207 protein-coding genes, 1 tRNA gene and 4 pseudogenes (2 of these 212 cut by a window edge) are annotated in these 230,686 nt (G+C 62.9%); 126 read left to right on the top strand and 86 right to left on the bottom strand.

Annotated features, from left to right (window positions below; all coding sequences use genetic code 11):
• Together NKH19_RS01935 and NKH19_RS01930 are read right to left on the bottom strand one after the other, a co-directional pair.
• Positions 1-1,576, bottom strand: the 5' portion of a protein-coding gene (locus NKH19_RS01935) for a type I secretion system permease/ATPase (RefSeq protein ID WP_352863467.1). The gene continues 557 nt to the left of window position 1, outside the view; 1,576 of the gene's 2,133 nt are visible here — the first part of the coding sequence; the start codon lies at positions 1,574-1,576; the stop codon falls past the left edge of the window.
• A gap of 39 nt (positions 1,577-1,615) precedes the next feature.
• Positions 1,616-3,064 (bottom strand): TolC family protein, encoded by a 1,449-nt coding sequence (locus tag NKH19_RS01930; protein ID WP_352863465.1) that lies wholly within the window; start codon positions 3,062-3,064, stop codon positions 1,616-1,618.
• 508 nt (positions 3,065-3,572) lie between these two features.
• On the opposite strand from NKH19_RS01930, the gene NKH19_RS01925 reads away from it, so the two are divergent.
• The 4 genes from NKH19_RS01925 to NKH19_RS01910 all read left to right on the top strand — a co-directional run bounded on the left by NKH19_RS01925 (position 3,573) and on the right by NKH19_RS01910 (position 7,669).
• The gene (locus NKH19_RS01925) at positions 3,573-5,036 is read left to right on the top strand and encodes a phospholipase D-like domain-containing protein (protein ID WP_352863463.1); all 1,464 of its coding nucleotides are present in this window, start codon (positions 3,573-3,575) and stop codon (positions 5,034-5,036) included.
• Positions 5,037-5,183: 147 nt separating this feature from the next.
• Positions 5,184-6,038: an endonuclease/exonuclease/phosphatase family protein gene (locus NKH19_RS01920; RefSeq protein ID WP_352863461.1), complete on the top strand. Its 855-nt coding sequence runs from the start codon at positions 5,184-5,186 to the stop codon at positions 6,036-6,038.
• 63 nt (positions 6,039-6,101) lie between these two features.
• Positions 6,102-6,434 carry a hypothetical protein gene (locus NKH19_RS01915; RefSeq protein ID WP_352863459.1) on the top strand — a complete coding sequence of 111 codons (333 nt, stop codon included), beginning with the start codon at positions 6,102-6,104 and terminating at the stop codon, positions 6,432-6,434.
• 371 nt (positions 6,435-6,805) lie between these two features.
• The gene (locus NKH19_RS01910) at positions 6,806-7,669 is read left to right on the top strand and encodes a hypothetical protein (protein ID WP_352863458.1); all 864 of its coding nucleotides are present in this window, start codon (positions 6,806-6,808) and stop codon (positions 7,667-7,669) included.
• Between the two features lie 249 nt (positions 7,670-7,918).
• Here NKH19_RS01910 and amaB read toward each other — a convergent pair whose 3' ends face one another.
• The 9 genes from amaB to NKH19_RS01865 all read right to left on the bottom strand — a co-directional run bounded on the left by amaB (position 7,919) and on the right by NKH19_RS01865 (position 21,662).
• Complete coding sequence (gene amaB / locus NKH19_RS01905) at positions 7,919-9,433, bottom strand: L-piperidine-6-carboxylate dehydrogenase (protein ID WP_352863456.1); 1,515 nt, start codon at positions 9,431-9,433, stop codon at positions 7,919-7,921.
• Between the two features lie 184 nt (positions 9,434-9,617).
• Positions 9,618-10,892, bottom strand: coding sequence for an RNA polymerase sigma factor (locus NKH19_RS01900; RefSeq protein ID WP_352863454.1), 1,275 nt, complete (start codon positions 10,890-10,892; stop codon positions 9,618-9,620).
• Positions 10,889-11,263: a YciI family protein gene (locus NKH19_RS01895; protein ID WP_352863452.1), complete on the bottom strand. Its 375-nt coding sequence runs from the start codon at positions 11,261-11,263 to the stop codon at positions 10,889-10,891. The genes NKH19_RS01900 and NKH19_RS01895 overlap by 4 nt, the downstream gene beginning before the upstream one ends.
• Before the next feature lie 108 nt (positions 11,264-11,371).
• On the bottom strand, positions 11,372-12,478 hold the full coding sequence (locus NKH19_RS01890; RefSeq protein WP_352863450.1) for a DNA topoisomerase IB: 1,107 nt from the start codon (positions 12,476-12,478) through the stop codon (positions 11,372-11,374).
• 110 nt (positions 12,479-12,588) lie between these two features.
• A complete protein-coding gene (locus NKH19_RS01885; RefSeq protein WP_352863448.1) occupies positions 12,589-13,521 on the bottom strand; it encodes a glycosyltransferase family 2 protein in 933 nt (310 codons plus the stop codon).
• A gap of 141 nt (positions 13,522-13,662) precedes the next feature.
• A complete protein-coding gene (locus NKH19_RS01880; protein WP_352863446.1) occupies positions 13,663-14,547 on the bottom strand; it encodes a transglutaminase family protein in 885 nt (294 codons plus the stop codon).
• Between the two features lie 28 nt (positions 14,548-14,575).
• Positions 14,576-16,987: a circularly permuted type 2 ATP-grasp protein gene (locus NKH19_RS01875; protein ID WP_352863445.1), complete on the bottom strand. Its 2,412-nt coding sequence runs from the start codon at positions 16,985-16,987 to the stop codon at positions 14,576-14,578.
• 6 nt (positions 16,988-16,993) lie between these two features.
• Positions 16,994-20,353: a transglutaminase family protein gene (locus NKH19_RS01870; protein ID WP_352981587.1), complete on the bottom strand. Its 3,360-nt coding sequence runs from the start codon at positions 20,351-20,353 to the stop codon at positions 16,994-16,996.
• Positions 20,354-20,465: 112 nt separating this feature from the next.
• The gene (locus NKH19_RS01865; RefSeq protein WP_352863441.1) at positions 20,466-21,662 is read right to left on the bottom strand and encodes an acyl-CoA dehydrogenase; all 1,197 of its coding nucleotides are present in this window, start codon (positions 21,660-21,662) and stop codon (positions 20,466-20,468) included.
• Between the two features lie 155 nt (positions 21,663-21,817).
• Between NKH19_RS01865 and NKH19_RS01860 the strand changes: the two genes are divergently transcribed.
• From NKH19_RS01860 to NKH19_RS01850, 3 genes are read left to right on the top strand one after another with little or no spacing between them, the layout of a single operon-like run.
• On the top strand, positions 21,818-22,714 hold the full coding sequence (locus NKH19_RS01860; RefSeq protein ID WP_352863439.1) for a LysR family transcriptional regulator: 897 nt from the start codon (positions 21,818-21,820) through the stop codon (positions 22,712-22,714).
• Between the two features lie 52 nt (positions 22,715-22,766).
• A complete protein-coding gene (locus NKH19_RS01855; protein WP_352863438.1) occupies positions 22,767-23,021 on the top strand; it encodes a type II toxin-antitoxin system ParD family antitoxin in 255 nt (84 codons plus the stop codon).
• 3 nt (positions 23,022-23,024) lie between these two features.
• On the top strand, positions 23,025-23,327 hold the full coding sequence (locus NKH19_RS01850) for a type II toxin-antitoxin system RelE/ParE family toxin (RefSeq protein WP_352863436.1): 303 nt from the start codon (positions 23,025-23,027) through the stop codon (positions 23,325-23,327).
• A gap of 66 nt (positions 23,328-23,393) precedes the next feature.
• Here the strand turns inward: NKH19_RS01850 and NKH19_RS01845 are convergent, their stop codons facing one another.
• The 8 genes and pseudogenes from NKH19_RS01845 to NKH19_RS01810 form a co-directional block, all read right to left on the bottom strand.
• On the bottom strand, positions 23,394-25,718 hold the full coding sequence (locus NKH19_RS01845) for a Tex family protein (RefSeq protein WP_352863434.1): 2,325 nt from the start codon (positions 25,716-25,718) through the stop codon (positions 23,394-23,396).
• Between the two features lie 127 nt (positions 25,719-25,845).
• Positions 25,846-27,027 carry a serine hydrolase domain-containing protein gene (locus tag NKH19_RS01840; RefSeq protein WP_352863432.1) on the bottom strand — a complete coding sequence of 394 codons (1,182 nt, stop codon included), beginning with the start codon at positions 27,025-27,027 and terminating at the stop codon, positions 25,846-25,848.
• A 167-nt stretch (positions 27,028-27,194) separates the two neighbouring features.
• Positions 27,195-28,392 (bottom strand): annotated as a pseudogene (locus tag NKH19_RS01835) (serine hydrolase domain-containing protein).
• A gap of 68 nt (positions 28,393-28,460) precedes the next feature.
• On the bottom strand, positions 28,461-29,495 hold the full coding sequence (locus NKH19_RS01830) for an extracellular solute-binding protein (RefSeq protein WP_352863430.1): 1,035 nt from the start codon (positions 29,493-29,495) through the stop codon (positions 28,461-28,463).
• Positions 29,496-29,517: 22 nt separating this feature from the next.
• Positions 29,518-30,318: an ABC transporter permease gene (locus NKH19_RS01825; protein ID WP_352863428.1), complete on the bottom strand. Its 801-nt coding sequence runs from the start codon at positions 30,316-30,318 to the stop codon at positions 29,518-29,520.
• Positions 30,311-31,231 carry an ABC transporter permease gene (locus NKH19_RS01820; RefSeq protein WP_352863426.1) on the bottom strand — a complete coding sequence of 307 codons (921 nt, stop codon included), beginning with the start codon at positions 31,229-31,231 and terminating at the stop codon, positions 30,311-30,313. The genes NKH19_RS01825 and NKH19_RS01820 overlap by 8 nt, the downstream gene beginning before the upstream one ends.
• A gap of 2 nt (positions 31,232-31,233) precedes the next feature.
• Positions 31,234-32,328 carry an ABC transporter ATP-binding protein gene (locus NKH19_RS01815; protein WP_352863424.1) on the bottom strand — a complete coding sequence of 365 codons (1,095 nt, stop codon included), beginning with the start codon at positions 32,326-32,328 and terminating at the stop codon, positions 31,234-31,236.
• 157 nt (positions 32,329-32,485) lie between these two features.
• The gene (locus NKH19_RS01810; RefSeq protein WP_352863422.1) at positions 32,486-34,165 is read right to left on the bottom strand and encodes an amidohydrolase; all 1,680 of its coding nucleotides are present in this window, start codon (positions 34,163-34,165) and stop codon (positions 32,486-32,488) included.
• Positions 34,166-34,319: 154 nt separating this feature from the next.
• Between NKH19_RS01810 and NKH19_RS01805 the strand changes: the two genes are divergently transcribed.
• The gene (locus tag NKH19_RS01805) at positions 34,320-35,078 is read left to right on the top strand and encodes a TetR/AcrR family transcriptional regulator (protein ID WP_352863420.1); all 759 of its coding nucleotides are present in this window, start codon (positions 34,320-34,322) and stop codon (positions 35,076-35,078) included.
• 22 nt (positions 35,079-35,100) lie between these two features.
• The gene (locus NKH19_RS01800; RefSeq protein WP_352863418.1) at positions 35,101-36,132 is read left to right on the top strand and encodes a histone deacetylase family protein; all 1,032 of its coding nucleotides are present in this window, start codon (positions 35,101-35,103) and stop codon (positions 36,130-36,132) included.
• A 38-nt stretch (positions 36,133-36,170) separates the two neighbouring features.
• Here NKH19_RS01800 and NKH19_RS01795 read toward each other — a convergent pair whose 3' ends face one another.
• Entirely contained in the window at positions 36,171-37,364 is a 1,194-nt protein-coding gene (locus NKH19_RS01795; RefSeq protein WP_352863416.1) for a TMEM43 family protein, read from the bottom strand.
• Positions 37,365-37,946: 582 nt separating this feature from the next.
• On the opposite strand from NKH19_RS01795, the gene NKH19_RS01790 reads away from it, so the two are divergent.
• Both NKH19_RS01790 and NKH19_RS01785 read left to right on the top strand, forming a co-directional pair.
• Positions 37,947-38,657 carry a helix-turn-helix transcriptional regulator gene (locus NKH19_RS01790; protein ID WP_352654619.1) on the top strand — a complete coding sequence of 237 codons (711 nt, stop codon included), beginning with the start codon at positions 37,947-37,949 and terminating at the stop codon, positions 38,655-38,657.
• On the top strand, positions 38,654-39,424 hold the full coding sequence (locus tag NKH19_RS01785) for a helix-turn-helix transcriptional regulator (RefSeq protein WP_352863414.1): 771 nt from the start codon (positions 38,654-38,656) through the stop codon (positions 39,422-39,424). The genes NKH19_RS01790 and NKH19_RS01785 overlap by 4 nt, the downstream gene beginning before the upstream one ends.
• Before the next feature lie 5 nt (positions 39,425-39,429).
• Here NKH19_RS01785 and NKH19_RS01780 read toward each other — a convergent pair whose 3' ends face one another.
• From NKH19_RS01780 to motA, 6 genes are read right to left on the bottom strand one after another with little or no spacing between them, the layout of a single operon-like run.
• The gene (locus tag NKH19_RS01780) at positions 39,430-39,906 is read right to left on the bottom strand and encodes a BspJ family T4SS effector nucleomodulin (RefSeq protein WP_352863412.1); all 477 of its coding nucleotides are present in this window, start codon (positions 39,904-39,906) and stop codon (positions 39,430-39,432) included.
• Complete coding sequence (gene flhB, locus NKH19_RS01775) at positions 39,903-40,985, bottom strand: flagellar biosynthesis protein FlhB (protein ID WP_352863410.1); 1,083 nt, start codon at positions 40,983-40,985, stop codon at positions 39,903-39,905. Before flhB ends, NKH19_RS01780 begins: the two co-directional genes overlap by 4 nt.
• A 9-nt stretch (positions 40,986-40,994) precedes the next feature.
• Entirely contained in the window at positions 40,995-42,005 is a 1,011-nt protein-coding gene (locus tag NKH19_RS01770) for a flagellar motor switch protein FliG (protein ID WP_352863408.1), read from the bottom strand.
• Positions 42,006-42,048: 43 nt separating this feature from the next.
• Positions 42,049-42,435 carry a flagellar motor switch protein FliN gene (fliN, locus tag NKH19_RS01765; RefSeq protein WP_352863406.1) on the bottom strand — a complete coding sequence of 129 codons (387 nt, stop codon included), beginning with the start codon at positions 42,433-42,435 and terminating at the stop codon, positions 42,049-42,051.
• Between the two features lie 16 nt (positions 42,436-42,451).
• On the bottom strand, positions 42,452-43,399 hold the full coding sequence (locus NKH19_RS01760; protein WP_352863404.1) for a FliM/FliN family flagellar motor switch protein: 948 nt from the start codon (positions 43,397-43,399) through the stop codon (positions 42,452-42,454).
• Between the two features lie 32 nt (positions 43,400-43,431).
• Positions 43,432-44,307 carry a flagellar motor stator protein MotA gene (gene motA, locus NKH19_RS01755; RefSeq protein WP_352981584.1) on the bottom strand — a complete coding sequence of 292 codons (876 nt, stop codon included), beginning with the start codon at positions 44,305-44,307 and terminating at the stop codon, positions 43,432-43,434.
• Positions 44,308-44,454: 147 nt separating this feature from the next.
• Between motA and NKH19_RS01750 the strand changes: the two genes are divergently transcribed.
• The 31 genes from NKH19_RS01750 to NKH19_RS01600 all read left to right on the top strand — a co-directional run bounded on the left by NKH19_RS01750 (position 44,455) and on the right by NKH19_RS01600 (position 72,547).
• A complete protein-coding gene (locus tag NKH19_RS01750) occupies positions 44,455-45,576 on the top strand; it encodes a DUF1217 domain-containing protein (protein ID WP_352863400.1) in 1,122 nt (373 codons plus the stop codon).
• Positions 45,577-45,583: 7 nt separating this feature from the next.
• The gene (gene flgF, locus NKH19_RS01745; protein ID WP_352863398.1) at positions 45,584-46,306 is read left to right on the top strand and encodes a flagellar basal-body rod protein FlgF; all 723 of its coding nucleotides are present in this window, start codon (positions 45,584-45,586) and stop codon (positions 46,304-46,306) included.
• Positions 46,307-46,309: 3 nt separating this feature from the next.
• On the top strand, positions 46,310-47,713 hold the full coding sequence (gene fliI / locus NKH19_RS01740; protein ID WP_352981582.1) for a flagellar protein export ATPase FliI: 1,404 nt from the start codon (positions 46,310-46,312) through the stop codon (positions 47,711-47,713).
• Positions 47,700-48,485 (top strand): hypothetical protein, encoded by a 786-nt coding sequence (locus NKH19_RS01735; protein WP_352863394.1) that lies wholly within the window; start codon positions 47,700-47,702, stop codon positions 48,483-48,485. Before fliI ends, NKH19_RS01735 begins: the two co-directional genes overlap by 14 nt.
• A 79-nt stretch (positions 48,486-48,564) precedes the next feature.
• Entirely contained in the window at positions 48,565-48,945 is a 381-nt protein-coding gene (gene flgB, locus NKH19_RS01730) for a flagellar basal body rod protein FlgB (RefSeq protein WP_023761682.1), read from the top strand.
• A gap of 2 nt (positions 48,946-48,947) precedes the next feature.
• Positions 48,948-49,364 carry a flagellar basal body rod protein FlgC gene (flgC, locus tag NKH19_RS01725; protein WP_352863392.1) on the top strand — a complete coding sequence of 139 codons (417 nt, stop codon included), beginning with the start codon at positions 48,948-48,950 and terminating at the stop codon, positions 49,362-49,364.
• On the top strand, positions 49,364-49,690 hold the full coding sequence (gene fliE / locus NKH19_RS01720) for a flagellar hook-basal body complex protein FliE (RefSeq protein ID WP_352863390.1): 327 nt from the start codon (positions 49,364-49,366) through the stop codon (positions 49,688-49,690). The genes flgC and fliE overlap by 1 nt, the downstream gene beginning before the upstream one ends.
• A gap of 11 nt (positions 49,691-49,701) precedes the next feature.
• Entirely contained in the window at positions 49,702-50,490 is a 789-nt protein-coding gene (gene flgG / locus NKH19_RS01715) for a flagellar basal-body rod protein FlgG (RefSeq protein ID WP_352863388.1), read from the top strand.
• A 6-nt stretch (positions 50,491-50,496) separates the two neighbouring features.
• Entirely contained in the window at positions 50,497-51,021 is a 525-nt protein-coding gene (gene flgA, locus NKH19_RS01710; RefSeq protein ID WP_352863386.1) for a flagellar basal body P-ring formation chaperone FlgA, read from the top strand.
• Positions 51,018-52,259 (top strand): flagellar basal body P-ring protein FlgI, encoded by a 1,242-nt coding sequence (locus NKH19_RS01705; RefSeq protein WP_352863384.1) that lies wholly within the window; start codon positions 51,018-51,020, stop codon positions 52,257-52,259. The genes flgA and NKH19_RS01705 overlap by 4 nt, the downstream gene beginning before the upstream one ends.
• A 3-nt stretch (positions 52,260-52,262) precedes the next feature.
• The gene (locus NKH19_RS01700) at positions 52,263-52,850 is read left to right on the top strand and encodes a MotE family protein (RefSeq protein WP_502910870.1); all 588 of its coding nucleotides are present in this window, start codon (positions 52,263-52,265) and stop codon (positions 52,848-52,850) included.
• Positions 52,847-53,557 (top strand): flagellar basal body L-ring protein FlgH, encoded by a 711-nt coding sequence (gene flgH / locus NKH19_RS01695; RefSeq protein ID WP_352863380.1) that lies wholly within the window; start codon positions 52,847-52,849, stop codon positions 53,555-53,557. Before NKH19_RS01700 ends, flgH begins: the two co-directional genes overlap by 4 nt.
• Before the next feature lie 19 nt (positions 53,558-53,576).
• On the top strand, positions 53,577-54,071 hold the full coding sequence (locus NKH19_RS01690) for a flagellar basal body-associated FliL family protein (protein ID WP_352863378.1): 495 nt from the start codon (positions 53,577-53,579) through the stop codon (positions 54,069-54,071).
• Positions 54,068-54,799, top strand: coding sequence for a flagellar type III secretion system pore protein FliP (gene fliP / locus NKH19_RS01685; RefSeq protein ID WP_352863376.1), 732 nt, complete (start codon positions 54,068-54,070; stop codon positions 54,797-54,799). Before NKH19_RS01690 ends, fliP begins: the two co-directional genes overlap by 4 nt.
• 233 nt (positions 54,800-55,032) lie before the next feature.
• Complete coding sequence (locus NKH19_RS01680) at positions 55,033-56,028, top strand: flagellin N-terminal helical domain-containing protein (protein ID WP_352863374.1); 996 nt, start codon at positions 55,033-55,035, stop codon at positions 56,026-56,028.
• A gap of 262 nt (positions 56,029-56,290) precedes the next feature.
• Positions 56,291-57,358, top strand: coding sequence for a flagellin N-terminal helical domain-containing protein (locus NKH19_RS01675; RefSeq protein ID WP_352863372.1), 1,068 nt, complete (start codon positions 56,291-56,293; stop codon positions 57,356-57,358).
• Between the two features lie 134 nt (positions 57,359-57,492).
• Complete coding sequence (gene fliF / locus NKH19_RS01670) at positions 57,493-59,139, top strand: flagellar basal-body MS-ring/collar protein FliF (RefSeq protein WP_352863371.1); 1,647 nt, start codon at positions 57,493-57,495, stop codon at positions 59,137-59,139.
• A gap of 2 nt (positions 59,140-59,141) precedes the next feature.
• Positions 59,142-59,768 (top strand): hypothetical protein, encoded by a 627-nt coding sequence (locus tag NKH19_RS01665; protein WP_352863369.1) that lies wholly within the window; start codon positions 59,142-59,144, stop codon positions 59,766-59,768.
• On the top strand, positions 59,765-61,105 hold the full coding sequence (locus tag NKH19_RS01660; protein WP_352863367.1) for a MotB family protein: 1,341 nt from the start codon (positions 59,765-59,767) through the stop codon (positions 61,103-61,105). Before NKH19_RS01665 ends, NKH19_RS01660 begins: the two co-directional genes overlap by 4 nt.
• A complete protein-coding gene (locus NKH19_RS01655) occupies positions 61,102-62,466 on the top strand; it encodes a MotC family chemotaxis protein (RefSeq protein WP_352863365.1) in 1,365 nt (454 codons plus the stop codon). The genes NKH19_RS01660 and NKH19_RS01655 overlap by 4 nt, the downstream gene beginning before the upstream one ends.
• Complete coding sequence (gene fliK / locus NKH19_RS01650; RefSeq protein ID WP_352863363.1) at positions 62,463-63,866, top strand: flagellar hook-length control protein FliK; 1,404 nt, start codon at positions 62,463-62,465, stop codon at positions 63,864-63,866. The genes NKH19_RS01655 and fliK overlap by 4 nt, the downstream gene beginning before the upstream one ends.
• On the top strand, positions 63,796-64,383 hold the full coding sequence (locus tag NKH19_RS01645) for a transglycosylase SLT domain-containing protein (RefSeq protein WP_352863361.1): 588 nt from the start codon (positions 63,796-63,798) through the stop codon (positions 64,381-64,383). Before fliK ends, NKH19_RS01645 begins: the two co-directional genes overlap by 71 nt.
• 189 nt (positions 64,384-64,572) lie before the next feature.
• Positions 64,573-65,241 carry a response regulator transcription factor gene (locus tag NKH19_RS01640; protein ID WP_352632692.1) on the top strand — a complete coding sequence of 223 codons (669 nt, stop codon included), beginning with the start codon at positions 64,573-64,575 and terminating at the stop codon, positions 65,239-65,241.
• Between the two features lie 79 nt (positions 65,242-65,320).
• Positions 65,321-66,580 (top strand): flagellar hook protein FlgE, encoded by a 1,260-nt coding sequence (locus NKH19_RS01635; RefSeq protein WP_352863359.1) that lies wholly within the window; start codon positions 65,321-65,323, stop codon positions 66,578-66,580.
• A 27-nt stretch (positions 66,581-66,607) separates the two neighbouring features.
• The gene (gene flgK, locus NKH19_RS01630) at positions 66,608-68,059 is read left to right on the top strand and encodes a flagellar hook-associated protein FlgK (RefSeq protein ID WP_352863357.1); all 1,452 of its coding nucleotides are present in this window, start codon (positions 66,608-66,610) and stop codon (positions 68,057-68,059) included.
• Between the two features lie 3 nt (positions 68,060-68,062).
• Entirely contained in the window at positions 68,063-69,106 is a 1,044-nt protein-coding gene (locus NKH19_RS01625; RefSeq protein WP_031260869.1) for a flagellar hook-associated family protein, read from the top strand.
• Between the two features lie 31 nt (positions 69,107-69,137).
• Positions 69,138-69,485: a flagellar biosynthesis regulator FlaF gene (gene flaF, locus NKH19_RS01620; protein WP_352829119.1), complete on the top strand. Its 348-nt coding sequence runs from the start codon at positions 69,138-69,140 to the stop codon at positions 69,483-69,485.
• Positions 69,482-69,925 carry a flagellar biosynthesis repressor FlbT gene (gene flbT, locus NKH19_RS01615; protein WP_352863355.1) on the top strand — a complete coding sequence of 148 codons (444 nt, stop codon included), beginning with the start codon at positions 69,482-69,484 and terminating at the stop codon, positions 69,923-69,925. Before flaF ends, flbT begins: the two co-directional genes overlap by 4 nt.
• Positions 69,925-70,332 (top strand): flagellar hook assembly protein FlgD, encoded by a 408-nt coding sequence (gene flgD / locus NKH19_RS01610; RefSeq protein WP_352863353.1) that lies wholly within the window; start codon positions 69,925-69,927, stop codon positions 70,330-70,332. Before flbT ends, flgD begins: the two co-directional genes overlap by 1 nt.
• A 24-nt stretch (positions 70,333-70,356) precedes the next feature.
• Positions 70,357-70,623 (top strand): flagellar biosynthesis protein FliQ, encoded by a 267-nt coding sequence (gene fliQ / locus NKH19_RS01605; protein ID WP_023761707.1) that lies wholly within the window; start codon positions 70,357-70,359, stop codon positions 70,621-70,623.
• A 280-nt stretch (positions 70,624-70,903) separates the two neighbouring features.
• Positions 70,904-72,547, top strand: a complete 1,644-nt coding sequence (locus tag NKH19_RS01600) for an MFS transporter (RefSeq protein WP_352863351.1) — start codon at positions 70,904-70,906, stop codon at positions 72,545-72,547.
• 46 nt (positions 72,548-72,593) lie between these two features.
• On the opposite strand, the gene NKH19_RS01595 is transcribed toward NKH19_RS01600, so the two are convergent.
• Both NKH19_RS01595 and NKH19_RS01590 read right to left on the bottom strand, forming a co-directional pair.
• Complete coding sequence (locus tag NKH19_RS01595; RefSeq protein ID WP_352863349.1) at positions 72,594-74,375, bottom strand: chloride channel protein; 1,782 nt, start codon at positions 74,373-74,375, stop codon at positions 72,594-72,596.
• Between the two features lie 112 nt (positions 74,376-74,487).
• Complete coding sequence (locus NKH19_RS01590) at positions 74,488-74,787, bottom strand: putative quinol monooxygenase (RefSeq protein WP_352863480.1); 300 nt, start codon at positions 74,785-74,787, stop codon at positions 74,488-74,490.
• A 148-nt stretch (positions 74,788-74,935) separates the two neighbouring features.
• On the opposite strand from NKH19_RS01590, the gene flhA reads away from it, so the two are divergent.
• Genes flhA through NKH19_RS01575 form a run of 3 tightly spaced genes read left to right on the top strand, consistent with a single transcriptional unit; the run spans position 74,936 to position 78,152 of the window.
• Entirely contained in the window at positions 74,936-77,023 is a 2,088-nt protein-coding gene (gene flhA, locus NKH19_RS01585) for a flagellar biosynthesis protein FlhA (RefSeq protein WP_352863347.1), read from the top strand.
• Positions 77,020-77,772 carry a flagellar biosynthetic protein FliR gene (fliR, locus tag NKH19_RS01580; RefSeq protein WP_352863345.1) on the top strand — a complete coding sequence of 251 codons (753 nt, stop codon included), beginning with the start codon at positions 77,020-77,022 and terminating at the stop codon, positions 77,770-77,772. Before flhA ends, fliR begins: the two co-directional genes overlap by 4 nt.
• 2 nt (positions 77,773-77,774) lie before the next feature.
• Positions 77,775-78,152, top strand: a complete 378-nt coding sequence (locus tag NKH19_RS01575) for a hypothetical protein (protein ID WP_352863343.1) — start codon at positions 77,775-77,777, stop codon at positions 78,150-78,152.
• A gap of 61 nt (positions 78,153-78,213) precedes the next feature.
• On the opposite strand, the gene NKH19_RS01570 is transcribed toward NKH19_RS01575, so the two are convergent.
• Both NKH19_RS01570 and NKH19_RS01565 read right to left on the bottom strand, forming a co-directional pair.
• Positions 78,214-79,077 carry a DUF1194 domain-containing protein gene (locus NKH19_RS01570; protein WP_352863341.1) on the bottom strand — a complete coding sequence of 288 codons (864 nt, stop codon included), beginning with the start codon at positions 79,075-79,077 and terminating at the stop codon, positions 78,214-78,216.
• Positions 79,061-80,059, bottom strand: coding sequence for a DMT family transporter (locus tag NKH19_RS01565; protein WP_352863339.1), 999 nt, complete (start codon positions 80,057-80,059; stop codon positions 79,061-79,063). Before NKH19_RS01565 ends, NKH19_RS01570 begins: the two co-directional genes overlap by 17 nt.
• A 153-nt stretch (positions 80,060-80,212) precedes the next feature.
• Between NKH19_RS01565 and NKH19_RS01560 the strand changes: the two genes are divergently transcribed.
• The 5 genes from NKH19_RS01560 to NKH19_RS01540 all read left to right on the top strand — a co-directional run bounded on the left by NKH19_RS01560 (position 80,213) and on the right by NKH19_RS01540 (position 84,502).
• Positions 80,213-82,198 (top strand): BTAD domain-containing putative transcriptional regulator, encoded by a 1,986-nt coding sequence (locus NKH19_RS01560; RefSeq protein WP_352863337.1) that lies wholly within the window; start codon positions 80,213-80,215, stop codon positions 82,196-82,198.
• Positions 82,199-82,320: 122 nt separating this feature from the next.
• On the top strand, positions 82,321-82,893 hold the full coding sequence (locus NKH19_RS01555; RefSeq protein ID WP_352863335.1) for a rod-binding protein: 573 nt from the start codon (positions 82,321-82,323) through the stop codon (positions 82,891-82,893).
• Between the two features lie 98 nt (positions 82,894-82,991).
• Positions 82,992-83,417 (top strand): hypothetical protein, encoded by a 426-nt coding sequence (locus tag NKH19_RS01550; RefSeq protein WP_352863333.1) that lies wholly within the window; start codon positions 82,992-82,994, stop codon positions 83,415-83,417.
• A gap of 85 nt (positions 83,418-83,502) precedes the next feature.
• Positions 83,503-84,018 (top strand): hypothetical protein, encoded by a 516-nt coding sequence (locus NKH19_RS01545; RefSeq protein WP_352863331.1) that lies wholly within the window; start codon positions 83,503-83,505, stop codon positions 84,016-84,018.
• Between the two features lie 199 nt (positions 84,019-84,217).
• A complete protein-coding gene (locus NKH19_RS01540; RefSeq protein WP_056582750.1) occupies positions 84,218-84,502 on the top strand; it encodes an SCP2 sterol-binding domain-containing protein in 285 nt (94 codons plus the stop codon).
• Positions 84,503-84,584: 82 nt separating this feature from the next.
• Here the strand turns inward: NKH19_RS01540 and NKH19_RS01535 are convergent, their stop codons facing one another.
• Both NKH19_RS01535 and odc2 read right to left on the bottom strand, forming a co-directional pair.
• Positions 84,585-85,184: a GNAT family N-acetyltransferase gene (locus NKH19_RS01535; RefSeq protein WP_352863330.1), complete on the bottom strand. Its 600-nt coding sequence runs from the start codon at positions 85,182-85,184 to the stop codon at positions 84,585-84,587.
• Positions 85,185-85,280: 96 nt separating this feature from the next.
• Positions 85,281-86,414 carry an ornithine/lysine decarboxylase gene (gene odc2 / locus NKH19_RS01530; RefSeq protein WP_352863328.1) on the bottom strand — a complete coding sequence of 378 codons (1,134 nt, stop codon included), beginning with the start codon at positions 86,412-86,414 and terminating at the stop codon, positions 85,281-85,283.
• Between the two features lie 539 nt (positions 86,415-86,953).
• Here odc2 and NKH19_RS01525 point away from each other — a divergent pair.
• The 4 genes from NKH19_RS01525 to NKH19_RS01510 all read left to right on the top strand — a co-directional run bounded on the left by NKH19_RS01525 (position 86,954) and on the right by NKH19_RS01510 (position 90,967).
• Positions 86,954-88,150 (top strand): amidase, encoded by a 1,197-nt coding sequence (locus tag NKH19_RS01525; RefSeq protein WP_352863326.1) that lies wholly within the window; start codon positions 86,954-86,956, stop codon positions 88,148-88,150.
• Positions 88,151-88,152: 2 nt separating this feature from the next.
• Positions 88,153-89,049, top strand: coding sequence for a LysR family transcriptional regulator (locus NKH19_RS01520; RefSeq protein WP_352863324.1), 897 nt, complete (start codon positions 88,153-88,155; stop codon positions 89,047-89,049).
• An 89-nt stretch (positions 89,050-89,138) separates the two neighbouring features.
• The gene (locus NKH19_RS01515; RefSeq protein ID WP_352863322.1) at positions 89,139-89,807 is read left to right on the top strand and encodes a DUF1007 family protein; all 669 of its coding nucleotides are present in this window, start codon (positions 89,139-89,141) and stop codon (positions 89,805-89,807) included.
• The gene (locus NKH19_RS01510) at positions 89,804-90,967 is read left to right on the top strand and encodes a nickel/cobalt transporter (protein WP_352863320.1); all 1,164 of its coding nucleotides are present in this window, start codon (positions 89,804-89,806) and stop codon (positions 90,965-90,967) included. The genes NKH19_RS01515 and NKH19_RS01510 overlap by 4 nt, the downstream gene beginning before the upstream one ends.
• A gap of 25 nt (positions 90,968-90,992) precedes the next feature.
• Here the strand turns inward: NKH19_RS01510 and denD are convergent, their stop codons facing one another.
• The 4 genes from denD to NKH19_RS01490 form a co-directional block, all read right to left on the bottom strand.
• Complete coding sequence (gene denD, locus NKH19_RS01505; RefSeq protein ID WP_352863318.1) at positions 90,993-91,970, bottom strand: D-erythronate dehydrogenase; 978 nt, start codon at positions 91,968-91,970, stop codon at positions 90,993-90,995.
• A 16-nt stretch (positions 91,971-91,986) separates the two neighbouring features.
• Positions 91,987-92,199, bottom strand: a complete 213-nt coding sequence (locus NKH19_RS01500) for a hypothetical protein (RefSeq protein WP_352632630.1) — start codon at positions 92,197-92,199, stop codon at positions 91,987-91,989.
• A 78-nt stretch (positions 92,200-92,277) separates the two neighbouring features.
• Positions 92,278-93,261, bottom strand: coding sequence for a cation diffusion facilitator family transporter (locus NKH19_RS01495; protein WP_352863316.1), 984 nt, complete (start codon positions 93,259-93,261; stop codon positions 92,278-92,280).
• Between the two features lie 26 nt (positions 93,262-93,287).
• Positions 93,288-93,974, bottom strand: coding sequence for a GNAT family N-acetyltransferase (locus NKH19_RS01490; protein WP_352863314.1), 687 nt, complete (start codon positions 93,972-93,974; stop codon positions 93,288-93,290).
• Between the two features lie 83 nt (positions 93,975-94,057).
• Between NKH19_RS01490 and NKH19_RS01485 the strand changes: the two genes are divergently transcribed.
• Both NKH19_RS01485 and NKH19_RS01480 read left to right on the top strand, forming a co-directional pair.
• Positions 94,058-95,242, top strand: a complete 1,185-nt coding sequence (locus NKH19_RS01485) for a pyridoxal phosphate-dependent aminotransferase (RefSeq protein WP_352863312.1) — start codon at positions 94,058-94,060, stop codon at positions 95,240-95,242.
• Positions 95,243-95,300: 58 nt separating this feature from the next.
• On the top strand, positions 95,301-95,675 hold the full coding sequence (locus NKH19_RS01480) for a YciI family protein (RefSeq protein WP_352863310.1): 375 nt from the start codon (positions 95,301-95,303) through the stop codon (positions 95,673-95,675).
• On the opposite strand, the gene NKH19_RS01475 is transcribed toward NKH19_RS01480, so the two are convergent.
• From NKH19_RS01475 to trhO, 3 genes are all read right to left on the bottom strand, one after another.
• A complete protein-coding gene (locus tag NKH19_RS01475) occupies positions 95,676-96,431 on the bottom strand; it encodes an SDR family oxidoreductase (protein ID WP_352863308.1) in 756 nt (251 codons plus the stop codon). It lies immediately after the preceding gene.
• Between the two features lie 310 nt (positions 96,432-96,741).
• On the bottom strand, positions 96,742-97,479 hold the full coding sequence (locus tag NKH19_RS01470; protein WP_352863306.1) for a tellurite resistance TerB family protein: 738 nt from the start codon (positions 97,477-97,479) through the stop codon (positions 96,742-96,744).
• Between the two features lie 124 nt (positions 97,480-97,603).
• Entirely contained in the window at positions 97,604-98,524 is a 921-nt protein-coding gene (gene trhO / locus NKH19_RS01465) for an oxygen-dependent tRNA uridine(34) hydroxylase TrhO (protein ID WP_352863304.1), read from the bottom strand.
• 200 nt (positions 98,525-98,724) lie between these two features.
• Between trhO and NKH19_RS01460 the strand changes: the two genes are divergently transcribed.
• Positions 98,725-99,363 carry a 2-dehydro-3-deoxy-phosphogluconate aldolase gene (locus tag NKH19_RS01460; RefSeq protein ID WP_352863303.1) on the top strand — a complete coding sequence of 213 codons (639 nt, stop codon included), beginning with the start codon at positions 98,725-98,727 and terminating at the stop codon, positions 99,361-99,363.
• Between the two features lie 181 nt (positions 99,364-99,544).
• Here NKH19_RS01460 and NKH19_RS01455 read toward each other — a convergent pair whose 3' ends face one another.
• Both NKH19_RS01455 and NKH19_RS01450 read right to left on the bottom strand, forming a co-directional pair.
• On the bottom strand, positions 99,545-101,374 hold the full coding sequence (locus tag NKH19_RS01455; protein ID WP_352863301.1) for a peptidoglycan L,D-endopeptidase MepK: 1,830 nt from the start codon (positions 101,372-101,374) through the stop codon (positions 99,545-99,547).
• Between the two features lie 360 nt (positions 101,375-101,734).
• Positions 101,735-103,270, bottom strand: a complete 1,536-nt coding sequence (locus tag NKH19_RS01450; RefSeq protein WP_352863299.1) for a sigma-54-dependent transcriptional regulator — start codon at positions 103,268-103,270, stop codon at positions 101,735-101,737.
• A 160-nt stretch (positions 103,271-103,430) separates the two neighbouring features.
• On the opposite strand from NKH19_RS01450, the gene NKH19_RS01445 reads away from it, so the two are divergent.
• From NKH19_RS01445 to NKH19_RS01385, 13 genes and pseudogenes are all read left to right on the top strand, one after another.
• Complete coding sequence (locus NKH19_RS01445; RefSeq protein ID WP_352863298.1) at positions 103,431-105,278, top strand: M3 family oligoendopeptidase; 1,848 nt, start codon at positions 103,431-103,433, stop codon at positions 105,276-105,278.
• Positions 105,279-105,641: 363 nt separating this feature from the next.
• Complete coding sequence (locus tag NKH19_RS01440; protein ID WP_352863297.1) at positions 105,642-106,421, top strand: helix-hairpin-helix domain-containing protein; 780 nt, start codon at positions 105,642-105,644, stop codon at positions 106,419-106,421.
• Positions 106,422-106,623: 202 nt separating this feature from the next.
• Positions 106,624-107,769: an aminodeoxychorismate synthase component I gene (locus NKH19_RS01435; protein ID WP_352863295.1), complete on the top strand. Its 1,146-nt coding sequence runs from the start codon at positions 106,624-106,626 to the stop codon at positions 107,767-107,769.
• A pseudogene (locus NKH19_RS01430) lies at positions 107,718-108,381 on the top strand (aminotransferase class IV family protein). Before NKH19_RS01435 ends, NKH19_RS01430 begins: the two are co-directional and overlap by 52 nt.
• A 14-nt stretch (positions 108,382-108,395) precedes the next feature.
• Positions 108,396-108,683 (top strand): YciI family protein, encoded by a 288-nt coding sequence (locus NKH19_RS01425; RefSeq protein WP_352863293.1) that lies wholly within the window; start codon positions 108,396-108,398, stop codon positions 108,681-108,683.
• On the top strand, positions 108,680-109,612 hold the full coding sequence (locus tag NKH19_RS01420) for a heme-dependent oxidative N-demethylase family protein (RefSeq protein ID WP_352863291.1): 933 nt from the start codon (positions 108,680-108,682) through the stop codon (positions 109,610-109,612). The genes NKH19_RS01425 and NKH19_RS01420 overlap by 4 nt, the downstream gene beginning before the upstream one ends.
• A 129-nt stretch (positions 109,613-109,741) precedes the next feature.
• On the top strand, positions 109,742-111,187 hold the full coding sequence (locus tag NKH19_RS01415; protein ID WP_352863289.1) for a homospermidine synthase: 1,446 nt from the start codon (positions 109,742-109,744) through the stop codon (positions 111,185-111,187).
• 187 nt (positions 111,188-111,374) lie between these two features.
• The gene (gene omp10 / locus NKH19_RS01410; RefSeq protein WP_352863287.1) at positions 111,375-111,752 is read left to right on the top strand and encodes an outer membrane lipoprotein Omp10; all 378 of its coding nucleotides are present in this window, start codon (positions 111,375-111,377) and stop codon (positions 111,750-111,752) included.
• Between the two features lie 188 nt (positions 111,753-111,940).
• Positions 111,941-113,980 (top strand): 5'-nucleotidase C-terminal domain-containing protein, encoded by a 2,040-nt coding sequence (locus tag NKH19_RS01405; protein ID WP_352863285.1) that lies wholly within the window; start codon positions 111,941-111,943, stop codon positions 113,978-113,980.
• Between the two features lie 136 nt (positions 113,981-114,116).
• Positions 114,117-115,181, top strand: coding sequence for a ferrochelatase (gene hemH / locus NKH19_RS01400; protein WP_352863283.1), 1,065 nt, complete (start codon positions 114,117-114,119; stop codon positions 115,179-115,181).
• A gap of 152 nt (positions 115,182-115,333) precedes the next feature.
• Entirely contained in the window at positions 115,334-116,578 is a 1,245-nt protein-coding gene (locus tag NKH19_RS01395) for an NAD(P)/FAD-dependent oxidoreductase (RefSeq protein ID WP_352863282.1), read from the top strand.
• A gap of 88 nt (positions 116,579-116,666) precedes the next feature.
• A complete protein-coding gene (locus NKH19_RS01390) occupies positions 116,667-117,617 on the top strand; it encodes an SPFH domain-containing protein (RefSeq protein WP_352863281.1) in 951 nt (316 codons plus the stop codon).
• Between the two features lie 11 nt (positions 117,618-117,628).
• Entirely contained in the window at positions 117,629-118,093 is a 465-nt protein-coding gene (locus tag NKH19_RS01385) for an NfeD family protein (protein WP_352863280.1), read from the top strand.
• 4 nt (positions 118,094-118,097) lie between these two features.
• On the opposite strand, the gene NKH19_RS01380 is transcribed toward NKH19_RS01385, so the two are convergent.
• A complete protein-coding gene (locus tag NKH19_RS01380) occupies positions 118,098-119,099 on the bottom strand; it encodes a KpsF/GutQ family sugar-phosphate isomerase (RefSeq protein ID WP_352863279.1) in 1,002 nt (333 codons plus the stop codon).
• Positions 119,100-119,350: 251 nt separating this feature from the next.
• Here NKH19_RS01380 and NKH19_RS01375 point away from each other — a divergent pair, with 251 nt between their 5' ends.
• Positions 119,351-121,141 (top strand): outer membrane beta-barrel protein, encoded by a 1,791-nt coding sequence (locus NKH19_RS01375; RefSeq protein WP_352863278.1) that lies wholly within the window; start codon positions 119,351-119,353, stop codon positions 121,139-121,141.
• A gap of 53 nt (positions 121,142-121,194) precedes the next feature.
• Here the strand turns inward: NKH19_RS01375 and galU are convergent, their stop codons facing one another.
• Positions 121,195-122,097, bottom strand: a complete 903-nt coding sequence (gene galU, locus NKH19_RS01370; protein WP_352863277.1) for a UTP--glucose-1-phosphate uridylyltransferase GalU — start codon at positions 122,095-122,097, stop codon at positions 121,195-121,197.
• A gap of 209 nt (positions 122,098-122,306) precedes the next feature.
• Between galU and NKH19_RS01365 the strand changes: the two genes are divergently transcribed.
• Both NKH19_RS01365 and NKH19_RS01360 read left to right on the top strand, forming a co-directional pair.
• Positions 122,307-123,527: a lytic murein transglycosylase gene (locus NKH19_RS01365; protein WP_352863276.1), complete on the top strand. Its 1,221-nt coding sequence runs from the start codon at positions 122,307-122,309 to the stop codon at positions 123,525-123,527.
• 76 nt (positions 123,528-123,603) lie between these two features.
• Positions 123,604-124,818: an SGNH/GDSL hydrolase family protein gene (locus NKH19_RS01360; protein WP_352863275.1), complete on the top strand. Its 1,215-nt coding sequence runs from the start codon at positions 123,604-123,606 to the stop codon at positions 124,816-124,818.
• 56 nt (positions 124,819-124,874) lie between these two features.
• Here NKH19_RS01360 and NKH19_RS01355 read toward each other — a convergent pair whose 3' ends face one another.
• The gene (locus tag NKH19_RS01355) at positions 124,875-126,329 is read right to left on the bottom strand and encodes a glutamate synthase subunit beta (RefSeq protein WP_352863273.1); all 1,455 of its coding nucleotides are present in this window, start codon (positions 126,327-126,329) and stop codon (positions 124,875-124,877) included.
• Between the two features lie 139 nt (positions 126,330-126,468).
• Positions 126,469-131,220 (bottom strand): glutamate synthase large subunit, encoded by a 4,752-nt coding sequence (gene gltB / locus NKH19_RS01350; protein ID WP_352863272.1) that lies wholly within the window; start codon positions 131,218-131,220, stop codon positions 126,469-126,471.
• 502 nt (positions 131,221-131,722) lie between these two features.
• Between gltB and NKH19_RS01345 the strand changes: the two genes are divergently transcribed.
• A complete protein-coding gene (locus NKH19_RS01345) occupies positions 131,723-132,772 on the top strand; it encodes a threonine aldolase family protein (RefSeq protein ID WP_352863271.1) in 1,050 nt (349 codons plus the stop codon).
• Positions 132,773-132,842: 70 nt separating this feature from the next.
• On the opposite strand, the gene NKH19_RS01340 is transcribed toward NKH19_RS01345, so the two are convergent.
• Positions 132,843-133,310 carry an Hsp20 family protein gene (locus tag NKH19_RS01340; RefSeq protein ID WP_352863269.1) on the bottom strand — a complete coding sequence of 156 codons (468 nt, stop codon included), beginning with the start codon at positions 133,308-133,310 and terminating at the stop codon, positions 132,843-132,845.
• Positions 133,311-133,788: 478 nt separating this feature from the next.
• Here NKH19_RS01340 and NKH19_RS01335 point away from each other — a divergent pair, with 478 nt between their 5' ends.
• Positions 133,789-134,766, top strand: a complete 978-nt coding sequence (locus NKH19_RS01335; protein ID WP_352863267.1) for an alpha/beta fold hydrolase — start codon at positions 133,789-133,791, stop codon at positions 134,764-134,766.
• A pseudogene (locus tag NKH19_RS01330) lies at positions 134,751-135,008 on the top strand (AraC family transcriptional regulator); the annotation flags it as partial. The gene NKH19_RS01335 and the pseudogene NKH19_RS01330, both read left to right, overlap by 16 nt.
• A gap of 9 nt (positions 135,009-135,017) precedes the next feature.
• Here the strand turns inward: NKH19_RS01330 and hisN are convergent.
• A complete protein-coding gene (gene hisN, locus NKH19_RS01325) occupies positions 135,018-135,791 on the bottom strand; it encodes a histidinol-phosphatase (RefSeq protein WP_352863266.1) in 774 nt (257 codons plus the stop codon).
• A gap of 355 nt (positions 135,792-136,146) precedes the next feature.
• On the bottom strand, positions 136,147-137,094 hold the full coding sequence (locus NKH19_RS01320; RefSeq protein ID WP_352863264.1) for an N-formylglutamate amidohydrolase: 948 nt from the start codon (positions 137,092-137,094) through the stop codon (positions 136,147-136,149).
• 163 nt (positions 137,095-137,257) lie between these two features.
• On the opposite strand from NKH19_RS01320, the gene cpdR reads away from it, so the two are divergent.
• Together cpdR and NKH19_RS01310 are read left to right on the top strand one after the other, a co-directional pair.
• Entirely contained in the window at positions 137,258-137,620 is a 363-nt protein-coding gene (gene cpdR, locus NKH19_RS01315) for a cell cycle two-component system response regulator CpdR (RefSeq protein WP_010911372.1), read from the top strand.
• 116 nt (positions 137,621-137,736) lie between these two features.
• Positions 137,737-137,811, top strand: a tRNA-Val gene (locus NKH19_RS01310).
• A gap of 155 nt (positions 137,812-137,966) precedes the next feature.
• On the opposite strand, the gene NKH19_RS01305 is transcribed toward NKH19_RS01310, so the two are convergent.
• Both NKH19_RS01305 and NKH19_RS01300 read right to left on the bottom strand, forming a co-directional pair.
• Complete coding sequence (locus tag NKH19_RS01305) at positions 137,967-138,176, bottom strand: hypothetical protein (protein ID WP_352863263.1); 210 nt, start codon at positions 138,174-138,176, stop codon at positions 137,967-137,969.
• 227 nt (positions 138,177-138,403) lie between these two features.
• Positions 138,404-139,558 carry a dihydrodipicolinate synthase family protein gene (locus NKH19_RS01300; RefSeq protein ID WP_352863262.1) on the bottom strand — a complete coding sequence of 385 codons (1,155 nt, stop codon included), beginning with the start codon at positions 139,556-139,558 and terminating at the stop codon, positions 138,404-138,406.
• 241 nt (positions 139,559-139,799) lie between these two features.
• Between NKH19_RS01300 and NKH19_RS01295 the strand changes: the two genes are divergently transcribed.
• The 13 genes from NKH19_RS01295 to NKH19_RS01235 all read left to right on the top strand — a co-directional run bounded on the left by NKH19_RS01295 (position 139,800) and on the right by NKH19_RS01235 (position 154,627).
• A complete protein-coding gene (locus NKH19_RS01295) occupies positions 139,800-140,858 on the top strand; it encodes a LacI family DNA-binding transcriptional regulator (RefSeq protein WP_352863261.1) in 1,059 nt (352 codons plus the stop codon).
• Complete coding sequence (locus tag NKH19_RS01290; RefSeq protein WP_352863260.1) at positions 140,855-141,871, top strand: Gfo/Idh/MocA family protein; 1,017 nt, start codon at positions 140,855-140,857, stop codon at positions 141,869-141,871. Before NKH19_RS01295 ends, NKH19_RS01290 begins: the two co-directional genes overlap by 4 nt.
• On the top strand, positions 141,868-143,469 hold the full coding sequence (locus NKH19_RS01285; RefSeq protein ID WP_352863259.1) for an acyl CoA:acetate/3-ketoacid CoA transferase: 1,602 nt from the start codon (positions 141,868-141,870) through the stop codon (positions 143,467-143,469). Before NKH19_RS01290 ends, NKH19_RS01285 begins: the two co-directional genes overlap by 4 nt.
• Positions 143,462-144,238, top strand: a complete 777-nt coding sequence (locus NKH19_RS01280; RefSeq protein WP_352863257.1) for an enoyl-CoA hydratase/isomerase family protein — start codon at positions 143,462-143,464, stop codon at positions 144,236-144,238. The genes NKH19_RS01285 and NKH19_RS01280 overlap by 8 nt, the downstream gene beginning before the upstream one ends.
• 9 nt (positions 144,239-144,247) lie before the next feature.
• Positions 144,248-145,759 (top strand): aldehyde dehydrogenase family protein, encoded by a 1,512-nt coding sequence (locus tag NKH19_RS01275; RefSeq protein ID WP_352863255.1) that lies wholly within the window; start codon positions 144,248-144,250, stop codon positions 145,757-145,759.
• A gap of 58 nt (positions 145,760-145,817) precedes the next feature.
• Entirely contained in the window at positions 145,818-147,071 is a 1,254-nt protein-coding gene (locus NKH19_RS01270; protein WP_352863254.1) for an ABC transporter substrate-binding protein, read from the top strand.
• 89 nt (positions 147,072-147,160) lie between these two features.
• Positions 147,161-148,117 (top strand): carbohydrate ABC transporter permease, encoded by a 957-nt coding sequence (locus NKH19_RS01265; RefSeq protein WP_352863252.1) that lies wholly within the window; start codon positions 147,161-147,163, stop codon positions 148,115-148,117.
• A complete protein-coding gene (locus tag NKH19_RS01260; RefSeq protein WP_352863250.1) occupies positions 148,114-149,058 on the top strand; it encodes a carbohydrate ABC transporter permease in 945 nt (314 codons plus the stop codon). The genes NKH19_RS01265 and NKH19_RS01260 overlap by 4 nt, the downstream gene beginning before the upstream one ends.
• Positions 149,059-149,062: 4 nt before the next feature.
• A complete protein-coding gene (locus NKH19_RS01255) occupies positions 149,063-150,178 on the top strand; it encodes an ABC transporter ATP-binding protein (protein WP_352863249.1) in 1,116 nt (371 codons plus the stop codon).
• A gap of 5 nt (positions 150,179-150,183) precedes the next feature.
• Positions 150,184-151,698 (top strand): GMC oxidoreductase, encoded by a 1,515-nt coding sequence (locus tag NKH19_RS01250; RefSeq protein ID WP_352863247.1) that lies wholly within the window; start codon positions 150,184-150,186, stop codon positions 151,696-151,698.
• Positions 151,699-151,906: 208 nt separating this feature from the next.
• Positions 151,907-152,668 (top strand): 3-ketoacyl-ACP reductase, encoded by a 762-nt coding sequence (locus NKH19_RS01245; protein WP_352863246.1) that lies wholly within the window; start codon positions 151,907-151,909, stop codon positions 152,666-152,668.
• A gap of 12 nt (positions 152,669-152,680) precedes the next feature.
• Positions 152,681-154,309, top strand: a complete 1,629-nt coding sequence (locus NKH19_RS01240; protein WP_352863245.1) for a GMC family oxidoreductase — start codon at positions 152,681-152,683, stop codon at positions 154,307-154,309.
• A 9-nt stretch (positions 154,310-154,318) separates the two neighbouring features.
• The gene (locus tag NKH19_RS01235) at positions 154,319-154,627 is read left to right on the top strand and encodes a Dabb family protein (protein ID WP_352863244.1); all 309 of its coding nucleotides are present in this window, start codon (positions 154,319-154,321) and stop codon (positions 154,625-154,627) included.
• Between the two features lie 99 nt (positions 154,628-154,726).
• On the opposite strand, the gene NKH19_RS01230 is transcribed toward NKH19_RS01235, so the two are convergent.
• The 3 genes from NKH19_RS01230 to NKH19_RS01220 form a co-directional block, all read right to left on the bottom strand.
• Complete coding sequence (locus NKH19_RS01230) at positions 154,727-155,572, bottom strand: EamA family transporter (protein ID WP_352863243.1); 846 nt, start codon at positions 155,570-155,572, stop codon at positions 154,727-154,729.
• On the bottom strand, positions 155,569-156,483 hold the full coding sequence (locus tag NKH19_RS01225; RefSeq protein ID WP_352863242.1) for an endonuclease/exonuclease/phosphatase family protein: 915 nt from the start codon (positions 156,481-156,483) through the stop codon (positions 155,569-155,571). The genes NKH19_RS01230 and NKH19_RS01225 overlap by 4 nt, the downstream gene beginning before the upstream one ends.
• Positions 156,484-156,675: 192 nt before the next feature.
• A complete protein-coding gene (locus NKH19_RS01220) occupies positions 156,676-158,226 on the bottom strand; it encodes a cation:proton antiporter (protein WP_352863241.1) in 1,551 nt (516 codons plus the stop codon).
• 87 nt (positions 158,227-158,313) lie between these two features.
• Between NKH19_RS01220 and NKH19_RS01215 the strand changes: the two genes are divergently transcribed.
• A complete protein-coding gene (locus NKH19_RS01215; protein WP_352863240.1) occupies positions 158,314-158,475 on the top strand; it encodes a hypothetical protein in 162 nt (53 codons plus the stop codon).
• Between the two features lie 16 nt (positions 158,476-158,491).
• On the opposite strand, the gene NKH19_RS01210 is transcribed toward NKH19_RS01215, so the two are convergent.
• The 12 genes from NKH19_RS01210 to NKH19_RS01155 form a co-directional block, all read right to left on the bottom strand.
• Entirely contained in the window at positions 158,492-159,556 is a 1,065-nt protein-coding gene (locus NKH19_RS01210; protein WP_352863239.1) for an ABC transporter ATP-binding protein, read from the bottom strand.
• Between the two features lie 11 nt (positions 159,557-159,567).
• Positions 159,568-160,359, bottom strand: coding sequence for an ABC transporter permease (locus NKH19_RS01205; RefSeq protein ID WP_352863238.1), 792 nt, complete (start codon positions 160,357-160,359; stop codon positions 159,568-159,570).
• Positions 160,356-161,270 (bottom strand): ABC transporter permease, encoded by a 915-nt coding sequence (locus NKH19_RS01200; RefSeq protein ID WP_352863237.1) that lies wholly within the window; start codon positions 161,268-161,270, stop codon positions 160,356-160,358. Before NKH19_RS01200 ends, NKH19_RS01205 begins: the two co-directional genes overlap by 4 nt.
• Positions 161,271-161,336: 66 nt before the next feature.
• On the bottom strand, positions 161,337-162,443 hold the full coding sequence (locus NKH19_RS01195; protein WP_352863236.1) for an ABC transporter substrate-binding protein: 1,107 nt from the start codon (positions 162,441-162,443) through the stop codon (positions 161,337-161,339).
• A 242-nt stretch (positions 162,444-162,685) separates the two neighbouring features.
• On the bottom strand, positions 162,686-163,858 hold the full coding sequence (locus NKH19_RS01190; protein ID WP_352863235.1) for an iron-containing alcohol dehydrogenase: 1,173 nt from the start codon (positions 163,856-163,858) through the stop codon (positions 162,686-162,688).
• A 33-nt stretch (positions 163,859-163,891) separates the two neighbouring features.
• Positions 163,892-164,380, bottom strand: a complete 489-nt coding sequence (locus NKH19_RS01185) for a DUF2569 domain-containing protein (protein WP_352863233.1) — start codon at positions 164,378-164,380, stop codon at positions 163,892-163,894.
• Between the two features lie 41 nt (positions 164,381-164,421).
• Positions 164,422-165,807 carry an aldehyde dehydrogenase family protein gene (locus tag NKH19_RS01180; protein ID WP_352981570.1) on the bottom strand — a complete coding sequence of 462 codons (1,386 nt, stop codon included), beginning with the start codon at positions 165,805-165,807 and terminating at the stop codon, positions 164,422-164,424.
• Positions 165,808-165,822: 15 nt separating this feature from the next.
• Positions 165,823-166,242, bottom strand: a complete 420-nt coding sequence (locus NKH19_RS01175; protein ID WP_352863230.1) for a type II toxin-antitoxin system VapC family toxin — start codon at positions 166,240-166,242, stop codon at positions 165,823-165,825.
• A complete protein-coding gene (locus NKH19_RS01170) occupies positions 166,232-166,669 on the bottom strand; it encodes a helix-turn-helix domain-containing protein (protein WP_352863229.1) in 438 nt (145 codons plus the stop codon). Before NKH19_RS01170 ends, NKH19_RS01175 begins: the two co-directional genes overlap by 11 nt.
• A 60-nt stretch (positions 166,670-166,729) precedes the next feature.
• Positions 166,730-168,100, bottom strand: coding sequence for a glutamine synthetase family protein (locus NKH19_RS01165; protein ID WP_352863228.1), 1,371 nt, complete (start codon positions 168,098-168,100; stop codon positions 166,730-166,732).
• A gap of 86 nt (positions 168,101-168,186) precedes the next feature.
• Positions 168,187-169,749, bottom strand: a complete 1,563-nt coding sequence (locus NKH19_RS01160) for an amino acid permease (protein ID WP_352863227.1) — start codon at positions 169,747-169,749, stop codon at positions 168,187-168,189.
• 21 nt (positions 169,750-169,770) lie between these two features.
• Positions 169,771-170,589, bottom strand: coding sequence for an N-formylglutamate amidohydrolase (locus tag NKH19_RS01155; RefSeq protein ID WP_352863226.1), 819 nt, complete (start codon positions 170,587-170,589; stop codon positions 169,771-169,773).
• A gap of 235 nt (positions 170,590-170,824) precedes the next feature.
• Between NKH19_RS01155 and NKH19_RS01150 the strand changes: the two genes are divergently transcribed.
• From NKH19_RS01150 to NKH19_RS01140, 3 genes are all read left to right on the top strand, one after another.
• Positions 170,825-171,652: a MurR/RpiR family transcriptional regulator gene (locus NKH19_RS01150; RefSeq protein WP_352863225.1), complete on the top strand. Its 828-nt coding sequence runs from the start codon at positions 170,825-170,827 to the stop codon at positions 171,650-171,652.
• A 156-nt stretch (positions 171,653-171,808) separates the two neighbouring features.
• Entirely contained in the window at positions 171,809-172,972 is a 1,164-nt protein-coding gene (locus tag NKH19_RS01145; RefSeq protein ID WP_352863223.1) for an efflux RND transporter periplasmic adaptor subunit, read from the top strand.
• Positions 172,969-176,100: an efflux RND transporter permease subunit gene (locus NKH19_RS01140; protein WP_352878872.1), complete on the top strand. Its 3,132-nt coding sequence runs from the start codon at positions 172,969-172,971 to the stop codon at positions 176,098-176,100. The genes NKH19_RS01145 and NKH19_RS01140 overlap by 4 nt, the downstream gene beginning before the upstream one ends.
• A 35-nt stretch (positions 176,101-176,135) precedes the next feature.
• Here the strand turns inward: NKH19_RS01140 and NKH19_RS01135 are convergent, their stop codons facing one another.
• From NKH19_RS01135 to NKH19_RS01110, 6 genes are all read right to left on the bottom strand, one after another.
• Entirely contained in the window at positions 176,136-176,546 is a 411-nt protein-coding gene (locus NKH19_RS01135) for a GtrA family protein (RefSeq protein ID WP_352863220.1), read from the bottom strand.
• Complete coding sequence (locus NKH19_RS01130; RefSeq protein WP_352863219.1) at positions 176,543-177,364, bottom strand: ChbG/HpnK family deacetylase; 822 nt, start codon at positions 177,362-177,364, stop codon at positions 176,543-176,545. The genes NKH19_RS01135 and NKH19_RS01130 overlap by 4 nt, the downstream gene beginning before the upstream one ends.
• Positions 177,361-178,350, bottom strand: coding sequence for a glycosyltransferase family 2 protein (locus tag NKH19_RS01125; protein WP_352863217.1), 990 nt, complete (start codon positions 178,348-178,350; stop codon positions 177,361-177,363). The genes NKH19_RS01130 and NKH19_RS01125 overlap by 4 nt, the downstream gene beginning before the upstream one ends.
• The gene (locus NKH19_RS01120; RefSeq protein WP_352863216.1) at positions 178,343-179,506 is read right to left on the bottom strand and encodes a glycosyltransferase family 87 protein; all 1,164 of its coding nucleotides are present in this window, start codon (positions 179,504-179,506) and stop codon (positions 178,343-178,345) included. The genes NKH19_RS01125 and NKH19_RS01120 overlap by 8 nt, the downstream gene beginning before the upstream one ends.
• 218 nt (positions 179,507-179,724) lie before the next feature.
• Entirely contained in the window at positions 179,725-180,762 is a 1,038-nt protein-coding gene (locus NKH19_RS01115) for a zinc-binding dehydrogenase (protein ID WP_352863214.1), read from the bottom strand.
• A 52-nt stretch (positions 180,763-180,814) separates the two neighbouring features.
• Positions 180,815-182,056: an acyl-CoA dehydrogenase family protein gene (locus tag NKH19_RS01110; protein ID WP_352981568.1), complete on the bottom strand. Its 1,242-nt coding sequence runs from the start codon at positions 182,054-182,056 to the stop codon at positions 180,815-180,817.
• A gap of 114 nt (positions 182,057-182,170) precedes the next feature.
• On the opposite strand from NKH19_RS01110, the gene NKH19_RS01105 reads away from it, so the two are divergent.
• From NKH19_RS01105 to NKH19_RS01085, 5 genes are all read left to right on the top strand, one after another.
• On the top strand, positions 182,171-182,986 hold the full coding sequence (locus NKH19_RS01105; RefSeq protein WP_352863211.1) for an SDR family oxidoreductase: 816 nt from the start codon (positions 182,171-182,173) through the stop codon (positions 182,984-182,986).
• A gap of 39 nt (positions 182,987-183,025) precedes the next feature.
• On the top strand, positions 183,026-183,511 hold the full coding sequence (locus NKH19_RS01100; protein WP_352863209.1) for a MaoC family dehydratase: 486 nt from the start codon (positions 183,026-183,028) through the stop codon (positions 183,509-183,511).
• Complete coding sequence (locus NKH19_RS01095; RefSeq protein ID WP_352981566.1) at positions 183,508-184,542, top strand: phosphotransferase family protein; 1,035 nt, start codon at positions 183,508-183,510, stop codon at positions 184,540-184,542. Before NKH19_RS01100 ends, NKH19_RS01095 begins: the two co-directional genes overlap by 4 nt.
• A gap of 232 nt (positions 184,543-184,774) precedes the next feature.
• The gene (locus NKH19_RS01090) at positions 184,775-185,419 is read left to right on the top strand and encodes a TetR/AcrR family transcriptional regulator (protein ID WP_352863207.1); all 645 of its coding nucleotides are present in this window, start codon (positions 184,775-184,777) and stop codon (positions 185,417-185,419) included.
• Between the two features lie 205 nt (positions 185,420-185,624).
• Positions 185,625-185,867, top strand: coding sequence for a DUF680 domain-containing protein (locus NKH19_RS01085; protein WP_352863206.1), 243 nt, complete (start codon positions 185,625-185,627; stop codon positions 185,865-185,867).
• 43 nt (positions 185,868-185,910) lie between these two features.
• Here NKH19_RS01085 and NKH19_RS01080 read toward each other — a convergent pair whose 3' ends face one another.
• From NKH19_RS01080 to NKH19_RS01045, 8 genes are all read right to left on the bottom strand, one after another.
• Positions 185,911-186,960: a Gfo/Idh/MocA family protein gene (locus NKH19_RS01080; protein ID WP_352863204.1), complete on the bottom strand. Its 1,050-nt coding sequence runs from the start codon at positions 186,958-186,960 to the stop codon at positions 185,911-185,913.
• 43 nt (positions 186,961-187,003) lie between these two features.
• Positions 187,004-187,789, bottom strand: coding sequence for a ThuA domain-containing protein (locus tag NKH19_RS01075; protein WP_352981565.1), 786 nt, complete (start codon positions 187,787-187,789; stop codon positions 187,004-187,006).
• A gap of 76 nt (positions 187,790-187,865) precedes the next feature.
• On the bottom strand, positions 187,866-188,093 hold the full coding sequence (locus NKH19_RS01070; protein ID WP_352863202.1) for a hypothetical protein: 228 nt from the start codon (positions 188,091-188,093) through the stop codon (positions 187,866-187,868).
• A 59-nt stretch (positions 188,094-188,152) separates the two neighbouring features.
• Positions 188,153-188,737, bottom strand: coding sequence for a sarcosine oxidase subunit gamma (locus tag NKH19_RS01065; protein WP_352863200.1), 585 nt, complete (start codon positions 188,735-188,737; stop codon positions 188,153-188,155).
• Positions 188,730-191,723 (bottom strand): sarcosine oxidase subunit alpha, encoded by a 2,994-nt coding sequence (locus NKH19_RS01060; protein WP_352863198.1) that lies wholly within the window; start codon positions 191,721-191,723, stop codon positions 188,730-188,732. The genes NKH19_RS01065 and NKH19_RS01060 overlap by 8 nt, the downstream gene beginning before the upstream one ends.
• Positions 191,720-192,031: a sarcosine oxidase subunit delta gene (locus NKH19_RS01055; protein ID WP_352863197.1), complete on the bottom strand. Its 312-nt coding sequence runs from the start codon at positions 192,029-192,031 to the stop codon at positions 191,720-191,722. The genes NKH19_RS01060 and NKH19_RS01055 overlap by 4 nt, the downstream gene beginning before the upstream one ends.
• Positions 192,032-192,042: 11 nt before the next feature.
• On the bottom strand, positions 192,043-192,465 hold the full coding sequence (locus NKH19_RS01050) for a hypothetical protein (protein WP_352863195.1): 423 nt from the start codon (positions 192,463-192,465) through the stop codon (positions 192,043-192,045).
• Positions 192,465-193,718 (bottom strand): sarcosine oxidase subunit beta, encoded by a 1,254-nt coding sequence (locus tag NKH19_RS01045; protein ID WP_352863194.1) that lies wholly within the window; start codon positions 193,716-193,718, stop codon positions 192,465-192,467. The genes NKH19_RS01050 and NKH19_RS01045 overlap by 1 nt, the downstream gene beginning before the upstream one ends.
• 218 nt (positions 193,719-193,936) lie before the next feature.
• Here NKH19_RS01045 and NKH19_RS01040 point away from each other — a divergent pair, with 218 nt between their 5' ends.
• The 5 genes from NKH19_RS01040 (at position 193,937) to NKH19_RS01020 (ending at position 196,567) form a co-directional block, all read left to right on the top strand.
• Positions 193,937-194,305, top strand: coding sequence for a YrdB family protein (locus tag NKH19_RS01040; RefSeq protein WP_352863192.1), 369 nt, complete (start codon positions 193,937-193,939; stop codon positions 194,303-194,305).
• A gap of 196 nt (positions 194,306-194,501) precedes the next feature.
• Positions 194,502-194,888 (top strand): SET domain-containing protein, encoded by a 387-nt coding sequence (locus NKH19_RS01035; protein ID WP_352863191.1) that lies wholly within the window; start codon positions 194,502-194,504, stop codon positions 194,886-194,888.
• 152 nt (positions 194,889-195,040) lie between these two features.
• On the top strand, positions 195,041-195,313 hold the full coding sequence (locus NKH19_RS01030; protein WP_352863190.1) for a hypothetical protein: 273 nt from the start codon (positions 195,041-195,043) through the stop codon (positions 195,311-195,313).
• 4 nt (positions 195,314-195,317) lie between these two features.
• Positions 195,318-196,175, top strand: a complete 858-nt coding sequence (locus NKH19_RS01025; RefSeq protein ID WP_352863189.1) for a DUF4118 domain-containing protein — start codon at positions 195,318-195,320, stop codon at positions 196,173-196,175.
• Positions 196,172-196,567, top strand: coding sequence for an MAPEG family protein (locus tag NKH19_RS01020; protein WP_352863187.1), 396 nt, complete (start codon positions 196,172-196,174; stop codon positions 196,565-196,567). Before NKH19_RS01025 ends, NKH19_RS01020 begins: the two co-directional genes overlap by 4 nt.
• A 170-nt stretch (positions 196,568-196,737) precedes the next feature.
• Here NKH19_RS01020 and NKH19_RS01015 read toward each other — a convergent pair whose 3' ends face one another.
• Entirely contained in the window at positions 196,738-197,907 is a 1,170-nt protein-coding gene (locus NKH19_RS01015) for a RelA/SpoT-related domain-containing protein (RefSeq protein ID WP_352863186.1), read from the bottom strand.
• Between the two features lie 59 nt (positions 197,908-197,966).
• Positions 197,967-198,140 (bottom strand): annotated as a pseudogene (locus NKH19_RS01010) (helix-turn-helix domain-containing protein); the annotation flags it as partial.
• Positions 198,141-198,323: 183 nt separating this feature from the next.
• Here NKH19_RS01010 and NKH19_RS01005 point away from each other — a divergent pair.
• From NKH19_RS01005 to NKH19_RS00990, 4 genes are read left to right on the top strand one after another with little or no spacing between them, the layout of a single operon-like run.
• Positions 198,324-198,863: a hypothetical protein gene (locus tag NKH19_RS01005; protein WP_352863185.1), complete on the top strand. Its 540-nt coding sequence runs from the start codon at positions 198,324-198,326 to the stop codon at positions 198,861-198,863.
• The gene (locus NKH19_RS01000; RefSeq protein WP_352863183.1) at positions 198,860-200,074 is read left to right on the top strand and encodes a glycosyltransferase family protein; all 1,215 of its coding nucleotides are present in this window, start codon (positions 198,860-198,862) and stop codon (positions 200,072-200,074) included. The genes NKH19_RS01005 and NKH19_RS01000 overlap by 4 nt, the downstream gene beginning before the upstream one ends.
• A 1-nt stretch (position 200,075) precedes the next feature.
• The gene (locus NKH19_RS00995; protein WP_352863182.1) at positions 200,076-201,320 is read left to right on the top strand and encodes a glycosyltransferase; all 1,245 of its coding nucleotides are present in this window, start codon (positions 200,076-200,078) and stop codon (positions 201,318-201,320) included.
• A complete protein-coding gene (locus NKH19_RS00990) occupies positions 201,317-202,513 on the top strand; it encodes a glycosyltransferase family protein (protein WP_352863180.1) in 1,197 nt (398 codons plus the stop codon). Before NKH19_RS00995 ends, NKH19_RS00990 begins: the two co-directional genes overlap by 4 nt.
• A gap of 1 nt (position 202,514) precedes the next feature.
• On the opposite strand, the gene NKH19_RS00985 is transcribed toward NKH19_RS00990, so the two are convergent.
• Complete coding sequence (locus tag NKH19_RS00985; protein WP_352863479.1) at positions 202,515-203,186, bottom strand: class I SAM-dependent methyltransferase; 672 nt, start codon at positions 203,184-203,186, stop codon at positions 202,515-202,517.
• An 83-nt stretch (positions 203,187-203,269) separates the two neighbouring features.
• Here NKH19_RS00985 and NKH19_RS00980 point away from each other — a divergent pair, with 83 nt between their 5' ends.
• The 4 genes from NKH19_RS00980 to NKH19_RS00965 all read left to right on the top strand — a co-directional run bounded on the left by NKH19_RS00980 (position 203,270) and on the right by NKH19_RS00965 (position 207,750).
• Positions 203,270-203,440 carry a hypothetical protein gene (locus NKH19_RS00980; RefSeq protein ID WP_352863179.1) on the top strand — a complete coding sequence of 57 codons (171 nt, stop codon included), beginning with the start codon at positions 203,270-203,272 and terminating at the stop codon, positions 203,438-203,440.
• 17 nt (positions 203,441-203,457) lie between these two features.
• Positions 203,458-206,172, top strand: coding sequence for an ABC transporter transmembrane domain-containing protein (locus NKH19_RS00975; RefSeq protein WP_352863178.1), 2,715 nt, complete (start codon positions 203,458-203,460; stop codon positions 206,170-206,172).
• Positions 206,173-206,255: 83 nt separating this feature from the next.
• Positions 206,256-206,705 (top strand): cyclic nucleotide-binding domain-containing protein, encoded by a 450-nt coding sequence (locus NKH19_RS00970; RefSeq protein ID WP_352863176.1) that lies wholly within the window; start codon positions 206,256-206,258, stop codon positions 206,703-206,705.
• A gap of 193 nt (positions 206,706-206,898) precedes the next feature.
• A complete protein-coding gene (locus NKH19_RS00965; protein ID WP_352863478.1) occupies positions 206,899-207,750 on the top strand; it encodes an MBL fold metallo-hydrolase in 852 nt (283 codons plus the stop codon).
• 1 nt (position 207,751) lies between these two features.
• Here the strand turns inward: NKH19_RS00965 and NKH19_RS00960 are convergent, their stop codons facing one another.
• Together NKH19_RS00960 and NKH19_RS00955 are read right to left on the bottom strand one after the other, a co-directional pair.
• The gene (locus NKH19_RS00960; protein WP_352863175.1) at positions 207,752-208,513 is read right to left on the bottom strand and encodes a polysaccharide deacetylase family protein; all 762 of its coding nucleotides are present in this window, start codon (positions 208,511-208,513) and stop codon (positions 207,752-207,754) included.
• Positions 208,510-209,598 carry a glycosyltransferase family 4 protein gene (locus tag NKH19_RS00955; RefSeq protein ID WP_352863174.1) on the bottom strand — a complete coding sequence of 363 codons (1,089 nt, stop codon included), beginning with the start codon at positions 209,596-209,598 and terminating at the stop codon, positions 208,510-208,512. Before NKH19_RS00955 ends, NKH19_RS00960 begins: the two co-directional genes overlap by 4 nt.
• A 74-nt stretch (positions 209,599-209,672) precedes the next feature.
• Here NKH19_RS00955 and NKH19_RS00950 point away from each other — a divergent pair, with 74 nt between their 5' ends.
• From NKH19_RS00950 to NKH19_RS00915, 8 genes are all read left to right on the top strand, one after another.
• Positions 209,673-210,851 carry a DUF3095 domain-containing protein gene (locus tag NKH19_RS00950; protein WP_352863172.1) on the top strand — a complete coding sequence of 393 codons (1,179 nt, stop codon included), beginning with the start codon at positions 209,673-209,675 and terminating at the stop codon, positions 210,849-210,851.
• Between the two features lie 114 nt (positions 210,852-210,965).
• Complete coding sequence (locus tag NKH19_RS00945; protein WP_502910869.1) at positions 210,966-212,309, top strand: nucleotide sugar dehydrogenase; 1,344 nt, start codon at positions 210,966-210,968, stop codon at positions 212,307-212,309.
• A gap of 258 nt (positions 212,310-212,567) precedes the next feature.
• Positions 212,568-213,908, top strand: coding sequence for an adenylate/guanylate cyclase domain-containing protein (locus NKH19_RS00940; RefSeq protein WP_352863477.1), 1,341 nt, complete (start codon positions 212,568-212,570; stop codon positions 213,906-213,908).
• Between the two features lie 160 nt (positions 213,909-214,068).
• Positions 214,069-215,964: an ABC transporter ATP-binding protein gene (locus tag NKH19_RS00935; protein WP_352863475.1), complete on the top strand. Its 1,896-nt coding sequence runs from the start codon at positions 214,069-214,071 to the stop codon at positions 215,962-215,964.
• Complete coding sequence (locus tag NKH19_RS00930; RefSeq protein ID WP_352863170.1) at positions 215,961-217,859, top strand: ABC transporter substrate-binding protein; 1,899 nt, start codon at positions 215,961-215,963, stop codon at positions 217,857-217,859. Before NKH19_RS00935 ends, NKH19_RS00930 begins: the two co-directional genes overlap by 4 nt.
• A gap of 2 nt (positions 217,860-217,861) precedes the next feature.
• Entirely contained in the window at positions 217,862-218,860 is a 999-nt protein-coding gene (locus NKH19_RS00925) for an ABC transporter permease (protein WP_352863168.1), read from the top strand.
• Complete coding sequence (locus NKH19_RS00920) at positions 218,857-220,038, top strand: ABC transporter permease (RefSeq protein ID WP_352863166.1); 1,182 nt, start codon at positions 218,857-218,859, stop codon at positions 220,036-220,038. Before NKH19_RS00925 ends, NKH19_RS00920 begins: the two co-directional genes overlap by 4 nt.
• Before the next feature lie 174 nt (positions 220,039-220,212).
• Complete coding sequence (locus NKH19_RS00915; RefSeq protein ID WP_352863164.1) at positions 220,213-220,692, top strand: class I SAM-dependent methyltransferase; 480 nt, start codon at positions 220,213-220,215, stop codon at positions 220,690-220,692.
• A 51-nt stretch (positions 220,693-220,743) separates the two neighbouring features.
• Here NKH19_RS00915 and NKH19_RS00910 read toward each other — a convergent pair whose 3' ends face one another.
• On the bottom strand, positions 220,744-222,159 hold the full coding sequence (locus NKH19_RS00910; RefSeq protein ID WP_352863162.1) for an adenylate/guanylate cyclase domain-containing protein: 1,416 nt from the start codon (positions 222,157-222,159) through the stop codon (positions 220,744-220,746).
• A 195-nt stretch (positions 222,160-222,354) separates the two neighbouring features.
• Between NKH19_RS00910 and NKH19_RS00905 the strand changes: the two genes are divergently transcribed.
• From NKH19_RS00905 to NKH19_RS00895, 3 genes are all read left to right on the top strand, one after another.
• Positions 222,355-223,179 carry a hypothetical protein gene (locus NKH19_RS00905; protein WP_352863161.1) on the top strand — a complete coding sequence of 275 codons (825 nt, stop codon included), beginning with the start codon at positions 222,355-222,357 and terminating at the stop codon, positions 223,177-223,179.
• Positions 223,180-223,253: 74 nt separating this feature from the next.
• Complete coding sequence (locus NKH19_RS00900; protein ID WP_352863160.1) at positions 223,254-223,778, top strand: GNAT family N-acetyltransferase; 525 nt, start codon at positions 223,254-223,256, stop codon at positions 223,776-223,778.
• Between the two features lie 97 nt (positions 223,779-223,875).
• Positions 223,876-225,255 (top strand): hypothetical protein, encoded by a 1,380-nt coding sequence (locus NKH19_RS00895; RefSeq protein WP_352863159.1) that lies wholly within the window; start codon positions 223,876-223,878, stop codon positions 225,253-225,255.
• 22 nt (positions 225,256-225,277) lie between these two features.
• Here the strand turns inward: NKH19_RS00895 and NKH19_RS00890 are convergent, their stop codons facing one another.
• Positions 225,278-227,050, bottom strand: coding sequence for an adenylate/guanylate cyclase domain-containing protein (locus NKH19_RS00890; protein ID WP_352863157.1), 1,773 nt, complete (start codon positions 227,048-227,050; stop codon positions 225,278-225,280).
• Positions 227,051-227,290: 240 nt separating this feature from the next.
• On the opposite strand from NKH19_RS00890, the gene NKH19_RS00885 reads away from it, so the two are divergent.
• On the top strand, positions 227,291-230,590 hold the full coding sequence (locus NKH19_RS00885) for an ATP-binding protein (protein WP_352863156.1): 3,300 nt from the start codon (positions 227,291-227,293) through the stop codon (positions 230,588-230,590).
• Positions 230,591-230,609: 19 nt separating this feature from the next.
• On the top strand, positions 230,610-230,686 hold the 5' portion of the coding sequence (locus NKH19_RS00880; protein WP_352863154.1) for a redoxin domain-containing protein. The gene runs 604 nt beyond the window's last position; only the first 77 of its 681 coding nucleotides appear in the window; its start codon is at positions 230,610-230,612; the stop codon falls past the right edge of the window.

The following is a 230,686-nucleotide window of genomic DNA, read 5'->3' as shown; positions in this document are numbered from 1 at the left end:
CGATCAGCCGACCCATCGTCGTCTTTCCCGATCCTATGCGGCCGATGATGCCGATCCGTTCACCCGGCTTCACCGAGAAATTCAGGCCGGTCAAAACCTCGTTTTCCGTGCCGGGATAGACGAACCCTACGTTTCTGAACACCATCGCCCCGTTGCGAATGGGGCGGTTGACGAACCCCACCGTGTCCGGTCTGTCTTCCGGCTGAGCCATGATCGAGTTCACCATTCTCAACGAGAGCATGGCCTGGCGGAACCTGGACAGCGTGATGGCGATCTGGCCGAGCGGAGCCACGGCCCTGCTCGCCAGCATCACCGTTCCAATGATTGCTCCTGTCGAAACATGCCCTTCCGAGAAGGCATAAGCGCCGGCCACGACCAGGGCGACGGTCACCAGCTGTTGTATGGACTGGGTTATGTTGCCCGCGGCCGCCGAAAGTTGCTTGATCTTCTCGGATGTGTTGGCGGCGTTCTTGGAGTGCTCTCCCCATTTTCGCAGCAGATACGCCTCGGCGCGCAACGACTTGATGGTCTCCAGCGTGGAGATGGATTCGACCAGCAGGGCCTGGCGTTGCGAAGCTTCGTTCATCGAGGCGGCGACGCGCTTGCCGATGCGGCGCTGGGTGATCAAGCCGACGATGACCGACAGCACGAAGGCCAGGGCCGGTATGATCACCAGCCAGCCGCCTATCGCATAGATGACAAGGAGAAAGACGAAGACGAATGCCGTGTCGATGAACACGCTGATGGTATTCGAGGTGAAGAACTCCCTGACGAACTCATATTGCGTGACCCTGTTTGCGTATTCGCCGGTCGAACCGGGACGCGCCGACAGCGACGAGTTCAGCACTTTCTCGAACAGAAGATACGATATCCGAATATCCGCCTTGCGCCCGGCATAATCGATGAGGGAAGCCCTGGCCGTCTTCAAAAGCAGATCGAACAGGATGACGGCGCCAATGCCGATCGCCAGAACCCACAGTGTCGATACTGCCTTGTTCGGCAGGATCCTGTCGTAGACGTTCATCGTGAAGATGGGCGAGGCTATGGCCAGGACGTTGATGAACACCGCCGCGAGAACGACCTTCGAATAGGTGCGCCAGAAAGCGCCCATCGTTCCGGTAAGCCAGTGTCTTCGCTCGATCTTGGCTGCCGAGCCGACCGACATGCCCTCGGCGGCATTGGCATAGGTGATCGAGAAGGACGCTCCGCCGGTGATATAGCTGGCGGCGAGTTCCGATCTGCCGATCGCGGTGCGGCCGTCTTCCTGGGGCGCGGTGATATACCCACCGTCTTCGGTTTGAGCGAGCAGGGCAACGGGCAACTGGCTGACGCGAAAGACGATGGCGGGCAGGTCGATGCGGCCCCTGAGAAAGTCGCGGTGGCTGAACTCGGTGACTTCCATGCCGATACGCTCGGCAAGGTGCCGGATGTCGTCGACTTCAATTCGCGTGTCCGAGAGCGGCACGCCGGCAAACAGCACCGTCTCCGCGCTCGGCCTGCCGAGATATCCGGCAACGGCTGAGAAGCAGGCCTTGAACGCCTCCTTGGGGGAGAGAATGTTTGGTTGCTGGTTCACGATCTGCCCGTCGGGACTCTCGCTGGACCTTGCGTCGTCTTATTTCTTCCTCACCGGGGCGAGGATGTCGAAAGGCAGGTCGTTCTTCTGCTCCGACGGCGTCCGCGCATAGGTTTCAGTGTCCGCGGTTTCCGGTGCCGCAAACTCCGTTCGCGCATAGGCCGTCGCTTGTTTCGCCGGCTGAAGGTTCATCGTTTTCAGCAACTGTCCGGTCGCGGCAAGAAGCCGGTACTGGGCAAACAGCGATGCATAGGACGAGGTATCAGCCAGCGTTGCGGTGTTGAACCGCGTATTCTGCGCATCCAGCACGTCGAGCAGCGAACGCTGTCCGACTTTGAACTGCTCGCGATAGGAAGCGACCAGCTTCTCACTGGCGGCGGCTTGCTGCCTCAGGGTCTTTGCCAGATCGGCTTGCCGGAAACGGCGATCCCATGACGTGCGAACGGCCTCCTCGATTTCGCGCTGGACCTGATGCAAGGCCAGACGCTGTTCGCTTGTGCGGCGGATCTGCTCCTGCTCGTTGGCCTTGTCGATACCACCGCGATAGAGATTCCAGCGCAGGACCACACGCGCCTGCAGGTCGGTGGTGTCGCCATCGTCGCCGTCAATGTCGGCTCCCGCCCGGGCGCGACCTTCAGCGATGATGGAGGGGCCAAATTTTGCCCGCGCGGCATCCACGAGGGAAGCCGCCGCGTCGATGTCGCTGTTGGCCATGTGCACGCGCGGATTGCTTTCCCGCGCCAACCCTATTGCTTCGTCAAGCGAGCGCGGGAGCGCGGCCGAAACATCGCCCGGCCTCGAAGGACTGGTCAGTGGCTTTCCGACGGTCTTGAAGAAGCGGATCTTGGCCGCTTCCAGTTCCTCGGTCGCCTCCTGCATGCGCGCCTTGGCGGCGAACAGCCGTTCCTCGGCCTGTTGCCGGTCGGCCTCGTTCAGCGCGCCGCCCGAGATGCCTTGCCGGATGTCGCCGAGAATGCCCTGGTGGAAGCCGAGATTTTTCTTCGCTTCGACAACGATCGAAGCCTGCAGCATGTACTCCAGATAGTCCTGGACAACGGACAGCCCGATGAATTCGGACCGTTCCAGCACACGGAATGAAGCGCCGTCGACGCGCGATGCCTGACGGTTCAATTCGGCCCGCCTTGCGCCGCTGTCATAAAGCGTCTGCGAAACGGTAAGATCCGTTTCAGCCGGATAGAGCGCGTCGTCTTCGATGGAAAGCGAGCGCCGGGATGGATTGTCGAGCCGGCGAACGCCGGCCGATGCCTCGACATCGACACTGGGAAGATAGAGGCCCTTGGCCTGCCGCAACTCGAACTCGATTGCTTCGCGGTTTTCGATTGCCTGTCCAATCTCGGGATTGGATTCCACCGCGACGGCCATCGCCTCCTTGAGCGTGAGCGCATGAGCGCCCCCGCAGGTCAGCATGGTGGCCGCCATCAAAAGACCAAGGCGCTTGCCTATGGTCGACATGCTTGTCGTGTTCATAAAACCCACCCTAACGTTTCCCCAGCGCCCCTATTCTTGAGCGCTATAGCCAAGCCAAGGCCTGTCCGTCGATGGATTATTCACAGATTCATGAAATCTGTGAGCGATTATTGGTTTAGCTGCCACTAAAAAGGCGATTCAGATCAGAAGAGCCGCGGGATGTAGCAAAAATGGCACATAGATATCGACCCGCTGCGGTTGTACCCTGACGCCGCCACGTGTGGGAAAGCACAAGAAAACGAACGCCCGCTGGCCGATGCAGCCAGAATCACACTGGCTATTGGCGGCCGAAGCCGCGGTCGGATCGCTATTTCGGACGGTTCCACGAGGTGCCGCGTCGAGAATTAGGTCATCGGCGGCGACCCTGCTCCGGAAAACGCCCATTGGTCGCGGACTGACCCGCTTCCTCTCAACGCGCGCTTAACGCAACCATACGGTCGAACGCCGCGGTCAGGCCGGGAGACCGGCCGCATTGCCTTCTGCAATCGCTCGCTGGATAGTCTCGGCCATGTTGGAGACCCTGGCGACTCACTGGCCCCAAATTCTCGCGGTCATCTCCGTGGTGATGGCGACCGTCGGCATCGTTCACGCCGTCATGACCAAGGAGGATGTCCGCGCCGCTACCGGCTGGGTCGGCGTGATGGTGCTGTCGCCGATCCTCGGCGTGCTGATCTATGCCGTCGCCGGTATCAACCGCATCCGTCGTGCCACGATCACCGCGCAGCGTCCGCTTGCCGGCGACCCGGTGTCCGCCAAGCATGAGCGCGACATCGCCGCCGAAGAGGCCCTGATCGTCGAGCGATACGGGCCGCGATTCACCGGCTTGAGAACACTGGGCGACAGGGTGGCGCGGCGCGCACTCACGCCGGGAAATGCCATAGAGGTGCTGGAGACCGGCGACGAGGCCTATGCCGCTATGTGCGCGGCGATCGATGGCGCTGAGCGCGGCATCCTGCTTGAGACCTATATTTTCGACAATGATGCCGTCGGCCTGCTCTTCGTCGAAGCGCTGGCCGGCGCCGTCCGGCGTGGCGTCACCGTCCGCGTGCTGATCGACGCCGTCGGCGCCCGCTACTCCGTACCGAGCATCCTTGGGCATCTACGCGAGGCCAACATTCCCGCCGATGTCTTCAACGGCAACATCGTCATGGGCCTGCGCCTGCCCTACGCCAATCTCAGGACCCACAGGAAGATCCTCGTGGTCGACGGCATGGTCGCCTTCACCGGCGGCATGAACATCCGCAAGGGCTTCTCCGCCGAGTTTGCCGGTTCCAACAGCGCCAGGGACACGCATTTCCGGGTGACCGGTCCGGTCGTCACCGACCTCTTCTCGATTGCCGCCGAGGACTGGCGTTTCGCCACCAACGAAGCGCTGAAGGGTGATGACTGGCGAATTGCCCCGCTGTCGCCGTCGCCCGGCGTGCCGATGCTGGTGCGGGCCGTGGCGTCCGGCCCGGACGCCAGCAACGAAACCAACCACAAACTGCTGATCGGTGCCTTCTCCGTCGCCCGCAAGTCGATCCGCCTGATGTCGCCTTATTTCCTGCCGGACCGCGAACTGATCAGTGCGCTGATAACCGCGGGCAGGCGAGGTGTCGAAATCGACATCGTCGTGCCGGCTGTGAACAACCTTTTCCTGGTCGACCGCGCGATGACGGCGCAATTCGACCAGGTGCTGAAACACTATTGCCGCGTCTGGCGCACGGAGGGGCCTTTCGACCATTCGAAGCTGCTTTCGATCGACGGCGTGTGGGCCTATGTCGGCTCGTCCAATCTCGACGCCCGGTCGCTGCGGCTGAATTTTGAGATCGACCTCGAGATCCTCGACGCCGGCTTTGCCAGCGAGATCGAAGCGCGCATCCGGTCGGCGCTCGAAACGGCCGTACCGGTCACGCTGGAAGCGTTGCGGGCCCGGCCGTTTCTTATCAGATTGTTCGACCGGGCCCTTTGGCTCGGTTCGCCTTATCTCTAGATGGGTTTAGCCTTATCTTTGGATGAGTTCACCCCATCTTCAACAAAACGACGTGTTAGACGGATAGTTTGATGCCAATCATGGAACATAGACTGAAAGATTCTATTTGAGGTGCATGGTGAAAGCAGCGGCCATGGTAGGCACACGATGCGCATGACCGGACGCAGCCTCCCGGCAAGCATGCTTTTATCCATCCGTGACCGCCGGATGCGGAAGGCAAACGCCGCTGCACACAAGACGACGGCCACCACCGGGACGCTGGTTGCCTCCTACAATGTCCACAAATGCATCGGCGTCGACAGGAAGTTCGACCCGGAGCGGACCATCCGCGTCATCCGCGAAATCGATCCGGATGTCATTGCCTTGCAGGAAGCCGACAACCGCTTCGGCGACCGTGTTGGGCTTCTCGACCTGGCCCGGCTCGAGCGGGAAACCGGCCTGGTTCCGGTGCCGATTTCCGCGACCGGCAAGGGCCATGGCTGGCATGGCAATGTCTTGCTGTTCAAGAAGGGCGTCGTTCGTGACGTGCATCAGATCAAGCTCCCGGGACTGGAGCCGCGCGGCGCGGTGGTGGCGGAGATCGACCTCGATGGAAGCCGGACGCTGCGCATCATCGCCGCCCATCTTGGCCTGCTGCGCCGCTCGCGCTCCCAGCAGGCACGTGTCGTGCTCGACCTGATGAACAGCCCGGACGAAACGCCGACCTTGCTGCTCGGCGACCTCAACGAATGGCGCCTCGGCAACCGCTCCGCGCTCAACACGCTGCATGCGACGTTCGGCCCGCAGCCGCCGGCGGTCCCCACATTCCCCTCAAACCTGCCGCTGCTGGCGCTCGACCGCATCATGGCCAACAGGCGCGGCATGATTGCCGCCGTCGACGCGCATGACACGCCGCTTTCGCGGGTTGCATCCGACCATCTGCCGTTGACGGCCTTTGTCCAACTGGAGCGCATGGCTGACGCCGATAACGGTTTGATGTCCCAGGCGTCGCAAAGCGTGTAGATTTTCTGTGGAACGGCCGGTTCTTCCACGAGTTGATATGTCTTGAATTCGCAGGAGGACCGGATGAAAAAATTGATTTTAGCTTCCGTATTGGCATTCGCCGCTACAGCGGCAGTCGTGGCACCCACGCAAGCCGAAAGCGTGATTATCCAGTCCGACGACGGCGACCAGTATTCACCGGAGGATCAGTTCGACAATGGCGAGATCGTCGTTCGCCGCCATTACGACCGGCGTATTTACGACAACCAGTATGATGACGACGAGAACGTGCAATATGGCGACTATAACGATGGCGAGTATCGCCGCCACCACCGGCGTCATCGCTGCCATATCGAACTGGTCAAGCACTGGCGCCATCACCACAGGGTGATCGAGCAGGTCCGCGTCTGCGGCTAATCTGAGCTTGCTCCGTATAAGCCGGCTTGCGACAAAGCTAGGCCGGCTCGGCCCCGTAAGAGCAATGCTGACGAAATTGCGCTACCACCCGAAGTCGGCGGCCCTGCCAGGCGTCGAATGATGCCTCTCGGCCTGCCGGTTCTCGCCGCTACGGGCGGTGGCGCATAGCAGGGTTTGCTCAGCCAAACGGCTGATCGCACGCCGCAATGATCGCACGGCGCCTCCGGCGACTTTCGGGGCGCGGGCGTCATGAACCGGTCGCTACCCGGACAGGGCCTAACCTCGCTATTTGATACCCTCTGGACACAGCCGCCGAAGGCTGAAAAATTTGGAGCGCAACTCGCTTTGGAGTCGAGCCGGAACACCAGGAGATGGCGCTGAAACTGGAAGACATTGCCGGTCATCCGGCGTTGCATCGCTGCGTTCAGGAGCAGTCGCTGGCCCTGATCCAGATTTATCAAGACAGCCCGCGGCTGGCTTCCATTTTCGCCACGCAGCAGCGTTGGCTGATGGGCCATGTCGGCCTCGCCATGCATTTCAGGCGCGACCCGCACGACCGTCGCAAGGAACTGACGGTATCGCGTTTCATCGAATTCGTGCACCAGCACGCGGTGGCCAGCCGCAACACGGCCGACGCTTTCATCAAGGAGATGCTGCACTACCACATTGCCGAATACGTGTCGGGTGGCGACGGTCGTACCCACCCCTTGCAGCCGACAGCGGCAACCGTGCAGACTTTTACCGGCTGGGTCCTTGCCCATTTGCGGACGCTGGATCGCCTCGACGGGGCAGACCGCTTGGCCAGATTCCTGGAGCATCCCGAAATGGTTGCCATGCTGCAGCCTCTAGTGGCGGACGGCCTGCTAGCCTCCGCGCCGGTGCGCGAACCCAACCAGACCTTTTCCCTGTTCATCTGGCTCAACAATGGCGGCATCGTCATGGACTGGCTGATGTCGGGCATCGACCCCGATCATGCAGGCCTGGAGCGGATTGCGACGAGCGTGGTTTCGATCGGCGATTTCGCCAAATGGCTCAAGCTGTCGCGCACTCACCTCGCCCGCAAGCTGCGCGCTGCCGAGAACCTCGGCAGCATCGGCTGGCTCGGCCAACACGGCCATTCGGTGATGTGGGTGTCGAGCACCTTCTACCAGGAATACATGACCGTCCAGGCCGCCAAGCTGGCCATAGTCGATGCCGCTTTCGACGCGGCTTTTGACCAGCCGGCAGACAGCTGATCGGTTGGGCATCCCCGTGCGGGAGACGCCCAGGGCAACGAACTTAACGGGCTCCTTCGCAGCCTTCGCCGGCGCATTGGCTGACGGAAACGAAAAACCCGCCTGCGCGGCGGGTCAGTGGCGCAAATCAGCACCATGGACGAATATCTACCATAGCTGAGGTCACGGAGTCAAGAAAAAATTCCTATCGTGAAAAGCTGCCGGCACAAAAGCTGCCGACACCGCCGATGCCCAACCCCCGGCCCCCCGTCAGTCGATATCGAACGAGACGCCCTGGGCGAGCGGCAGCGCCTTGGAGTAGTTCACCGTGTTGGTGGCGCGCCGCATATAGGCCTTCCACGCATCGGAGCCGCTCTCGCGGCCGCCGCCGGTTTCCTTTTCGCCGCCGAAGGCGCCGCCGATCTCGGCGCCCGAGGTGCCGATGTTGACATTGGCGATGCCGCAGTCCGAGCCGTCGACACCGAGGAAACGCTCGGATTCCTGCAGGTCGCGGGTGAAGATCGACGACGACAGACCGGCGCCCACCGCATTGTGCTCGTCGAGCACGGCGTCGAAATCCGAATATTTCATCACATAGAGGATCGGCGCGAAGGTCTCTTCCGTGACAGGGGCCACCTGCTTGGGCATTTCGACCAGCGCCGGATGCACGTAATAGGCATCCGGGTGGCCGTTCTCGACCCGCGCGCCGCCGGTCACCTTGCCACCGTGGGCGGCGGCTTCCTTCAGCGCCTTCTGCATGGCGTCGAAGGCGGCCTTGTCGATCAGCGGCCCGACCAGCGAGGAGGTCTCCAGCGGATTGCCGACCGAGACGCTTTCGTAGGCCTTCTTGAGACGTGGAACCAGGGCGTCATAGACGCTGTCATGCACGAACAGCCGGCGCAGCGTCGTGCAGCGCTGGCCCGCCGTGCCCATCGCACCAAAGGCAATCGCGCGCAGCGCCATGTCGAGATCGGCTGTCGGGCAGACGATGCCAGCATTGTTGCCGCCAAGCTCCAGCACCGCGCGCGCAAAGCGCTTGGCCAGGCGCGGGCCGACGTCGCGGCCCATGCGGGTCGAGCCGGTAGCCGAAACCAGCGGCACTTTGGGGTGATCGACCAGTATCTCGCCAACGGCACGGTCGCCGATCAACACCGGCGCCAGGCCCTGCGGCGCCTCCGCACCGAAGCGCTTGGCGGCGCGTTTGAAGATAGCCTCGCAGGCAAGTGCGGTCAGCGGTGTCTTTTCCGACGGCTTCCACACGACAGCATCGCCGCAGACGAGCGCCAGTGCTGCGTTCCACGACCACACAGCGACCGGGAAATTGAAGGCGGAAATGACGCCGACGACGCCGAGTGGATGCCAGGTTTCCATCATGCGATGGCCCGGACGCTCGGTGGCGATGGTCAGGCCGTACAACTGCCGGGAGAGGCCGACGGCGAAATCGCAGATGTCGATCATTTCCTGCACTTCGCCGAGCCCCTCGGACGGGATCTTGCCGACCTCGATCGAGACCAGCCGGCCAAGCTCGGCCTTATGCGCGCGCAGTTCCTCGCCGAGCAGCCGCACCAGTTCGCCGCGCCTGGGCCCCGGCACCATCCGCCAGGCCTGGAAGGCCTTGTGCGCGGCATCGATGGTCTTGGCTGCATCGGCGGGCGAGATCGTCTTCAGCGCCGCGATCTGCTCGCCCGTCACCGGGCTGCGCACGATTAGATCGCCGCCCGTAAGCGCGCCCTCGGCCACACCCAGTTTCGCCAGAAGCTCGATCGTTTCCTTCGCTATCGTCATTTTGTCCCTTTCAGATCCACCGCCATCAGATGGCGTTGAACCAATGCTCGCGCAATGTCGCCCGCGTGCCGGTCAGCACTTCGGGCACAGTCATGGCGTGGCATTACTCGTTTCGGGGAAGAATCGCCACCCCGGCATGGTCCAAGCCCGGGCGACACGATTGAGCCAGACATGCAGACGGCGCTCAGTTTGCCTTTTGTGTCGGTGCGCGAACGACACCGTCCTTCATCAGCCGGTCGATATGCATGCGGATATGGGCGGCTTCCGCCGCCGTATTGGCAAGCGCGATGGCCCGGTCGAAGGCGACGCGCGCCTCCTCCCCCCGGTCAAGCTGCATCAGAAGCCCACCCTTGAGGCCGAAGAAGTGGAAATAGCCGGACAGCCGTTCTTCCAGCGGCTCGATCATGGCGAGCGCCTCTGCCGGACCACGCACCTTCGAGACCGCGACGGCCCGGTTGAGCGTGATCACCGGTGATGGCTGCATCTGCTCGAGCAGGCGGTAGAGCAGGTCGATTTCGTTCCAATCCGTGTCCTCGGCCTTTTCAGCCCGCGCATGCAGCGCGGCAATAGCCGCCTGCACCTGATAGGGGCCGGGCTTGCGATGGCGCAGCGCCTTGTCGACCAGTGCCAGCCCCTCATCGATCATCTTGCGGCTCCACAGGCTGCGATCCTGATCCTCGAGCAGCACGATCTCGCCGCCATCGTCGAAACGGGCCGGTGCGCGCGCGTGCTGCAGAAGCAGCAGCGCCGTCAGCCCCATGATCTCCGGCTCGGTCTGGAACAGCCGCAGCAACAGCCGTGCCAGCCGGATCGCCTCTTCGCACAGCGGCGCACGGGCCGGCGCCTCGCCGCTATTGGTCGAATAGCCTTCGTTGAAGATCAGGTAGACCATGGCGGCGACAGCGGCGAGCCGTTCCGACCGCTCGACCGCGCCCGGCGTCTCGAACGGCACGCCAGCGTCGGCAATGCGCGCCTTGGCGCGGGTGATGCGCTGCTCCATGGCGCTTTCGCCGACCAGGAAGGCGCGTGCGATCTGCTTGACGGTGAGGCCCGAGACAATCCGCAGCGCCACCGCGATCTGCTGCGTTGCCGGCAGGTCGGGATGGCAGCAGATGAACAGCAGCCGAAGGATGTCATCGCGGTAATGCGCTCCGTCCAGCCGCTCGGCGATATCGCTCTCGGCATCTTCCAGGTCCGAGATCTGGTCTTCCTCCGGCATCGGCGCCTGCTTGGCGCGTTTGCGCACCGCATCGATGCCGCTGTTGCGGCCGACAAAGATCAACCACGCCGCGGGATCACGCGGCGGCCCGTTCTGCGGCCAGTTCTTGATGGCCCTGAGGCACGCATCCTGGAAAGCTTCTTCCGCCGTATCGAGGTCGCGGAAATAACGCAGCAGCGCGCCCATCGCCTGCGGACGGGCGGCGCTAATCGCGGAGCTGATCCAGGCGAGTTCGGTCATGCCGGGACCTTGTTGCGGTTGAAGACCGAGACCGGCCGGATCTCGTAGGAGCCGCCGCTCGGATTGACCTCGGAAAGTTCGCGAGCGAATTCCACGGCCTCGTCGAGATCGGCGCATTCGAGCGTGTAGAAGCCGAGGAATTGTTCCTTGGTCTCGGCGAACGGACCATCGATGACGACCGCTTCGCCCTTGACCCTCCTCAGCGTCGTCGCGGCGGTCGTCGGCAAAAGCCTTGCCACCGGACCTAGCCGGCCGGCTTTGGCATACTTGTCCTGGACGTCGAGGAGATTGGCCATGACCTCGTCGTCCTGTTCCTTGCTCCAGGAGCAGACGACATCTTCGGAAGCATAGCAGAGGATTGCGTAGAGCATGCTTGGTCCTTTTCTCTGTCAAAGGACGAAACAGTAAGACCGATCCCGACACGGCGTCGATAAAAAAATCCCGATGCTGCGGATTTGGCGACGCTCCGTCGCTCCCGGTCAGCTCTCGCGTATCTTCAGCCATCGCAGCACGAGAGCTTCCTCGTCGTCCAGACCATCGATCGAGCGCTTGCGCTTGCTGGCCCGGGCCATTTCGTCCAGCAATTGCCCCTCTGACCATGCTTCGAAGACCTGCGGATGGATGTAGCATTTGCGGCAGACGGCACGTGTGTTGCCCAGCCGCTCGGCAACCTTGTCGATGACGCTGTTCATCACCCGTTTTTGCAGCGCCTGGCTTTCCGGCAATTCCGTCTGTGCAAACAGCGACGCGGCGTGGATGGTGCCGCCCCACGTGCGGAAATGCTTCGAGCTGAACGCATCGCCGGCAGCCTCGCGGATATAGCGGTTGACGTCCTCGGAGCGGACCGGCCGCCTGCCGCCGTCCTCATCGAGATACTGGAACAGTTGCTGGCCCGGCAGATCCTGCGCGCCGCGCACGATTCCAGCGATGCGGCGATCGATCAGCTTCAGCTTCCACTCCTTGCCGGACTTGCCCTTGAAGGCAAACCGCAGGCTTGAACCGACGATATCGACATGGCGGTCACGCAACGTGGTCAGCCCGAAACTCTTGTTGTCGCGGGCGTAGGCGGCATTGCCGACCCGGATCATCGTGTTGTCCAGCAGCCAGACGACCGCGGCGACGACACGCTCGAGCGGCAGACCAGTATGGCGCAGATCGCTGTCGATCCTGCGCCGCAGGTCCGGCAAGCTTTCGGCAAAGGCGACGAGGCTCGAATATTTGGCGCCGTCGCGTTCTTCGGCCCATTGCGGATGGTAGCGGTATTGCTTGCGTCCGCGCAGGTCCCTGCCCGTTGCCTGGATATGGCCGTCGGCGTCGGGCGAAATCCACACATCCGTCCAGGCTGGCGGAATGACGATTGCCTCGATACGCGCCCTGGTAGCATCCGCAACGGGCCGCCCATCCGGCCCCTTGTAGGAAAACCCCTTGCTTGTCTTCAGCCGCCGGATACCCGGCTCGGCGTCACTGACATAGGTAAGCGACGCATGATCGGCCGAGCTTTGCGACCCGTTCTTCGGCGCGCGATTTTTCGGCACAGCGTCTTCGTCAGCCGACCGGCTGTGCGACAATCCGGATTTCTGCAGCATGTCAGCTCCGCGCAAATATCGGTAGATAAGCCACTGGCCGATTGCTGGTTCCACACGCCGCCTGAAAAGACTGTGCGCCTGTATAGTGTCGGTCCCAGCGGAACTGGCGCCTACAGGGCGCCTTGCAGCTGGATCGACGGCGGTGACAAGCGCCGCCGCGCCGCAAGCTTGAACCTGTAGCGCAGGCAGCGCCAGGCTTCCGAGCAACGCTTTGGTGCGGCCGCGGCCACCGCCAGGAAGCGCGCCGCGGTGTCCAGATCGCCGCGTGCATAATGGACCCGGGCGATCTTGAGGGCGACAAGCCCTTCCCTGGCCTTGAGCGCCGACATCGGAATGCTGCAGTCGGTAAGCGTGCGCAATTGTCGGCGCCAATCCAGGAAGCGCCGTACCGGGTTGATCGCAAAGCGGTCGTCGGAACGCATCGGCGAAACCTCATAGACCATGACGGGTTGCGAAACCATGGCCAGCGATGCCTTGCTCATCAGCCGCGCCCAGAACAGCGTGTCCTCGTCATAAGCCAATCCGACCGGGAATCTCGTCTCGCCGATCAGGGCTCGGGATGCCAGAACGCTGCCCACGGCGACCGACCGTATGTCGCCTTTCACATAGGCGGCAGCGTTTGCCAGGCACGCGGCCTGATAGCCGTTTGGCACCTTGATCTGTCGATCCTGGCCGTTCACCCGTCGCCGGTAGGCGCCCACGATCATATCGGCTTCCGGCTGCTCCTGCGCCTTCCGGAGCAGCGAGCGTAATCCGCCTCGCAGATGCAGGTCGTCGGCATCGATCAGGTATACCCAGGGATGGAGCACCTCCGCCAGCGCCACATTGCGGGTTCCGCCGGCATCGCGGCAACTGGCGGGCAGCACATGCAACGGCAACGATAGTTCCGCCGCGAACTGCCGCGCAACGGCTGCCGTGTCGTCCGTCGATGCGTCGTCGACCAGCAGTATCTCGCCGATGATTTCGGCCTCGCTGCGAAGAGAAGCCAGCGTCGCCCCGATGGTCGCCGCCGCATTGTGGGCAGGAATAACGACGCTGATCACTCTTAAACCCCGCGCCAACGCGCATAAGAATACAATTATTGTCCACTTCGAAACGAATGCAAAGTAGCTGCTGCATCGGCGTTTGAGAAGTAGTCTTGTCCGTCGGAATTACAGCGAAGAGGTCGCTGCACCAACCTGCTTTCACGCTTTTTCGAGCACTACCGGAATGACGTCGACAGCTTGCTCGCCGACCTGTCCCCCCGTGGTCTTGAGAACGCCCACGATCGGCGCCACGTCCGAATAGTCGCGGCCATAACCGACGGTGATGTGGTCGTTGCTGGCCCGCATGCCGTTGGTCGGATCGAATTCCTGCCAGCCGGCATCGCGCCCGCACCAGACCTTGACCCAGGCGTGCATGGCATCGGCGCCTTCCAGCCTGGGCTTGCCCTTGGGCGGGATGGTGCGCAGGAAGCCGCTGACATAGCCGGCCGGAATGCCGAGCCCGCGCAGGCCGGCGATCATGATGTGCGAAAAATCCTGGCAGACACCGCGCTTCAGCTTGAAGGCATCGCTGGCCCGGGTTCGCACCGTGGTCGCCTCTCCGTCATAGGTGAAATCGCGATGGATGCGATTGCACAGGTTCATCGCCGTGCCGGTGGCAGAGCCGGTGATGCTGTCCCGAGCGTAGCCGGTGATCGCACCGTCGATGCCGGCGTGAGTGCTGGCCGTCAGGAAATGGTGCGGTGTATCAGGCGCCAGCGACCGCACGGCGGCCAGTTCCTGCCTGAGCCGGCCGATATCGGGCGACACGTCGAGCCCAGGCTCGGGCCGCGACACCGATACGCGTGCGCTCATCCTTATGTCGAGCGTGTCATGCGCCTCGCGAAAGGCGATCGAGGTGACGTTGTTGCCGAAGAAATCGGAAAAATCAGAACGCTCGTTGGGCGCCGGCGCAAAGGACAGGGATGCGGCGATGACGCGCTGAACGCCGGATATCGTCGACGGCAGCACGCGGATCTGATGGCGGCCACCACCAGCCGCCGCGGCATAGTCGTAATGGAGATGAAGCCTGATATCGTAAAGCATGCACTACTTTTCTTGTTTCGGAACCAGCTTAGCCGAAATAGGCTTTGGCGAGGCTGTTGTAGAGGCCGCCGATTTCGTGGGCGAGCTCATCCAGCGCCTTTGCCGTCATGTCCGAAGGCTCCTTGATGGCGATCTGGGTGTTGAGCTGCAGGATTTCCTTCGCCGCCGGCGACATGTGCCCCTCCCCGCCGATCGACGGCAACAGGCCGATCTCGGCCTTCAGCCTTTCGAGCTGGAACAGGATGGAGCGCGGATTGAGCGGGTCGAGCGCCAGCAGGTCGATCACCGTGCGCCGGCCGGCCTGCACCGGGTATTGCCGACGGTGGGTCATCACGCTATCGCCGATCTCCAGCATCATGTCGAGCGCGCCGTCGGGCGCCTTGGCGCTGGTCAGCCGGGACAGAGTGCGGGCGATCTGGATGCCGCGTTCCAGCCGGCGGCCGATCTCGAGGAAGCGCCAGCCGGCGAAGCGGTACATATTCTCGTGCAGCAGGCCGGAAAAGCCGGCGAGCTTGCGCAGGATGACCGTCATCGCCCGGGTCGCGTCGTCGCCGGGTGCCACCGTCGTCGCGAACTGATGGATGGTCTTCGACAGGTCCTTCAACGCCAGCCAGCCATCGGGCGAGAAGCGGTCGCGAATCTGCCCGGCGCTGTAGACCGCACTATCCAGCGTGCCGATCAGCCCTTTCGGGATCGCCGTTTCGACGTCGATCCCGAAAGGTTCGAGATAATCCCTGATGTCCGCCAAGAGAGGCATGTCCGGATCGGACGTCTCGGCCAGCCGCACATGATAGGCGCGCAGGATGCGCACCGTGTCTTCCGAGCGTTCGATGTAGCGTCCGAGCCAGGTCAGGTTCTCCGCCGCACGGCTGGGCAGGCTGCCGGGCCTGGTGCGGGTGAAACCGTCGCTCTCTTGCGGCAGCAGCGTCTCGCGCTCCACCGGTTTGTCGCTGACAACCCAGACATCCGCCGCCTGGCCGCCGCGCTGCATGGCGATCGCCGTCGGGTCGAGGGACAGGCCGACGCGGGCAAATCCCCCCGGCATCACCGTCCAGCCTTCGGGTGTTCGCGCCAGGTAGACGCGCAGGCTCGCCGGCCGCGGCTCCAGCCAGCCACCGACATAGACGGGCGTCGTCGAAAGCGTCACCGCTTCCTGGCCGACGAAGTCGCCGCCATCGCGTTCGATGCGCGACACCAGCTCCGCCCGCTCGCCGGCGGACAGCGCCGAGCCAAGTTTCGTCTGGTCGTCATCCTCGAAGGCAAGTCTCGTCGACAGCGCCGGGCCAATGACCATGCGATCGATATTGGCCAGCACATGCGCGCGTTCGGTCGCTTGCCCGCACCACCATGTCGCGACACTCGGCAGCAGCAATTCCTCGCCGCGCAAGGCGCGCGAAATCTTGGGCAGGAAGGCGAGCAACGCGCGCGTCTCCATCAGGCCCGAGCCCAGTGCATTGACGGTCGCAACCGCGCCCTGGCGGATCGCCTCGACCAGCCCCGGCGTGCCGATCTGCGAATCCGCGCGCAGTTCGAGCGGATCCGCGAAGGCGGCATCGAGCCGCCGCCATAATACGCTGATCGGCATCAGGCCGGAAACCGTGCGCACCATCAGCCTGCCGCCGGAAACGGTCAGATCCTCGCCTTCGAGCAGCATGATGCCGAGATAACGGGCGATATAGGCATGTTCGTAATAGGTTTCGTTGAGCGGCCCCGGCGTCAGGATGGCGACGCGGCCGTCGGTTTCCTTGGCCATGCCGATCAGCGCATCACGAAAACGGCGGAAGAAGCCGGCAAGGCGATGCACATGCATCTCGCCATAGATATCGGACAGCGCGCGCGTGGTGGCGACACGGTTTTCCAGCGCAAAGCCGGCGCCGGACGGCGCCTGCGTGCGATCGCCGAGCACCCACCACTGGCCATCAGGCCCACGGCCCAGTTCGAAGGCACAGAAATGCAGGAAATGACCGCCGGGTGGCTTGGTGCCGATGAGGGGTCGCAAATATTCCGGACTGGCCGCGATCAGTCCCGCCGGCAAGATGCCCTTTTCGATCAGCCGGTTCGGCCCGTGGATATCGGCGATGGTTTCCTCGAACAGCTCGGCGCGTTGCACGAGGCCAGCGCTGATCGCCGCCCACTCGCTCTCCTCGATGAGAACCGGGACATGCGCCAGCGGCCATTCGCGCTCATTGGTGCCGGCCTTGTCATAGACGCGGTAGTAGACGCCGGCGTCGCGCAGATACTGGTCGGCGCGGGCGAAACGCTGGCTAAGCTTTTCAGGCCCCAGTTCGTCGAGTGCTTCGATGAAGTGCTTCCAGACAGGACGGGGATTGCCTGATGGATCGACCATCTCGTCGACGACGCCGTCGATCGGCTGGTAGTGCTCCAGCAGGCTGTGGATCCGCGGCTTGCCGCGTACCCTCTTGTGATTCCCCTTTACCATCGCTGATCAGAGTCTTGCCGGCCGCCGAAGGTCAAGGGTCATCGGGAAATCTTCAGCGGGTTGTTCCTCACGTAGCACATAAGCGGACGGCGTATGGCCGCGCGGTTCGAAGCGGGCGAGGCGCCGTGCCTCCGCCTCATTGCCATTGACCGGGAAAGTGTCGTAGTTGCGCCCGCCCGGATGCGCGACATGGTAGACGCAGCCGCCGACCGCCCGGCCCGACCACCGGTCATAGATGTCGAAGACCAGCGGCGTGTTGACCGGCAGTGCCGGATGCAGGCCAGAAGCCGGCTGCCAGGCCTTGAAGCGGACGCCCGCCACCGCGACTTCGCGATTGTCCGTGACCTTCATCGGCACGATGCGGCCGTTGCAGACGATCGCGTGACGCTCCGGATTGAGACCTTCGGTCTTGACCTGCAGCCGCTCGACCGATGAATCGACGAAGCGTACGGTGCCGCCGATCGCGCCTTGCTCACCCATGACATGCCACGGCTCCAGCGCCTGCCGCAGTTCCAGCTTGATGCCCGCATGCTGAACCTCGCCGCAGAACGGGAAGCGGAACTCGAGCTGGGCGTCGAACCATTCGGGCCTGAACTCGAAGCCGTTGAGCTTGAGGTCGTCGAGCACGTCGAGAAAATCGGCCCAGACATAGTGCGGCAGCATGAAGCGGTCATGCAGCGAGGTGCCCCAGCGCACGAAACGGCCATCGAGCGGGTTCTTCCACGCCCGGGCAATGATCGCCCTAACAAGCAGCTGCTGCGCCAGCGACATGCGCGCATTGGGCGGCATCTCGAAACCGCGGAACTCGACAAGACCCAGCCGGCCGGTCGGTCCGTCCGGCGAGAACAGCTTGTCGATGCAGATTTCCGAGCGGTGCGTATTCCCGGTGACGTCGGTCAACAAATTGCGGAACAGCCGGTCGACCAGCCACGGCAAGGGTGCTGCCCCTTGCTCCGGATGCGGCACCTGCGCCATCGCGATTTCGAGCTCATAGAGCGAGTCGTGACGCGCCTCGTCGAAGCGCGGCGCCTGGCTGGTTGGGCCGATGAACAGGCCTGAGAAGAGATAGGACAGCGAGGGACGCCGCTGCCATTGCAGCACCAGGCTCTTCAACAGGTCCGGCCTTCGCAGGAACGGGCTGTCATTGGGCGTCGCACCGCCGACCACGACATGGTTGCCGCCGCCGGTGCCGGTGTGGCGGCCATCGATCATGAACTTGTCGGCGCCAAGTCGCGTCTGCCGCGCTTCCTCGTAGATCGCCGTCGTCGTCGCCACGCAATCCTGCCAGTTGGACGCCGGATGGATGTTGACCTCGATGACGCCGGGATCGGGCGCCACGCGGATGACGTTGAGGCGCGGATCGTGCGGCGGGCCATAGCCTTCGATATGCACGGGAAGGCCAATCGCCTTTGCCGCGTTCTCGGCCGCCGCGACGAGTTCCAGATAGTCTTCGAGCGCTTCAACTGGCGGCATGAACACACAAAGCCGCCCGTCGCGCGGTTCGACCGAGAGCGCGGTGCGCACCGCGCCACCAATCTCGGTGATCTTCTGTTCGACGCGATCCTGCTGGCCGGTCGCCGCCGTGAAGGACGCCGCCTGCTGGCGCCGCGCCATCTCGTCGGCGCCTTCGAGTTCGGCCGGAGCCGTCACAGGCATTAAGGCTTCACGCGCGGGCAGCGGTCCGCGTGGCAGCGACGGATCGACCGGCACGATGTAGGGGAATTGCTCCGGCGGCACATAGGGCAGGGTGCCGAGCGGCAAGCGGTAGCCGACCGGTGAATCACCGGGCACCAAGAATAGCCGGCCGCGCCGCGTCTTCCATTTTTCCGAGCGCCAGCGTGGCCCTGATGCCTGGCTGTTCCAGCGCTGGACGGGCAGCACATAGCCTGACGGCTTGGTCAGCCCGCGTTCGAACACCTTCGCCATGCGGCTGCGTTCTTCCGGATCCTCCAGCTTGGAGTTGGATGGATCGACATTCTCCGGCAGCTTGCCTTCCTTGAGCAGCCACTCGGCCGGATCCTCATAGGCTTCACTGACCATGGTCTTGTCGATGCCGAGTTCCCCGGCAATCGCGGTGAGCAGACTTTCGGCCTGCTTCGGGCCGATATCGGCCTCGCTCTTTTCGCGTGCGATCAGCGACGGATCGCTCCACACCGGCTGGCCATCGGTACGCCAGTAGAGCGAGAAGGTCCAGCGCGGCAGGCTTTCGCCCGGATACCATTTGCCCTGGCCATAGTGGAGAAAGCCGCCGGGCGCGAAACGCTCGCGCAGTTTCCGGATCAGTTCGTCGGCCTTTTCGCGCTTGGTCGGGCCGACGGCGGCGGTGTTCCACTCGGCCGACTCGAAATCGTCGATCGATACGAAGGTCGGCTCGCCGCCCATGGTCAGCCGCACGTCCCCCGCCGTAAGGGCTGCATCGACCTTGTTGCCCAGCGCGTCGAGCGCCTGCCAGCTCTCATCCGAGAACGGCTTGGTGATGCGCGGATGCTCGGCGATGCGGTCGACCCGCATCTCGAAGCCGAATTCGACATTGGCGAAGCTCGCCATGCCGGAAATCGGGGCTGCGTTGCGGAAATGCGGCGTTGCCGCCAGCGGCACATGGCTTTCGCCGGTTAGCAGGCCGGAGGTCGGATCGAAGCCGATCCAGCCCGCGCCAGGCAGATAGACCTCGCACCAGGCATGCAGGTCGGTGAAGTCGACGGCGGTTCCCGGCGGCCCGTCGAGCGCGACGAGGTCAGGCTTGAGCTGGATCAGATAGCCGGAAACGAAGCGCGCGGCGATGCCGAGATTGCGCAGGATCTGCACCAGCAGCCAGCTCGAGTCCCGGCATGAACCCTTTTTCGCGGCAAGCGTCTCCTCCGGCGAGAACACACCGGTCTCCATGCGCACGATATAGGCAATTTCGCGCTGCAGCCGGGCATTGAGATCGACGAGAAAATTGACGGTATTCGGCGCGCTGCGGTCGATCGTCCCGAGCAAGGCCGAAAGCAACGGACCAGCCGGTTCCGGCGTCCGGTAGATGGCGAGATCATCGCGTATCTCTTCCGGATATTCGAACGGAAACGCCTCCGCCGATGGCTCGACGAAGAAATCGAACGGATTGTAGACCGTCATGTCGGCGACGAGGTCGACCTCGATCTTCAACTCGGTCACCGGCTCCGGAAAGACGAAACGGGCGAGGAAGTTGCCGTAGGGATCCTGCTGCAGATTGACGAAGTGGTTCGCCGGCTCGACCTTGAGCGAATGGCTGAGCACCTTGGTGCGCGAATGCGGCGCCGGCTGCAGCCTGATGATTTGGGGCCCGAGAACCACCGGCCGGTCATACTTGTAGTGGGTCAGGTGATAGACGGCTGCCAGAATTGCCATGGGGCCCCGGAATTCAGCGTTTCAAACGATTTCGCTGAACCCTGACACAAATGGCGGCCATTCTCCAAGCACAGATGTTGCGGTGCACCTAATTTAAGCGGCTACCGAAGGCTCAGAAGAACGCCTGTATCCCCGTCTGCGCCCGTCCCAGGATCAGCGCATGCACGTCGTGCGTGCCCTCGTAGGTGTTGACCGTCTCCAGGTTCTGCGCGTGGCGCATGACGTGGTAGCCGATCTGGATGCCGTTGCCGCCATGCATGTCGCGGGCCTGGCGGGCGATGTCGAGCGCCTTGCCGCAATTGTTGCGCTTGACGATCGAGATCATTTCCGGCGCCATCTTGCCTTCGTCGAGCAACCGTCCGACGCGCAACGATGCCTGCAGTCCAAGCGCTATCTCGGTCTGCATGTCGGCGAGCTTCTTCTGGTAAAGCTGCGTGCCGGCCAACGGCTTGCCGAACTGCTTGCGGTCGAGGCCGTACTGGCGGGCGCGATGCCAGCAATCTTCCGCCGCACCCATCGAGCCCCAGGAAATGCCGTAGCGGGCCCGGTTGAGGCAGCCGAACGGGCCGCCAAGGCCCTTGGCGTTGGGCAACAGCGCATCCTCGCCGACTTCGACGCCTTCCATCACCACTTCGCCGGTGATCGATGCCCGCAGCGACAGCTTGCCACCGATCGTCGGCGCCGAAAGCCCCTTCATGCCCTTTTCCAGCACAAAGCCGCGGATCTCGTCCTTGCCGTTCTCGCCCTTCAACTTCGCCCAGACGACGAACACATCAGCGACCGGCGCGTTGGAAATCCACATCTTGGAGCCGGAGAGCCTGTAGCCGTTCGAGGTCTTCTCGGCGCGCGTCTTCATGCCGCCCGGGTCGGAGCCGGCATCCGGCTCGGTCAGCCCGAAACAGCCGATCCACTCGCCGCTGGCGAGCCTGGGCAGGTACTTCTTGCGCTGTTCGTCCGAGCCATAGGCATGGATCGGATACATCACCAGCGACGACTGTACTGACATCATCGAGCGATAGCCCGAGTCAACGCGTTCGACTTCCCGCGCGACCAGCCCGTAGGTCACATAGTTGGCGCCAAGCCCGCCGAATTCCTCGGGGATATTGATGCCGAGCAGGCCGGCCTCGCCCATTTCGCGGAAGATGGCGGTGTCGAAGGTCTCGTTGAGATAGGCGTCCTCAATCCGCGGCGCCAGTCTGTCGGCGGCAAAGGCCGCCGCACCATCGCGCACCATGCGCTCGTCTTCCGAAAGCTGGTCCTCGATCAGGAATGGGTCTTCCCAGACGAATGCATTCTTGTCGGCGGCCATGGCATTCTCCCAAACCAATGCATGTCGCCCAAACATGTTCAGCAGTTTTGGATGACGAGATGCATGAAGCAAAATCTTGGCCCGGCTTATCGGCCTGCGCCTTGAAAAAATCAAACGAAATTGCTTCACCGATCAATGAGCGTTAGTAATGGATCATGAATGTCCAGCGCCGCCTTTTGCCCAACATCAGCGCCCTTGCCGCCTTCGAGGCTGTGGCCCGGCTCGGCAGTTTCACCGCTGCTGCCCAGGAGCTTGATCTGACCCAGGGCGCGGTCAGTAGACAGATCAGGTCGCTGGAAGATCAGTTCGGCCGCCGGCTGTTCGAACGCGACAGCCGCAATGTCAGGCTGTCGACATCGGGCGAGATATACGCCGACGCGGTACGTTCAGCGCTTGGCCAGTTGCGTGACGCAGCTCTCGGATTGATGAGCAATCGGCATAGTGGCATCCTGAACCTTGCCATATTGCCCACCTTCGGCACGCGCTGGCTGATGCCGATGATCCCCGATTTCGTCGAAAACAATCCTGACATCACCATCAACTTCGTCACCCGCGTCGGCCGCTTCGACTTCGCCAGGGAGAGGCTGGACGCCGCCATCCACTACGGGCTGCCGGACTGGCCGGAGGCCGACTCGACGCTCTTGGTGCGCGAAACGGTGGCGCCGGTGGTGTCGCCCGAATTCCTCGCCGGCCGCGCCATCGCCTCACCGGCCGATATCGGCCGCTTGCCGCTGCTGCACATGGCGACGCGCCCTGGCGCCTGGACCGAATGGTTCGAACATCAGGGCCTGAGCGCGCCCACCGGACCGGGCATGCAGTTCGAACAGTTCGGCACCGCGGCCCAAGCCTGCATGGCGGGGCTCGGCGTGGCGCTGTTGCCGTTGATCCTCATCGCAGGCGAATTGCAGCGCGGCCAGCTCGTATCGGCGCCCGGCCAGCCCATGCAAAGCCGCAGCGCCTATTATCTCGTCGTCCCGCACGACAAGCGCGGCCATCCGCCCGTCGCCAATTTTCGCGACTGGCTGCTCAAGCATGTAGGCCATCAGATTTGATTTGGCGGATTTATCAAAAATTGATAATATTGGGTAAAAGCAAGGATAACTCATGCCTGCAAGTTACAGCATCGGCCCCCGCTATGAGACATTGGTGCGCGAGTTGGTAAAGAGCGGCCGCTATGCCAGCGCCAGCGAAGTTGTGCGCGATAGCCTGCGCCTGCTGGAAGAGCGCGAAGAACAGCGCGAGGCAAAGCTTGCGGCGCTACGAGAGGACATTCGAAAAGGCGTGGAAAGTGGCCCGGGCATCCCGGCCGAACAGGTGTTTAAGCGACTGGAAGCAAAATACAGCGGCGGAAAGCCGTGAACAATGGCGGTCATATTTGCGCCAGCCGCCGCGCAGGACGTCGAAGAGATCGGCGATTACATCCTCGCTGAAAATCCCGCTGCGGCTCGACGCTTCATAGCTGCGCTCAGGGAACGCTGCGGCCGCATTGCTGACGCGCCACGCGGTGGCGTTCCCCAGCCGAGTCTATGGCCCGGCCTGCGCTCCATCGCATTTCTGCGCTATGTGATTTTCTACACCGCCGATGGCGATGATGTGCGTATCGAGCGCATTTTGCATGGTGCCCGCGACATCCCGACCATTCTTGAGGGACGCAATGATTCTTGAGCCCCTGTGTCGCACGGCATGAATCTCATCAAACGCGGACGTGCTTCGAGGCGGGTCGCAGAATAGTCATTTCCGCTTCAGCGCGTCAGCCAATGCCGCACCGAACGCGCCTTGCTGCGCCGGCCTTTCCGGCTGGCGTGGAGGTGCCGGCGAACGCGGCGCCGGCCTGCCGCCGCCATTGTCGCGCGGCCCGCCTTTCGACGCCCCACCTTCGCCGCCATCCTTGCGCATGGACAGCGCGATACGCTTGCGCTTGATGTCGACATCGACGACGCGCACCTTGACCACATCGCCGGCCTTGACCACCTCATGCGCATCCTTGATGAAACGATCGGCCAGCTGCGAGACATGCACCAGGCCGTCCTGGTGGACGCCGATATCGACGAAGGCGCCGAAGGCGGCGACATTGGTCACCGTGCCTTCCAGCAGCATGCCGGGCTTCAAATCCTTGATGTCGTCGATGCCGTCGGCAAACGTCGCCGTCTTGAAGCCGGGGCGTGGATCGCGGCCGGGTTTTTCCAGCTCCGCCAGGATATCGCGTACCGTCGGCAAGCCGAAACGCTCATCGACGAAGACGCGCGGATCGAGCGCCTTGAGTGCTGTACTGTCCCCCATCAGCGAGCGAACATCGCGCCCGCAGGCAGCGACGATCTTCTTCGCCACGCCATAGGCTTCCGGATGCACCGACGAGGCATCCAGCGGCTCGCTGCCATTGGCAATGCGCAGGAAGCCGGCGGATTGCTCGAACGCCCGAGGTCCAAGGCGGGCGACCTTCAGCAGGTCCTTTCGGCTGGCGAACGGGCCGGTCGCGTCGCGATGCGCAACGATGGCGTCCGCGAGCGATGCGCCAAGGCCAGACACGCGCGCCAGCAGCGGCGCCGAGGCGGTGTTGAGATCGACGCCGACGGCGTTGACCGCGTCTTCCACCACGGCCTCCAACGAGCGGCCGAGCCGGTACTGGTCGACGTCATGCTGATACTGGCCGACACCGATCGATTTCGGCTCGATCTTGACCAGTTCGGCCAGTGGATCCTGCAGCCGCCGTGCGATCGATACCGCGCCGCGTAGCGACACGTCGAGGCCGGGGAATTCCGCCGCCGCCGTCGCCGATGCCGAATAGACCGAGGCGCCCGCCTCGCTGACGATCACCTTGAGCGGCTTCGGACCAGCGTCCGCCGGCATGTCGGACAGCATGTCGGCGACAAGCTTCTCCGTCTCGCGGCTGCCGGTGCCGTTGCCGATCGAGATCAGCTCGACCTTGTGCAGGCGGATGAGCTTGGCGAGTTCGGCCTGCGTGCCACGCACATCGTTCCTCGGCGGAAACGGATAGACCGTCGTCGTGGTCAGCACCTTGCCGGTGCCATCGACCACCGCAACCTTGACGCCGGTGCGGATGCCGGGATCGAGCCCCATCGTGGCCCGCGAGCCGGCCGGGGCCGCAAGCAGCAAATCCTTCAGATTGCGGGCAAAGACGTGGATCGCTTCCTCTTCCGCTCGTTCGCGCAGATCGCGCATCAAGTCGAGCGTCAGGTGCAGCGACAGTTTGATCCGCCAGGTCCAGCCGGCAACCTCCATCAGCCAGCGATCGCCCGGCAGGCTGCCGCCGATCGCATAGGCATTGGCGATCATCCGTTCGACCGGCTTCACCGGGGAGGTGTCGTCGGCATCGACCTCGATGTCGAGCGACAGCACCTCCTCGTTGCGGCCGCGCAGCATCGCCAACGCCCGATGGCTCGGCACATTTGCCCAGCGCTCGACATGGTCGAAATAATCCGAGAATTTCGCACCCGCCTCCTGTTTGCCGTCGACCACCCTGGCCCGCATGAAGGCGCGTTCCCTCATGTAGGTGCGCAATTTGCCGACCAGGTCGGCATTCTCGGCGAACTGTTCCGACAGGATGTCGCGCGCTCCGTCGAGTGCCGCCTTGGCGTCGGCCACCTCTTCGGTGACATAGGCCAGCGCCAACTCAGCGGGCACCGACGCCCGGTTAGCGAGGATGGCTTCGGCCAGAGGCCCCAGCCCACGTTCCCGGGCGATCTCGGCCTTGGTCCGGCGCTTGGGCTTGTAGGGCAGGTAGATGTCTTCCAGCTCCGCCTTGGTCGCGGCGGCGACGATCTTGCCCTCGAGCTCCTGCGTCAGCTTGCCCTGCTCGCGGATGGAGCCAAGAATGGTGTCGCGGCGCGCATCGAGCTCGCGCAGATACGCAAGCCGTTCGGCAAGGTCGCGCAATTGCGTGTCGTCCAGCCCGCCGGTGACCTCCTTGCGGTAACGCGCCACGAACGGCACCGTCGCACCTTCGTCGAGCAATTTGATCGCCGCGGCCGCCTGTTCGGGCCGGGCAGTGATCTCGGCTGCGATGATGGCTGCAATGCGCTTGATGTCGGATGCCATGTCATTCCTGCTCTCGTCGAAAGAGCGGCGACCATAGGCGCAGACGTCCGATCCGCCAACCGCCGCGCTTTGATCAGCCCGGCGGGTCCACAGGAAAGCGCGCGCTAATGTGGCGACCCAGGCGCGCTCAGACCATGCGGCTCAGCGCTTCCAAAAAGGCGACGATCTCGACATCGAACGCATCGTCCACCGGCTCCGGCTGCGACGACATCTTGGCGATCACCACTTCGGTCCTGGGATCGACATAGAGCCACTGGCCATGGATGCCGATGCCGCAATAGGCGCCGTTCTCGTGTCCAGTCTGGTACCATTTGTTGCGATAGCGGCCCTTCGGAAACAAAAGCGCCATCGTGCCTCGCTGCCAGGCTTCCGAGCTGCCGCCGATAGCAACCGTGTCTCGCACCCAGGCTTCCGGCACGATGCGGCGGCCGTTGGCCATGCCGCCTTGCCGCATCATCTCGCCCACGCGCGCCAGATCGCGCGGCGTCACCGAAATGCCGCCGGCCGTGCGTGCCGTGCCTTCCATGTCGACGCTGATCGAAGCGTCGCTGACGGCGCCCAGCGGCAGCCACAGTTTGTCGCGCATCAGGTCGGAAAAACGCTGGCCGGAGGCGCGCTCGAGCAGGATGCCGAGCAGATCGGAATTGGGCGAGCGGTAGCGGAAGGTCTGGCCATGCGGCTCGGCAAGCCGCTGCAAGGTCAGGATGAATTCGCGCAGGCTTTCCGTGCCGCCGCCCGGATTCCACAGCGTGGCGCGGCGATAGCGGGCGAAAGCGCTCTCCGGATCGAGATAGGCCTCCTCGAAATCGAGGCTGACGCTCATGTCGAGCACATGCCGCACGCTTGCGTCGCCATAGGCCGAGCCGGCGGCTTCAGGGATGTAAGCCGTCACCGGCGCTTCCGGGTCGAACACCCCCTCGCCTTCCAGTATGCCGGCGACAATGGCGGTCATCGACTTGCTGATCGAAAAGATGATGTGGCGGGCGCCGAAATCCATGTGCGGCGCGAACCAGTCGCCGATGATCTTGCCGTCTTTCATCACCGTCAGCGCATCGGTGCTCGAACGTCCGAGAAATTCAGCCACCGTCTCCGGCACGCTGGCGATCGCGACCTTCTCGCCGAGCAGACCGCCCATGTCCCGGATCGGCGTCTCGACACCAGCCGGGGCTGCCGCCACGCGGGCGGTCGGCACCAGTTCTCCGAGATTCTGGAACGACCACCGGTTGAACGGGTTTTCGCGCCAGTTGGCGAGCAGCACCTCGTTGCGACAGAAGCCGTAGCGGGTCTCGAACGCGGTCTTGCCGGTCATGGCGGTTCCTCCCAAGTCTTGTTTAGAGGCTGTTTCGAAAGTCGGTCCGGCGAGTCATATGGCGGCGGTTTCGAGAACCAGAGCGGAGCGGACATTCAGGTCCGTGAGCATCGGAAGCGCAGAAAACGCCGTCAGATGGCCGCTGGAGTGAGTTTCCAAACAGGCTCTCAGCTCAGTGCAGCGGCGATGGCGTGCACGGCCTTCAACGTCGCCATGGAATAGGCGACGTTGCTGAAATCCGGATAGGTCGAAAGCTTCACCACGACCATTCCGGCATTCCAGTCGATATGGATCATCTGCCCGAACACGCCCCGGCACATCAGCGCGCGCGAGCGCGGGTCCTCGATCCAGAACTGGTTGCGATAGCTGCCCTCCGGCAGGCTGGGGCTGAAGTCCGGCCCATGTAGCCCGTTGCGCGTGGTCTCGATCCAGTCGGCCGGCACGACGCCGCCGCCATTGTCGAGGATCAGCTGGCCAAAGCGGCCGTAGTCGCGCAGCGTCGCATTGAAGCCGCCGTCGGCCACCGCATAGCCGGCGCTGTCGACGGTGAAGCAGGCGCTTTCGTCGGCGCCGAGCTTTTGCCAGAGCTCTTCCGAAACCAGCTGCGGCAGCCGCTTGCCCGTCACCCGTTCCATGATGAAGGCAAGCACGTCGTTTCTCGATCGAGCGGTATTCGAAGGCAGCACCATGCGGGCGGATCGTTTCCTTCAAGCCCAGGATCAGTTCGAACATGTGCGAGGGCCAGCGAAAGGCCGGATCGCTGTCCGGCGGCGCCGGCTTCCAGCCGGTGGCGACATCGACCTGGCCGATGTCCGAATAGCGGTCGGTATATTCCTCGGAGAAGCGGACGCCGCTGGTCATGTCCAGCACATGCTGGACACTGGCGCCGGCCCAGCCCGTCGCGCTGAGTTCCGGCAGATAGGTCGTCACTGGCTTGGCCGGATCGATCAGGCCGCGCCCGACCAGTATGCCGAATACCGAACCGGTGACGGACTTCGCCATCGACTGCGACAGGTGCAGCGTACGGTCATTCATGCCGTTGAAATAGCGCTCATAGGCGACCTTGCCGTCCTTCAGCACCAGCAAGCCGTCCGTATAGGTCTCGTCGAGCAGCCCGACGACCGTCGTCGGCGCGCCCGTGCTGTCCTCCACGGGCAGCCCGTCGAGGTCGATCTCGGCGCGTTCGAAACGGTGGCGATGGCCATTGCCGCGCCAGACTTCGGCGGTCGGCAGAATTTCGCGGATGTGCTGGAACGCCCAGCGGTTCCACGGCGGCCGGTCCCAGTCGAGCTTCGGCGGCACCATGGCCGGCGGCGAGCCCTGCATGATCGGCGGCCGCGGATCGGAGTTGCGGTAGGATTCCATGACGACCGAGCCCCTTGAACGTAAAACGGACCCCGCGGCGTGCGCCGCCGGGCCCGTCGAAAACGCGGTTACTTCTGCAGTTCGGTCCAGATCTTGGTGTAGATGTCCTGGATTTCCGGGGCGCACATCTGCTGCAACTCGGCACGCGGCTTGTCGGCTGCCGGGATGACAACTTCCGGCGCGTCCTTCATGTCGGCCGGCATGTACTTGTCCGATCCGGTGATGGCGTTGGCATAGCGATGGAAGGCCGAGAGACCCGCCGCATTTTCCGGGTCCATGATGAAGTTCTGGAAAAGCTTGGCGTTCTCGACGTTCTTGGCTTCCTTCAGAACGACGACGTTGTCGCTCCACAGGCCAAAGCCTTCTTTCGGATAGTTGTAGTGGATGGCCGGGTTGGCCAGCCGCTGGCGCAGCGCCGACCCGTTCCAGTCGCTGGTTGCCTTGAAGTCGCCGGCGCCCATCTTCTCGATGGTGTTGTACTCCATCGCGATCCAGTTCGGCTTGGCCGCGACAAGCGTGTCACGCACCTTCTTCAGCACTTCCTTGTCGGTGGTGCATTGCTGGCCGCCGACATATTTGATCGCGGCGAAGATGACGTCGTTCATTTCGGGAACGACATTGACCTTGCCCTTCAGTTCGTCAGGTGTGTTGAAGATGATGCCCCAGCTGTCGGCCGGGCCCTTGTAGGCGTCGGTGTTGACGACCACGCCGACAGTGCCCAGGGCCCACGGCACCGAGTATTTGCGGCCCGGGTCGAAATCGGGATTGGCCCATTCCGCCGCCACATTCTTGAAGTTCTCCATCTTGCCCGGATCGGTCTCCTGGACGAGGCCTTCCTTGATCCAGATCGGCACGTAGGTCTGCGAAGGCACCGCGATGTCGAAGCCGGTGCCGCCCTGGCGGACCTTGGCGAGCGCGGTGTCGTTGGAATCGTAATCGGTGATGGTCACCTTGACGTTGTATTTGGCCTCGAACTTCTTGATCACGTCAGGGCTGGTGTAGTTGCCCCAATTGTAGATGTTCAATTCGCCGTCGGCGCGGGCGAGGCTCGTCGAAGCGAGCAACGCCAACCCCATGGCGGTTGCTGTTGTCTTCCAGTTCATCGTTTTAACTCCCATTTTCGGTTCAGTCTCGTTTCCTGCTGACGAAGAAAAACAACGTGACGATCGCGACCGAAAGCAGCAGGAAGGCGGTCGATATCGCGTTGATCTCGGGTGTGATGCCGCGGCGAATCTGGCCGAGCATGTAGGTTGGCAGCGTGTCCTGGCCGCCCGATTTGACGAACTCTGTGATAACGACGTCGTCGAGCGAGATGACGAAGGCCAGCATCAATCCGGCCAGGATGCCGGGCCACAGAAGCGGCAGCGTGATGCGGCGGAAGGTTTTCCACGGAGTCGCGTAAAGGTCGGCGGCGGCACGCTCCAGCGTCAGGTCCATATTCTCAAGCCGCGCCCGGATCGGCAGGTAGGCGAAGGGAATGCAGAACGCCGTGTGCGCGGCGATCAGATAACCGATGCCGGAATAACCGGTGAATATTTTGATGCGCGAGAAGAAGATCAGCAGCGCCACGCCGGTGACGATCTCGGGCACCATCAGCGGCTGATTGATCGCCGCATATTTGAAGGTGAGGCCGGGGTAGGGCGCGGTGCGCGTGGTGGCGAGCGCGGCCATGGTGGCGAAGATGGTGGAAAGCACCGCCGCGACGGAGCCGATCTGGAAGGAACGCAGCGTGGCATCGATGACCTGCGTGTTCTGCCATGCCGACTGGAACCATTTCAGCGAAAAGCCGCCCCATTCGGAGGTCGAGCTCGCCGCGTTGAAGGCATAGATGACCAGCACGATGATCGGCAAATAGAGCACGATAAAGCAGGTCGCGGCGATCGTGGTGAATCCCGGCTGGTGCTTGATGGAAAAGTTCTTAGCCATGACGCACCCCTGACTTGCCGGCATTGCGCACATAGGCAAGCAGCGCCACCATGACGATGATCATGACGGCGATCGACAGCGCCGAGCCGAGCGGCCAGTTGCGGCCCTGCCCGAACTGCAATTCGATCAGGTTGGACAGCATCATGTTCTTGCCGCCGCCCAGCACGCTTGGCGTCACATAGGCGCCAAGTGCTGGAATGAAGACCAGGATGGAACCGGCGATGACGCCTGGCTTGACCAGCGGGAAGATGATCCGCCGCAGCACCTGGAAACGTGTCGCGTAGAGATCATAGCCCGCCTCGACCAGCCGGAAATCGAGCTTCTCCATGCTGGCGTAGATCGGCAGCACCATCAGCGGCAGGTAGACATAGGCCATGCCGATCAGGATCGCCGTGTCGGTGTAGAGTATCTGGATCGGCGCCGAGATGATGCCGAGCTTGAGCAGGATCGTGTTGATGATGCCTTCGTTGCGGATGATCTGCAGCACGGCGAAGGTGCGGATCAGCAGGTTGGTCCAGAACGGTATGGTGATCAGGAACAGCCAGAGATCGCGAGTCTTTTCGCTGCGCGTCGCCATGAAATAGGCGGTCGGGAAGCCAAGCACCAACGTGGCGATGGTCGTCACCACCGCGAGTTTGATCGAGCGCAGGAAGATGGTGACGTGGGCTGCGGCGATCGAAAGCGTATCGTCGAAGATATCGCGTTCCAGAAACACCGCTATCCAGGCTTCCGGCGAGAATTGCCACTTCACGTCGCCATAGGAGCCTGGTGTCAGGAATGAATAGACGAGCACGATCAGCAACGGGCCGGTCGCGGCGAGAAAAATGGTCAACAGCGCTGGGGCTGACAAAAGCCAGCGCTCACGGATATCGCGCCGTTCCGCTGCCTTGGCGACTTCTTCCGCGGTCGCCATCGTCAGTCCTTCAGGACCTGGGCGGCATCGCTGCCGATGAGAATGCCGACCGTGTCGCCCTTCTCGAAACCACAGCCCGCGCTGCGCGTGTTCTGCTGGCGTACGGTGAAGAGTTCGCCACTCTCGAGATGAACATGGATGTGGGTGTCGGTGCCGAAATAGACGATGTTGTCGACTGTTCCCGACAACTCGCCCTTGCCCTTGCTCAGCTTGGCATGTTCGGGCCGAACCACGACCGTGGCATTGGCGTTGGGCTGGAAACCTTGGGCCACGGTCGCCTCGATGGTCGCACCGGATTTGAGCGTCGCGCGCGCCTTGCCGTTGGCCATCTCGCTGATGGCGGCCATAAGGAAGTTGGTTTCGCCAATGAAGTCGGCGACGAAGCGTTCGGCCGGCTTGTCGTAGATATCCCAGGGCGAACCGACCTGCAGGATCTTGCCCGACGACATCACCGCGATGCGGTCCGACATGGTCAGCGCCTCTTCCTGGTCGTGGGTGACGAAGATGAAGGTGATGCCTGTCTCGTGCTGCAGCCGCTTCAATTCGATCTGCATTTCCTTGCGCAGCTTGTAGTCCAGGGCCGAGAGCGGCTCGTCGAGCAGCAGCACCTTGGGCTGCGGTGCGAGCGCCCTGGCCAGCGCCACGCGCTGCTGCTGACCACCCGAAATCTGGCTGGTGCGGCGGTTGGCGAGCGCTTCCATCTTGACCAGCTTCAGCATCTCGGCGACGCGCGCCTTGATCTCGGCCTTCGGTTTGCCCAGCATTTCCAGGCCGAAGCCGATATTGTCGGCGACCGTCATGTGCGGGAACAGCGCATAGGACTGGAAAACGGTGTTGACCGGCCGCTTGAAGGGCGGCAGCAGGGCGATGTCCTGGCCATAGAGCAGTATCCCACCGGCGGTTGGAAAGTCGAAGCCGGCGATCAGCCTAAGCAATGTCGTCTTGCCGCAGCCGGATGGGCCAAGCAGCGTGAAGAACTCGTTCTCGCGGATGGATACCGAGACCGTGTCGAGGGCAGCGACCTGCCCCTCCCCTGATCCGAAAATTTTGCTGACGTTTACTACTTCAATCGCATTCCGATCCGGTTTGTCCGGCACGATTACGCCTCACTGTTGACCCCGCTCTTGCTGGCGGAGCTCTTCCCCTGTTCGATGTGACCACATGGCCGGTAGGTTGGCAAGCCCGGCATTGAATCACGGTTCAGTTCGTATTTTCGGCTGGCAAGGCTCATGCCCAGCAAGCCTCATGCCATTGTCAGGCCTGATAGGTGATCTTGCCGCCACAGATCGTCGTCACCGGCCGCACCTCGTGCAACGCTTCCGGCGCCGTCGCCTCGATATCCGCCGAAAGCACCACCAGATCGGCCATGTAGCCTGCTTTCACCTTGCCCTTGCGGTGCTCGGCAAACTCGGCATAGGCGCCCTCGACCGTGTATGCGGCGAGCGCTTCATGCAGCGAGAAGCTCTGGTCCGGGTCGCTTTCTGCCCACGGTTTGCGCAACACCGCCGCGCGGATGCCCAGGATCGGATCGATCGGCGACACCGGCCAGTCCGATGCGAAGACGACATGCGCGCCGGCATTCTTCAGGGTTCGCCAGGCATAGCTCAAGGGCCAGCGCGCCGGCCCGATGCGCGACACCGTCGGCTCCAGCGGAAAATCCATGGCGCCGGGCGGATGCGGCGGCTGCATGGAGGCTATGACGCCGAGTTCGGCGAAGCGCGGCACGTCCGAAGTAGTGGTGACCTCGATGTGCTCGACCCGGTGGCGGCTGTCGCGCTTGCCGTTCGCCTTCCGCGCCGCCTCATAACCGTCGAGCACCGCGCGCACCGCGCCGTCGCCAATCGAATGTACGGCGATCTGCAGCCCCCGCTTGTCGACCGCGACGGCCAGATCGATGAACTGTTGAGGCGTGAACAGCGGCTCGCCCACCCAGTCGGGCCGGTCGGCATAGGGCTCGACCATGACAGCCGTCCAGGAATCGAGCACACCGTCATAGAACACCTTGACCATGCCCGACGACAGCCATTCGCTGTTGTAGCGTTCGGCCATCGTTGATGCCTTGTCGAGCATGTCGAGCGTCATGAAATTCTTGTAGTGGAACGGGATTTGTACGCGGCAAGGCAAGCCTTCCACGGCTTCGATCTCGGCCAGCAGCTCGAGCTGATAGAGATTGCCGTCCATGTTCTGGATCGAGGTGATGCCATGGCGGGCGCACCAGGCGAGCCCGCGCCGCATGATATCGCGATCGGCGGCCCGCTCGGCTGCCGTCGGCATCGGATCCGGCTCGCCGCCGGTCGACAGCCCCAGCCGCACCCGGCTTTCGCCGGCAAGGTCGAGCACCGGGCCGAAGGCCTCGCCTTCGCGCAATTCACCGGCCGCCAGTCCATCGTCACCCATGACGATCTCATTGCCCGGACCAAGCGTGCGTCCATGCAGGATGCCGGCCATTTCCAGCGCCTTGGTGTTGGCCCACATGGTGTGATGGTCGGGCGCGGCCATACAGAACGGGCGATCGGGCAAAATGGCATCGAGGTGATGGCGCGTCACCCGCTCGCTGCCGAGCACGGTGTAATCGACGCCCTGGCCGACCAGCATCGGAGCATCAGGCCGCGTCGGCGCGTAGTCGCGTATCGCCTTTTGCAGCGCCTCGAAGCCGTGGACCCCGACAAGCTGGAGATGGGAAAGCTCCGCCCCGCCTGAAAACAGATGCATGTGGGCTTCGATGAAGCCCGGCACGATCGAGGCGCCCTTGGCGTCGATGACCTTGGTGGCCGGTCCCTTGAGCTCTTCGATCGAGGCGCGGCTGCCAACGGCGATGATGGCGCCGTCCTTGACGGCAACGGCCTCGGCGGCGGGATTGGCATCGTCCATTGTCTGCACACGACCGTTGATGACGATCAAATCCGCATTGTGACACGCACCCGTGACAGACATCGCGACTCCGCGCTTTTGACGACTGGCTGACACCGACAACCCTGCCTCCAACGATCTGCCGCTCCACCGGAGCGGCGCCATGGGATGGAAAAAGATGCCAGCTTGCCGTCTTCGAAATTCCCCTTGTTATCCCGGGAGACAGCGTGGATAAAGAATGCGACTGATTATTCGCGTTTGTCAACATGCGGAATATGGAATGTATTGTGGACAGCACCCCGCGCCTGTGTTGGGACCGGGCGGGGAACGAGGACATCAAGCCGTGAAGCGCAGTCTCGACCGCAAAACCAGGATAGCGCTCGAACCGCGCAAGCAGCCACGGCAACAACGGTCGAGCAAGGTGGTCGACAGGATTCTCGACGCGGCGCTGATCTTGACACGGGAGCAAGGGACAAAGACGCCGACGACGCTCGCCATTGCGCAGCGCGCGGGCTTGTCGGTCGGTTCGGTCTACCAATACTTTCCCAACAAGGAAGCCATTCTTCTGGACCTCGCCCGGCGCTGGCTGTCATCCTTTCCCGAGGTCATCGCGAGGCGCATCAAGGTCGCCCGGCCCACCAACCGCGACGAATTTCGGCAGGAAGTGCGCAGGCTCTTCATCGACACGTCCAGGCTCTACCTCGAAAACGCCAGCCTGATGCCGGTGATCGAAGCTATCTCCGGTAACGCCGACCTCCGGCCGATTCAGAACGAATATGACGACCAGATCATCGCCCTCTACGCCGCATGGCTGCAGCATGTGAACCCGGCTCTTGAAGACAAGATCGCCAGCCGGCTCGGCGTGGTGATGATGGAGGTCGGGCACGTATGCCGGCTTGTGGGGCTGAAAAAAGACCGCCGGACGTTCGACCTCATCGAGGACGATGTGGAAACCATGTGGCTCGCTCTGGTGAGCCCGTATCTCAATCTTGACTGATTTCGCACTTCGAGAGGAATCTATGCAGACTGTCTATTCGCCGCTTCACGCTGGTCATGCTGGCCAAATGGAACTGGTCACCTCGGCCATCGTGCCGGGTTTCGAAAAGCCGTCGCGGGCCGAATTCATCAAGGCGCGGGTCGAGAGTGAGAAACTGGGGCCGATCGTCCTGCCGCTCGAGCATGATCTCGCCGCCGCCAAGCGCATCCACAAATCAGACTATATCGACTTCCTGCCGACGGTCTGGCCGCAATGGGTGGAAGCCGGCCTGAAGGGCACGGCGATGCCCTTCACCTGGCCGACGCGCGGCCTGCGCGGCGACGTGCCGCCAAAGCGCGTCGACGCCCTGCTCGGATACTATTCCTTCGATGCCGGTGCCACCTTCGTCGAGGGCACGTGGGCCGCGATCAAGTCGTCCTATGATGTGGCGCTGACCGCCGCCGGCCTGGTCAAGGGCGGCGAGACATCCGCCTTCGCGCTCTGCCGTCCGCCCGGCCACCATGCCGGTGCCGGCTTCATGGGCGGCTATTGCTACATCAACAACGCCGCCGTCGCCGCGCAATGGTTCCGCGATCAGGGTGCCGAACGCATCTCGATCCTCGATGTCGACTACCACCATGGCAACGGCACGCAGGAGATCTTCTATGATCGCGCCGACGTGCAGGTGCTCAACCTGCATGGCGATCCCCTGGTCGAGTATCCGTTCTTCCTCGGCCACGCCGACGAACGTGGCACTGGTGCCGGCGAAGGTTTCAACATCAACTACCCGATGCCCTTCGGCACCGATTGGGGCGCCTGGAATGCCTCACTCGAGGATGCCTGCGCCAAGCTCGCCGCTTACGCACCGGATGTCGTCATCGTCTCGCTGGGCGTCGATACCTTCGAGAAGGATCCGATCAGCCAGTTCAAGCTGAAAACATCTGACTATCCAAAGATCGGCCGCCGCATCAACAAGCTTGGCCTGCCGACGCTGTTCGTCATGGAGGGCGGCTATGCCGTCGAGGAGATCGGCGTCAATGCCGTCGGCGTTCTGACCGGTTTCGAGGATCGGTAAAATGAGCGCCGAACGGCGGTGGCCGTTCGGCGTTAGATCTAGCTTGCCGCCTCGGTGCTCGGCACGGCAACCGGTGCGGCTGCCTTGCGCGAGCGCCCGAGGTAGTAGACCGCCGCCGCCGCGATGATGCCGGCCGCAAGGATGCCCACCGCCAGGACCGGCCGATACCAGAACCAGGCAATCGCAATTGTCGTCGTGCCGACCAGGATCGCCAGGAAGAAGGCGATGATGCCGGTTCCCATCCGCGCCATGCCGCCGAGGAACGGAATGACGTCTAGGATCACGCCGATCGGACTGAGGAACAGGGCAAAGCCGATGGTCAGCAACAAAAGGCCGGCGGCACGCAGCAGCCAGGTGATCAGCGTGTTTGCGCTGACCGCCTCGGCGAACATCTTGTCTGCCGGGACAGTGCCGGTGTCGACCATCAGCAACGCATCGCCCGCCTGCGTCTGGTAGGGTTCGAACCGACTGCCGGCCTGCCGCGCCACGATGCTGATCACGCCGAGTGGTGCCAACTCGTAGCCGATGCGGTAATCGCCCAGCGCCGGCGTTGTCGTGTCGGCGCCGAGATAGATCCTGCCGTCGACGACGCTGAGCGGCCCGGTGCCGGTATAGGCGGCCTTGATCGCGGCCGATTGGTCGGGTGACAGCGCATACGCCTTGTCGCCCTCGATGCGATCAAGCACCGGCGTGTCGAGATCGAAGGCGACGAGCTTGCCTTGCGGAATCTGGAAAGTCCGGCCGTGGATCGCCATCGGCGGATTCTGGTGGCCATCCGGCTTCTTGAAATCCGACGAGTCGATCTGGCTGTCGTCCCACACTTTCGAATAGCTGTAGGTGGTTACGGTCTCCTCACCGCCACCAAGCTTCTTGGTGGTCTCCGATTTGGACTCTTCCTTCCACTGGTACATCTCGGCGCTGCGCGACAGGCGCAGACCTTGCGCCGCAATGCCGAAATCCGGATCGGCGAGACCACTGTCCGTCGTCACCGGCCCGCTGACATGCACCAATTTGCCGTCATTGGCGGCATCGACGCTGTCGGCGCTGGCCGAAACCACGGCTCCGGCCCCTTCGGCCAGAGAGCGCGCTGTCTGCACCGCGCGCCCCTCGTTCCAGAACAGCCCGATCACCATCAGCACGACCAGAAGCAGGCCGAAGATGACCCCACCGACAGCGCGCTTGATGCGTCCGAGCCACGAGACCGACGTAACTTCCCGAAATGAATCGCTCATTGTTTCCCCCGAAACCATTGATACCAGAATTTGAGCTCGGCCGTTGGCCGCGCAATGAACCGATCAGTTGGCGTAAATCTATGCTCCGCGCCAATGCCTATTGCCCAGAAGCGCAAGTCATCTTGCCCAGTCCGATCCAAAGGACGCCCATCCTTGCGGATCGCCGAAAACTTATCGGAAACGATCGGTCTTCGATACGGCGGTGTTGCAAACACGGTTCGGTCTTTTCGCGTCGACTTTTCAGGGGCGTGAGGGCGGCGAAAGCGGTTTGAATCCGCCTCTGAGTCGCACGCGAGTCCCCAGATTCGATTTTGTCAAATCGCGTTTGATGTCGGATTCAACTGCGGGTAGATTAGACCCGAATCAGCCGGTCCTCGGGGGGCGCGGCGACCACCCAAAGTCTCTTGTTCCGGAGCTTTTCCGGCACCAGACGCGGACGGCTTCGCGTTCCCTGAATGGATTCGAATCTGGTGGGCGCAGCCCTGCGCCAAGCGTGTGTCTTCAAAGTAATGCGTATTCGGGTTCGGTGGCTGGCTTCCAGCAACCGGATAGCAGAAACGATTCCGGCCAAAAGCAACAAGAATGAGCAGTCCCGCCGCGCTACTTCAATCCGACACATTGGGCTCGCGCCTGACGTCGCGCGGCGATCTGACCAGCTTTTTCATGCAACTGACAGCCGAGATCGGCGCCGACAGCTATATGCTGGTCGCCATCGTCCACGACCAGGACCGCAACGATGCGCGCATCGTCTCGTCCAATTGGATTTTCGACGCCATCGAACTGACCGGCAAGCGGCTGATCGCCGGGCTTGCACAAGGTGCGCTCACCGTTGCGCCCGGTATCCGCCCGATCGCCCTGGTGGCATCCCAGGCACCCGAGACTGACGGATTGATCACCGGTGAGGAAGCGCGCCTTCTCGACGTGCTTGGCCATGCCGAGATCTATTCGCTGCGCCTCAATGTCGGCCGCCAGCGCCTGTTCGCCTTGTTTTCGGCAGCGACAGCCGGCAGCATCGACCAGCCGGCGCTGATGAGGGCACAGCTGAAATGCTGCTATGCGCTCTCGCACATCCCGCAACTGATTGCCGCCGCCGCGATGCAGGATCCGCTGTCGGATCGCGAGCGCGAATGCCTGTTCTGGGTCTCCGAGGGCAAGACCACCGACGAGGTCGCCGTCATCCTTGGCGTCTCCTCCAACACCGTCAACAGCTACATCACCCACGCCATCCAGAAATTCGCGGCCAGCAACCGCGCGATGGCAATCGCCACGGCGATCAGGAGCGGCATCATTTGAAACACGTCGACATCAAGGAGGCTGCCGAAGCCCTTTTCAACGAGCAGCGCAATCCGTTCGGCGCCTTTTCGCTCGGCTCCGAAACCCATCACGCCGTCACCATTCCCGATGCCGTGCGCCGCTGCCGCTGGATCTCCGTCGACATCAACGCATCGGCCTTTGGCCTGTTCTTCGTCAGCCCCTCGCCCGAACGCGCACGGCTCGTCCCTTGCCTTGATTCCGACTACCCCGGCATTGCGGCGGCGACGAAATTCATTTCAGGCGCCAATGGCGAGGAGATCGTGCGCCACACCCGCATCTCGACGGAACCGCGCTGGTGGTCGGATGACGGCGTCGCCGCCATGGCGGAGATGTTCGGCAATCTCGCCTGGACCGAGCAGATGGCGCCGCTGGCGCCCGGCACCAGCGGCATCGCCTTTCCGGTCCACGCCGATCGTGGGCAGTGCGGCCTCGTCGTTTTCATGGGCCCGGAGATCTCCTTGCCGCAGGACGCGCTCTACGAGATCCACGCCCGTTGCTTCTCGCTATTCGCTGCCGTCGCCCGCATCCGCCCTAGCGATGCCGGCAGGATGCGTGCGATCTCCAAGCGCGAACTCGAATGCCTGAAGCTGACCGCCAACGGCAACACCAGCGAGGAGATCGCCAGGCTGCTGAAACTGTCGGTACACACCGCCAACCAGTATCTGACCCAGTCGACCCAGAAGCTGAATGCGGTCAACCGCAACCAGGCCGTTGCCAAGGCGCTGCGGCTGGGGCTTATTGAATAAGGCAACTATAGGATTGGCCAGCGGCTGTCGGAAGCGATCGATGTTCCGAGAAAGGCCAGCGGCTCGGCCTTGCGGATACGCGCCTGCTCGATGACCGTCTCGAGCAAGGCCGTGTTGTGCTCCGGGTCTTCGCCCGGCTTCTCGAACGACACGTAGTTGACCACCACCGAAGCGCCGTTCTCGCTCAGCGTCAGCTGGAAATAGACGGTGACCCCAGGCGGCCTCAACTCCAGATCAAGCACGATGCGCGGGCTGCCGGTCCAGTCGACATGCGCCTCGCCGCCATGGCCGAGCCGCAGTGTGCCTGGCATGAAGAACAGCTCTACCGCTGAATCGACCAGATCCGACAGGCACGCGAAATGCTCCAGTCGGATGAAGGCGATATAGTCGGCTACATCGATCAGCCTCAGTTCTCCCACCACTTGCTCGATGGCACTGGCGACGATGATCTCGCGGGATTTTGCGTGCGGTTGACGGTTCATGAAATCTGTCTGCGCTCAGCCTTTTTCGAGTAGACGATCCGCACCAGTTCGGCGACGGCCTGGTAGAATTGCGATGGGATCACACTATCGACCGAAACTTGCTTGTACATGGAGCGGGCGAGCGCCACGTCCTCGAAGATCGGGATGTTGTTTTCGCGTGCGATCTCGCGGATTTTCAGCGCCACTAGATCCTGCCCCTTGGCCAACACCATTGGTGCCGAGTCCTCGTCGCGCACGTATTTCAACGCGATCGAAAAGTGCGTCGGGTTGGCGATGATAAGCGTCGCGCGCGGCACCGCCGTCATCATCCGCTTGCGCGCCCGGTCGCGCGCCAGCGAGCGCAGTCGCGACTTGACGATCGGGTCACCCTCGGATTGCTTGAACTCGTCCTTGACCTCCTGCTTGCTCATGCGCAGATCCTGCTTCCAGTGGAAGCGCGACCAGACGATGTCGACTGCCGCGATCAGCCCCATGACGAAGACGATCGCCACCAGGATGTCGACGGCAATGCCGCGGATGACGAGTCCGAAAGCGACCGGATTGGTGATCATGCCGGCGAGCAGCTTGCGGTGGTCTTCCGACAGAGTGAAGCTCAGCACGACGACGGCAAAGCCAACCTTGCCTAGTGACTTCAGGAACTCGACCCAGCCCTGAATGCCGAACAGCCTGTTCCACCCCTTGGGGATCGAGATGCGCGAGAGTTGCGGCCGCACCCGCTCGCCGACGAACTGCGGCATGTTCTGGAACACCGAGGCGCCGACACCGGCGACGGTCAGCAGCACGAACAGGCTGATGACGGCCCGGCCCACCTCGAAAATAACAGTCTTGTAGAGCGCGATGACGTCCGTCTCGGTGTCCATCGGCCAGGCTTCCGGCTTCTCCAGGAACATCGACAGGAACATGCCGAGATCGATGACGGCGTCCTTGGCGTAGAAGACGGTGAACACCAGTATGGCAACGAACGATGCAAGAAGCGCCGTTTCTCGCGAATGGGGCAGTTTGCCCTGTTCGATAGTGTCGCGGATCTTCTTTTCCGTCGCCTCTTCGGTTTTCGAATCCTTGTCGACCGCGTCAGCCATGGCGCGGCCTTAGGCGGCGTCTTGGGTCGACGGAAGTTCGAAGGCGCCTTCGCGCGACAGCCGGATCGTCGTCGTCACGATCGTCTTGCGTGCTGCTGTTATATCGGCGAGAGGAACCCCTTCCGAACCTTGTCCGAGTTCGGCTTCGATCATGCGCCGCGACCGCGCGCCGATCGCCGACAGAACGGATTCGGCAAGTCCCGCCTGCGAGCCGCGCAAGGCCAGCGTGATCAGTTCGGCCGACAGCCCGTCGAACAGCAGCACCCGCGCTTTCTGGGCGAGCAACGGCAGGTCGTCGAAGGCGAACAGGCGGGCCCGCACACCATCGAGGTCGGGTGTGCCGGCGGCTTCCAGATCCTGCATGACCTCCTCCAGCAGCGGCTTGTCCAGTTCGTTGAGGACGCTGGCGACACGCGCCTGCCCGGCAGAAGTGTCCTTGGTCGAGGTTTCCGCCAGCACGCTGGTGCGCAGCCGGTTTTCGACGATCTTGCTGGCGGCGTCCGGAACATTGGCCATCGTCACCATGCGCTTGATGATTTCGCCACGCATCGGCTTGGTCAACGTCAGCAGCACGCTTGCCGCCACCTGCGGCGCCAGTTTCGACAGCACCATGGCCGCGGTCTGCGGATGCTCGCCGGCCAGGAAGGCGCCAAGCCGCGCCGGTTCGAGCTTTTCGAGCTCGGGCCAGATCGGCGGCGGGCCTTCCGGAGCGACCTCGAATCTCTTGTCGCCCATGATCGCGCTCATCTCTTCAGGCGACAGCGACTCATTGAGGATGGTGTCCATCCTGTCGGCGGAATCGAGCAATCCCGCCCCTTCGGTGAACTCGGCCTCGAACTCGGCGACGATGCGCTCAAGATCGCTTTGCGGAATCGTCCGCAGCAGACGGGCGCCCTCGATCAGCGCCTTCAGTTCTTCCTGCTTGAAGAATTTCAACAGGCGGCTGGCCGACGGCTTGCCCATCGCCACCAGTATGGCGGCTGCCTTCTGCGCGCGGGTCAAGGTCACCGGCGTCGTCATGCCACCCGCCTCCGCTGCCACCGGCAAGCTCCGCAACCCATGTCTAGGCGCCCTTCGTGCCAGCGATGATTTCGGTCAGCCTGATGCCGAAGCGCGACGGATCGCTTTCCAGCACGGTGATCTCGCCGCGCGCGATCTTGCGGCCGTTGACCACGACGTCGACAGGTTCGCCGATACGGCGATTGAGCGCCACCGTCGACCCCTTCTGCAGCGCCATCAGGTCGGAGACCGGCATCTCGGTGCTGCCGAGGATGATCTGAACTTCGACGGGGATGTTCATGATGACGCTTGAATTGGCGCCGGAGGCGGCCCTGAACGCCGCATCCGGGCGTTGTTCCTCTTCGTGCAGGACCCCGCGCAATTCTTCGATGGCACGGTCGAGTTGTTCGTCCGGCTGGTCGAGGTCGGCTTCCACCTTGGTCTTGGCCATGAATTGTCTCCAGTGCTCAGGCGCGTCCGGCGGCAGCCGGCATCAGCCCGTCGATAAAATCCTGCCCGGCATCGAAGGGATGCTTGATTCGGACGGTATAATTCTGTCCCAGTTTGCCGAATTCGCAGACGAACAGCGTCTGGCCGCGGGCACTGAGACGCGCCTGTGATTGCGCTGTTTCCTCGAATTCGATGATCTGGCCGACGTCGAAGTCGGCGACATCGCCGAGCGTCAGCCGGGCCAGCGGCATGGTGGCTTCGAGCGCTACCATTGAGCGCATCACCTCTTCCGAAAAGCGCGCGCGCCAGCTGGCGTTTTGATCGTTCTCACTGACGGCGGCAACGCTGTCCCGACCGGCCAGCACGATACGCTGCGGCATCGTCACGGTGATGCTGCCGCTGTCGGCCGGCGTCGAGATGCCGAGGACGATGCGCAGTGCGGCCCCGTCGCGCAGCACGTGTCGCTTGGCCTCCATGCCAGACATCGCCCGCGGCGCCGGAAGCCGTAGCTCAAGCGAGCGCCGACCGGATCCGTTCAGCGCCTGCGCGACCTGCTGAAACACCATCGTCGAGACGTCGGTCTCGATCGGCGACAGGTCACGCTCGATCGGTGACACCGGCATATCCGGATCGCCCCCAAACAGCGTCGAGACCATGATGGCGATCGCCGCGCCATCGATGACGAAGGTCACCGCATCTGACGACGCTGGCGAGGCAACGACGGTCATCGCGAAATTCTCACCGGCGCGGGAACGCGCCTCGGGAACGCGGCTGATCTCGATCGCTTTGAGATCGACAATGACCGGAACGCCAAGCTCGCCGGTCAGGCTTTTCTGCAGCAGCGGCACGGCGCGCTCGGCCATGGCGCGGCCTGCATCGATGATCTGCGCGGCCTCGCCGCTGTCACCGACGAGCCGCTCGATGATCAGCGAGCGTGCTTCCGATGGGCTGCCCGGACTGGTCATGGCGATGCTGGGACCGATCTGTCACGCATCGTTCAGGCGGCCTTCTTTTCGACGGCGCCGGTGTTCATCGTGCTCTGCTCGACGGCGTCGATCGTTGGTCGTTCGGAGGACGAGATGGTCTTGCGGCCGAACTCGATCGCCACCTGCGGCAGAGCGCCGTTCATGTAGGCCAGCAGCGTCTGCTTGACGATGGTATAGAGGCGGTTCTTCTTCTCGCGCACCGTCTTGATCTTGGTGGCGATCGGCCCGACCACCGCATAGGACAGGAAGATGCCGAGGAAAGTGCCGACCAGGGCCGCGCCGATCAGGCCGCCCAGGATTTCCGGCGACTGATCGAGCGCGCCCATCGCCTTGACCACCCCAAGAACGGCGGCGACGATGCCGAGCGCAGGCAAGCCATCGCCAACCGCGATCAGCGCGTGATAGGCCTTCATCTTGTCGGATTTGATGGTCTGGATTTCCTCGTCCATCAGCGCCTCGATCTCATGCGAGCGGGCATTGCCGATGATGATGATGCGACAGTAGTCGCAGATGAAATGCGTCAGATCATGATTCTTGAGCACGGTCGGGAATGCCTGGAAGATCGCCGATTCCTCGGGATTATCGATATGGGCTTCGACCTCGCTGCGCGATTTCGAGCGCAGCTCGCGCATCAGTGAGTGCAGCACGCCGAGCGTTTCGAGATAGTCCCGCTCCTTCGGCACCGCCTGCTTGAAGGCTTCGAGGATGGCCTTGCCGGTGTCCTTGACCGTCTTCATCGGGTTGGCAACGAGGAAGGTGCCGAGCGCAGCACCGCAGATGACCACGGCTTCCCACGGCTGCACCAGCACGTGAAGATGGCCGCCCATGGCCATGAAGCCGCCAAGGACGCAGCCGAGCGTCACCACAAGTCCAATCAGAATGCCCACAAGAGGTCCTTCCGCATTTCACATCAGGAGCAAGGGATAGCCCCCGTGCCTTGTGTGAGGCTTGAATCGAAGCCGCCGGATCCGATTCAGTTTCGCGCAAGGAAGTGGGGATATTGTCCTGTCATAGCTTCGGCCGGAGGCGCGTCTTTGCTCAATACATTTACCAGCTACCAGCTCATCACCAAGGACATTTCAAAGTCGCTCGACAGGATCGAGCAGCAGCCCGTGGTCGATCGCGACACCAAATATTATCTGGACAACATCACCAAGGTGAAATCGATCGACGATTTCGTCAAAAATGACCGTTTGTTCAAATATGCCATGAAGGCATACGGGCTCGAGGACATGGACTACGCCAAGGCCTTTATGGTCAAGGCACTCAAGGAGGGCGTCTCCGATCCCGACAGCTTCGCCAACAAGCTGACCGACAAACGTTACGCCGAATTCGTCAGCGCCTTCAATTTCGCCGCCAACGGCGCCGATGCGACCATCTATAACAAGACACAGCAGATGGTGACCAAGAACTACGCCACGCAAGCGAAAATCGCCGGCCTCGATCCGAATTCGGCCTATGTGAAAGGCGAGACGACATACTATCTCGCCAACATCACCAAGGTGAAGTCGATCGACGACCTGATGTCGAATAACCGGCTCTACACATACGCACTGGCTTCATTCGGCCTCGATTCGATGACGAAGGACAAGGATCTCATCAAGCGGGTTCTGCAGGGTGGCGTCCGCGATCCCGACAGCGTTGCCAACAAGATGACGGACAAGACCTACGCGGCACTTGCTTCCGCCTTCAATTTCGAAGCCTATGGTGCGAACGCCACCACCATCAATCCGGCGCAGCAGCCGACCGTCGACAAATACATGCGCCAGACCCTCGAAGAGGATGCCGGCCAGACCAACCAGGGCGTGCGGCTGGCGCTTTATTTCGACCGCAAGGCGCCGACCATCACCAGTTGGTACGACGTGCTGGCCGACACCGCGCTTGCCAGCGTCGTGCGCACCGTGCTCGGCCTGCCCGATTCCTTCGCCACCGCCGATGTCGACAAGCAGGCGCAGCTGTTCGAGCAGAAACTCGACATCTCGGATTTCTCCGATCCCGAGAAGCTCGGCAAGTTCCTGACGCGCTTCACCAGCATGTACGAGATCAACAACCCGACGTCATCGGCCGTCACCTCGGTCAGCGTGCTGTTTGCCCAGCCGATCACGGTCGGCATCTCCACCGACCTGATGATGGCCATGCAGAAACTGAGGTTCTGAGAGCATCATGCGGGACAGCCTTTACGTCGCCCTTTCCTCGCAGATCGCGCTCGAGCGCCGCCTCGACACGATCGCCGACAACGTCGCCAACGCCTCGACGATCGGCTTTCGCGCCACCGGCGTGAAGTTCGAGGACGTCGTGTCCGGCACCGGATCGAAATCGGTGTCCTTTGCCTCCCCTGGCAAGACCTATCTTTCCGGCGCTCACGGTGCCTTGAGCGAGACCGGAAATCCGTTCGATTTCGCCATCCAGGGCGATGCCTGGTTCGCCATCGACACGCCTGTCGGCACCGTCATGACCCGCGACGGGCGCTTTTCGATGAACGAGAACGGCGAGCTGATGTCGATCGAGGGCCACGCTGTGCTCGATGCCGGCGGCTCACCGATCCAGCTCGACCCCCGCAACGGCCCGCCCAAGGCCGGGGCCGACGGTTCGCTGCGCCAGAACGATCAGCTTGTCGGCTCCATCGGTCTCTACAATTTCGATCCGGGCGAAAATTTCGTCCGCTACGGCAATTCCGGCATCGTTCCGGCGCGCACGCCAGAGCCTGTTACCGATCGCTCCGATATCGGCATCGCCCAGGGGTTTCTCGAAGAATCCAACGTCAATCCGGTGCTGGAGATCACCCGACTGATCATGGTCCAGCGCGCCTTCGAGAACACCGCCGCCCTGATGCGGCAGACCGACTCCTCCACCGACGAGGCGATCAAGACGCTCGGCTCGAAGTAACCCATGTCGCTCGACCAGCCATCCCTGCGCGCACCTGAAAGACAGCTCCAGCCGGCGCCGGAAGACCGGCTTGTCGCTCTGGAACGGGTCTGGCGGCGTTTCGCCGACACCGAGGCGCTGCTCAAGCGCGGCGGCCGCGTCACCGAAGTCACGCCCACGCACTACAAGGTGCACGGCCTTTCCGACTTCGCCAGGCTGGGCGACATCGTCGAGCAGCGCGGTCATGCCGGCGCCCGCCGCGGCGAGATCGTCAAGATCAGCCGCGATGAGGTCGTCGTGGCCCCCTTCGAACGCAGCGCCGACGCTGGCATCGGCGATGCCGTGTTCCGCCGCGGTCCGCTCGCGGTGGCGCCGCATGCCTCGTGGCGCGGACGCACCATCGACGCGCTGACCCAGGCGATCGATGGCGGCACGCCCCTGGTCAGGGGCGATGACGCATCGATCGGCGCCCAGACGACGCCCGGCGCCATGGCGCGGCAGCGTGTCGGCACCGCCTTCATGACCGGGGTCAAGGTCATCGACATCTTCACGCCGCTCTGCTTCGGCCAGCGCCTCGGCATCTTCGCCGGCTCCGGCGTCGGCAAGTCGACGCTGCTCGCCATGCTTGCGGGCGCCGATGCGTTCGACACCGTCGTCGTGGCGCTCATCGGCGAACGCGGCCGCGAAGTGCGCGAATTCCTCGAGGACACGATCGGCGACAGCATGGCCAAAACCGTCGCCATCGTCGCCACCAGCGACGAGAGCGCCATGATGCGCCGGCGCGCGCCGGACACCGCCATGCGCATCGCCGAACATTTTCGCGACCAGGGGCACCGCGTGCTCCTGGTGCTGGACTCGATCACCCGCTTCGCCCACGCGCTGCGCGAGGTGGCGACGGGAACCGGCGAGCCGCCGGTCGCCCGTGGCTATCCGGCCTCGGTGTTCACCGAGCTACCCAAGCTGCTCGAGCGCGCCGGGCCAGGCGCGGAAGGCAAAGGCTCGATCACCGCCATCATCTCCGTGCTGGTCGACGGCGACGATCACAACGACCCGGTCGCCGATTCCGTGCGCGGCATCCTCGACGGTCACGTCGTGCTCGACCGCACGATCGCCGAACAGGGCCGCTACCCGCCCGTCAATCCGCTGTCGTCCATTTCGCGGCTGGCCGGCAAGGCCTGGAGCACCGAACAGCGCGCGCTGGTGACAAGGCTGAAGTCGATGATCTCGCGCTTCGAGGACACGCGCGATATCCGCCTGCTGGGCGCCTATCAGGGCGGCGTCGATGCCGAACTCGATATTGCCGTGCGCCAAGTGCCGCTGATCTACGAGGCACTGACGCAAGCGCCGACGGACCGCCCCTCAGCCGATCCATTCTCCGACCTCGCCCGCCACCTCAAGAGCAAGCTGAACGCCGATGCCGGAGACTGAACGCGAATATACAGAGCGCATCCTGCGCGACATGATCGCCGAAGCCAATGCCGCGGAAGAAGCCCGAGCTGACGAAGCGAGAGCCGCCAAGGCAAAGGCTGCCCGTGCCATAGCCGCCAAAGCCGAGGCCGTTCTGGCCAAGGCCGCCGAGCCCGCTTTGCCCCGAGCGCCCCGGGCGCAGGCCGCCGAGATGACGCAGGCCAGCCGCGACTCGCTGATCGATGGGCTGTTCCCACTCAACGAGTGGCCGCGGCCACCGAAGGCGGTGTTTCCCAGGTTGAAAAAAGAGTCCAGCCGGCGCAGCGATCTCGTCATTGCCGCGCTCGGCATCACGCTCGGGCTGATCTGCGCCCTGTTTCCGTGGTACATCTTCTTCAACCAGGACCAGTTTGGCGTCCAGGCGATCAAGTTCGGCGGCACCGGCACCAATTCGGGGCGGGCGGGCGGCGGCGTGGTCGCCCAACGCAGCGCGCCGCTGACAGCGAAGGACGTTCCCGCGGCCGATCTCGATCTGCTCGCCACGGGAACGGTGCAGGACGATGCCAATCCCGCGCCGGCACCCGACGATCAACCTTTTCCGGCCGACGCCGCGAAATTTCGCCTGGTCCATGTCGCCAATGGCCGCGCCATGATCGAGGACGATGCCGGCCTCTGGATCGTCCAACGCGGCTCGATACTCCCGGATTCCAGCCAGGTGTCTTCCATCGAGCAGCGCAAAGGCAAATGGGTCATGGTCACCAGCACCGATCAGGTGATCGAGCTTTCGCGATAAAGCTCTCCGGTCTCTGGTCATTCGCAAGGCCCGCGCAAGACTCGCGGCCTAGTCTCTGAGCACCTGCCCGGAGATTCCCATGGAGCCCGTTTCCCTTTTCGACCTCGCCGCCAAGCAAGCCCAGTGGCTGGCCGTGCGCCAGTCCGCCGTCGCCGGCAACATCGCAAACGCCAACACGCCGGGCTACACGGCGAACGATGTCGAGCCGTTCGAAAAGGTGCTCGATCGCACAGCCGTATCGCTTCAGGCCACGCAGGCCGGTCATCTAGGCAACGCGGCGACCAATGCCGGCTTCACCATCAAGCCGCAGGAAGATGACGGCGTTATCATGCCATCCAAGAACTCGGTCGTGCTAGAAGACCAGTTGATGAAGGCCGGCGAGGTGCGCCGCTCCTTCGAACTCAACACGGCGATCGTCAAGGCGTTCCATTCCATGATGATGATGGCGGTTAAGAGCTGACCATGGACGCGCTCACCGCAGCCCTCAAAGTCGCAGCATCCGGGCTCGGCGCTCAGTCGGAGCGGCTGCGCGTCGTTTCCGAAAACCTAGCCAACGCTCAGTCGACCGGAACCGCGCCCGGCTCCGACCCCTATCGCCGCAAGACCATCAGCTTCGTCTCCGAACTCGACCGGACCTCCGGCAGCTCGACGGTTGCGGTGAACTCGATCGATCGTGATCCCAGCGACTTTCCAATCGAGTTCCAGCCCGGCAACGAGGCCGCCGACGAGAAGGGCTACGTCAAGATGCCCAACGTCAACGTGCTGATCGAAATGGCCGACATGACCGAGGCCAACCGCTCCTACGAGGCCAACCTTCAAGTCGTCAAGCAGGCCCGCGACCTGATTTCCATGACCATCGACCTGATGAGGAACCAGTAATGATCAGCGGTATCGGAGCGCTTCAGTTCAAGCCGTCGATCGGCGGCGACGACGCGGTGACAAGCCTGCTCCAGGGCGGCGCGACACCTTCGGCCGGCGGCAACATCGGCACCTCCTTCGCCGAAGCGTTGAGCCATGCCGCCTCCAAGACCGTCAACACGATGCAGAACGCCGAGCAGGTGTCGATACAGGCGCTCAAGGGTGACGCCGACACCCGTCAGGTGGTCGACGCCGTGATGAGCGCGCAGCAGGCGCTTCAGACCGCCGTCGCCATCCGCGACAAGGTGGTTTCCGCCTATCTCGAAGTCAGTCGAATGGGCATCTGAGGAATTCCGCCATGAAAGCACTCGCCATCGCCGCCACCGGCATGAATGCCCAGCAGACAAATCTGGAAGTCATCGCCAACAACATCGCCAACATCAACACCACCGGCTACAAGCGCGCCCGTGCCGAATTCTCCGACCTGCTCTACCAGGTCGATCGCACGCAGGGTGTGCCCAACCGCTCCAATGCCTCGCTGGTGCCGGAGGGCGTCTCGATCGGCCTCGGCGTCAAGACGACGGCCGTGCGCAACGTTCACACCCAGGGCGAACTGACCAGCACCGGCAACAGTTTCGACCTGGCGCTGACCGGCAGGGGCTGGTTCCAGATCGAAGGTGCCGACGGCGGCACGCTCTACAGCCGCGCCGGCGCCCTCAACACCAACGCGACAGGCCAGTTGGTGACGGTCGACGGCGCTGCCGTCATTCCGGCCATCAACGTCCCCGTCGATGCCGTCGAGGTCATCATCAATAAGACGGGACAGGTCTTCGCTCGCATCGACGGCCAGACCGACCTTCAGAACCTCGGCCAGCTTCAGATCGCCAATTTCGCCAACGAGGCGGGCCTGGCACCGCTCGGCGACAATTTGTTCCAGGAAACCACGGCTTCGGGACCAGCGAATGTCGGCGTCCCCGGCGATCCCGGCTTTGCCACCATCCAGCAGGGCTATCTCGAAGCCTCCAACGTCGACCCGGTGAAGGAAATCACCGAGCTGATCTCGGCGCAGCGCGCCTATGAGATGAACTCCAAGGTCATCCAGGCCGCCGACGACATGGCCTCCGTCGTCTCCAAGAACATCAGGTAACGGATGATGGCCATGCCGATCTCCTGCTCAGCATTCCGCCGCACCGCGCTCGTCCTTGCGCTGGTGACCGGTGGCATGCCGGCGTTTGCCCAGGAATCGACAAACCAATCAGCCACCCAGATCGCCAGCAATCAACCTGTTGGCGAGGTGGTGCTGATACCCAACCGGGTCATCTATCCCGGCCAGACCATCGAACTTACTGCCTTGAAACAGGTGACCCTCATCGCCGGCAAGCACAAGCCGGACGGAGTCGTCACACGGGCCGAGGAACTCGACGGCAAGGTCGCCAAGCGCACCCTGCTGCCCGGCCGCTACATCCCTTCCACAGCCATCCGCGTGGCCTGGCTGGTCGAACAGGGTGCGTCCGTGCAGGTCTTCTTCATCGCCGGAGGACTGACGATCTCGGCGACCGCCGTGACGCTGCAGCCGGGTGCCGCGGGCGACCTCGTCAAGGTCCGCAACATCGACAGCGGCAAGATCCTGTCCGGCACGGTGATGGCGGATGGAACCATCCAGGTCAGCGCTTCATGATGCGCGGACTTACCCTGATATTGGCAGCCGTGCTTGGCCTGCAGCCGGCACTGGCCGACGGCCTGACGCCGAAGGCCAAGCGCGAGCTCGCCGCCAAGAATGGCGGCGTCTACAACGATCCCGAATATGATCCGGCCACCACCAGCCGCATGTTCCGGGTTTCCACCGGGCCTAGTTCCCTGCCGCCGGGCCAGGTCGCCTCGCGCATCAAGGACATCGCCCAGCTGCAGAGTTCGCGCGACAACCAGCTGGTCGGCTACGGCCTGGTCATCGGCCTTGCCGGATCGGGCGACAGCCTACGCAACTCGCCGTTCACCGAACAGTCTATTCGCGCCATGCTCGAAAATCTCGGCATCGCCACCGAAGGCGGCCGCGCGCGCGCCAAGAACGTCGCCGCCGTCATTGTCACCGCCAACATGCCGCCCTACGTGCAGTCGGGCGCCCGCATCGACATCGACGTCTCCTCGATGGGCGACGCGACCTCGCTCGCCGGCGGAACGCTGATCATGACGCCGCTGAAGGCGGCGGACGGCGAGATCTATGCCGTCGGACAGGGCTCGGTGATCGTTTCCGGCTTTACCGCCAAGGGGCAGGCCGAGCAGCTGACGCAAGGCGTGCCGACCTCCGGCCGCGTGCCGAACGGTGCCATCGTCGAGCGTGCTGTCCAGGCCGAGTTCGACGATCAGGCAACACTGACGCTGCAACTGCGCAATCCCGACTTCTCGACCGCCATTCGTATCGCCGATGCCATCAACGATTACACCAGCCAGCGCTTCGGCGCGCGGGTGGCGGCCGAGCGCGATTCACGCACCGTGCAGATCAGAAGGCCAAAGGGTGTTTCGGCGGCCCGCTTCTATGCCGAGATTGAAAACCTGGTGGTCGAATCCGACACGCCGGCCCGTGTCGTCATCGACGAGCGCACCGGCACCATCGTCATCGGCAACGACGTCAAGATCTCGCGGGTCGCCATCAGTCACGGCACGCTCACCGTGCGCATCACCGAAGCACCGCGCGTCGTGCAGCCCGAGCCCTTCTCCAAGGGCGAGACCGCCGTCGAACCGTTCACCGCCATCGAAGCCAGCCGGCCCGATGCCCGCGTTGCCGTGCTTGATGGTCCCGATCTCCAGACCCTGGTTTCCGGCCTCAACCGGCTCGGCGTCAAGCCGGACGGCATCATTGCCATTCTGCAGGGCATCAAGTCGGCCGGCGCCCTGCAGGCCGACCTGGTTCTGCAATAGGCTATGCCGATGACGCGCTCGTTCTCACGCCATGAAAGATATCGCCCCGTCGCAATCCTGCTCGTGACCGCCGTTCTCGCGGCGCTGCCCTTTGCCAGCGATACCGCACGTGGTGAGGAGGCGGTCCGCCAGGTCTTGCCGGGAGCACCGGTCGTAGCGCCCCCGCAGCAATTGGCGCGAGAGAAGGCACCCGACCAAAGCGAGATCGAGCGTTTTTGCTCCAATATCGCCGACGCCGCCCGCGACCGCCGATATGTCTTGCAGGCGGAGGAACTGAAGCAGCTCCAGGCCGGCATCGACCAGCGGATGAAGGCGCTGGAGGAAAAAAAGGCCGAATACGAGACCTGGCTGAAACGACGTGAGGTTTTCCTGGCCCGGGCCGAGGACGGTGTGGTCCAGATCTATGCCGGCATGAAGCCAGACGCCGCCGCCGAGCGGCTGGCCATCGTCAACGCCGATCTGGCGGCGGCCATATTGATGAAGCTCGATTCTCGCAAGGCGAGCGTCATCCTCAACGAAATGGACCAGAAGGCGGCGGCGACGCTCACCGGCATCATGGCCAGCGCAGCCCGAAGGGTAGACCCGTCATGATCCGCAAGATGCTCGTCCTGTGCGCGGTCGCCATGTTGTCCGGTTGTGGAACCAACCTGAAGGAGGTCGGCAGGGAACCGGCTCTGTCACCGGTCGGCTCCGGCATCGACGACGGCAGCGCCTCTTCCCTCTATCGCTATCCGGAAACGCCGCCCGCGCCGCCCAGGAAATTCTCGTTGTGGGATGACCGCCAGAGCCGATTGTTCACCGATCCGCGGGCGCTGTCCCAGGGCGACATCCTGACCGTCAAGATCAGGATCAATGACCGGGCCAACTTCAAGAACCAGAACGACAGGAGCCGCACCGCCAACCGCAAGCTCGGTTTCGACATCAGCGCGCAATGGGACAAGATCGGCAGCACCGCCGGCAAGGGTGCTGGCGCTCTGAACTCCACCACGGACACGACGGCCGATGGCGAAATCAAGCGATCGGAAACCCTGGAGCTCAATGTCGCCGCCATCGTCATCGATGTCCTGCCGAACGGCAATTTGATGATCAAGGGATCGCAGGAAGTGCGCGTCAACGCCGAACTCAGGGTGCTGACCATCGCCGGCATCGTGCGGCCGGCCGATATCGGCGCCGAGAACACCATCCCCTACGAACGCATCGCCGAAGCGCGCATCTCCTATGGCGGACGCGGCCGTATCACCGAGGTCCAGCAACCTGCCTATGGCCAGCAGGTTCTCGACCAGGTTCTTCCGTTCTAGGATTGGGGAACACCGCGCCGTGGCAAATGTCGAACAGGTTCAGCCCCGCAAGGGTCCTTCGCTCGCCGTCCAGGGCGGCATGCTGCTGGTGGTGACGGCGGCCGCCATCGGCATGGGCTGGATGTCCGGCGGCTATCTCAAAGGCGTCGATGCACCTGCGTCGGTACCGGCGGCGCCTGAGAACGAAGGCAAGGCCGAGCAGCCGGCTTCGGCCGACCAGCCAGGCGTGGGGCCGACGCTCGTCGTGCTGGCGCCGATCACCACCAATATCGCTTCGCCCGCCGATACCTGGATCAGGATGGAGGTGTCCGTCGTCTATGATGGGCCGCAGCCACAGGCAATGTCGGACGACATCCACCAGGATCTTCTGGCCTTGGTGCGCACCTTGAAGATGCATCAGATCGAGGGCGCCAGCGGCTACCAGCACCTGAAGGCCGATCTCGAGGAACGCGCCTCGATCCGCAGCCAGGGTCACGCCAAACAGGTTCTCATCAGGACATTGCTGCTCGAATGAGAAAGTTCCTTCTCGCCACGGCGATGATCGCCGCCGCCACCTCCGTCGCGGCGGCCCAGCAGCTCGATCTCGGCGGCATCGGCAAGGCCGATGGCACCACCGTCGGCTACATCATCCAGATGTTCGGCCTGCTGACCGTGCTGTCGGTGGCCCCGGGCCTGCTGATCATGGTGACCAGCTTCACCCGCTTCGTCATCGCCTTCTCGATCCTGCGCGCAGGCATCGGCCTGCAGTCGACGCCGGCAAACCTAATTTTGATTTCTCTGTCGCTGTTCATGACCTTCTATGTCATGGCGCCGACCTTCGATCAGGCCTGGAACACCGGCGTCAAGCCGCTGATGGACAACCAGATCACCCAGACCGAAGCCTTTGACAAGATTTCCGATCCGTTCCGCACATTCATGCTGCGTAATGTGCGCGACAAGGACTTCGACCTTTTCGCCGATCTCGCGCGTGAGCGCGGCCAGACCGTTTCGCGTGACACCGTCGACCTGCGCATCCTGGTACCCGCCTTCATGATCTCGGAGATCCGGCGCGGCTTCGAGATCGGCTTCCTGATCGTGCTGCCATTCCTGGTCATCGACATGATCGTCGCGACGATCACCATGGCGATGGGCATGATGATGCTGCCGCCGACAGTGGTGTCGCTGCCGTTCAAGATCCTGTTCTTCGTCCTGATCGACGGCTGGAATCTGCTTGTCGGCAGCCTTGTGCGCTCCTTCAACTGACCCCGGCAACTGAATCCCGCAGCGCCGCTCTGGCGCGCTGCTCCGGCGCAGAATTCACGCAATATATTTTCGATTAACCGTCCGGTTTAGCCCTTTGGTAGGGACTTGCCCGCATATTCGCTCGCAGATGGCGGGTGATCGATTTCCAGAGATCATTGGCATGATGCCGCACCGTCATACCGGTAGAGCCGGTATGTCAAAAAAACACGTGTAAAATCAGGGTACGAGTAGCCATGTCCAGCATCATGACGAACACTGCCGCGTTGACGGCACTGCAGAGCCTGAACTCCACCAACAAGAACCTCGAAGCCACCCAGTCCCGCATCTCGACCGGCTACAAGGTCTCGCAGGCCTCGGACAACGCCGCTTACTGGTCGATCGCGACCACGATGCGTTCCGACAACCAGGCAATGTCCACCGTTTCGGACTCGCTCGGCCTCGGCGCCTCGAAAGTCGACACCGCCTACACCGGCATGAACAGCGCGATCACCACCATCAACCAGATCCAGCAGAAGCTGACTGCATCTTACGGCCAGACGGATGCCTCCAAGGAAAAGACCCAGGTCGAAATCGCCGCTCTTCAGAAGCAGTTGAAGGCCTATGCCGATGGCGCCACCTTCTCCGGCACCAACATGCTGTCCGTAAACAGCGGCGCGACAGCCACGACGGCGGCCGACGTCAAGATCGTTTCGGCCTTCAACCGCAGCGCCACCGGCGCGGTTTCGATCTCGACGATCGACGTCAACGTGGAAAGCATCAAGCTGTATGAAGCTGGTACCACCGCGACACTCGCGAAGGGCATCCTCGACACGCTCCGCGTTGGCTCCACCGGTACGGCCACCCTTACTGCCTCGGCCCCGACCCTGGGCGCCGCGGCTGCAGGCACCGACACCTATTCGGTCGCCTCGCTGACCATCTTCGCGGGTGGCGTCGCTGCCAGTGATAGTCAGATCGCGCAGCAGATGACCGTCGTCGACGCGGCGCTCAAGGACATGACCAACGCCGCCACCAAGCTCGGCGCGGCCAAGAGCAGTATCGACCTGCAGAAGACCTTCACCTCGAACCTGATGGACTCCATCGATCGCGGCATCGGCCAGCTCGTTGACGCCGACATGAACAAGGAATCGACCCGTCTGCAGGCCCTGCAGGTCCAGCAGCAGCTCGGCATCCAGGCGCTGTCGATCGCCAATGGCTCGTCGCAGTCGATCCTGTCGCTCTTCCGCGGCTAATCGCTCTCAATCGACTACAGCTAGACAATCGGGCCGCGCCAAAAGCGCGGCTCGATTTGCGTTTTTGCTCCAGCCCCGCGCAACCGTCACTCCTTAACTCTCGAAAGCCAGCGTTTAACAAGCTGTTAACCATGTCGCGCTAGTTATGGTTAACCAATAGCTTACAACAGTTGGCGAATCGGCCCTACCGGCACGATAGCAGCGTTGAACGGGCCTATCCGGCATGTCTGAGCATGTCGGCTTTTGAGAAGGAGCGACTTTCTTGGCGAGCATCATGACAAACGCTTCGGCGTTAACCGCGCTTCAAAGCCTCAGCGCCACCAACAAGTCGCTCGAGCAGACGCAGGCTCGTATATCGACGGGCTATCGGGTCTCGCAGGCCTCCGACAACGCCGCCTACTGGTCGATCGCCACCACGATGCGCTCGGACAACCAGGCCCTGTCGACGGTGCAGGATGCGCTCGGCCTCGGCGCCTCGAAAGTCGATACCGCCTATACCGGCATGAACAATGTGCTGACGACCATCGGCCAGATCAAGACCAAGCTGCTTTCGACCGTCGGCCAGACGGATGCAGCCAAGGCAAAAACCCAGACCGAGATCAAGGCGCTTCAGGCACAGATGAAGTCCTTTGCCGATGCGGCCACCTTCTCCGGCTCCAATTTCCTTGCGGTGACCTCCAAGCAGGTCGCGGCCAACTATGACGGCGTCCAGCCCGACTCCCAGATTGTTTCTTCATTCAATCGCTCCTCATCCGGCGCCATATCGATCGGAACGATCGACATCGATGTCGAGAGCACCAAGCTCTTTGACTACGGCCTTGCCACCGACGTGAAGAACTATGGCACCCTCGATCGCCAGACTTCCATCTATTCCACGGGAGCCGCCCAGACGGAGTATGACACAGCCTATGCTGCCGCGATCGCTGGCGGAGGGACTGATATCGCCGCGAACACCGCAGGCCAAGCCGCTGTTACCGGCACCCCCGCCAAGGTCGACAACATCTCGGCCTACAACCTCGACATCACCGCACCTGGGATAACCGACGATATCATCACGCAGATGGTGAACAGGATCGACAAGGTCATGGCTCAGCTGACCGACTCCGCCACCATCCTCGGCTCCGCCAAGAGCAGCATCGACCTGCAGAAGACCTTCACCCAGAGCCTGATGGACTCCATCGATCGCGGCGTCGGTCAGCTCGTCGATGCCGACATGAACAAGGAATCGACCCGCCTGCAGGCGCTGCAAGTCCAGCAGCAACTCGGCATCCAGGCGCTGTCGATCGCCAACAGCGCCTCGCAGTCGATCCTGTCGCTGTTCAAGAACTAGTCACTGGCGCCACCGGCGCGATCCCTACTCATCTCGATTGACGGGCCGCGCCGCAAGCGCGGCCCGATTTCATTTTCGCACAAGCTTCGAGGACTACTGTTCCGGCGGACAATCATGCTGGGAGTCGTCGAACCGTGCCGGAACAGATCCAGAGCATCATCTCGAATCTCCGCGGGTTTGGCGTGAAGCGCCTTGCCATGCTGGCGGGCATCGCCGTTCTGGTGATGGGCGTCATCGGCATCGCCTCGGTCTATCTCAACCGCCCCGCCTACGACACGCTCTATGTCGGGCTCGACCGCGCCGACGTGAACCAGATCGGGCTGGTGCTGGGCGAAGCCGGCATCGGCTTCGACGTTGGCGCCGACGGAACCTCCGTGCTGGTGCCGGCGGGCACCACCGCGCAGGCGCGCATGCTGCTTGCCGAAAAGGGCCTGCCGACGAGCGCCAATGCCGGCTACGAACTGTTCGACAATGTCGGTTCACTCGGCCTCACCTCCTTCATGCAGCAGATCACCCGCGTGCGCGCGCTGGAAGGCGAGATCGCCCGCACCATCCAGTCGATATCGGGCATCAAGGCGGCGCGCGTCCACATCGTCATGTCCGAACGCGCCAATTTCCGCCGCGACGAGCAGCAGCCTTCCGCCTCGGTGGTCATCCGCTACGCCGGCATCGACGCCGAGAAGAGCGCCATGTCGATCCGCCATCTCGTCGCCGCCGCTGTCCCCGGCCTGTCGGCCGACAAGGTGACGGTGCTCGATTCCAGCGGCAATCTGCTGGCCGCGGGCGATGATCCTTCCAACACCAGCGCCGCACGCACGCTCGGCGTCGAGCAGACCGTCGAAGCGCAGATCGGCGACAACATCCGCCGTGCCCTGACGGCCTATCTCGGCCCTGACAACTTCCGCGCCAGCGTCAAGGCCGAGGTCAACACCGACACCCGTCAGACCGAAGAAACCATCTTCGATCCGAACTCCCGCGTCGAGCGCTCGGTGCAGTCGGTGCGCGCCAACGAGAACAACAACCAGAAGCAGGCCTCGACCCCGGCCAGCGTCGAGCAGAACCTGCCCGAGACCCAGGCAACCGCCACCGATGGTCCGCAATCTTCTTCGCAGAACGACCGCAGGGAAGAGATCACCAACTACGAGATCAATTCCAAGAAGATCGCCACTGTCTCCAACGGTTACACCGTCACCAAGATGTCGATTGCCGTCGTCGTCAACCAGCAGCGGCTGATGACCATACTCGGCAAGGACGCCACGCCGGAGCAGATTGCCAAGCGTGTCGCCGACATCCAGAAAATGGTGACCTCGGCCACCGGCCTGGACGAAAAGCGCGGCGACGTCATCGACGTCTCGGCTGTCGAGTTCATCGACGGGCTGGATGGCGAGGCGGTCCCGCAGGCTGGAATGCTCGATTCCATTGGCCAGCATGCCGGCACTTTGATCAATGCCGGCGCTTTCATCGTCGTCGTGTTCCTGGTCGCCTTCTTCGGTCTGAGGCCGATGGCGTCGGCACTGACGGCGAAGGCGACACCAGCCCTGTCAGGTCCCAGCTTCGATGACGTGCAGCGCTCGCTGCCGACGCCGGAAGCAACGGCCGCCGCCGACAATGCCGCGGTCGCCGCCCTGCCCGGCTCGCGCCCAGGTCCGACGCCGCTCGACGATCTTCGCCAGAAGATCAGACCGGCGCCGCAGGATCGGCTTGCCCGAATGGTCGACCTCAACGAGGAGCGCACCGCGCAGATCCTGCGCAAATGGGCAGCCCAGGAAGTTGCGGTGTAACCATGCCCTCCGCAGCCCTCTTCGACCTTCTGCCTGATTTCGGCACACGCACGCAACGTGCCAGCCAGCCCCGGGCAGCAGTCGATCCCCAACACAATCCGGAAACGCCGGCCCCGCAAGCCGATATCGGCACGCTGATCGCGGAAGCGGTTGTCCAGGCCGAGGCTGCGCTTGAGGCGCGCCTTTCGGTTGCGCATGAAGCAGCGCTCGAAGCCGAACGCCAGGCCAATGCAGAGGAAGCAAGGGTATTTCTAGAAAGCCTCGGCGACGATGTCGGCAGGGCGGTCTCGTCGCGCATCGATGCCATGGAGGCGCGTGTCACCGGGCTTGTCGCCGCCACGGTCGCCCGCATCATCGGCGGCATCGTCAGCGACGACTTGCAGAAACGTTCGATCGAGGCACTGGCCGGCGCCGTACGCGAAGCGGTCGGCGATGCCGAAGCGGTGCGCATCGTCGTGCGCGGGCCTCTCTCACTGTTCGAAACACTGAGGGCATCGCTTGGGCTCCGCGCCGCCAATCTCGACTTCGTCGAGGCACCGGGTTTCGACCTCACCGTCGCCATCGACGAGGCGGTGTTCGAGACGCGCATGGCCGAATGGTCGACGACCCTTTCAGAGGTCCTGGCATGAGCGTCGCCGAGGCCGGACACACACCCCACGAAATCATCATAGTGCGGCGTGGTCATGACGACCATGACGAGGCCCACCATGGCGGCGTCTGGAAGATCGCCTTCGCCGATTTCATGACGGCCATGATGTGTTTCTTCCTGGTCATGTGGCTGATAAACGCCGCCAACGAGCAGACCAAGGCAGCCGTCGCCAGCTACTTCAACCCGGTCAAGCTGGTCGACCGCAATTCGAGCCGCAAGGGCCTGGAGGATCTCGGCGACGGTCCGCGCGCGATCGGGACGACGGCCGACAATCCGAAGAAGGCGACCAACAAGGCCGGTCAGGACGGCGACGGCTCGGCGGACCGCAAACAGGACAAGCAAGAACTCCCGCAGGCGGAACACTCCGACGAGCATCTGTTCGCCGATCCTTACGCGGTGCTTTCGGAAATCGCCACCGATACCGGTGTCATGCAGAACGTCAGTCAGAAGGGCGACGGCGGCGCGCAGGCCGCCGGCCCGGCGACAGGCGCCTCCGGCGGCGCCTCCTATCGCGATCCCTTCGAGCCTGATTTCTGGTCGCAGCAGGTGGCGGCGCCCGGCGCCGAGGCTAGTGCCGAGCGCACCAGGATCGAGGGCGATCCGGTCAAGCCCGGCGACAAGGCCGCCGAAAAGCGAGTGCTCAAAGTCAAAGCCGTACCGCCTGTCGCGGCCGCACCGCTCGAGCCGCTGGCCCAGGATGCGACCGGCAAGCAAGCCATGAACCTCGCCAAGGCCGGCGACACGAAGCCAAGCGAGATCAAACCGGACGAGATGAAACCGGACGCAGCCAAGGGCGAGCCCGAAGCGCAAAAGGCCGCCAAGCCCGACACCGGCGAGAAGGCGCCGACCGCCGCCGCCATCAAGGCCGCGGCCGACGTCAAGCGGCAGTTGGCCGATGCCTTCAAGCCCGGCGACAAGCTGCACGACGGCGTCTCGGTTGAAGCCACCGACAAGGGCGTCGTCATCTCGATCACCGACCAGTTCGACTTCGGCATGTTCGAGGTCGGCTCGGCGCTGCCGCGCCGCGAACTTGTGCTGGCGATGGAGAAGATCGGCCGCATCGTCAACGCCCAGAAAGGCACCATCAGCATCAACGGCCACACCGACGCCCGGCCGTTCCGCAGCGATAGCTACGACAATTGGCGACTGTCGACGGCGCGTGCGCATTCCGCCTACTACATGCTCGTGCGCGGCGGCGTCGACGAACGTCGCATAACCGAGGTCGCCGGCTTCGCCGACCGCCAGCCGAAGGATCCCAAGGATCCATTGTCGGCCGTGAACCGCCGCATCGAAATCCTGATGGCGACCGGCGGATGAGTCGAGCAGCCGTCACCAGCCGGTTGATTGGCCTGTTGCTGCTGGCCGGCGGACACCCGTCGACCGGCTTCGCCCAGGACGCGCTGCAGCCGTATCAGCTGGTGCGCTCGCTGCAGCTCATCCAGGACCGCATAGCCGTCGGCGATCATGCCGCCCTGCCGATGCAGGCCAAGCTGCTGGAGATGGCGGATGCGCGCCTGCGCGCGGCGGATGCCGAGGATTACAAGGATCCCAAGAACTTTCGCGCCCTGCTTGTCTACGGCATGAGCGGCGGCAATCCGGTGACCGTCGAGGTCGCCACGTCGCGCGCCACGACGGACCCGCAAAGCCTTGTCATAGCCAAAGGCGTGATCGACTACCTGACCGGCCGGCCCGGCGAGGCGATCGAAGCCTTGAGGCCGATCGATCCGATGGCACTGCCTCCCGATCTCGGCGCTTTCCTTGCCCTGGTCAAAGGCTCGCTGCTTGCCGGCGACCAGCCGGCGGCCGCACTCCGCCTGCTCGATGAGGCAAGATTGCTCGGCCCCGGCACGCTGGTCGAGGAAGCGGCACTTCGCCGTTCGGTCGGCATTTCAGTCGCGCAAGGTGACGCGGCACGCTTCGCGCTTGCCTCCACGCAGTATGTCGAGCGCTACCTCCATTCGCCCTATGCCAGCCAGTTCGCCGACTCCTTCGTCTCCGGCGTCATCGCGCTGCACATGTCGATCAGCCAGGACAAGCTGGGCGACATCACCTCGATGATGGATTCCGAGCGCGAGAAAGTGATCTATCTGCGCATCGCCCGCCGCGCCGCGATCGACGGTCTGAACGACCTGTCGGCTTTTGCTTCGGCTCGGGCCGAGCAGGGCCGCGACGGCAACACCAACCAGGACGATCCACGCGCCCTGCTCTATGCCAGCCTTTCCACCGTCACCTCGGGCACCATCGAGGACGTCCGCGCCAAGCTTGGCAAGATCGACCGCAGCCGGCTGTCGGAAGGCGATCGCGCCTTGCTCGACGCCGCGCAAGCTATTGCCGGCGAAGTCGTCGCGCCGCCCGCCGCCGTTCCCGAGGAAAGGCCTGCCCCTGTCGCGGCCGAGCAACCACCGGTGCCCGAGATCGCCACGGCGCAAGGCGCCGATGACAGCGGACTGCCACCGGTCGAAGGCGCGATCTCGGACCAACCCGCCGTCACCGCGGCTTCCAACGGACCAGCCGCCAAGGCGGCGGTTGCGGCGGCGTCTGGCGACGTGGCGACTGTCGCGCCGGCCTCGGCGCCATCGCCCGCTGCCGAGCCCACCGATCCGACCGACGCCGCCATGACCAGAACACGTCGACAGCTCGACCTTATCGACCAGATGCTTGGAGCCGCCCCCAAATGACCACCAGCCTCGGCTCGGCCCTGCCAGGATTTGCCTCCACGCGCGCGACGTCGGAGCAACCGGCCGCGAATGGCAGGAACGACGACGGCTTCGGCAAGATGCTGCGCGGCGACGCCGCTCCCGCCCGCCCGGAACGGCAGCCGACGACGGAAGCGGGATCGCGCGACCAGCGCTGGTGCAAGCTCGCTGCCGGTCTTGCCGGGCATGCCGGCAAGGCCGAGCCGCCATCGGCCGATCCAGAAAACATCGTCTCGGCTAGAGGGCCGACCGTGAAAGCCAGCAAGGACGACCTGGAAGCAGAGTCGCACAAGGACGATGCCGACGCCGAAGAGACGGCTCCGGACGCCGATGCCGAGCCGCTTCAGGACGACCTGCCGCTGCTGATCGCATTTCATGACCTGCGCCATTTCTCGACATCGTCCAAGGCAGCCGGGCGCGATGCGGCACTGGGCGAGAGCCCGTCGGACCCGGCGCTCGACCGGCAGGCTCCACCGCCAAAGACCCACCGGTCAAAGTCCACGACCGGACAAGAGGCCCTCGAAACCATGTCGAAGCCGGAGCAGGCTTCGATCGCCGACGGACCCCTGACGGAACTTGACGCTCAGCCATCGAGCGCTGCCGGTGCTATCTCGAGTGCGCCGAAACGCGACAACACGGTGGCAACCCAGAAGCAGCCGGACGCGCCGGCTGCCGACGTGCCCGGCGTACGGTCGAAGCACGCCGCATCGACGATGAAGAGTATCGAGGACGTCCAGTCCGCGATGCGGCCCGAGGCGGGAAAACAATCCCTGTCCGCCGCACGCATCGACGTGGTGTCCGAACAGAGCTACCCGGCACCGCCGCAAAGTCCCATCAGCCAGGCAGCCCTCGATGTGATCAACGCCATAGCCGCCGACAACGGCCCGCAAAAGGCGCTTTCAGTCTCATCCGCGGCCACTCAGCCGGCCAGCCCTGTGGCCGTTCCGACACATGTGTTGAAGATCGAACTTCACCCCGCCGAACTCGGCATGGTGACGGCCAATCTTCGCCTCTCCGGAGAACAACTTTCGATTGAGCTGAAGCCCCAAACACATGACGCCTACCGTCGGCTGTCCGCCGACAGCGAGGCCATCGTCAAATCGCTGCGCGGGCTCGGCTTCGAGGTTGACAAGGTCACGATCCTGCAACCTTCAGTAGCAGTTCCCTCCACTGCCCGCACCGATGCAACCGCCCCTTTGCCGGCGGCAACAGGCCGCGATCCATCGTCCTTCCAACCGGGGAATTCGGGAGCTGGTAGTAGTGGAGCCGGCGGCCAGCAACCGGATCGGCAGTCCACGGGGAACCGCAACGATGACGCGCAGGACTACGGCCGCGGCACTTCGCCTTCTCGCGAGCGCGCTGGCGGCGATATGTTTATCTAGCGTCGCCAGTGTCGCCGCTGCCACCACCAACCCATGCGAGCCGGAGATCCTGCGCGCCGCCGATCGCTATGGCGTGCCCGCCGGCATCCTCTACGCGGTCGGCTTGACGGAGACCGGCAACAAGGGCAGCCTTCAACCCAATGCGTTGAATATAGAGGGAAAAGCGGTCTTCCCACGAAGCCGGGCCGAAGCGCTTGCCGCCTTCGCCGACGCCCGCCGCGAGGGCAAGACGCTGATCGACCTGGGCTGCATGCAGATCAACCATCACTACCACGCGTCGCATTTTCGCAGCGTCGAGGACATGCTCGACCCACGCCAGAACGTCGACTACGCGGCGCGCTTCCTGGCCAGCCTCCATGCCCGTCACGAGACCTGGTCGATGGCCGTCGCTCGCTATCATGCCGGTCCCGACAACGATCCCGCGCAGAAGACCTATGTCTGTCGCGTCATTGCCAACATGGTCGCCACCGGCTTTGGAAAATGGACCGCGAACGCCCGCGGCTTCTGCAACCCATAAGCGTATTTTCAGCTTCTAATAAAGCAACCGCACAACCCCCCGAAAGCATATCTGGCTGCGAGCTAATGCAACCGATACGATTCCAGACTCCCAAGAAACTAGCTACAAGAAATGACGGTTGTTCAGGATTCTCCCCAGCGGTTACGCCTCTTTTCACGGGGCAAATGATTTGATTCGGAAGGCGGGCCGATGATTGTGATCGTTGACGAGCGCGAGCTCGTAACAGAGGGATACAATTCACTTTTCGATCGTGAGGGCATCGCCTGTGCAGGCTTTGCATCCGGCGAATTCGGTGAGTGGGTGAGTTCGGCCGCCGACACCGATCTGCGCTCGGTCAGAGCCTTCCTCATCGGCGACTGCCGCGAAGGCTCCATCTCTCCCCGTCAGATCCGCGACCGCACCGGCGCTCCGGTCATTGCGCTCAGCGAGCAGCATTCCCTGGAGAACACGCTGCGGTTGTTCGAGAGCGGCGTCGACGACGTCATTCGCAAGCCCGTCCATATCCGCGAGATACTGGCCCGCATCACCGCCATCCGCCGTCGCGCCCAGGAAGACGTCGCCTACACCGAGATCGGCGCCATGCGCATCTTCATGGACGGCCGTGACCCAGAGATCGACGGTCAGCCTCTGCCCCTGCCGCGTCGTGAGCGCCGCATCCTCGAATATCTGGCGAGCAATCGCGGGCGTCGCGTCACCAAGACCCAGGTTTTCAACGCCATCTACGGCATCTTCGACGAAGAGGTCGAGGAGAACGTGGTGGAAAGCCACATCAGCAAACTGCGCAAGAAGCTGCGCGAAAAGCTGGGCACCGACCCGATCGATTCCAAGCGTTTCCTGGGCTACCGGCTGGTCTTCTGATGCAGCGCCGCGCCAGCCTCGCGCAAGAAAACACGCGTAGCCTCGTAGCCAGTGGCATGGACACAGCGGAGACGTTTCGATGAGCCTCTATGGAATGATGCGGACCGGCGTGTCCGGCATGAACGCGCAGGCAAACCGCCTGTCGACGGTCGCCGACAACATCGCCAATTCCGACACCACCGGTTACAAGCGGTCCTCCGCCGAATTCTCGACGCTGGTCATGCCGTCGACGGGCGGTGCCTACAATTCTGGCGGCGTCACCACGACGATCCGTCAGGCGGTCAGCGATCCGGGCGTGCTCCAGTACACGACCTCGGTCTCCGACCTTGCCGTCAGCGGCGATGGTTTCTTTGTCGTTCAAGATCCGAGCGGTACGCCCTACCTGACCCGCGCTGGCGCCTTCGTTCCCGATGGGCAGGGCAGGTTGGTCAACTCGGCCGGCTTCCAGCTGATGGCCTACAGCTACGACAACGGCGTACCCGCGGCAACGGTCAACGGTTTCGAGGGACTGGTCCCGGTTGTCATCTCCGACCAGGGAATGACCGCGACGCCGAGCACCGAGGGTAGCTATGCCGGCAACCTGCCGGCGGGCGCGACACCGGTCGCGACCGCCAACTTGCCCGCCGCCAACGCTGCGGGCGCGCAATACACGTCGAAATCCTCGATGGTCGCCTACGACAACCTCGGCAACAAGAAGTTGCTCGACGTCTATTTCACCAACACCGGCGCCGGCACCTGGCAGGTGGCGGTCTTCGATCAGTCGAAGGCCACCCCTGGAACATCGTTCCCCTACACCGCCGGCGGCTTGCTGGGCTCGGCCAACCTGACCTTCGACACCACCACCGGCAAGCTCACCGGCACTCCCACCGGCGTTTCATTTACCGTGCCGAACGGCGCCGGCCTCAATCTCGACCTGTCGGCGCTGACCCAGCTCGGCACCGGCTTCACCGTTTCCGATGCCCAGGTCAACGGCAATGCGCCGAGCACCATCGACAAGGTCCAGATCAGCAAGGACGGCACCATCTACGCCCAGTACAAGGACGGTTCCACCAAGCCGCTCTACAAGATCCCGCTGGCCGACGTGCAGAGCCCGGACCAGCTCACCGCACTGCCCGGCAACGTCTACTCGCAGGGCACCGAATCGGGCGCGGTCCGTGTCGGCTTCGCCAATGAAGGCAAGCTCGGCTCCATCATCTCGGGCGCGCTCGAGAATTCCAACGTCGATATCGCCGAAGAACTGACCAACATGATCGCGGCGCAGCGCAGCTACACCGCCAATTCGAAAGTCTTCCAGACCGGTTCCGATCTGATGGACGTCCTTGTCAACCTGAAGAGATAAGACGGGCGCCGCCCGCGAAAGACCCGCATGTCACTGTCTACCGCATTGAGTATCGCCCAGTCGGCGCTTATGAACACCGCGCGACAGACCAGCGTCGTCTCGCGCAACGTCGCCGACGCCTCCAATCCGGACTATTCGCGCCGCCAGGCCATCGTCACCAGCACGGCGCCGGGCGCGCGTTCGGTTGATATCCAACGCGTCACCAACGACCTCTTGTTCCGCCAGAACCTCGGCGCGCTGTCGGCCTGGAGCGGCCAGAACGCACTCTTCAGCGGCATGGATCAGCTGGGCGTTGCGGTCAACGGCGTCGACAATGCGTCCTCGCCCTCGACCGCGATCGCCAACCTGCAGCAGGCGCTGCAGCTCTACGCCACCTCGCCGTCCAACCAGAACCTCGGCGCCAGCGTCATCGACGCCGCCAAGCAGGTTGTGCGTTCGCTGAATGAGGGCTCCAAGGCCGTCCAGGATTTCCGCACCCAGACCGACGGCCAGATCGCCACGGCGGTCGACGACCTGAACTCGCTGCTCAGCCAGTTCCAGGATGCCAACACGGCGGTCATGTCCGGAACCCGCTCCGGCAACGACGTTTCCGACGCGCTCGACCAGCGCGACGCGCTTTTGAAGAAGATTTCGAACTATGTCCCGGTATCGACCTTCACGCGTGGCGACAACGACATGGTCATCACCACCGGCGACGGCACGACATTGTTCGAGACGATACCGCGCGCGGTCAGCTTCGCGGCGTCGGCCGGCTACACCGCGGGCGCCGCCGGCAATGCCGTCTATATCGACAATGTGCCGATCTCGGCGGGAGCAGGCGGCAACACCAGCGCCAGCGGCACGCTTGCCGGCCTGCTGCAACTGCGCGACGGCGTCGCCACGACCATGCAGAGCCAGCTCGACGAGACCGCGCGCGGCCTGATCACGGCCTTTGCCGAAACCGCACCGGCAATGCCCAATGCCGCGGGCCTGTTCACATGGTCGGGCGCGCCGGCCGTGCCGGCAGCGGGCACGCTGATCAACGGCCTCGCCGCATCCATCAGCGTCAATGCGGCGATGGACCCGAGCGCCGGCGGCAATCCGACGCTGCTGCGCGATGGCGGTGCCAACGGCGCGGCCTATGTCGTCAACACCGGCGGCGCATCCTATTCCACCCTGCTGATCGCCTATGGCGATCGGCTCGACCAGCCGATGACCTTCGACCCCGCCGCCGGGGTTTCGGCAACGTCCAGCGTTTCCGATTACGCGGCCAACTCGATCGGCTGGTTCGAGGGCGTGCGCCAGCAGGCATCGACCGCTTCCGACGCCAAGGAAGCACTGGCCTCGCGCAGCGCCGAGGCGCTGTCCAACGCGACCGGCGTGAATGTCGACCAGGAAATGTCGCTGCTCCTCGACCTCGAGCACACCTATCAGGCGTCAGCCCGGATGATGAAAACCGTCGACGACATGATGGCGGCCTTGCTCAACGCGGTGGGATAATCCATGACTTCCGTCTCGTCAGCCGCCATATCGAACGCCATGCGCTCCCAGCAGATGCGCATGCAGGCCGATCTCGTCAAAGCCACGAAGGAGTCCTCAAGCGGCAAGGTCGCCGATGTCGGCCTGGCTCTCGGAGGGCGCACCGCCCAGTCCGTCACCTTCCAGCGCGATCTCGACCGGCTCAATGTCATCATCGACTCCAACGGCCTGGTCGGCGCCCGGCTTTCCTCGACGCAGACCTCGCTTGGCCAGCTCTCCGGCGCCGCTCAGACATTCCTGTCCGCCCTGACCACCGCCTCATCAAGCGATTCTTCCAACAGTCTTACCCGGGATTCCGGCAAAGCGACCATTCAGCAGCTGACCTCGATCCTCAACACCAGCGTCAACGGCGAGTACCTGTTCGCCGGCACCAACACCGACGTCAAGCCGATCAACGACTTCAGCGCCGCGGGCTCGCCGGCAAAGGCGGCATTCGATGCTTCCTTCGTCACCAATTTCGGTTTCACCCCGGATGACCCGGCAGCCGCCAATATCACTGCCGCGCAGATGGACGATTTCATCACCAACGATGTCGTGCCGCAGTTCATGGGTCCGGGCTGGCAAGGCAACTGGTCGAACGCCACCGACCAGCAGATCGTCAGCCGCATCGCGCTCAACGAAACCACACCGACCTCGACCAGCGCCAACAGCGACGGTATCCAGAAGCTCGCCATGGCGGCAACCATGGTTGCCAGCCTGATGTCCAGCAACATCAGCCAGGCTGCGAAGAACACGGTCGTCAGCCGCTCAACGTTGCTGGTCGGCGAAGCGCTGAGCGGCATTGCCCAGGTTCAGTCCGAGACCGGCATCGTCCAGAAGCGGCTGTCCGATGCAAACGACCGTATGAAAACACAGACCGATCTATTCGAACGGCATATTGTCGATCTCGTTGGCGTCGATCCAGCCGAAGCCGCGACCCGCGTCGCCGACCTGACGCAGCACATCGAAACGTCCTTCGCGCTGACCGCACGCCTGCAGCAGCTCAGCCTGCTGAATTACCTGACCTGACAACGCTTAACGGAACGGTAGAGCCCCAACGATGTACCAATTCTCCTACGCCGACATCCAGAGCACCTCCGTAGCCGATGCGAAGGATCGCGAGCGGGAACTGCTGACCCGCTCGATCGACATGCTGGCGGCAGCGGCGGCGGCCGGCCACGGTTCGATGGAGGCGATCGAGGCGCTGAATTTCACCAACCGTGTCTGGACCGCTTTCGTCGAGGACCTCGGCTCCAGCGACAACGCCCTGCCCAAGGAACTGCGCGCCAACCTCATTTCCATCGGTCTGTGGCTGCTGCGCGAGGCGGAGGATATTCGCCAGGGCCGCACCAACAATTTCGAAGGGCTGATCGAAGTGTCCCAGATCATCAGGGACGGCATTCAATGACCAACACGCTGAAGATATCGCTCAAGCCGAATGAAAAGATCTACATTAACGGCGCCGTCATCCGTGTCGACCGCAAGGTCACCGTCGAATTGATGAACGACGTGCAGTTCCTGCTCGAAAGCCACGTGATCCAGGCCGAAGATGCCTCGACGCCGCTCAAGCAGCTGTATTTCATCCTGCAGGTCATGCTGATGAATCCGGCCGGCGCGGCCGCCGCGCGCGACATGTTCCGCCGCTCGCTGCCGTTGCTGCTTGCAAGCTTCGAGGACACTCAGATCTGCGGCGCGCTGAAACAGATCGACCGCATGGTCGGCGAGGGTCATATTTACGAGGCGCTGAAGGCAATTCGCGCGCTCTATCCGCTCGAACGCCGCGCGCTGGGTGGCAATGACGACGTTCCGGGTGCCGAACGCCCGCTGGCTGTGGGAGCACGATACTGATGAACGTGGACATGACGACGACGATACCGACCGGCACCAACCAGGCCACCGCGTCGACTTCGAAGACAGCGGTCGACTACCAGTCCTTCCTGAAGCTTCTGATCGCCGAGATGAAGAACCAGGATCCGACGAAGCCGATGGACTCGACGCAGTACGTCGCCCAGCTCGCCACCTTCTCGCAGGTCGAGCAATCGGTGCAAAGCAACACCAAGCTCGACCAGATCATGCAGTCGTCGGCGCTGTCGCAGGCCGACGCGCTGATCGGGCGCTCGATAACCTCCGCCGACGGCAAGACGACGGGCACGGTGGCGTCGGTGCGCCTCGCCAGCAGCGGCCTCATCGCCGTGCTGCAGAACGGCACCGAAGTCGCGGTCGGCCCGGGAGTCTCGGTCAAGGCAGCGAGCTGACGTTTTCGACAGAGAGCCAGTCCCATGAACGAGGCCGACGCTCTCGACATCGTCCAGTACGCGGTGTGGACGGTGCTCACCGCGTCCGCCCCAGTGGTGCTTGTCGCCATGGTGGTCGGCATCGGCATCGCCCTCATCCAGGCGCTGACGCAGGTCCAGGAGATCACCTTGACCTTCGTGCCGAAGATCGTCGCCATCATGCTGGTGGTGGCGCTGACCGGCCCTTTCATCGGCAGCCAGATATCGGCCTTCACCAACGTCATCTTCGAGCGCATTCAGAACGGGTTCTGAGCGGCAGCTATCCGTCCGGATTGTGTTGGAACGAATGCCAACGCTTGCGCGTGGCTGGGGCTAGCTAGATTGCCGTTTTGCATTCGGGTAGGTCGGTTGCCGGCCCGATGCATCCTCGGGTCTGGCAGCGGACAAGGGCGTGGACCTCCTCTATCCCATTGTTGGACCATGGGCTTTTTCGAAAGACATTCGCCCTTTGCGGCGCCATGCCCTACTTTCGGCAAACGGTCTGAGCAAACGGATCGCCTGACGAATCGGCACGACATGGCAGGAACCCCCGATGATTGACGAAAAGCCGGACAGCGAGAGCGTCTCGGCGCTGGCGCCTTTCCGGCACGGCATTTTCCGCGCCGTATGGGGCGCAAGTCTCATCTCCAATTTCGGTGGCCTGATCCAGGGCGTCGGCGCCGCCTGGATGATGACCACGATCGCCACCTCGCCCTATCAGGTGGCTCTGGTCCAGGCTTCGACCACCTTGCCGATCATGCTGTTCGCGCTCGTTGCCGGCGCCATCGCCGATAGTTTCGACCGGCGCAAGGTGATGCTGGTCGCCCAGACCTTCATGCTGGTCGTCTCGGTGCTCCTGACCCTGTTCACCTATTCGGGCCTGATCACGCCGTGGACGCTGCTTGCCTTCACCTTCCTGATCGACAGCGGCACCGCGCTCAACAGCCCGTCATGGCAGGCCTCCGTCGGCGACATCGTCCCTCGCAACAAGGTCCCGGCCGCCGTCGCGCTCAACTCGATGGGCTTCAATCTTACCCGCAGCGTCGGCCCGGCGATCGGCGGCATCATCGTCGCCGCTGCCGGTGCGGCGGCCGCGTTTGCGGCAAACGCGGTGAGTTACATCGGCCTGATCGTCGTTCTGGCGCGCTGGAAGCCGGACGTGCCGGTATCGACCTTGCCGCGCGAGTCGCTGGGCGCCGCCATGGGCGCCGGCCTGCGCTATGTCGCCATGTCGCCCAACATCGGCAAGGTGCTGGTCAGGGGCGCGGCTTTCGGCTTCAGCGCCGGCGCGGTGCTGGCACTGCTGCCGTTGGTGGCGCGCGATGTCGTCAACGGCGATGCCCTGACCTACGGCATCATGCTTGGCGCTTTCGGCATCGGCGCCGTCGGCGGCGCCTTGATCAGCGTCAGGCTGCGGCAATTGCTGTCCAGCGAGACGATGGTGCGCTGTGCTTTCGCCGGCTTCGCCGTCTGCGCTTTCAATGCCGCCCTTAGCCATCATGCCTGGCAGACCTCACTCGGGCTGCTTGTCGGCGGTGCCTGCTGGGTCATCGCGCTTTCGCATTTCAACGTCACGGTGCAGATGGCGACACCGCGCTGGGTGGTCGGCCGGGTGCTGTCGGTCTATCAGACCGCGACCTTCGGCGGCATCGCGCTCGGCAGCTGGATCTGGGGCGTCGTCGCCGATGCGCATGGCGCCGAAACCGCGCTGATCGCCGCCAGCATCGCCATGCTGGCCGGCGGCGCCATCGGCCTGCTTTTGCCGCTGCCGCAACAGCAGGTGCTCAACCTCGACCCGCTCAACCGCTTCAGGGAGCCGCATCTCGCGCTCGACCTGAAGCCGCGCAGCGGGCCGATCGCCATCATGATCGAATACATCATCCGCAACGAGGATGTGCCGGAGTTCCTGGCCATCATGGCCGAACGCGGCCGCATCCGCCGCCGTGACGGCGCCCGCAACTGGACGCTGGCGCGCGACCTGGAAAATCCGGCGATCTGGATCGAGCATTATCACACGCCGACCTGGATCGAATATGTGCGCCACAATGGACGCATCACCCATGCCGACGCCGTCATTGGTGAGCGCATCCGGGCACTGCACAGCGGCGACGAACCGCCGCGCGTGCGGCGCATGATCGAGCGCCCGACGACCGCCGGCACGGCTCTCGTGATGGCCAAGGGACCGATCGAGCATTAGGCTTCGCAACCGCGCCTGCCCTCTCTGGCATCCGGCTTGGCTTCCCCTACCCCTCACCCGACAGGTCCCGGCGCGCCTTATCGAGTTCCTCGGCGTAGCGCCGCATCAAATGACCTTCGGTCAAAAGCCCCAGCACGATATGGTCGGTGAAATCCTCGACCACGGCGAGTTCTTCGGCGCCCGCGCGCTGGAACGTTTCGGCGGCGGCCTGCACGTTCATGCTCGGCACCAGCACCGCGTCCTTGTACTTGGCAAGATCGCGCACCGGCACCTCGCCGTCGGAAGGATCGCTGTGCAGTTCAGCCACGATCAGCACGCCGACATAGCGATCACCCGCGTCGACGGCTATGACGCGCTGGGCCGAGCCTAGCGGCACTTGCTTGCGGAAGGCGGCCAGCGTCGTCGAGGCATAAATGGTCTTGATGTCCTTGCGCATCATCGAGCCTACGGTGAGGCTGCGCATCCAGCCGACATCGTGAGCGCTGCGGATGGTCTCGCCGCGCAGATGGAAGCGCCACGTCGAGAAGGAGTAGCCAAAGGTCTCGCGCACCAGGATCGCCGAAATGATCGAGGCCGCAAGCACGACACCGGTCAGCGTCAGGTCGCGGGTCGATTCCAGCGCCAGGAAGGTCATCGTCAGCGGTCCGCCGACGACGCCGACGGCGAGCGACGTCATACCGACGACGGCGGCGACGGCTGGGTCGATGCCGGTTGCCGGGGAGACGATGGCCATCACATCCGCAAACGCCTTGCCAAGCAGGGCGCCAAGGAACAGCGAGGCAAAGAACAATCCGCCGCGAAAGCCCGACCCCAGCGAGACCGCCGATGCCGCCAGCTTGAGCACGAAGACGCTGGCCACCGCGGCCAGCCCGTAGTTCATCGAGAATTCGCGATGCAGCGCGCCATGGCCGCTGGACAAGACCTGTGGCGTGATCAGCCCCAACAAGCCGACGACGACGCCGCCGATGACGGGGCGCAGCGACGCATCGATCGATAGCCTGGCAAAACCACGTTCGATCAGCGTCACCAGATGCATGATGGCGATCGAGGCGGCGCCGCCCAGCAAGCCAAGCAGCAGGAACGGCACGTACTGGCTGGCGGTGAGCGCCGGCAGGCCCGAAAGCTCGAGCGGAAACGGCACGCCGCCGAACATTTCGGCAGTCAGCGAGGCTGAGATCGCGGCGGTCATGACCGGCGCGACATTGGCGACCGAATAGATGCCGATGATCAGTTCGAAGCCGTAAAAGGCGCCGGTCAGCGGTGCATCGAAGGCGGCCGCTATGGCGCCGGCCGCACCACAGCCAACCAGGATGCGGACATCGTTGCGGCGCAGCCTGAAGAAGCGCGCCAGCCATGACGCCAGGCCGGACCCGACCTGCGTGTAGCCGGCTTCCAGCCCGACCGAGGCGCCAAAACCGCTGGAGATCATCGTCTGGCCGGCGATGATGAAGGTGTCGGTCAGCGACATGCGTCCGCCATAGAGCGCGTTGGCTTCGATCGGGTCGATCGGGGTGCGGAATTTCCGGATTCTGAGCCAGATCACCGTTAGCCCGAGCAGGATGCCGCCGATCGCCGGTACCAGCGCCTGCACCGGATTGGTGAGCGAGAACATGCCTGAAAGCCGACCACCGGGCTGGACGCCGAACAACAGCCGGTGCAGGTCCTGCACGATCTGGCTCATCGCCGAGACCAGTATGCCCGCCATCACGCCGACGGCGCCGGCCAGAATGACCACCGCGATGCCGCGCGCCTCGAGCAGCGGCACCGATCGGATCAGCACCGCGCGCAGCCGGCGGGCGTAGACTTCGCTGTGGTTTCTGGAAAGCACCGGGGCGGCTCGCCGACATCACAAAAGGCAGTGGAAGGCCCGCCTGATACGCCCGGCGACAGGGCATGGCAACCGCAATGGCGACGGACGAGGCGCCATTGTGGCAAACCGATCAGGTCGGCATGGGCTCGCCGGCTTCATAGAGCATGAGGTTGCGCTCGCCGATGCCAAGTGCCGGCCAACACGCACGCCAGTCCGTAAGGTGCGGCGAGGCGAAATGCGCGTCCAGTGCTGCCCGGTCGCTCCAGACTTCGGTGACCCGAATGAGCCCGGCATCGAGCACATCCTGCGCGTAGGAATATTGGACACAACCGGGCTCCGCGCGGCTGCCGGAAACCATGCGTTCCATGGCGGGCTTGGCTTCCTCCAATTTGTTTGGCGGCAAGCGAATGGTGCCGATGATCAGAAGTATGGGATTTTCCTTCTTTCGCAAAGTCGGCCGGCGCGAATGATCCTCGCATGATCGTTCGAACTAGCCAGTCTCCCACCCTCGCGCAAGCTTGGCGGGCTACCCTCACAGGGCTGTCGCGCGCTCGGCAGTCTAAGGTTTTGAGGACGACATGGCGATCAGCGAAAGCATCCAGCCCGGCGCGGTGGCCAAGAACGGCCGCGACGTTTTCTTCGCCATCGGCATCGTCATCATCCTGGCCGTGCTGTTCCTGCCGATCCCGGCCTTTCTCATCGACATCGGCCTCGCCTTCTCGATCGCGCTTTCGGTACTGATCCTGATGGTGGCGCTATGGATCCAACGGCCGCTCGATTTCTCGTCATTCCCGACCGTGCTGCTCATCGCCACCATGCTCAGGCTATCGCTCAACATCGCCACCACGCGCATGATCCTGTCGCATGGAAACGAGGGTACGCACGCCGCTGGCTATGTCATCGCCGGCTTCTCCAAGCTGGTGATGGCCAGCGACTTCGTCATCGGCCTCATCGTCTTCATGATCCTGATCGTGGTGAACTTCATCGTCATCACCAAGGGCGCCACCCGTATCGCCGAAGTCGGCGCCCGCTTCACCCTGGACGCCATCCCCGGCAAGCAGATGTCGATCGACGCCGACCTCTCCGCCGGTATGATCGACGACAAGACCGCGCAGTTGCGCCGCCGCGAGCTGGAAGAGGAATCCTCCTTCTTCGGCTCGATGGACGGCGCCTCGAAATTCGTCCGCGGCGACGCCATCGCCGGCCTCATCATCACCGCCATCAACATCGTCGGCGGCATCGCCATCGGCTACATCAGGCATGGCATGGGCATGGGCGAAGCCGCCGACGTGTTCATCAAGCTGTCGGTCGGCGACGGCCTCGTCACCCAGATTCCGGCGCTCATCGTCTCATTGGCCGCCGGCCTGCTCGTCTCCAAGGGCGGCACCCGCGGCTCGACCAACCAGGCGGTGTTCGGCCAGCTCGGCGCCCACCCGCGCGCCCTCTACGTGGCGGCATCGCTGCTCGTGCTGCTCGGCCTGATGCCCGGCCTGCCGCTGTTCCCGTTCTTTGCGCTCGCCGCTGGCATGGCCGGCCTCGGCTACGTCATCCCGATGCGCCACAACCGCGCCGTCGCCGAAGCCGAGGCGATCAAGGACCAGGAGAAGGCGACCAAGGTCGAGGAGGAGAAGAACTCGGTCAAGGCCTCGCTCGCCACCGCCGAGATCGAACTCTTGATCGGCAAGCAGCTGTCGACAAGGCTGCTGACGTCGCATCAGGAACTGGTTTTCCGCATGGGGAAGATGCGCAAGAAATTCGCCACCCAGTACGGCTTCGTCGTGCCGGAGGTGCGTGTCGCCGACGATTTCGCCATCCCGCCGAAGAGCTATCAGATCAAGGTGCACGGCACCGTGGTGGCCGAATACCAGATGCGCGTCGGCGAGATCATGGTGCTGCTCGGCAACCGCGACATACCCGAAATACCGGGCGAGGAAATCCGCGAGCCGGCCTTCGGCATGCGGGCCTATTCGGTGGTCGAAACCTTCGCCGAGGATCTGAAGCGCGAGAACTACACCTTCGCCGACAACATGTCGGTGCTGCTCACCCATCTCTCCGAGGTCATCCGCAACAACCTGCCGCAGCTTCTGTCCTACAAGGACATGAAGGCGCTGCTCGAACGGCAGGACCAGGAATATCGCAAGCTCGCCGACGAGATCTGCACCACGCACATCTCCTATCCCGGCCTGCAGGCGGTGTTGAAGCTGCTGCTCGCCGAGCGGGTCTCGATCCGCAACCTGCATCTGATCATCGAGGCGATCGCCGAGATCGCGCCGCATGTGCGCCGCACCGAGCAGATCGTCGAACATGTCCGCATCCGCATGGCCCAGCAGATCTGCGGCGACCTCTCCGAGAGCGGCGTTTTGAAGGTGCTGCGCCTCGGCAACCGCTGGGACCTCGCCTTCCACCAGAGCCTCAAGCGCGACGCCAAGGGCGAGGTGCGCGAGTTCGACATAGACCCACGCCAGCTCGAGGAGTTCGGCCAGGACGCGACCAAGGCGATCAAGAAATTTCTGGAAGCCGGCGAGCGTTTCGTGCTGGTCACCGCGCCCGACGCCCGCCCCTATGTGCGCATGATCATCGAGCGGCTGTTCACCACGCTGCCGGTGCTCAGCCACGTCGAAATCGCCAAGGGCGTCGAGATCAGGGTGCTCGGAACCATATCGTGAGCGTGCTCTCGCAAGGCGTCGTCATCGCGGCGTTCCTCGCCTTCTGCCGCATCGGCGCCTGCTTCATGCTGATGCCGGGCCTGTCCAGCGCCCGCGTTCCGGTCCAGGTCAGGCTGTTCGTGGCGGTCGCCGCCACCGGCGGCCTGCTCGCCTTCCTGTGGGACAAGATCTTTCCCTTCGTCGACCCGCGCCCGCAGATCCTGGTGCCGATGATCATCTCGGAACTGCTGGTCGGCGGCCTGATCGGCGCCATGACCAGGCTCTACATGGAAGCCCTGCGGTTCATGGGCTCGGCCATCGCCATGCTGATCGGCTATGGCGGCAGCGGCGGACCGGCGATCGAGGAGCCCGAACCCCAGGCGGCCCTTGCCGCCATCATCTCGTTTTCGGCGCTGCTGATGCTGTTTGTCTTCGATTTCGACCACGAGATAGTACGCGCGCTGGTTTCTTCCTACACGGTCGCGCCGGTCAATATCTTCTTCAACCCGCAGGCGGCACTCGTCGATGTCACCGACACGGTGTCGGACACGTTTTTCCTGGTCATCCGCCTCGGCAGCCCGTTTGTCGCCTATGCCATTCTCGTCAATCTGACGATCGGCTTCGTCAACAAGCTGACCCCGCAGATCCCGATCTATTTCATCTCCCAGCCCTTCATCATCGCCGGCGGCATGATCATCTTCTACTTCGCCATCGGCACCATGCTGTCCTTGTTCGTCGACGGCTTTGTCGACCTGACGTTGGCGAGATAGAAATGAGCACGCGCAAAGACCGCCTCAGGAAATTGGTGAAGGTGCAGGAGCAGCTGAAGGCGCTGCACGAAACCCATCACGCCACCTTCCTTGCGGCAGCCAGCGCCGCCGAGGCCGAAGCCCGTGATCTGGTCGGACATTTCGACCAGGCCGATTCGCTTTCCGGCCTGTTCCCCGATCTCTACCATCGCCGCATCGCCCAGGCCGTCGTGCGCCAGGAGGCGAACCTGGCAAACGCGAAGCAGGAAGCCAGCCTCATCGCCGCCGCGACCGCGCGCACCAACATGGTCGAGCGCGCCTACAAGGACGTGCGCAACCGCGACGAGCGCGAACGCTCCGACCGCGAGCGGCTGGATATTATCGCGCAGAAGCGGCCATGAGGAGTGCCGAGTCCTGATCGTTGGCCAAACCCATCAAGCTGATCCTCTCAAACGTACGGAATTACGGTTGCGAAGAACGCCCATCCGCCTGTTGCGGGAATTGTCGGCCGACGTCCATGCTTACTTCAGTGACCAGCTTGCGGCGAAGGGCCATGGCGTAGTCGTTTGGCCCCTTCGGCGTTATGACGAAGGCTTGCGAACCGCCAATGACCGATTTGGCAAAGTAGGATGCCAACGGTTGATCGGGATTCTCATCTTGCGTTGGAATGGCGATCGCGTTGATCGTATACCCCTTGGCAATGGCGTTCAGCCTGCTCGGCTGAACAGGAAGTCCGTCGTTGTTCTCACCATTGGAAGAGATGTCGATTACTTTCTTGGCCGCCTTTCCGGGAAACTGGTCGAGCAGAAGACTTCCAACGTCAATAGCGGAGGAAACGGATGTTCCTCTTCGCCCTCTACGGGTGAAGCCGGTATCCCCTTTCTTGCTGATCACCGACGCGGCCGCTCTGGCATCCTCCAGCCCGCAGATGTTTGTCCACGGCAGCACAATGCGTGTGTGCCCGGGACTCGACCATTCAAAGTAGGCCACGCTGATGCAGCCAACGTAGTTCCGCGTGATGGCCGCGATGATCTCTGGCGAAGTGAGCGCCGCGGCATGACCCTCACGCTGTAGATCGGCAATCTCTGGATCGATCGAGGACGAGAAGTCGACAGCGAATACAACGGCAACGTCAACGTCGGCTGCGTGTGCCTGCAGTCCCCAAAACACCGAAGCTGCAAGTATCCCCGCCACTCTCAAATACGAATTGATCCGTCTTGCCGGTTCTCTGGTCGATCGCCGAACCTGCCGGCGAAAGCCGGCCGCTGCAGACGTGCTGGGCGGCCGTCGGGTTGGGAATACGTTCGCATCAACCGCAAGGGTCATCACATTCCTCCATTGGACCTGAATTGGCGGCGGCACGATCGCCCGGCCAGGCTGCTGGAGTAGCGGCAATGGCAAAGGCCGCGTCGAAGGGTTGAACCGGGCGGGCCAACAAGGGCGCGCATGCCTGCGGCGTTCGGTTCGACATTGCGACGGACAGGATCGCACCGAGAATGATCGCTGCACCCAGTGCGCCCGCGGGTGAGTACCGTTCGCCGAGGAAGATCGCCGCGCCCAACGCCCCGAAGACGCTTTCGGCACTGACGATCACGGCGGCATGACTGGCCGGGGTGAAGCGCTGGGCGGCAATCTGTATGCCGAAGGCGATTGCGGTGGAGAACACGCCAAGGACCGCGAGTTCCGGGCCGGCCGCAAGTGCAGCGGCCAGCGACAGGTTGCCTTGCAGTGCCCCGAGCGGCAGGGCAAAGGCGGCGGCGCCGAGGAACTGTGTCGCCGCAGCAGTGAACGGCCGCGCATGGGCCTGCATGTGCCGGCCAAGCTCGACCATCCAGAGCGCATAGCAGGCAGCCGACAGCATGGCGGTGAGATCGCCGCTGCCGAGGCCGGCGATCCCGCCGGACAAGAGCATGGCACCGACCATTGTCAGCCCGGCGGCGGCGGTGAGGCTCGCTGTCGGACGTTCGCCGATGAGCAGCCAGGCGGCCAGCGGTGTCATCACCGTTGCCGTGCTCACCAGGAAGCTTGCATTCGTGACCGTGGCGCCGAGATAGCAAAGCTGCTGAAGCGTGATGGAGATGGCAAACAGAACGCCCATCCTGGCCAGGCTGGAAAGATAGCCCGGCCCGGCGGGCAGTCGCCTTTCGGTCAAGACGAAAGGCAGCACAAGCAGCCCACCGATCAGGCAGCGCAGGCCGACGGCATTCAGCGGGTCGAGATGAGCAAGCACCGTCTTTTGCGCGACATTGCCGAGGCCCCACAAAGCGGCTGCAAGAAGCAGCAGCAAATTGGCTCTAGTCTTGGACACCCGCCCCCCTCGAGCCAAAGCCAGTTGTTGGCTCGGTGACCCTAATTTAGCACAGCCTAAATGACCTGCCGTCACGACAGCGCTTGAGTGCGGGGCGCTACAGTTTGCGAAGCGTTAGTTTTGAGTTAGAATTTCGTCAGGCTGGGAGAGCAAATGCAAAATGAGGGCGGCGGCGCCACAAATAGAATCTCACTCTTCGGTGGTTTCCGGATCGAAAATGGAACGGCTGATCCGCTTCGGCTGACCGGAAAACGGGGTCCTGCGATCGTTGCTTATCTGGCCCGTAGTCCCGGCATGGTGGCGACAAGGGAGAGACTGGCTGATCTGTTTTGGGGTGACAGCGATAGCGAACACTCGCGCAACAGCCTGCGGCAAACCCTCAGCGTCCTGCGTCGGGATCTGTCACGCGCCGGTGTGGATATTATCCATTCCCGCGGGGAATTGATCGGCCTCGCGCCAGACGCGGTTCGAGTTGACGTGGAGGAATTCGAAGCAGGCCTCTCGGCCCGTTCCGTGCAGGAACTCGAAAGGGTTCTGGCGAACTACACCGGGCCATTCCTCGACGGACTTTATCTGGGGAGCAGTGGATTCGATGACTGGGTCGCATCCGAACGCGACAGGCTGCTCAGCCGCGCTCTTGAGGCCTTCGAAAAACTGGCTCGTCTCGTCGACGCGGAAACCGGGGTCATCCTGGTCGATCGTGTTCTGGCCATGGAGCCGACGCGGGAAGAATCCTATCGGCTCAAGATGGAATTGCTCCTCGCATGTGGCCAACGCGACAGGGCGCTCAGGACATACGAGGCTTGCAGAAGCATGCTGAAGAAGGAGTTCGGCGTCGACGTCGGACCGCAGACGCGAGCGCTTTGGCAATCCGTGCTCTCTGCCGCCGACACGGCGCCAAATGTGCAGTCGGCAAATACTGTTCCAGCCAGCCAGCGCTTCGGGCGCCCATCGATCAGCGTTGCCGACTTCATCAATCTGACCGGAAAGCAAGGCGACGACTTTTTCGCCAAGGGACTCGTCCAGGACATCACCACGGCCCTCTCCGAGGTAGCCGATTATGTCGTGCTCTCCGCGCTGCCACCCTCGGAGAAGAACGGCCCTGCCGAAGAAGCCAAAGCCCCGGGAACGCTCCGGGCGCAATATGTGCTCAGCGGCAGCGTCCAGAGATCCGGCAATGGGCTGAGGGTGAACATCCAGCTTGTCGATGCCGCCGGCGGCCACAACGTCTGGGCCCAGAAGTTCGACGGCCACTCCGAGAACGCGCTCGAATTCCAGGACAGGATCGCGCAGTCTGTTGTTCTGGCCGTGATCCTCGACCTTCAACTGACCAACTGGAAAGTCCGCGACAAGAGCTCGCCCGGTCCCCCGGAAGTGCGCAGGTTGGTGAACGAAGCTCTCATGAAATATTTTGAAATGACCCGGGATTCGCTGTTGGTCGGGATAGAGCTTGCCGAGAAGGCTGTCTCGATAGGTCCCGACAACGCTCGTGCGAAGCGAACGCTCTCGATCGTAATTTCCATGGGCGTGGCGTTTGGCTCGCTGCCCCGGGAGCCAGGGCAGATCGAGCGTGCGGTCGAGCTTGCGGAAGCAGCGGTACGGGCAGTGCCTGACGACGAAATTGCCCGCTGCATCCTGTCATTCGCTCTCGAAAGTTCCGGTCGCATCGACGAGGCGATCGCCGAGTGCCAACATGCGATCAGCCTCAACCCGAGCTATCCGACCGGCCACGGCGACATTTCGATGCTCTTTGCGTTGCGCGGACAGGTTAGCGAAGCAGTACGTGAGGCCAACGAGGCAATCCGGCTCGGAACGCATGACGTCATCGACTTCTGGCGTCACCATGGCCTGGTTGTCGCACTGTTCGCCGGCGGAGACGATCAGCGGGCGCTCGAAGTCGCCCGCAAGGTGGTCAGGACAAAGCCGGGATTCGTTCGCGGCGCCCTTTATTGGGCTGCGGCCGCGTCGGCAACCGGGAACAACGAAGAGGCCTCGCGGGCCATCCATCATTGCCTGTCACAACTTCCCCATCTCAACCTGGGTAATGTCTGCCCCGGCTTTGTGCCGCGCTATGTGAAGGATCATTATCACGCGAGATTCCTTGAAATGCTGTCGAGGGCCGGCCTTCCTGCTTCCTAGTGGAACCTGGCTACGCGACCGGGATCCGGAGAAACCAGATCAAGCCTGCCGCTTGGCAAGCCTGCCACAAGCTTGTTGAGGCATTGTCTGGCTAAGGAAAACCGACAAAAAGGCGGACTTTCTTGGCGATTTCTCCACCCAGCGACATCGTTATGGATGTGGCCCGAGCCGTCGATCCGACGGATATCGAGGCCGCCCGCGCCGCGCTGACGAAGCGGGCCGGTGGTGCTGCGGGTGCGTTTTCGGTCGACAGCGCCGCTTCGGTCGATGCCGGCTCGGTCCTGTCGCGCGCTACTGCCGACAAGGCCGCCGCCGCAACCGATCCCGCCAAGAAATTCAAGAAGTTCGAGGCGATGGTGCTGCAGACCTTCATCCAGAACATGCTGCCCAAGGACACCGAAGGCGTCTACGGCAAGGGCCTGGCCGGCGACATGTGGAAATCGCAGCTTGCCGAGCGTGTGGCCGACGTCATGGCCGAACGTGGTGGTATCGGCATCGCCAAGTCGATGCTCGCCGACCACTATGTCGAAGGCAAGCGCATCGTGCCGGTCGGTCCGGTTTCGGGCGGGCCGGAAAGGACCGAGATCGATCAACAGAACAGTCTGTCGACCTCGCTGGTCCACGAATTGCAGCGCAGGGCGGCGCGGTCGATCACTGGTGACGAGACCATCGTCAAGACAGACATCAAGATCTAGGACATGCCCCGGAACCGGGAACCGGTTTTGGGAGGGATCATGCTCAACCATTGAGATAGTGCGTATCCGAGTTTCAATCTAACCAGACCGGGATTTTCATGGCCGACTTTTCGGAATTCACCGCCAACCTGCCAGCACGCACGACCGCGTCGGAAGCGCCGATCCCGTTCGCGCGGCCTGGCAACCTCGCCGCCATCATCGGACGTATCGAGGAAGTGGTCGAGGAAGAGACGGCCGGCATCCGCAACGCCACCAACTATGATCTCAAGGCATCGAACGCCCGCAAGAGCCGCTATCTCTACGAGCTGACCCGCGCCATGAAGGGCGGCAGCGAAGCCGAATTCCTCGAACAGCACCGCGACGGCCTGACCCGGCTGCGCCAGAAGCTGGCGAAGAACGAGGCGGCGATCCTGGCGCACCTCAGCGCGGTCAACGAAGTCGCCAGCCTGCTGCGGCACGCCATCCAGCGCGCCGAAACCGACGGCACCTATTCGGCCGGCGAATTCGGCTGGGCAAAGGCATGATCCCGAACACAGGGAACGCATTTGCGATCCTGCTCAGGCAGGAGGGCAACGCCGCGTTGGCATCTCAAGGCCGTGACGAGGCCCGATGATCAAGGTCATCGCCATCGCCGTCTGGATCTGCGCCGCCACGCTCGGCGCGGTGTTCTATTCGTTCCAGGCCGCGGGCGAAAAGGGCGTCGGCGAAACGCCGAAGCCGATGCTGGGCGGCCTCGACTACGTCAAGACCGATATCATTTCGGTGCCGTTGATCCGCGATTCGCAGATCGGCGGCTATTTCCTGACAAAGCTCGTCTACACGGTCGAACCCGAGCAGATAAAGAAGCTGTCCATTCCGGCGGAAGCGCTGATCACCGACCAGGTCTATTCCTACCTCTATTCCAATCCGCAGATCGACTTCACCAAGAAGGCGACGATCGATCTCGATGCCTTCCGCGCCGCCATCCGCGATACCGTCAACGCGCGTGTCGGCGCCCCTTTGGTGCATGAGGTTCTGATCGATCAGGTCAATTTCCTGTCGAAGGACGAAATCCGCGACAACTGGCTGCGCCGCAAGAAAAGCGAGACGGCTGCGGAAATGACCAAGGCGTTCAAGGAACACTGAATTGCCCTGCTCATGGGTTCCGACCAAATCGGGCCCCACCTGCCGCGAGGGCAGGAACCAGCCACCGGAATCCGCGTTGACGTAAACGTCAACGCAAAGCTATATGCGGGCAGCGACCGTGATCGCGAAACCGCGGCACGGGCTTCGGCCGGATCGAAGCGCCGTTGCGAGACAGATGCAACCAGACAAGGAGAACAGCGTGAGCGTTCAGGAGATTGCCGAGAAGATCAAGTCGCGCGTGGCAAGCAGCGGGTTCGATCGTTCCGTGAAATTCGACACTGGCAGCGACGGCGTCATAGTCATCGACGGCGCGACCGTTTCGACATCAGACGCACCCGCCGACTGCACCATCAAGCTCTCGCTCGACGACCTGGATTCGCTGATCGCTGGCGATCTGAATCCGACGATGGCCTTCATGACCGGCAAGATAAAGGTCGAAGGCGACATGACCGTCGCCATGGCCCTCAGCCAGCTGATCGGCTGACCACTATCAGACAAACCAACGCTGCCCAATGGGCGGCGTATTGTTTTGAATGAAGACGCGCCGCTTCAGGCGGCCTGAAGCATCAGGCCGCCGAATTCAGTTCCTGCGTCTTCAGCTTGCGCCCCGCCGCCTTCAACGTGCCGTGCACGCCATCGAGCGCGCCGTCCACCAGTTCAAGCGCCAGCAAACGGTGCCGCTCGTAAGGTCCCGGCATGGCGAGCGAACCGGTCCTGGCGGCGGAGAAGCCGAAGCGTCCGTAATAAGGCGCATCACCGACCAGCAGGATCGCGGCGTGGCCAAGCCGCGCCGCCTCGGCGATGGCATGGCGCATCAGCGCCGAGCCGATGCCGGCACTCTTGAGCGATGGATCGACGGCGAGCGGTCCAAGCAGCAGCGCGGCCGGACCACCCTCGCCCAGCGTGACATCCCACAGCCGCACGGTGCCTGCCACGTCGCCCGAAGCATCGTGGGTGACAAAGGCCAGGCCTTCAGAGGGCCGACGACCACGCCGCAGCTTCTCCGACGATTTTTTCCGCCGCTTCGGCCCCATGGCCCGATCGAGCAACGCCTCGCGCGCCGCGACATCGGCGGCGGTTTCGGCAATGACGGCAATGGCACTCTCCCCCCTTGAGGGGGAGATTCCGCGCGCAGCGCCTTCAACAATGAAATTTGCAATGTCCATTTCCGCGATCCTTCACGAGCGGAGGTTGTTCCACAGGCGAACCCGGATGGGCGCCGGACGCCCACCTGGGATGATCTGACCGGTTCTTTCGAACCGTCAGATCACGTAGGATCGGAGAGGCTCGAAGCCGTTGAAGGCGACCGCCGAGTAGGTGGTCGTGTAGGCGCCGGTGCCTTCGATCAGCACCTCGTCACCGATGGTCAGCGACAGCGGCAGCGGGTACGGCGTCTTCTCGTACATCACGTCGGCCGAATCGCAGGTCGGGCCGGCGAGCACGCAAGGTGCGGTCTCCGTGCCGTCATGGCGGGTGACGAGTGGATAGCGGATAGCCTCATCCATCGTCTCGGCCAGGCCGCCGAACTTGCCGATGTCGAGGAATACCCAGCGCACATTGTCGTTGGCGGCCTTCTTCGAGATCAGCACGACTTCCGACTTGATGACGCCGGCGTTGCCGACCATGCCGCGCCCCGGCTCGATGATGGTTTCCGGGATGGCATTGCCGAAATGCTTGCGCAGCGCCGAGAATATCGACTGGCCATAGGCCTGGGCCGCCGGCACGTCACGCAGATAGCGCGTCGGGAAACCACCGCCCATGTTGACCATCTTCAAGACGATACCTTCCTCGGCGAGCGTCGCGAACACCACCTTGGCGTCGGCCAGCGCGCGGTCCCAAGCGGTCAGGTCGGTCTGCTGCGAGCCGACATGGAACGACACGCCATAGGCGTCGAGGCCGAGTTCCTTGGCATGGCGCAGCACGTCGACAGCCATCGCAGGCACGCAGCCGAATTTGCGTGACAGCGGCCACTCGGCACCCTCGCCATCGGTCAGCACGCGGCAGAACACGCGCGCGCCGGGAGCGACACGGGCGATCTTCTCGACCTCTTCGACGCAGTCGACCGCGAACAGGCGGATGCCGAGCTGGTAGGCGCGTGCGATGTCACGCTCCTTCTTGATGGTGTTGCCGAAGGAAATGCGGTCCGCCGGCGCACCGGCGTCCATCGCCATCTCGACTTCGGCAACGGAAGCGGTGTCGAAGGACGAGCCCATCGCGGCAAGCAGGCGCAGGATTTCCGGCGCCGGGTTTGCTTTCACCGCATAGTAGATTTTCGAATCGGGCAGCGCCTTCTCGAAGGCGCGAAAATTGTCGCGCACGACGTCGAGGTCGACGACCAGGCAAGGGCCGGTCGGACGTCGGGTGGCGAGGAAGTCAAGGATGCGCTGGGTGGCCATCGGGGTCTCTCCATCAGCGCCTTTCGGGCGCCATAAGGCTGCGGGACGCAGGCTGTCAGCCTCGCGAACACGCGGTGGACAAAGGCGGGACGGAAATCCATGGAACCAGCCGGTGGAGACCCCGGAACCATGAAGCGCCGTCTCGCGGCGGTGAACCTTGGCCTTGCCCGGCCTCGGTTCGCTTTGTCTGCCTTGGCTTGGATGGGAGACCCGTCCGCACTGCCGGCAATGAAGGTGTGCCTCTTCAGTAACCCCGGTTTTTGGACAACCGGCAGAACACCAGAAAGGCCCGCACCGTCGTTGCTTCAAGGTGTCCTCGGGCTGGCGGTTGGCCGCTAGACCGACTGGAGGGGTTGGCTCCAGTTACCTTACCGATTTCCCTCACCATTCGAGGACCGGCGGACACCCACAGGCACGTGCGACTTTGGGCAAGCGCGATATAAGGGCGATGGGTTTCACAATCAATAAAAATCGCATCCGAGGTTGTAAAATTTCTGGCATCGAACGATGTTGCGGCAACCGTATCCGGATAGCGAACGATGACAGGCACCCACGGCCCTCTCAACGCCTTTCTCGATCTTCGCCAGATGCCGGTGGCGCATGCCGAGCTCGGCCCGCTGGCCGGCCTGCGGCTGGCCGTCAAGGACATCTACGACGTCGCCGGCTATCGCACAGGTTGCGGCAACTTGCAGAAATTCACTGACAGCCACGCCGCCTCGCGCACGGCCCCGGCCGTGCAGATGATTCTCGATGCCGGCGCGCGCTTCGTCGGCAAGACCCAGACCGACGAGCTTGCCTTCGCGCTGTTCGGCCAGAATGCGCATTTTTCGTTTCCGGTGAACCCGGCAGCGCCAGACCGCGTCACCGGCGGCTCGTCATCGGGGTCGGCGGCGGCGGTGGCGGGCAGGCTGGCCGACATCGCCACCGGCTCCGACACCGGCGGCTCGATCCGCGCGCCAGCGAGCTTTTGCGGTCTGATCGGGCTGCGCACCACGCATGGGCGCATTTCGCTCGATGGCACGATGAAGCTGGCGCCGAGCTTCGACACGTTCGGTTGGTTCGCCGACGATATCGAGACCTACGAGACCGTCGGCAAGCTGCTGCTCGGCCGCGACCCCCACCAGCACGCACTGGACCGGCCGCTGACGCTGGAATGGCTGGACGCGCTGGTCGCCGGCCCGGCGGTTGCCGAATATGCTCGAATGAAGGCACTGGCGAGTACGGTCTTCGGCGCGCCGGCGACGGCAGCGACGCGCTTCACCTCGTCTCCGGATGAACTCTACTGGTGCTTTCGCCGGCTGCAGGCCAAGGAGGCCTGGGCGGTGCATGGCGAATGGATCACCAGTGGCGAGCGCCACCTCGGTCCCGGTGTCGAGGAGCGTTTCGGCTTTGGCCGTGCCGTCGACGACAAAACAGCCCAGGCCGAGAAGGTGCGCCGGCTGACCTTTCGCGGCGAACTGAGCGCCCTGCTGGGCAAGGACGGCTTCCTTGTCCTGCCGACGGTGCCGGGCCCAGCTCCCTACGTGGACAGCACGCCGGAGCAGTTCCAGGCCTATCGCGAACGAGCGCTTCAACTTCTGTGCCTGGCCGGCCTGTCCGGTTTTCCACAGGTCACCTTGCCCATCGGGTCGGTCACCGGCGCCCCGTTCGGCCTGTCGCTGCTTGGCCCTTCCGGCAGCGACATTGCCCTGATACGGCTCGGCCGGAAACTTCTCGACGCGGCACGAAAGGCCTGACCATGGACACACTGACCCGCATGCGCGCCTTCATCGACGTGGTCGAGGCCGAGGGCTTTTCGGCGGCGGCACGCAAGATCGGCCGCTCCAAGGCCCTTTTGTCGAAATATGTGCGCGAGCTGGAGGACGAACTCGGCGCCCTGCTGCTCAACCGCACCACGCGCCAGTTCTCGATGACCGAGGCCGGCCACACCTACTACCGGCGCGCCTCGGAGATCGTGCGCGAGGTCGACAGCCTGGCCGACGCCGTGCGCGAATCCTCCGGCGACGTGCGCGGCCGGATCAAGCTGTCGGCGCCGCGCACCTTCGCCGATGCACCTATCGGACAGTCACTGATCGATTTCGCCAAGCAGCATCCCGACATCGTGCTCGACATCCAGCTCGACGACCGCTTCGTCGATCTGGTCGAGGAAGGCTTCGACCTTGCGGTGCGCATCTCGCGGCTGGAGAACTCGTCGCTGATCGCCAGGCGCCTGGCGCCGTTTTCGATAAAACTCTGCGCCTCTCCCGAACTGATCGCCAGGCATGGCATGCCGACACGGCCGCAGGATCTCAGCCGCATGCCCTGCATCGTCGACACCAATGGCCGCGGACTGAACAACTGGCCGTTCAAGGGCGACAATGGCGATCCGGTGAGCGTTTCGGTGTCGGGTCCCATCGAGGTCAACAGCCCGATGACGGCGAGAGCCGCGGCCGTAGCCGGGCTCGGATTTTCCGTCCTGCCGGATTTCATCGCCGCGCCCGACCTCGCGAGCGGCCGGCTGGTGTCGGTGATGGATGACCGCATCCTGTCGGGCGGCGGCATCTTCGCCGTCTACCCGCACCGCCGCTACCTGCCGGCCAAAGTCCGCGTTTTCGTCGACTTCCTGGTGCAGTGGTTCAGAACGCGTGAAGCCTGATCTATTCAGTCGAGTCCCGGTCCCAATTTCGCCCCCTTTCTGATAACTCTCGACATCTCATCCGAGGCCCAATGGAATCGCGACCGAGAATGCACCTGAAACGGCACGCAATCATGCTGGCTTCGGCCTTGGCGGCGACATTTGCCGCCACCGGACCGGCTGAGGTGCATCCCCACGTCTTCGCCGAGGCCCGCCTCGACGTGATCCTCTCCCCGGATCACCAAAGTGTGAAAGCGCTGCGTCATCTCTGGCGCTTCGACGATCTCTTCTCCAGCACGGTGATGATGGAGTTCGACAAGAACTCCGACCTGAAGCTCGACGACAACGAGCTCAAGGAAGTCGCCGACACCGTCCACGCCTCGCTGGCCGAGTTCAATTACTTCCAGCTCGTCACCGTGGACGGCAAGGACGTGGCGATGACGCCGCCGCCGCATCTGATGGCCAATTTCGACAACGACCAGTTGATCATCCTGTTCGAGTCCGAACCGAAGGAGCCGATCAAGCTCAACGGCAAGATCGACATCGGCGTCTACGATCCGACGTTCTACACGGCGATCGACTTCACCGAGGACTCCAACATCACGGTTGAAGGCCTGCCGTCGAACTGCACCAGCAAGGTGATCCGTCCGGACCCGGACGAGGCGATCAAGGAAAACCAGAAGACCCTTACCGATGCCTTCTTCAACGATCCGACCGGCACCGACATGAGCAAGATCTTTGCCACCAAGCTCGAACTGACCTGTCAGCCAGAAGGATGAAACCGGTGACGAAACCGTCCCTGCGTTTGGCATTCGGCCTGTTAGCCCTCACTGTTGCCATGATGCATTTTGCCAACTCCGCCCATGCTCAGAGTTCGCTCGGCATCGGCGTCAATGACGGCATCGCGCCCAGCACCGGCCCCTTCGCCCACATCCTGATGTGGATCAATCTGCGGCAGCAGGAATTCTATCGCGCGCTGGCAACCGCGATGAAGGCGATGCGCCAGGACGGCAGCAAGATTTGGATACTCGTCGGCCTGTCCTTCGCCTACGGCATCTTCCATGCCGCCGGCCCCGGTCACGGCAAGGCGGTGATCTCGTCCTACATGGTCGCCAACGAAGTGGCACTACGCCGCGGCATCCTGCTGTCCTTCATCTCGGCGCTGCTGCAAGGCCTCACAGCGGTCGCGGTGATGGGAGTCGCCTATTTCGTCCTGCGCGGCACCTCCGTGTCGATGACGGACGCGGCCTGGTTCATGGAGGTCATGAGCTTTGTCTTCGTCACCCTGTTCGGCGCCTGGCTGCTGTGGCGCAAGCTCGGCCCTGCCGTCCTGCGCCTGTTCGGCAAAGGTCCAGCCTACAGCCTGTCGGCGGCGCACGCCGGCCATTCTCATGGTGGCCATTCGCATGCAGGTCATTCGCATGCGGCCCATGGCCATTCGCACGCCCTGCACGCGCATGACGATCACGACCATGCGCACAGCCATTCGCACGATCATCACGACCATGGTGCGCACGGCCACGATCATGCCCATCACGATCACGCGGCGGGCGAGGTCTGCGACACCTGCGGCCATTCGCATGCGCCCGACCCGGCGCTGCTGTCGGGCGATCGCTTCGACTGGCGCACGGCCTGGTCGGCGGTGGCGGCGGTCGGCATCCGCCCCTGCTCCGGTGCGCTGATCGTGCTCAGCTTCGCGCTTCTCAACGGGCTCTGGCTCGGCGGCCTGCTGTCGGTGCTGGCGATGTCGCTGGGGACCGCGATCACCGTCTCGGCGCTGGCCACACTTGCGGTGACCGCCAAGAACTGGGCCGTGTATTTCGCCGGCGATGGCCGCATGGGCAACCGCATCCACTCGATCGTCGAGATCGGCGGCGCCGCCTTCGTCTTCCTGTTCGGACTGTTGCTTTTGTCGGCAAGCCTGGCGTCAGGCGGGTGATTTTCCCCACCGTGGTGCTGCGGATTTAACCTGCGATCTTGCCGCCGAGCTCATCCTCGATATGCGCGCGGATGATCTCGTCAAAACTCTTTTCGGCGGCAAAGCCGAGCTCCCTTGAGCGCCGCGCCTCGAACCTTGTCGGCCAACCCTTGACGATCGCCCAGATCGTCTCGTCCGGCTCCTCACGGATCAGGCTCGCCGCCTTCGGCCCGGCGATACGCTCCAGCGCCTCGATCTGCTCGCCGACGGTAACGGCGACGCCGGGCATCGTCAGGTTGCGGCGCGGCCCGACGGCGGCGCCATCGATCTGCGCCGCATGGATCAGGAAGTTGACCGCCGAACGCGGGCTCGCGTGGGTGTGCACGACGGAGCGCGGCACCGGCAGGATCGCCTCATGTCCGCTCAAGGGCTCGCGGATGATGCCCGAGAAGAAGCCCGACGCTGCCTTGTTCGGCTTGCCGGGCCGCACGCAGATGGTCGGCAGCCGGATGCCGATGCCGTCGAAGAAACCGCGCCTGGAATAGTCGGCCAGCAGCGCTTCGCTCATCTGCTTCTGCGTGCCGTAGGAGGTCAGCGGCGTCGGATGGAAGTCATCGGGTATGACATCCGGGAACGGTGCACCGAACACCGCGATCGACGAGGTGAAGACGACACGCGGTGCAAAGCCCGCCAGGCGGATGGCATCGAACAGCGCCCGCGTGCCGTCGAGATTGACGCGGTAGCCGAGTTCGAAATTCGCCTCCGCCTCGCCGGACACGATGCCGGCGAGATGGAAGACGACATCGGGGCGCGATGCGACCAGGCGTTCGGTGGCACCCGCCTCGGCAAGATCGCTGGTGTGGAGGGTGATGCTGACCCCGTCCATGACCGGCGCCTGCGGCGGCACGATATCGTGCAGGTCGAGCGCGGTGATCTTGCCGCCGCGCAGCATGCCGTCCTTGGCCAGCCGGGCGATGAGCTTGCGGCCGACCATGCCCGCGGCGCCGGTGATCAGAATGCGCATGTCGAAAATCCCTTGCCTATTTACCCTGGTTTTTGCGTTGGTTGCGCGCGCGCAGCCAGAACACCGAGAAAAACGCTAGCACGAAGACGATGCCGAAGGCGCCGGCCAGCACGGTCGAAAGGCTGCCGAGGGCCAGCATCACGGTCGGCAGATAGTAGGCGCCGATGCCGAACAGAAGCATGATCCACACCGCTGCGATGGCCGCATTCCTGGTGTCACGATCCATCATGACGCGTCCGGGCAGTGGGCGTTCATCAAGCTGGTTTTCAAGGTTTGGAACTCCTGAGGCAGGACCAATCGATCGGTCCTAGTGATGGTGGTCGTGGTGCGCGGCCGCTTCATGCCCGTGCCCGTGGCCGTGCTCGTGGCTATCGTCGGCGCACTGTCCGAATTCCGGTTCCACGGTGGCATGGCTGATGCCGTGCTCGCTGGCAAGCCGCTTCTTGACGGCGCTGACCGCCTGGTGCGCGTCGACGCCCTCGTCGAGACAGGCATGCAGCGTCGCCATGTTGCTGGTTCCGTCGAGCGACCAGACATGCATGTGATGCACTTCGCGGACGCCCCGGACCGTCGCTTCGATGTCCCTGGCGATCAGATCGCGGTCGAGGCTGGGTGGCACACCCTCGAGCAGGACATGGGCGGCGGCGCGCATCAGCGACCACGCCGTATACAGGATCAGCAGCGAGACCAGGACCGACAGGATCGGGTCGATCGGCGTCCAGCCGGTCGTCAGAATGACCAACGCCGCCGCGATGGCGGCGGCTGAGCCGAGCAGATCGCCCAGCACATGCAGGATGGCGCCGCGCATGTTCAGGTTCTCGCGGTCGCCGCCATGCAGCACCAGGAAGGAGCCGATATTGACCAGCAGGCCGAGGATCGCCACCACCAGCATCGGCCCACCAAGCACCGGCGCCGGCGCCCGCAGGCGCCCCCAGGCTTCGTAGACGATCCACAGCGCGATGACGAAGATGGCAATGCCGTTTGTATAGGCCACCAGCGTCTTGACCCTGCCGAAGCCATAGGTGAGGCGAACGGTCGCCGGACGTCCCGCGAGATGAAACGCGTACCAGGCAAGGCCGAGCGCGATCGAATCGGCGAGCATGTGGCCTGCATCGGCCAGCAGCGCCAGCGACCCGGTGAGGATACCGCCAAGCGCTTCGGCGACCATGAAGCCGCCGGTCAGGCAGGCCGCGATAAGCACGCGTTTCTTGTCGGTCGAGCCATGCACATGACCCGGCCCATGATCGTGCCCAGTGTGATCATGCCCGCTGTGATCGTGGGTGTGGGCCAATGGCAACTCCCGTTACGCGCCTGATCTCACGCACCTAACTGCGCGCGAAAATCCTCAAGCCGTCGCTTCTGCTGGCCGTCGCTATCGAAATTGGCCGGATCGAGCCACGCTTCATAGGCTTTGCTTAAGGCTGGCCACTCCTTGTCGATGATCGAATACCATGCCGTATCGCGGTTTTCACCCTTGACGATCAGATGCTGGCGGAAAATGCCCTCGAACTTGAAGCCGAACCGTTCGGCTGCCCGCTTCGACGGCTCGTTGCGGTTGTTGCACTTCCATTCGTAGCGGCGATAGCCGAGTTCGTCGAAGATGTATTTCATGAACAGGAACTGCGCTTCGGTCGCTCCCGGCTTGCGCGAGATGAGCGGGCCCCAATAGATGTTGCCGATCTCGATGACGCCGTAGGCCGGATCGATGCGCATCAGGGTCTGGCGCCCGGCGACCTTGCCGCTGGCCTTGTCGATGACTGCAAAGAACAGCGGATCCTCGCTGGCCTCGACCTTGTCCAGCCAGGGTTGGAAGGCAACGCGGGTTTCAGGCGGATAGTCGGGCAGCCAGGCGAAGCGGCCATCGACATCGGACACGGAAGACGCCTCATAGAGCTCATCGCCGTGTTTTGCGGCGCTCAGCGGTTCAAGCCGGACATAACGGCCGTCGATCGCCTTGCGCTCGGGTCGCGGGCGCGGTTGCCAATCTTTCAGATTTTCCGTCACCGAAAGCTCCAATCCGTTTGACTTTTGCCAGCCGAAGCTCACAAAAACGCGACCCAACAGCAAGAACCACACGGACGGGAAAAATGCTCCACACGATTTCGGCTTTCGACCGTCTCGGCGAGGAAAATGCCTTCGCGGTGCTGGCACGGGCAACAGCACTGGCCCAACAGGGCCGCGACATCGTCAATCTCGGCATCGGCCAGCCCGACTTCAAGACGCCGCAGCACATCGTCGAGGCGGCGATCAAGGCGCTGCGCGACGGCCATCACGGCTACACGCCGGCCAATGGCCTGCTGGCAACGCGCGAGGCGGTGGTGCGGCGCACGCTGACCACCACCGGCGTCGAGATATCGCCTGAAACGGTGATGATCCTGCCCGGCGGCAAGCCGACCATGTTCGCCGCGATCCTGATGTTCGGCGAGCCTGGCGCCGAGATCCTTTATCCCGATCCGGGCTTCCCCATCTACCGCTCGATGATCGAGTTCACCGGTGCGGCACCTATTCCAGTACCCATGCGCGAGGAAAACGGCTTTGCCTTCTCCGCCGAGGAGACGCTGGCGCTGATCACCTCGAAGACCAGGCTGTTGATCCTCAACTCACCTGCCAACCCGACCGGCGGCGTCACGCCGCGGGCCGAGATCGAGAAGCTGGTCAAGGGGCTGGAGGCGCATCCCCAGGTCGCCATCCTCTCCGACGAAATCTACGACGTGATGACCTATGACGGCGAGACGCATTGCTCGCTGCTTGGCTTTCCCGAGATCCGCGACCGGCTGATCGTGCTCAATGGCTGGTCGAAGACCTGGGCGATGACCGGCTGGCGCATGGGCTGGTCGATCTGGCCGAATGGCGACAAGGGCGCTCACCTCTACGACAAGGTGCGCAAGCTGGCGGTCAATTGCTGGTCTTGCGTCAACGCGCCGAGCCAGTTTGCCGGCATCGCGGCCATCGACGGCCCGCAGGACGATGTCGACAAGATGATGCGCGCTTTCGACCGCCGCAGGAAGATCGTGGTCGAGGGATTGAACGCCCTGCCCAACATTACCTGCATCACGCCCAAGGGCGCGTTCTATGCCTTCCCCAACGTCTCGAAGACCGGCTGGAAAGCAAAGAAGCTCGCTTCGACGCTGCTCGACGAGGCCGGCGTGGCATTGATCGGCGGCCCCGATTTCGGCATTCTCGGCGAAGGCTATATCAGGCTCTCCTACGCCAACTCCGAGGAGAACATCTTGCGGGCACTGGAGCGGATCGGAGCGTTCCTGGGCAAGTGAGGCTGTCGGGCCTAGCGACCGGCGCTGGATGTTTGCAATCACGACAGAAGGTGACTCGATGTTTTACGCCATCCTCGCCTACCATGTGGAAGGAGCCATCACCGCGCTGACGCCGGAGCAGGACGCGGCATTGATGGTCGACCTGCTCGAAATTAACGATCGGCTTTACCGTGAAGGCAATCTTGGCCCATCGGCGCGGCTTGGGGCGACCCGGTCGGCCTGCACCTTGCGCGGACCAGGCGACGGAACCGTTTTCGACGGGCCGTTCGCCGAGACGAAGGAACAGCTTCTCGGTCTCTATGTCGTCGACTGCGCGACACGTGACGATGCGATCGTTATCGCCCGCGACCTGCGCCGCGTTAATCCGACCGCCGTCTACGAAATCCGTCCAATCGCGCTCTACCTGCCGGGCGTGCCCTTGGCTGGGAAATAACTATCCACGGCCGACGAACGGCATCTTGGTCGCCATCACCGTCATGAACAGCACGTTGGCGTCGAGCGGCAGGCTGGCCATGTGGACAACGGCGTCGGCAACGTGCTGAACGTCCATCACCGCTTCGGCGGCGATCAAGCCGTTGGCCTGCGGTACGCCGACCGTCATCGGCTGCGCCATGTCGGTCAGCGCATTGCCGATGTCGATTTGCCCGCAGGCAATGTCATAGGGTCTTCCGTCCAGCGCCAGCGTCTTGGTCAGCCCGGTGATGGCATGCTTGGTCGCCGTGTAGGGCACGGAGCCCGGGCGCGGCGCGTAGGCCGACACCGAGCCGTTGTTGATGATGCGGCCGCCCATCGGCCGCTGCTTGCGCATGGCGCCAAAGGCGGCGCGAGCGCACAGGAACGAACCGGTGAGATTGACGCCGACGATATCGTTCCACACCTCGACCGGGATCTCGTCGATGGGCGTCGATTTGTAACCCATGCCGGCGTTGTTGAAGAGCAGGTCGACGCGGCCGAAGGCCGCCGCCACCGTCTCGAACAGATCATCGACCTCGCCGGCCTTGCTGATATCGCAGGCAACCGCCAATGCCTTGGCGTCGGTGCGGCCGGCCTCGGCGACCGCGGCATCCAGCACCGCCTTGCGGCGCCCGCAGAACACTGTGTTCCAGCCGGCCTTGAGCAGCGCCGTGGCGACGCTCTTGCCGATGCCGGTGCCGGCGCCGGTGACGATGGCGGTTCGTTTTACGGTCATGGCTGTTGTCCTCCGGCAGCAACGCGCGCACGCACTATTTTCCGGGTTTGCGCAAGAAGCAAAGGCATCGCAAATGATAGCGGCGATGGCAAGCCGAAGCACAAAGCATGATCCGAAAATTGGAATCCGATTTCTGCTGGAGATCGTGCTCAGGTGAGCAGATCGTGCCGACAAAAAGGGCGGTCATTGGCGACCGCCCTGATCTGAACCGGGCTTGGGAGGAGGAAAAGCCGATCCGACTGCATAAAATCATGCGCTTCCTGAGTTAACGAAAGGTTAACGCCCGAAAGGCCGCCTGTGCCGTTTTGACCTACCAGCGCGGATTGGGTGAAGTCCCGGCCTGGGCCGGCACCTTGGTCGCCGAAACCGTCGCCTCGACATGATCGACCAGCGCATCCGGCAGACCGAGCCGGCCGGCGAGCAGGTCGAGATAGCCGCGCTCGGCGCGTGTGTCGGGATCGATGGTCAGGCGCGACGCGGTGTAGAGTTCGAGCTTCTGCGCATCGGTCTGGGCGCCAGCCACCAGCGCGTCGAGGTCAAGCGGGCTCGCCAGCTCCGCCATCAGGAATTTTTCGGCGTCGGAGCCGATCCCCGAAAGGCTGAGCTTGCCGGCGACCTTCTGGCGCTCGTCATCGTCGATATGGCCGTCGGCCTTCGCCGCCGAGATCATCGCCCGCACCAGGGTCAGCGTGAATTCGTCCTCGCCTTGCGGCGCCTGCGACGGGTGGAAGGCGGTGTCCTTGGGCGGCGGCAGCAATTCAGGCTCGCCGGCTGCCGGCGTCTCGGCCGGAGCATTGCCGGCCTTGTAGTTCTGGTAGGCCTTGTAGGCGAGGCCGCCGATCGCGGCCAATCCACCGAGCTTCACCGCGGTACCCGTCATCTGGCGGCCGGCACCGGTTCCGAGCAGCACCGCAGCGAGCGCTCCAGCGGCCAGCGGATTGTCCTTGGCCATCTGCACCGCCTGGCCCGCCTTGTCGCGAACGGTGCCACTGGTGCCGGGGATTTGCGAGCCGAGCAGATCGTCGAGAAGCTTCTTGGGATCGAACATTCAGTGCCTCCAGGATTTGCCCGGCCGGACGGGCAGGTTTCGAACGTCGAAGACGTAGGTCCCGAACCCTTGCATTACAATGACAAACCGTCGCTTTGCCGTAGCTGTCGATAACAGAGCGGACCTACGATCCGATGTGCGGACCCCTGCCCCGCGCCTGCGCAAGCTCGACCTGCCGCTGACGCTCGGCATAACGCTGGCGGTCCATGTCCGAACGCGCATCGAAGCAATGCGGGCACGAAACACCGGCGGCAAATTTAGGCGATGTCAGGTCGCTCGGCGTCAGCGGATGGCGGCAGGCTCGGCAGAGTTCCGCCTCGCCCTCGGCAAGTCCGTGCGACACCGAAACCCGCTCGTCGAAGACGAAGCACTCGCCTTGCCAGAGGCTCTGTTCGGCCGGAACCTCCTCGAGGTATTTGAGGATGCCGCCCTTGAGATGAAAGACATCCTCGAAGCCGAGCGATTTGACATAGGCGGTCGCCTTTTCGCAGCGTATGCCGCCGGTGCAGAACATCGCGACCTTGCGGCCTTCGAACTCCGCCCGGTGCGCTTCCACCCAGGCCGGGAACTCGCGAAAGCTTGCGGTGACGGGGTCGATCGCGCCCTTGAAGGTGCCGATCGACACCTCGTAGGCGTTGCGCGTGTCGATGATAACAGTGTCGGGCTCGGAAATCAGCGCATTCCAGTCGGCTGGCGCGACATAGGTTCCGGCGCTCGTCGCCGGATCAATATCGGCGACGCCCATGGTGACGATCTCGCGCTTCAGCCGCACCTTCATACGATGGAACGGCATTTCCGCGGCGACGCTGTATTTGACCTCGAGGCCGGCGAGCCCTTCGACGGCTTCGAGATACTCGATCAGTTCGCCGATCGCCGTTTCGCTGCCGGCGACGGTGCCGTTGATGCCTTCATGCGCCAGAAGCAGCGTGCCCTTGATGCCGCGCCCGCAACAGAAGGCAGTGAGCGGCGCGCGCAGCTCCTCGAAGGCGTCGAGCCGGGCAAACCGGTAGAGCGCGGCGACGCGAAAGGGCAGAAGTGATATCATTGCCGAAGCCACTAAACGCTCACGCAAGCCGATTCAAGGCAGAGCCGGAATCCAGGCAAGTACCGGCCGCGCGTGACATCGCGACACGCTTCGTTTCATGGACAGAAAAACACCCGTCTGCTAATCGGTTGGATTGCCGTCAAGCGCGTCGCGCCGAAACCAATTCATGCGACACGCCTTAGTTAGGATACGGAGAGCAGATGCCCAGCAAGACCGAAAAACTCCTGTCGCTTCTCAACGGCCAGCCGGTCATCCCGGTGTTGAAGATCGCCAATGTCGCCGACGCCGTGCCGCTGGCCCGCGCCCTGGCACGCGGCGGCCTGCCGGCGATCGAGATCACGCTGCGGACCGCCGACGCGCTTGAGGCGATCCGGCGTGTGGCTGGTGAGGTCGAGGAAGCCATCGTTGGCGCCGGCACCATTCTCGATATCAGGCAGTTCGAAGAGGCAGCGAGCGCAGGCTCGCGATTCATCGTCAGCCCCGGCATTACCCGCGAGCTTCTGGCGGCAGCCGCCGACAGCGATGTTCCGCTGCTGCCCGGCGCCATCACGCCCGGCGAGATCATGGCCGCACGGGAAGCCGGCTTGCGCTTTCTCAAATTCTTCCCGGCCGAGCAGTCGGGCGGCATCGCTTCACTGAAGGCCTTCGCCTCGCCGCTCGCCGATGTGAAATTCTGCCCAACCGGCGGCATCACCGGCAAGAACGCAGCCGACTATCTCAGCCTGCCCAATGTCATCTGCGTCGGCGGCTCCTGGGTGGCGCCCGACGAAATGGTCAAGGCCGGCAGGTGGGACGAGATCGAAGCCCTGGCTCGCGCGGCGAGCAAGCTCGCGAAATAAGGCCTTCGTCACGGCATGAAAAACCGGCCGACTTGCGTCGAGCGAGTCGCGGTTTTCCTGTTGCAAGCAGGATCCGTCGCAGGTTTCGAGCCGTCCACGATCACTGCAATGTCAGACCGGGTGGTCTCGCAGCAAAAAGCCGCGCCGGTTGCCCGGCGCGGCTTTGTCGATTGCTGATCGCTTACTTGGTCTGGAAGCGGGCGACCGAGAGGAACTTGACGGCATTGCCGGTGAAGCGGTTGGCGTCGGCCAGTTGGTAGCCCTGCTGGAAGCCGGCCGTGTAGACCTCGCTCGGCGCCGTGTGCACGATGCTGTAGGCGTAGCCCGGCGCCGTCGTCGCGCTGGAAACGGTGGCGACATTCTCACCGCTGGTCAGTGCCCAGCGGGCGGCCTGCGGTGCGGCGGCAACCACCATCGCCTTGGGGCCTGGCTTCAGGTCGCGCGCGGTGGCTCTCGATTCCTTGCGGGTGGTCTTCACGCCGGCGCCGATCGCGGCGGCCGGATCGGAGCCGGCCGGGCGGGCAACGACAGCCTCGCGCGGCGATGCGGCATCGTTACCCGACGGATCGTTGAAGGCCGAACGCGGCTCGGACGCGGACAAGGAAGCAACCTGGTATTCGTCGGCCGCGCCGACCTGGGCATTGGCCTCGTCGAGAACGGCCTTGACGGCGTCCGGCTGGGCCATCTCGGGGCGCGCCGTCGGCAGCACCGAGAACGCATCGGTCCCGGTCTTGCCGTGCTCAGCCGTATCGGCCAGCGCCATCAGCACAGTCTTGCTGGGCGACGCAGCCAGAGCGGCTGGCAGCGAAGTGTCGGGGCGCCATGTCGGCAACGGTATGTTGTTGACGGCAATTTGGGCCGGATCAGCCGAAGCCGTTGCATCGGCCATGCCGAAAGGAACGGTCGCCGGCGCCTGTGCGGTCGCCACGGCCTGCTCGGTTGTGGCTGTCGCGTCCGCCATCCCAAAAGGAACGTTTTCAGGCGGCTGAGCGCCGACATCGGCCTTCGGTCGTGGTGCGAAATCAGGCAACGGAACGCTGCGTGCAGGCAATGCCGCTATGATCGTCTCCGGCGTGTCCTGTTCCGGCTCGGGGGCCTGCTCCTCGGTCACCTGCGGAACCGCGGCGCGCTGCGCGTTCTCCGGCGCCACGATGGCGATGCCCGGGAGGTTGCTGGTCTTGGCTGCCGCGGCCGGCTTCAAGTTTCTCGCCTTGGGCGGAGGTGCGGCCGAAGCGGTCTCGACATCGGCGCTGTCGTCGGCCTCGTCGTCGCCGCCGCCAAAAAAGGCCGATAGGAACCCGCCTGATTTCTTGCCGCTACCACCGGCGCTGGCCAACTCGATGGCCGGCGAGCCCGAACCCTTGCGCGCCTTGTAGGAGGCGAGCGCCTGCTCAAAGCCGGGCAGCGGCCTGCCGTCGCTCGGCACATGCAGCGTCTTGCCATTGGGGAACAGGCTGACCAGTTCCTGGCGGCTGATGCCGGGCCAATGGCGCACATTGCCGACATCCATATGGACGAACGGCGAACCGGAGGACGGATAGTAGCCGATGCCGCCGCCCTGCATCTTGAGACCGATATTGCGCAGCTTCTTCAGCGGCACGCCGGGAATGTAGAAGTCCATCGCCTTGCCGAGCATGTGCTGGCTCTTCTCGGCGACGCCCCGGCTGCGGCTGCGCAGCATCGAGTTCGTCGACGGCGAGCGATAGCCGCAGACGACCTGGATGTAGTCCGTGGCGCCAGCTTCCCGGTACGCTTCCCAGACCAGATCGAGCAGACGCGGATCCATCTTGGTCGGCTCGTTGCGACGCCAATCGCGCAGAATGATGTTGATCTTCCTGAGACCCTCCGGGACGTAGCGGCCGTTGCGCTTGTAGACGATCTCGGCCTTTTCGTGTGTGTGGAGGTGATAAAGCTTCAGCGAACGTGTTTCGGCGTTGGCTCCAGTCCCAGCCGCGGCGACAAAACCAAATGCGACAATCAACGCCGCCAGCCACTTCGGCCAGACGCTCACTTGATGGTGCCGCCCGTTCGTGTGTCGTTCGATTCTGTTCAAATCAAAAGGCCTTGCAGGCTGCCGTTTGTCCCCGGATTTGTCCAAACGGATGTGTCGTGGTCACATCCGAATATCGATCCTAATGGTTAATCATCGCTTATTGAAGTCGAAATGCGGTAACACCGTGGCGATATCCCGTCAAAAATTGTACACAGGGTTACTTGGTAAACCACTGGTTTAGATCATGTTTCCGCCTTTGCGCGGAACACGATCTGTTACCGTTAGCCTTAATGCGTGAACAGCGTTGTGCCGCCACAATCCGCCAACGGCCGGTATACGGCCTATTGTGGCATTGCGGACTGGCGCCGGCCTTGTGCCTCAGGAAGCGAGCCGGTCGACGCGGCCGGTCTCGGGATCGATGCCGTATTCCTTGAGCTTGCGATAGAGCGTCGAGCGGCCGATGCCGAGTCGGCGGGCGACTTCGCTCATCTGGCCGTTGTAGTGATCGATGGCGAGCTTGATCATCTCAAGTTCGACATCGGCCAGCGCGCGTACATTGCCGCGATCGTCGAGCGCCCGCAACGTGCCGAAGCGGGGCGGCAACCTGGCCGGCGCATCGGACCCGGTTGCCGGGCTAACCTCGCCGGGCAAGGCTTCTTCTTCGTACCCCTCCGGAGGCAGGGACGGCGACGGCGCATCGTCGTCCGTGTCGAGGTTGACGGTGCCTTCCACCTGCGCCCGGATCTGCGGGAAGTCCTCCGTGGTCAGCACATCGCCTTCGCAAAGCACCGAGGCCCGGAAGACGGCATTTTCGAGCTGCCGGATGTTTCCGGGCCAGTCATAGGCCTGCAGCACGGCGAGCGCCGCGGCCGAAATGCCTTGCAGGCGGCGACGCGGGTCGGCCGGCGCGACCTTGTCCATGAAATGGCTGACCAGATAGGGGATGTCGTCGCGGCGGTCGCGCAGCGGCGGTACGAAGATCGGGTAGACGTTCAACCGATAGAACAGATCCTCGCGGAACTTGCCGTCCTTGACCTGCTGCAGGAGGTTGCGGTGCGTCGCCGAAATCAGCCTGATGTCGACCCTGACGGTCGAGCGCCCGCCGACCGGGTCGACCTCCCCGTCCTGCACGGCGCGCAACAGCTTGACCTGCACGTCGAGCGGCAGGTCGCCGATCTCGTCGAGAAACAGCGTGCCGGAATGCGCTTCGACGAATTTTCCGGTGTGCTTGTCGGTCGCGCCGGTGAATGAGCCCTTCTCGTGGCCGAACAGGATCGATTCGACCAGATTGTCGGGAATGGCGCCGCAATTGACGGTGACGAAGGGTTTCGAGCGGCGGTCGCCGCTGCCCTGGATGGCGCGCGCCACCAGCTCCTTGCCGACGCCGGACTCGCCCTCGATCAGGATCGGAATGTTGGATGCCGCCGCTTTCTGGCCGAGGCGGATCACCCTGTCCATGGCCGGGCTGTGCGTGATCATGTCCTTGAAGGTCAGAAGGCCGCTGCGCCGGCGCGACGTGCGCTTGACCTCGCCCTCGACGGCCTCGACCTTGAGCGCATTGCCGATCGACGCCTGCAGTCTGTCCGGAGACGCCGGCTTGACGACGAAATCGAAGGCGCCGTGACGCATCGCCGAGACCACGGTCTCGATGCCGCCCTGGGCGGTCTGCACGATGGCCGGGACATTTATGTCGCGCTCGCGCATCGCCTTCAGCACGCCGATGCCGTCGAGACCGGGCATGACCAGATCGAGGATGACCACCGAAACCTCGCGGGCGCTGGGCCCGTCGAGGACATCGAGAGCAGCCGCGCCGCCATCGACGACGATGGCCGTGTAACCGAACCGAGTCACCGCCGCTTCGAGCAGCCGGCGCTGCACGGGATCGTCATCGACTATGAGTATGGAACCTGTCATGACTGGTATGACTGCCCGCCCGAGGAATTCTGCCCTGTGGACCATCTTGGCACAGGGTTCTAAATAAGGTTTCAAAAAACCCGGTGAATGAATTCCTTAGGATTTGACCGGCTTCTCGTTTCCCCTTGAACCTTGGCCACGGAAGGTGTCGGCGATGCACATGGTTTCTGGGCACACGGTTTCCGCTCGGCGGCTTGCGGCGCCAGCGTCCGGCCAGGGCGCGGCCGAGCTTGGCGACCTGCCGGAATGGAACCTTGCCGACCTCTATGCCGGCATGGACGCGCCGGAGCTGAAGCGCGATATCGCCAAGGCGGCCACCGATGCGATCAGCTTCGAGAGCCGCTGGAAGGGCACGCTGGCCGCCGAGGCCGAGCGCGGCAGCGGAGGCAGGCTGGGCGAGGCGCTTGTCGCCTACGAGGCACTGGAGGAACTGATCGGCCGCATCGTCTCCTATGCGGGACTGGTCTATGCCGGCAACACCGCCGACCCGCAGCGCGCCAAGCTCTATGGCGACATCCAGGAGAAGATGACCGACGCCAGCGCGCACCTTCTGTTCTTCGCGCTCGAACTCAACCTGATCGATGATGCCGCCATCGAAGGCGCGCTCGCCGGCGATCCCGCATTCGGCCACTATCGGCCGTGGGTGCTCGATCTGCGCAAGGACAAGCCCTACCAGCTCGAGGACCGTGTCGAGCAGCTCTTCCACGAAAAATCGATCACCGGGCGCGGTGCCTGGAACCGACTGTTCGACGAGACGATGACAGATCTTCGCTTCGCCATCGACGGCGAGGAACTGACGCTGGAGCCGGCGCTGAACCGCCTGCAGGACGCCGATAGCGAGGTGCGCCGCCGGGCGTCCGAGGCGCTGGCCACGACCTTCCGCAAGAATTTGCGCACTTTCACGCTGATCACCAACACGCTGACCAAGGACAAGGAAATTTCAGACCGTTGGCGCGGCTTCGAGGACATCGCCGATTCACGCCATCTCGCCAACCGCGTCGAGCGCGGCGTGGTGGATGCCCTGGCGTCCGCCGTGCGCGATGCCTATCCGCGCCTGTCGCACCGCTACTACGCGATGAAGGCGCGGTGGCTCGGCATGGAGGTTATGAACCACTGGGACCGCAACGCGCCGTTGCCGGATACGCCTCAGGCGATCATCGGCTGGGACGAGGCCAGGAACACCGTGCTGTCCGCCTATCAGCGCTTTTCGCCCGACATGGCGGAGATCGCGCGAACCTTCTTCGACCACAACTGGATCGACGCGCCGGTGCGTCCGGGCAAGTCGCCCGGCGCCTTCGCGCATCCGACCGTGCCGTCGGCGCATCCCTATGTGCTGCTCAACTACATGGGCAAGCCGCGCGATGTGATGACGCTGGCGCACGAACTTGGCCATGGCGTGCATCAGGTGCTGGCCAGCGGCCAGGGCGCGCTGATGGCCTCGACGCCACTGACACTGGCCGAGACGGCGTCCGTCTTCGGCGAGATGCTGACCTTCCGCTCGCTGCTCGACCAGACCACCGACAGGCGCGAGCGCAAGGCCATGCTCGCCCAGAAGGTCGAGGACATGATCAACACGGTCGTGCGCCAGATCGCCTTCTATGAATTCGAGCGCAAGGTGCATGCCGAGCGCAAGAACGGCGAACTGACCTCCGACAGGCTCGGCCAGTTCTGGCTCGAAGTGCAGGCCGAAAGCCTGGGTCCGGCGATCAAGCTGCGCGAAGGCTACGAGGTGTTCTGGACCTACATCCCGCACTTCATCCATTCGCCCTTCTATGTCTATGCCTATGCTTTCGGCGACTGCCTGGTGAACTCGCTCTATGCGGTCTACCAGAACGCCGAGCGCGGCTTTCAGGACAAGTATTTCGAAATGCTCCGCGCCGGCGGCACCAAGCATCATTCAGAGCTTCTGGCGCCCTTCGGCCTTGACGCCACCGACCCCGCCTTCTGGCAGATCGGGCTTGGCGTCATCAGCGGCCTGATCGACGAGTTGGAAGTGCTCGACACGTGAAATGCGTCCCGCGGGCGTCACCAAACAGTTTAGCCGGAATGCACATTGGTATGGCTGTATTCTTGCTCTAAATATCTGTTCTTGAAGTACTCTCCACCGAAGTTTTTCCGATAGCTTTCCACGAGCTCTATGATAGCCTTCGCTACAAGCTCAGCCGGAGCGCATGCGGATCTGCGAGGAAATATCTCAGCCGGCCGTAGCACTCAGGCGAACGCGACGATGGCCGTTGGCCATGGCAAGCAAGGCCGATTGCCGACAGCTCGAACCGAAGCCGGCTGTTCCGCGAACCGCGGAACCACCATCGAGTAGTCCTTCGCCGAAGGTCATGACCCCACGGCAGACGGATCTGACTGGAGAGACACAATGGGCACTTTTTTCTACATGCTCCTGGCGTTCCTGGTAGGCGTGCTGGTGGGCTGGTTCCTGTGGGGCCGCCTGCGCGGTGAGTTGGACAGCTTGCGTGGCGACATCGACCGCACACGCGGCGAGCGCGACAGACTGCGCGCCGACAGCGACCGGCTGACCGGTGAACTCAATGCATGCGGCAAGACTCGCGCCGACCTTGAGCGCCGGCTGCGCGATGCGCAGGCAGCACCCGCTGCCAGTGCCAAGACAAACGCTGCCCCCTCGGCCGTGATGTCGACACCTTCGACGGCCAAATCCGCGCCCGTAAAGCCGGCGCCTGCCAAACGGGCGGCCGCGAAGGCCGCCCCTGCAAAGGCGGTGGCTGCGAAATCGGCGGCGCCAAAGCCGGCAGCGTCGAAACCTGCGGTCAAGTCCGCGGCGAGCAAGCCGGCAGCCGCGGCCTCGGCAGCCAAGAATTCGACCGCACCAAAGGAAGCCCCAGCCAGGAAAGCCGCACCGGCACCGGCCAAGCCAGCATCCGGCAAGCCTGACAATCTGCGTCGGCTGATCGGCATTGGGCCGGTCAACGAGAAGCTGCTCAAGGCGCAAGGCGTCACCAGCTTCGCCCAGATCGCCAGCTGGACAGCCGCCGATGTCAAGCGGATCGAGGACGTGATGAATTTCGACGGCCGCATCGCACGCGAGCGCTGGATCGAGCAGGCCAAGCTGCTCGCCGCCGGCAACGAAAAGGAATTCGCCAAGCAGTTTCCAACTGCGGGAACCGCCAGCAACACTTGAGCGGCAGAGGCAATATTGTTGCAAACGGCGGTGCCCAGGGCGCCGCCGTTTTGTTTTTGGCCCGCAATATTGACCCGGAAATGGCCTTGAGATCGGCCCCAAGGTCGGCTTTGAGTGGCAGCGTGCCGTTCCCTCGATTGCGCGCGAGCGGCCCCCCATATAGAGCGGTCGACGGCTTCATCGACCGCAGCATCCGAGTCCCATGTCCGTGCCCGCCGCCATTTTCCGCAACGACGAAAGCGCGCGCCAGCTCGTTTTCGACCGGCCGGCCGATGTCATCTTGGCGCATGAGGCAAGGGATTTCCTGCCGGCACTGGAAGCAGCGCAAGCCGCGCACGACGCCGGCAAATGGCTTGCCGGCTATTTCTCCTATGAGGCGGGGTATCTGCTGGAACCCAAGCTCGTTCCCTTGCTGCCGGACGGGCGCCGCGCTCCGCTCGTGTGCCTTGGCGTTTTCGATGCGCCGGTCGAAGAGGCGGTGCCGCCCCGCAACACCGCGGCGACCAATGGCCCGATCTTCGACGCCCGCGCGACGTGGTCGCCCAAGGACTACGAGAAGCGCTTCTCGCGGCTGCACCAGCACATCAGGCAGGGCGATTGCTACCAGGGCAATTTGACCTTTCCGGTGCATGCGCAATGGTCAGGCGACCCGCTGGCCGCCTTCGATGCGCTGACCGAACGCCAGCCGGTAAAGTATGGCGCGCTCGTCGCGCTCGGTGAACCCATCGTGCTGTCGCGCTCGCCGGAACTCTTTTTCGAGATCGACGCCGGGGGCATGATCGAGACGCATCCGATGAAGGGCACGGCGTCCCGCGGCGCGACCAAGGCCGAGGACGAGCGGCAGAAGATCTTCCTACGCAACGACGAGAAGAACCAGGCCGAAAACCGCATGATCGTCGATCTCCTGCGCAACGATATCTCGCTGATCAGCGAGGTCGGCACGCTGGACGTGCCGGCGCTGTTCCGCATCGAAACCTATCCGACCGTCCATCAGATGGTGAGCGATGTCAGGGCCAAACTGCTTCCGGGTCTCTCCATCCGCCAGATCTTTGCGGCGCTGTTTCCTTGCGGCTCGATCACCGGCGCGCCAAAGATTCGCGCCATGGAAATCCTGCACGATCTGGAAGGCACGCCGCGCGATGTCTATTGTGGCGCCATCGGCTGGATCGCGCCCGGCGGCACGATGCGCTTTTCCGTGGCGATCCGCACGATCTCGCTCTTTTCCGGCGGCGAGGCCGTCTACAATGTCGGTGGCGGCGTCGTCTTCGATTCGACGGCGCGGGAGGAGTATCAGGAGTGTCTGCTGAAAGCGCGCTTCGCGACGGGAACACCGCCGATTTCCAGCTGATCGAGACCATGCGCTGGGAACCCGGCTCGGGCTTCCTGCGCTTCGATCGTCATCTCGCCCGCCTCTACGGCTCGGCGGCTGAGCTCGGCTTCCGCTATGATCCGGGCAAGGTCGGCGAGGCGCTGAGCAGCGCGGTCAGCGGGTCCGGCATTGCCATGCGCACCCGCCTCGTCCTGTCGCATGACGGCAAGGTGACCGCCTCGGCACACCCCTACGAACCGCTCGCCGCCGACAAGGTCTGGTTGCTGCGGCTGGCGCGAACGAGGCTCGATTCGCACGATCCGCTGCTGCGCCACAAGACCAGCCGGCGGCAGCTCTACACGCACGCCCGCGCCGAATATCTCATCACCCAGGCCGACGAGGTGATCCTGGCCAACGAGCGCGGCGAAATCTGTGAAGGCACCATCACCAATGTCTTCGCCGATTTTCGGCGACGGCGCGCTGGCGACGCCCCGGCTCGACTGCGGCCTGCTGCCTGGCGTATTGCGCGCCGAGCTTCTGGATGAAGGCCGCGCCCGTGAAGCGATCTACAGCTTGGACGATCTGAAATCCGCAAGGACGCTGTTCGTCGGCAATTCGCTGCGCGGACTGATTCCGGCCAAACTTACCTGAGAGAAGCCCAGACAATGTTTGTCGTCTCGCTGAACTACAAAGTGCCGCTGACCGAGATCGACCGCTTGCAGGCCGCGCATGTCGAGTGGCTGAAGGCCTGCTATGCGGACGGCATCTTCGTCGCCTCCGGGCCGAAGAAGCCTAGGACCGGCGGCGTCATCATCGCACGATGTCCGCGCGAGGTGCTCGACGTCAGGCTGGCCGCCGACCCTTTCGCCAAGGCAGGCGCGGCCGACTATGATGTCACCGAATTCCTGGCGAGGATGACCGCCACCAGCCTCGATCATTTCAAGGAAGCATGAGCGTGGCCGAGGTGCTCCCCGCCCACACGCCCTACGACGGTTCGTCGAAACTCTTCAGCATCGGGCTGAAGCCGCTCGATCCGGCGGACTGGATCGAGGTCGACGATCATCTGCTGCCTTATCTCGCCGAGAAGCGCCGGCTCTATGCCGAAATCCCCGAGCGTGTTTTCGTCGAGGAGGATGGCACGCGGGACGCCCAGCAGGAAGTGCTCGATTTGCTCGATGCGCATCTGCTGGAGAGGTTCCCCGAAACCTATCGGCGCACCGGGTCGGGGGTCGAGGCCGTGGGCGCGGCGGGCCGCCTGCCTGCTTCCCTCGCCGATGCTCCGCTGGCTAGGGCCTCACAGCTCGTCCAGGAAGACCTGATCCTGATGCGCCGTAGCGACGCCGGCTGGCGGCTCGTTGCCGGCTCGCTGTGCTTTCCCTCATCCTGGTCGCTCCTGGAAAAGTTCGGTAAGCCGCTGCAGGACATCCACGCGCCGGTGCCGGGTTTCGGCCCGGGCACGCGTCCGGCCGAGCTGATCCACCGGATGTTCGATGGCCTCCAGGGACAAGCCGTCGAGCGCTACAACTGGTCGATCCAGTCGGGCGACGCGCTCTATCATCCGCTCTCCGACCTGCAGCGCATGGACCGCGCCACCAACCGGCCGTCGCGCTTTCCCGATGGCGATATCGACGCCCATGCCTTCATCCGCGTCGAGCGGCAAACCCTGCGGAAACTACCGGTTACACGTGACATCCTGTTCACCATCCGCATCCATCTCGACCCCCTCACCGTGCTCGCCCGGCATCCGGATCGGGCAACGCTGGCTGTATCTTTCGCCGGCCAGCTCGAAGCGCTCGATCTCGCCCAGCTCGACTACAAGGGCCTGACATCAGACCGCGACCGGCTGATCGTGGTCCTTAACCACATGGCCAATGACGGCTAGCCGCTGGTTGGCGCTTTTCGCTGGTTTGTGACAATGATCTGTGATGTAGCGCATGGCCGCCGGGCAAGGATGCCCGGTTTTGTGTGCGTTTTTCCCAGCTTCCTGGGCTTTGAAGGAGTGTTCGATAAAATGGCGACTGAAAACTGGCCCGTTTACGGTGAGATCACCGGCCCTGTCGTGATGATCGGCTTTGGTTCGATCGGCCGGGGAACGCTGCCGATGATCGAGCGCCATTTCCAGTTCGACAAGTCGCGCATGACGGTCATCGACCCGCGCGACACCGACCGCAAGCTGCTCGACGAGCGCGGCATCGCCTTCGTCCAGGAAGCGGTGACCGAGAAGAACTACAAGAAGCTCTTGACGCCGCTTCTGACCAATGGCGGTGGTCAGGGCTTTTGCATCAACCTGTCGGTCGATACCGGCTCGGTGGATCTGATGCGCCTCTGCCGCAAGCTCGGCGTGCTCTACATCGACACCGTCGTCGAGCCATGGCTCGGTTTCTATTTCGATGCCGAGGCCGACAATGCCAGCCGCACCAACTACGCGCTACGCGAGGCGATGATCCAGGAAAAGCACGACAAGCCCGGCGGTGCGACGGCCATCTCCACCTGCGGCGCCAATCCAGGCATGGTCTCTTGGTTCGTCAAACAGGCGCTGGTCAATCTCGCCACCGATCTTGGCCTCGAGTTTTCGGAGCCTGCGCAGGACGACCGCGAGGGCTGGGCCAAGCTGATGAAGAAGGCCGGCGTCAAGGGCATCCACATCGCCGAGCGCGACACCCAGCGCGCCAAGAAGCCGAAGCCGATGAATGTGTTCTGGAACACCTGGTCGGTCGAGGGCTTCATCTCCGAAGGCCTGCAGCCCGCCGAGCTCGGCTGGGGCACGCATGAGAAGTGGATGCCGAAGAACGCCAAGAAGCACAAGCATGGCTCCAAGGCCGCGATCTACCTGGAGCAGCCCGGCGCCAACACGCGCGTGCGCTCATGGTGCCCGACGCCCGGCGCGCAATACGGTTTCCTGGTCACCCACAACGAGGCGATCTCGATCGCCGATTTCTTCACCGTACGCGGCAAGAAGGGCAAGGTGCACTACCGCCCGACCTGCCACTATGCCTACCATCCCTGCAACGACGCGGTGCTGTCGCTACACGAGATGTTCGGCGCCGCCGGCAAGGCTCAGCCTGTGCACCACGTGCTCGACGAGAACGAGCTGGTCGACGGCCTCGACGAGCTTGGCGTGCTGCTCTACGGCCACGACAAGAATGCCTACTGGTACGGCTCGCACCTCTCGCTCGCCGAGGCGCGCAAGCTGGCACCCTATCAGAACGCCACCGGCATGCAGGTCACCTCGGCGGTTCTCGCCGGCATGGTATGGGCATTGGAAAACCCGGAGGCCGGCATCGTCGAGGCCGACGAGATGGACTACAGGCGCTGCCTGGAAGTGCAGTCCCAGTATCTCGGGCCGGTCGAGGGCCACTACACCGACTGGACGCCGCTCGATAACCGTCCCGGCCTGTTCCCGGAAGACCTCGACCGGGACGATCCGTGGCAATTCCGCAACATCCTCGTTCGATAGCGGTGCGTTCCATAGGCCCCATTGCCTTGCAATCGCCCGGAAATCGGGCGATTGAAGGATGCGGACGAGAGCGACCGCGTGCCCGTTTGACAGCACGGCGTGCGCTCTGGAAACTTGGATGCCCGCATCGTGCTTTCCGAAAGTCGATTCCGATTTTTCGGCCGATGCGAGAGGAGAGGATTTTCACATGACTATTGCGCGCAAGGTTCTTTCTATGAGTTTGGCGGGGGCCATTGCGGCGTTGCTTGCTGCTTGTGCCACCAGCGGCCCCGATGAACCGCCGATGGCGGCGTCGCCGAAAGGCGTTGAAGGCTCCTGGATCGACGCCAAGGGCACCGGCCTGTCGACCTTCGCCGGCGGCACCTTCACGACCGTCGCCACCGACACAGGCCAGAAGCTTGCCGATGGCAGCTACACGATGACCGGCGCCACTTCGGTGCAGATCAACGGCACCTCTCTGATCCGCCAGACGCCAGTCAGCTTCAACTGCCTGATGGTTTCGACAAGCCAGCTCAACTGCACCAGCGCCAGCGGCCAGAATTTCGTGCTGACACGACGCGTCTGAACCAGCGAGCATTCGCTCTCCTAAGGACGGCGGCCGATTGGCCGCCGTCCTTTTTTATGCCGGCAAAGGTTCCCGGATTTCCGCTTGCGTCATCTGGAACGCGATGGGAACATGGCCAAAGCGCCGACTGTAATGTTCCAGTCAAGCAAGAGCGTTAAAGGCCTCGATCAGCTTTCCGGGAGACGAAGATGAAGAAGCTTGCTGCCATTGCCGCCCTGTCCGCCTCAGCCCTCGGCCTGTCGGCCGGCGCATCCTTTGCCGACTACACACTGAACATCCTGCACATCAACGACTGGCACAGCCGCATCGAGGGCAACAACAAATATGAATCGACCTGCTCGGCCGACGAGGAGACCAAGGGCGAGTGCATCGGCGGCGCAGGTCGGCTGATCACCGCTATCGCCCAGGAGCGCAAGAAGCTGGAAGGCCAGAATGTGCTGCTGCTCAGCGCCGGCGACAATTTCCAGGGCTCGCTGTTCTACACGACATACAAGGGCAAGGTCGAAGGCGAATTCCTCAACCAGATGAAGTTCGACGCCATGGCGCTCGGCAACCATGAATTCGACGACGGCGAAGTCGCCTTGGCGCCGTTCCTCGACATGATCCAGTTCCCGGTGCTGGGTGCCAATGTGAAGGCCAACGCGCAATCCAAGCTCGGCGACCGCGTCAAGCCGTCTGTTGTCGTCGAGGTCGGCGGTCAGAAGATCGGCGTCATCGGCGCGATCACCAACGACACCCCGGACCTCGCCTCCCCCGGCCCCAATGTCGCCATCGAGGATGACGTCAAGTCGATCACCGCCGAGGTCGAGAAGCTGAAGGGCGAGGGCATCAACAAGATCATCGCCGTGACCCATATTGGCTACAGACGCGAGCGCGACGTCATTGCCAAGATTCCGGGCATCGACGTCGTCGTCGGCGGCCACAGCCATTCGCTGCTGTCGAACACCGACCCCAAGGCTGAAGGCCCCTACCCGACGATGGTCGACAACCCGGACGGCTACAAGGTGCCGGTCGTGCAGGCGGCGTCTTACTCGAAATATCTCGGCGAGTTCAAGGTGGTGTTCGATGACAATGGCGTCGTCAAATCGGCCAGCGGCGACCCGATCTATCTCGACAAGTCGATCACGCCCGACCCGGCCGTGCTCGCCCGCATCAAGGAGCTTGGCGCGCCGATCGAGGCGCTGAAGAACAAGGAAGTGGCCGAGACCACCGACGTGATCGACGGCAGCCGCGAGAGCTGCCGTACCCGAGAATGCGCGATGGGCAACCTCGTCTCCGACGCCATCCTCGACCGCGTCAAGGGACAGGGCGTCGAGATCGTCATCTCCAATGGCGGTGGGCTGCGCGCATCGATCGACAAGGGCACCGTGACCATGGGCGAGGTGCTGACCGTGCTGCCGTTCCAGAACACGCTGGCAACCTTCCAGATTTCCGGCAAGGACCTGGTGGCCGGTCTTGAGAACGGCCTCAGCCAGGTCGAGGACGGCGCCGGGCGCTTCCCGCAGGTCGCCGGCCTGAAATATTCCTTCGACAAGTCCGCCGCACCCAATGCCGGCCGCGTCAAGTCGGTGGAGGTCATGGAAGGCGGCGCCTGGACGCCGCTCAATCCGGACAAGGACTATCTGGTCGCCACCAACAATTATGTCCGCCAGGGCGGCGACGGCTACAAGGTCTTCGCCGACAAGGCGAGGAACGCCTATGACTACGGTCCGGGTCTTGAACAGGTGGTTGCCGACTATCTTGGCGCCCACCGGCCCTACACGCCGAAGCTCGACGGCCGCATCACCGAGATCGCGGCGACCGTCGCGGCGGCACCCGCGGCCGAACCAGCCAAGCCGGCCGAAGCAGTTCCGGCTACCCCGGCACCCGCACCGGTTGAAGCCGCCAAGCCCGCGGACGCGGCGCCTTCAATGCCTGAATTGCCGGCCAACTCGGGCGATATCGCCAACACACCGCCGGCCATATCGACTGAGACAGCGCCAGCCCCGCCTGCAGCACCGGCCGAACCGGCAAAACCGGCTGAAGTGGCACCGGCTCCTGCCCCTGCGGCACCGGCACCGGCACCGGCCGAAAGCAGCCATGTCATCGTTGCCGGCGATACCTACTGGGATCTGGCGGTGAAGGCCTATGGCGACGGCACCAAGTGGAAAGTCATTTCGGACGCCAACAAGGGCTACGAGCCGCGTCGGCTTCCGGTCGGCGCGACCCTGACCATCCCGCCGAAATGACCTCGCTTCGATGCCTGAAAGACACCGCCCGCCCGAGAAACCGGGCGGGCGTCCTGTTTTCGGGATAAGGTGCGGCCAGACGCTGCATTGAAAGCGCACACAAGATGGTTAGGTTCGCGTCTCCCGGAGAACCCTTATGACGCTATCCACCCCTGTCGATCCCAAGGCCGCGAAGGCACTTGGCCCGTTGCCCGCCGGACACCCGCCGGTCAAGGCGGGCAAGATCGGCATCATGCTGGTCAATCTGGGCACGCCTGACGGCACCGATTTCAAGTCGATGTGGCGCTACCTCCGAGAATTCCTGTCCGACCCACGCGTCATCGAACTCAACGGGGCGATCTGGTATCCGATCCTCTATGGCCTGGTGCTCACCAGGCGACCGAAGACGTCGGGCGCCAACTATGCCCGGATCTGGAACCGGGAGAAGAACGAGTCGCCGCTGCGCACCTACACTCGCGGCCAGGGCGAGAAGCTGGCCGAAGCGCTGCGCGACCTGCCCGAAATCGTCGTCGATTGGGCGATGCGCTATGGCAATCCTTCGACCGAAAGCGTTGCCCAGCGTCTGGTCGACCAAGGCTGCGACCGCATTCTTTCGTTCCCGCTCTACCCGCAATATTCGGCGACGACCACGGCAACCGCCAACGATCAGCTGTTTCGCGCGCTGATGAAAATGCGCCGTGCACCGGCCATCCGCAGCGTGCCGCCTTACTACGACGAGCCGGTCTACATCGAAGCGCTGGCGCGCTCGATCGAACAGCATCTGGCGACGCTTGATTTCGAGCCGGAGGTGGTCATCACCTCCTATCATGGCATCCCGAAACCCTATTTCGAGAAGGGTGATCCCTATTATTGCCATTGCCAGAAGACGACGCGATTGTTGCGTGAACGGCTCGGCTGGGATGACAAGAAACTGATCATCACCTTCCAGTCGCGCTTCGGCGCGCAGGAATGGCTGCAGCCCTATACCGACAAGACGGTCGAGAGACTCGCGCAGGACGGCGTGAAGTCGATCGCCATCGTCAATCCCGGCTTTTCCGTCGACTGCATCGAGACGCTGGACGAGATCGGCCGCGAGGCGGCCGAGACCTTCCATCATGCCGGCGGCAAGAACTTCGCCCATATCCCTTGCCTCAACGACAGCGCCGAGGGCATGGCGGTGATCGAGGCGATGGTGCGGCGCGAACTGTCCGGCTGGGTCTAAAGCAATTCCAGGAAAAGTGTGAAACGGTTTTCCGTCCGGAATTGCTTCAAACAAGAGTTGGAGCGGCTCGCCGCTTCCGTGAAGCGGTGAGCCGCTCTGAAGCGGAACAACACAAGCTCCGGGGCGTTAAGGCGCGCCCTCCGGAGAATTCGATGCCCCGCAAGCTCGACCTGAGAACTGGACGGCCAGTCTGGTCCGCCTATCGCGCGCCTGCGGTGCCGACGGACAGCCTGACCCGGGACGTCAAGACAGATGTGCTGATCGTCGGCATGGGCATCAGCGGCGCCATGATGGCGGAAGCTCTGACGGCGCAGGGCCATGCGGTGATCTGCATCGACCGGCGCGGCCCGCTGAAAGGCTCGACGGCCGCGACCACCGCGCTGGTGGAATTCGAGCTTGATCAGCCGCTTTCGACGCTGTCAAAGATGATCGGCAGAGACTCGGCGAACCAGGCCTGGCGACGCTCGCGGCTCGCCATTTCCAATCTTGCCGCCCGCATCGCCGAACTCGGCATCAATTGTGGTCTGAGCCGCACGCCTTCGCTCTATCTGGCCGGCACCTTGCTCAGCCCATCGCAACTGCGTGACGAGGCCGACGCGCGGCGGCAAGCCGGCATCGGCGCGACCTACCTCACACCGGCGGCGCTGGCGGAAAATTTCGGCATCGATCGTGATGGCGCCATCCTCAGCCATGGCAATATCGCACTCGACCCGCGCAAGCTGACGGCCGGCTTGTTGCTCAAGGCCGTGGAGCGCACGGCACGTTTCTATGCCCCCGTCGAAGCGACGGTGATCGTGGACAGCGCCGACGCGGTTGTCGTCGCGACCAGGGATGGCCCGACCATCATCGCGCGACATGTTGTTCTGGCCACCGGCTACGAACTCGTCGATATCGTGCCGGCAGCAGTCCACCAGATCGTCTCGACCTGGGCGATCGCGACACGACCGCAATCGCGAAAGATCTGGCCTCGGGCAGCCTTCATCTGGGAAGCGTCGGACCCTTACCTCTATCTGCGCGCGACAGCCGACGGCAGGGTCGTCTGCGGCGGCGAGGACGAGGACTTTGTCGATGAGACCCAGCGCGACGAGCTGATCGCTGACAAGAGCGCACGCATTGCCGAAAAACTTGGCCTGATATTTCCGCATCTCGACACCAGGCCTGAATTCGCCTGGACCGGTTCTTTTGGCACCACGACCACCGGCCTGCCCTATATCGGCGCCATTCCCAGGCATCCTCGCATCCATGCGGTGATGGGCTACGGTGGCAACGGCATCACCTTTTCGCGGATCGCTTCCGAGATTGTCTCGGCTTCGATCAACGGGCTGGACGATACGGATGCAAGGCTGTTTTCTTTCAACCGTAGGATGCAATTCGACAAACAATCCATCATCACCTGATTGTAACGCGTCTGAAATACACTTAAGCCTTTGGTGAAGTCGGTTGCGCGAGAATGGCTTGTGCGGCCTACGTCCGAGGGAGAGCCAAATGGATTTCAGTGGTTTCGATATTGCGGTTGGTGCACTTGCCCTTCTGGTCTTGGTGCTTCTGATCAAAGGCATTAGGACGATCCCGCAAGGCTACAATTATACGGTGGAGCGCTTTGGCCGTTACACCAAGACACTGAGCCCGGGCCTCAATTTCATTTTCCCGTTCGTCGACCGCGTCGGCGCCAAGATGAACATGATGGAGCAGGTGCTTGACGTTCCAAGCCAGGAAATCATCACCCGCGACAACGCCATCGTCGGTGTCGACGGCATTGCCTTTTTCCAGATCCTCAATGCGGCGCAGGCCGCCTACCAGGTTGCGGGCCTGCAGAACGCCATCCTCAATCTGACGATGACCAACATCCGCACCGTCATGGGTTCGATGGATCTGGACGAGCTGTTGTCGAACCGCGACGCCATCAACGAGCGGCTGCTGCGCGTCGTCGACGAAGCAGCGCATCCGTGGGGCATCAAGATCACCCGCGTCGAGATCAAGGATATCAACCCGCCGGCCAACCTCATCGAATCGATGGGTCGGCAGATGACGGCGGAACGCAACAAGCGCGCGCAGATCCTCGCCGCCGAAGGCCTCAAACAGTCGCAGATCCTCGAAGCCGAAGGCCGCAAGGAAGCCGCCTTCCGCGACGCCGAGGCACGCGAACGTTCGGCCGAGGCGGAAGCCCGCGCCACGCAGGTGGTGTCGGAAGCCATTTCCAAGGGCGACGTGCAGGCGCTGAATTACTTCGTCGCCCAGAAATACACCGAAGCGCTGGGCAAGATCGGCACGGCCACCAACAGCAAGATCGTGCTGATGCCCTTCGAGGCGTCGTCGCTGATCGGTTCGCTCGGCGGCATTGGCGAAATAGCCAAGGAGGTTTTCCGCAGCGAAGGCACGACCGGCGCGCAAAGGCAGGCCGCGCGCCCGCCAGTCGTTCGCCCGACCGATAACTGAGCTCGAAACCCATGATCGACCGCATCATTTCCGAACTTGGCCCGTGGAACTGGATGGTTCTCGGCTTCGCCCTGCTGGTGATGGAAATCATCGCGCCCGGTATCTTCATGCTGTGGATCGGCATCGCCGCCCTGATCATCGGCGCCGTGTCGCTGCTGATCTGGGACACCGCTTTCTGGACCTGGCAGGTCCAGGTCCTCGCCTTCCTGGCGCTGTCGCTGGTCTCGGCCTATATCGGCAAGAGACTGGTCGGCAGTCGCAATGACCCGACCGACCAGCCGCTGCTCAACCGGCGTGGCGCGCAAATGGTCGGCAGGATGGCGACACTTGCCGAACCGATCCGGGATGGACGTGGCCGCATCAAGCTGGGCGACACGCTGTGGCGTGTCTCCGGTCCGGATCTGCCGGCCGGCACGCAAGTGCGCGTGACGGGTGCGGCCGACACCGATCTGGAGCTGACGGTGGAGCCCGTCTGAACGTTCAGGCCGCGCCGATCCGCAAGAGATCGTGCAGGTGGATGAGGCCGACTGGTTTGCGGCCCTCCACCACCATCAGGCTGGTGATGGCTGAATTGTTGATCGTCTGCAGCGCCGTCGCCACCAATGTGTCAGGCGCCGCCGTCTTCGGTCTTTTTGTCATCACCTGATCCACCGTCATCGCCAGCAGATTGCTGCCGATATGACGGCGGATGTCGCCATCGGTGATGATGCCGACCAGCGCACCGTCGGCGTCGGTGATCGCCACGCAGCCAAATCCCTTGCGCGACAGTTCCAGGATCGCGTCCTGCATGCCGGTGCCGGTGACCACCAGCGGCAGCCTGTCGCCGACATGCATGATCTCGCGGATCTGCGTCAGATTGGCGCCGAGCTGGCCGCCCGGGTGGAAGGTGCGAAAATGGTCCGGCGTGAAGCCGCGCGCTTCGAGCAGGGCGATCGCCAGTGCATCGCCCATTACCAGTTGCAGCAGCGTCGATGTCGTCGGCGCCAGGCCGTGCGGGCATGCCTCCGGCGCGCGCGGCAAAAGCAGCACGACGTCCGCGGCCCGAGCCAGTGCCGATGTCTCTCCGGCGGTGATGGCGATAAGTGGGATGGAGAAGCGCCTGGAATAGGCGACGATGCCCATCAGTTCCTTGCTTTCGCCCGACCACGACATGGCGATGATGGCGTCGTCCCTGGCGATCATGCCGAGATCGCCGTGATTGGCTTCGGCGGGATGGACAAAGAAAGCCGGCGTGCCGGTCGAGGCCAGCGTCGCCGCGATCTTCGAACCGATATGGCCGCTTTTGCCGACACCGGTGACGATGAGCCGGCCTTCAATCCCGGAGATCGTCTCGACGGCCTGGGCGAAAGGCGCGGCCAATCCGTTCTCCAAGGCCTCGGCAAGGGCCGCTACTCCGGCCTGTTCGGTCGCCACCGTCCTCAGCGCCGAATCGATCGACGCTTGCCTGTCCAAAGGCTTGTTATCCAGGGATCCCGCATGCATGGCTGAAGCGATTAGCGCTTTGCCGGCGCGCTGTCCAACGGAAATGGCCCTGGGCATGTCGCCCGAATGTGTGCGGCGGTTTGCGACAACGACAGGCATGGAGACCAAAAAGCTTAACGCGCGCCGTATGAATCCCTTGGGAAGTCAGCGCTTCAGGCGGCCAACGGCCTGCCGCCTCAACCCTCCGTTAACCATCCCCATTTACGGTTCGGTAAGTATGGCGCGCGTGCGCCGCGCAAGCAGTGGTGGCGATGTCCGGGGCCCAGCCAGAAAAATCGAGAGGACGTGAGGGCAAGGCGGTCTGCGCCTTGCTGCTGGCGACCAGCATGTTTGCCCTGCTGCGCCCAACGGCGCTCCATGCGCAGGAAACGGAACTGCGCGGCGAGGTTTCGGAATCGGCGATCCTGTCCGACCAGCAGCGCAAGGCGAGACAGCTCGCTTTGGCGGCGCAGGGTCAGGCCCCGACCAATGCGGCGCAAGACAATGCGCTGGCCCGCACCTATCTGCCGGCCAGCGCCGGCGCTGTGCCCGACGATACGGACACCGGTGACGCAACCGCGACCGGCAGCGTTTTCGACCCGCCGGCAGCCACCGACGATACTTCCGCCGACACCGCGGCGCCGCCCAAGCCTCGCCGCCGCTCATCGACCGCCGGGCAGAATGCGGCCGACCAAGCCAGGGACAAGACCGCGGACAAGTCGAAAAAAAAGAAGAAGTCGACGGCGGCAGCCACCGACATCACCGCTTCCACGACCGCCTCCACGACGGATGCCAGCGATAGTGCAGGCACCGACGAGGAAACGGCCAACCGCCGCGCCCTCACCATCGACAGCGCCGACAAGCAGAAGCTCGACCCAGGAGCGGAGCGCACGAACGCCATCGAAGGCCAGAAAAAGAAGCCGGAGGATGACCCGTTCGCCGCCACCGGCGTCAAATGGGGCTCCTTCGTCATCCGACCGACGATCGAACAGGGCCTGACCGCCACGTCGAACGGCGATTCGAGCAATGCCGGCAAGTCGGCACTGCTGTCCGAGACAGCGCTGCGCTTTTCCGCCGCCTCCGACTGGCGCGAGAACTCCGCCACGATCGACGGCTATGGCCTGTTCCGCGAGACCGTCTCGGGTTACCCGGTTCACAATGAGCAAGGGCGCATCGAAGGCCAGCTCAATCTCGACCTCGACAATGAACTGCGCGCCATCGCCAAGCTCGGCTATGAGGCCGTGCCGGAATCGGCGTCGTCGCCGGACGCCATCGCGGGCGTCAGCAAGCAGCCGCTGCGGCAGACCATCAACGGCAGCCTCGCCGTCGAAAAACACGTCGGCAAGATGCAGTACACGCTCACCGGCGCGGTCTCGCACGACTTCTATGGCGACGCCAGGCTTTCGAACGGCACCTCGCTGTCGCAGAAGGATCAAGACTCCACGCTCTACACCGCGACCTTGCGCACCGGCTACGAGATCTCCCCCGCCCTCACCCCTTTCACCGAAATCGAGGTTGGCCGCCGGGCCTATGATCAACGCATCGACAATGAAGGCTTCGAGCGCTCGTCGACGCGGCTAGGCGCCCGCGCCGGCCTTGCGCTCGACATGGGTGAGAAACTGTCGGGTGAATTCTCGGCCGGCTGGCTCAGGGAAGCGATCGATGACAAAGATTTGGATGCGATTTCGGGTGCCACCATCAACGCCGACCTCAAATGGTCGCCCGAACGCGGCACCACGATCGGCTTGACCGGGCGGACCACCGTCGAGCCCACGACCACGGCCAATGAAAGCGGCGATATCCTCTATTCCGGGCGCCTGACCGCCGAACGTCGGATTCGCGCCAACCTCACCGGAAATGCGGCTTTGGGCCTGGACTGGCGTGATTATGTCGGCATCGACGGCCACGACAGGATCTTGAGCGCCGAGGCGGGCATGACCTTGTGGCTGAACCGCTATGCCGGCCTGACCACAAGGGTGAGGACCGAAAAGCTGACCAGCAATCTACCGGGCCGCGACTATACCGCCAACAGCATCTTCCTCGGCGTGAAAGTGCAGAGATAGGAAATCTAGCCAAGCACAGTCAGGCAAAGCCATATGTCGCGAGCTTGACTGCCTTAAGCGGCGCCGAGCCGCTCCGATGGTCTTATCTCATCGAGAAGGGTGCGGATCACGCCGGCCATGTTCTCGTTCATGTCGCTGCGCCACAGTGCGAAGGCGACATTGGCCTCGACAAAACCTTCCGGCGATCCGCAATCGAACGTGCGGCCCCGATAGTGGTAGCCATAAAAGGCCTGCTGCTTTTCCAGCTTCAGCATCGCGTCGGTGAGCTGGATCTCGTTGCCGGCGCCCTTTTCCTGGACTTCGAGGATCTTGAAGATCTCGGGCTGCAGGATGTAGCGGCCGTTGATGTAGAGATTGGACGGCGCGGTGCCGGTCTTCGGCTTTTCCACCATCTCGGTGATGCGGAAGCCGTGATGCGTATCCTCGCCACGGCCGACGATGCCGTATTTGTGGGCTTCGGCGGGATCGCATTCCTGCACGGCGATGATGTTGTTGCCGGTTTCCTCGTAGAGCTCGACCATTGCCTTCATGCAGCTCTTCTCCGACTGCATGATCATGTCGGGCAACAAAAGCGCGAACGGCTCGTCGCCGACGAGCTCGCGGGCGCACCAGACGGCGTGGCCGAGCCCCATCGGCACCTGCTGGCGGGTGAAGCTGGTCTGCCCCGGCGCCGGCTGCAGCCGTTGCAGGCGAGCGAGTTGGTCGTCCTTGCCGCGCTGGGCCAGCGTGTCATAGAGCTCGAACTGGATGTCGAAATGGTCCTCGATGACGGCCTTGTTGCGGCCGGTGACGAAGATGAAATGCTCGATGCCGGCCTCGCGCGCTTCATCCACCACATATTGGATGACTGGTCGGTCGACGACGGTCAGCATTTCCTTGGGGACAGCCTTGGTGGCCGGGAGAAACCGTGTGCCGAGACCGGCGACCGGGAACACTGCCTTGCGAACTCTCTTCATGCAGTCAATTATCCGTTTGATGGGCAGCTCCGCAATCCCCGTTGCAAGACATTTTCACGCCGGAATTGAGGATTACTGGCCGACAGGGCAGGAGCGTTCGCCGGAAACCTTCGAGACGTCTTTTCGTTCGCGGCGGCACCTATGGTAAACTAATTCCTAACCTGGTTCGGCGATGAATGGTCTTTCCTGAGACAGAGAAGGAGGAAAAGATGTCCGTTCGCAATGCCGCAAAACGTTTTGCCAGCGTCATAGCGGCAGCCAGCCTCTCGCTCGCTCTGCTGATGCCTGGCCCCGCTTTCGCCGATGCCGGCTTCCGGCAATGGGTTGCCGGCTTCCGCGCCACCGCCGTGCAGAGCGGCGTTTCCGGCGCCCTCTACGACGAGGCCTTCAGGGACATCAGGGATATTGACCCGGTGGTGCTGGAAAAGGCGCGCACGCAGCCTGAATTCACTGCCCCTGCCTGGGACTATTTCGACAACCGCGTCCATGACCAGTCGGTCTCGGTCGGCCAGCAGATGGCCAGGAAATGGAAGCCGTGGCTGGACAGGATCGAGTCACGGTTCGGCGTCGACCGCTACATCCTGCTGGCCATCTGGTCGATGGAATCGAACTATGGCGAAATCCTCAAGCGCGACGACATCATGCGCAACGTCGTGCGCTCGCTGGCGACCTTGGCCTATGCCGATCCGAAACGGGCGAAATTCGCCCGCACCCAGCTGATCGCCGCGCTGAAGATCCTCCAGACCGGCGATATCGACGAAAGCCATCTGAGCGGATCGTGGGCGGGCGCCATGGGCCACACCCAGTTCATCCCGACCAGCTACCTGCACTATGCCGTCGACATGGACGGCAACGGCAAGCGCGACATCTGGAATTCTATTCCCGATGCGCTGGCGACCGCCGCCAACCTGTTGAAGAAGAATGGCTGGCAGGCAGGCAAGACCTGGGGCTACGAGGTCGCCCTGCCTGCCGGCAAACTTCCCGGCGGTTCCAAGACGCTGTCGCAATGGCAGGCTCTCGGCGTGGTCAGGGCCAATGGCAAGCCGTTCAAGAACGGCTCCGACAAGGCGACGCTGAAGGTGCCGGACGGCCGCAGCGGGCCAGCCTTTCTGATGATCAAGAATTTCTCGGTCATCAAAGCCTACAACAATGCCGACAAATATGCGCTTGCCGTCGGTCTTCTTGCCGACGAGATCGCCGGCTCCAGCGGTCTCGTGCAGGACTGGAAGCGGCCTTTCACCAAGCTCACTTTCGAGGAAAGGCAGGAGCTGCAGAAGCGGCTTTCCCAGCACGGCCTCTACGAAGGCAAGTTCGACGGCAAGATCGGCGACGGTTCGAAGTCAGCCATCATGGCGTTCCAGGCCGGCGCCGGCTTGGCCCAGGATGGCTATCCGAGCATGGAAGTGCTGAAGTGGCTCCGGCGGAAATAGAGCCACCTGCGGTGCCGCGCGGCCTTTCGGGCGCGCAAAGGACACTGTAGCGATCTGCCAGGGATGGAGGAAACGATTGGCTTCGGCTGCGCGCATCGCAGGGCTTGTTCGTCGCATGCCGGTGCTCATTCTGGCCGTAATCGTGCTCGCCGTCGGTATGGCCGGCGCCTTTCATGCACCGGCCATGGCGCAGGAGCAGCAAGACCGCGGCTGGTCGTTGCGCGACCTTCTGTTCCCGCGCCGCAGCGAGCGGTTCGAGCCGCCGCTGGATATCCAGAAGGCAAGGCCCAGGCCCAAGGTGAAAAAACCCCGGACGCCGCGCCCGCCCGCGGAACCGGAAACCCCTGTGGTCGAAAAGGCGCCGGATGCCCGCACCGTCCTGGTGGTCGGTGACTTCATGGCGGCCGGTCTCGCCGAAGGCCTCGACACCGCCTTTGCCGAGAATGCCGGCGTCAGGATCGTCGTTCGCGGCAATGGTTCGTCCGGCTTCGTGCGTGACGACTTCTACAACTGGCCCGAACAGATCAAGTCGTTGATCGAGACCGAAAAACCCGCCGCCGTGATCGTCATGCTGGGCTCCAACGACCGCCAACAGATGAAAATCGGCGACGTCCGCGAACAGCCGCGGTCCGAAACCTGGACCAAGGAATATGAGCGTCGCACCGACGCGTTCGGCAAAGCCATTACGGAGGCCAAGGTGCCTTTCCTTTGGGTCGGCATGCCGGCCTTTCGGGTACAGAAGATGACCTCCGACATGCTTGCCTTCAACGACATCTACCGTCAGGCCGCCGAAAGCCATGGTGGCGAATTCGTCGATATCTGGGACGGCTTCGTCGATGAGAACGGTGCCTTCGTCACCAGCGGCCCCGATATCAATGGCCAGCCGGTGCGACTGCGCGCCGATGACGGCATCAACGTCTCGAAGGCAGGCAAGCGCAAGCTTGCCTTCTATGCCGAAAAGCCGCTGTTGAAGATCCTCGGACTGACCGCGCCGGGGAGTGTGGTCACGGCATCCGCCCCGGCCGGCGCTCCCGTGGAGGCGCCGGCGCCGGCCGCGGCCCCCATTGTCATCGACCGAACCGCACCGATGCTGCTCAGTGATCCGGCACTCGATGGCGGCACCGAGCTGCTTGGCGCGGCACCGCTGGCGAAGGCTAATCCGGACCTGCCGGGTGAAAAGCTAGTAATCGAGGGCAAGGCACCAAATGCCTCGCCCGGCCGCGCCGACGATTTCTCCTGGCCGCCGAAGGCTGCCATCGCGACCGACACCACGACCGCGATCAATCGGTGAATGGTGAATGGTGAATGGTGAATGGGAGGATATCTTCACTATTCACTATTCACTATTCACCACGGCAGAACGCTCGATCCCATCAGCGCCTCGTCGATCGAGCGTGCCGCCTGGCGGCCCTCACGGATCGCCCAGACGACCAGCGACTGGCCGCGACGCACGTCGCCCGCCGCATAGAGCCTGTCGACGCTGGTCCTGTAGTCACGGTCGTTGGCCTCGACATTCCTGGAGCGGCGGTTGTCGGTGACGATCTTCATCTCACCGTCCAGCTCAGTCGCCACACCAGCCTTCGCCGGACCAGCAAAGCCGATGGCGATGAAGGCGAGATCGGCGCGGATGACGAATTCGGTGCCGACGATCGGCTTGCGCTTGTCGTCGACCTCGCAGCACTTGACGCCGGTCAACTGGCCTTCCTCGCCGATGAATTCGAGCGTTGCCACCTGGAATTCGCGCTCCGCGCCTTCGGCCTGCGAGGACGAGGTGCGCATCTTGGTTGCCCAGTAGGGCCAGACCGAAAGCTTGTCTTCCTTCTCCGGCGGCTGCGGACGGATGTCGAGCTGGGTAACACGCACGGCACCCTGGCGGAAGGCGGTGCCGACGCAGTCGGACGCGGTATCGCCGCCGCCGACGACGACGACATGCTGGCCGCCGGCGATGATCGGATGCGACGGCCACGCCACAGACTGGATCGGTTCGCCGCCGATACGCCTGTTCTGCTGCACCAGGTACGGCATCGCGTCATGCACGCCGCCGAGATCATCGCCGGGAATGCCGGCCGCACGCGGCGTTTCCGACCCGCCGCAATAGAGCACGGCATCATGTTCGACCAGCAGCTCGGCAACCGGCTTGTCGACACCGACATTGACGCCGCAATGGAAGGTGACGCCCTCGCCCTGCATCTGCTCGATCCGGCGGTCGATATAGTGCTTCTCGATCTTGAAGTCGGGAATGCCGTAGCGCATCAGCCCGCCGGGCCGGCTTTCGCGCTCATAGACATGGACGTCGTGGCCGGCGCGGCCGAGCTGCTGGGCAGCCGCCATGCCGGCCGGGCCGGAGCCGATGACGGCGACACGCTTGCCGGTCTTCTTCTCTGGCGGATAAGGCCTGATATGGCCGGTTTCATAGGCCTTGTCGGCGATCGCCTGCTCCACCGTCTTGATGGCGACGGGAATGTCCTCGAGGTTCAGCGTGCAGGCTTCCTCGCAGGGCGCGGGGCAGATGCGGCCGGTGAACTCCGGGAAATTGTTGGTCGAGTGCAGGTTGCGGATCGCGTTGTCCCAGTCGCCATTGTAGACGAGGTCGTTCCAGTCGGGGATCTGGTTGTGGATCGGGCAGCCTGTCGGCCCGTGACAGTACGGAATGCCGCAATCCATGCAGCGCGCGGCCTGTTTCTCGACCTCCTTGTCCGACATCGGCAGCGTGAATTCACGGAAATGCCGGATGCGGTCGGAGGCCGGCTGGTACTTGTGCACCTGCCGGTCGATTTCGAGAAAGCCTGTTACCTTGCCCATAGTCCAGTTCCTGCTGTCCAGATGGTGCGGTTTTCGCCGCACCCGTTAACCTCTTGAGGCAGCCATGGCAACCTTTCGCACGAGGTCAAACTATCGATGAAGATGGGCCGGGAAACCTGGGCCTCCCGGCAATTCCAATCTATTCCGCCGCCACGCCCATGCGCATGCGTTCCATCTCGATCAGCGCGCGACGGTATTCGACCGGCATGATCTTGCGGAATTTCGGCCGGAATGTCGTCCAGTCGTCGAGGATCTCGCGACCGCGCACCGAACCGGTGTAGTGAACATGGTTCGAGATCAGCTGGTAGAGCCGCTCCTCGTCATGGCTGGTCATGTCGCCGGACACGTCGACGCGACCCTTGTGATCAAGGTCGCCGCCATGGTGCAGCAGCCTTTCCATCAAATCGTCTTCTTCCGGAACCGGTTCCAGCTCGACCATCGCCATGTTGCAACGCTCCGCGAAATCGCCGGCCTCGTCGAGCACATAGGCGACGCCACCCGACATGCCGGCGGCGAAGTTGCGGCCGGTCTGGCCGATGACGACGACGATGCCGCCGGTCATGTACTCGCAACCATGGTCGCCGACGCCTTCGACGACAGCCGCCACGCCCGAATTGCGCACGGCGAAACGCTCCCCGGCGACACCGGCGAAATAGGCCTCGCCCTCGGTCGCGCCATAGAGCACCGTGTTGCCGACGATGATGGAGTCCGCCGCGACGATCTTGGCCTCTTCCGGCGGCCGGATGACGATGCGGCCGCCCGACAGGCCCTTGCCGACATAGTCGTTGCCGGCGCCGACAAGCTCGAACGAAATGCCGCGCGCCAGGAAGGCGCCGAAGGACTGGCCGGCGGTACCGGTGAGCTTCACCGAGATCGTGTCCTCGCGCAGGCCCTTGTGCTTGAAGCGCTTGGCCACTTCGCCCGACAGCATGGCGCCGGTCGAGCGGTCGACATTGCGGATGTCGACCTCGATCTTGACCGGCTGCTTGCTTTCGAGCGCCGGCTTGGCCAGTTCGATCAGCTTGCGGTCGAGCACGTCGTCGATCGGATGCTTCTGCCGCTCGGTCCAATGCACCGCTTCATGCGGCGCATCCGGCTTGAAGAACATCTTCGAGAAATCGAGCCCGCGTGCCTTCCAGTGCACGATCAGGTCGCGCTTTTCCAGCAGGTCGGTGTCGCCGATGATCTGGTCGATATGGGTGTAGCCCATCTCGGCAAGCAGACCGCGAACCTCTTCCGCCACGTAGAAGAAGAAGTTGATGACGTGCTCGGGCGTACCCTTGAAGCGCTTGCGCAGCACCGGATCCTGCGTCGCGACGCCGACCGGGCAGGTGTTGAGATGGCACTTGCGCATCATGATGCAGCCGGCCGCGATCAGCGGCGCGGTCGAGAAGCCGAACTCGTCGGCGCCGAGCAGCGCGCCGATGATGACATCGCGGCCGGTGCGCAAGCCGCCGTCGACCTGCAGCGCAACGCGTGACCGCAAGCCGTTCAGAACCAACGTCTGGTGCGTCTCGGCGAGGCCCATTTCCCACGGGCTGCCGGCATGCTTGAGCGAGGTCAGCGGCGAGGCACCGGTACCGCCATCATAGCCGGAGATGGTGATGTGGTCGGCGCGCGCCTTGGCGACGCCCGCCGCAACCGTGCCGACGCCGACTTCCGACACCAGCTTGACCGACACGTCGGCCGCCGGGTTGACGTTCTTCAGATCGTAGATCAGCTGTGCCAGATCCTCGATCGAATAGATGTCGTGATGCGGCGGCGGCGAAATCAGGCCGACGCCCGGCGTCGAATGCCGGACCTTGGCGATGGTCGCGTCGACCTTGTGGCCGGGCAGCTGGCCGCCCTCGCCGGGCTTGGCACCCTGCGCCACCTTGATCTGCATCATGTCGGAATTGACGAGGTATTCGGCCGTGACGCCGAAACGCCCGGAGGCGATCTGCTTGATCGCCGAGCGTTCGGGGTTCTTGCCGCCGCCAGGCAGCGGCAGATAGCGGTCGGCCTCTTCGCCGCCCTCACCGGTGTTCGACTTGCCGCCGATCTGGTTCATGGCGCGCGCCAGCGTCGTGTGCGCCTCGCGTGAGATCGAGCCGAACGACATCGCCCCGGTCGAGAACCGCTTGACGATGTCGGCCGCCGACATGACGTCGTCGAGCGCGACCTTCTTTCGGCCAGTCTCCTCGGCCAGCTTGAGCCTGAACAGGCCGCGAATGGTCTGTGCGCGGGCCGTCTCGCTGTCGATCTGGGCGGAATAGTCCTTGAACGTCTCCCACGATCCCTGGCGCACGGCGTGCTGCAATGTGGCGACCGCGTCGGGCGACCATATATGCGCCTCGCCGCGCATGCGGAACATGTATTCGCCGCCGACCTCGAGGCTGTTGCGCAGCACCGGGTCGTTGCCGAAACCGTCATCGTGGCGGCTGAGCGTCTCGGTCGCGATCTCGTCCAGCCCGACGCCTTCGATCAGCGTCGCTGTGCCGGTGAAATATTGCTGCACGAAATCGGTCTTCAGCCCGATGGCGTCGAAGATCTGCGCGCCGCAATAGGACTGGTAGGTCGAGATGCCCATCTTGGACATCACCTTGAGGATGCCCTTGCCGATCGACTTGATGTAGCGCGAGACGACTTCGTAGGCGTCCACTTCCTTCGGCAGCTCGCCACGCTTGTGCATGTCGAGCAGCGTGTCGAAGGCAAGGTAAGGATTGATCGCCTCGGCGCCATAGCCGGCGAGGCAGCAGAAATGATGCACCTCGCGCGGCTCGCCGGATTCGACGACGAGGCCGACCGAGGTGCGCAGCCCCTTGCGGATCAGGTGATGATGGACCGCGGCTGTCGCCAGAAGCGCCGGTATGGCGATGCGGTCCGGCCCGACCTGGCGGTCGGACAGGATGATGATGTTGTAGCCGCCGGCGACCGCCGCCTCCGCCCGCTCGCACAAGCGGTCGATGGCGCCCTGCATGCCCGCGGCCCCTTCGGCGGAGCCATAGGTGATGTCGATCGTCTTGGTGTCGAAGCGGTCCTCGGTGTGGCCGATGGAGCGGATCTTTTCGAGATCGCCATTGGTCAGGATCGGCTGGCGCACCTCGAGCCGCTTGCGGCGCGAATTGCCGACCAGGTCGAAGATGTTCGGCCGCGGCCCGATGAAGGACACAAGGCTCATCACCAGTTCCTCGCGGATCGGATCGATCGGCGGGTTGGTGACCTGGGCGAAGTTCTGTTTGAAATAGGTGTAGAGCAGCTTCGACTTGTCCGACATGGCCGAGATCGGCGTGTCGGTACCCATCGAGCCCACGGCTTCCTGGCCTGTCGTCGCCATCGGCGACATCAACAGCTTGGTGTCTTCCTGGCTGTAGCCGAACGCCTGCTGGCGATCAAGCAGGCTGACGTCCCTGCGCAGTTCGCGCGGCTCGACCGGCTTCAGATCTTCCAGGATGAGCTGCGTATTGGCGAGCCAGGTCTTGTAGGGATGCTTGGCCGCGATCTCCGACTTGAGCTCCTCGTCGGAAACGATGCGTCCCTTCTCCAGGTCGATCAGCAGCATGCGGCCAGGCTGCAGCCGCCACTTCTTGACGATCTTCTCCTCCGGCACCGGCAGCACGCCGGCTTCCGAGGCCATGATGACGCGGTCGTCGTCGGTAACGATGTAACGCGCCGGGCGCAGTCCGTTGCGGTCGAGCGTGGCGCCGATCTGGCGGCCATCTGTGAAGACCACCGCCGCCGGTCCGTCCCACGGCTCCATCAGTGCCGCATGGTATTCGTAGAAGGCCTTGCGATCGGCATCCATCAGCTTGTTGCCGGCCCAGGCTTCCGGGATCAGCATCATCATGGCGTGGCTGAGGCTGTATCCGCCCTGGAACAGGAACTCGAGCGCATTGTCGAAGCAGGCGGTATCGGATTGGCCGTCATAGGAGATCGGCCAAAGCTTCGAGATGTTGTTGCCGAACAGTTCGGAATCGACGGACGCCTGCCGCGCCGCCATCCAGTTGTTGTTGCCGCGCACGGTGTTGATCTCGCCATTGTGGGCGACCATGCGATAGGGATGCGCCAGCTTCCACGATGGGAAGGTGTTGGTCGAGAAGCGCTGGTGGACGAGGATCAGTGCCGTCTCGAAGCGTGGATCGATCAGGTCCTTGTAATAGGCACCGACCTGATAGGCCAGGAACATGCCCTTGTAGACGATCGTGCGCGCCGACAGCGACACGCAATAGGCGCCGATGTCCTTGTTGTCGTTCTCGGCATAGATGCGGCCCGATATGACCTTGCGCAGCAGATAGAGCCTGGCCTCATACTCCTCGTCGTCGGTAATGTCTGGCGTGCGTCCGATGAAGATCTGCCGGTGGAACGGCTCGGACGCCACGATATCAGCCGCCTTCGACAACGACGAATTGTCGACGGGCACGTCACGGAAACCGATGAGCGGAAGCCCCTCGGATTGCGCCGATTCGGCGATGATGTCCTCGATATGGGCGCGAAGTGCCGCGTCCTGCGGCATGAACCAATGTCCGACTCCGTACTGGCCCGCCGGTGGCAGGTCGATGCCCTGGGCCGCCATCTCCTCGCGGAAGAAACGATCGGGAAGCTGCACCAGCACGCCGGCGCCATCGCCGACCAGGGGATCGGAACCGACGGCGCCGCGATGCGTCAGGTTTTCGAGCACGGCAAGCCCGTCCTTGACGATCTGATGCGACTTCACGCCCTTCATGTTGACGATGAAGCCGACGCCGCAGGCGTCATGCTCGTTGCGCGGATCGTAGAGGCCTCGGGCGGAAAAGCCGTTGCCGGTGCGGCCAATGTTGGATCTACCGATATTGGTCAGGGACGTATTTTTGACGGCTGCCGCTTTCGTCTGCGCGGCCTGGCCGTTCGTCGCAGAGTGCGTCATGTCCGTCATCTCCTGTCCTCCGTTCCCAGCCCGTCGGGCGCTGGTTTGCCTCGGCAAGCGCTTGGCTCACCCTGATCCTTGCGGCACGTCTTGCGAAATCCTTGCCGGACCAGGCGGCTTTCCACATGGTTCGTATCGTACAGGCCAGATTGAGGCCGTCCACCTGTCGCTCGCGGCAACAGCCGGAGAGGCCCAAATGATACGCCAATCCAGCTCGTTTTGTGCGACAAAATAAGACAGCACTACTGTCCTAAATTTTTATGACAGAAATTCCGGACGCATACAAGACCGATTCACAAAAAACTTGGGCCTTTCGCGACAGAAAATTACGTGAAGTCGGGTAAAAACGTAAGGTTCAGTCGCCAATCTCTGCCCTGCCGGCCTGGCTGGCGTTACCGATTTTCCGGCGTCTGGCCCCTTGCGATCAGCACGCGAAACCGGTCAACTTCAGGCTGACTTCCCCAAACCCCGATTTCCCCAAAACCCCGATTCCCTAGACATAGGCAGATGCATGTTCTTCGCTTCCGACAATTGGGCAGGCGCCCATCCCAATATCGTTGCTGGCCTGTCGGCCAATGCCGGCGGCTTTTCCAACGCCTATGGCGACGGTGCGCTCGACAAGGCAGTCTATCAGCGATTCAATGAGATTTTCGAACGCGAGGTCGCGGTGTTCTTCGTCGCAACCGGCACTGCCGCCAACTCGCTGGCGCTGACCGCCTATAACAAGCCTGGCGGCATCTCCTTCGCCCACCGCGAATCGCATGTCATCGAGGACGAATGCGGCGCGCCGTCATATTTTTCCGGCGGCTCGCGCCTGCATGAGATCGATGGCGCGCTTGGCAAGATCGACCCGCACAATCTGGAACGGACCATCGGCCGTTTCGCGCCCGAAATCGTCCATTGGGGACGGCCGATGGCCGTTTCGATCACCCAGTCGACCGAGGTCGGCACTATCTACGGGCTGAATGAGATCGCGACGATCTCGGTGATCGCCAAACGACATTCGGTGCCCCTGCACATGGATGGCGCCCGCTTCGCCAACGCGCTCGTCGCGCTCGACACGACGCCAGCCGAAATGACCTGGAAACGCGGCGTCGACATCCTCTCCTTCGGCGGCACCAAGAACGGCTGTTGGTGCGCGGAGGCGATCGTGCTGTTCGATCTCGACCGCGCCAGGGAATTGGCCTTCCTGCGCAAGCGCGCCGCCCAGCTGTTTTCGAAATCCCGCTTCGTCGCGGCGCAGTTCGAGGCCTATTTCAAGGATGGATTGTGGCTGGACACCGCCCGCCACGCCAACGCCATGGCCGCGCGCCTTGCGGCGGCGATCGAGGATTCGGCCACGGCAAAGCTGGCCTGGCTGCCGCAGGCGAATGAGGTGTTCGCGGTGATCAAGAAAGCCGACGCCGAAAAGCTGCAGGCAGCCGGCGCTGCCTTCTACGACTGGCATAAGCCACATGGCTTTGACGGCCACATCAGCGAGGACGAGCTGCTCTATCGCTTCGTCACCAGCTTCGCCACCACGGCAGGGGAAGTCGACCGCTTTGGTCAGTTGATCGCTTGATAATCGATGTCCCGGACAACAAAAAAGGCGACGCCTTTCGGCGCCGCCTTTGCCTTGGGAGGCTACAGGTTTAATTGGCGGACTTGGCCTCGATCTGCTTGGCCTTGGCCGGAGCCGAGGTGATCGCAATCTTGCGCGGCTTCAGTTCCTCGGGAATGTTGCGCGTGAGGTCGACGAAGAGCAGGCCATTCTTCAGCGCGGCGCCGACAACTTCGACGTGATCGGCAAGCTGGAAGCGGCGCTCGAAAGCCCTCGAAGCGATACCGCGGTAGAGCAGTTCGGACCCTTCGCCGGTGCCCTCGTCCTTGCGCTCACCCTTCACGGTCAACACATTGCGATGGGCTTCGATCGAGATTTCCTCGTCCGAGAAGCCGGCAACCGCCATCGAGATGCGATAGGAATCCTCGCCGGTGCGCTCGATGTTGTAGGGCGGATAGGTCTGCGCGCCATCCGGCTGCGCAAGCGAATCGAGCATGGTGAAGAGACGGTCGAAGCCGACGGTCGAACGATAGAGCGGGGAAAAATCAACGTGACGCATGAGTGTTCTCCTGTTGAGCAACATGGTTTGCGTATGGCCGGTGCGAAACCCTTGAGCGGCGTTTCGGCTGGACCAGCGGCCCCAACATTGGCGGCCGCACCAGACATTTGGGGAGCGCTCGAATGCATTTCAAGATTACATCCGGTGGCAAAGAAGCCGTGCGGCTGGTGCCTTGATGAACGGCAGATGAACCGTCGCTTCGGCGCGCGTTCAGACAACCGGGGCTAAGGTGCATTCCAGGATCAAGGATTGGCGGCGCCGATTGCACAACAGGCACCGCACCGAGGCCGACCGGGTGTCAACGTCCCTTCCTCCCGGATCGACAGAGGCCGGAAGCATGCTTTCAAGCGGCTTCCGGCCTTCCCCGTTGCAGCCTCCGTTGCCGTGAATTGCTTTGCTTTTGGCGCATGGGCGTCTATCACCTTAGCGAGCCGGCCGGCACAGGCAGGCATGCGAGACGCCAAGCACGAAGCGCCGAATGACGGATCTTTTCAACGACAACCCCCTTTTTCACGAAATTGAGGGCAATCCGCGGCCGGAAAACGCTTCCGGCGGCTTCTTCACCACGCGCGAAGGCAAGAAGATCCGCTACGGCCTGTTCGGCGCGGTCGCTCGCCCGATGAAGGGCACCGTGGTCCTGCTGTCTGGCCGCAACGAGTGCATCGAGAAATATTTCGAAACCATCCGCAACCTCGCCGATCGCGGCTTTGGCGTCGCCACCCTCGACTGGCGCGGCCAGGGCGATTCCGACCGGCTGATCCGCGATCGCCAGCGCGGCTATGTCAGGAGCTTCGGCGACTATACCGCGGACCTCGAACAGTTCTTCGAGGAGATCGTGCTGCCCGACTGCCGGGGTCCCTACTACATCCTGGCGCATTCGGCGGGCGCATTGATCACCCTGCTTGCCGCGCGGTCGATGGTGAACCGCGTGCGGCGCATGGTGCTGATCGCGCCCTTCCTGACGCTGCCCGATCTGCCGGTCTCGATATCGACGGTTCGCCGCGTGTGTTCGCTGTTTTGCGCTGTCGGCCTCGGCCGGCTCTATGCCGCCTGGGGCCCGCGGCCGAAGGTGACGGCCCCGTTCGAGACCAACAAGCTGACGAGCGACCCGGTGCGCTATCGGCGCAACACGCGGATCTACGAAGAGTACCCGCAACTGGCACTTGGGGGCCCCACGATCCGCTGGCTGCGGGCAGCCGCGAAAGCCTCTGAAGCCGTCAGCGACCCCGACTTCATGGCTCGGATCCAGATTCCGCTGCTGATAATCGCCGCCGGCGCCGACCAGGTCGTCTCGACCAGGGCCGTGGAAGCCTACGCCAGGCGTCTGCGGCTCGGTTCGCTGCTGATGATCGACGGTTCCCGTCACGAAATCCTGCAGGAAGCCGACATCTACCGTGAGCAGTTGCTCGCCGCCTTCGATGCCTTCATTCCCGGCAGCGACGACCCGACTGCCTGATAAGCGCCGATCGCTGGCTGTCACGGCGCTGGACATTGGCTGACATTGCCGCCGAGGTCGGCGTCTCGCCGGTCTATCTGACGCAAGTCTTCCAGCAGGTCGAGGCCATGCCGCTCTACCGCTACCATCTGCGCCTGCGGCTGGCGCGCGCGCTCTCCAGCCACAGCCATTTCAGTTCCGCTTTCAGACAGGTTTACGGCCGCACGCCAGCGGAATTCCAGCGCTCGATAAGGTCGCGCTGAAATATAATATCAGCCGCGCAAGGCGGCCATGGCAGCCGCGTGAAGCTCCGGCGTTGCTGCGGCGAGCACGTCACCGCCCTGTTCCGCTGGTCCGCCATCGAATGTGGTGACGACACCACCGGCCTTCTCGATGATCGGGATCAGCGCCACGATGTCGTAGGGCTTCAAACCGGGATCGGCGACGATATCGACGCTTCCCGACGCGATCATGGCAAAGGCGTAGCAATCGGTGCCGTAGCGAGCGAGCTGAACCTGTTTCTCGAACTGGTCGTAGCGATTGCGCGCCTCGTCCTTGAACAGTGCCGGCGTGGTGGTGAATAGCGTCGCCTCGGCCAGCTTCGTCGTCTTGCGGGTTGTCAGTTTTCGCGGACCGCCTGGACCCTCATAGTGAGAGCCGGAGGCGTTGGCGTAGAAAAGCTCACCGGTGAAGGGCTGTGACATCATGCCGGCCACAGCATCGCCATCTACCGTCAGCCCAACCAGCGTCCCCCATACCGGCAGGCCGGAAATGAAGGCGCGGGTGCCGTCGATCGGGTCGATCACCCAGACATGCCGGCTCGAAATGTTCTCGCTACCGTGCTCCTCGCCGAGGATACCATGGTCGGGATACCGCGCCGATATCAGCGTCCGGATGGCGCGCTCAGCCTCGCGATCGGCCTCGGTGACCGGGTCGAAACTGCCCTTTTCCTTGTTGGCGACAGTCCCCTGGCTACGAAAGCGCGGCAAGGTCTCCGCCGCCGCTGCCTGCGCGATGCGGCGCATGAAATCGATGCTGATGTCCAACTGATTCTCCCGCATTGCAGCATGCTCAAGCCGTGCTCTGCCGCCAATTTTGTGCCAAAACAAGGGTGTTCGACGATTTTTCCGCAGCGCCATCTGTTGCCTGGATGTCACACAAGCACCGTCGAAACGCAATTTCCACATCAGAGTGAATTAAAAAAGCCTGAAGGTCGCTTGACATTTGTGCAGCGCACAATACCCTCATCCTCGGACAGGTTTTCCTGTCCATGCCCTCCTTGGGCGTTTCCTCCCTAGACTTCGACCGTATCGTGCAAACGATGCGGTCTTTTTTTACGCCGCGATTTCCAATGCATGTCGCCCAAAAGCATGGGGCAACGACATGCATACAAGGCGGATTTCACTCCGCGGCCAGTGGCAGGTCGACGAAATGATGGTCGGGCATCGACATCAGGTCGGCTGAAAATCGCGTCAAATCGTCGGCCAGAGCGTCGAAGCCGGCGGCCTTCTCGAATGTCCGCTCGTTCATGTAGAGCCCGCGATTGACCTCGATCTGCAGCGCATGCAGATGGCGCGCCGGGCGGCCATAGTGCTCGGTGATGAAGCCGCCGGCATAGGGCTTGTTGTGGGCGACGGTATAGCCCATGGCGGTGAGCAGGCCGATCGCGGTCTCGGTCAGGGCCGCGGCGGCCGAGATGCCGAAACGATCGCCGATGATGAAGTCGGGCCGCACGCCGCTGTCGCCGACACGAATGCTCGCCGGCATCGAGTGGCAATCGATCAGCACGGCGAAGCCGAAACGCGCATGAGTCCTGGTCAAAAGCCGCTTCAGCGTCTCATGATAAGGCTTGTAGACGGCCTCGATGCGGGCGACCGCTTCGGCCAGCGGCAAGCGGCCGGGATAGATATCGAGCCCCTCGCCGACCAACTTCGGCACCGTGCCAAGTCCACCGGCCACCCGCGCCGAGCGGATATTGCAGAAGGACGGCACCGGCTCGGCGAACATACGCGGATCGAGCTCCCACGGCTCGCGGTTGACGTCGAGATAGGCCCGCGGGAAATTCGCCGCCAGCATCGGTGCGCCGAGCGCGACGGCGCCGCCGAACAGCTCATCGACGTAACAGTCTTCCGATCGGCGGATGGCGTTGCGGTCCAGCCTCGCCATGGCCAGGAAGCGTTCTGGATAGTGGCGGCCGCTATGCGGTGAGTTGAAGAGGAAGGGGGAGGGGACGCGCTGCTCGGCGCCCAACCGGATTTCGAAGGGTGGAAAGACCGAAAAATCCTCGGCTGCCGTCTTCAATTTGAACGAACCCGAAAACACCAGTGCATCATCATGTGAAAGTGCCACCTTGCTGGCCGCGTGTCCAGCATTTCAGCGGCCGCGCAGCCGGGGCAAATATGGATCATCGCCTTCCGCGTTCACTTGATGTTTACCCTCACCTCCTCATATACAGGATGGTTAACGGGCTTGCCCAACGGCAACCTCGGGCGGGTGATTCGGACGGGATATCATGGCACGCATTCTTCTGGCGGAAGACGACGACGATATGCGTCGGTTCCTCGTCAAGGCGCTTGAGCGCGCGGGTTACCAGGTTAGCGATTTCGACAATGGCGCCAGCGCCTATGAGCGGCTGCGCGAGGAGCCGTTCTCGCTGCTGCTGACCGACATCGTCATGCCGGAGATGGATGGCATCGAGCTGGCACGCCGCGCCACCGAGATAGATCCTGATTTGAAAGTCATGTTCATCACCGGTTTCGCCGCCGTTGCGCTGAACCCGGATTCCAAGGCACCGAAAGACGCCAAGGTGCTGTCGAAGCCGTTCCACCTGCGCGACCTCGTCAACGAGGTCGAGAAGATGCTGCACGCGGCCTGAGCCGCTTTCCAAGCGAGGCGCCGCACCTCTTCGCCACTGCGGCGAGACGACGCCTTCTTTCCTTTTTCCTGCTATTGACGCGCTGGATCAAAAATGGTGTATGCGCGGCTTCGGATGGGCGTGTAGCTCAGCGGGAGAGCACTGCATTGACATTGCAGGGGTCACAGGTTCAATCCCTGTCACGCCCACCATCCAATCCAGACAGTCAGATCTTAAAGCGGCACCCTGGCCGGCTCGCCAGAGCTGGACGATTTCGTTCGCCCCAAGGGAAACTGGACGTTGGCGGGCTTTTCGAGCGCAACGCGCCCGTCCCGGCGCCAACCGGAACGGGCTGCGGGCGATCAGATCATTGCGGCTCTGGATCGGGTGTATTTCCCGGCCTGTCCGGCGTGCCGCCCTTGCCTTCGCGGCAAGGCTCGCCGGTGCCGCAGCATTTGCCGTTGTAGGTTACGCCAGGCTTCTGCCTGTCGCATTCCCTGGGACTGGTTGTCTTGCAGCCGGCCAGCACCGAAACGGCGATGGCGGCCAAAAGGACGTTTCTCGAAACAGTAAACATGAGACATTCTCCTTGATGGACCATGTTTGGACACATCGCTTGGTCGCGCCTCGGGAGAAATTTGTTCAAAGAGAATTGCGCATGCCGGCGAAGATCATTTTGTGCCGCATGGCGACGAAGGGCCTCACGAGACCTCCATGCCCCGGAGCTATTGTTTGAAGCAGGCGCGGCGTTCGCGTGACAGCAAGTCCCGCACGACCGGCTACTTCGAGGGCCTCGTCGCGGACCTAGACACCCGCGACGGCGCAAAGACTTTTCATCCTGGCAACCGCCAGGTCCGGAGCGGCCAGCAATCCGGCTTGGTCGGCAAGGCGGAAGACATCGGCATAGTGACGGATGCCGCGCGCCGACTGCATGCCGCCGACCATCGCAAAATGGTCCTGATGGCCGTTCAGCCAGGCCATGAAGACGATGCCGGCCTTGTAATATTCGGTCGGCGCCTCGAAGATCTTTCGCGACAGCGGCACGGTCGGCGCCATCAATGCGTCATAGCCGGCGCGGTTCCCCTCCGCCAGTTTCGCCAGTGCTGCATTGGCGACGGGCGCGATGGCGTCGAAGATACCGAGCAGCGCATGCGAATGCCTTTGCTCGTCGCCGGCGATCAGTTCGGGGTAGTTGAAGTCGTCACCGGTGAACATGACGACGCCCTCCGGCAGGCGGTTCCTGAGCGCGACCTCCTTGCCGGCATCGAGCAGCGAGATTTTTATCCCTGCCACCTTGTCGGCGTGGCGTTCGATGATGGCGACGACTGTGTCGAGCGCGGCCTCGAAATCGCTGCTGCCCCAATAGCCCTTGAGCGCCGGATCGAACATGTCGCCCAGCCAGTGCAGGATGGCCTTGCCGGATGCCTGGGACAGGATGCGGTCGTAAACACGCGCATAGTCATCCGGGCCCTTGGCCGTCGCCGCGAGCGCCCGGCTGGCCATCATGATCGCCTTGCCGCCAAGTCCTTCGATGAAAGCGAACTGCTGCTCATAGGCGGTGATCACGTCATCGAGCGTCCTGGCAGCGGCCGGCGCCAGATGATCGGTGCCGGCGCCCGAGGCCAGGTCGGCGCCATCGATGGTACGCGCCTCGGCGATCGAGCGGCGGATCAATTCCTGCGCGTTTGTCCAGTCGAAGCCCATGCCGCGCTGCGACGTGTCCATCGCCTCGGCGATGCGGAAGCCGAGCCGCCACAGATGGCGCCGGAACGCCATCGTCCTGTCCCAGTCGACCACCGGCCTGGACCACGGATCGGTCATCGCAAGCGGATCGGCAACGACATGCGCGGCGGCATAGGCGATGCGGGAAAACCGCGCGCCGATCACAGGCTGCACCGGCTGGCCGGCAAGCGCGTAGCGGGTACTGCGGCCATCCTCACCAGGCAAGGAAATGTCCATCGATCTCTCCTTTCCCGCGCCTATTAAATGGAACGTTCCAATAAATCAAGAAGCTTTGAGATTCAGGGTTCATTCACAGGCGAATGCTGCATTGCAACACAGAAAGCCTTATAACACATGCCGTTTGAGCGCATACAGTCGATCATTCAGCACCATTGAAAAATCCGGATTGACTCGGGATCGACGCGATGATTAGAACGTTCCAATAGATTTGACCATCAAATCGGAAGGGTGCATCTGAATGGCCAGCCGGGCCAAGGCGACGATATTCGACATCGCCCGCGAAGCGGGCGTGTCCAAATCGACGGTATCGCTCGTGCTCCAGGGCAGCGGGCTGATCCGGCCTGAGACCGCAAGCAAGGTGCGCAAGGCGATCGAGGATGTCGGCTACGTCTACAACCGCGGCGCCGCCAATCTGCGCAAGGCTCACTCCAATGTCATCGGCATGGTCATCAACGATCTCACCAATCCTTTCTTCGCGGAACTGGCGGTCGGCATGGAACGCGTCTTTCAGTCGGCCGGCATCGTGCCATTCATCGCCAACACGGCGGAAAATCCGGTGCGCCAGGAAGAAGTGCTGAAGTCGCTGATGGAGCAAGGTGTCGCCGGCCTCATCGTGTCGCCGGCGCGCGGCACGACGCCGGGCGCCTTCCGCAGGATCGAGACGGCGGGCCTGCCGGTGGTCTTCGCCATGCGCCGGCTACCGGAAAGCCGCATCCCCGTGATCGCGCCCGACAATCATCGCGGTGCCTATCTCGCCACCGCTCATCTGATCGGCAAGGGACATCGCCGGCTGGTCTTCTTCGGCGGCTCGTCCGATATGGTGGTCTATCACGAGCGGCTTGGCGGATTTCGCGAAGCCTGCGAGACGCAGGGCATTGCCGCCGGTGACGCGCTTGTCGTCGAAGGCGAGACCAGCCGCAGAGGTGGTATCGCGTGCCTGGAGACCGCTCTCATGATGGCTGAACCGCCGACCGCGGCACTCTGCTTCAACGACGCCGTCGCCTTTGGCGCCATGCTGGCGCTGCGCAAGCGTGGGCTTGAGCCGGGCGCTGATTTCGCCATCGTCGGCTTCGACGACGTGGCCGAGGCCGAGCATTACATGCCGGCTCTGACCAGCGTCGCGGTGGACTCGGCGGGCCTCGGCGAACGTGCCGCCCATGTCATGCTGAAAATGATCCAGTCGCGCACCACGCGGGCCGAGGATCATATCGGCGCGGTCAATCTCGTGGTCAGGGAAAGCTGCGGCCCGGATCGCCGCGCCCGAAACAGGCCCGCGGGTTCGGGGGACGCGGCATGAGCGTCAGATGGGGGTTGATCGGCGCCAGCACGATCGCCAGACAGTTCATGATCAACGCCATCCGTGCGCAAGGCGACGGCGAGATCGCGGCGGTGATGAGTTCCAGCCCCGAGCGCGCCACCGCCTATGCCGGGGAAAACAACATTCCGCTTGCCGTCTCGACGCTCGATGCCCTGCTCGGCGCCGACATCGACGCCGTCTACATCTCGACCACCAACGAATTGCACCTCGAGCAGGCGCTCGCCGCGATCAAGGCGGGAAAGCACGTTCTGTGCGAAAAGCCACTGGCGCTGAGCAGTGCCGGTGCGCGCACGATGGTCGCTGCCGCCAGGGCCGCCGGCGTCGTACTCGGCACCAACCATCATCTGCGGAACGCCGGCGCGCATCGCGCCATGCGCGAGGCGATCGCCGCCGGCCGCATCGGCAAGCCGATCGCCGCGCGTGTCTTCCATTCCGTCTATTTGCCCGAAAGCCTGCAGGGCTGGCGCATTGCCAAGCCCGAGGCAGGCGGCGGTGTGGTGCTCGATATCACCGTGCATGACGCCGACACGCTGCGTTTCGTGCTCGGCGACGACCCGGTCGAGGTGTCTGCTTTCACCCAGTCGGCCGGCATGGCCGGCAACGGGCTGGAAGATGGCGCCATGTGCATCTGGCGCTTCAAATCGGGCGTCATTGCCCAGTCGCATGAGGGCTTCACCACCAAGTTCGCCGGCACCGGCTTCGAGGTGCATGGCTCGGAAGGCTCGCTGATTGCCGGCAATGTGATGACACAGAGGCCGGTCGGCTCGGTGATGCTTCGCACCGCGGCAGGCGAAGAGGAATTGAGCTTCGACCGCGAGGATCTTTATGCGCGCTCCGTGCGCCAGTTCCACACCGCGATCCGTGGCGAGGGTCAGCCCTCCGCCACCGGCGAGGACGGCATTTGGTCGCTGACCGCTGCCGAAGCAGCGCTGCAATCTGCCAGTTCCGGCAAGTCCGTCAAGATCGACCCGAAACTCGGGAGCATGAATTGAGCAAGGTCGTTTCCGCAGCTGAAGCCGCCGGCCTGATCAAGGATGGCATGGTCGTGTCCGTGTCCTCATCCAGCGGCCTCGGCTGCCCGGACGCCGTGCTGGCCGCCATCGGCGAGCGCTTCGATGGGGAAGGCCATCCAAAGAACATCACCACACTGCATCCTATCGCCGCCGGCGACATGTATGGCATTAGGGGTATCGACCATCTTGCCAAACCCGGCCTGCTGAAGCGCACTTTGTGCGGCTCCTATCCGTCCGGCCCCTCCTCTTCCGAGCCGCCGCAGATCTGGAAGATGATCGGCGACAATTCGGTCGCCGCCTACAACGTGCCGTCCGGCATCCTATTCGATATGCACCGCGAAGCCGCCGCCAAGCGGCCGGGCGTGCTGACCAAGGTCGGTCTCGATACCTTCGCCGACCCCCGACACCAGGGGTGCGCCATGAACGCCGCCGCCAGCGAGCCGATCGTTTCGGTGCAGCAGTTCGATGGCGAGGAATGGCTCTATTTCCGCTCGATCGTGCCTGATGTCTCGATCATCCGCGCCACCACGGCCGACGAGCGCGGCAACCTCACGTACGAGCACGAGGGCGCCTATCTCGGCGGCCTCGAACAGGCGCTCGCCGCCCGCAACAATGGCGGCGTCGTCATTGCTCAGGTCAAGCGCGTCGTCGAAAACGGCACACTGAAGCCTCATGATGTGCGCGTTCCCGGCGTGCTGGTCGACCATATCGTCGTCGCGCCCGACCAGTTGCAGACGACGCTGACGCCCTACGACCCGGCCATCTCGGGTGAAATCTTCCGGCCGCTGTCGAGCTTCCGCAATGCCGAGATGAACGTCCAGAAGGTGATCGCGCGCCGCGTCGCCATGGAGCTGCGCGACGGCATGGCCGTCAACATCGGCTTCGGCATCTCCGCCAATGTGCCGCGCATCCTTCTCGAGGAAGGCCAGCACGGCAAGGTCACCTGGGTGATCGAACAGGGCGCGGTCGGCGGCGTGCCGCTGCTCGACTTCAAATTCGGCTGCTCATCGAACGCCGACGCCTTCATGCCCTCGCCGCACCAGTTCATCTACTTCCAGGCCGGCGGCTTCGATGCCTCGCTGCTGTCCTTCCTGCAGATCGACCGCCACGGCTCGGTCAACGTCTCGAAGCTTTCGGCAAGGCCGCACGTCACCGCCGGTGCCGGCGGCTTTGTCGACATCACCGCACGGGCGAAGAAGATCGTCTTCTCCGGTTTCTTCAATGCCGGGGCCAAGCTGTCACTGGCCGATGGCGGCATCCGCATCGACGCGGAGGGCAAGGTCAAGAAGGTGGTCGCGGAGGTCGAGCACATCTCGTTCTCGGGCAAGCGCGCGGTCGCGCAGGGACAGGACATCACCTACGTCACCGAGCGCTGCGTGATGAAGCTGACGCCGGACGGGCTGGTGGTAACCGAACTCGCACCCGGCATCGATCTGCAGCGCGATGTGCTGGCGCAGGCCGAATTTCCGCTAGGCATTACCAAGGACCTCAAGACGACACCGAGCGCGCTCTACCTGGACCAGCCGATGGGCCTGTCGCTGAATGGCGCCGCCTCGCTCGGAGGCGCGCATGGCTGAGCGTCTCGTCACCTTCGAGCAGGGTGGTGCCATCGGCATCGTCACGCTGCGCCGGCCGGAGAAATTCAACGCGCTCGACATCCCGATGCTGCGGGCGCTGGAGACGGCGCTCGACGCGGCCGAGATGGCGGAAGGCGTACGCGTCGTGTTGCTGCGCGGCGAAGGCAAGGGCTTTTGCGCCGGCGGCGATGTCGAGGCCTGGGCGCGGATGAGTGCCGCCGATTTCCAGGTGCAATGGGTGCGCTATGGCCATCGCGTCTTCGACAGGCTGGCGCGGCTCAGGCAACCGACCATCGCCGTTCTGTCCGGCCATGCGCTGGGCGGCGGGCTGGAACTGGCTGTGGCTTGTGATTTCCGCGTCGCGGAAACACATGTGAAATTGGGCTTTCCCGAAACCTCGATCGGCGTTGTTCCCGGCTGGTCCGGCACGCAGCGCGCCGTGCGCCGCTTCGGTGCGCAGACGGTGCGCCGCATGGCACTGGGCGGCGAGATCTTTCTCGCCCCTGAAGCACTGGCCCTGGGTGTGGTCGACCGGGTGGTCGAGACCGGCGAGGCGCACGACGAAGCCAAGGCATGGGCCGAAAAGATCGCCGAGCGCGGTCCGCTGGCGACGGAAGCCGCCAAATTGATGATCGCTGTCGCCGAAGGCGAGGAAAGTGCCGCCGCCACTGAAGCGCTGGCCAGTGGCTTAATCGCCATGACGGGCGATCTCAAGGCCGGCGTCGGTGCTTTCAAGACCAAGCAGAAGCCGGCCTTTTCGAGATCCTAGAGGAAACACATGAACGCACCCCTCAAGATTTCCATGCCGGCCGAGGCGTCCGCGGCGCCGAAAGCCTACAGGCTGCTGATCGACGGCAAGCATATCGATGCCCGCGACGGCCGCACGATTGCTCGCAATAGCCCCGGCCACGGCTTCACCGTCTCGCACTATGCACAAGCCGGCGAGGGCGAAGTGGAAGCCGCGGTGCAGGCTGCTCACAAGGCGTTCGAAACCGGCCCGTGGCCGCGCATGAAAGCGGCCGAACGTGCCGCGATCCTGCTCAAGGCGGCCGACCTGATCGAGGCGCGGCTGGAAGAGATCGCCCGGCTCGACGCGCTGGAATCGGGCAAGCCGATCGCCCAGGCGCGCGGCGAGATCGGCGGCGCCGTCGACATCTGGCGCTATGCCGCATCGCTCGCCCGCACGCTGCACGGCGAATCCTACGCCAATCTCGGCGATGCCATGCTGGGTGTCGTGCTGCGTGAACCGATCGGCGTTGTCTCGATCATCACACCGTGGAATTTCCCCTTCCTGATCGTCAGCCAGAAGCTGCCCTTCGCGCTCGCCGCCGGCTGCACGGCGATGGTCAAGCCGAGTGAGATGACCTCGGCCTCGACCTTCGTGCTCGGCGATATCCTGATGCAGGCCGGCCTGCCCGCCGGCGCAGTCAACATTCTCGCCGGCCTCGGCGCTGATGTCGGTGCGCCGATGGTCAGCCATCCCCTGGTCGAGATGGTGTCGTTCACCGGCTCCACCCGCGTAGGCAAGATGACGATGGCCTCGGCCGCACAGTCGCTGAAGAAAGTTTCGATGGAGCTCGGCGGCAAGAACGGCCAGATCGTCTTCCCCGACGCCGACCTCGATGCGGCCGCCGACGCGGCGGTGTTCGGCGGCTTCTTCAACGCCGGCGAATGCTGCAATGCCGGCAGCCGGCTGATCGTGCACGAGGCGATCGCCGACGATTTTCTCAGCGCCGTCAAGGCGCTCACGGCCAGGGTGACGGTCGGCGATCCGCTCGACGACCAGACCAAGGTCGGCGCAATGATCTCATCCGACCACTTGGCCAAGGTGGCGGATTACGTCGCGGCAGCTGCCAACGAAGGCAGCAGCGTCTACAGCGGTGGCAAGCAGTTGGCCTCCAATGCCGGCCAATACCTCGATCCCACCATCATCCGCGGCGTCACCGAGGATATGGCCATAGCGCGCGAGGAAGTGTTCGGACCGGTGCTCTCGGTGCTGACTTTTGAATCGATTGAAAAGGCGTTGCACATCGCCAACAACACGCCCTATGGTTTGTCGGCGGGCGTGTGGAGCGCCAGCATCGACACTTGCATGTCGGTGGCGCGTGGGGTGCGTTCGGGGACCGTTTGGGTGAACACATTCATGGAAGGTTATCCCGAGCTGCCTTTCGGAGGCTACAAGCAGTCCGGTCTCGGACGCGAACTCGGCAAACGCGCCGTTGAGGATTATACCGAGGAAAAGACAATCCAGTTTCATCGCGGCCAACGCACCGGATGGTGGGTCGGCTGAGTTGAGAAGAACCCGGTGGGCTTCCACCGGTCGTGTAATGCAACAAGGGAGGAAGTACATGTTGCGCAAACTGCTTATCGGAACGGCTCTCGCATCGGGTCTGGCTTTCGCGGCTCATGCCGAGGACGTCAAGGAAGTCCAGATGCTGCATTGGTGGACGTCGGGCGGCGAAGCGGCTGCTCTCAACGTGCTCAAGGGTGACCTGGCCAAGGAAGGTTACGCCTGGAAGGACGTGCCGGTGGCCGGCGGTGGCGGTGACGCTGCCATGACCGCGCTGAAGGCGATGGTCGCGGCCGGCAATTACCCGACCGCCTCGCAGATGCTCGGCTACACAGTGCTCGACTATGCGGCCGCCGGCGTCATGGGCGACCTGACCGAGACGGCGAAGAAGGAAGGCTGGGACAAGTCCGTTCCGGCCGCCCTGCAGAAGTTCTCGGTCTATGAAGGCAAGTGGGTCGCGGCTCCGGTCAACGTCCACTCGGTCAACTGGCTGTGGATCAACAAGGCCGTCATGGACAAGATCGGCGGCACCGAGCCGAAGACCTTCGACGACTTCGTTGCCCTGCTCGACAAGGCCAAGGCGGCAGGCGTGATCCCGCTCGCCCTCGGCGGCCAGAACTGGCAGGAAGCCACCATGTTCGACTCGGTCGTGCTGTCGACCGGCGGACCTGAGTTCTACAAGAAGGCCTTCAACGACCTCGATGACGAGTCCCTGAAGTCCGACACGATGAAGAAGTCGTTCGACAACCTGGCCAAGCTCGTCACCTATGTCGACCCGAACTTCTCGGGCCGTGACTGGAACCTTGCCACCGCCATGGTCATCAAGGGCGATGCCCTTGTGCAGGTCATGGGCGACTGGGCCAAGGGCGAGTTTAACGCCGCCAAGAAAACGCCGGGCACGGACTTCCTGTGCTATCGCTTCCCGGGCACCGAAGGCTCGGTGGTCTACAACTCCGATATGTTCGGCATGTTCAACGTTCCGGACGACCGCAAGGCCGCCCAGATCGCATTGGCCACAGCCACCCTGTCGAAGAGCTTCCAGTCGGCCTTCAACGTTGTCAAGGGTTCGGTTCCGGCTCGTACCGACGTTCCGGACACCGACTTCGACGCTTGCGGCAAGAAGGGCATCGCTGACCTGAAGGCAGCCAACGAGGGCGGCACGCTGTTCGGTTCGCTGGCCCAGGGCTATGGCGCGCCTCCGGCGGTCGCCAATGCCTACAAGGATGTCGTCTCCAAGTTCGTCCATGGTCAGATCAAGACCTCGGACGAGGCCGTGACCGAACTGGTCAAGGCCATCGACGACGCCAAGTAAGCGCCACACACAAAAACGCCTTCCCCGTTCCGGCGGGGAAGGCTCCGATCCGCGAAGCTGGATGGCCGCGTGTCGACGGGAGGAGCCTCATGAGCACGGTAGCGACAAGCCAGATCAAGCTGACGCCGGAGCACGCGCGCCCGCGCGCCTCGGTGCGCTCGCGCCTGCAGGATGCGCTGCCTAAGATCGTGTTGGCGCCGAGCTTCGCCATCACCATCGTCTTCGTCTACGGCTTCATCCTGTGGACGATCTATCTGTCCTTCACCAATTCCAAGACCTTCCCATCCTATGTCATCACCGGCCCGCGCGCCTATCAGCGGCTGTGGGGCTGGACCTTCGACACCGACCCGCCATCGAGCTGGTACACGTCGATCACCAACATGGGCATCTTCGGCTTTCTCTACATCTTCATCTGCCTGGCGCTCGGCCTGTTCCTGGCCATCCTGCTCGATCAGAAGATCCGCGGCGAAGGCGTGCTGAGGCCGATCTATCTCTACCCGATGGCGCTGTCCTTCATCGTCACCGGCGTTGCCTGGAAATGGTTCCTCGACCCCGGCCTCGGCCTCGAGCAGACCTTGCATCAGTGGGGCTGGACGAGCTTCCATTTCGACTGGATCAAGAACAAGGATTTCGTCATCTACACGGTGGTCATCGCCGGCGTCTGGCAGGCCTCCGGCTTCATCATGGCGATGTTCCTGGCAGGCCTGCGCGGCATCGACGGCGAGATCATGAAGGCGGCGCAGATCGATGGCGCCACCACCTTCCAGCTCTACCGCCGTATCGTCATTCCGCTGCTGCGGCCGATCTTCCTGTCGGCCTTCATCGTCCTCGCACACCTCGCCATCAAATCCTACGATCTGGTCGTGGCTCTGACCAGCGGCGGACCGGGCGGCTCGGCCTGGCTGCCCTCCAATTTCATGTACGAGTACACGTTCAAGCGCAACGAAATGGCCGTCGGCTCGGCCAGTGCCGTGATCATGCTGATGACCATCGTCGCCATCATCGTGCCCTATCTCTATTCGGAACTCAGGGAGAAGCCGCGATGAGCGCCGTCACCACTCCCGCCCGTCAGGCTTCAGGCGTCGTCAACGTCAAGATCGTCAACCGCATCGTCATTTACGGACTGCTGGCGCTGTTTGCGCTGTTCTACCTGATGCCGCTGTTCGTCATGCTGGTCACCTCGTTCAAGACCATGGACGAGATTCAGAACGGCAACATGCTGGCATTGCCCCAGGCGCCGACCTTCGATCCATGGCTCAAGGCCTGGGGGGAGACCTGCGTCGGCCTCACCTGCGCCGGCATCAAGGGCTATTTCTGGAACTCCATCAAGATGGTGGTTCCGGCCGTGCTGATCTCGACGATGCTCGGCGCCCTCAACGGTTACGTGCTGACCAAATGGCGCTTCCGTGGCGCGACGCTGGTGTTCGGACTGATGCTGTTCGCCTGCTTCATTCCGTTCCAGTCGGTGCTGTTGCCGATGGCAACCATCCTGGGCAGCCTCGGCCGCTTCGGCGTCATGCTGCGGAATTCGGTCGGCACGAGCTTCGGCCTCGGTAACCCGACGGTCAACCTCGTCTTCGTCCACGTCGTCTACGGCATCGGCTTCACCACGCTGTTCTTCCGCAATTACTACGAGGCGTTCCCGACCGAACTGGTCAAGGCGGCACAGGTGGACGGCGCTTCGTTCTTCCAGATCTTCCGTCGCATCATGCTGCCAAATTCGATGCCGATCTTCGTCGTCACGGTGATCTACCAGTTCACCAACATCTGGAACGACTTCCTGTTCGCCTCGGCTTACGCCGGCACCGGCGACTCGATGCCGATGACGGTGGCGCTCAACAACGTCGTCAACACCTCGACCGGCGTCGTCGAATACAACGTCAACATGGCCGCCGCGATGATCGCGGCTCTGCCCACCCTTCTCGTCTATGTGCTCGCCGGCCGCTACTTCGTGCGCGGTCTCATGGCTGGCGCCGTCAAAGGATAATCTGATGGCTTTTCTGGAAATTGATGGTCTGAGAAAGCGCTTCGGCCAGGTCGAGATTCTGAAAGGGATCGATGTCGAGCTCGAGAAAGGCGGCTTCCTGGTGCTGGTCGGCCCGTCCGGCTGCGGAAAATCCACTTTGCTCAACACCATCGCCGGGCTGGAGACGATCACGTCGGGCGAAATCCGCGTCGACGGCCGCCAGATCAACGATCTGCATCCCTCCAAGCGCGACATTGCCATGGTGTTCCAGAGCTACGCGCTCTACCCGAACATGACGGTGGCGGGAAACATCTCCTTTGGCATGGAGATGCGCGGCGTGCCGGCGGTGGAGCGCCAGAAGGCGATCGACAAGGTGGCCAAGGTGCTGCAGATCGGTCACCTGCTGCAGCGCAAGCCGAGCCAACTTTCGGGCGGCCAGCGCCAGCGAGTCGCAATGGGCCGGGCCCTGGTGCGCGACCCCAAACTGTTCCTGTTCGATGAACCTTTGTCCAACCTCGACGCCAAGCTGCGCGTCGACATGCGCATCGAGATCAAGCGCCTGCACGCCACCACCGGCACCACCATCGTCTACGTCACCCACGACCAGATCGAGGCGATGACGCTGGCGACCAAGATCGCCGTCATGCGCGACGGCGAGGTACAGCAGTTCGGCACTCCAGCCGAAATCTACAACAACCCGACCAATCTCTTCGTCGCAGATTTCATGGGCTCGCCGGCGATGAACCTGATCCCGGCGACCATCGGCACCAACGGCAACGCGCTGTCCGTCGTGCTCCAGCGCGAGGCGCGCGAGCCGATCAACCTGCCGATGGCCAATGCACCGGCGGGCCTGTCGGCATTCCAGGGCAAGCCGATCATCTTCGGCGTCCGCCCTGAAGCGCTGACCGACCCGGAAGGCGCCGAGCGCAATGCGTCGAACATCGCCACCGCCGACTGTCACATCGAGGTCATCGAACCGGCAGGCTCCGACACCTTCGCCGTCACCAATCTCGGAGGCAAGGGCGTGGTGGCGCGGCTGCGTGCCGACGCCAACATCCAGCCGGGCACCAACACGCCGCTCGCCTTCAACCTGACAAAGGCTGTGTTCTTCGATCCGGCGACCGAGAGCCGCATTCGCTGACGGCCATGACAAATCCGGACATCGTCATCATCGGCTCCGGCATAGGCGGCGCAACGATCGCCTCCGGCCTTACCGGCAGCGGCGCCTCGATCCTGATGCTGGAGCGTGGCGAGCCGTTGCCGGCAACGCCGCATGCGCGTGACACGCGCTCGATCTTCGTCGACGGCCACTATCGGCCGAAGGAGATGTGGCGCGAGGCCGGTGGCGGTGCCTTCAATCCCGGCAACTACTACTATGTCGGGGGCAATTCGAAATTCTACGGCGCTGTGCTGATCCGCTACCGCAAGGAAGACTTTGCCGCCATGGAGCATTTCGGCGGTGTTTCGCCGGCCTGGCCGTTTTCCTATGAGGAGTTCGAGCCCTGGTATTCGAAAGCCGAACAGCTGTTTCGCGTGCGCGGCGCGCTGGGCGAGGACCCGACCGAACCGTTCCATTCGATCCCCTACTCCTTCAAGCCGGTTCCCGACGAAGCCCCCATCGCCCGCGCCCGCGCCGAGCTCAAGGGACTCGGTCTGCATCCAGCCTCGCTGCCGCTCGGTGTCGACATCGACATCTGGCTGAAGGAGGGCAGGACCGGCTGGGATGCGTTTCCCAACACCGGGCAGGGCAAGGTCGACGCGCAGACCGGTCCACTGACGGCGGCACTCAAGGACAGTAATATCCAACTCAAGACCAGCGCCTATGTCGAATATCTCGAGGCGTCGGCCGATGGCAAAACCATATCAGCCATTCACTATCGCCAGAATGGCGCATTGAAGAAGGTATCGCCGAAACTGGTCATCCTCTCGGCCGGCGCGGTCAATTCCGCCGTCATCCTGCTGCGCTCGCCCTCACCCAACAACGGCAAGGAAGGTGGCAAGGGCCTTGCCAACCGCTCCGACCAGGTCGGCCGCAATTTCATGAACCACAATTCGAGCGCCATGCTGGCGATCGATCCGCGCCGCCGCAACGATGCCGTCTACCAGAAGACGCTGATGCTGAACGACTATTACCTGTCCGACGGCAAGGGCGGCAAGCCGCTCGGCAATGTCCAACTGCTCGGCAAGATCGACGGCAACATGCTCAAGGCCAACGTGAAATTTACGCCGAAATTCGCGCTCGATTTCATCGCCGGCCACGCCGTCGACTGGTATTTGATGTGCGAGGACCTGCCCGATCCCGAAAGCCGCATCATGGTCGACGGCAAGGACATCGTCATGCAATGGCGGCGCTCCAACATGCAGTCGCTCGACGGGCTGACCAAGGTGATGCGCGAGAACTTCCGCGCCTGCGGTTATCCCCTGGTGCTGTCGCGGCCCTTCGACAAACGCACGCCGTCGCACCAGTGCGGCACGGTCAAGATGGGCGACGATCCGGCGACCGCGCCGCTCGACCCCTTCTGCCGGTCGTTCGACCATCGGAACCTGTTCGTCGTCGATGCCAGTTTCCTGCCCAACTCGGCCGCCGTGAACCCGGCCCTCTCGATCGCCGCCCAGGCGCTGCGTGTCGCCGACCATATCCGCAAGGGCGAACTGGCATGATCAGTTTGCGCTGCCCCTCATCGCCCTGCCGGGCACTTCTCCCCGTAAACGGCGTAAACGGGGAGAAGAAAGCTGGCCACAACCTCGGCGCTCCTTTGACGATCGGCGAAAGCGGTGGCGACAGTGTCCTTCTCCCCGTCTCTGTACGGGGAGAAGTGCCCGGCAGGGCGATGAGGGGCGGCGACCACGCCTGCGGAGGTAGCCTCCAATGACCCGCCCCGCAGCCATCATCACCGGCGGCGCACGCGGCATCGGCCTTGCTTGCGCCGAGGCGCTCGCCGATGCCGGCTTCAATATTCTGGTCGCCGACCTTGCCGAAACAGCCGCCGACGGACTTGCCACCGACATCGCCGGGCGCGGTGCGAAATTCGCTTATGCCCCTTGCGACATCGCCGATCTCGACAGCCACACCACACTTGTCGATGCCGCGATGCGCGCCTTCGGTCGTATCGACTGCCTGGTCAACAATGCCGGTGTCGGCGCGGTGGCGCGCGGTGACCTCCTGGACCTCAAGCCGGAGAATTTCGACCGCACGCTGGGCATCAATCTGCGCGGCACCGTGTTCCTCAGCCAGGCCGTCGCCAAGGCGATGCTGGCAACACCGAACGACCATACAAAATCAATCATAACCATCACCTCGGTCAGCGCCGAAATGGCGTCGCCCGAACGGCCGGATTACTGCATCTCGAAAGCCGGGCTTTCGATGTGGGTGAAGAACCTGGCGCTGCGGCTGGCGCCCGAAAACATCGGCGTGTTCGAGGTGCGTCCCGGCATCATCCGCACCGACATGACATCCAGCGTGGCCGCCAAATACGATTCGCTGATCGACGGTGGGCTGGTGCCGGCCAAACGCTGGGGCGAAGCGGCCGATATCGGTGCGGTGGTGGCGACGCTCGCTAGAGGAAAACTAGGCTTTTCGACCGGCTCGATCATCAATGTCGACGGCGCGCTCTCCGTGCCGCGACTGTAAATGGACAGTGTCATGACCGACTACATCATCGTGGGCGCCGGTCCGGCCGGCTGCGTTCTGGCCAACCGATTGAGCGAGGATCCGGCAAATTCGGTCCTGCTGCTGGAAGCCGGCGGCAAGGACTGGCATCCCTATATCCACATGCCGGCCGGCTTCGCCAAGATGACCAAGGGCATTGCGTCCTGGGGCTGGTCGACCGTACCGCAGAAGCACATGAAAGACCGCGTTTTTTGGTACACGCAGGCCAAGGTGGTTGGCGGCGGTTCGTCCATCAACGCCCAGATCTACACGCGCGGCAACGCCCGCGACTATGACGCCTGGGAGAAGGAAGAGGGCCTTGCCGGCTGGGGCTATCGCGACGTGCTGCCCTATTTCAAGCGCGCCGAAAACAACCAGCGCTACGCCAACGATTACCACGGCGACCAGGGCCCGCTCGGCGTGTCGAACCCGATTTCGCCGCTGCCGATCTGCGAGGCCTATTTCCGCGCCGGCCAGGAGATGGGCATCCCCTTCAATCCGGACTTCAACGGCGCCAGCCAGGAAGGCGTCGGCTATTACCAGCTGACCCAGAAGGATGCCCGCCGCTCCTCCGCTTCGGTGGCCTATCTCAGACCGATCCGCGCGCGCAAGAACCTCACCGTCAGGACCGATGTGCTGGTGACCCGCATCGTCGTCGAGAAGGGCCGTGCCGTCGGCGTCGAAATCGTCGACAGGCCGGGCGGCGAGAAGAAAATCCTGCGGGCCGAGCGCGAGGTGATCGTCTCCTCCGGCGCCATCGGCTCGCCGAAACTGTTGATGCAGTCGGGCATCGGCCCTGCCGACCATCTGAAGGCGGTCGGCGTCACGCCGGTTCATGACCTGCCCGGCGTCGGCTCCAACATGCAGGACCATCTTGATTTGTTCGTCATCGCCGAATGCACCGGCGACCACACCTATGACAATTATGCAAAGCTGCACCGCATGGCCTGGGCCGGCCTGCAATACCTGCTGCTGAAGAAAGGGCCGGTGGCCTCCAGCCTGTTCGAGACCGGCGGCTTCTGGTACGCCGACCCGACTGCCGCCTCGCCCGACATCCAGTTCCATCTCGGCCTCGGCTCCGGCATCGAGGCCGGCGTCGAGAAGCTGAACAACCCGGGCGTGACCCTGAATTCAGCCTTCCTGCGGCCGCGCTCGCGCGGCACGGTGCGGCTGAAGAGTGCCGATCCCGCCGACCATCCGTTGATTGACCCGAACTACTGGTCCGATCCCTATGATCGCGATATGTCGATCAAGGGGCTGAGGCTGGCGCGCGAGATCATGCGGCAGAAGGCGCTTGCCCCTTACGTGCTGCGCGAAGTGCTGCCCGGCCCGTCGCTCGCCAGCGATGACCAGCTGTTCGATTATGCCTGCCGCAGTTCCAAGACCGACCACCATCCCGTCGGCACCTGCCGCATGGGCCATGACGACATGGCTGTCGTGACACCGGATCTGCGGCTGCGCGGCATCGAGGGCCTGCGCGTCTGCGACGCCTCGGTGATGCCGCGCATCCCCTCCTCCAACACCAATGCGCCGACCATCATGGTTGGTGAAAAGGGTTCGGATATCATTCTTGGCCGCGAGCCGTTGCCGCCGGCCGTGTTCTCTGGAAACCGGGCGGCTTAGGGACAAAAAATGATCAGGCACTGCGTTTTTGCTAGATTCCGCAACGATGTTCCCGCCGCTGAGCGCATGGCGATCCATGCAGATCTCGAGGCACTGCGACAGGTGATCGACGGCATGGACGCGGTCCAGTTCAGCGCCAATGTCAGCCCGGAGCCATTCGCGCGCGGCTTCACCCACGGCTTCACAATCGACTTCCGCGATGCTGCCGCGCGCGACGCCTATCTGGTGCATGAGGCGCATCAGCGCGCCGGCGCCCGGCTGGTCGCCGCACTTGAAGGCGGCACCGACGGACTGATGGTCTTCGACCTGGGGCTCTAGCGCGCTGCAATCGAAAAATTGGCGCACATTTGTAGATGTGCTTGGTTTCGTCGTCCCATACCTAGTGGTGAAATGGGTGATCGCGAGACGACACCTGGACTAACCGAGCCTGAGCGCGACGACACCGGCGACGATGCCGAGCGCGGCGGCACCGCGCCAGCCCGTCATCTTCTCGCCGAGCGCGAACACCGAGATCATCATGGCAAACAGGATCGAGGTTTCGCGCAGCGACGCCACCGAGGCGATCGGCGCCTTGGTCATCGCCCACATGACGATCCAGTAGGCCGCGCCACTGAGCACGCCGGTGAATAGCCCTGCCTTCCAGTCGCGCGCCAGTACCGGCAGCGCCTTCGGCCCACGGAAGATCAGGCACAGCACCAAGGCGCCAAAAGCATCGCAGATGAACAGCCAGGCGGCGTAGCTCTGCGCCGAGGCGGCCAGCCGCGCGCCGCTGCCGTCGGAGAGCGTGTAGCTGGCAATGAAGATCGAGGTGCCCAGCGCAAAGCCGACCGCGCGTAAATTCAGCTTTTCCAGATGCGCGCCGCCGCGAAACGACATCACCAGCGTGCCGGCCGACAACAGAAAGATGCCGAGCATGGCGAACGGGCCAGGAATCTCGGCAACGACGAACATGCCGCCAAAGGCCGAGAGCAGCGGTGCGGTGCCGCGCGCCAGTGGATAGGTCTGGGCGAAATCGCCGGCCTTGTAGGCTCCGATCAGGAAAGTCCGGTAGCCCATGTGGAAAAACACGGAGGCGATGATGTAGGGCCACACCTCCGCCTTCGGCACTTCGACGAACGGCAGCACCAGCAGGGCCGCGGCGCCCATACCGAGCGTCATCAGCGTGATCGACAGGAAGCGGTCGAGATGGACCTTGACCAGCGCGTTCCAGACCGCGTGCATGGCGGCGGCGGCAAGCACCGCGAAGAAGACGAAAAGTGTCATGCGCGGCTCATGGGGCAATGCCGGGCGTTTTCGAGATCGATGTCGACCCGCAGCGGGAAATGGTCCGACGCAACCTCGCCGATATCGGCACTGATTGAACGCACGCGCCCGGCTAACATGCCGCCGACGAAGCAATGGTCGAGCCGCCGCTTTGCCACCTTGCCGTCGATGGTCTTCACATGGGTGTGGAAATCCGCGGCCGGCTCGCTGGCAATGGCGGCGGCATCGACGAAGCCGTCAAGATAGGCCGCGCCGCGATGGTAAGGCGTGCTGCCGACGATGCGGCGGTATTCGGCGCTGCCCGGCTCCATGTTGAAATCACCCATCCAGATCGCCGCCGGTGGGTTTTCCGGTTCCGCTTCGCCGCTGGTCCAGTTGCGCGTGGGCTCGTCGTCGACGCCGCTCCACGGCCCGCCATCGGATGGTGCCCGGCGATGCTCGGCCATGAGATAGTCTATCTGCTCCAGCCGCTCCTCGACCGCGATATGGGCGAGATGCAGCGACAACACCCGCACCGGGCCGGCAGGCGTGCGGATCATGCATTCGAGTGCCGCATTGCGCGTATTGAGCGGCCGCAGCGTACGGCGCATCGGCAGCGCATGCAGCCGCGACCAGACGATCGGCAACTTGGACAGCACCATGGTGCCGAACTGCCGGCGTCGGTTGACCAGATGGCCGTCGCGCCGCTCGCTGGCATCCATGTCGAAGGCTGGGCCGTAGACCCAGTGATAGTCCGGCAGCAAGCGCGAAAGCAGCTCCGGCTGGTCGTCGAAATTGCTGCGCTGCCAGTGCCGCTCGACCTCTTGCAGCGCAATGATGTCGGCGCCGGCAACGATGCGCGCGGCGCGCGAAAGATCGTAGCTCCCGTCGCCGCCGAACCCGTATTGGATATTGTAGCTGACCAGCTTCATTGTTTATCCGGCTTACTTTCGAATTGGCAGTATCGGTTCGGCAGATTGGTTGCAATGTGCCGCGCGAGCGATGGGGCTGGGCCAGCGGCCAGAGTATCATCCCGAAAAGTGGAATCACGTTTTCGGAATAGAGCATGCTCAAACAACAACCAGCCCCTGCTTCATCTTGAGTCCATCGGGATGGAGCAGGCTCTATGTCGTCAGCGGTTGGAACCGGCCGGGTGGCGACGCCGCCAGTTCGGTCCAGTCGATCTCTTCCTCAAGGCGGTGATAGGCTTCGTCACCGATCGTGCCGTTGCGGCGCAGTTCCTCCAGCGCGTCGCGCTGGCTCTTGATGGCATAGAGGCGCAAGCGGTCATATTCGGTGGCCGCCTGGGCGTCGTCAGGATTTTTGGCGATCTTGCGTTGAGCGGCATATTGCTCGCGCACCGCAGCCGCCGCGTCCGATGTCTTGCCGCTCAATATGTCGAGGGCGGCCTGCATGACCACAACGCGTGCCTGCGCAACCTCGCGGTCGACCATTTCATCCGGGTCGAGGTTGAGCAGGCGCAGCAGCGGTTTCAGGCTCATGCCCTGGAGCACCAGCGTGCCTAGCACGACCGTGAAGGCAGCGAGCACGATCGGGTCGCGGGCGGGAAATTCAGCCGGCAAGGCAAATGCCGCCGCAAGCGTCACCAGACCGCGCATCCCGCACCAGCCGATGAGCATGCCGCCGCGCAACGATGGCGCGTCTCGCCGACGATCCGCATTGCCGAAACGGGCCAACCACCTGATGATCGCGCCGCAGCCCAGCACCCAGATCAAACGTGAAACGATGACGATGGCAAGTACGGTCCCGGCCAGGAAGAAGGCATCGGTCTGCCCCTCGCCGGCAAGCCTGCCGACAATCGAACGCGCCTGCAGGCCCATCAGCACGAAAGCCAGCACGTTGAGCACGAAGACCGCCGTTTCCCAAACCGAATAGGAACTGATGCGGTTTCTGGCCGGCATGCGGCGCGGCGCGGTGCGGGCGATGGTCATGGCATAGACCACGATGGTGATGATGGCGGAAAGGCCCAGCCTGTCGGCCAGGATCCAGACCCCGAATGTGCCGGCAAATTGCACCACAGTGCCGCTCGCCGGGTCTTCGATACGGTCCAGCGTCATCAGAGACAGCCGGCCAAGCAGATATCCGGCCGCAAGGCTGCCCAAGGTGGACAGCAGGATCATCGGCACGGCGCTGCTCAGCAGAATGCTGCCCGCTGCCGCCGAAACCGCTATCCGGTAGATCAGCAGCGCGGTGGCATCGTTGAGCAGGCTCTCGCCTTGCAGGATGGCTGTGATTCGATGCGGCACCTTGAACTGGCCAAGCACCGCCGACGCCGCCACCGCGTCGGGCGGTGCCACAATGGCGCCGAGGGCTATGGCCGCGGCGATCGGCAGGCCTGCCATCGCCCACCCGACCAGAGCCACGGTCGTCGTCGTGAAAAGGACAGCGCCGAGTGCCAGCAGCACAAGCGGCACCCTGTAGCGATTGAGGTCGCGCAAAGACGTATCATAGGCGGCATCGAGCAGCACCGGCGCGATGAACAGAGCAAGCGCCAGTTCCGGGTCGATCTCGATCGTCGGCACACCAGGTACGAAGGCGATGCCCACCCCTGCCAGCGCCAGCAAGGAGGGATAGGGAATCTGCGCACGCCGCGACAGCGCCGTTAGCGCGACGGCGATCAACAGCAGAATGAGTGTCAGTTCGAAGAGGGCCATGGCTTGTTATAGCCGGGAAGCGGGATCGTCGGCAGTGGCAAAGCAGCTGGAAAAAGCCTGGCCAGCAAGCTCGGGCTGGCAGGCAATGTGCCCCTACCAGCTTTGCTTCCACCCTCTGCAGGTTTCGGCGAGCGCATCGACCACACCAATGTCGAAATCACCGCGCCGTCGTCGGAAGCCTATGCCACCCAAATGGAAGCACTGCCGGTTTTTCAGGCGGTGATGCAGCCATTCATGGTTCCAGCCTGAAGGAGCGCTGTCACGCCTAGTGCAACACCAGCATATCGCTCGATGAGAACGATATCTCGGCCTTTTCACCGACCGCCGGGGGCGGCGTTGCCGGGCTGTTGAAGGTGTCGAGCGAGACTATGTTGCCGCCGATGCCGACGCGAACCCGGATCACCGAGCCGAGGAAATGCACCTCGGAGATTTCGCCCGAAAGGCTGGAGTCGCGGCCGGGCTGACGGCCAAGCGAGATCGCTTCCGGACGCAATGCCAGCGACAGCGTGTCGCCAGACTTGGAGCCGTTGAGCTTGCCCTTCAGCGAAACCTGCTCGGAATTGACCCGCACCGTGCCCGCGGCGGCGTCGGTGACGGTGCCTTCGAGCACGTTCAGCGTGCCGACGAAATTGGCGACGAACTTGGTTGCCGGGCGGTTGTAGATCTCGAACGGCGTGCCGACCTGCTCGGCCTTGCCGCCATACATGACGGCGATGCGATCCGAGATCGACAGCGCCTCTTCCTGGTCATGGGTGACGAAGATGGTGGTGATGCCGAGCTTCTTCTGGATCGAGCGGATTTCCTCGCGCAGCGACACGCGCACCTTGGCGTCGAGCGCCGACAGCGGCTCGTCGAGCAGCAGCAGTTTCGGCTTCGGCGCGATGGCGCGGGCCAACGCGATGCGCTGCTGCTGGCCGCCCGAGAGCTGATAGGGATAGCGATCCGCCATCTGCGGCAGCTTGATGATACCGAGCATCTCGGCGACACGGGCATCGATGTCCGCCCTCGGCATGCCGGCGACCTTCAAGCCGAAGCCAATATTTTGCGCAACGGTCAGGTTGGGAAACAGCGCATAGGCCTGGAACACCATGCCGACATTGCGCTGGTTGGGCTTCAGCCTCGTAATGTCCTTGCCACCGACGACGATCGTGCCCGCGCTCGGCTCCTCGAAGCCCGCCACCATGCGCAGCACGGTGGTCTTGCCACAACCGGACGGGCCGAGGAAGGAGACGAATTCGCCGCGCTCGACGTCGAGATTGAAATCCTCCACGACCGTGGTGGCGCCGAAGGATTTTCGAACGTGCTGAATGGAAAGGAACGGGTCGGCCATGGCTTTGACTCTCAGTTCGGACGGTTCGCCGATCTCGGCGCGAAACGGGACAGGATCTGAATCAGCGACATGCAGCCCCAGGTGATAGCGAAGGCGATGATGGCAAGCGCCGCCGGCTCATAGGCCCGGTTGGCGCCGATATTCTGCAAATAAGGGCCGAAGGCAGGCCGGTTGAGCAGGCTCGCCATGGTGAACTCGCCGATGACGATGGCGAAGGTGAGGAAGGCGCCCGACAGCACCGCGATCAGCACATTGGGCAGGATGACACGGGTGATGATCGTCCCCCAACCAGCACCAAGGATCTGTGCCGCTTCCGTCAGGGTACGCACGTCGATGGTGCGAAGCCCGGTGTCGACGGCGCGATACATATAGGGCAGCGCCAGTGTCGCATAGCCGATGACCAGCAAGGCATTGGTGCCTGTATCGGTCGCCAGGAACGGCAGCGGCGAGTTCGACCCGTACATTCTGATGTAGCCGAAGACGATGACGATGGCCGGGATGACCAGCGGCAGCAGCGTGATGAACTCGACGACCGGCCGCAACTGCGGCAGCCGAAGCCGGATCCAGTAGGCGGCCGGCACCACGATGAGCACGCCGAGAATAATGGTGAAGATGGCCGCGAGCACCGAATAGCCGAAGGTCGCCTGGAAGCGGGCATCGCCGAGCACGACCTTGTAGGCGTCGAACGAGTACTCGCCACGCCGCATGCGCATGGAGAACTCCACTGTCGCGATCAGCGGAATGAAGAAATAGGCCGCGCCAAGGGCGAAGACGACCCAAGCCCAGAACCTGCCAGCCTTCATTTGAGCCACCTCTCGGAACGGGTGCGGAACCAGATGTAGAAGACATTCGCTAGGCCGGTGATGAAGATCATGCCGAAGGCTATGGCATAGCCAAGATGGGCATTGTGCAGCACGTCGCCGCGGATCTGCGCATAGAGCAGGATCGGCACGATGTTGAGCGACGAACCCGTTAACGCATAGGCAGTGGCGATGGCGCCGAAGGCGTTGGCGAACAAAAGGATGACGGTGCCGAGGAAACTCGGCCAGATCACCGGGATGACAACCATGCGCCAGTATTGCGCCATGGTCGCCCCAAGCGTTGCGGCGGCCTCGCCCCATTCCTTTTTCAGACCATCGATTGCCGGCACGATGATCACTACCATCAGCGGAATCTGGAAATAGACATAGGTCAGCGTCAGCCCCCAGAATGACAGGATGTTGAAGCCGTGAGCATAGATGTTGAGGCCGAACAGGGTGTTTAGGATCACCGTCGCAAGGCCGAGGCGGCCGAGCGTGGCGAGGAAGGCGAAGGCCAGCGGCACGCCAGCAAAATTGGAAGCTACGCCGGAAAATGTCAGTGTCGCCGAACGTATCCAGTCCGGCAGGCCGCCGCGCACAATGGCGATGGCGATGGCGAGACCTGCGAAGGCGCCGATCAGCGATGAGGCGAGGCTGACCTTGATCGAAATCCAGTAGGCGGCAACGATCGACGGCTGCGCCAGCGCCATGATGTTTTCGAGGGTGAACTCGCCGGCATCGTTCTGGAACGCGCCCAGCATCAAGTAGAGCGTGGGCAAGATCAGGAACATGACGGCGAAGATGAAGAATGGCGCGACGCCGAGCCACTGCGTCGGCAGCCTCAGGCTGCGCGCCTCGGCGGGGGGCGCGGTCTTGCCGGCAACCGCGTGATCGGAAAATGAGAGATCGGTCATGCGCCTGCTACCGTCTTCGAGAGGACGAACCGGGCAGCCGTGAAGCCGCCCGGTGGATTTCAGGTCTTACTTGACGTTGGCGCCGACAACGGCATCCCAGTTCTTGGTGATGGCTTCCTTGGCCTTGCCCTGCTCGTCGAGCGTCGGGAACGCCGCGGCCGCATAGGACTCAGCCGGCGGCAGCTTGGCCAGCACGTCCGCCGGGATCTTGTTGTTCTTGGCAAGATCGTTGAAGCGGATCGGGTGGCAGTAGCCTTTCAGCCAGGCGATCTGGCCTTCGTCGGAATAGAGGTATTCCAGCCAGAGCTTGGCTGCGTTCGGGTGCGGCGCGAAAGCGCTGATCGCCTGCACGTAGACGCCGGCGACGACACCGGACTTCGGCACGACGACGTCGACGGGCGGGTTGCCCTTCAGTGTGTCACGGCCGGCGAGCGCGTTGTAGTCCCAGGTGACGAGGATCGGGGTCTGACCCTGGGCGAGCGTGGCGGCCTTGCCGATAACCGGCACGAAATTGCCGGCGGCGTTGAGCTTCTTGAAGAAGTCGAGGCCAGCGGTGCCGGCGGCTTCGCCAGCAGCCGCACCCGACGACAGGCCAGCGGCATATACCGCCTGGATGGCCTGGTTCGACGCGCGCGGATCACCGGCCAAAGCGACCGAGTTGGCGAATTCCGGCTTCAGCAGGTCGGCCCAGTCCTTCGGCGATTCCTTGACCAGATCCTTGTTCACCTGGAAGGACAGCACGCCGTAGTAGTCGCCGGTCCAGAAGCCTTCCGCATCCTTGGCGCTGTCCGGGATCGAGTCCCAGGTCGACACCTTGTAAGCCTGGATCAGGCCATCCTTCTTGGCCGACGGGCCGAACGACAAGCCGACGTCGATGACGTCGGGCGCCTGCGGGCCCTTGTTGTCCTTGTTGGCCTTGATCGCCTCGACCTCATCGCCGGACCCGGCATCGGGGTTGAGTTCGTTGATGGCAATCCCAGGATACTTGGCCTTGAAGCCATCAATGACGGCACCGTAGCCGCACCAATCATGCGGCAAAGCGATGGTAGTTAGCTGGCCTTCTGCCTTGGCGGCCTTGACGAGATCGTCCATCGAATCCGCGGACGAAATCACCGTCGACGCGAAAAGCGCCGCGGCCGAAAGGGAAAGCACTTTCCCCGTGAATTTGAACATGTGTTCTCTCCGTTGAACTGACGCCGTTGGACGCCTGCGATGCGGTATCGTTTTCATGTGACAGCCAGATGAAAGCTTTATGAAACCGGCTGCTCGCAGTACGAAAAAGTAAACTCTTTTTAACCGGCTGTAGCAATCGCTTCGCGATTCTTTTTCCGGCTAACTATTTTGTCCCTTGCCCGTCATCCTCCCCCTTGTTTTTCTAGCCCCTTTTCAGATCACTTCGCGGTGCGGAAAACGCCTCAGACCGTGCCGGCGATGGCGTTTTCGAGCAGGGTCAGCGCCGCCTTCTTGGTCAGCTTGACCGGGTTGCCGCCAGCGGTCGGATCGACCACCGCCATGTCGGCGATCAGCGCCTTGCGCTTCTTGTCCATGTCGAGCCCCTTGATCAGGCCCGGCAGCGCGTGCGGCACCTTCAATTCCTTACGCAGCTTGATGATCGCCTTGGCGAAGCCGTCGAAGCCGCCCTTGATGCCGCAATAGGCGGCGAGCCGGCCAATACGCTCCTCGATGGCGTCGCGGTTGAAGGCGAGCACATAAGGCATGAACACCGCATTGGTCATGCCGTGATGGGTATCGTAGAGCGCACCGACCGGATGCGACAGCGAATGGATGGCGCCGAGCCCTTTCTGGAAGGCGGCGGCGCCCATCGCGGCGGCGCTCATCATATGGGCGCGCGCGACGAGATCCTTGCCATTGGCAAAAGCCTTCGGCAGGTTCTCGAAGGCCAGCCTCACACCTTCGACGGCGATGCCGTCGGCCATCGGATGATAACCCGGCGCGCAATAGGCTTCGAGACAGTGGGCCAGCGCATCCATGCCGGTACCGGCGGTGATGAAGCCGGGCATGCCGACCGACAGTTCGGGATCGGCGATGACGATAGAAGGCAACAATTTGGGATGGAAGATGACTTTCTTGGTGTGCGTCGCCTCATTGGTGATGACACCGGCGCGGCCGACTTCCGATCCGGTGCCGGCGGTGGTCGGCACGGCGATGATCGGCGCGATGGCATCCGAATTGGCGCGCGTCCACCAGTCATCGACATCCTCGAAGTCCCACACCGGCCTGACCTGGCCGGCCTGGAAGGCAATCAGCTTGCCGAGATCGAGCGCCGAGCCGCCGCCGAAGGCGATGACGCCGTCATGCTTGCCCTTCTTGAACACGGCGATGCCGGCGGTGAGATTGGATTCGACCGGGTTCGGCCTGACCTCCGAGAAGACGCCGTAGGGCACCTTGGCGTCGTCGAGAATCTTCAGCGTCGAGGCGACGACCGGCAGTTTCGCCAGGCCAGGATCGGTGACGAACAGCGGCCGCTTGATGCCGGTGGCCGCCAAAACCTCTGGCAATTCCTTGATGCGCCCGGCGCCGAAGCGGACGGTGGTGGGATAGTTCCATTTGGAGATCAGCTTGGACATTTTTTCTCGATTTCAGGACATTGTGGGTGGTGACTATTGAGTGAAGGTGTTCTGAACCCGCCGGGACTTCTGCATGTATAGAATCCAGATTACGGAATAGACGATCGAGTGTTGAATATTCTTTGCCGCCTCTCCATCGAACAAAGCCACGCCTTGCGCCTCAAAGATATCGCCAAGAAGGACGCTCGCGGCCGCAAGATCGGTCAGGATAGAGACGGGACTGACGGCGGCCCAGACGATGTAAAGGCGTGGAAAAGCCCGCCGCTTGCCAATCAGCAAAACAAGCAAGCCCAGCGGGCAGGCGACCGCGATCGCCAGATATCCGAAAATCTCCGCCACGACGAAGACCTGCTGCGCACCGGTTAGTAGGCTAAAATACTCGGACAGGCCGATATGGTGCTCGAACACAACCAGGCCAGCCAGAGGCATGAAAATGAGGCCAAGCATCGGCACGACGAGATAGCCGCCAATACCCTCTGGCCCCTCACGGGCCAATGGTGCGGACGGCTGTATCTCAGACATTTCTCCTCCTTGAGTGGCCCAATGCTCGGTACTCAGGCAGCTCAGATGGCTTCGCGCAGATGGAATGACTTCGGCCTGGTCAGATTGTCATAGCCGATGGCGGACAGGCCGGCACCCTTGCCGGTGTCCTTGACGCCGGTCCAGACCAGCGCCGGATCGAGGTAGTCGCAACGGTTCATGAACACCGTGCCGGTTTCGACGCGGTTGCCGATCGCCACCGCATGCTCGGTATCGCGCGTCCAGATCGAGGCCGTCAGCCCGTAGGGACTGTCGTTCATCAACGCGATCGCCTCTTCGTCGTTGCGCACCTTCATGATGCCGACGATCGGCCCAAAACTCTCCTCGCGCATGACACTCATCTGATGGTCGACATTGGTCAGCACTTCCGGCGCCAGATAGGGCGAGCCGGCCTTGTCGTTCGCCACCTTCATGTTGACGTGCGCCGCCGCGCCCTTGCGCAATGCCTCGGCCTTCTGCTCGCGGATCAGGTCGGCGAAGCGCGCCTGCGCCATCGGCCCCATCGTCGTCGCTTGGTCGAGCGGATTGCCGACGACATAGTTCTTCGTCTCGGCGATGAAGCCTTCGACGAATTCGTCATAGACCTTTTCGTGCACGTAGACGCGTTCGATGCCGCAGCAGCACTGGCCGGAATTGTAGAAGGCGCCGTCGACCAGATTGGCGACCGCATGGTCCATCTTGGCGTCGGGCAGCACATAGGCCGGATCCTTGCCGCCAAGCTCTAGGCCGAGGGTCATGAAAGTGCCCGCCGCCGCTCTTTCGATGGCGCGGCCGCCGGCGACCGAACCGGTGAAATTGACATGGTCGATCTTGCCCGAGCCGAGCAGTTTCTCGGTCTGGGCGTGGTTCAGCACGATATTCTGGAACACACCCTTCGGCAGACCGGCCTTGTCGAAGGTCTGCTGAAAGCGCTCGCCAACCAGCAGCGTCTGCGCCGCATGCTTGAGGATCACGGTGTTGCCGGCCATCAGCGCCGGCACGATGGTGTTGACGGCGGTGAGGTAAGGATAATTCCACGGCGCGATCACCATGACCACGCCGAGCGGATCCTTCTTCACATAGCGGCGGAAGCCATCCTTCGGATTGGAGGCCGGCACAGACTTGAGCGCCGCCTCGGCGATCTCGACCATGTAGTTGGTGCGTTCCTTGACACCGCCGAACTCACCGCCATAACGAACAGGCCGCCCCATCTGCCAGGCGATTTCCGGCACGATCTCGTCTGTCATCGCGACCAGCGCTTCCAGCATCGCCAGCATGTACTTGCCGCGCTCGACGATCGGTGTCTCAGCCCACTTCTCCTGCGCCGCCTTGGCACGTTCTACCGCGGCGTTGATCGCCTGGTCCGTTGCCACGGGCCTCTCGGCATAGATCGAGCCATCGACGGGGGATATGAGTTTCACGGTTTCCAATTAAACGTCTCCAAATCAACAAGGAACTGTTTTGACGAAGCCAGCCGAGCCATAGGCAAGGATCGCGCGATCGCGGGTGATAATTTCCAAATTCTTCGAGCGCGCCGTAGCTATGATGATCCGATCTGTTGGATCGTTGTGAACGACGCCGGGCAGGAACGAAGACTCGACCAAGAGCTCACTGTCGATGCCTTCAACGCTCGTTGCACCAGCCTGCACGAACCGTTCAAACCATGCGAGCGGTGACTTGATGAACGGAAGCCGGCCTTTAGAAACCAGCATTCCGATTTCCCAGGCGGACATGACGGAAACGGCGATCACGTCGCCATTTTTGCGCGCGCTGGTCACCCTCTCAACCGCCGCTCTCGCGACCGGTTGTTCCGTCGACAGCCACAGCATGAAGCATGTGTCCAGAAGCACCCCATCAGTCCTCATACACCTTGCCCCAGTCGGGATCCGCGGGTGCGGTGTAATCGACGTCCGGGAGAAGCGTGAGCGTCCCAGCCATGCATCCAAACAACGGATCGGCGCCTCGCGGCGGCACGATGTATTCTCCAGCGGTGTCGTTTACGTCTAACGCATTCTCGAAATCCACCTGCCCCTCCATGAAGCCGGGACGACGCTCCGCCGCCTTCGCATCCGAAGAGCCCAGGTGGACCAAGACCTCGCTTTCCGGCTGGTCGAAAATTTCAGCGATCCTGCGTATTTCATCGACTTGCATACGCCGCTCGCCGTTCAGTGTCCGCGACAAGGCGCTGGGATGCATGTTCATGCGGCTGGCCATACGGCGCAACGATATGTTGCGCTCCTTCATCTGATCCGCGAACCATGTTTTGTCGACATTGGCTTTGCCTTTGAGCAACACTGCCTCCGATATGTTGCGGTGCTTATATCGCAACATATCGCAAAAAACGCAACAACGTCAATATCGCTCGAACCCCCTGTGCAGTTCCCAATCCGTGATGCGGCGGTCATATTCGAACTGCTCCCATTTTGCGGTGTGGACATAGTGTTCGAGCACATCCTCGCCGAGCGCCTGCCTCAGCATCTTCGACTTCGCCAGCGTCTCGGTCGCATCACGCAGTGTCTTCGGGATCTCCGGCAGGCGAGATGCCTGATAGGCATCGCCGACAAACGGCTTCTGCAATTCCAGCTTCTCGTCGATGCCGGCGAGGCCGGCTGCGATCAGCGCCGCGAAAGCAAGATACGGGTTGAGATCGGCGCCGCCGATGCGGCATTCCATGCGGATGCCCTTGGTGCCCTCGCCGCACAGGCGGAAGCCGGCGGTGCGGTTGTCCTCGCTCCACATGATCTTGGTCGGCGCAAAGGTACCGGCCTGGAAGCGCTTGTAGGAGTTGATGTAGGGCGCCAGGAACCAGGTGAATTCCTTGGCGTATTTGAGCTGACCGGCGGCCCATTGCTGGCCAAGCGTCGACAGCGTCCAGTCCGCTTTCTTGTCGAAGAACAACGGCGTCTTGCCGTCGGCGCTCCACAGCGAATTGTGGATGTGGCTGGAATTGCCGGCGAGCCCGTAATTGTATTTGGACATGAACGAAATCGCCTTGCCTTCGGACTCGGCGATTTCCTTGGCGCCGTTCTTCAGGATGACGTGGCGGTCGGCCATGTCGAGCGCCTCGGCATAGCGCACATTGATCTCTTCCTGGCCCGGACCCCACTCGCCCTTGGAATTCTCGATCGGAATGCCGGCCGCTTCCATCTCGTTGCGAAGCCGGCGCATGACGCCTTCTTCCTTGGTGGTGATGCCGATCTGGTAGTCGCCGATATAGGGCGAGGCGGTGTCGAGGCCCTGCCAGTGTTTCTTGCGGGCGGAATCGTAGGTCTCGTTGAACAGATAGAATTCCAGCTCGGAAGCGAAATAGCCGATATAGCCGCGCTCCGTCAGCCGCTTGACCTGCTTCTTGAGGATGGCGCGCGGCGAATGCGGCAGGTCATCGTGGGTGTGGTGGTCGAGCACGTCGCAGATCACAAGTGCGGTCTTTTCCAGCCAGGGAATGCGCCGCAGCGTGGCCAGATCCGGCTTCATGACGAAGTCGCCATAGCCCTTCGACCAGCTCGCCGCCTTGTAGCCGGGCACGGGCTCCATATCGATGTCGGCAGCCAGCAGATAGTTGCAGCCATGCGTTTCGTCATGCGCGGAATCGACGAAGTACTGCGCCAGGAACCGTTTTCCCGCCAGCCGGCCCTGCATGTCGACGATGCAGGCGAGCACCGTGTCGATCTCGCCGCTGGAGACCGCTTTCTTCAACTGATCGAACGAGAAATTTCCGGCCATTCCTTTGGCACTCCAGCGCTTGACGATTGAGAGGGCAAACGAAACCATGGCCGGCAAAACGCCGGCCATGGCCGTGATGGTTGATGTTAGTGGCCGGTTTCGCCGACGGCCAGTTCGGCGGCCGCGATGGCAGCCCTGCGCTTGGCAATCTGGTCGCCGATCGGTGGACCCTGGAAGCGGCGGTTTTCGAAACCGAACCAAAGGACGGCGGTCAGCACAATGAAGCCAATGGTGATGTAAAGCACCTTGTCGTTCGGCGGCTGGATGGCGATGTAGAAGATGATCGCCATGCCGACAATCGACAGGGCGCAAAACAGCTTGAACAGCCCGGCGCCGAGGTTCCACGGGCCTGGAGTCGGCCATTTCGCCGTTCCGAAGGTCATCATGCCGAGTACGATCGGAATGATGAACGACAGAAACAGGAAAACCAGCGTCGAATTGACGACGATGGTGTAGATGTTGGTGCCGCCAATCGAAATGAACTGTGCAAGAAAGACATAGATGATCTCAAGCACAGCAGCGGTCCAGATCGCGTTGACTGGCGTGCGCCAGGTCGGGTTGACTTTGGCGAGCGACGCGGAACCGAACGGCATGCCACCGTCACGCGAGAAGGCAAACAACATGCGCGAGGCCGAGGTCACCGTGGCGAGACCGCACAGGAACTGCGAGATCAGGATTGCGAGATACAGCAACGTCTTCAGCCAGACGGGCATGATCGCGTCCATGGTGGCGAAGAACACGTTCCAGCCCTGCTTGGCGCCGGCGGCCAGGTCGGGGATAGCCAGGACGATTGCGCACAGCATCACCCAACCGATTAGCGAAGACCAGAGCACGGACGAAACGATCGCCTGCGGCACCGAGTGTGCTGCCTTCTCTGTTTCTTCGGAGGTATGCGCCGACGCGTCGTAGCCGGTGATGGTATAGACCGGCAGAAGCAGGCAGAGCAGGAACAGGTAGCTCATGGAGTCGGACTGCGGGAAAACACCGCCACCGGCATCGCCCGAATAGTTGGTGAAGGTCCAAAGCCGCGTGATGTCGATCGCCGGCGCAAACACCAGGCAAGCCACGATTAGGACCGCCGTTGCTCCGAGAATCAGGAAGCCGGAAGCATCCGTCAGCATAGCCGTCAGCTTGATACCGAAATGGTTGAACAGCGCCTGCAGCACGGTGATGAAGGCTACGAACCCGACGATTTCGCCCGGCGTGCCGGTGATGCCGAACCAGCTTCCGAACGTTCCGACAAAGAAGAAGGCGGTGCCGATGTTGATGGCGCCGAGCACGGTGATCAGGCCAAACAGATTGAGCCAGGCCGTCAGCCAGCCAGTGAAGCGGTTGCCGAGGATCGACGACCAATGATAGAGGCCGCCGGCGGTCGGAAATGCCGAGGCGATCTGCGCCATGGCAAGGGCGAAGAAGCCCGATACGCAGCAGCCGACGATCCAGCCGATGCCCGCGCCCGCGCCACCGATCGACGATGTCGCCTGCGCGAAGGAATTGATGCCACCTGAAAGGATGCAGATGATCGAGAACGAGATCGCGAAATTCGAGAAGCGGCTCATGCTTCGCGACAGTTCCTGAGCATAGCCCATTCCATGGAGAACCTTGAGGTCCTCCTTCTTGTCAACTTCAGTATAACCCGGTGCTGCCATTTTGGTGTCCCCTGTTGGTTCTTAGCTGGCCGATTGAACTGACTTTCCGACTGAATGCGATCTGGTGTGTCCGGCCTCCTCTGGCTCCAGATCCGAAAAAATGCCCGTGAGCATATCCGCCCATTTCCGCTGCCCGGTCTCGCCGGCGATTTCATCGTTGCGGATTTCGATCATCGCGCAAGGCAAGCCGCGCGAGCGCGCATGGCGTTCCAGCGTGAAATAGACGCGGTCGGCCGGGGAATAGGGCTCGTTGACGCCGACGGTGACGCCAGCAAGCCGCTTCAGCGCCGATATCAGCGGTGATGCCAGCCGGCGATCCTTGTCGTGGATGATGCCTATATGCCAGGGCCGGTTTTTGGATTTGTAGACCGGCGTGAAGGAGTGGACCGAAACCAGGCGGGTCGCCTGCCCGCGCGCCAGCCGGTCGCAGACAATCTGATCGATGGCGGCGTGAAACGGCTGCCACGACAAGGCGATGCGCGCCGCGCGCTCACCTTCCGACAGGCCGGCATTGCCTGGTATGGCTGTTGTCTCACTGACAGGCGGTATCAAATCGGGCGCATCGAGCGGCCGGTTGCAGTCGATGACGAGACGCGAAATTCGGGTTTCGACCAACGTAGCATCGAGCGCCTGCGCCATGCGGCGGGCAACCGGCAGCGCGCCGGGATCCCACGCGATGTGGCGCGACAGGTCCTCGGCGGCAAGGCCAAGCGTGCCGAATTCGGCGGGAACGAAGTTCGAGGCGTGATCGCAGGTCAGCACAAAAGGGCTCGATCCGCCGGGGTTCGTCACCCTCACGGTATCAGACGCTGCAAGGCTGGCGGGCCGTGCTTTCTCCATAGTCTACCGTCCCCGGGGAGCGCTGTATCGTATGTTACGTATTTTGTCTCATTGCGTCCCTGTGGATGATTTCATACAGTTTGGCCGGTTTTGTCAAATGCGATTTCGGAAAAGACCTTCGACCGGGCCGAAGCGTTTTGCAGCCAGGTAGAATCGCTTGGCGTCGCAGAAATGGGCCAAGACAAACAGACGGAGCGGAATGGTTTGCCATCCCGCTCCAGGGGGTGGGGGAAAGATGATTTCCAGTATTGCCGAACTGATTGCCGACCGCATCGGCACGATGCCGGCCGGCGAACGACGCGCGGCCCAGACGCTGATCGCCAGCTACCCGATGATCGGCCTGAAGACGGTCGCCGAGTTCTCGGCCGCGGCCGGCGTCTCCTCGCCGACGATCCTGCGCTTCGTTGCCCGGCTGGGCTTCCAGAACTATCCGGAATTCCAGTCAAGCCTGCAGGACGAACTGGCGGCGCAATTGCAATCGCCGGCGATAAGGACGCTCAACCCGCCCTCGCCCGGCGGCGGCACGGTGTCACCAATGCTGGAAGCGACGCTCGACAACATGCGCGAAACGTTCAGGCACCTGTCCGACAGGCAGCTTGCCGACATCGCCGCCCGGCTTGTCGACCGGCGCGGCAAGACATTCCTGATCGGCGGCCGCTTCACCGATCCGCTGGCGCGTTACATGGCCGCCCACCTCGCCGTCGTTCAGCCCGATGTCTTTCACCTTGCCGGTCAGGAAAGCATGTGGCGCGACAGGCTGATCGACATGGGCAAACGCGATGTGCTGGTGATCTTCGACATCAGGCGCTATCAGGACAGCCTCGCTCGCTTCGCCGAAAAGGCGCATCAGCGCGGCGTGCAGATCGTGCTGTTCACCGACCAATGGCTATCGCCGATCGCGCGTTTCGCCCGCCATGTCATCGCTGGACGAACGGCCGTGCCGTCGGCGTGGGATTCCTCCGCCGCCCTCTTCGTCGTTGCAGAAATGCTGATCGGCGCTGTCACAAGGCAACTGGAAGCAGAGGGCGCCAAGCGCATTCGAGAGATGGAAAGTCTGCGTTAGGCGTCACGTTACATATATTTAATGTGCGCAGACACCGGAGAGTTGTCATAAAGACGCGATATCGGGCTGGCTTCTTGCCTTACAATAGCCTCGCCGCGTCTGCTTCATTTCGGGAAACTGGTAGACGAAAGGACTGTTTTACCAACCGGAGTGCCGATGGCCGCCTGGAAACAGATAGTTTTTGCGCTTGTGGTGCTGGTGGTGGCGGCATCCGCCTGGCTGCGCTTTTATCCGGGCGCTCACGACGTGCTGGCAGGCTGGGGCATTGACTGGGCTTATGCGGCAACGTCTCCGGCTGAAAGCGGCGCCGTCAACGCGAAGCAGGCAATCGGCCGCGGTGGTGGCAACCAGCGGGTGAACGTGGTTGCCCTGGCGGCCACTTCGGCTGTTATCAACGACCGCTTGCAGGCGATCGGTACCGGCCGTGCCAATGCCTCGGTGACCGTCAATCCCTACAGTTCCGGCCGCCTCGCCGAGTTGCTGGTCGAATCCGGCAGCCATGTCGACAAGGGACAAATCATCGCCACCCTCGATTCCGAGACCGAAATGATCGCCCAGGACCGCGCCAAGCTCGCCTTGCAGGATGCGCAGGCCAAGCTTGACCGCGTCAAGTCGCTGCGCGCCTCCAACGCCGCGACACCGGTTGCCGTGGCCGACGCCGAAGTGGTGTTGGCGGGCGCCAAGCTGGCGCTTCAGGACGCGGAACTTGCACTCCAGCGTCGGTCGATTCTGGCACCGATTGCCGGCACCGTCGGCATCCTGCCGATCTCCGCCGGCAATTATGTGACCAACCAGTCGGCAATCGCCACGCTCGACGACCGCTCCAGCATTCTGGTCGATTTCCTGGTACCGGAGCGTTTCGCCGCCGCTGTGAAGGTCGGCGCGCAATTGACGGCGACGCCGATCGCCAATCCCAGCAATGCCTATACCGGAACGGTTTCGGCCATAGACAATCACATCGATGAGAAGAGCCGCACCCTTCTGGTCAAAGCCAAGATCGCCAATCCGGCCGATTCCCTGCGCGCCGGCATGTCGTTCGGCATCACCATGAAATTCCCGGGACAGACCTATCCGGCCATCAGCCCGCTGGCGATCCTGTGGGGTTCGGACGGCGCCTATGTCTGGCGGATCGCGGACGGCAAGGCCAGGCGGGTCCCGGTGCGCATCATCCAGCGCAACACCGAGACCGTGCTGATCGACGCGGAGATCGACAGCGGCGACATGGTGGTCACCGAAGGCACTCAGAGCGTCAGCGAGGGCGGCGCGGTCCGCGTTGCCGGCGAAGAGCAGCGTGCCGTGGAGGCGGCCGAGGGCTCATGACCGGCACCATCAACACCGCCAGCGATACCGGCTTCACCGCGCTGTTCATCCGCAGGCCGGTCATGGCCTTCGTTCTGAACACCCTCATCGCCGTTGCTGGCCTTGCCGCCTTCTATGGCGTCGAGATCCGTGAACTGCCTGACGTCGATCGCGCGGTCGTTACTGTTTCCACCGCCTTCGAAGGGGCGGCGGCAGAAACCGTCGACCGCGAATTGACCGACACGATCGAGGGCGCCGTCGCCCGCGTCTCCGGCGTCAAGTCGATCTCGTCTTCTTCCTCGTTCGGTTCGAGCCGCGTCACCATCGAGTTCAACGACGGTGTCGATCTCGACGTCGCCGCCTCGGACGTGCGTGATGCCGTCGGCCGCGTCGCCAACCAGATGCCGGACACCGCCGATCCGCCGCGCATCGTCAAGGCCGATGCCAATTCCGAACCGGTGATGCGATTGGCGGTGACCTCGGACAATATGTCGATCCAGGACATGACAGTGGTGGTCCAGGACCAGATCGAGGACGAGCTGGCCGCCGTGCCCGGCGTTGCCGACGTCCAGGTCTATGGCGACCGCGACAAGATCTTCCGCATCGATGTCGACCAGAACAAGCTTGCCAGCCTCGGCTTCACGGTGGCCGACCTCAGGGCGGCGCTTGCCTCTGTCGCCTTCGATTCACCCGCTGGTTCGATCACCACGACCAATCAGGACCTGATCGTCCGCACGACCGCCGACGTGACCACGCCGGAAGAGTTCGAAAACATCATCATCGGCGGCACGACGCGCATCCGCGACGTTGCCACCGTCACGCTCGGCCCCGATGTCGGCCAGACCGCGCTGCGTTCGGATGGCAAGACCGGTATTGGCATCGGCATCATCCGCCAGGCGGAATCGAACACGCTGGACATCTCGACCGGTGTCCAGGCCGCCGTCGCCAAATTGCAGGAAAACCTGCCCAAGGGCATGTCGATCAAGATCACCAGCGACGACGCGGTCTTCGTCAACGGCGCGGTGCACGAGGTCGAGATCGCGCTCGGCCTGTCGGTGACCATGGTGCTGATCGTCATCTATGTGTTTCTGCTCGACTGGCGCGCGACGCTGATCCCGGGACTATCGATGCCGGTTGCCATGATCGGCACCATCGCCGCCATCTATCTGGCTGGCTTCTCGGTCAACATCCTGACCCTGCTCGCCCTGGTGCTGGCGACCGGACTGGTCGTCGACGACGCCATCGTCGTGCTGGAGAACATCGTGCGACGGCGCAATGAAGGCATGGGGCCCCGCGCAGCCGCCGTGCTCGGCGCGCAGGAGGTGTTCTTCGCCGTCATTGCCACCACCTTGACGCTCGTCGCCGTCTTCGTGCCGATCTCGTTCCTGCCCGGCCAGACCGGCGGTCTGTTTCGCGAATTCGGCTTCGTGCTTGCCATGTCGGTGCTTCTGTCCTGCGTGGTGGCGCTGACGCTGTGCCCGATGCTCGCTTCGCGTATGCTGACCAGCGCATCGCTCCACCACGAAGGCGGTCACGGCGTCGGCGCCCGCATCGGCGGCGTGCTCAATACTGCCTACAAGCGCGGCCTGCACGCCTGCCTCGATGCGCCATGGATCGTGCTTCTGGTCGCGGTGCTGTTTGCCGGCACCGCCTTCACGCTGTTCGGCACCATACGCCAGGAACTGACGCCGACCGAGGATCGCGCCGCCGTGCTGCTGCGCGTCAGCGCCCCGCAGGGCGTCAGCCTCGACTACACCACCCAGCAGATGCAGAAGATCGAGAAACTGATCCAGCCGATGCGCGATTCCGGCGAGATCCGCAGCACTTTCGAGAATGCCGGCCAGAACGGCTCCTATAACTCAGGCTTCATGGTGATGACGCTGGCACCGTGGAACGAGCGCAGCCGCAGCCAGCAGGAGATCATGGCCGAGATCAGCCGGTTGACCAGACAGGTGCCGAGTGTGCGCATCTTCCCGGTGCAGCCCAACAGCCTCGGCATCCGCGGCGCCGGCAACGGCCTGCAGTTCGCGCTGGTCGGCAACGACCGCAAGGCACTCGGCGACGCAGCGGTGAAGATCATCGCCGAGATGCAGAAGGATCCGCGCTTCCAGACCCCGCGCCTGTCGATCGACCCGACGCAGCCGCAGCTGGCGGTGGCCATCGACCGCGAGCGCGCCTCCGACCTCGGCATCGACATCACTGGGCTGGCCAACACCTTGCAGGCCATGCTCGACGGCAACGACGTCGCCGACGTCTACATCGCCGACCGCAGCTATGGTGTGAAGCTGGTCTCGACCACCAATCCGATCAACGACCCGACCGATTTGGAAAACATCTTCCTGAAAACCGCCGACGGACGCTTCGTGCCGATGTCGACCATCGCCACGCTGACCGAGCGCGCCGTGCCGCCATCGCTGTCGCGTGAGCAGCAGCAGCCTTCGGTGGCCATCACATCCAACCTCACTGGCGACTTCGCTCTTGGCGATGCGCTCACCCGCGCCGAGGAAATCGCCACGCCGCTGCTGCCTGCGGGCAGCCGCATACTGCCGCTGGCCGAGGCCGCGACGCTGGGCGAGACCAACAGCGCCATGGTCACCATCTTCGGCTTCGCGCTGGTTATCATCCTTTTGGTGCTGGCCGCCCAGTTCGAAAGCTTCGTCAGCGCCGTCATCATCATGGCGACGGTGCCGCTCGGTCTCGCCTGCGCCATCTTCGCGCTGCTGCTCTCGGGCACCAGCCTCAACGCTTACAGCCAGATCGGCCTGGTGCTGCTGGTCGGAGTCATGGCCAAGAACGGCATCCTGATCGTCGAATTCGCCAACCAGCTGTGTGATCGTGGGCTTGGCGTGCGCGAAGCGATCGAGCAGGCCTCGATCATCCGCGTGCGGCCGGTGATGATGACGATGATCTGCACCGTGCTCGGCGGCTTGCCGCTGGTGCTGGCGAGCGGCGCCGGTGCCGAGGCGCGCGTCGCACTCGGCTGGGTCATCGTCGGCGGACTGGGCCTTGCCACCGTCTCGACGCTGTTCCTGACGCCGGTCGCCTATCTCCTGCTTGGCCGCTTCGTCACCCCGAAGACCCATGAGCAAGCCCGGCTGAAGCGCGAACTCGAGGAAGCCGCCTACACCAAAGTGGAGCCGGCCGAGTAGAGACATTCCAGCAAAAGTGAGGGCGGTTTCCGCCGCTATTTCAGCAACCGGCCTTCGATCGACCAGCGCGCGGCGAGGAAATTCAGCACCGCCGCCACGACGACACCGCCGATCTTGGCCGGCCAAACTCCGACAGTCGTTGCGAACAGCGCGATCGAAAGGCTGGAGACGCCGAGCGAGATCAGTCCCCCCAGGGAGGCGAAGCGAAGGAACGCGTCATGCAGCCGGATGGCTCGATTGCGCTCGAACGACCAGAAACCGTTCGCCGCGAAAGAGAAGGTGACGGCGATGAACCACGCGGCGATGTTGGCCGGCAGCGGCGAAACCCCGAGCTTGAGCAGCAGGAAGAAGCTGGCAAGGTCGATGGCCGTGTTCGCAAGTCCGACAATGGCAAAGCGGACGATCTTGTTGCCGGTCGAACGCTGGGGCCGCTCGGCGTCGCTCATCCCTTGCCATCCATGATTGCGACACCGGCGCGGGTCAGGCTGGCACCGAACGCATCCGACGCCAGGGCCGCGAATTCGACCTCGCGCACGCCTTGCATCGTGTCGCGCGCGCGCAGCGTCGCGTCGACATGGCCGGGATGGCACATGAACAGCCCTCGTTCCGGCAATGCCTCGACGGCGGCTTGCAGCACGGAAGCGAATTTTTCGGGTTGCCGCCAGTCATAGATGCCGGTGAGCGGCTTAAAAAGGGTGAAGCCGGCGCGCTGCATCGACCGATTGAAGCCGACAGCGAGCGCGGCGATCGCCGCGACTTTCGGCGCCGAGGCGAATTGGCCGGTCAGTGCCGGAGCGCCGCGCAGCGCCGGCCTGTCGCTTCCTTCGCCAAGGCGCGCGCGCAGCCATGTGCGCACGACGGGAAGGAAATGCACATGCTGATGCCCGTCGACGAAATCGGGGCGACGCCCCAGCGCCTCGATGAAGCGGCCGTACTGGGCGTCGAGCTCGGCATGGACATCGCGCTCGGCAATGTGGCCGCGCAGGACAGGCAATGCCAACGAGCGAAGTGGCGGCAGCCGGCCTTCCGGCGCCAGGCTCGACCGGCCGGTGATCGCAGGCTGGTCGGTCAAGGTGAGATGCAGCCCGACCGCGACATGGCCACAGAAAGGCTTTATGTGCGCCGCCTCCGCTTCCCATTCCGGAAAGCCAGTCATGCAGCTGGTTCCGGTCAGCCGCCCGCGATCGAGAAGGTCGAGAATCCCGGCGGAGACGCCGGGCGCCAGGCCGTAGTCGTCGGCGATCAGGCGGATGCGGCGCGTCATCTGTCGCTAGCGCCCTGCTCCGGCCTGTCGGCGGAGATCTCGCTGCGCACGACATCGCGCACGAGATAGACCGGCCGATCCTTGCTCTCGCTGAGCGTGACCCAGACATATTCGCCGATCAGGCCAAGCAGGGTCAGGTTGAGGCCGCCGAGCAGCACGACAGCGACCAGAAGGCTGGGGTAGCCGGGAACGGCAATGCCGTAGAAAATCACCTCGAAGAACACTTTGGCGCCGTAGACCGCGCCGCCCAATGCCGCGAGCAGCCCGCTGAGGCTGATCAGGCGCAGCGGAATGACGGAGAACGAGGTGAAACCTTCGAGCGAGAAGGCGATCAGGTTGAGCCGGCTCCATTTCGACGTGCCGCTGGCGCGGCCCTCCGGCGAATAGGGCAACGCCTTCTGGCGGAAGCCCGCCCAGGCAAACAGGCCCTTGTTGAAGCGTCGCTTGTCGCGCAAGCTGGTCAGCGCGCGCGCCACGGCAGCGCGCATGACGCGGAAGTCGCCGGCATTTTCAGGAATGTCGAAACGCTGGCTGCTGTTGATCAGGCTGTAGAAAAGCCGGGCCAGCTGGCTGCGCCGCCAGCTCGCCTCGCGGCGGTCGTTCTGCGCATAGACGACATCGACATCAGGATGTTCCACCAGCTCGGTGATCAGCTTCAGGCTGATGTCCAGGGAATGCTGGAGGTCGGCGTCCATGATCAGCACCATGTCGCCGCGCGACCGATCGAGGCCGGCGAGCACAGCGACCTCCTTGCCGAAATTGCGGCTGAGGCGAACGAGCTCCCACGACCCCGTCAGCGCCTGCGAAAACCGCCCAGCGCCATCGTCACGGCTGCCGTCATCAACCAGGATCTTGTGCACGGTCATGCCGAAGCGCTGTGCCACGGCCGATTCGAGCTCGCCGAGCAGGCGTGCGAAGGCCGATGCCGATGGCGCCTCGTTGAAGAACGGCGCCACGATGTCGAGTGTCGACCGCAACTCAGCCATTTGCGACCCCTGCATTCACCACCTTTACCCGCGCACTGGCCCAGAACCACCAGATCAGCGAACCCGCGATGAACGTAACCGCGATCGGCCGAAACCAGGGGTAGAGGAAATCGTGCACATGGCGATCGACGCCGGTCAGTCCGGCCGCGAACAGCACCGTCGACAACACCGAGGCCAGAACGCCACCGCGTTCTTCGCGCCACAACAGGGCGATGGCGAGACCGGCGGGCACCGCGATCATCGCATAGGTGTTGGGCTCGACGCGCGGGTTGAAGACGCACATGTAGAAAGTGGCCGTTAGGAAGATCGCCAACCCCGCCGGTCCGCGTTCAAGCTTGCGGTCGAACCAGATGACAGCCGAAAGCGTAAACAGAGCCATGACCATGCGTATGACCGTTGCGCCGAATTCCGGAATCGGCAGCCCTATCCTGGTGAACGGCGCCGTGAAATCGGAGGGTATGAAATGGCTGGTGTTGTCGATGGCCATCGAAGTCAGCATCTGGGCGAAGACACGATACTGATCGTTGAGGTAGCCGGCGGGAGCGAAAGCGTAGGGCAGCGCGAGCACGAACAGCACCGCCAGCGCCAGCACCGGTATCAAACGGAGCCGAAGGGCTCCCACCAACAACAGCATGATGATCGCGGTCGGCTTGGCGATGACGGCAAGCGAAGCCCAGAAGAAGGTCTCCGCGCGCCGCCCGTCAAGCGCCGACAGGGTGAGAAGCCAGCAGGCCCCGGTGAGCAGGATTGTCGCCTGGCCGTTACGGATCGCCCCCGCCGCCATCGGCAAAGCGAGGAAAAGACCGAAAGAAAGCAGCCACGTCAGTTCGCCGCCGCCGAGCTTGCGCACCTGCCGCATCGCGGCGTAGGTCAGCACGGCAAAGCCAAGCGTGTGCCACACCACGCCGCCCAAATGCGAACCGAGTTTGACTATCGGAATATAGAGCGCGGCAAAGGCCGGCGCGTAGAGATACCCCATCTCGGACTGGGTGTCGTAGAGCGGCAGACCGGCCAGAAGGGCCTCGCTGCCGTCCAGATAAGCCTGCCATACCGTCCGCGTGTGGGGTGACCACAGGACCATGGCGAGAACGACCAGAAATGTTCCGACCCAGAGGCTGAACCCCAAACGGTCGAAGACCGGCTTGGATATCGTCATCAAATCACCCCACACTATCCCGGAACAGGCCCAGTCCGGCACCGTCCCGGCATTCGATGGCGGCGGCATATCACGGACAAAGCGGCGTGGCATAGGGGGCTGAAAGACGCGGATAGCCGCCTGACGATCCGGGCGGCGGCCAGATACCGACATCCTTGCGGCCGTCGAAAGTCCTCTGAAGGCTTCATGTCCAAGCTTCTCGCGTCTCTCGAATGGAGCTAAGGCCGAATGAACACCTTGCCATTGGGCCTGGCCAGTTCCTCCGGCAGCCGCGACATCGCCTCGGCGAGCGGCACCACCGCCGTCACGTCGGTCGACCATCGCCCGTCGGAAAAACGCTTCTGCGCTTCAAGGATCGCCGAGCCGCGGCGGTCGCGGAACTGGCGCATCCACTCGCTCAGCCAAAAACCTTCGATATGCTTGTGCTGGAAGATCAGCTGGCCGGGTTCGCGGATAACAGTGGCTTCGGGATCGAGCCGCCCATAGATGATCCAGCGCGAACGCTTCGGCATGGCGTCGAAGATGGCGGAGGCCAGCGGCCCGGTCACCGCGTCGAGGAAGATGCGCGGCTGTTCGGCCTTCATCACCTCGCGCAGCGACGTCTTGAAATCCGGCGCCTTTTCGTTGAGGACATGCGCCGCGCCAAGTTCTTTCAGCGAAGCGATCTGGTCGTCGCGGCGCACGGTGACGATCGGTCGGAATCCCTCTTCCCTGGCCAGCCCGATGATCAGCTTGCAGAGCTGGCTGGCGCCGGCGGTCATGACGAAGCCCTTTTCGCCTTCCTGTTTGACGATGTCGAACATGGCGAGTGCGGTGAGCGGGTTGACGATCATCGCCGCGCCGTCCTCGTCGCGGACGGTGTCGAGCAGCGGGATGCAGACCGCCGCCTCGGCGACGGCATAGTCGGCCCATGAGCCCCAGTTGGTGACACCGGTGGTAAAGGCGACGCGCTTGCCGATCAGGCTTTTGGGATAGGGCTCGTCACCGCTGGCGACGACGGTGCCGACACCCTCGAAGCCGGCCGGCTGGCCCTTGGCGCGCGGCTGGCCATACTGGCCCTTGATGAAGGCGACATCGGACGGATTGATCGAGGCGAGGCTGACCTTGATCAGCACCTGCGTCGGTCCGGGTGTCGGCACCGCGATGCTGCCCGGCTCGAGATAGGGCTCCATCGCCTCCAGCATACTGCCGCTCGGCGTCCTGGTGTAGCCGTCGCCGACCAGCAGCAGCGCCTTCATTTCGGAGGGGACGGTCATCGCAACACTCCTTGCCTGGACCTGTCGGCTTGCCGGATGACGATGCCGGCGTTCAGACCTTTTCCTGCGTGTATTTCTTCAGCTCCGTCCGCGCCACCTGCCGGCGATGCACGGCATCAGGCCCGTCGGCAAGGCGCAATGTCCGCAGGTGCGTCCACGACCGCGCCAGCGGCGTGTCCTGGCTGATGCCTTGCGCGCCGAACATCTGCACCGCCTCGTCGGTGACCTTGAGAGCGACGCGCGGCGCTACCACCTTGATCTGGCTGATCCAGGGAGCTGCGGCCCGCGCATCGCCCTGGTCGATCATCCAGGCCGCCTTGAGGCAGAGCAGGCGGGCCATCTCGATCTCCATGCGGCATTCCGCGATGATGTCGAAATTGGCACCGAGCTTTGCCAGGGGCTGGCCGAAGGCCTCGCGGCGCACGGAACGCTGGCACAGCATTTCCAGCGCCATCTCGGCCTGGCCGATGGCGCGCATGCAGTGATGGATGCGGCCAGGGCCGAGCCGCCCCTGCGCGATCTCGAAACCCCTGCCCTCGCCGAGGATCAGGTTCGATGCCGGCACCCGCACATCGTCGAAGCGAAGATGCATATGGCCATGCGGCGCGTCGTCGTCGCCATAGACCTGCATGGCGCGGACCTTGGTCACGCCCTTTGTGCCCGATGGCACCAGGATCATCGAATGGCGGCGATGCCGCGGCTCGCTGTCATCGCCGGTCCGGACCATGACGATGTAGATGGCGCAGCGCGGATCGCCGGCGCCGGACGCCCACCATTTCTCGCCGTTGAGCACATAGTCGTCGCCGTGCCGCTCGCAGCGCATGGCGATGTTAGTGGCGTCGGACGAGGCGATGTCCGGCTCGGTCATCAGATAGGCCGAGCGGATCGTGCCCTCGAGCAGCGGCTCAAGCCACGCCTTCTTGTGGTCCGCCGAGCCGTAGCGTTCCAGCACCTCCATATTGCCGGTGTCGGGCGCCGAGCAGTTGAAGGTTTCCGCGCCGAGATGCGCCTTGCCCATCTCCTCGGCCAGATAGGCGTATTCGACCGTGGAAAGGCCGTAACCGCGCTCCGAGCCGGTCAGCCAGAAATTCCACAGGCCGCGCTCTCTTGCGGTCTTCTTCAGCCCTTCGAGGATCTCGCTCTGGCGCGCCGTATAGACCCAGCGGTCGCCTTCCTTGCCCACTTCGCCGAGAAACTCCTTGTCAAGCGGCATGATCTCCTCGCGCACCATGGCCGCGACGCGCGCGTGTATCGGCTTCAGCCGCTCGGTCATGCCGAGATTCATGTCCGTCATCGGTCGCTAACCCTTCATGCATGCCAGGCATTTGTCAGTGGCAAGGATGACCGTACTTCGGATAGCCTTGTCAACGCGAACTGTTTGCCCGCATGCCGAGCGCGGAGGATTGTGATGAGCTATCTGGACGAGCTGTTTTCGGTGGCCGGCAAGATCGCGCTGGTCACGGGTGCCGCGACCGGCATCGGCCGCATGGCGGCGACCGCGCTGGTGCGGGCCGGCGCCAGCGTGATGATCGCTTCGCGCAAGGGCGAGGACTGCATCAAGGTCGCCGAAGAACTGAACGGTCTTGGCGCCTCGGGCCGGGCGGAAGGCTTCGCCGGCGATGTCTCCAGCGAGGCCGGCATTGCCGCGCTCGTCGCCGAGGTCAAGGCGCGGACCGATCGCCTGAACATCCTGGTCAACAATGCCGGCGTTTCCTGGGGTGCGCCGCTGGAGAGCTTTCCCTATTCGGCTTGGGCCAAGGTGCTCGGCGTCAATGTCACCGCGGTCTTCCATCTGACGCGTGAATTGCTGCCGCTGCTCGATGCCGCCGCCAGCGACGCCGATCCGGCTAGGGTGATCAACCTCGGTTCGGTGATGGGCACGCAGCCGCTGGCCGACGACGCCTATTCCTACACGGCCTCGAAGGCCGCGGTTCACCATTTGACACGCACCCTGGCGCTGGAGTTCGCCGCCCGACGCATCACCGTCAACGCTTTCGCCCCCGGGCCGTTCCAGAGCCGCATGACGGCGTTTGCCACCGGCACGGATGAACAGGCCAGACATGTCGGCAATCATGTTCCGATCGGCCGTATCGGCGCACCGGATGACATTGCCGGCGCAACGCTCTATTTGTGCAGCCGTGCCGGCAGCTATGTCACCGGCGCCATCCTGCCGATCGACGGCGGGCAGTCGGTGCAGCATGGGCTGACACTGTTCAAGGAATGACATTTTCCGGCCACAGAAGCCGGAGGTGAACTGGAGGACATGAGTTTGGAACCGATCAGTCTCGATGTGCTTCTGGCCAATATCGGCAAGGAGGTTGGCGTGTCGCCGTGGCGGGTGGTCACGCAACGCATGATCGACCAGTTCGCCGACGCCACCGACGACCACCAGTTCATCCACTGCGACCCGGAGCGGGCCATGCGCGAGACTCCGTTCGGCGGCACCATCGCGCACGGCTTCCTGTCGCTGTCGCTGTTGTCGGCAATGACCTTCGAGACAATGCCGCCGCTGGAAAACAGCAAGATGGGCGTCAACCACGGCTTCGATTCGCTGCGCTTCCTGGCACCGGTGAAGACCGGCGCGCGCATTCGCACCCGTTTCGTGCTGGCCGACGTCAAGGTCAGGCCGTCGGGCTGGGTGCAGACGGCGCACGACGTGACGATCGAGATCGAAGGCTCGAAGAAACCGGCGCTGACCGCGCGCTGGCTAACGCTGACCTTGATCGAACGTCAGCCAGAGACGGCATGAACGATCCGAACGTCCTCGACCAGGCGGCGCTCGCGCCTTACCTCGAGGCCAACATACCGGGCTTTTCCGGGCTTGCCGCAATCGAAAAGTTCAAATCCGGCCAATCGAACCCGACCTATCTGCTGACGGCGGCAAGCGGCCGTTACGTGCTGCGCGCCAAGCCGCCGGGGCAGTTGTTGAAATCGGCGCATCAGGTCGACCGCGAATTCAGGGTGATGAAGGCGCTTGCCGGCACCGCCGTGCCAGTGCCTCGGATGCTGCATCTTTCCGACGAAGACTCGCCGATCGGACGTATGTTCTACGTGATGGATTTCGTCGACGGCCGCATTTTCTGGGATCCGGCGCTGCCGGAGGCTCGCGATAACGATGAACGCGCCGCCATCTACGATGCCCTGAACGATACCCTCGCCGCGCTGCACGACGTCGATGTCGAGGCCGTGGGTCTCGGTGATTTCGGCCGGCCCGGCAACTACTTCGAGCGTCAGCTGGCGCGCTGGACCAGCCAGTACCGCGCCTCGGAAACCGGCACCGTCGCCGACATGGACCGGCTGATTGCCTGGCTGGAGACGCGCATGCCGGAAGATGACGGCCGCGTCTCGCTGGTGCATGGCGACTACCGGCTGGACAATCTGATCTTCGCGCCGGACCGGCCAAAGGTTCTGGCTGTGCTCGACTGGGAACTGTCGACATCAGGCCACCCCTTCGCCGATATCGCCTACCAGTGCATGCAATGGCGCCTGCCGCATAGCTCGGGCTTTCGCGGCCTGGGCGGTGTCGATCGTGCCGCACTCGGCCTGCCGCTGGAAGAGGAATATGTCGCCGCCTACTGCCGGCGGCGCGGGCTTACCGGCATCGGCAACTGGACCTTCTTCCTCGCTTTCTCCTTCTTCCGGCTGGCTGCGATCTGCCAGGGCGTCTTCAAGCGGGCGCTGGACGGCAACGCCTCTAATCCGGAAAAGGCGAGAACCTATGGCGAGGCGGCAAAACTGCTTTCGCATCTCGCCGCCAAACTGATCGACAAGGAGGCGTGATGATGGGCCGCTTCGAGGGAGCAACAAAGCTGATCACGGGTGCTGCCGTCGGGCTTGGCCGGGCGCCGCGAAAGGCTTTGCCACTGAGGGCGCCCGGATGGTGCTGTCGGACATCGACGAGCGTCGGCGCCATCTGGAGCTTTGTCGTTTGGGGAACTTCCCGTGCCCTTGTCCGTTTCCGTACAGCGTATATAATTCAGCCAGGCACCAACCCAAACAAAGGCACCAGATCTTGCCGCCGAGCGTCCAGACACGCCGCGAGAAACAAAAGGCCGAACTGCGCTCCGAACTGGTCGAGGCCGCGCACAAGCTCGTCCAGGAAGAAGGCTATGAAGGCCTGACCATCCGCAAATTGGCCAAGCGGGTCGGCTATGCCCCGATGTCGGTCTATTCCTACTTCGCCGACAAACAGGACATCCTGTTTGCGCTGGCGGAAGATGCGTTCGAGACGCTTGCCCGACGCATCGAGGAGCATTCGTCCGACGATCCGATCGAGGCGTTGCAGGCGGTCATGACGGAATATGCCGCCTTCGGGCTCGGCAATCCGAACGAATACCGCACGGTGTTCATGACCGAGAAGACCAAGCTGCCGGAAGGCAGGAGCTACGAGGACATGGAAGAGAGCAACCCGGCGATGAACGCGCTGATCAGCAGGGTCGAGGCCTGCGTCGCCGCCGGCAAGTTGCAGGGCGATCCACGCGCCATCGCCACCATGCTGTGGGCGGTCGGCCATGGCACGATCTCGCTGCTCATCACCTTTCCGTTCTACCCCTTCGGCGATCCGCAGGCTTTCGTGAAGCGGATGTGCGATTTCACGCTTGCCACGCTCAGCACGCAAAATGTGCCACCGCTGACCGGGACACCGGTCAACCGCTGAACGTCAGTACCTTTCGTTTCCATATTTCTCTCCGCCAGCCAAAGCGGGGTGAATTTCTTGGTTAACAAAAAATTTATCGTACGCGTACGGTTTCGCCTTGAACTTCGGGATCGACGGGCGTATCTGTACAGTGCATCGTACATGTACGAAAGAAGTTCACCGTAAGGTACGAATTGAATTCGACCTCAGAAAACGGAGACTGACTATGAAAAAGACACTCCTCACCCTCGCGCTGGCACTTTCGGGCTCGGCCTTCGCCGCCAGCGCCACCCACCCGGTCAAGCATGCGTCCGCCGCGACCTGCGTAGACACGAAGACCAACGTGAAGCTCGATTGCGCCTCGACCGGCTCGGTCGAGAAGAAGGGCACCACGGAAAACACCGCTGAAGGCAAAGGCCCGCGGCTCGGCATCAGCATCGACCCGTGGATCGTGCCGAGCTCGTTCTGATATTTGCGGGAAATCACTTCTGGCCGGCATAAGCCGGCCAGCTTCAGGCGATCGATACCGGCAGCCTTGCCGCTGAACTCTCGAAGGCGGCGTCGATCAGCTTCTGCATATCGGCGGCGCGCCGGAACGATGGATCGCCATTCCGGCCAGCATCCAGTGCATCGGCAAAGCGCCTGGCGTTGCGTTTGACATCGGGCAGCGCCAGCGTTTGCCAGCGCTGAAGATCGACATCCCCACCCAGGCAGGCGGACAGGTTCGATACCTTGCCGTCGGTCTCGACCTTAATAGCGCCCTTGATGCCGTGCAGGGCCAGCGACAGATCGTTGGCATGACCGGTCGTGTAGCGGCTCGCCACGATCGTGGCGAGCGCACCGGAGCTCAGCCGCGCCGTCATCGCGACGCTGTCATTGGCATCCAGCACATAGTCGCCGATGCGCTCACCCTCGGCCTTCGGAAACGTCACCAGATCGGCATGCAGACTGACGATATCCTGGTCGGCGCCATAGGTGGCGAAATCCAGGATATGAATACCGACATCGCCGAGCACGCCTGTCGAGCCATGCCGGCTCGACAGGCGCCACAGCCATTTGTCCTCGACCCGCCAGTCGCCCCATGATTTGCTGACCAGCCAGCTCTGCCGGTAGCTCGCCTCGACATGGCGCAACTCGCCGATCTCGCCGGCCTGCACCATGCGCCGTGCTTCCTGGATCGCCGGTGAGTTGCGATAGGTCAGGTTGACCATGTTGACCACCCCGGCTGCCTCGGCCGCTTCGGTCATTGCCAGCGCATCGGCGTGGTTCGGTGCCAGCGGCTTTTCGCAAAACACATGCTTGCCCTCGGCAAGCAGCGCAAGCGTCGTCGCCATATGCGCACCATCCGGCGTCGCGTTGATGGCGGCATCGAACTGACCCCAGGCGACCGCCGCTTCCAGACTCTCGAAGAAATCGCCGATCTTGCTGGCGGCGGCAAACGCGGCCGCGCGGCCGGGCACCTGGTCGACGCAAGCGACGATGCCGCAGCCCGGAATCCCGGCGAACTCCTCGACATGATGCCCGGCGATGCCGCCTGTGCCGAGCAAGAGAATTCGATGCATCAGTTCAGGCCCCCAACCCCTCACGCCCCAATCAACTCAGGCCTCAACTAAGGCCCTTGTCGCCATCGGCATGCAGACGCAGGCCCTTCTGGACGATCTTCTCCTTTGCCGCATCCGTCGGCACGTTCGGCGCATTGGTGATGCCGGACCATGCCGGCGCCGGGTTGTGCGCCCAGTGCACCGCATTGCGCAGCACCTGCTGCACGCCCTCATTGTGATAGATCGGATAGGTCTCGTGGCCGGGCGAGAAGTAGAAGATCCTGCCGGCGCCGCGCTGATAGGTCAGCCCGGACCGGAACACCTCGCCGCCCTCGTACCAGGAGACGAACACCGTCTCGAGTGGCTCCGGCACCGCGAACGGTTCGCCATACATTTCCGTCTCGCCGATCTCGAGGCACTCGCCTATGCCTTGCGCGATCGGGTGGCCGCGGTTGATCGCCCAGACGCGCTCGCGCTCGCCCGCCTCGCGCCATTTCAACGAACAGGGCGTGCCCATCAGCCGCTTGAAGATCTTCGAGTAGTGGCCGGAATGGAGCACGATCAGCCCCATGCCTTCCCACACACGCTTCTGCACCCGCTCGACGATCTCGTCCTTGACCTCGCCATGCGCCGCATGGCCCCACCACAACAGAACGTCGGTGGCCGCCAGGCGTTTCTCGCTCAAGCCATGTGCGGGCTCCTGCAAGGTGGCGGTGGTCGCCTCGATGCCCTTGTCTCGGTTCAGCGCAGCGGCAATGGTGCCATGCATCCCCAAGGGATAGAGGTCGCGCACGGCGGCATTGGTCTGCTCGTGGACGTTCTCGCCCCAGACGATTGCTTTTGTCGGCATTTTCATCTCCCAAAGCGCTTTAAATAGCATGTCCAATGGGATTGAGAAGGTCCGGTTCGATCTGGCCCGATGGAAATTACGTCTTGCGCCTCTTGCGCCCGGCAACGGTCTTGGGCTTGCCCGGTCTTGCGGGAGAGCCTGGAATGGCCGTGCTGGTGATCGATATAGGATCGCTGGCCGGGAACGTGTCCTCGAGGCCTTCCTCGAGTTCCTCTTCGGCGCTCGGCGCTTCTTGCCGCTCATGTTCGAGCGAGCGGACGGCCGCGGTTTTCCTGGCTGACTTCGGCGCGGAATTCGTCGGCATCGGCATTCTCCCTCGGCGTGAGGATGCAGAACGAGCCTGCCCTGCAAAACGTTCCGGGTTTAGACCGCTGCGTCGCGCGAGCCCTCGGACAGAAAAGTAAAGACATAGTCCGAGAAGGAACGCCAGCATTCAACCCTGAAGGCGTCCGGCGCCGTGCGCAGCAGCACGATCTCGGTCTTGCCGAGGATGGTTCGCGACGCCGATCCAACCGGGAAGGCATCGAACGACAGGTCCTGCGGGCAGCCCGCATTGATCGTCGCCGCCGCCCCGGTCCCCGTCACGGCGATAGCGACGTTGCGATGCGAGATGCCGACCGCCGAGTGCAAGGCGGAAACCCCGGCACGATCGGCCAGCGGATCCTTGCCCGCCTCATCGATAACCAGCCATTCGTCGGGGCCGAGCCACAAGGCGGTTCGCCCGCCCTTCGAAGCGGACGTCTTCGGCTTTTTCGGCAAGGTCACGCCGAGCGCCTTGGAAAGCGCTGCGAGCGAGGCCTCCGGTGCACGCAATGAAATGCGCTCAGCCGGCGGCAGCACCTCGACCTTGACGCCGGTAGAGGTCGTGCTGCGTCCGGCCAGCGCCGGACGGCGTTCTACCGAAGGCGATGCGGCCGATGCCGTCTTTCTTGCAGCAGCCTTAGCCATTGAGGCGCCCTCCCGTCTCGTCGAAGAACACCATGCCGGTAACCTCCACCTCGATCACCCCGTGCGGCATCGGCACATAGAGCGTGTCGCCCATGCGGTCGCGGCCACCAGCGACCAGCGCCAGCGCGATCGACCGGCCGCAATTTTCCGACCAATAGCTCGAGGTGACATGGCCGATCATCTTCATCGGGATCGCCTGCTTCGGATTTTCGACGATCTGCGCGCCCTCTTCCAGCACCACCTTCGGGTCTTTCGTTTTCAGCCCGACCAACTGCTTGCGGCCCTTGGCGACAAGGTCGGGCCGCGTCAAGCCGCGGATGCCGACGAAGTCCGTCTTCTTCTTGCCGACCGCCCAGTCGAGACCGGCATCGTTCGGCGTCACCGTGCCGTCGGTGTCCTGGCCGACGATGATGTAGCCCTTTTCGGCGCGCAGCACGTGCATGGCCTCGGTACCGTAGGCGGCAGCGCCATGCTTCTGGCCTTCGGCCCAAAGTGCTTCCCAGACGGCCTGGCCGTAGTCGGCCGGCACGTTGACCTCGAAGCCGCGCTCGCCGGTGAACGACATGCGGAACAGCCTGGTCGGCACGCCGCAGATCTTACCTTCGCGCACCGACATATGCGGCAGCCCCTCGTCCGACATGTCGATGCCTTCGACCAAGGGCTCTATAATCTTCCGCGCGCTCGGCCCCTGCACGGCAATGACCGCCCACTGCTCGGTGATCGAGGTCAGCCAGACATTGAGATGCGGGAACTCGGTCTGGAGATAATCCTCCATGTGGTTCATGACGCGCGGCGCGCCACCAGTCGTCGTCGTCACGTGGAAACGATCGGGCGCCAGTCTGCCGACGACGCCGTCATCGTAGATGAAACCGTCCTCGCGCAGCATGATGCCGTAGCGGCAGCGGCCGGGCTCCAGCTTCTCCCATGGGTTGGTGTAGAGCAGTTCCATGAATTTCGCCGCATCCGGACCGACCACTTCGATCTTGCCCAGCGTCGAGGCATCGAACAGGCCGGCCGTCTTGCGCACCGCGACGCATTCGCGGTCGACCGCGGCGTGCATGTCCTCGCCTGCCTTGGGGAAATACCAGGCGCGTTTCCACTGGCCGACATCCTCGAACACCGCGCCTTGCGCCTCTGCCCAGGGATGGATCGCAGTCTTGCGCGTCGGGTCGAACAGCGGACCCCGCGCATGGCTGACGATCGCGCCGAAGGTCACCGGCGTATAGGGCGCCCGGAACGTGGTCAGGCCGACCTCGGGGATCGGCTTGCCCAGTGTCTCGGCGGCAATCGCCAAACCGTGCATATTGGAGGTCTTGCCCTGGTCGGTCGCCATGCCGTTGGTGGTGAAGCGCTTGACGTGCTCGATCGAGCGCATGCCTTCATGCACCGCCTGGCGGATATCCTTGGCTGTGACGTCGTTCTGGAAGTCGACGAACGCCTTCACGGTCGTGTCCGGCCCGGCGCCGGGGGCCGCACCCAGCATGCCGCGCGACCAACTCTCCGAGGCGTCGACCTTCGGCTTCGTACCCTTGGCGGTTTTCGCGCCCGCATCCTTGGCCGCCTTGGCGCCCGCCGCATAGGCCTCGTCGACCGTGGCGGACAGCCCGTCGGTGCCGTTGCAGGCGCCGACAGAGACGCAGTCCTGCGCATAGGTGCCCGGCACGAAGCGCTTGGTCTCGTCGTTGAAAGCCACCTTGCCGCGCGACTGCGAGAACAGATGCACCGACGGCGTCCAGCCGGCCGACATCAGGATCGCATCGACCGGAATGGTGCGTTCGCCGCCGCCATTCTTCGGCTGCACGGTCATCGACGACACCCGCAACTTGCCGCCTGCGCGGATCACCGCGCGGCCGAAATTGACCTCGATGCCGAGCGCCCTCGCCTCGTCGATCACCGGCCCGGTCGGGTTGTCGCGCAAATCGACGATCGCCGCCACGTCGACGCCGGCCTTCTTGAGGTCGATTGCCGCTGCATAGGCGGAATCATTGGCGGTGTAGACGCCGACATTCTTGCCGACCGCGACGCCATAGTGGTTGAGATAGGTGCGCGCCGCTCCTGCCAGCATGATGCCCGGCCGATCATTGTCGGCGAAGACCATGTGGCGCTCGATGGCGCCGGAGGCCAGCACCACGCGCTTGGCCCTCACCTGCCACAGCCGCTCGCGCGCCAGATCGTGGCCGGGAGCCTTCAGATGATCGCTGACTCGCTCGACCAGCCCGACGAAATTCTGCGCATAATAGCCGAACGCCGTCGTGCGCGAGAGCACGCGGACATTGCCCATGGCGGCGAGCTTGGCCACCGCACCTTGAGCCCAGGCAAAGCCGTCCTGGCCTTCGATTTTCGCACCGCTCTCGAACCGCAGGCTGCCGCCGAACTCGGCCTGCTCATCGGCGAGGATGACGCGCACGCCGGTCTCGGCTGCGGCAAGCGCCGCCGCGATGCCGGCGGCACCGCCGCCCAGCACCAGCACCTCGCAATGCGCATAGCGCGACGAATAATGGTCCGGATCCGGCTTGTCCGGGGAAACGCCAAGTCCGGCCGCGGCGCGGATCTTGGGTTCGTACAGGCTCTTCCATGCAGCCTTCGGCCACATGAAGGTCTTGTAGTAGAACCCGGCCGAAAACAGCGGCGAAGCAAGGTCGTTGACCGCGCTGACGTCGAAGGACAGCGACGGCCAGCGGTTCTGCGACTGCGCGTCAAGCCCGTCATAGAGTTCCTGCACCGTAGCCCGCACATTCGGCGTCTTGCGTGCCGCGTCACGCTTGATCTCGACCAGCGCGTTCGGTTCCTCGGCGCCCGCCGACAGGATGCCGCGCGGACGATGGTACTTGAACGAGCGGCCGACAAGATGGACGCCATTGGCGAGCAGGGCCGAAGCCAGCGTGTCGCCCTCGATGCCGGCATAGGACTGGCCATCGAAGCTGAACCGCGCGGTCTTCGCCTGCTTGAAGCGACCGGCGCCGGGAATGCGGAACGCGCCGATCATTTGGCACCCACTTCGTTGGAGTTTTTGGGTAGCTTGGAGGGTTTCGGCTCGCCGGCCTTGTAGGTCATGACGAACTTGTCGGTGACGGTGTCGCGCACGGCGTTGAAGAAACGCGCGCAGCCATGCATGTGCCGCCAGCGCTCATAAATGATGCCCTTGGGGTTCGAGCGGATGAAGAAGAATTTTTCGAAGTCGTCGTCGCTCTCGCCGGCCATGTTGGCCGAGCGCGCTATGTGCGCCTCGCCGGCGTTGCGGAACTCGAGCTCCGGGCGCTCTTCCTCGCAATAGGGGCAACGGATGAGAAGCATTGTCCTGGTTCCTACAATTCGCCGTGGCCGACGCGGGCGCCCGCCGGTTGATCGCAAAGCTTCTGTCCCAACGTCGCGAACGGCGCGACGAGCCGGATGCGCTCTTCCACGCTTGCAGCGGGACGAAACAGATCGCGAGACGCCATGTTGCCAAGGGTGAGTTGCATCGGATCGGTTGTGACGATCACTTGACGTGGCTGGAACGTCTCGTCCTCCTCGAGCCCTTCGGGTCGTCCCTCGAAGAACATCACCACCTTCTGACCGCCGCTCCAGACGCAGGCCAGCGTGCCGTCGTCGACCGAAAACGGCCAGCCGGCCTCGTTGCCGGCGCGACTGATCGGCTGCAGCCGCACCTCGTCCGCCGAAGGAAAATGGAACATGCCCTGTTCCCCCGCCAGCATCAGCGGCATCGCGACAGCCATCTGCGCCATCATCAATGCGCCACCGCCGCCGCCGCCGCCTCGTCGATGAGGCGGCCGGTGCGGAAGCGCTCGATGGTGAAGGGCGCGTTGATCGGATGCGGATCATCCCTGGCGATGGTGTGGGCGAAGACATGGCCCGAGCCCGGCGTTGCCTTGAAGCCACCCGTGCCCCAGCCGCAATTGACATAGAGGCCGGGCACCGGCGTCTTGGCCAGGATCGGCGAACGGTCGGGTGTGACGTCGACGATGCCGCCCCAGGAGCGCAGCATCTTCATGCGCGTGAAGATCGGGAACATCTCGCAGATGGCGTCCAGCGTATGCTGCAATATGTGCAAGCCGCCCGTCTGCGAATAGGAGACGTACTGGTCGGTGCCGGCGCCGATCACCAGCTCGCCCTTGTCGGACTGCGAGATATAGGCGTGCACCGTGTTCGACATCACCACGCAAGGCACCACCGGCTTGACCGGCTCCGACACCAGCGCTTGCAACGGATAGCTCTCCAGCGGCATGCGCACGCCGGCCATGTTCATGATCACCGAGGAATGGCCGGCGGCAACGACGCCGACCTTCCTGGCGCCGATGAAGCCGCGCGTCGTGTCGACGCCCATGACCGCGCCATTGGCGGCGCGCTTGACGCCGGTGACTTCGCAATTCTGGATGATGTGGACGCCCCGCGCCGAGGCGCCGCGCGCATAGCCCCAGGCAACCGCATCGTGCCGCGCCGTGCCGCCGCGCCGCTGCAAGGCCGCACCGACGACCGGATAGCGTGCATCCTTGGAGGTGTTGAGCGGTGGACAGAATTCCTTCGCCTGCTCCGGCGTCATCCATTCATTGTCGATGCCGTTCAGCCGGTTGGCGTGGACGTGGCGCTTCAGCACCTGGACGTCGTGCACGTTGTGGGCGAGCATCATGACGCCGCGGGCCGAATACATGACGTTGTAGTTGAGCTCCTGGCTCAGCCCATCCCACAGCTTCAGCGCGTGGTCGTAAATGCCGGCGCTCTCGTCATAGAGATAGTTGGAGCGGATGATGGTGGTGTTGCGGCCGGTGTTGCCGCCGCCGAGCCAGCCCTTTTCCAGCACCGCGACATTGGTGATGCCGTGCACCGTGGCGAGATAGTAGGCTGTGGCCAGGCCATGGCCGCCGGCGCCGACGATGATGACGTCGTATTCCTTCTTGGGCTCAGGCGAGGACCACTGCTCCTCCCAGCCCTTGTGGCCGCGCATGGCCTCGCGGGCGATGGCGAATACCGAATATTTCTTCAACGTCCCAACCTCGCCCCAGAAAAGGCCTCGCGAATAACGGCCGGGCGTTCATTCGATCCCGGCGCGCGAGGTGTATCACTAGCGAAACGGCGCTTCCACCCTTGCGCTGTTTGCGACGGCGCTTGCCGTTTTGCGCCACGGCGAAAAAGCCGCATGCGATCTGGCAGCTAAGGCCCCGTTCGGTCACACTGCCTGTCGCGAGGCTCTGGAGGATCATTATGGGCAATGCCTGGTGGAATCTGACGTTGCGCTTCCTGCTGGAGCTTGCCGCCTTGCTCGGGCTCGGCATCGCCAGCTGGCGCCTCTCACACGATTGGTGGCGCTGGGTCGCTGCGTTGGCCATACCGCTCGTTGCTGCTGCGCTGTGGGGAACCTTCGCCGTGCTCAATGATCCGAGTCGGTCGGGCCGCGCCCCTGTGCCGGTTCCGGGGGCGGTGCGGCTGGTGCTGGAACTCGTCATCCTGTTCGGCGGCGCGGCTGGGTTCTACCTGGCCGGCCAAACGACCACGGGCATCGTCATGGCCCTGCTGATCGTCATCAGCTACGCATTCTCGCTCGATCGCCTGGCGTGGTTGTTGCGGCGATAATTCGCCCCACTGGCCTCCCTGTTTGGCGAGTGACGAGGAAGGCGCGGCGTATCGATCAACCGCACGTGAAGTCTTTTTGCGGCCAAGACGCATGTTCATAGCCGCAAGGCGGGCGGCCGGTCTTGCTTTTTCCGCTCGATTTGGCAATGCCGTTTCCTGTCGAAACGGGTCTTCTTGCCAAACCGGTCCTGCAAACATGATGCTGATCAGAACCTATGTGGCTGCGAGCGCGATCGAGGGTGTCGGTGTGTTCGCCGCCGAGCCGATCGGGAAAGGCGCTTCGATCTGGCGGCTCGATCCGGATTTCGACCGGCTCATCCCGATGGAAAAATACGAGGCGGCGCCCTCGCATCTCAGGGAACTGCTTGACCGCTATGCCTATCCGAGCCCGGACCGGCCGGGTTTCATGGTCTATGAAGTCGACAATGGGCGCTTCATGAACCATTCCGGCAACCCAAACACGGATTTTTCGAAATATGGCGGGGCAACCGCGACCCGCGATATCGCCGAGGGCGAGGAGATCACCTGCGACTACGGTGAGTTCTTCGAGGATTTCGAGCGGCTGCATTTGGCGACGGCATAGAGATCTGCTGGAGAGTGCGAGGCAAGCTGGCCTCGGCTTGGCCGCCATCATTCGTCTGAAGCGACTGCCTTGCCGCCCTGGCCCATGGGGTGGAAATATTGAGGCAGAGCGAGCATACTGCTCCATGTGTTCCTTTGATGAGGAATATGCCGATGCGTCTCGGGGCAAGAAGCGTTCCGATCGAGTACTATGTTCTCAGGATCGCCGCACCCGCCGCCGGCCGACCCAGCGAAAGCAAGGTCGTCGGCCACTTTGCTGAACGGCCAATTTTTTCCGAGGTCATAGATACCTTCGGCGACCACTATCACTACGTTGGACTTGCGCCACGGCTTGCAGATGGCCGGTTCGATGTCGAAGCGCTCTCGCCAGGTGAATGGATTGTCGAGCCAGGATTGATCTACAGATCAGATAACTGGAGGAGTTGAGCCAATGGCCGGTGCTACATCGAAGCTGCGAGGGAAAATCCCGCCGTTGCCGGATGCCGATTCGCTTTTGGCCTCGGCACCAGAGTCTGCGGCTCTGGTGCGTTACCTTGCCTCCTTGGCAATGACCGCCGTCGCCACGGTCGTGGCAGTTGGTGTCGACAGTCGCGTGGCGATCCCGAACATCTCCCTCGTGTTTGTGGTGCCGGTGATTGTAGCGGCCATTAGCTTAGGCTTAGGCCCCTCCCTCTTTTCGGCAATACTTGGTGCTCTCGCCTACAATTTCTTTCTCACAGAGCCTCGCTACACACTGATCGTCGACGACCCGGCAAACGTCTGGGCGATCGGGCTGCTTTTTGTAGTCGGACTAATCGTGAGTGCCGTTGCATTCACTTCCCAGCGCAGTGCAGCCGATGCGTCGCTCCTGAGAAGGCAGGCAACGGTGCTGCAGGGCTACGGCCGCGACGTCGCGGCCGCTGACAATGCGCAGGCGATCGTCTCGATCACCGCCCGTGCTCTTGCAGCGCTTTTTCAAGTCCCTGTCGTCGTCGTTCTCGTGATGGAGAGCAAGGTGATTTCCGTCGAGAGAGTCGGCAACCTAGAGCCCCTGGACGCGGAAATCGAGGCGGCGCGATCGTCGTTGGCCACGGGGCTGTTCTCGCCCTCTGGCGTTTACCCGGCCTTAGCCTCGCGCTTTGACTTCTGGCCTGTGGTGACAGCTGAAGGCCAGGGTGCCGCCATTGGACTCGCATTCGACCCCGATGAACGTCCGTCGGCGCCTGCCGCGGTCGTCGACATCGTAGGGCGTTTTCTGGCCCTGGCCCTTGACCGTCAGCTGCTGCGGGCCAGCAGCGATATTCGATGACGTTCGAACTCGCAATGCTGGCCGGGGGTTGCGCTCTCGGGCTGTTCCACATTGTCCTGGCATCGCATTCGGCTAGCCTCCAGCGCAGCTACCGCTGGACCGCTAGCGCGCGGGACGCGCCGCAGTCACCGCTCACGGGCGTCGCCGGTCGTCTCTCTCGCGCTTCCGCCAATTTCGGCGAGACCTTCCCCCTGTTCATCGCGGCGGTGGTGCTGGCGCACCTCGCGAATGCCCACGACGGTCGAACGATCTGGGGCAGCGCGCTCTATCTCGGTGCCCGACTCGTCTATCTGCCGCTCTATGCAGCAGGCATCTGTCTGGTGCGCTCACTGGTGTGGAACATCGCCGTCGCAGGCATCGCGCTGCTGATCTGGGCAGCGGCGTTGCCTTGACCCAATCACGACCGTCGACCCGGCCCCTTTGACCGCAACGATCGCCCGGTTCAGCGTCTCCTCTCCGGCAGCATCGAGGCTGGAATTCGGCTCGTCCAACACGACAAGGGCGGGCCAGAGGGAAGCGACGCTTAAGCCAACCATAGCGGGCTTTTCGTAGGGCTTCGGAGCTACCCTGTTGCGGGGCTAGACTTATTCGATAGCACCTTTCCCGTGCAGATGGATTTCAGATCACGAACAAATAAGGAAACATCTCCGAAGTAATTCGGATACATTTCAACAAGCTTTTCGACCTTATCAACCTCGACCAAGACAGCCTTTGCACCAATGCCCCTTAGCTCGATTTTCTGCTCTATCTCTTCCAATGTCCGCGCACCCAACATAAGCGTCCAAAATGGTTGGATGGTCACGCTGTGATCTTTGTGATATTGGATCAAATAGTATCGATATTTTTCCGCTGGCTGTCCGGGATATTCCGAGTAACGGGTAAGATTCTTAATGTCTTCTAGTATGCTGGTCGCACCTATACGCTTGTTGATATCCCGCAATTCTCGCACCCGGTCATTGTGATCCGGAACACCGATATGATCGGGACACTGCTCAACGTGCGCGAATTCCGCGGACATAAGCTGGAAAAGGCGTAACCAATCCTGCTCGCCCTTTCCGTGCTTCAAATCCTGGCCCAGGAATAGCCCGACAGCCTCAACTGCGGTCGCCCATGAGTGCTGAAGTTTGGTCCGAACTTGCAATTCGATGCGTCGTCCCTCGAAAGCCTCAGTGTCGGCATCCCTAGGTCGGTACTGGAAAACAATATGGTGACTTCGATAGCCGTCCGGCTTCGGCTCATCGATATAGTTGAATTCTCGCGAGTGGATCTCATGAGGGAACTTGTCTCGCATCGATGCGAGAAGCGAGCGAACACCTTTGATGTCGGCCATGATCGCTCGGCAACCGCCGATGTCGTTCATGGTGTCCAATTTGGTGGTGGACTCTCGAAGCTTCCGACGAATGGATGCCATACGCTTCGGACGGGATGCCATGTCGCCCTTCAGTCGCAGGGCTCTCATGTGGTGACCGACAGAGAACCGAACGCTCCGCATGGGCAGAAAGTGCGAGTCGCGCCAGCTATTGGCGATCGAGAAGATTTCAAGTGCGTCCACGTACTGGCCGGCAGTGATGTCTCGTCCGAACTGAATAGGTTTTGCCAGCCGGTCGCCTGCCTTGCGAACGGCTCTCATGCTGTAGGCAAGGCGCGGGTACTCAGTCATTGGACCCATGAAGTCAAGGTAATCCGCCTCATTCTGTACTGGCGGGACTACCGCAAGGGAATCAAATCTCATGGGTCGTATCCCTTTGGGTAAGCGAAGTACAACATACGGTTATATTCCTGGGTTGCGGCGACCATGCCGGCGCGCCCTTCGGCCTTATAGCGCTCGACCCAACGCGCCACGATCTTGGCCGACACGCCGTAGACGCGCGCCGCATGGGCTTGGGAAAAAGCGCCTTCTATCACCGAAAGCGCCATCTCCTCTCGACGCAAAGGCGTGAGACGGGCATTCTTGTGGATGTTCATTCGGATCCTCCGGTGAGTGCTGCAGCTTGGTAACTCCAGTCTCCTCGGTCCGATCCGAACGGACAACCCTCTGAAAGCTCACATCTAGAGCACGGCCAGAGGCCATAGCGATCGCCAAGCAACTGGTCTTGCATACGCCCTCCCGCGGGCGGTGCGTTGTAAGCGCTGGCATCCACTCGATTCTTGCTGAAATTCCAGCTAGCTTGGGGAAAGATGGCTCAGTTCTGGTCGGTGAATCACAATCAGACCGCCCGTCAAGAGATTGATGGGCAGCACCTTTGGTCCCCCAAGACCGAGAGCAATGGCGCGCGAAATGAGTTCTACAACAAGATGGGCCATGCGACGCCCGGCGACCGATCAATTGGCTATATGGGCCGGGATAGCGGAAATCGCCTTCACCGCTCCGAAACCAATGGAGTTCGGAGACACCGGAACTTATTGGAATCAAGAGGGATGATTTCTGCCGATCTTTTGGATACCACTTTGCCCTTCGATCCATCCCAAAACAACAACAGCGAGTCTCGGCCCGCTCCCGCCGAGGCGATATTCGCCGATCCATCAAGTTTCGGACTCAGGCAATCAGAAAGCCTATCCGACAGGCATTCCACAGAAGTAATACAGATTGAAAATCGCGGCCTCATTTTTCAAAACCAGGATGGTTTCGAAGCCGGAGCGTCGCTCACGGTCCTCAAGGCGAGAATTCTAAGAGACGTTCAACAATGACCCAGCACGCAGAAAACGCTCGAATTCTCATGTACAGCCACGACACGTTCGGGCTCGGCCACTTGCAGCGCTGCCGGACTATCGCGCATTCGCTGGTCGAGGATTTCCGCGGACTTCAGGTGCTTATCATTTCGGGTGCGACAATCGCTGGCGCCTTCGACTACCGCGCCCGTGTCGACTTCGTGAAGATCCCCAGCGTCATCAAGTTGCGCAACGGCGAGTACACCTCGCTGGAAAAGGACATCGATCTGCATGAGACCCTAAGGATGCGCCAGTCGATCATCCGGCACACTGCCGAGACCTTCCGGCCGGATATCTTCATCGTCGACAAGGAACCGCTAGGCCTGCGCGGTGAGATCGAGGACACGCTGTCCTACCTCAAGACGCGGGGCACAACGCTGGTGCTCGGCCTGCGCGAGGTGATGGATGCGCCGCACCTGCTCGAAGCAGAATGGGCACGCAGGGATGTGATGCGCAAGATAGGCCTGTTCTACGACAAGGTCTGGGTCTATGGCCCGCCGGATTTCTATGATCCGTTGACCGGCTTGGATGTGCCGCCGGCTGTCAGGGCAAAGATGAAGTTCGTCGGCTTCCTGCAACGGAGCCTGCAAAAGAACGAGTTGCCCGGCCACCGGCCCGAGGGCGACTATATCCTCGTTACCACCGGTGGCGGCGGTGATGGCGCCGAACTGATCCACGACGTCATCGATGCCTACCAGCAGGACCCGCAATTGCAGCACAGGGCGCTGATCGTGCTTGGACCTTACATGCCGGCGCGCAAGCGCAACAAACTGCTCAAAAAGGGGTCCAAGATCCCCTACATCAAGATCATCGAGTTCGACAACCGCATGGAGGACCTGATTGCCGGCGCCAAGGCGGTGGTGGCGATGGGCGGTTACAACACCTATTGCGAGATACTGTCTTTCGACAAGCCGGCGCTGATCGTGCCGCGCGTCAAGCCCCGCGAGGAACAACTGATCCGAGCACGGCGCGCAGCCGAACTCGGCCTCATCGAGATGCTCTTGCCGGAAGAAGCCGAGGATTCCCAGCGGTTTGCCGATGCACTGAAGGTGCTGCCGGACCGGGCCCGCCCATCGCAGAGCAATCCGCATCTGACGCTGGAAGGGTTGCCTCATATTTCCGAAATCGTCGCGGAACTGCTCGACCGGCGGGCCGGCCATCACCTTTCGGTCATTGAAGGCATGAACTGACTTGCAAAATCGCAAGATCGTCGTGGTTCTGAAGGGCTATCCGCGGCTGTCGGAAACCTTTATCGCACAGGAACTGCTCGGTCTGGAGCGTGCGGGGTTCGACCTGATACTCTTCGCGCTCAGGCGGCCGACCGACGCAAAACGCCACCCCGTGCATGACGAGATCAAAGCGCCCGTCCATTATCTGCCGGAATATCTGCATGAAGAGCCGCTGCGCGTGCTTCGCTCGCTGTTTGCTTGTCTGCCGCGGCCGGGCTTCTGGCGCGCTCTCGGATCGCTGGCGGCCGATCTCCCCCGCGACTTTACGCGCAATCGCGCGCGCCGCTTCGGGCAAGCGCTCGTGCTGGCGGCCGAATGGCCGGAAGACGCGGGCTGGCTGCATGCACATTTCGCGCACACGCCGGCATCGGTGACGCGCTATGCCAGCCAGCTTCGTGGCCTGCCCTGGAGCTGCTCGGCCCATGCCAAGGACATCTGGACTTCGGCGGACTGGGATTTGGCTGGCAAGCTTGCCTCGGCGCGCTGGACGGTCACTTGCACGAAAACCGGCTTCGACCGTCTGAAAAAACTCGCTAACGGCAACTCGTCCGTGCATCTGAGCTATCATGGGCTCGACCTTCATCGCTTCGGCATTTCCGGCGAAGCGCGAAAACAGCATGACGGCTCGGCGCCGGACGAACCGGTTATCGTTCTGAGTGTCGGGCGCGCCGTTGAAAAGAAAGGTTACGATACCTTGCTGGAGGCCCTTGCCCTCTTGCCTGGTGATTTGGCGTGGCGTTTCGAGCATATCGGCGGCGGCGAGGAACTGGAACGGCTCAAGGCGCTGGCGCAAAAGCTCGGACTGGATGGTCGCGTCTCTTGGAAAGGCGCGCTTGCGCAGGAGGAGGTGCTTTTGCAGTACCGCTGCGCCGACATCTTCGCCCTGGCCTGCAGGATCACCGCAAATGGCGATCGGGACGGTCTGCCGAATGTTCTGGTGGAGGCGGCTAGCCAGCGGCTTGCCTGCGTGTCGACCGATATTTCTGGCGTGCCGGAGCTTATATCGCCGGATGAAACCGGGCTGCTGGTTCCGACGGATAGCCCAATTGCCCTGGCACAGGCGCTGGAGCGCCTGATCCGTGATCCCGTGCTGCGCGCCCGCCTCGGCGACGCCGCGGAGCGGCACGTGCGCGGCAATTTCGATCATATTGCGAGCATTGGACAGCTCAAGGAACTGTTCGAGCGCGAGTGGCGGGCCGCCGATTGAAGCGACTGCGCGCCTTCCTCTATGTCCAGCACCTGCTCGGCATCGGCCATCTCGCGCGCTCCAGCCGGGTCGCGGCGGCTCTGGTCGATGACGGGTTTGACGTAACCGTCGTGACCGGCGGAGCGCCGGTCGCGGGATTTCCGGGACCGGGGGTAAAATCTGTAACCCTGCCGCCTGTCACCTCCGGTGATGAAGGATTTTCGGGACTTGTCGACCTGCTGGGCAAACCGATCGACGATGATTTCAAGAAACGGCGTTCAGAGATGCTGCTGCAGGCATTCCGGGACTGCAGGCCTGATATCGTCATTGTCGAGGCGTTTCCATTTGGACGCCGGCAGATGCGTTTCGAACTCTTGCCGCTCATCGAGGCCATCGACGCGGCGTCGCCCAGACCGCTGCTGGCGACGTCCGTCCGTGATATCCTTCAGGAGCGCGTCAAGCCGGGCCGAAACCAGGAAACGGTCGATTTGATCAACAGGCATTTCGACCTTGTTATGGTCCACGGCGATCCGGCTTTCGCAACCATCGACAAGACATTTCCACTGGCCGGGGCGATCAGGGCCGAGGTCGTCTACACAGGGCTCGTTGCCGCGCCGCCATCGCCCGCGGCGTCCGAGCGCTTCGACATTCTGGTGTCGGTTGGCGGCGGAGCTGCCGGAAAGAGGCTTGTCAGTTCCACCGTCGCAGCGGCACGGAATGCCGACAACGGTTGGAAATGGTGTTTGATCACCGGCCCAAACCTGCCCAAGGACGAGTTTGACGCGATCGCCGGCTATGCCACGCCGGGCCTGTCCATCTTCCGGTTCCGCGAGGATTTCGCCAGCCTGCTGACCGGCGCCCGCCTGTCAGTGTCGCAGGCGGGTTACAACACCGTCTGCGATGTCCTGCGCGCGGGTTGTCGCTCCCTGCTCGTCCCATTTGCAGCTGGCGGGGAAACAGAACAAACGGTTCGCGCCCTAATGCTCGAAGAACTCGGTCTTGCAACGGTGCTGATGGAAAAGGACCTAACGCCTGAAGGCTTGGCGCAAGCCATCGAAGAGGCGCTTGTGGCACCGACACCATCCGCGCATCGTCTCGATCTGGAAGGCGCGCGTCATTCGGCGCAAATCCTGCGCGAGCGGTATCGAACATGGTCCCTAAAAATGGAGCCCGGTTTCGGAAAAGCTCCTGATCAAACAGACGACGAATCCTAGTCTAAACAGCTCCAATCAGCATGAAGCGCGTATAATTTTTTGTCGGCAGTTCGCCGGAGAACCGCACCTCCCGTAGCGCCGCCATTGCTTCGAAGGCTGCCAGTGAAGCCACGCAGTTGATGTGCGTCGGCTCGCTGAAATAATCGTTCGATTGCAGCAGAACATTCGTGCCCCGCGGAAGCAGAGCAAGCCAGGCGCGCAGATCGGCTATGTGTTCGCAGCTCGTATTGACCGTCAGGTCGGGCCGCCCGGCCGCATAGTCTAGTGCGTACATATCCGCCGTCAGCGCCCGGAACCGGTCGCCGGCTTCCCGGTTGAGGGTCACGGCGACCGGCGCGACTTCGGGATCGATGTCGATGCTATCCACCGCCGCGATATCGAAGCGGGCGTCGTTGAAAAGCATTGCCGGCAATACGCCGTACCAACCACCCAGAACCCATATGCGCCCGAACCGGCCGCCGCAGCTTTCGAACAGCCTGTCGAGCGCCCACACCTTGCAGGCGACCTGTTTGTGGTTGAAGGCGTTGCCTATATCGGCGTTCGGATGCTTGGCGATGACGCGCGCCAGCCCCGCCACGAGAGGGCGGTCGACATAGGCAGCAATTCCCCGCGTGAGGTCCAAGGCTTGATCGTGCCAGTCCATGCCGGCATTGCGTGGTTGCGTGACATCCATCATATTCGTCTTGTATGGTGGGATGTCGGGCGACACAACGCAATCTTGCCCCCCGCAAGGCCGTTTGATCCGCGGATTTGATTATGCTGTTAGCCGCTTCGCCATTGCCCGGTGCCGGAGAGAGCCGGTTGCATCTATGGGGACCATCGGTGTCCTTCGTGCACCGCAGCTTCGAGCTTGTCATTGGCGACGAAGAAATTGCCTATACGCCATGCGCCAGCAGCCGCTTTTTTATCCCGCATCCTTCCAACTGAAGGATCCACAGTCGCATATGGAACCCAGCCTAGCCCGCTATATCTGGACCCACACCAAGAAGCAGCAGCTTTGGATATTGATGATCGTCGTGCTTTCGATGATCCCGTATTTCATGTCCTTCGACCTGCCGAAGCTGATCGTCAACGGCCCGATTCAAGGCAAGGGCTTCGAGCAACCGGGCGCGACCCTGCCATTCATGAGGCTACACTATAACCTGCCGTTCATTGGCGAGGTCCTGTTCTTCTCCGGTTTTCAGCTAGGCCGCAAGGCGACGCTGTTTGCTCTGAGCGTTGTGTTTCTCTTGCTGGTTGTCATCAACGGCCTGTTTAAACTCTACATCAACACCTACAAGGGCCGTCTTGGTGAACGCATGCTGCGGCGTCTCCGCTTCGATCTGGTCGATCGTGTGCTGCGGTTCCCGCCGGTTTATTTCAAGCGGGTGAAATCCGCCGAAGTGGCGACCATGGTGAAGGACGAGGTGGAGCCGCTGGGCGGCTTTATCGGCGATGCGTTCCTGCAGCCGGTACTGCTCGGCGGCCAGGCGCTGACGGCCATGCTCTTCATCATGGTCCAGAACGTCTGGCTCGGAATGATAGCGGTCGTGATCGTGGTGATCCAGATCGTCCTCATCCCGCGAATGCGGCGGCGGCTGATCGTGCTCGGGCGCCAACGGCAATTGACGGCGCGCGCACTTTCGGGGCGGGTTGGCGAAATCGTCGACGGCATCGGCGCGGTTCACGTCCACGATACATCAAACTATGAGCGCGCCGACATAGCTGCCCGGCTCGGGCTCATCTTCAAGATCCGCTTCGATCTTTACCAATGGAAATTCATGGTAAAGTTCCTCAACAATTTTCTCGCGCAGCTCACGCCCTTTCTGTTCTACATGATCGGCGGGTACCTGGTCATTCAGGGCCGGCTGGACGTCGGCCAGCTCGTGGCCGTGATCGGCGCCTACAAGGACCTGCCCGGACCGATGAAGGAACTTATCGACTGGGATCAGGATCGGCAGGATGTCCAGGTCAAATATCAGCAGGTCGTTGAACAGTTCACCGTGGAGGGTCTCATTGCGCCTAGAATCGGGGCGTTGGCGATCGACGATCCAGATCCGATGACCAACCCCCTGTCGGCGATCGGTCTGTCCATAGCAGACGATGGCGGTGCGATGCTTCTCAACCGTGTCTCCCTCCAGGTCAAGCCGGGTGAGACGGTGGCGCTGGTCAGTACCGCGACAGGTGGAGCCGAAGCGCTTGCAGAAGCCTTCGCGCGGCTGAGCTGGCCCGACAGCGGAAGGATCGCTTCGGGCACCGACGACCTGCTTGAACTCCCCGAAGCAGTGACCGGACGGCGCATGTCCTACGCCTCGTCGGATGTTTTCCTGTTCCAGGCAAGCCTCCGCGATAACCTGCTCTACGGGTTGAAGCATGCGCCGCTGACACCGGTGACTTATGACGGTGCCGCGGCAGACCAGCACCGCTGGAACATCGACGAGGCGCGCCGGTCGGGCAATCCGGATTTTGATATTCACAGCGACTGGATCAACTATGCTTCCGCCGGCGCCACCGGCCCGCACGACCTCTTTGAAGCCGTGCGCCGGGTGCTCGACGCGGTTGTTCTGTCGCGCGACATTCTGGATCTTGGCTTGCGCTCTTCGGCCGACCTCAAGCGTCACACGGAACTTGCCAGGCGGATCGTCGAACTGCGTGCGGCGCTGCGAACCCGGCTGGAACAGGAAGGGCTGAGCGGACTGGTGGTTCCTTTCGAACCGGGCGCCTACAACAAGGAAGCGACGATCGGCCAGAACCTGCTCTTCGGCGCTGCCGCCGGCCCCGAACTGGCCGACAGGGCCCTGGCGGCCAACCCCTATTTTGCTTCTGTGCTGAAGCAAGCCGGCCTCGACCGCACGCTCTACGAAATGGGCATGGAAATCGCCCAACAGGCGATCGAGCTGTTTGCCGACTTGCCACCCGATCACCAGTTCTTCCAGCAGCTTGCCTTCATGAGCGCCGAGGAGATACCGGCCTACGAAACCTTGCTGCAACGGCTCAAGAACCGTCCCTATGAGGCGGTTTCGGAGAACGACCGCGCCATGATCGTTAGCTTGAGCTTTGCCTATATCGAGCCCCGGCACCGCTTCGGCCTGCTGAGCGATGAGCTGATGAGCAAGATCGTCGCTGCCCGCAACCGGTTCTATGAAAACCTGCCGCCCGAGCTGCATAACGCGATCGAACGGTATGATCCTGCCAAATACATTGCCGCGGCTACCGTCATGGATAATGTCCTGTTCGGGCGTGTGGGCAACAACCATCCCGACGCGCCGGACCGCATACGCTCCATCCTCTATGACATTCTTGACGAGCTGGGGCTTTATGGCGAACTTCTCGATGTCGGCCTGGATTTCAACGTCGGCGCCGGCGGCAGGCGGCTGACCGGTGGACAGCGACAGAAGCTCGATGTTGCCCGAGCCCTGCTCAAGCGTCCCGATTTTCTCATTCTCAACCGGCCGCTATCGGCGCTCGACCAACGCATGCAGGATAGGGTGCTGCGAAACGTGCTCGAGGAAGCCAGGAGCGACGGCCATTCGCCGGCAATTGTGTGGGTCGTGACGAATCCGTCAATGGCGATGATGTTCGATCGCGTTATCGTCTTCGACTCGGGTCAATTGGTGGAAGACGGAACACACGAGACACTTTTGGCAGAGAACGGTATCTTCAAGGAACTGGTGTCGTAGAGTGACGTCCCGGAGACGGAATTAATTCCATCCGGGCGCCCGTTGCTCTAGTCTGGCAAACGCGAATTTTGAGGTTTGCGACAATGCTGCTCAAGGATGAAGTTGGAATGCTGCAACGCGTTCCCTTGTTTTCTGGCATCGAGTTGACAAAGCTCAAACTGCTTGCGTTCACATCCGATCGCGTGAGCTACAGCGCCGGCCAGATCCTTTTCCGGCAGGGCGACGAGGGAGATGCCGCCTATGTCATCCTTTCAGGCAGCGCGGATATTCTGGTCGATTCCGACAGCGGACCGATAAAAGTTGCCGAAATGGCCCCAAATTCGATTGTTGGCGAGATCGCCATACTGTGCAACAGCTCCCGCACTGCAACCGTCAGAGCGGCAAGTGAGCTGGAAGCCTTAAGAATCCGCAAGGATCATTTCCTGAGGCTTATGAAGGAGTCTCCGGAAATGACCATTGAGATATTGAGGGTTCTTGCCGATCGCCTAAGCCATACCACTGCGGATCTGATCGACGCACGAAGCGCCAAATAGCGAATGACGTGCGGTCGATCCTCCCCGTCGTGACAGCACCGGCCTCTTGCTGAGAAGGTCACTGGAGGAAACCTGTCTCGCCTCTTGGTTGGACGCAAATTCCGGACGGAAAACCGGTTCACACTTTTCCTGGAATTGCTCTAGCAGCAGTTGTTTGGCTACGATGAGCGACGGGAACCGCGAAGGGGCTACCATGGACGACGTTTTCCTGGTCAGGTTTTGGGGTGTGCGCGGCAGCATTCCGGTATCGGGGCCAGAATTCTCTCGCTATGGCGGCAACACAAGCTGCATTGAGTTGCGATGCGGTAAGCATACGCTTCTGTTCGACGCGGGCTCTGGCCTGCGGCCTGCCGGCGGCGCGCTTCGGACGTCGGGCGTGACCGATTTCGACCTCTTTTTCACCCATTGCCACTACGATCACATTATCGGGCTGCCGTTCTTTGCGCCGATCTACGACCGGAGCGTCAAGGTTACGCTTTGGTCCGGGCATCTTGCAGGACGCATGACGACCCGGCAGATGGTCGATGAGTTCATGCGGCCGCCGTGGTTTCCGGTGAAACTGGAGGTCTGCAAGGCAAGCCTCGACTGCCGCGATTTCGTATCCGGAGACGTGCTTCGGCCGCGCGAAGGGGTGGTGGTCCGAACCGGCAGTCTTGTTCACCCAGGCGGCTGCATCGGCTACCGGGTCGAATGGGGAGGCCGCGTCGTGGCGGTGATCACAGACACTGAGCACGAGCCGGACAAACTCGATCGCGCGGTGCTCGGCCTGATCGAAGATGCCGACCTCGTCATCTACGACTGCACCTACACCGAGGAGGAAATGGAACGCCGCCGCGGTAACGGGCACTCGACATGGCAACAGGGCGTCAAGCTCTGTGAGGCGGCCGGTGCGCGAGGGCTTGCGCTGTTTCACCACGATGCGACACGCACCGACAAGGAACTGGATGAGATCGAGAAACTGGCCAAAGACAGGTTTGCCGGCGCTTTTGCCGCGCGGGATGGCCAGACGCTCGAATTTCCAGTCTCATTGCACAAAAAGCGCTGAGCTATTTTTCCTCTACCGCGCTGCGCCCGATCAATGTCCTGATTGGAAGCCATGCGCAGGAGTCAGTCTGTGCGGTGACTGTGAACAGCCGTTCGAGGAAAAGCCAGGCCGATTCATCATGTACGAGATGGTGGGTGAGCAGGCCGACCGGTTCGTCGTCGAATGCATGCTGCAAGTGCGCGATGATAGCCTGGACCAATAGGCCATGATCGCGGCAGCCGCGCGTGCCATGCCAATCCATGATGTCGACATTGCTGTTGATGACCGCCAGTGAAGCCGGCTTCGGCAGCCCATAGACCGACAATGCCGCAAATCCTATCGATCCAAGGTCGGATACCAGGCCGGCGTCGATCCTGTTCCAGGGGGGGACCAGCATCGGAACGGTGCGCGCGCCGTGCAGGCCGGTTACGTGCGACAGCCCGCCAGCCAGTTCATCGAGCACCGCCTCGCGTGGCCGATGGGCGCCGAGTTCCTGCTTTTTGTGACCCTCGGGCGCATGATTTCGGTGCACCCAGCCATGGATGGCGACCCTGGCATGCGGCGCCTCGTCAAGCCGGGCGACAAGCTTCTCATCAGTGAGGGCCGGAATGACGGCCAGAGTGACCGGAACCGCGAATTCACCGGTGAGGTCGAGCAACCGATCAAGCGCGGGTGTCGGATCCACGGCATCATCGTCGCGCAGCCAGAACTCTGTCTTACGACCCGCCCGTTGCCGGCCCGCCAGCTCTTCCACCAAGGGCTGCCAGATCCGATCGGATGTCATGAAACGGAGACCTTCGGAAGAAGCTCGGCCAGACGCGCCGCTGCAACGCCGAGGGAACGCTCTTCAAGGATGAAACGTCTGGCTTCCGCGGCCATGATGGTTCTTTCGTCGTTACGGACCAGAAGCCTTTCAATGGCGGAAGCGAACGCCGCCACATCGCGCGGCGGGGTGAGAAACCCGGTCTGGCCATCTCGCACGACTTCCGGCACGCCGGCGATGTCCTGAGCCACCACCGGAAGGCCGGCGGCCTGTGCTTCAAGATAGGCAACGCCATAGGCCTCGCCATGACCCGGCCAGACGTAAATTCCTCCACCATAGAGGACATCCGGCACGGCGGCTGGCTCAATCGCGCCAAGCCATTCGATACGGTCGGCGGGCAAGCCGGCGAATTGCGCCTTGACCTCGTCACGGGCGGGCCCGTCGCCGACGACCGACATGGTCCAGGGCAGGTGGCCGATCACACCGAGCGCTTGCGCCAGCATGCGATAGCTTTCGACTTTGTCGCCCGGGCGCATCATGGCAACGGTAACGAGGCGCGTCGGACAACCTCGTGCCGGCATTTCGCGGAATGCCGATGTGTCGATAAAGGGCGACAGCATATCAAGAGCGACGTCCGGTATCGCATCTGCCAGTCCCTGACGGTCCCTTTGCGTGAAGCAGATGTTCAGCGCCGCCTGTTCGACGGCGCGCACCACCAACTCTTGCGTATCGGCCCACAAACCGGCATTGCGCCGGCTCGAATAGGAAGCTTCCGCCGTCACATATGGGACAGCAAAGGTCGACGCCAGCTCAGGCCCGATCACGTCGGGCGCTTTGTAATAGGGATGATAGCAGAACCATAGATCGGGCTTGCCGTCACGATTCCAAAGCCTGGTCAGCCGCGCGGCTTCCCCTCGGGCCTCTATCTTGAGCGCATCGAAACTTTTCGGCTCCGGTTCGCGTAGATAGAAGCGCAATTCGGATGCCAGTTCGACGCTGTGTCCTCCATGCTCCAGCGCCTTGACTAGCGTGCGTGCCATCTGGCGGTCGCCGGAGGCAACGGAATGATTGGGTGACTTCAGCGGCGCGTAGAAGGCAATTCGCATCGCTCGACCCTATCATCGGAAAGCATGCGCAAGTCAATTTAAAGGCATGATCGACTTCACCTTCAAGCAGTGGAATGTGCTATCTGATGCTCATGGAAACAGCTGCCGCGTCCGACCCGTTTGTCGCTTCTCTGCCGGTCTTCGCAAAGTTCGAAAGCGTTGCCGATATCGACAACTATCGGCCTCTCCCCGATGGCTGGGCGCTGGCCACCGCCGACATCGTCGGCTCGACCAAGGCGATCGAGGCTGGGCACTATAAAACCGTCAATATGGCCGGCGCCAGCGTCATTTCGGCGCTGCTCAATGCGCTGGGCCGGCAAGATCTGCCCTTTGTCTTCGGCGGCGACGGCGCGCTCGTCGCGTTTCCCGGCTCGGCGCTGGAGATCACCCGCAACGCGCTGGCGGCTGTCCAGAGATGGGTGGCGGACGAACTGGGCCTAACCCTGCGTGCCGCGATCGTGCCGATAAAGGATATTCGAGCGCAAGGCCTCGACGTTCGCGTGGCGAGATTCCAGGCCTCCGATGCGGTCTTCTATGCCATGTTCGCCGGCGGTGGCGGCAGTTGGGCGGAAGCCGAGATGAAAGCGGGGCGCTACCGCATCGATCCTGCGCCGGCAGGCGCTCGGCCGGACCTGACCGGCCTCTCCTGCCGCTGGAACCCGATCGAAACCCGGCATGGCGAAATCGTCTCGATCATAGCCATACCGGGGGTGTCGCGCGACCTGCGCGGTTTTCAGTTTCTGGCATCCGACATCATCGCCCTTGCCGGCAGGCAGGAACGCGATGGCCACCCGGTGCCGGTGAACGGGCCGGGCTACAGCTTGCTGCCCGCCGGCCTGGATATCGAGGCGCGGGCCACGGCGCCGGCAGGACGGCGGTGGCTGTCGAAGGTGTGGATAGTGTTCCTGATGACGCTTACGGCCGTCGCCGATAGATATGGCTGGACGATCGGCGGTTTCGATCCGAAGATCTACAAGCGCGACGTAGCCAGCAATTCGGATTTCCGGAAATTCGACGACGGTTTGAAGATGACCATCGACGTTGACACGGATTTGCTGCAACGGATCGAGAACCGGCTGAAACAGGCGGAAGAGGCGGGCATCTGCAACTATGGCCTGCACCGCCAGAAATCGGCCTTGATGACATGCCTCGTCGCCTCGCCTCTGCAGCGCGATCACGTTCATTTCATAGATGGTGCCGCCGGCGGCTATGCGATGGCTGCCGCAAGCTTGAGGGCAAAGTTGCCGGTCTGATGACGGCTTGCGAGAATCCATTTTCCGCAATATGCCTCGGCCATGGTTCCTGGGACCATGGTAAGCCGCGCCATGGGAGCGGCCAGCCTATCCGAATTAACGGGAAAGCAGATTTTGGACGCTTCACGATCGGCATATGACCGTCTGCTGAACCGTATCTCGACACACGCCGCGCAAGTCGGCGTGATCGGATTGGGCTATGTCGGGTTGCCGCTGGCAATTGCGGTCGCACGCGCCGGCTTCCCGGTTTTCGGTTTCGACATTGAAGCCCAGAAGGTCGAGAGCCTGAACAACGGCCAATCCTACATTGAGGCGGTGACGTCGACAGCCGTTGCCGGCCACGTGGCGAGTGGACGGTTCCGCGCCACCGCGGATTTTGCCGAATTGTCCATCTGCGATATCATCATCATCTGCGTTCCGACACCGCTGACGAAAAACCGTGAGCCGGACCTCTCCTTTGTCAGGAACACCGCAGGCACCATCGCAAAGCATCTGCGTCTCGGCCACCTCATCGTGCTGGAATCTACTACCTATCCCGGTACCACCGACGACGTGGTCAAGCCCATACTGGAAGAAACCGGCTTGCAGTCGAAGATAGACTTCTTCCTCGGCTTCTCGCCCGAACGCGAGGATCCCGGCAATCGCAACTTTGAAGTCGCGACGATCCCCAAGGTCGTGGCGGGTGACGGCATTGAAGCGGCGACGCTCGTGCAGGCTTTCTACCAAGGCGTGGTCAAAACCGTCGTTCCGGTTTCCACCATGGCGACCGCCGAGGCAGTCAAGCTGACGGAAAACATCTTCCGTTCGGTCAACATAGCCCTCGTCAACGAATTGAAGATCGTGCTCGGCGCGATGGGCATCGACATCTGGGAGGTGATCGAGGCGGCCAAGAGCAAGCCCTTCGGCTACATGCCTTTCTATCCTGGCCCCGGATTGGGCGGGCACTGCGTTCCGATCGATCCCTTCTACCTGACGTGGAAGGCGCGCGAATACGAACTGCCGACCCGCTTCATCGAGCTGGCGGCGGAGATAAACACTGCCATGCCGCGTCATGTGGTCGATGAACTGGCGAAAGCGCTGGACCGGCGCTGCGGCAAGGCGCTCAGCCGCTCGCGCATTCTCATCATCGGGCTCGCCTATAAGAAGAATGTGCCCGACATACGCGAAAGCCCCTCATTGCGGCTCATTGAACTCATCGAGGAATGGGGCGGCAAGGCGGAATTCCACGATCCGCATGTTGCCGAGATACCGACCACACGGGAGCATATGGCGATCAAGGGGCGCCGCTCGGTCGAATTGACCGAGGCGGCCTTGAAGGATTTCGATGCTGTCGTCGTTGCAACCGACCATGACGCGATCGACTATCGGACAATCGCTGATCACGCCGTTCTGATTGTCGATACACGCAATGTTTTTGGCCGTCTCGGGCTCCTCCGAGAGACGGTGGTGAAGGCCTGACGGCGTTCCCAGCCGGCGAATTTTCTGCCCGATGTCAGGATCGTGATTGCACTCCGCCCGCAGCTTCGCCACATAACGCCACAAGACATGAATGCAGTTGAACCTGTTCCTTGGTTGCAAGGACAGTTATTGGGGATTTCGCCGTTCTGCCGCCGAAGCCTGCCTCGTTTGACTTTGGGGTATCTTTGGGTCGCTGGCGGACTGTGTTATGGCGGATCGAAGGATAACGGCTCCGTCTTCGACGGGTTTCGAGGTGGTATGAGCACGGCGCAAGCAGAAATTTCCACAATTCTCATGGATAAGGTTGCCGATTGGCTGACACAGTCGGCGCTGGCGGGCAACGAGCTGGAAACCTTGGTAAAGGGGTTTTGCGAACGGCTGGCTGCTGCCGGCCTGCCGCTGAAGCGGGTGCATTTGAGCTTTTCGATGCTTCATCCGCTTTATGACGCGCTTGGCTTCACCTGGCTTCGCGGCCAAGGCATGGAAGTGGAAGGCTTCCGCAAAAAGGACGGCGTTCATTCTGACAGATTCCTGACCAGCCCATACTACCATCTGCTCAGCAACAAGCTCGACCATCTGCGGCGTCGGCTCGACCCTTCGGTCCCGTCGGAATTTCCTGTTTTCGATGAGCTCAGGCTTATGGGCGTGACCGATTACATGGCTTTCGTCCATCCTTTCAACGGCAATACCAGTCAGGGCATGATCGGGTCATGGTCCACCGATAGTGCTTCAGGTTTCACCGACAGCATGATTTCGGCGCTGCTGCGTATCCAAAACCATCTCGCCATCGCAACCAAAATGGCGGTGCTCACCAAGCTGGCCGACAACATGATGACCACTTATCTCGGCGGCGACGCCGGCAGACGCGTGCTGGACGGCCAGATCAAGCGCGGCGAGGGCGACACAATCCGGGCCGCACTGGTCATGGCCGATATGCGCGGGTCGACAAGGCTTGCCGAAACTTCCGGCCGCGAAATCTACATCGATACGCTGAACCAGTTTTTCGATGCCATTGCTGCGCCCTTCAATCGCAATGGCGGGCAGATCATGAGTTTCATAGGGGATGGCTTCATTGCCGTCTACCCTTGCGAAAGGCATCGCTCGCAGTCCGAAATCGCCTGCCAGTCTGCTCTGGCGGCAGCGCACAAGGCCACTGCGCGCATGGTGGATCTCAATCTGCGAAGGAAGGAAAAGGGGTTTTCCGACATAAAATTTGGCATCGGCCTGCATGTCGGCAACGTGATGTTCGGCAATGTCGGGCTTACCGACCGGCTCACATTCTCTGTCTTCGGCTCGGCTGTAAACGAGGTCCAGCGCCTCCAGACCCTGACCAAGAAATATCCGCACCGCGTTCTCGCCAGCAAAGACTTCGCCAGCTATTGCGGCGCCAACAGCTGGCTGACGCTCGGCAACGAGGAACTGGCGGGGATCAAGCAGAAGCTGACGGTGCTTTCACCCGATCTGTCGGGCGCTCTCGCACTCGATGAAGACGGTGCGCTGGAGTCGATTTACGACCGGAGATCGGAGGCCGAGCAGGTCATGCTGCTTCATCGCGATGCCGCACGGCTGTCGGCGGGCGACCCGAGGAAGCTCCAGTAGCGCGCCCCAATCTGATCCGAACGCCTTTGGTAAGCAGTCCGGTCGCCGGATTCGCCACTGGCGACCGTTTCGAATCCAAGTTGCTCTAGGCTGGCAATGCGCTAGTCTCGCTTTCTGGGTCTGCCGCCCGGTAGGCCGGCAGGAGTGGGCTGGTGTGAGAATGAATTCGGGCGTTGATCTACTTCGGGTCGAAGACGTTGGCATCTCTTTTGCCATTATCGGAGGACCGTTGCATGCCGTCAGGCGGGCAAATCTTCGCGTCCTTCCCGGCAAGGTTACCGCGCTTGTGGGCGAGTCCGGTTCCGGAAAATCGGTTCTTAGCCAGGCAGTAATGGGCATTTTGCCGAACACAGCCCATGTTCGTGGCCGTATCCTATTTTCCGATCCTGAAAAGCCCGGCACGACGCAGGATATCCTGCAGATGCCGCGTGATGGACCCGAGATCCGGGCGTTGAGAGGCAGCCGCATCGGCAAGATCTTTCAGGAGCCCATGACATCGCTGTCGCCGCTGCACACGATCGGCAACCAGGTCAGCGAATCCCTGCAGATTCATACGCCCACGGCTCGGGCAGAGCGCAAGGCGCGGACCGAGGAAATGCTCAGCCTTGTCGGCTTTCCCAATCCCAAGCGCGCCTATGACATGTATCCGTTTGAACTTTCGGGAGGATTGCGTCAGCGCGCCATGATCGCCATGGCGCTTATCTGCCGGCCCGCCTTGTTGATCGCCGACGAGCCGACGACGGCGTTGGACGTCACCATCCAGGCGCAAATCCTGCAATTGCTGCGCGAGCTTCAGACGAAGCTGAACATGGCGATGCTGCTGATCACGCACGACCTTGGCGTGGTCGCCAACGTCGCCGACGAGGTGGTGGTCATGTACCATGGCGAGATCATGGAAGCGGGACCTGTGGAGGCGATATTCCGCCGGCCGGGCCACCCTTACCTGAGGGGCCTGATGGCAGCCGTACCGCATTTCGACCTGAAGCCCGGCGAAAGGCTAAAGGCACTCCGCGAGGTGCCGGTGAATGTCGGGAACCTGCTCGGCAAGCAGACGGCGCCGGCATCGAAGGGGCCGGACGACCTCCTGCTGTCGGTCAGGGATCTGACAAAGACCTTCACGATCCGCAAGTCCGGGTGGTTCGGCGGAGATCATCAAACCTCTGTTCGCGCCGTGGACGGCGTGAGCTTTGATATCAGGCGGGGTGAGTGCCTGGGTCTTGTCGGCGAAAGCGGCTCCGGCAAAACCACCGTCAGCAAGATCCTCATGCGGGCTGTCACCCCTAGCAGCGGCTCTGTGATCTTCAATGGCCGCGATGGTCCGATCGACATCTTGGAAGCCGAGGGAGACGCCCTGCGCATGCTGCGCGCGAAAATCCAGATGGTCTTCCAGGATCCGGTTTCGTCGCTTTCACCCCGCATGACGGTGGAGAACATTTTGAGCGAGCCGCTGGAAATCCATCGACGTGGCAATGCCGCGTCCCGACTAGCCACGGTCAAGAGCCTGATGCAGGCAATCGGGCTCGACCCGCGCTTCATAAAGCGTTATCCGCATAGTTTCTCCGGCGGGCAGCGTCAGCGTATCGGCATCGCGCGCGCGTTGGCACTGGGGCCTGAACTACTGATCTGCGACGAGCCGGTTTCGGCACTCGATGTCTCTGTCCAGGCGCAGATCCTGAACCTTCTGAAGGACCTGCAGAAGGAACTGGGCCTGACCTACCTGTTCATATCCCACAACCTGGCGGTCGTGGACTACATGGCAGACCGCATCGCGGTGATGTGCGGCGGGCGTATCGTCGAGCTCGCGCCGCGCGAAATTCTGCTTAGGAAACCGGTCCACCCCTACACGCGCTCACTGGTCGCCGCAGTACCTTTCCCCGATCTCGACAGGCCGATGGATTTCAAGACGCTGACACTCAGCGGCGCTTCCGACGCCAGCGCATGGGCACCGCAATTCCGCGACGAGGGCGACGAGGACGTGCTGTCGCCGCTCGATCTTGGCGGCGGCCACCTCGTGCTGGCCCGACGTTCGGCCGATGTCAGCGAGCTACGCCATTGATCAGCCGTCGCACCGTCCTTGGACTCATGGCTTCGGCATTTCTGCCGGGCACGTTGTGCGCCGGCGATCTGGAGCCGGAATTTCTTGAGCCGCAGCTGAAGGCCAGGGCGCTGCCGGCACTCGCCGAACGCCTGCCCAAGCGCCCGCGCGCGTTGAATCTCGCTTCGATGGGCCGGCAGCCCGGCCAATATGGCGGCACGCTGCGCACGATCATCGGCAGCCAGAAAGATATCCGGATGATGACGATCTACGGCTACGCTCGCCTGGTCGGCTATGACGAAAAGCTTAACCTGCAAGCCGACATTCTCGAAAGTTTCGATGTAGCGGATGATCGTGTCTTCACTTTTAAGATGCGGGAAGGACATAAATGGTCTGACGGCAGCCTGTTGACGTCGGAGGATTTTCGCTATTGCTGGGAAGATGTCTGGCTGAACGATGAGCTTTCGCAAGGCGGGCTCGCCCCGGCCCTGATGGCGGACGGCAAGCCGCCACGCTTCGAGATCGTCGATCCGTTGACGGTCCGCTACAGTTGGGATGCACCCAATCCCGACTTCCTGCCCAAGCTCGCCGCTGCTTCGCCCCTATCGCTTGTTCTGCCGGCCGCCTATCTCAAGCAGTTCCACAAGAAATACCAGGATCCATTCCGGCTCGCCGGCCTAATGAAGGAGAACCGGGCCCAGAAATGGACGCTCTTGCATATCCGCATGTCGCGGCAGTATCGCCCGGAGAACCCGGAACTGCCGACGCTCGATCCCTGGCAGAACCGGACCAAGCCGCCGGCTGAGCAGTTCGTCTTCGAGCGGAACCCGTTCTTTCATCGAATAGACGAGAATGGCCGGCAACTGCCCTATGTCGACCGGATTGTCATGAGTGTCAGCTCGTCGGCGATCATTTCCGCCAAGACCGGTGCGGGCGAGAGCGACCTGCAAGGCATGGGAATTGACTTCACCGATTACTCCTTCCTGAAGGATGCGGAGAAGCGCTACCCGGTGAAGATGCATCTCTGGAAACGCACACAAGGTTCGCGGCTGGCGCTGCTGCCCAATCTGAATTGTGCCGACCAGGTGTGGCGTGGCCTTTTTCGTGACGTGCGCGTGCGCCGCGCACTTTCGCTCGCTGTGGACAGACGCGAGATCAATTTGGCTGTGTTCTACGGATTGGCGCAGGAAAGTGCCGATACGGTCCTGCCGGAGAGCCCGCTCTACCGGCCGGAATTCGCGAAAGCCTGGGTCGCCCATGATCCCGACCAGGCCAATGCCCTGCTTGACGAGGTCGGGCTTCAGGCGCGTGACGATGACGGCCTGCGGATACTTCCCGACGGACGCCCGGCGCAGCTCGTAGTGGAAACGGCCGGCGAAAGCACGCTGGAAACCGACGCGCTCGAGCTCATCACCGATCACTGGCGCAAGATCGGCATCGCCCTGTTCATCCGGACTTCGCAGCGCGATATCTTCCGCAGCCGCGCGCTTGGTGGCCAGATCATGATGTCGATGTGGTCGGGCATCGACAATGGCGTGCCGACCGCCGACATGAACCCCTCCCAACTGGCCCCCACCGTCGATGACCAGCTGCAATGGCCGCTCTGGGGTGCTCATTACTTGTCCCGTGGCAAGGTCGGCGAAGCGCCCGATCTTCCGCCCGTGGTCGAGTTGATGGCTTTACTCAAGCGCTGGAACGCATCGACCGAAGCCACGGAGCGCGCCGAGATCTGGAATTCAATGCTGTCGATCTATACCGATCAGGTATTTTCGATCGGCACGGTAAACGGAACGCATCAGCCGGTTCTGGCATCCTCGCGGCTGCGCAATCTGCCTGACAAGGCGCTCTACGGCTACGACCCGACCGCCTATTTCGGTGTCTATATGCCGGATACATTCTGGCTTGGAGAGTCCTGAGCGTGCTTCGATATTTTGTCTGGCGCATTGCCGTGATGGTTCCAACGCTGCTGGTCATATCGGCACTGGTGTTCACGATCATCGAACTTCCCCCAGGCGACTATTTCGACAGCTATGTTGCCGAGCTTCGGGCTCAGGGCGAAGCGGTGGATTCCGATCGCATCGAGATGATGCGCAAGGAATATGGTTTCGACAAGCCACCGGTCATTCGCTACTTCTACTGGGTCGGCGGGATGCTGCACGGCGATTTCGGCTATTCCTTCGAATATGAGCTGCCGGTTCGCGACGTCGTCGGGGACAGAATGTGGCTGACGGTGCTGGTTTCCTTCGTCACGATCATCTTTACCTGGCTCATCGCCTTTCCGATCGGCATGTACTCCGCCACGCATCAATACAGCTGGAGCGACTACGGCCTGACTTTCTTCGGCCTTCTCGGCCTTGCGATTCCGAACTTCATGCTGGCGCTGATCCTGATGTATTTCGCCAACATCTGGTTCGGCACGTCTATCGGCCATCTCATGGACCAGCAATATCTCGGCGAGCCGATGAGCTGGGCCAAGGCGAAGTCGATCCTCGCCCATCTCTGGATTCCGGTCTTGATCATCGGCACCGGGGGCACGGCAAGCATGATCCGGCGGCTGCGCGCCAATCTGCTCGATGAGCTACATAAGCAATATGTCGTGACCGCGCGCGCCAAAGGCCTTCATCCCTTCAGGGCGCTGGTCAAATATCCGCTGCGCATGGCGCTCAATTTCTTCATTTCAGATATCGGCTCTATCCTGCCGGCCATCATCTCCGGCGCCGAAATCACCGCGATAGTGCTGTCTTTGGAGACGACCGGACCGATGCTGATCAAGGCGCTGCAAAGCCAGGACATGTATCTGGCAGGGTCGTTCCTGATGTTCCTCGCCTTCCTGACGGTCATCGGCGTCCTGATTTCCGACCTGGCGCTGGCGCTACTTGATCCGCGAATTCGTTTGCAAGGCGGCAGCACCAAATGAACACGCAATCGCCGCTGCCCGCTCCGGGCGCCCCACTGCAACACTACGTTTCCATCGCGCCCTTTGACCTGCAGTCGGTCGAGGAGATGACGCCGGAGCAGTCGAAGGTCTTTCAGGCGTCGCAGCTGCGGCTGATGTGGTGGAAATTCCGTCGGCACAGGCTTGCCCTTGTATCCGGCATATTCCTGGCAGCGCTTTATTTCGGGATACTGATCTGCGAGTTCCTGGCGCCCTACGATCTGCACACGCGCAACATGGACTACATCTATTCGCCGCCGCAGCGGGTGCACCTGTTCCACAACGGCCAGTTCGTCGGGCCGTTCGTCTATGGCCGCCAGATGACGCTGGATATGGACACGCTCAAGCGGAACTACATCGAGAAACAGGATGATGTTCAGCGGATCCGTTTCTTCTGCAAGGGCGACAAGTACCGGTTCTGGGGCCTGATCGAAGGTGACAGGCATTTTGTCTGCCCCGCCGAAACCGGTCAGCTCTTTCTGGCCGGCACCGACAGGCTGGGGCGCGATGTGCTCTCGCGCATCATCTATGGCGCACGCATTTCACTGACAATCGGCCTTGTCGGCATCAGTTTCAGCTTCCTGCTCGGCATTGTCATCGGCGGACTGGCTGGCTATCACGGCGGTATCTTCGACCTGATCGTTCAACGGATAATCGAAGTTCTGCAATCGATCCCCAGTATTCCGCTATGGCTGGCTCTGGCGGCGATCATGCCGATAACCTGGAGTCCAATCCTGATCTATTTCGGCATCACCGTCATCCTCGGGCTGCTCGACTGGACCGGACTGGCGCGGGCCGTGCGTTCGAAGCTTCTAGCCTTGCGCGAGGAGGATTACGTTCTGGCCGCGCAATTGATGGGCGCCAGAAGCAGCCGCATTATACGGCGGCATCTCATTCCCGGCTTCATGTCGCATCTGATCGCGACGGCGACGATCTCCATACCCGGCATGATCCTGGGCGAGACGGCGCTGAGCTTCCTCGGGCTCGGCCTGAGGGCACCGATAACCAGCTGGGGCATCCTGCTCACCGAGGCGCGCAGCGTCAGCGTGATCGCGTTCTATCCATGGCTGCTTTTGCCGATGCTCCCCGTCGTTCTCGTCATCTTGGCGTTCAACTTCCTCGGCGACGGGTTGCGGGACGCCGCGGACCCCTACAAGTGACATCGCTATTCCGCCGCGCGCTGCGCCGCCAAGTCCACTCGGTACGATCCTCGTTGGCAGCCTGTTCGGTTGTTGCAGTGCCCATAGTGGGCCTCTATATGCGACGAGGCTCGATCGGGGTTTAATCGCGGGCATTGCCGATCTTTTGAGCTGGTTCAGGACACACAAACGCATATGAGTCGCCTCGACAGTTTCATCCGGAGGATGACCGCACAGCGCGACATACTCGATCATGTCTGCGCCGAGGTGGCGAAGATGGAGGGGCCCGTGCTCGAGCTCGGCCTTGGCAATGGCCGGACGTTCCATCATCTGCGCGAGCGCCTGCCCGGACGCCGGATCGTGGCGTTTGACCGCGCACTTGCCGCACACGCCAGCTCAATTCCCGAAGCTGAAAACCTCGTGCTCGGCGAAATACGCGAGACGGCGAGCAGGTTCATTGGCATCGAGGCCGCTCTCGTTCATGCCGACATCGGCACCGGCTACGAAGATCGTGATGCAGTGACCTCTACCTGGCTTCCCGATCTGACCGCGCGCCTGCTTCGCGTCGGCGGCATCGCGGTCAGCGGCACGCCGCTCGATCACCCACAGTTGCAGCGCCTCGCGCCGCCGCCTTCGGTTCCCGCCGATCGCTATTTTATCTGTAGGCGCGTGTGAGGGCCCGGGAGGACCCAGGTCTTCAGGGGCCAAATCTTCAGGGCCAGGCCTTCAGGGGATCGTGTATACTGCTATCTCCCGGTCAATGCCGCGCAGCGAGACCTCGTGGGGCACGGGCGTCAGCGCGTTCCTGTGTAAGAGATCGGCGGTGAGATTGTCATCGACCACCGCACGAGTGGCGAAGATTGCCTGTGCGTTGGCAAGGTTCTGGACCCGCGAAGCAATATTGACCGTCTGGCCGAAATAGTCCTGTCGCTCGTTCATGGACACGGCGATGCAGGGGCCGGCATGGACGCCGATCTTGAGCAGCAGGTCCTCGCGCCCGCTCTTCTCGTTGAGCGCCCGCATGGCATCGCGCATCCTGAGGGCCGCAGCAATCGCACGATCAGGCGTCGCGAAGGTCGCCATCACCGCATCACCGATCGTCTTGACCACCGCGCCTGCCTCCGCCGCGACGATCTCGTGCAGAACCTGGAAATGTGCGCGCACGAGATCGAAGGCCGCAAGGTCGCCCACCCGCTCGTAAAGCGCGGTCGAACCGCGCAGGTCGGTGAACAGGAAGGTCAGGCTGGTGATCTTCAGGCGCTGGTTGATGTCGAGCGTATCCGTGCGATAGAGATCGCGGAACGTCTGGTTGGTTAGCAGGCGCTTGGCGGTGAGGAATGGCCGGCGTTTGCCCAGGAAATCATGCAAGGCCTGGCCGGCGATGAAGACCGTCGGCAGCACGCGGGTGTCGGTCCTATTTTCCAGGGAAATGCGCAGCGGGCCGGGTTGCATCTCCAGCGTCTGGTTCTGGACATGGTCGCGGTCGAAGACCAAAGAGAGGCTTCGGCGCTCCTTTGTCGGTTCGCCCTTCACGTCGATGAACTGCGCTGAATGGGTGACCGGCTCGAAGACGATGATGAATTCGGACGGAAGCTGTATGGGCAGAAGCGCCTTTTCACCGGGCGCAAGCTCGATATCTTCCAGCGAAAACGCTTCCAATTTTTTCGCGAAATCCTCATCCGGGACATCGACGCCGGACGCCCAGTAGATCTGGCGGAAATATTCCACCATCGGCAGTTCGTGTGGATTGTGGGCGGCAATCCTGCGTATGCGGGGACTGACGGTGAATGTCACCTCGACCATCTCGTCGAGGGTCGGCGAATAGCCCTCGGAGCACAGCGCGCAGGTGTATTCGTCCTTCTGCAGGGTTTTCAGCGTGGCGTTGGTGTCGAGCACGCCGCCACAGCCGGGGCACAGAACGTTCCAGGAAACGTCGAAAATGCCCACCCGGGCCGCGTGGAGAAAGGCGCTTATGGCGCGCTCCTCGTCGAGGCCATGCTTGCTGGCGAACGCTGGCGCATTGATGCGGCAAAGTTCGCGGTCTTTGCCCTCCGCGACGGTTCGCTTGATTGCGTCGATTACCAGTGGATCGACATCGGTCGATTGCCGCAGAAGCGAGAACAGATCCTGAGCTTCGTTCATCGGGCTGGCTCCGAAAAATGCGCCTCCCAGGCGTGTTGATCGGACCGCTCTTTTGTCCGAGTGTTTCATTTTACTTCGAAACGGATCATTCGAATAGACAGCCTGGTGATGGTTCAATTTCCATTCGGTGGATTTTCACTTGCCGCAAGCGGCACTATGATGGTCGATAGGCATTCACCTTTGGGGCTCTCTCCGATGCCGGCACCCAACAACCCGCCATTTCCCGCGGCCCTGCGCCTTTTCTCTGTGGTGGTCATCATCGTCCTGATCATAGGCGCCGGCCTGTTTTTCGCGCCTGTGCTGGTCAAGCCGGGCTGGCCTTGGGCCGTCACGCCGTTCAATGCTCGCTTCCTCGGCGGCTTCTACACCGCCGAAATGGTCGTGATGGCGGCGCTGCTGTTTTGGAACCGCTGGTCGCCCGGCAGGCTCGTGCTCGTCATGGCCTTCATCTTCACCGCCATCGTGTCGGTGGCTTCGTTCGTCAATCTCGGCTATTTCAACTTTGGGCGCAAAGCGCCCTGGCTCTGGTTTTTGGTCTATCTGGGCTCGGTCGCGGTATCCGGGATGTTCCTGTGGCGGGCCAGGGCCCGTCCTTCTGCAAAAGGCGTGACCTTAAGCTCCGCGTGGCGCGGCTACATGCCGGTGGAATCGGTGATCCTTGGGGTCTATGGCGTCGGCCTGTTGCTGTTTCCCCTAACGTTCAGCAGCATCTGGCCATGGCCGGTCGATGCCTTCCACGCTCAGCTCTACAGTGCCATCTTCCTCGCCGGTGCGGGCGGCATATATCTCGTCTGGAGAAGCGCGCCGCGCGAGGAACTGCTGGTGCTCGGCCTGGCGCAGTTTCTGGTTGGCCTGCTTGCTATCGTTGGACTCGTCATCACCGACGCTGCGGTGCATCGGATCGACTGGACGGCGACCGGGACATTGTGCTGGCTCGCCCTTTTCGGCTGGATCGGCATCAGTGGCGTCTTCAAACTCTACGCCGCCTCCCGGTATTTTAGCTCGCAATCGGCATCATAGGTTGCAAAGACGGCTGGATTTTCAGGTGCCGTCCGGTGCATCGTGCCGGGCCGATTGCCTTCGCCGGGAACGCCATGACCAACACGACCTCGCCATCTTCCGAGAAAATCCGGCCGCAGCTCCGATCCGTCCGGCCAAGCGATGCGGAGGCGCTTTGTGCTATCTTCAACATGCCGGGCTTCCGCTGGGGCACGTTCAGGATGCCCTTCGAGATGGTGGAGCAGGTGGAGCGGCGCATCGCCAAGTCCGGCCAGGAAACCACCTGGATCGTTGCGGAGTTGGACGGCAAGATCGTCGGTCATGGCAGTCTGGTCGTGCAGGGTTCGCCGCGCCGTTCGCATATCGGCGAGATCAATATCGGCCTTGACGATGCCTTTGTCGGCAAGGGCATCGGCTCTGCCATACTTGGGGCGCTGCTTGACGTGGCCGACAATTGGCGCGCCCTGAAGCGGGTCGAATTGACCGTCTATGCCGACAACGAACCGGCCATCCGTCTCTACAAAAGCCACGGGTTCGAGGTCGAAGGCCGGCATGTGAAGGCCGGTTTTACCGACGGGCAGTACCGCGACCTCCTGAGTATGGCCCGGCTGCGGTTCTAAGATCCGCTGTTTTGCCTTAGGTGTTCAGCCGACCCAACAATTCGTGCCGGATCCGCTCGCACTTGGCGTTTGCCCCGCAAGCGGCTAGACGGGACCGATGACCGCCGTCTTTGATCCAACCCCTGCGCCTCCGGTGGAAATTCTGGCTGTGCTGTCGCTGCTCTGCCCGGAAGTCGTGCGTGACATCGAGCAGAACTGGAATGCTCCGGTCTCCGACTACGCCCGCCATCTGTGGCGGCCGGTGGCAAGGCCTGCATCGGGCCCGGCGATCGCTGCCCGCTCGATCCTGCGCGAAGTCCTGCATCAACGCCTCGGTGTAATTATGCAGCCTGAGGAGATCGGCAAGGCCCTCGAAGAGTTCGAGCACAGACCGGTAATTCAGTCCGGCCTGCACTGCCTGCTTCTGATGGACCGGATCACCTTCGATGCCCTTCTGTTTGCCTGGCTCGGCGCGGTCGAAAACGAGCTGTCTGCCTTCGTCGGCTTCATGGGAACGACGATGACCATGGAGACAATTGGCCGGGAAGGGCCCGGATGGCTCGAGGTCGGCGACGACAAGGTCAACCTGTTTGGCATGGGGCGCCACAAACTGTGCCGCAAGAGCGTCTGCGCGGCCGGTCCCGTCTCCCTCAACAAGCGCGCGCTCGAAGCGGTGGGCGATGAAACGGATGCCCGCCGTTGGCTAGGTACACTGCTTGCCAGTCAGGACAAGGTCTTTGGAACCGCCGCCGATGCCATGACAGCCCTCAACGAGGATCTGGTCGCCAATTGGGATCGTTCCGGCATGGCCCTGCCGGTTTTCATCGATGATCGGCTCGCCGCTTCTGCCATGGCGCGGCATCTGGAATATGAAGGCAGCCTTCTTTCCAGGCTGCTCATCGAACCCGCAAGGCGCCACCGTCTCGAACATGCCTTGCAAGAGGCCGCATCAGGCCCATTCGGCAGATTCCTGCCCAATGCCACGGACTATTTCTGGGGCATCCGCGAGGAGCGCGTGCGCAAGCTCGTTCTTGAGAACGGGCACCTGATCGAGCCTGACAGGCCGCATGGTCTTTCCATCCCGTTCGAGCGGCCGCATCTCAAGCAGGCACTGCTGGACGGCGTGCTGCTGCCGAACTTGTTCTTGACCTTCCTCGTTCTTGCCATATTGCCGCGGGTGCGGGTTGTCGGCGGCCTGAGACAGATTGGCTATGTAGCGCTTTTCCACTCGATCCTGCTGGCTGCGTTGGAAAAAACCGCGCCGGAAGAGCGTGATCTGGCTGCGGAGCTGCAGGTAAGGGAAAATGCCTGGGGCACCCGGGTCATCGATGAAAAGATCTCGGTCCGCGAGCAGCTTGCCGGCCTGCCGGAAGGGGCGCTCTTCGCGGACCTGCTCCGGCAATACCGTTCACGGACATTTGCCGAGACCACCAACAACCTGAAACTGGTTCGCGAAAACGCGCGATGGCGCAAGATCGGCCAAGCCTACAGCGTCTGATCCGGCCGCATGGCCTTACCTGTCATTGCACGATGCCGGCCTTGCGGAGCCCGTCGACCATGAGTTCGAAATCGGCAGGGTTCTTGTAAGGCAAGACTTTGCGACGGTATTCCAGCGAATAGCCAGGATTGACGCGAAGCACATCCTGCCATGCCGCGCGGGCCTCGGCGAGACGGCCCAGATGGCCGTAGCTGGCAGCCAGAAGCGCGCGCGAGACGTCGGTGACGGCGTTGCGCGCCAGCCGTTGCAGCAAGAGGTCAACGGCCTCGTCGAACCTTCCCAGTTGAAACAACGCCAAAGCCTGGAAGTGCAGAAGCACATCCGGAAAGTATGGGTTCAGGGTCTTTCCCCGGGCGAAACTCTCAAGGGCCCCCTCGGGTCTGCCCGAGTAATACAGCGCCTCGCCGCGGGCGACGTGCGCTTCGGCGAAGTTCGGATTGAGGACCAGTGCGCGCTCGACCTCGTCGATGGCCTCATCGTGCCGTCGTGTGTACAGCTTGGCTATCGCCAGCGCCCAGTGCGCCCAGGGATCGCTGTCATCCAGCGTTACCGCTCGCGTTGCGGCCTCCTCCGCTTGCGCCATCGATTCAGGCGGTGACGCACCCCACCTGTTCAGGTAATCGATTCCGTGCGTGAGGGCGAGGAAAGCGTAGGCAGAGGCAAACTTCGGGTCCAGTTCGGTGGCGCGTTGCAAGAGGTCGCGGGCCGCGACATTCGTCTCCTTCGTCAGCCGGTGCCACAGCTCCCTGCCCCGCAGGAAACAGTCATACGCCTCCGTGTTGCGCGGGTGCTCCGGCGCCAGCCGCTGACGGTCATCCTCAGTCAGATTGAGCGCCAGCGCACCGACGATCTGCTGCGTCACGTCGTCCTGCACCGCGAATATGTCGGTCAGGTCGCGATCAAACCGCTCCGCCCAAAGATGGCCGCCCGTGGTTGCATCGATGAGCTGCGCGGTGATGCGCACCCTGTTCCCCGACTTGCGTACGCTGCCCTCGAGTACATGCCGCACGCCGAGCTTCGTGCCCACCTCCTGCACATGGACGTTCTGGCCCTTGAACGTGAACGATGAATTGCGTGCGATGACGAAGAGTTGCGACAGTTTGGACAGGGCCGTGATGATGTCTTCAGAGATGCCGTCGGCGAAGTAGTCCTGTTCGGCGTCACCGCTCATATTGGCGAACGGCAGGACGGCGATCGACAGCTTCGGCGGCACTGCCGTAGCCGGCCGGCTCGTCGCGGTTTCCGAGATCGCGGCCGCCTTGGTCCCGGCGCTGCCGACTTGCAGCGAATAGACCCGGATCGGCTCGGCGATGTTCTTGAGCTGTGTGCTGCCGAGATCGCTGACCGAGAGGTCGAGCCTCGCCTTGACCTGGCGATAGGCATCCTCGGACAGGCAGATGGCGCCGGGCGCCGCGACTCCCTCCAAACGCGAGGCGATGTTGACGCCGTCGCCCATCAGGTCGCCGTCGCTTTCTTCGACCACATCTCCCAGATGGATGCCGATCCTGAACTCGATACGGCGGTCCTGCGGCACGCCGGCGTTGCGCTCAACCATGCCATTCTGAACCTCTATGGCGCAGCGCACGGCATCCACCACACTGCGGAACTCAACCAGCGCCCCATCGCCGGTGCGCTTGATCACCCGGCCGTGGTGCACCGCGATGATCGGATCGATCAGGTCGCTGCGCAGTGTCCGCAACCTCGCCAAAGTACGATCTTCATCCGCGCTCGCGAGCCGGCTGTATCCGACCACATCCGCAGCCAGGATTGCGGCTAGCTTACGATTCTCGCTCAAGGGTTCGTCTCCTCATCTCCACGATAGCAGGAAGACCGAAGCAAGAGGGAACTTTCGCAACCGACAGCCACGCAGCAAACCGAATTGGCTGTGCGCTGCCACAGGACCCACCCGACCGCCGGATGCCCATTTGCGCTGCCGCTTGCCGGTCGACGGCTATCGGTTCATGCTTGTGAATATCCTGGCCGTGAAGTGCGTAGGGAGATCACGCCGTCACGGCCCCTAGTGAGGTCTGGTTGGATGGACTGCTCAGGCTGCGGTTTCAAGGTTGAGGGCGGTTACGCTTTCTGTCCGAGGTGCGGCAAGCGCCAGCCCGTGCCATGCGCCAGTTGCGGCTATCCCTGCGCACCTGATTTCGAGTTCTGTCCGAAATGTGGGGCAAGCGTCGGTGCGCCCGCAAAAGCCGTCGAACGGCCTGCTCCGACACCAAGCCGAACCATTGTGCCGCCTTCTCGAACTCCGTCGCTGCTTGCGAACATCGAAAGCGATGAAGGGCTGCATCCTGTCTCCGACGCCGATCGCAGGACGGTAACGGTCCTCTTCGCCGACCTTTGCGGCTTCACGACACTCAGCGAGCAGCTCGACCCCGAGGTCATGCAAACGCTGCAGAACGAACTGTTCAAGGAACTGACGGCGGCCGTGCGAAACTTTGGTGGTTTCGTCGACAAATTCATCGGCGATGCACTGCTCGCTTTGTTCGGTGCGCCGGTCGCGCATGAGGACGATCCGGAACGTGCGCTTCGCGCCGCTCTCGACATGATCGCCCGGACGGCGCGGCTCGGCGAAAGCGCCTCCCACTCCGGCGCGCCTCTGTTACTCCACATCGGCATAAACACTGGTCCGGTCGTCACTGGCGGATTGGGCATCGGCACCGCCAAATCCTATTCGGTGACCGGCGACACGGTGAATACGGCGCAACGCCTGCAATCGCTGGCCGCACCGGGTGAGGTGCTGGTAGGCGAGCTCACTCACAGGCTGACCCGGCATGCCTTCTCATACGAGTCGCTGGGCGATGTCGTGCTTCGCGGCAAGGCTGGCAGTGTGCTCGTCCATCGACTGGATGCACCGCTTGCAGCGCCGCGAGCAGCGCGTGGGCTCGAGGCGCTCGGCCTCAGCGCGCCGATGATAGGTCGTGCTGCGGAGCTCCATAGAATGCTGGCGAGCCTTGACCAGGCTTGCGGCGGCTCGGCCCAACTTGTCCGCCTCGTCGGAGAAGCCGGTATCGGGAAATCGCGGCTGGTGAAGGAGTTCGTCGCCCGCGTCGGCGACGAGGATCGTTTTCGCAACGTCGCCGTGCGGCAGGCCACGTGCTCACCGCTGGGCGAACAATCATTTGGCGCCCTAGGCGCAGTGGTGCGCAGCGCTGCCGGGATGATGCAAAACGACGATGGGGACGAAATGCGGGCGAAGCTCGCAGGCTTGCTTGCCGATCTCGGCCTGCAGGGCGAGGAGGCGAAGCGGCTGATGCCTTTGCTCTACCATGTGCTTGGCCTTGGCGACCCCGATGCCACCTTGCAGCATGTCGAACCCGAGCAGCTACGGCGGCAAATTCTCTACGCGGTCCGCACAATCATCGAACGGCGGCTTGCGTTGTCGCCGCTGTTGATTGTCGTCGAAGACCTGCACTGGGCCGACGCCGTGTCGCTCGAGGCACTGCGTTTCGTGATGGACAGGTTGGAACGCACGCGGTTGATGGTGCTGGTCACGCATCGCCCGGCGCCGGACAACAGCCAACTCGACTCAAGTCGGGTCAGTCACACAGCGCTCAGGCTTTCGCCGCTCAACAGCGATGAAGGTCGCAGCCTGCTGGCGGCGCTTTTCGGCGAGAGCTGGGTAAGCTCCGCGGGAGGGCTCGTCGATCAGATCCTCGAGCGAGCGGGCGGCAACCCTCTTTTTTTGGAGGAGATCGTTCGCGGCCTTATCGATCGCGGTGTACTGATGCGCGAGGGCCAGCGATGGCGGACTGTGGCAGGCGAAGTCGCAACCGGCATTCCCGCCACTATCCAGGCAATGTTGCTTGCTCGCGTCGACCGGCTGCCACAAGGGGTGCGCCGGTTGGCCCAGGAAGCCGCGGTAATCGGCCCGCGCTTCGATGCCACGCTTCTGAAAACCGTGACAGCCGACCCCGCCCGGCTAGAAGCCGGCTGCGAACTGCTTTGCGATGCGGAAATCATCGAGGAAGTTGCCGGATCAGGCTCGGTCTCGTCGCAAAGCTACCGCTTTACGCAAACATTGCTGCAGGACGTGATCTACCAGAATCTGCTCCTGCAACGCCGGACCGAAATCCACGGGCGGATAGGTGCTGCCTTGGAGCAACTGTGCGGCGATAATCCGGAACGGCTAGAGGATTTGACCGTGCTCGGTCATCATTTCGCACAGAGCGCCGAGCGGGAGAAGGGCGCGCATTACCTGCAGGCGGCCGGCGATCGCGCTCGCATGATATACGCCAACGACGATGCCCTTCGTTTCTACGAGCGAGCACTGACTGCGTTGGAGGCGACCGGGCAAACACCGCTCAAGCTGACAATTGCCGAGCGCATTGCCGATTTGAGCGGCTCCGCAGGCCGCCGCGAGATCGCGCACCATCACTACGAGGCGGTGTTGCAGGCATACCGCGAGTCGGCCAATCGCGTCGCGTCGGCGCGAGTTTTGCGTAAGATCGGTCGGCTGCTCTGGGACGTCGGCAAGCGGGAGAAGGCAGAATCCCGCTATGCTGAAGCGGCAGCGCTCCTCGATGGAGCGGATGCCCCGGTCGAGCAGGCGCATCTCTGGCAAGAACGTGGCCGACAGGCTTTCCGTAGCGGAGATCACGCTCTCGCGGCAAAATGGGCAGACGCGGCGTTGGATTGCGTACGCATTCTGACAACGGAGCATGTCTCCGAGGTGGGGCGTGAGGCCACTCTTGTGACCGCCGAGGCACTCAATACCAAGGCTGTCGCGCTGGCTCGCCTTGGGCGAAACAGTGAAGCCGTGCGTCAGGTCGAACACAGCATTGAATTGGCCGAAGCCGCCGGTCTGCTGGGCGCGGCCTGCCGCGGCTACACCAATCTCGGCGTGCTTTACACGACCATCGATCCGGCACGGGCGATGGAGGTCTGTCGGCGCGGTCTTGAAGTCGCGCGCCATATTGGTGATTTGGGCTTCCAGGCGCGCCTTCTCGCCAATCTGGCGGTCGCTTGTTGTACTTTCACGGATCGCTGTCCAACAGAGGGCGTGCCTGCTGCCGAGAAAGCCATCGAGATCGACCGGGCACTCGATCAGCGAGAGCATCTGCCGGTGCCGTTGATTGTGCTTGGGCAGATCCACCAGTGCAACGGCCGTCCGGAACTGGCCGTTGGCTTGTTCCACGAAGCACTGGACGTAGCCCGCGAAACGGGCGAACCCCAACTGCTGTTTCCGTGCTATGATGGTCTGGCAACGCTTAATCTCGACCTCAACAATCTTGCCGAGGCCGAACGCTACTTTTCCTTGGCGCAGGGTATATGCGCCCAGCACGGGCTCGACCCGGAAGCGCTTGTGGTGCTGCCTTTTCTCGATTAGCCGGGGTTGGAGATTGGAAATGTCCGCGCCTAGTGACTTGGTACCGCTTCAACCGGGCGACCGTGCACCGAACTTGGTACTCGACGCCATTACCCA

This window comes from Mesorhizobium sp. M1338 (assembly GCF_040318045.1).
Lineage (GTDB): Bacteria > Pseudomonadota > Alphaproteobacteria > Rhizobiales > Rhizobiaceae > Mesorhizobium.
This window is presented reverse-complemented; position numbering and strand designations above follow the sequence as displayed.

What these genes read in the sequence shown, in the direction of transcription:
- NKH19_RS01930 (WP_352863465.1), bottom strand. Translation starts at nt 3,064, where the DNA reads ATGAACACGACAAGCATGTCGACCATAGGCAAGCGCCTTGGTCTTTTG.
- NKH19_RS01925 (WP_352863463.1), top strand. Translation starts at nt 3,573, where the DNA reads ATGTTGGAGACCCTGGCGACTCACTGGCCCCAAATTCTCGCGGTCATC.
- NKH19_RS01920 (WP_352863461.1), top strand. Translation starts at nt 5,184, where the DNA reads ATGCGCATGACCGGACGCAGCCTCCCGGCAAGCATGCTTTTATCCATC.
- NKH19_RS01915 (WP_352863459.1), top strand. Translation starts at nt 6,102, where the DNA reads ATGAAAAAATTGATTTTAGCTTCCGTATTGGCATTCGCCGCTACAGCG.
- NKH19_RS01910 (WP_352863458.1), top strand. Translation starts at nt 6,806, where the DNA reads ATGGCGCTGAAACTGGAAGACATTGCCGGTCATCCGGCGTTGCATCGC.
- amaB (WP_352863456.1), bottom strand. Translation starts at nt 9,433, where the DNA reads ATGACGATAGCGAAGGAAACGATCGAGCTTCTGGCGAAACTGGGTGTG.
- NKH19_RS01900 (WP_352863454.1), bottom strand. Translation starts at nt 10,892, where the DNA reads ATGACCGAACTCGCCTGGATCAGCTCCGCGATTAGCGCCGCCCGTCCG.
- NKH19_RS01895 (WP_352863452.1), bottom strand. Translation starts at nt 11,263, where the DNA reads ATGCTCTACGCAATCCTCTGCTATGCTTCCGAAGATGTCGTCTGCTCC.
- NKH19_RS01890 (WP_352863450.1), bottom strand. Translation starts at nt 12,478, where the DNA reads ATGCTGCAGAAATCCGGATTGTCGCACAGCCGGTCGGCTGACGAAGAC.
- NKH19_RS01880 (WP_352863446.1), bottom strand. Translation starts at nt 14,547, where the DNA reads ATGCTTTACGATATCAGGCTTCATCTCCATTACGACTATGCCGCGGCG.
- NKH19_RS01875 (WP_352863445.1), bottom strand. Translation starts at nt 16,987, where the DNA reads ATGGTAAAGGGGAATCACAAGAGGGTACGCGGCAAGCCGCGGATCCAC.
- NKH19_RS01870 (WP_352981587.1), bottom strand. Translation starts at nt 20,353, where the DNA reads ATGGCAATTCTGGCAGCCGTCTATCACCTGACCCACTACAAGTATGAC.
- NKH19_RS01865 (WP_352863441.1), bottom strand. Translation starts at nt 21,662, where the DNA reads ATGGCCGCCGACAAGAATGCATTCGTCTGGGAAGACCCATTCCTGATC.
- NKH19_RS01860 (WP_352863439.1), top strand. Translation starts at nt 21,818, where the DNA reads ATGAATGTCCAGCGCCGCCTTTTGCCCAACATCAGCGCCCTTGCCGCC.
- NKH19_RS01855 (WP_352863438.1), top strand. Translation starts at nt 22,767, where the DNA reads ATGCCTGCAAGTTACAGCATCGGCCCCCGCTATGAGACATTGGTGCGC.
- NKH19_RS01850 (WP_352863436.1), top strand. Translation starts at nt 23,025, where the DNA reads ATGGCGGTCATATTTGCGCCAGCCGCCGCGCAGGACGTCGAAGAGATC.
- NKH19_RS01845 (WP_352863434.1), bottom strand. Translation starts at nt 25,718, where the DNA reads ATGGCATCCGACATCAAGCGCATTGCAGCCATCATCGCAGCCGAGATC.
- NKH19_RS01840 (WP_352863432.1), bottom strand. Translation starts at nt 27,027, where the DNA reads ATGACCGGCAAGACCGCGTTCGAGACCCGCTACGGCTTCTGTCGCAAC.
- NKH19_RS01830 (WP_352863430.1), bottom strand. Translation starts at nt 29,495, where the DNA reads ATGAACTGGAAGACAACAGCAACCGCCATGGGGTTGGCGTTGCTCGCT.
- NKH19_RS01825 (WP_352863428.1), bottom strand. Translation starts at nt 30,318, where the DNA reads ATGGCTAAGAACTTTTCCATCAAGCACCAGCCGGGATTCACCACGATC.
- NKH19_RS01820 (WP_352863426.1), bottom strand. Translation starts at nt 31,231, where the DNA reads ATGGCGACCGCGGAAGAAGTCGCCAAGGCAGCGGAACGGCGCGATATC.
- NKH19_RS01810 (WP_352863422.1), bottom strand. Translation starts at nt 34,165, where the DNA reads ATGTCTGTCACGGGTGCGTGTCACAATGCGGATTTGATCGTCATCAAC.
- NKH19_RS01805 (WP_352863420.1), top strand. Translation starts at nt 34,320, where the DNA reads ATGCGACTGATTATTCGCGTTTGTCAACATGCGGAATATGGAATGTAT.
- NKH19_RS01800 (WP_352863418.1), top strand. Translation starts at nt 35,101, where the DNA reads ATGCAGACTGTCTATTCGCCGCTTCACGCTGGTCATGCTGGCCAAATG.
- NKH19_RS01795 (WP_352863416.1), bottom strand. Translation starts at nt 37,364, where the DNA reads ATGAGCGATTCATTTCGGGAAGTTACGTCGGTCTCGTGGCTCGGACGC.
- NKH19_RS01790 (WP_352654619.1), top strand. Translation starts at nt 37,947, where the DNA reads ATGAGCAGTCCCGCCGCGCTACTTCAATCCGACACATTGGGCTCGCGC.
- NKH19_RS01780 (WP_352863412.1), bottom strand. Translation starts at nt 39,906, where the DNA reads ATGAACCGTCAACCGCACGCAAAATCCCGCGAGATCATCGTCGCCAGT.
- flhB (WP_352863410.1), bottom strand. Translation starts at nt 40,985, where the DNA reads ATGGCTGACGCGGTCGACAAGGATTCGAAAACCGAAGAGGCGACGGAA.
- NKH19_RS01770 (WP_352863408.1), bottom strand. Translation starts at nt 42,005, where the DNA reads ATGACGACGCCGGTGACCTTGACCCGCGCGCAGAAGGCAGCCGCCATA.
- fliN (WP_352863406.1), bottom strand. Translation starts at nt 42,435, where the DNA reads ATGGCCAAGACCAAGGTGGAAGCCGACCTCGACCAGCCGGACGAACAA.
- NKH19_RS01760 (WP_352863404.1), bottom strand. Translation starts at nt 43,399, where the DNA reads ATGACCAGTCCGGGCAGCCCATCGGAAGCACGCTCGCTGATCATCGAG.
- flgF (WP_352863398.1), top strand. Translation starts at nt 45,584, where the DNA reads ATGCGGGACAGCCTTTACGTCGCCCTTTCCTCGCAGATCGCGCTCGAG.
- fliI (WP_352981582.1), top strand. Translation starts at nt 46,310, where the DNA reads ATGTCGCTCGACCAGCCATCCCTGCGCGCACCTGAAAGACAGCTCCAG.
- NKH19_RS01735 (WP_352863394.1), top strand. Translation starts at nt 47,700, where the DNA reads ATGCCGGAGACTGAACGCGAATATACAGAGCGCATCCTGCGCGACATG.
- flgB (WP_023761682.1), top strand. Translation starts at nt 48,565, where the DNA reads ATGGAGCCCGTTTCCCTTTTCGACCTCGCCGCCAAGCAAGCCCAGTGG.
- flgC (WP_352863392.1), top strand. Translation starts at nt 48,948, where the DNA reads ATGGACGCGCTCACCGCAGCCCTCAAAGTCGCAGCATCCGGGCTCGGC.
- fliE (WP_352863390.1), top strand. Translation starts at nt 49,364, where the DNA reads ATGATCAGCGGTATCGGAGCGCTTCAGTTCAAGCCGTCGATCGGCGGC.
- flgG (WP_352863388.1), top strand. Translation starts at nt 49,702, where the DNA reads ATGAAAGCACTCGCCATCGCCGCCACCGGCATGAATGCCCAGCAGACA.
- flgA (WP_352863386.1), top strand. Translation starts at nt 50,497, where the DNA reads ATGGCCATGCCGATCTCCTGCTCAGCATTCCGCCGCACCGCGCTCGTC.
- NKH19_RS01705 (WP_352863384.1), top strand. Translation starts at nt 51,018, where the DNA reads ATGATGCGCGGACTTACCCTGATATTGGCAGCCGTGCTTGGCCTGCAG.
- NKH19_RS01700 (WP_502910870.1), top strand. Translation starts at nt 52,263, where the DNA reads ATGCCGATGACGCGCTCGTTCTCACGCCATGAAAGATATCGCCCCGTC.
- flgH (WP_352863380.1), top strand. Translation starts at nt 52,847, where the DNA reads ATGATCCGCAAGATGCTCGTCCTGTGCGCGGTCGCCATGTTGTCCGGT.
- fliP (WP_352863376.1), top strand. Translation starts at nt 54,068, where the DNA reads ATGAGAAAGTTCCTTCTCGCCACGGCGATGATCGCCGCCGCCACCTCC.
- NKH19_RS01680 (WP_352863374.1), top strand. Translation starts at nt 55,033, where the DNA reads ATGTCCAGCATCATGACGAACACTGCCGCGTTGACGGCACTGCAGAGC.
- NKH19_RS01665 (WP_352863369.1), top strand. Translation starts at nt 59,142, where the DNA reads ATGCCCTCCGCAGCCCTCTTCGACCTTCTGCCTGATTTCGGCACACGC.
- NKH19_RS01660 (WP_352863367.1), top strand. Translation starts at nt 59,765, where the DNA reads ATGAGCGTCGCCGAGGCCGGACACACACCCCACGAAATCATCATAGTG.
- NKH19_RS01655 (WP_352863365.1), top strand. Translation starts at nt 61,102, where the DNA reads ATGAGTCGAGCAGCCGTCACCAGCCGGTTGATTGGCCTGTTGCTGCTG.
- fliK (WP_352863363.1), top strand. Translation starts at nt 62,463, where the DNA reads ATGACCACCAGCCTCGGCTCGGCCCTGCCAGGATTTGCCTCCACGCGC.
- NKH19_RS01645 (WP_352863361.1), top strand. Translation starts at nt 63,796, where the DNA reads ATGACGCGCAGGACTACGGCCGCGGCACTTCGCCTTCTCGCGAGCGCG.
- NKH19_RS01640 (WP_352632692.1), top strand. Translation starts at nt 64,573, where the DNA reads ATGATTGTGATCGTTGACGAGCGCGAGCTCGTAACAGAGGGATACAAT.
- NKH19_RS01635 (WP_352863359.1), top strand. Translation starts at nt 65,321, where the DNA reads ATGAGCCTCTATGGAATGATGCGGACCGGCGTGTCCGGCATGAACGCG.
- flgK (WP_352863357.1), top strand. Translation starts at nt 66,608, where the DNA reads ATGTCACTGTCTACCGCATTGAGTATCGCCCAGTCGGCGCTTATGAAC.
- NKH19_RS01625 (WP_031260869.1), top strand. Translation starts at nt 68,063, where the DNA reads ATGACTTCCGTCTCGTCAGCCGCCATATCGAACGCCATGCGCTCCCAG.
- flaF (WP_352829119.1), top strand. Translation starts at nt 69,138, where the DNA reads ATGTACCAATTCTCCTACGCCGACATCCAGAGCACCTCCGTAGCCGAT.
- flbT (WP_352863355.1), top strand. Translation starts at nt 69,482, where the DNA reads ATGACCAACACGCTGAAGATATCGCTCAAGCCGAATGAAAAGATCTAC.
- flgD (WP_352863353.1), top strand. Translation starts at nt 69,925, where the DNA reads ATGAACGTGGACATGACGACGACGATACCGACCGGCACCAACCAGGCC.
- fliQ (WP_023761707.1), top strand. Translation starts at nt 70,357, where the DNA reads ATGAACGAGGCCGACGCTCTCGACATCGTCCAGTACGCGGTGTGGACG.
- NKH19_RS01600 (WP_352863351.1), top strand. Translation starts at nt 70,904, where the DNA reads ATGATTGACGAAAAGCCGGACAGCGAGAGCGTCTCGGCGCTGGCGCCT.
- flhA (WP_352863347.1), top strand. Translation starts at nt 74,936, where the DNA reads ATGGCGATCAGCGAAAGCATCCAGCCCGGCGCGGTGGCCAAGAACGGC.
- NKH19_RS01575 (WP_352863343.1), top strand. Translation starts at nt 77,775, where the DNA reads ATGAGCACGCGCAAAGACCGCCTCAGGAAATTGGTGAAGGTGCAGGAG.
- NKH19_RS01570 (WP_352863341.1), bottom strand. Translation starts at nt 79,077, where the DNA reads ATGACCCTTGCGGTTGATGCGAACGTATTCCCAACCCGACGGCCGCCC.
- NKH19_RS01560 (WP_352863337.1), top strand. Translation starts at nt 80,213, where the DNA reads ATGCAAAATGAGGGCGGCGGCGCCACAAATAGAATCTCACTCTTCGGT.
- NKH19_RS01550 (WP_352863333.1), top strand. Translation starts at nt 82,992, where the DNA reads ATGGCCGACTTTTCGGAATTCACCGCCAACCTGCCAGCACGCACGACC.
- NKH19_RS01545 (WP_352863331.1), top strand. Translation starts at nt 83,503, where the DNA reads ATGATCAAGGTCATCGCCATCGCCGTCTGGATCTGCGCCGCCACGCTC.
- NKH19_RS01535 (WP_352863330.1), bottom strand. Translation starts at nt 85,184, where the DNA reads ATGGACATTGCAAATTTCATTGTTGAAGGCGCTGCGCGCGGAATCTCC.
- odc2 (WP_352863328.1), bottom strand. Translation starts at nt 86,414, where the DNA reads ATGGCCACCCAGCGCATCCTTGACTTCCTCGCCACCCGACGTCCGACC.
- NKH19_RS01525 (WP_352863326.1), top strand. Translation starts at nt 86,954, where the DNA reads ATGACAGGCACCCACGGCCCTCTCAACGCCTTTCTCGATCTTCGCCAG.
- NKH19_RS01520 (WP_352863324.1), top strand. Translation starts at nt 88,153, where the DNA reads ATGGACACACTGACCCGCATGCGCGCCTTCATCGACGTGGTCGAGGCC.
- NKH19_RS01515 (WP_352863322.1), top strand. Translation starts at nt 89,139, where the DNA reads ATGCACCTGAAACGGCACGCAATCATGCTGGCTTCGGCCTTGGCGGCG.
- NKH19_RS01510 (WP_352863320.1), top strand. Translation starts at nt 89,804, where the DNA reads ATGAAACCGGTGACGAAACCGTCCCTGCGTTTGGCATTCGGCCTGTTA.
- denD (WP_352863318.1), bottom strand. Translation starts at nt 91,970, where the DNA reads ATGCGCATTCTGATCACCGGCGCCGCGGGCATGGTCGGCCGCAAGCTC.
- NKH19_RS01500 (WP_352632630.1), bottom strand. Translation starts at nt 92,199, where the DNA reads ATGATGGATCGTGACACCAGGAATGCGGCCATCGCAGCGGTGTGGATC.
- NKH19_RS01485 (WP_352863312.1), top strand. Translation starts at nt 94,058, where the DNA reads ATGCTCCACACGATTTCGGCTTTCGACCGTCTCGGCGAGGAAAATGCC.
- NKH19_RS01480 (WP_352863310.1), top strand. Translation starts at nt 95,301, where the DNA reads ATGTTTTACGCCATCCTCGCCTACCATGTGGAAGGAGCCATCACCGCG.
- NKH19_RS01475 (WP_352863308.1), bottom strand. Translation starts at nt 96,431, where the DNA reads ATGACCGTAAAACGAACCGCCATCGTCACCGGCGCCGGCACCGGCATC.
- NKH19_RS01470 (WP_352863306.1), bottom strand. Translation starts at nt 97,479, where the DNA reads ATGTTCGATCCCAAGAAGCTTCTCGACGATCTGCTCGGCTCGCAAATC.
- trhO (WP_352863304.1), bottom strand. Translation starts at nt 98,524, where the DNA reads ATGATATCACTTCTGCCCTTTCGCGTCGCCGCGCTCTACCGGTTTGCC.
- NKH19_RS01460 (WP_352863303.1), top strand. Translation starts at nt 98,725, where the DNA reads ATGCCCAGCAAGACCGAAAAACTCCTGTCGCTTCTCAACGGCCAGCCG.
- NKH19_RS01450 (WP_352863299.1), bottom strand. Translation starts at nt 103,270, where the DNA reads ATGACAGGTTCCATACTCATAGTCGATGACGATCCCGTGCAGCGCCGG.
- NKH19_RS01445 (WP_352863298.1), top strand. Translation starts at nt 103,431, where the DNA reads ATGGTTTCTGGGCACACGGTTTCCGCTCGGCGGCTTGCGGCGCCAGCG.
- NKH19_RS01440 (WP_352863297.1), top strand. Translation starts at nt 105,642, where the DNA reads ATGGGCACTTTTTTCTACATGCTCCTGGCGTTCCTGGTAGGCGTGCTG.
- NKH19_RS01435 (WP_352863295.1), top strand. Translation starts at nt 106,624, where the DNA reads ATGTCCGTGCCCGCCGCCATTTTCCGCAACGACGAAAGCGCGCGCCAG.
- NKH19_RS01425 (WP_352863293.1), top strand. Translation starts at nt 108,396, where the DNA reads ATGTTTGTCGTCTCGCTGAACTACAAAGTGCCGCTGACCGAGATCGAC.
- NKH19_RS01420 (WP_352863291.1), top strand. Translation starts at nt 108,680, where the DNA reads ATGAGCGTGGCCGAGGTGCTCCCCGCCCACACGCCCTACGACGGTTCG.
- NKH19_RS01415 (WP_352863289.1), top strand. Translation starts at nt 109,742, where the DNA reads ATGGCGACTGAAAACTGGCCCGTTTACGGTGAGATCACCGGCCCTGTC.
- omp10 (WP_352863287.1), top strand. Translation starts at nt 111,375, where the DNA reads ATGACTATTGCGCGCAAGGTTCTTTCTATGAGTTTGGCGGGGGCCATT.
- NKH19_RS01405 (WP_352863285.1), top strand. Translation starts at nt 111,941, where the DNA reads ATGAAGAAGCTTGCTGCCATTGCCGCCCTGTCCGCCTCAGCCCTCGGC.
- hemH (WP_352863283.1), top strand. Translation starts at nt 114,117, where the DNA reads ATGACGCTATCCACCCCTGTCGATCCCAAGGCCGCGAAGGCACTTGGC.
- NKH19_RS01395 (WP_352863282.1), top strand. Translation starts at nt 115,334, where the DNA reads ATGCCCCGCAAGCTCGACCTGAGAACTGGACGGCCAGTCTGGTCCGCC.
- NKH19_RS01390 (WP_352863281.1), top strand. Translation starts at nt 116,667, where the DNA reads ATGGATTTCAGTGGTTTCGATATTGCGGTTGGTGCACTTGCCCTTCTG.
- NKH19_RS01385 (WP_352863280.1), top strand. Translation starts at nt 117,629, where the DNA reads ATGATCGACCGCATCATTTCCGAACTTGGCCCGTGGAACTGGATGGTT.
- NKH19_RS01380 (WP_352863279.1), bottom strand. Translation starts at nt 119,099, where the DNA reads ATGCATGCGGGATCCCTGGATAACAAGCCTTTGGACAGGCAAGCGTCG.
- NKH19_RS01375 (WP_352863278.1), top strand. Translation starts at nt 119,351, where the DNA reads ATGTCCGGGGCCCAGCCAGAAAAATCGAGAGGACGTGAGGGCAAGGCG.
- galU (WP_352863277.1), bottom strand. Translation starts at nt 122,097, where the DNA reads ATGAAGAGAGTTCGCAAGGCAGTGTTCCCGGTCGCCGGTCTCGGCACA.
- NKH19_RS01365 (WP_352863276.1), top strand. Translation starts at nt 122,307, where the DNA reads ATGTCCGTTCGCAATGCCGCAAAACGTTTTGCCAGCGTCATAGCGGCA.
- NKH19_RS01355 (WP_352863273.1), bottom strand. Translation starts at nt 126,329, where the DNA reads ATGGGCAAGGTAACAGGCTTTCTCGAAATCGACCGGCAGGTGCACAAG.
- gltB (WP_352863272.1), bottom strand. Translation starts at nt 131,220, where the DNA reads ATGACGGACATGACGCACTCTGCGACGAACGGCCAGGCCGCGCAGACG.
- NKH19_RS01345 (WP_352863271.1), top strand. Translation starts at nt 131,723, where the DNA reads ATGTTCTTCGCTTCCGACAATTGGGCAGGCGCCCATCCCAATATCGTT.
- NKH19_RS01340 (WP_352863269.1), bottom strand. Translation starts at nt 133,310, where the DNA reads ATGCGTCACGTTGATTTTTCCCCGCTCTATCGTTCGACCGTCGGCTTC.
- NKH19_RS01335 (WP_352863267.1), top strand. Translation starts at nt 133,789, where the DNA reads ATGACGGATCTTTTCAACGACAACCCCCTTTTTCACGAAATTGAGGGC.
- cpdR (WP_010911372.1), top strand. Translation starts at nt 137,258, where the DNA reads ATGGCACGCATTCTTCTGGCGGAAGACGACGACGATATGCGTCGGTTC.
- NKH19_RS01305 (WP_352863263.1), bottom strand. Translation starts at nt 138,176, where the DNA reads ATGTTTACTGTTTCGAGAAACGTCCTTTTGGCCGCCATCGCCGTTTCG.
- NKH19_RS01300 (WP_352863262.1), bottom strand. Translation starts at nt 139,558, where the DNA reads ATGGACATTTCCTTGCCTGGTGAGGATGGCCGCAGTACCCGCTACGCG.
- NKH19_RS01295 (WP_352863261.1), top strand. Translation starts at nt 139,800, where the DNA reads ATGGCCAGCCGGGCCAAGGCGACGATATTCGACATCGCCCGCGAAGCG.
- NKH19_RS01290 (WP_352863260.1), top strand. Translation starts at nt 140,855, where the DNA reads ATGAGCGTCAGATGGGGGTTGATCGGCGCCAGCACGATCGCCAGACAG.
- NKH19_RS01280 (WP_352863257.1), top strand. Translation starts at nt 143,462, where the DNA reads ATGGCTGAGCGTCTCGTCACCTTCGAGCAGGGTGGTGCCATCGGCATC.
- NKH19_RS01275 (WP_352863255.1), top strand. Translation starts at nt 144,248, where the DNA reads ATGAACGCACCCCTCAAGATTTCCATGCCGGCCGAGGCGTCCGCGGCG.
- NKH19_RS01270 (WP_352863254.1), top strand. Translation starts at nt 145,818, where the DNA reads ATGTTGCGCAAACTGCTTATCGGAACGGCTCTCGCATCGGGTCTGGCT.
- NKH19_RS01265 (WP_352863252.1), top strand. Translation starts at nt 147,161, where the DNA reads ATGAGCACGGTAGCGACAAGCCAGATCAAGCTGACGCCGGAGCACGCG.
- NKH19_RS01260 (WP_352863250.1), top strand. Translation starts at nt 148,114, where the DNA reads ATGAGCGCCGTCACCACTCCCGCCCGTCAGGCTTCAGGCGTCGTCAAC.
- NKH19_RS01255 (WP_352863249.1), top strand. Translation starts at nt 149,063, where the DNA reads ATGGCTTTTCTGGAAATTGATGGTCTGAGAAAGCGCTTCGGCCAGGTC.
- NKH19_RS01250 (WP_352863247.1), top strand. Translation starts at nt 150,184, where the DNA reads ATGACAAATCCGGACATCGTCATCATCGGCTCCGGCATAGGCGGCGCA.
- NKH19_RS01245 (WP_352863246.1), top strand. Translation starts at nt 151,907, where the DNA reads ATGACCCGCCCCGCAGCCATCATCACCGGCGGCGCACGCGGCATCGGC.
- NKH19_RS01240 (WP_352863245.1), top strand. Translation starts at nt 152,681, where the DNA reads ATGACCGACTACATCATCGTGGGCGCCGGTCCGGCCGGCTGCGTTCTG.
- NKH19_RS01235 (WP_352863244.1), top strand. Translation starts at nt 154,319, where the DNA reads ATGATCAGGCACTGCGTTTTTGCTAGATTCCGCAACGATGTTCCCGCC.
- NKH19_RS01230 (WP_352863243.1), bottom strand. Translation starts at nt 155,572, where the DNA reads ATGACACTTTTCGTCTTCTTCGCGGTGCTTGCCGCCGCCGCCATGCAC.
- NKH19_RS01225 (WP_352863242.1), bottom strand. Translation starts at nt 156,483, where the DNA reads ATGAAGCTGGTCAGCTACAATATCCAATACGGGTTCGGCGGCGACGGG.
- NKH19_RS01220 (WP_352863241.1), bottom strand. Translation starts at nt 158,226, where the DNA reads ATGGCCCTCTTCGAACTGACACTCATTCTGCTGTTGATCGCCGTCGCG.
- NKH19_RS01210 (WP_352863239.1), bottom strand. Translation starts at nt 159,556, where the DNA reads ATGGCCGACCCGTTCCTTTCCATTCAGCACGTTCGAAAATCCTTCGGC.
- NKH19_RS01205 (WP_352863238.1), bottom strand. Translation starts at nt 160,359, where the DNA reads ATGAAGGCTGGCAGGTTCTGGGCTTGGGTCGTCTTCGCCCTTGGCGCG.
- NKH19_RS01200 (WP_352863237.1), bottom strand. Translation starts at nt 161,270, where the DNA reads ATGACCGATCTCTCATTTTCCGATCACGCGGTTGCCGGCAAGACCGCG.
- NKH19_RS01195 (WP_352863236.1), bottom strand. Translation starts at nt 162,443, where the DNA reads ATGTTCAAATTCACGGGGAAAGTGCTTTCCCTTTCGGCCGCGGCGCTT.
- NKH19_RS01190 (WP_352863235.1), bottom strand. Translation starts at nt 163,858, where the DNA reads ATGTCCAAGCTGATCTCCAAATGGAACTATCCCACCACCGTCCGCTTC.
- NKH19_RS01185 (WP_352863233.1), bottom strand. Translation starts at nt 164,380, where the DNA reads ATGTCTGAGATACAGCCGTCCGCACCATTGGCCCGTGAGGGGCCAGAG.
- NKH19_RS01175 (WP_352863230.1), bottom strand. Translation starts at nt 166,242, where the DNA reads ATGAGGACTGATGGGGTGCTTCTGGACACATGCTTCATGCTGTGGCTG.
- NKH19_RS01165 (WP_352863228.1), bottom strand. Translation starts at nt 168,100, where the DNA reads ATGGCCGGAAATTTCTCGTTCGATCAGTTGAAGAAAGCGGTCTCCAGC.
- NKH19_RS01160 (WP_352863227.1), bottom strand. Translation starts at nt 169,749, where the DNA reads ATGGCAGCACCGGGTTATACTGAAGTTGACAAGAAGGAGGACCTCAAG.
- NKH19_RS01155 (WP_352863226.1), bottom strand. Translation starts at nt 170,589, where the DNA reads ATGGAGAAAGCACGGCCCGCCAGCCTTGCAGCGTCTGATACCGTGAGG.
- NKH19_RS01150 (WP_352863225.1), top strand. Translation starts at nt 170,825, where the DNA reads ATGATTTCCAGTATTGCCGAACTGATTGCCGACCGCATCGGCACGATG.
- NKH19_RS01145 (WP_352863223.1), top strand. Translation starts at nt 171,809, where the DNA reads ATGGCCGCCTGGAAACAGATAGTTTTTGCGCTTGTGGTGCTGGTGGTG.
- NKH19_RS01140 (WP_352878872.1), top strand. Translation starts at nt 172,969, where the DNA reads ATGACCGGCACCATCAACACCGCCAGCGATACCGGCTTCACCGCGCTG.
- NKH19_RS01135 (WP_352863220.1), bottom strand. Translation starts at nt 176,546, where the DNA reads ATGAGCGACGCCGAGCGGCCCCAGCGTTCGACCGGCAACAAGATCGTC.
- NKH19_RS01130 (WP_352863219.1), bottom strand. Translation starts at nt 177,364, where the DNA reads ATGACGCGCCGCATCCGCCTGATCGCCGACGACTACGGCCTGGCGCCC.
- NKH19_RS01125 (WP_352863217.1), bottom strand. Translation starts at nt 178,350, where the DNA reads ATGGCTGAGTTGCGGTCGACACTCGACATCGTGGCGCCGTTCTTCAAC.
- NKH19_RS01120 (WP_352863216.1), bottom strand. Translation starts at nt 179,506, where the DNA reads ATGACGATATCCAAGCCGGTCTTCGACCGTTTGGGGTTCAGCCTCTGG.
- NKH19_RS01115 (WP_352863214.1), bottom strand. Translation starts at nt 180,762, where the DNA reads ATGACCGTCCCCTCCGAAATGAAGGCGCTGCTGCTGGTCGGCGACGGC.
- NKH19_RS01110 (WP_352981568.1), bottom strand. Translation starts at nt 182,056, where the DNA reads ATGACGGACATGAATCTCGGCATGACCGAGCGGCTGAAGCCGATACAC.
- NKH19_RS01105 (WP_352863211.1), top strand. Translation starts at nt 182,171, where the DNA reads ATGAGCTATCTGGACGAGCTGTTTTCGGTGGCCGGCAAGATCGCGCTG.
- NKH19_RS01100 (WP_352863209.1), top strand. Translation starts at nt 183,026, where the DNA reads ATGAGTTTGGAACCGATCAGTCTCGATGTGCTTCTGGCCAATATCGGC.
- NKH19_RS01095 (WP_352981566.1), top strand. Translation starts at nt 183,508, where the DNA reads ATGAACGATCCGAACGTCCTCGACCAGGCGGCGCTCGCGCCTTACCTC.
- NKH19_RS01085 (WP_352863206.1), top strand. Translation starts at nt 185,625, where the DNA reads ATGAAAAAGACACTCCTCACCCTCGCGCTGGCACTTTCGGGCTCGGCC.
- NKH19_RS01080 (WP_352863204.1), bottom strand. Translation starts at nt 186,960, where the DNA reads ATGCATCGAATTCTCTTGCTCGGCACAGGCGGCATCGCCGGGCATCAT.
- NKH19_RS01075 (WP_352981565.1), bottom strand. Translation starts at nt 187,789, where the DNA reads ATGCCGACAAAAGCAATCGTCTGGGGCGAGAACGTCCACGAGCAGACC.
- NKH19_RS01070 (WP_352863202.1), bottom strand. Translation starts at nt 188,093, where the DNA reads ATGCCGACGAATTCCGCGCCGAAGTCAGCCAGGAAAACCGCGGCCGTC.
- NKH19_RS01065 (WP_352863200.1), bottom strand. Translation starts at nt 188,737, where the DNA reads ATGGCTAAGGCTGCTGCAAGAAAGACGGCATCGGCCGCATCGCCTTCG.
- NKH19_RS01060 (WP_352863198.1), bottom strand. Translation starts at nt 191,723, where the DNA reads ATGATCGGCGCGTTCCGCATTCCCGGCGCCGGTCGCTTCAAGCAGGCG.
- NKH19_RS01055 (WP_352863197.1), bottom strand. Translation starts at nt 192,031, where the DNA reads ATGCTTCTCATCCGTTGCCCCTATTGCGAGGAAGAGCGCCCGGAGCTC.
- NKH19_RS01050 (WP_352863195.1), bottom strand. Translation starts at nt 192,465, where the DNA reads ATGATGGCGCAGATGGCTGTCGCGATGCCGCTGATGCTGGCGGGGGAA.
- NKH19_RS01040 (WP_352863192.1), top strand. Translation starts at nt 193,937, where the DNA reads ATGGGCAATGCCTGGTGGAATCTGACGTTGCGCTTCCTGCTGGAGCTT.
- NKH19_RS01035 (WP_352863191.1), top strand. Translation starts at nt 194,502, where the DNA reads ATGATGCTGATCAGAACCTATGTGGCTGCGAGCGCGATCGAGGGTGTC.
- NKH19_RS01030 (WP_352863190.1), top strand. Translation starts at nt 195,041, where the DNA reads ATGCGTCTCGGGGCAAGAAGCGTTCCGATCGAGTACTATGTTCTCAGG.
- NKH19_RS01025 (WP_352863189.1), top strand. Translation starts at nt 195,318, where the DNA reads ATGGCCGGTGCTACATCGAAGCTGCGAGGGAAAATCCCGCCGTTGCCG.
- NKH19_RS01020 (WP_352863187.1), top strand. Translation starts at nt 196,172, where the DNA reads ATGACGTTCGAACTCGCAATGCTGGCCGGGGGTTGCGCTCTCGGGCTG.
- NKH19_RS01015 (WP_352863186.1), bottom strand. Translation starts at nt 197,907, where the DNA reads ATGAGATTTGATTCCCTTGCGGTAGTCCCGCCAGTACAGAATGAGGCG.
- NKH19_RS01000 (WP_352863183.1), top strand. Translation starts at nt 198,860, where the DNA reads ATGACCCAGCACGCAGAAAACGCTCGAATTCTCATGTACAGCCACGAC.
- NKH19_RS00985 (WP_352863479.1), bottom strand. Translation starts at nt 203,186, where the DNA reads ATGGATGTCACGCAACCACGCAATGCCGGCATGGACTGGCACGATCAA.
- NKH19_RS00980 (WP_352863179.1), top strand. Translation starts at nt 203,270, where the DNA reads ATGCTGTTAGCCGCTTCGCCATTGCCCGGTGCCGGAGAGAGCCGGTTG.
- NKH19_RS00975 (WP_352863178.1), top strand. Translation starts at nt 203,458, where the DNA reads ATGGAACCCAGCCTAGCCCGCTATATCTGGACCCACACCAAGAAGCAG.
- NKH19_RS00970 (WP_352863176.1), top strand. Translation starts at nt 206,256, where the DNA reads ATGCTGCTCAAGGATGAAGTTGGAATGCTGCAACGCGTTCCCTTGTTT.
- NKH19_RS00965 (WP_352863478.1), top strand. Translation starts at nt 206,899, where the DNA reads ATGGACGACGTTTTCCTGGTCAGGTTTTGGGGTGTGCGCGGCAGCATT.
- NKH19_RS00960 (WP_352863175.1), bottom strand. Translation starts at nt 208,513, where the DNA reads ATGACATCCGATCGGATCTGGCAGCCCTTGGTGGAAGAGCTGGCGGGC.
- NKH19_RS00955 (WP_352863174.1), bottom strand. Translation starts at nt 209,598, where the DNA reads ATGCGAATTGCCTTCTACGCGCCGCTGAAGTCACCCAATCATTCCGTT.
- NKH19_RS00950 (WP_352863172.1), top strand. Translation starts at nt 209,673, where the DNA reads ATGTGCTATCTGATGCTCATGGAAACAGCTGCCGCGTCCGACCCGTTT.
- NKH19_RS00940 (WP_352863477.1), top strand. Translation starts at nt 212,568, where the DNA reads ATGAGCACGGCGCAAGCAGAAATTTCCACAATTCTCATGGATAAGGTT.
- NKH19_RS00935 (WP_352863475.1), top strand. Translation starts at nt 214,069, where the DNA reads ATGAATTCGGGCGTTGATCTACTTCGGGTCGAAGACGTTGGCATCTCT.
- NKH19_RS00920 (WP_352863166.1), top strand. Translation starts at nt 218,857, where the DNA reads ATGAACACGCAATCGCCGCTGCCCGCTCCGGGCGCCCCACTGCAACAC.
- NKH19_RS00915 (WP_352863164.1), top strand. Translation starts at nt 220,213, where the DNA reads ATGAGTCGCCTCGACAGTTTCATCCGGAGGATGACCGCACAGCGCGAC.
- NKH19_RS00910 (WP_352863162.1), bottom strand. Translation starts at nt 222,159, where the DNA reads ATGAACGAAGCTCAGGATCTGTTCTCGCTTCTGCGGCAATCGACCGAT.
- NKH19_RS00905 (WP_352863161.1), top strand. Translation starts at nt 222,355, where the DNA reads ATGCCGGCACCCAACAACCCGCCATTTCCCGCGGCCCTGCGCCTTTTC.
- NKH19_RS00900 (WP_352863160.1), top strand. Translation starts at nt 223,254, where the DNA reads ATGACCAACACGACCTCGCCATCTTCCGAGAAAATCCGGCCGCAGCTC.
- NKH19_RS00895 (WP_352863159.1), top strand. Translation starts at nt 223,876, where the DNA reads ATGACCGCCGTCTTTGATCCAACCCCTGCGCCTCCGGTGGAAATTCTG.
- NKH19_RS00885 (WP_352863156.1), top strand. Translation starts at nt 227,291, where the DNA reads ATGGACTGCTCAGGCTGCGGTTTCAAGGTTGAGGGCGGTTACGCTTTC.